This window comes from Hyphomicrobium sp. 802, assembly GCF_000526135.1.
Classification (GTDB): Bacteria; Pseudomonadota; Alphaproteobacteria; order Rhizobiales; family Hyphomicrobiaceae; genus Hyphomicrobium_B.
Window position 1 is genome coordinate 3,928,684 of sequence record NZ_JAFM01000001.1, and the last position, 230,686, is coordinate 4,159,369.

200 protein-coding genes, 2 tRNA genes and 1 pseudogene (2 of these 203 running past the window's edge) are annotated in these 230,686 nt (G+C 59.5%); 92 read left to right on the plus strand and 111 right to left on the minus strand.

Translation table 11 applies throughout. From position 1 onward, the window contains the following. Nucleotides 1-147 carry the 3' portion of a hypothetical protein gene (locus HYP802_RS0119960; RefSeq protein ID WP_024276404.1) on the plus strand. Its footprint begins 75 nt before the window's first position, so the window shows 147 of its 222 coding nt (coding positions 76-222); the start codon falls outside the window, past its left edge; its stop codon occupies nucleotides 145-147. Nucleotides 148-182: 35 nt separating this feature from the next. Continuing rightward, the gene (locus HYP802_RS0119965) at nucleotides 183-593 is read left to right on the plus strand and encodes an SRPBCC domain-containing protein (protein WP_013949501.1); all 411 of its coding nucleotides are present in this window, start codon (nucleotides 183-185) and stop codon (nucleotides 591-593) included. A 38-nt stretch (nucleotides 594-631) separates the two neighbouring features. Here HYP802_RS0119965 and HYP802_RS0119970 read toward each other — a convergent pair whose 3' ends face one another. Further along, complete coding sequence (locus HYP802_RS0119970) at nucleotides 632-1,021, minus strand: GFA family protein (protein ID WP_013949502.1); 390 nt, start codon at nucleotides 1,019-1,021, stop codon at nucleotides 632-634. A gap of 152 nt (nucleotides 1,022-1,173) precedes the next feature. Here HYP802_RS0119970 and fumC point away from each other — a divergent pair, with 152 nt between their 5' ends. The 3 genes from fumC to HYP802_RS0119985 all read left to right on the plus strand — a co-directional run bounded on the left by fumC (nucleotide 1,174) and on the right by HYP802_RS0119985 (nucleotide 3,223). After that, nucleotides 1,174-2,565, plus strand: a complete 1,392-nt coding sequence (gene fumC / locus HYP802_RS0119975) for a class II fumarate hydratase (RefSeq protein WP_024276405.1) — start codon at nucleotides 1,174-1,176, stop codon at nucleotides 2,563-2,565. A 200-nt stretch (nucleotides 2,566-2,765) separates the two neighbouring features. Continuing rightward, a complete protein-coding gene (locus tag HYP802_RS0119980; protein WP_013949504.1) occupies nucleotides 2,766-2,993 on the plus strand; it encodes a DUF4169 family protein in 228 nt (75 codons plus the stop codon). After that, nucleotides 2,993-3,223 (plus strand): ribbon-helix-helix domain-containing protein, encoded by a 231-nt coding sequence (locus HYP802_RS0119985; RefSeq protein ID WP_013949505.1) that lies wholly within the window; start codon nucleotides 2,993-2,995, stop codon nucleotides 3,221-3,223. The genes HYP802_RS0119980 and HYP802_RS0119985 overlap by 1 nt, the downstream gene beginning before the upstream one ends. 9 nt (nucleotides 3,224-3,232) lie before the next feature. Here the strand turns inward: HYP802_RS0119985 and HYP802_RS0119990 are convergent, their stop codons facing one another. Both HYP802_RS0119990 and HYP802_RS0119995 read right to left on the minus strand, forming a co-directional pair. Then, the gene (locus HYP802_RS0119990) at nucleotides 3,233-3,484 is read right to left on the minus strand and encodes a hypothetical protein (RefSeq protein WP_024276406.1); all 252 of its coding nucleotides are present in this window, start codon (nucleotides 3,482-3,484) and stop codon (nucleotides 3,233-3,235) included. Nucleotides 3,485-3,591: 107 nt separating this feature from the next. Beyond that, complete coding sequence (locus HYP802_RS0119995) at nucleotides 3,592-4,047, minus strand: hypothetical protein (RefSeq protein ID WP_013949507.1); 456 nt, start codon at nucleotides 4,045-4,047, stop codon at nucleotides 3,592-3,594. 420 nt (nucleotides 4,048-4,467) lie between these two features. Here HYP802_RS0119995 and HYP802_RS0120005 point away from each other — a divergent pair, with 420 nt between their 5' ends. The 3 genes from HYP802_RS0120005 (at nucleotide 4,468) to infA (ending at nucleotide 5,806) form a co-directional block, all read left to right on the plus strand. Then, a complete protein-coding gene (locus tag HYP802_RS0120005) occupies nucleotides 4,468-4,920 on the plus strand; it encodes a D-Ala-D-Ala carboxypeptidase family metallohydrolase (RefSeq protein ID WP_013949509.1) in 453 nt (150 codons plus the stop codon). A gap of 295 nt (nucleotides 4,921-5,215) precedes the next feature. After that, entirely contained in the window at nucleotides 5,216-5,422 is a 207-nt protein-coding gene (locus HYP802_RS0120010) for a cold-shock protein (RefSeq protein ID WP_013214405.1), read from the plus strand. Nucleotides 5,423-5,512: 90 nt separating this feature from the next. Beyond that, complete coding sequence (infA, locus tag HYP802_RS0120015) at nucleotides 5,513-5,806, plus strand: translation initiation factor IF-1 (protein ID WP_013949510.1); 294 nt, start codon at nucleotides 5,513-5,515, stop codon at nucleotides 5,804-5,806. Between the two features lie 69 nt (nucleotides 5,807-5,875). Here the strand turns inward: infA and HYP802_RS0120020 are convergent, their stop codons facing one another. Beyond that, nucleotides 5,876-7,165 carry an MFS transporter gene (locus HYP802_RS0120020; RefSeq protein ID WP_035575852.1) on the minus strand — a complete coding sequence of 430 codons (1,290 nt, stop codon included), beginning with the start codon at nucleotides 7,163-7,165 and terminating at the stop codon, nucleotides 5,876-5,878. 269 nt (nucleotides 7,166-7,434) lie between these two features. On the opposite strand from HYP802_RS0120020, the gene phaZ reads away from it, so the two are divergent. Together phaZ and HYP802_RS0120030 are read left to right on the plus strand one after the other, a co-directional pair. Beyond that, complete coding sequence (gene phaZ / locus HYP802_RS0120025; RefSeq protein WP_024276408.1) at nucleotides 7,435-8,817, plus strand: polyhydroxyalkanoate depolymerase; 1,383 nt, start codon at nucleotides 7,435-7,437, stop codon at nucleotides 8,815-8,817. A 53-nt stretch (nucleotides 8,818-8,870) separates the two neighbouring features. Next, nucleotides 8,871-9,356 carry an MgtC/SapB family protein gene (locus HYP802_RS0120030; protein ID WP_024276409.1) on the plus strand — a complete coding sequence of 162 codons (486 nt, stop codon included), beginning with the start codon at nucleotides 8,871-8,873 and terminating at the stop codon, nucleotides 9,354-9,356. Here the strand turns inward: HYP802_RS0120030 and polA are convergent. Further along, complete coding sequence (gene polA, locus HYP802_RS0120035; protein WP_024276410.1) at nucleotides 9,353-12,334, minus strand: DNA polymerase I; 2,982 nt, start codon at nucleotides 12,332-12,334, stop codon at nucleotides 9,353-9,355. The two genes, HYP802_RS0120030 and polA, sit on opposite strands and share 4 nt — an antisense overlap. A gap of 240 nt (nucleotides 12,335-12,574) precedes the next feature. On the opposite strand from polA, the gene HYP802_RS0120040 reads away from it, so the two are divergent. Together HYP802_RS0120040 and HYP802_RS0120045 are read left to right on the plus strand one after the other, a co-directional pair. Further along, on the plus strand, nucleotides 12,575-12,892 hold the full coding sequence (locus tag HYP802_RS0120040; protein WP_013949515.1) for a hypothetical protein: 318 nt from the start codon (nucleotides 12,575-12,577) through the stop codon (nucleotides 12,890-12,892). A 196-nt stretch (nucleotides 12,893-13,088) separates the two neighbouring features. Beyond that, nucleotides 13,089-13,165, plus strand: a tRNA-Arg gene (locus tag HYP802_RS0120045). 144 nt (nucleotides 13,166-13,309) lie between these two features. On the opposite strand, the gene HYP802_RS0120055 is transcribed toward HYP802_RS0120045, so the two are convergent. From HYP802_RS0120055 to HYP802_RS0120070, 4 genes are all read right to left on the minus strand, one after another. After that, complete coding sequence (locus tag HYP802_RS0120055; RefSeq protein WP_013949516.1) at nucleotides 13,310-13,990, minus strand: type 1 glutamine amidotransferase; 681 nt, start codon at nucleotides 13,988-13,990, stop codon at nucleotides 13,310-13,312. A gap of 46 nt (nucleotides 13,991-14,036) precedes the next feature. Further along, nucleotides 14,037-14,975, minus strand: coding sequence for a carbon-nitrogen hydrolase family protein (locus HYP802_RS0120060; protein WP_024276411.1), 939 nt, complete (start codon nucleotides 14,973-14,975; stop codon nucleotides 14,037-14,039). A 44-nt stretch (nucleotides 14,976-15,019) separates the two neighbouring features. Continuing rightward, a complete protein-coding gene (locus HYP802_RS0120065; protein WP_013949518.1) occupies nucleotides 15,020-16,471 on the minus strand; it encodes a glutamine synthetase family protein in 1,452 nt (483 codons plus the stop codon). Nucleotides 16,472-16,561: 90 nt separating this feature from the next. Continuing rightward, complete coding sequence (locus HYP802_RS0120070) at nucleotides 16,562-18,163, minus strand: APC family permease (protein ID WP_013949519.1); 1,602 nt, start codon at nucleotides 18,161-18,163, stop codon at nucleotides 16,562-16,564. Between the two features lie 307 nt (nucleotides 18,164-18,470). Between HYP802_RS0120070 and HYP802_RS0120075 the strand changes: the two genes are divergently transcribed. Beyond that, nucleotides 18,471-19,340, plus strand: a complete 870-nt coding sequence (locus HYP802_RS0120075; protein ID WP_013949520.1) for a MurR/RpiR family transcriptional regulator — start codon at nucleotides 18,471-18,473, stop codon at nucleotides 19,338-19,340. Nucleotides 19,341-19,982: 642 nt separating this feature from the next. Here HYP802_RS0120075 and HYP802_RS0120085 read toward each other — a convergent pair. The 3 genes from HYP802_RS0120085 to HYP802_RS0120095 all read right to left on the minus strand — a co-directional run bounded on the left by HYP802_RS0120085 (nucleotide 19,983) and on the right by HYP802_RS0120095 (nucleotide 21,510). Continuing rightward, nucleotides 19,983-20,210, minus strand: a complete 228-nt coding sequence (locus HYP802_RS0120085) for a tautomerase family protein (protein WP_013949522.1) — start codon at nucleotides 20,208-20,210, stop codon at nucleotides 19,983-19,985. Nucleotides 20,211-20,340: 130 nt separating this feature from the next. After that, on the minus strand, nucleotides 20,341-21,084 hold the full coding sequence (locus tag HYP802_RS0120090) for an SDR family oxidoreductase (RefSeq protein WP_013949523.1): 744 nt from the start codon (nucleotides 21,082-21,084) through the stop codon (nucleotides 20,341-20,343). 30 nt (nucleotides 21,085-21,114) lie between these two features. Beyond that, the gene (locus HYP802_RS0120095; protein ID WP_013949524.1) at nucleotides 21,115-21,510 is read right to left on the minus strand and encodes a cupin domain-containing protein; all 396 of its coding nucleotides are present in this window, start codon (nucleotides 21,508-21,510) and stop codon (nucleotides 21,115-21,117) included. Between the two features lie 103 nt (nucleotides 21,511-21,613). Here HYP802_RS0120095 and HYP802_RS0120100 point away from each other — a divergent pair, with 103 nt between their 5' ends. Continuing rightward, nucleotides 21,614-22,507 carry a LysR family transcriptional regulator gene (locus HYP802_RS0120100; protein ID WP_013949525.1) on the plus strand — a complete coding sequence of 298 codons (894 nt, stop codon included), beginning with the start codon at nucleotides 21,614-21,616 and terminating at the stop codon, nucleotides 22,505-22,507. A gap of 354 nt (nucleotides 22,508-22,861) precedes the next feature. On the opposite strand, the gene HYP802_RS23890 is transcribed toward HYP802_RS0120100, so the two are convergent. The 8 genes from HYP802_RS23890 to HYP802_RS0120145 form a co-directional block, all read right to left on the minus strand. After that, on the minus strand, nucleotides 22,862-23,920 hold the full coding sequence (locus HYP802_RS23890) for an ABC transporter ATP-binding protein (protein ID WP_013949526.1): 1,059 nt from the start codon (nucleotides 23,918-23,920) through the stop codon (nucleotides 22,862-22,864). Then, on the minus strand, nucleotides 23,917-24,078 hold the full coding sequence (locus HYP802_RS23745) for a hypothetical protein (RefSeq protein ID WP_155831279.1): 162 nt from the start codon (nucleotides 24,076-24,078) through the stop codon (nucleotides 23,917-23,919). The genes HYP802_RS23890 and HYP802_RS23745 overlap by 4 nt, the downstream gene beginning before the upstream one ends. Before the next feature lie 265 nt (nucleotides 24,079-24,343). Beyond that, on the minus strand, nucleotides 24,344-25,726 hold the full coding sequence (locus HYP802_RS0120120) for an extracellular solute-binding protein (protein WP_024276413.1): 1,383 nt from the start codon (nucleotides 25,724-25,726) through the stop codon (nucleotides 24,344-24,346). A 104-nt stretch (nucleotides 25,727-25,830) separates the two neighbouring features. Continuing rightward, nucleotides 25,831-26,781, minus strand: a complete 951-nt coding sequence (locus HYP802_RS0120125) for a phosphotransferase (protein ID WP_013949529.1) — start codon at nucleotides 26,779-26,781, stop codon at nucleotides 25,831-25,833. A gap of 172 nt (nucleotides 26,782-26,953) precedes the next feature. After that, nucleotides 26,954-27,790: a DeoR/GlpR family DNA-binding transcription regulator gene (locus HYP802_RS0120130; protein ID WP_013949530.1), complete on the minus strand. Its 837-nt coding sequence runs from the start codon at nucleotides 27,788-27,790 to the stop codon at nucleotides 26,954-26,956. A 1-nt stretch (nucleotide 27,791) separates the two neighbouring features. Next, on the minus strand, nucleotides 27,792-28,625 hold the full coding sequence (locus HYP802_RS0120135; protein WP_013949531.1) for a carbohydrate ABC transporter permease: 834 nt from the start codon (nucleotides 28,623-28,625) through the stop codon (nucleotides 27,792-27,794). Continuing rightward, nucleotides 28,625-29,527 (minus strand): sugar ABC transporter permease, encoded by a 903-nt coding sequence (locus tag HYP802_RS0120140; RefSeq protein ID WP_013949532.1) that lies wholly within the window; start codon nucleotides 29,525-29,527, stop codon nucleotides 28,625-28,627. The genes HYP802_RS0120135 and HYP802_RS0120140 overlap by 1 nt, the downstream gene beginning before the upstream one ends. 5 nt (nucleotides 29,528-29,532) lie before the next feature. Further along, nucleotides 29,533-31,926 carry an FAD-dependent oxidoreductase gene (locus HYP802_RS0120145; protein WP_024276415.1) on the minus strand — a complete coding sequence of 798 codons (2,394 nt, stop codon included), beginning with the start codon at nucleotides 31,924-31,926 and terminating at the stop codon, nucleotides 29,533-29,535. A 229-nt stretch (nucleotides 31,927-32,155) separates the two neighbouring features. On the opposite strand from HYP802_RS0120145, the gene HYP802_RS0120150 reads away from it, so the two are divergent. Next, on the plus strand, nucleotides 32,156-32,887 hold the full coding sequence (locus tag HYP802_RS0120150; protein WP_013949534.1) for an HAD family hydrolase: 732 nt from the start codon (nucleotides 32,156-32,158) through the stop codon (nucleotides 32,885-32,887). A gap of 354 nt (nucleotides 32,888-33,241) precedes the next feature. Further along, complete coding sequence (locus HYP802_RS0120155) at nucleotides 33,242-34,234, plus strand: Dyp-type peroxidase (protein WP_013949535.1); 993 nt, start codon at nucleotides 33,242-33,244, stop codon at nucleotides 34,232-34,234. 187 nt (nucleotides 34,235-34,421) lie between these two features. Here HYP802_RS0120155 and HYP802_RS0120160 read toward each other — a convergent pair whose 3' ends face one another. From HYP802_RS0120160 to HYP802_RS0120235, 16 genes are all read right to left on the minus strand, one after another. Next, nucleotides 34,422-35,288, minus strand: coding sequence for an urease accessory protein UreD (locus HYP802_RS0120160; RefSeq protein WP_013949536.1), 867 nt, complete (start codon nucleotides 35,286-35,288; stop codon nucleotides 34,422-34,424). Next, on the minus strand, nucleotides 35,285-35,932 hold the full coding sequence (gene ureG / locus HYP802_RS0120165) for an urease accessory protein UreG (protein ID WP_013949537.1): 648 nt from the start codon (nucleotides 35,930-35,932) through the stop codon (nucleotides 35,285-35,287). The genes HYP802_RS0120160 and ureG overlap by 4 nt, the downstream gene beginning before the upstream one ends. Nucleotides 35,933-35,936: 4 nt before the next feature. Continuing rightward, nucleotides 35,937-37,649 (minus strand): urease subunit alpha, encoded by a 1,713-nt coding sequence (gene ureC / locus HYP802_RS0120170; protein ID WP_024276416.1) that lies wholly within the window; start codon nucleotides 37,647-37,649, stop codon nucleotides 35,937-35,939. A gap of 16 nt (nucleotides 37,650-37,665) precedes the next feature. Next, a complete protein-coding gene (locus HYP802_RS0120175; protein ID WP_013949539.1) occupies nucleotides 37,666-38,364 on the minus strand; it encodes an urease subunit gamma in 699 nt (232 codons plus the stop codon). 21 nt (nucleotides 38,365-38,385) lie between these two features. Next, the gene (locus tag HYP802_RS0120180; RefSeq protein ID WP_013949540.1) at nucleotides 38,386-39,063 is read right to left on the minus strand and encodes an urease accessory UreF family protein; all 678 of its coding nucleotides are present in this window, start codon (nucleotides 39,061-39,063) and stop codon (nucleotides 38,386-38,388) included. Continuing rightward, complete coding sequence (ureE, locus tag HYP802_RS0120185; protein ID WP_013949541.1) at nucleotides 39,060-39,512, minus strand: urease accessory protein UreE; 453 nt, start codon at nucleotides 39,510-39,512, stop codon at nucleotides 39,060-39,062. The genes HYP802_RS0120180 and ureE overlap by 4 nt, the downstream gene beginning before the upstream one ends. A 293-nt stretch (nucleotides 39,513-39,805) precedes the next feature. Continuing rightward, nucleotides 39,806-40,117, minus strand: coding sequence for a hypothetical protein (locus tag HYP802_RS0120190; RefSeq protein WP_024276418.1), 312 nt, complete (start codon nucleotides 40,115-40,117; stop codon nucleotides 39,806-39,808). Between the two features lie 5 nt (nucleotides 40,118-40,122). Continuing rightward, nucleotides 40,123-40,821, minus strand: a complete 699-nt coding sequence (locus HYP802_RS0120195) for a tetratricopeptide repeat protein (protein WP_013949544.1) — start codon at nucleotides 40,819-40,821, stop codon at nucleotides 40,123-40,125. Next, nucleotides 40,802-41,920 carry a dioxygenase Rieske 2Fe-2S domain gene (locus tag HYP802_RS22630; protein ID WP_013949545.1) on the minus strand — a complete coding sequence of 373 codons (1,119 nt, stop codon included), beginning with the start codon at nucleotides 41,918-41,920 and terminating at the stop codon, nucleotides 40,802-40,804. The genes HYP802_RS0120195 and HYP802_RS22630 overlap by 20 nt, the downstream gene beginning before the upstream one ends. Nucleotides 41,921-41,999: 79 nt before the next feature. Then, nucleotides 42,000-44,399 (minus strand): N,N-dimethylformamidase beta subunit family domain-containing protein, encoded by a 2,400-nt coding sequence (locus HYP802_RS0120205; protein ID WP_013949546.1) that lies wholly within the window; start codon nucleotides 44,397-44,399, stop codon nucleotides 42,000-42,002. A gap of 128 nt (nucleotides 44,400-44,527) precedes the next feature. Further along, nucleotides 44,528-44,968, minus strand: a complete 441-nt coding sequence (locus HYP802_RS0120210; protein ID WP_013949547.1) for a N N-dimethylformamidase small subunit — start codon at nucleotides 44,966-44,968, stop codon at nucleotides 44,528-44,530. A gap of 96 nt (nucleotides 44,969-45,064) precedes the next feature. After that, entirely contained in the window at nucleotides 45,065-45,769 is a 705-nt protein-coding gene (urtE, locus tag HYP802_RS0120215) for an urea ABC transporter ATP-binding subunit UrtE (protein ID WP_013949548.1), read from the minus strand. Further along, a complete protein-coding gene (urtD, locus tag HYP802_RS0120220) occupies nucleotides 45,766-46,512 on the minus strand; it encodes an urea ABC transporter ATP-binding protein UrtD (protein ID WP_013949549.1) in 747 nt (248 codons plus the stop codon). Before urtD ends, urtE begins: the two co-directional genes overlap by 4 nt. Then, nucleotides 46,509-47,618 (minus strand): urea ABC transporter permease subunit UrtC, encoded by a 1,110-nt coding sequence (gene urtC, locus HYP802_RS0120225; RefSeq protein ID WP_013949550.1) that lies wholly within the window; start codon nucleotides 47,616-47,618, stop codon nucleotides 46,509-46,511. The genes urtD and urtC overlap by 4 nt, the downstream gene beginning before the upstream one ends. A gap of 43 nt (nucleotides 47,619-47,661) precedes the next feature. Beyond that, a complete protein-coding gene (gene urtB / locus HYP802_RS0120230; RefSeq protein ID WP_013949551.1) occupies nucleotides 47,662-48,537 on the minus strand; it encodes an urea ABC transporter permease subunit UrtB in 876 nt (291 codons plus the stop codon). A 124-nt stretch (nucleotides 48,538-48,661) separates the two neighbouring features. Further along, complete coding sequence (locus HYP802_RS0120235; RefSeq protein WP_013949552.1) at nucleotides 48,662-49,969, minus strand: transporter substrate-binding domain-containing protein; 1,308 nt, start codon at nucleotides 49,967-49,969, stop codon at nucleotides 48,662-48,664. A gap of 495 nt (nucleotides 49,970-50,464) precedes the next feature. On the opposite strand from HYP802_RS0120235, the gene HYP802_RS0120240 reads away from it, so the two are divergent. From HYP802_RS0120240 to HYP802_RS0120250, 3 genes are read left to right on the plus strand one after another with little or no spacing between them, the layout of a single operon-like run. Beyond that, nucleotides 50,465-51,124 carry a response regulator transcription factor gene (locus HYP802_RS0120240; RefSeq protein ID WP_013949553.1) on the plus strand — a complete coding sequence of 220 codons (660 nt, stop codon included), beginning with the start codon at nucleotides 50,465-50,467 and terminating at the stop codon, nucleotides 51,122-51,124. Nucleotides 51,125-51,167: 43 nt separating this feature from the next. After that, nucleotides 51,168-52,661 (plus strand): ATP-binding protein, encoded by a 1,494-nt coding sequence (locus tag HYP802_RS22635; RefSeq protein ID WP_245261517.1) that lies wholly within the window; start codon nucleotides 51,168-51,170, stop codon nucleotides 52,659-52,661. Between the two features lie 29 nt (nucleotides 52,662-52,690). Further along, nucleotides 52,691-53,989 carry an ABC transporter substrate-binding protein gene (locus HYP802_RS0120250; protein WP_013949555.1) on the plus strand — a complete coding sequence of 433 codons (1,299 nt, stop codon included), beginning with the start codon at nucleotides 52,691-52,693 and terminating at the stop codon, nucleotides 53,987-53,989. Nucleotides 53,990-54,094: 105 nt separating this feature from the next. Here the strand turns inward: HYP802_RS0120250 and HYP802_RS0120255 are convergent, their stop codons facing one another. Beyond that, on the minus strand, nucleotides 54,095-55,213 hold the full coding sequence (locus tag HYP802_RS0120255) for a porin (RefSeq protein WP_013949556.1): 1,119 nt from the start codon (nucleotides 55,211-55,213) through the stop codon (nucleotides 54,095-54,097). Nucleotides 55,214-55,816: 603 nt separating this feature from the next. Between HYP802_RS0120255 and HYP802_RS0120260 the strand changes: the two genes are divergently transcribed. From HYP802_RS0120260 to HYP802_RS0120280, 5 genes are all read left to right on the plus strand, one after another. Next, nucleotides 55,817-56,134: a hypothetical protein gene (locus HYP802_RS0120260; RefSeq protein WP_155831280.1), complete on the plus strand. Its 318-nt coding sequence runs from the start codon at nucleotides 55,817-55,819 to the stop codon at nucleotides 56,132-56,134. A 121-nt stretch (nucleotides 56,135-56,255) separates the two neighbouring features. Continuing rightward, nucleotides 56,256-57,542, plus strand: a complete 1,287-nt coding sequence (locus tag HYP802_RS0120265; protein ID WP_013949558.1) for an NAD(P)/FAD-dependent oxidoreductase — start codon at nucleotides 56,256-56,258, stop codon at nucleotides 57,540-57,542. A 133-nt stretch (nucleotides 57,543-57,675) separates the two neighbouring features. Further along, nucleotides 57,676-58,092: a RidA family protein gene (locus tag HYP802_RS0120270; RefSeq protein WP_024276423.1), complete on the plus strand. Its 417-nt coding sequence runs from the start codon at nucleotides 57,676-57,678 to the stop codon at nucleotides 58,090-58,092. Between the two features lie 4 nt (nucleotides 58,093-58,096). Continuing rightward, complete coding sequence (locus tag HYP802_RS0120275) at nucleotides 58,097-58,771, plus strand: DUF1028 domain-containing protein (protein ID WP_013949560.1); 675 nt, start codon at nucleotides 58,097-58,099, stop codon at nucleotides 58,769-58,771. Nucleotides 58,772-58,803: 32 nt separating this feature from the next. Continuing rightward, nucleotides 58,804-60,309: an aldehyde dehydrogenase gene (locus tag HYP802_RS0120280; RefSeq protein ID WP_013949561.1), complete on the plus strand. Its 1,506-nt coding sequence runs from the start codon at nucleotides 58,804-58,806 to the stop codon at nucleotides 60,307-60,309. A gap of 26 nt (nucleotides 60,310-60,335) precedes the next feature. On the opposite strand, the gene argE is transcribed toward HYP802_RS0120280, so the two are convergent. Further along, the gene (gene argE, locus HYP802_RS0120285; RefSeq protein ID WP_013949562.1) at nucleotides 60,336-61,487 is read right to left on the minus strand and encodes an acetylornithine deacetylase; all 1,152 of its coding nucleotides are present in this window, start codon (nucleotides 61,485-61,487) and stop codon (nucleotides 60,336-60,338) included. Between the two features lie 237 nt (nucleotides 61,488-61,724). Between argE and HYP802_RS0120290 the strand changes: the two genes are divergently transcribed. After that, entirely contained in the window at nucleotides 61,725-63,854 is a 2,130-nt protein-coding gene (locus HYP802_RS0120290) for an FAD-dependent oxidoreductase (RefSeq protein WP_013949563.1), read from the plus strand. A 69-nt stretch (nucleotides 63,855-63,923) separates the two neighbouring features. Beyond that, entirely contained in the window at nucleotides 63,924-65,990 is a 2,067-nt protein-coding gene (locus HYP802_RS0120295) for an NAD(P)-binding protein (protein WP_013949564.1), read from the plus strand. A 70-nt stretch (nucleotides 65,991-66,060) separates the two neighbouring features. On the opposite strand, the gene HYP802_RS0120300 is transcribed toward HYP802_RS0120295, so the two are convergent. From HYP802_RS0120300 to HYP802_RS0120360, 14 genes and pseudogenes are all read right to left on the minus strand, one after another. After that, nucleotides 66,061-66,921, minus strand: coding sequence for an ABC transporter ATP-binding protein (locus HYP802_RS0120300; protein ID WP_085941696.1), 861 nt, complete (start codon nucleotides 66,919-66,921; stop codon nucleotides 66,061-66,063). 17 nt (nucleotides 66,922-66,938) lie between these two features. Beyond that, nucleotides 66,939-67,742: an ABC transporter permease gene (locus HYP802_RS0120305; RefSeq protein WP_013949566.1), complete on the minus strand. Its 804-nt coding sequence runs from the start codon at nucleotides 67,740-67,742 to the stop codon at nucleotides 66,939-66,941. A gap of 44 nt (nucleotides 67,743-67,786) precedes the next feature. Beyond that, nucleotides 67,787-68,779, minus strand: a complete 993-nt coding sequence (locus HYP802_RS0120310) for an ABC transporter substrate-binding protein (protein ID WP_024276424.1) — start codon at nucleotides 68,777-68,779, stop codon at nucleotides 67,787-67,789. A gap of 282 nt (nucleotides 68,780-69,061) precedes the next feature. Then, nucleotides 69,062-70,009 carry a LysR family transcriptional regulator gene (locus HYP802_RS0120315; RefSeq protein ID WP_013949568.1) on the minus strand — a complete coding sequence of 316 codons (948 nt, stop codon included), beginning with the start codon at nucleotides 70,007-70,009 and terminating at the stop codon, nucleotides 69,062-69,064. A 212-nt stretch (nucleotides 70,010-70,221) separates the two neighbouring features. After that, nucleotides 70,222-70,345, minus strand: a pseudogene (locus tag HYP802_RS24060) (transcriptional regulator); the annotation flags it as partial. An 89-nt stretch (nucleotides 70,346-70,434) separates the two neighbouring features. After that, nucleotides 70,435-71,367 (minus strand): uroporphyrinogen-III C-methyltransferase, encoded by a 933-nt coding sequence (gene cobA, locus HYP802_RS0120320; protein ID WP_013949569.1) that lies wholly within the window; start codon nucleotides 71,365-71,367, stop codon nucleotides 70,435-70,437. A gap of 39 nt (nucleotides 71,368-71,406) precedes the next feature. Beyond that, nucleotides 71,407-72,717, minus strand: coding sequence for a porin (locus tag HYP802_RS0120325; protein WP_024276426.1), 1,311 nt, complete (start codon nucleotides 72,715-72,717; stop codon nucleotides 71,407-71,409). 4 nt (nucleotides 72,718-72,721) lie between these two features. Then, nucleotides 72,722-75,379, minus strand: coding sequence for a nitrate reductase (locus HYP802_RS0120330; RefSeq protein WP_024276427.1), 2,658 nt, complete (start codon nucleotides 75,377-75,379; stop codon nucleotides 72,722-72,724). An 11-nt stretch (nucleotides 75,380-75,390) separates the two neighbouring features. Further along, complete coding sequence (gene nirD, locus HYP802_RS0120335; RefSeq protein ID WP_013949572.1) at nucleotides 75,391-75,732, minus strand: nitrite reductase small subunit NirD; 342 nt, start codon at nucleotides 75,730-75,732, stop codon at nucleotides 75,391-75,393. Further along, complete coding sequence (gene nirB, locus HYP802_RS0120340) at nucleotides 75,732-78,185, minus strand: nitrite reductase large subunit NirB (protein ID WP_024276428.1); 2,454 nt, start codon at nucleotides 78,183-78,185, stop codon at nucleotides 75,732-75,734. Before nirB ends, nirD begins: the two co-directional genes overlap by 1 nt. 17 nt (nucleotides 78,186-78,202) lie before the next feature. Next, the gene (locus HYP802_RS0120345) at nucleotides 78,203-79,525 is read right to left on the minus strand and encodes a nitrate/nitrite transporter (protein WP_024276429.1); all 1,323 of its coding nucleotides are present in this window, start codon (nucleotides 79,523-79,525) and stop codon (nucleotides 78,203-78,205) included. 303 nt (nucleotides 79,526-79,828) lie between these two features. Then, nucleotides 79,829-81,052, minus strand: a complete 1,224-nt coding sequence (locus HYP802_RS0120350) for a CmpA/NrtA family ABC transporter substrate-binding protein (RefSeq protein ID WP_024276430.1) — start codon at nucleotides 81,050-81,052, stop codon at nucleotides 79,829-79,831. Between the two features lie 2 nt (nucleotides 81,053-81,054). Further along, a complete protein-coding gene (locus HYP802_RS0120355) occupies nucleotides 81,055-81,666 on the minus strand; it encodes an ANTAR domain-containing response regulator (RefSeq protein ID WP_024276431.1) in 612 nt (203 codons plus the stop codon). A 147-nt stretch (nucleotides 81,667-81,813) separates the two neighbouring features. Next, nucleotides 81,814-82,821, minus strand: a complete 1,008-nt coding sequence (locus tag HYP802_RS0120360) for an AraC family transcriptional regulator (protein WP_035575855.1) — start codon at nucleotides 82,819-82,821, stop codon at nucleotides 81,814-81,816. A gap of 158 nt (nucleotides 82,822-82,979) precedes the next feature. Here HYP802_RS0120360 and HYP802_RS0120365 point away from each other — a divergent pair, with 158 nt between their 5' ends. Continuing rightward, nucleotides 82,980-84,359, plus strand: a complete 1,380-nt coding sequence (locus tag HYP802_RS0120365; RefSeq protein ID WP_157135470.1) for a DUF1254 domain-containing protein — start codon at nucleotides 82,980-82,982, stop codon at nucleotides 84,357-84,359. 134 nt (nucleotides 84,360-84,493) lie between these two features. Here the strand turns inward: HYP802_RS0120365 and HYP802_RS0120370 are convergent, their stop codons facing one another. From HYP802_RS0120370 to HYP802_RS0120380, 3 genes are all read right to left on the minus strand, one after another. Next, the gene (locus tag HYP802_RS0120370; protein WP_024276434.1) at nucleotides 84,494-85,804 is read right to left on the minus strand and encodes a porin; all 1,311 of its coding nucleotides are present in this window, start codon (nucleotides 85,802-85,804) and stop codon (nucleotides 84,494-84,496) included. A 317-nt stretch (nucleotides 85,805-86,121) separates the two neighbouring features. Then, nucleotides 86,122-87,720, minus strand: coding sequence for a sigma-54-dependent Fis family transcriptional regulator (locus HYP802_RS0120375; protein WP_024276435.1), 1,599 nt, complete (start codon nucleotides 87,718-87,720; stop codon nucleotides 86,122-86,124). Between the two features lie 101 nt (nucleotides 87,721-87,821). Beyond that, entirely contained in the window at nucleotides 87,822-89,165 is a 1,344-nt protein-coding gene (locus HYP802_RS0120380; RefSeq protein ID WP_024276436.1) for a CmpA/NrtA family ABC transporter substrate-binding protein, read from the minus strand. A 421-nt stretch (nucleotides 89,166-89,586) separates the two neighbouring features. Here HYP802_RS0120380 and HYP802_RS0120390 point away from each other — a divergent pair, with 421 nt between their 5' ends. From HYP802_RS0120390 to cynS, 6 genes are all read left to right on the plus strand, one after another. Continuing rightward, nucleotides 89,587-90,138 carry an OsmC family protein gene (locus HYP802_RS0120390; protein WP_013949582.1) on the plus strand — a complete coding sequence of 184 codons (552 nt, stop codon included), beginning with the start codon at nucleotides 89,587-89,589 and terminating at the stop codon, nucleotides 90,136-90,138. Nucleotides 90,139-90,198: 60 nt separating this feature from the next. Further along, nucleotides 90,199-91,374, plus strand: a complete 1,176-nt coding sequence (locus HYP802_RS0120395; RefSeq protein ID WP_013949583.1) for an acyl-CoA dehydrogenase family protein — start codon at nucleotides 90,199-90,201, stop codon at nucleotides 91,372-91,374. After that, the gene (locus HYP802_RS0120400; RefSeq protein WP_013949584.1) at nucleotides 91,371-92,717 is read left to right on the plus strand and encodes an FAD-dependent oxidoreductase; all 1,347 of its coding nucleotides are present in this window, start codon (nucleotides 91,371-91,373) and stop codon (nucleotides 92,715-92,717) included. The genes HYP802_RS0120395 and HYP802_RS0120400 overlap by 4 nt, the downstream gene beginning before the upstream one ends. Nucleotides 92,718-92,787: 70 nt before the next feature. Beyond that, nucleotides 92,788-93,696 (plus strand): nitrate ABC transporter permease, encoded by a 909-nt coding sequence (gene ntrB / locus HYP802_RS0120405; protein ID WP_013949585.1) that lies wholly within the window; start codon nucleotides 92,788-92,790, stop codon nucleotides 93,694-93,696. A gap of 55 nt (nucleotides 93,697-93,751) precedes the next feature. Next, a complete protein-coding gene (locus HYP802_RS0120410; protein ID WP_013949586.1) occupies nucleotides 93,752-94,672 on the plus strand; it encodes an ABC transporter ATP-binding protein in 921 nt (306 codons plus the stop codon). A 40-nt stretch (nucleotides 94,673-94,712) separates the two neighbouring features. Continuing rightward, entirely contained in the window at nucleotides 94,713-95,162 is a 450-nt protein-coding gene (cynS, locus tag HYP802_RS0120415) for a cyanase (RefSeq protein ID WP_013949587.1), read from the plus strand. A gap of 85 nt (nucleotides 95,163-95,247) precedes the next feature. On the opposite strand, the gene HYP802_RS0120420 is transcribed toward cynS, so the two are convergent. The 7 genes from HYP802_RS0120420 to HYP802_RS0120450 form a co-directional block, all read right to left on the minus strand. Further along, complete coding sequence (locus tag HYP802_RS0120420; protein ID WP_244420923.1) at nucleotides 95,248-96,318, minus strand: cytochrome c peroxidase; 1,071 nt, start codon at nucleotides 96,316-96,318, stop codon at nucleotides 95,248-95,250. Between the two features lie 121 nt (nucleotides 96,319-96,439). Further along, on the minus strand, nucleotides 96,440-96,973 hold the full coding sequence (locus tag HYP802_RS0120425; protein ID WP_013949589.1) for a hypothetical protein: 534 nt from the start codon (nucleotides 96,971-96,973) through the stop codon (nucleotides 96,440-96,442). A 61-nt stretch (nucleotides 96,974-97,034) separates the two neighbouring features. Next, entirely contained in the window at nucleotides 97,035-99,248 is a 2,214-nt protein-coding gene (locus HYP802_RS0120430) for a TonB-dependent receptor (RefSeq protein WP_244420924.1), read from the minus strand. 389 nt (nucleotides 99,249-99,637) lie between these two features. Continuing rightward, a complete protein-coding gene (locus tag HYP802_RS0120435) occupies nucleotides 99,638-102,985 on the minus strand; it encodes an error-prone DNA polymerase (RefSeq protein ID WP_013949592.1) in 3,348 nt (1,115 codons plus the stop codon). Continuing rightward, on the minus strand, nucleotides 102,982-104,523 hold the full coding sequence (locus HYP802_RS0120440; protein WP_244420925.1) for a DNA polymerase Y family protein: 1,542 nt from the start codon (nucleotides 104,521-104,523) through the stop codon (nucleotides 102,982-102,984). Before HYP802_RS0120440 ends, HYP802_RS0120435 begins: the two co-directional genes overlap by 4 nt. After that, a complete protein-coding gene (locus HYP802_RS0120445; protein WP_013949594.1) occupies nucleotides 104,447-105,094 on the minus strand; it encodes a hypothetical protein in 648 nt (215 codons plus the stop codon). Before HYP802_RS0120445 ends, HYP802_RS0120440 begins: the two co-directional genes overlap by 77 nt. A gap of 118 nt (nucleotides 105,095-105,212) precedes the next feature. After that, entirely contained in the window at nucleotides 105,213-107,711 is a 2,499-nt protein-coding gene (locus HYP802_RS0120450; RefSeq protein ID WP_013949595.1) for an EAL domain-containing protein, read from the minus strand. Nucleotides 107,712-108,189: 478 nt separating this feature from the next. Between HYP802_RS0120450 and HYP802_RS0120455 the strand changes: the two genes are divergently transcribed. Then, nucleotides 108,190-108,600, plus strand: a complete 411-nt coding sequence (locus HYP802_RS0120455; protein ID WP_024276439.1) for a hypothetical protein — start codon at nucleotides 108,190-108,192, stop codon at nucleotides 108,598-108,600. Nucleotides 108,601-108,686: 86 nt separating this feature from the next. Here HYP802_RS0120455 and HYP802_RS23390 read toward each other — a convergent pair whose 3' ends face one another. Continuing rightward, nucleotides 108,687-108,860, minus strand: a complete 174-nt coding sequence (locus HYP802_RS23390) for a hypothetical protein (protein WP_013949598.1) — start codon at nucleotides 108,858-108,860, stop codon at nucleotides 108,687-108,689. Between the two features lie 223 nt (nucleotides 108,861-109,083). Here HYP802_RS23390 and HYP802_RS0120470 point away from each other — a divergent pair, with 223 nt between their 5' ends. The 6 genes from HYP802_RS0120470 to HYP802_RS0120495 all read left to right on the plus strand — a co-directional run bounded on the left by HYP802_RS0120470 (nucleotide 109,084) and on the right by HYP802_RS0120495 (nucleotide 115,018). Beyond that, nucleotides 109,084-110,367 carry an FAD-dependent oxidoreductase gene (locus HYP802_RS0120470; protein WP_024276440.1) on the plus strand — a complete coding sequence of 428 codons (1,284 nt, stop codon included), beginning with the start codon at nucleotides 109,084-109,086 and terminating at the stop codon, nucleotides 110,365-110,367. A 66-nt stretch (nucleotides 110,368-110,433) separates the two neighbouring features. After that, the gene (locus HYP802_RS0120475) at nucleotides 110,434-111,330 is read left to right on the plus strand and encodes an ABC transporter permease (RefSeq protein ID WP_024276441.1); all 897 of its coding nucleotides are present in this window, start codon (nucleotides 110,434-110,436) and stop codon (nucleotides 111,328-111,330) included. Beyond that, nucleotides 111,327-112,151 carry an ABC transporter permease gene (locus HYP802_RS0120480; RefSeq protein WP_024276442.1) on the plus strand — a complete coding sequence of 275 codons (825 nt, stop codon included), beginning with the start codon at nucleotides 111,327-111,329 and terminating at the stop codon, nucleotides 112,149-112,151. The genes HYP802_RS0120475 and HYP802_RS0120480 overlap by 4 nt, the downstream gene beginning before the upstream one ends. A gap of 41 nt (nucleotides 112,152-112,192) precedes the next feature. Beyond that, the gene (locus tag HYP802_RS0120485; RefSeq protein WP_024276443.1) at nucleotides 112,193-113,257 is read left to right on the plus strand and encodes an ABC transporter substrate-binding protein; all 1,065 of its coding nucleotides are present in this window, start codon (nucleotides 112,193-112,195) and stop codon (nucleotides 113,255-113,257) included. A gap of 56 nt (nucleotides 113,258-113,313) precedes the next feature. Further along, a complete protein-coding gene (locus HYP802_RS0120490) occupies nucleotides 113,314-113,940 on the plus strand; it encodes a cupin domain-containing protein (RefSeq protein ID WP_024276444.1) in 627 nt (208 codons plus the stop codon). Then, nucleotides 113,930-115,018, plus strand: a complete 1,089-nt coding sequence (locus tag HYP802_RS0120495; RefSeq protein ID WP_024276445.1) for an ABC transporter ATP-binding protein — start codon at nucleotides 113,930-113,932, stop codon at nucleotides 115,016-115,018. The genes HYP802_RS0120490 and HYP802_RS0120495 overlap by 11 nt, the downstream gene beginning before the upstream one ends. 22 nt (nucleotides 115,019-115,040) lie before the next feature. Here HYP802_RS0120495 and HYP802_RS0120500 read toward each other — a convergent pair whose 3' ends face one another. Continuing rightward, nucleotides 115,041-115,814 (minus strand): DeoR/GlpR family DNA-binding transcription regulator, encoded by a 774-nt coding sequence (locus HYP802_RS0120500; protein ID WP_013949605.1) that lies wholly within the window; start codon nucleotides 115,812-115,814, stop codon nucleotides 115,041-115,043. A 133-nt stretch (nucleotides 115,815-115,947) separates the two neighbouring features. Between HYP802_RS0120500 and HYP802_RS0120505 the strand changes: the two genes are divergently transcribed. The 4 genes from HYP802_RS0120505 to HYP802_RS0120520 all read left to right on the plus strand — a co-directional run bounded on the left by HYP802_RS0120505 (nucleotide 115,948) and on the right by HYP802_RS0120520 (nucleotide 121,690). Continuing rightward, the gene (locus HYP802_RS0120505) at nucleotides 115,948-117,531 is read left to right on the plus strand and encodes an amino acid permease (protein ID WP_013949606.1); all 1,584 of its coding nucleotides are present in this window, start codon (nucleotides 115,948-115,950) and stop codon (nucleotides 117,529-117,531) included. A 90-nt stretch (nucleotides 117,532-117,621) separates the two neighbouring features. Continuing rightward, a complete protein-coding gene (locus HYP802_RS0120510; RefSeq protein ID WP_013949607.1) occupies nucleotides 117,622-119,001 on the plus strand; it encodes an NAD(P)/FAD-dependent oxidoreductase in 1,380 nt (459 codons plus the stop codon). Next, on the plus strand, nucleotides 119,001-120,275 hold the full coding sequence (locus HYP802_RS0120515; protein WP_013949608.1) for an NAD(P)/FAD-dependent oxidoreductase: 1,275 nt from the start codon (nucleotides 119,001-119,003) through the stop codon (nucleotides 120,273-120,275). Before HYP802_RS0120510 ends, HYP802_RS0120515 begins: the two co-directional genes overlap by 1 nt. After that, on the plus strand, nucleotides 120,266-121,690 hold the full coding sequence (locus HYP802_RS0120520) for an FGGY family carbohydrate kinase (RefSeq protein ID WP_024276447.1): 1,425 nt from the start codon (nucleotides 120,266-120,268) through the stop codon (nucleotides 121,688-121,690). The genes HYP802_RS0120515 and HYP802_RS0120520 overlap by 10 nt, the downstream gene beginning before the upstream one ends. 75 nt (nucleotides 121,691-121,765) lie before the next feature. Here HYP802_RS0120520 and HYP802_RS0120525 read toward each other — a convergent pair whose 3' ends face one another. From HYP802_RS0120525 to HYP802_RS0120535, 3 genes are all read right to left on the minus strand, one after another. Beyond that, nucleotides 121,766-123,253, minus strand: coding sequence for an amino acid permease (locus HYP802_RS0120525; protein ID WP_013949610.1), 1,488 nt, complete (start codon nucleotides 123,251-123,253; stop codon nucleotides 121,766-121,768). A gap of 306 nt (nucleotides 123,254-123,559) precedes the next feature. Then, complete coding sequence (locus HYP802_RS0120530; protein ID WP_013949612.1) at nucleotides 123,560-124,174, minus strand: response regulator; 615 nt, start codon at nucleotides 124,172-124,174, stop codon at nucleotides 123,560-123,562. Then, entirely contained in the window at nucleotides 124,171-125,805 is a 1,635-nt protein-coding gene (locus HYP802_RS0120535; protein WP_013949613.1) for an MASE1 domain-containing protein, read from the minus strand. The genes HYP802_RS0120530 and HYP802_RS0120535 overlap by 4 nt, the downstream gene beginning before the upstream one ends. A gap of 616 nt (nucleotides 125,806-126,421) precedes the next feature. On the opposite strand from HYP802_RS0120535, the gene HYP802_RS0120545 reads away from it, so the two are divergent. From HYP802_RS0120545 to HYP802_RS0120565, 5 genes are all read left to right on the plus strand, one after another. After that, nucleotides 126,422-126,658 carry a hypothetical protein gene (locus tag HYP802_RS0120545; protein ID WP_024276448.1) on the plus strand — a complete coding sequence of 79 codons (237 nt, stop codon included), beginning with the start codon at nucleotides 126,422-126,424 and terminating at the stop codon, nucleotides 126,656-126,658. 116 nt (nucleotides 126,659-126,774) lie between these two features. Continuing rightward, nucleotides 126,775-128,142, plus strand: a complete 1,368-nt coding sequence (locus HYP802_RS0120550; protein WP_013949616.1) for an FAD-binding oxidoreductase — start codon at nucleotides 126,775-126,777, stop codon at nucleotides 128,140-128,142. 65 nt (nucleotides 128,143-128,207) lie between these two features. Then, on the plus strand, nucleotides 128,208-129,218 hold the full coding sequence (locus HYP802_RS0120555; RefSeq protein ID WP_013949617.1) for an LLM class flavin-dependent oxidoreductase: 1,011 nt from the start codon (nucleotides 128,208-128,210) through the stop codon (nucleotides 129,216-129,218). 6 nt (nucleotides 129,219-129,224) lie between these two features. Then, nucleotides 129,225-129,893: a sulfite oxidase-like oxidoreductase gene (locus tag HYP802_RS0120560; RefSeq protein ID WP_013949618.1), complete on the plus strand. Its 669-nt coding sequence runs from the start codon at nucleotides 129,225-129,227 to the stop codon at nucleotides 129,891-129,893. Between the two features lie 185 nt (nucleotides 129,894-130,078). Further along, nucleotides 130,079-131,989, plus strand: coding sequence for a hypothetical protein (locus HYP802_RS0120565; protein ID WP_244420926.1), 1,911 nt, complete (start codon nucleotides 130,079-130,081; stop codon nucleotides 131,987-131,989). Nucleotides 131,990-132,020: 31 nt separating this feature from the next. Here the strand turns inward: HYP802_RS0120565 and HYP802_RS0120570 are convergent, their stop codons facing one another. The 6 genes from HYP802_RS0120570 to HYP802_RS0120625 all read right to left on the minus strand — a co-directional run bounded on the left by HYP802_RS0120570 (nucleotide 132,021) and on the right by HYP802_RS0120625 (nucleotide 139,091). After that, on the minus strand, nucleotides 132,021-133,394 hold the full coding sequence (locus HYP802_RS0120570) for an FAD-dependent oxidoreductase (protein ID WP_013949620.1): 1,374 nt from the start codon (nucleotides 133,392-133,394) through the stop codon (nucleotides 132,021-132,023). 280 nt (nucleotides 133,395-133,674) lie between these two features. Then, nucleotides 133,675-133,881 carry a hypothetical protein gene (locus HYP802_RS23750; protein WP_013949622.1) on the minus strand — a complete coding sequence of 69 codons (207 nt, stop codon included), beginning with the start codon at nucleotides 133,879-133,881 and terminating at the stop codon, nucleotides 133,675-133,677. 2,532 nt (nucleotides 133,882-136,413) lie between these two features. Next, nucleotides 136,414-137,334: a PfkB family carbohydrate kinase gene (locus HYP802_RS0120610; RefSeq protein ID WP_013949624.1), complete on the minus strand. Its 921-nt coding sequence runs from the start codon at nucleotides 137,332-137,334 to the stop codon at nucleotides 136,414-136,416. Nucleotides 137,335-137,364: 30 nt separating this feature from the next. Beyond that, nucleotides 137,365-137,721 (minus strand): chaperone modulator CbpM, encoded by a 357-nt coding sequence (locus tag HYP802_RS0120615; RefSeq protein ID WP_013949625.1) that lies wholly within the window; start codon nucleotides 137,719-137,721, stop codon nucleotides 137,365-137,367. Nucleotides 137,722-137,724: 3 nt separating this feature from the next. Next, a complete protein-coding gene (locus HYP802_RS0120620) occupies nucleotides 137,725-138,672 on the minus strand; it encodes a DnaJ C-terminal domain-containing protein (RefSeq protein ID WP_013949626.1) in 948 nt (315 codons plus the stop codon). 11 nt (nucleotides 138,673-138,683) lie between these two features. Continuing rightward, complete coding sequence (locus HYP802_RS0120625) at nucleotides 138,684-139,091, minus strand: NUDIX hydrolase (RefSeq protein ID WP_024276449.1); 408 nt, start codon at nucleotides 139,089-139,091, stop codon at nucleotides 138,684-138,686. Between the two features lie 30 nt (nucleotides 139,092-139,121). Here HYP802_RS0120625 and HYP802_RS0120630 point away from each other — a divergent pair, with 30 nt between their 5' ends. The 3 genes from HYP802_RS0120630 (at nucleotide 139,122) to HYP802_RS22640 (ending at nucleotide 140,221) form a co-directional block, all read left to right on the plus strand. Further along, the gene (locus HYP802_RS0120630) at nucleotides 139,122-139,592 is read left to right on the plus strand and encodes an NUDIX domain-containing protein (protein WP_024276450.1); all 471 of its coding nucleotides are present in this window, start codon (nucleotides 139,122-139,124) and stop codon (nucleotides 139,590-139,592) included. A 216-nt stretch (nucleotides 139,593-139,808) separates the two neighbouring features. Beyond that, nucleotides 139,809-140,024 carry a hypothetical protein gene (locus tag HYP802_RS0120635; protein ID WP_013949628.1) on the plus strand — a complete coding sequence of 72 codons (216 nt, stop codon included), beginning with the start codon at nucleotides 139,809-139,811 and terminating at the stop codon, nucleotides 140,022-140,024. Between the two features lie 32 nt (nucleotides 140,025-140,056). Next, complete coding sequence (locus HYP802_RS22640; RefSeq protein ID WP_155831282.1) at nucleotides 140,057-140,221, plus strand: hypothetical protein; 165 nt, start codon at nucleotides 140,057-140,059, stop codon at nucleotides 140,219-140,221. Nucleotides 140,222-140,383: 162 nt separating this feature from the next. Here HYP802_RS22640 and HYP802_RS0120645 read toward each other — a convergent pair whose 3' ends face one another. Both HYP802_RS0120645 and HYP802_RS0120650 read right to left on the minus strand, forming a co-directional pair. Continuing rightward, a complete protein-coding gene (locus HYP802_RS0120645) occupies nucleotides 140,384-141,169 on the minus strand; it encodes an outer membrane beta-barrel protein (protein ID WP_013949630.1) in 786 nt (261 codons plus the stop codon). Nucleotides 141,170-141,291: 122 nt separating this feature from the next. Next, nucleotides 141,292-141,540, minus strand: coding sequence for a hypothetical protein (locus tag HYP802_RS0120650; RefSeq protein WP_013949631.1), 249 nt, complete (start codon nucleotides 141,538-141,540; stop codon nucleotides 141,292-141,294). 350 nt (nucleotides 141,541-141,890) lie between these two features. Here HYP802_RS0120650 and mgtA point away from each other — a divergent pair, with 350 nt between their 5' ends. Together mgtA and HYP802_RS0120660 are read left to right on the plus strand one after the other, a co-directional pair. After that, a complete protein-coding gene (gene mgtA / locus HYP802_RS0120655; RefSeq protein ID WP_024276452.1) occupies nucleotides 141,891-144,485 on the plus strand; it encodes a magnesium-translocating P-type ATPase in 2,595 nt (864 codons plus the stop codon). Nucleotides 144,486-144,696: 211 nt separating this feature from the next. Next, entirely contained in the window at nucleotides 144,697-145,416 is a 720-nt protein-coding gene (locus tag HYP802_RS0120660) for a response regulator (RefSeq protein ID WP_013949633.1), read from the plus strand. 9 nt (nucleotides 145,417-145,425) lie between these two features. On the opposite strand, the gene HYP802_RS0120665 is transcribed toward HYP802_RS0120660, so the two are convergent. After that, nucleotides 145,426-147,318 (minus strand): PAS domain S-box protein, encoded by a 1,893-nt coding sequence (locus tag HYP802_RS0120665; protein WP_013949634.1) that lies wholly within the window; start codon nucleotides 147,316-147,318, stop codon nucleotides 145,426-145,428. 183 nt (nucleotides 147,319-147,501) lie between these two features. Here HYP802_RS0120665 and HYP802_RS0120670 point away from each other — a divergent pair, with 183 nt between their 5' ends. Next, on the plus strand, nucleotides 147,502-148,068 hold the full coding sequence (locus HYP802_RS0120670; RefSeq protein WP_013949635.1) for a hypothetical protein: 567 nt from the start codon (nucleotides 147,502-147,504) through the stop codon (nucleotides 148,066-148,068). A 65-nt stretch (nucleotides 148,069-148,133) separates the two neighbouring features. Next, nucleotides 148,134-148,523, plus strand: a complete 390-nt coding sequence (locus HYP802_RS22645) for a host attachment protein (RefSeq protein WP_013949636.1) — start codon at nucleotides 148,134-148,136, stop codon at nucleotides 148,521-148,523. Here HYP802_RS22645 and HYP802_RS0120680 read toward each other — a convergent pair. Beyond that, nucleotides 148,520-151,255 carry a bifunctional acetate--CoA ligase family protein/GNAT family N-acetyltransferase gene (locus tag HYP802_RS0120680; RefSeq protein WP_024276453.1) on the minus strand — a complete coding sequence of 912 codons (2,736 nt, stop codon included), beginning with the start codon at nucleotides 151,253-151,255 and terminating at the stop codon, nucleotides 148,520-148,522. The two genes, HYP802_RS22645 and HYP802_RS0120680, sit on opposite strands and share 4 nt — an antisense overlap. Before the next feature lie 125 nt (nucleotides 151,256-151,380). Between HYP802_RS0120680 and HYP802_RS0120685 the strand changes: the two genes are divergently transcribed. From HYP802_RS0120685 to HYP802_RS0120700, 4 genes are all read left to right on the plus strand, one after another. Beyond that, on the plus strand, nucleotides 151,381-153,273 hold the full coding sequence (locus HYP802_RS0120685; protein ID WP_013949638.1) for an alpha/beta fold hydrolase: 1,893 nt from the start codon (nucleotides 151,381-151,383) through the stop codon (nucleotides 153,271-153,273). Nucleotides 153,274-153,369: 96 nt separating this feature from the next. Then, entirely contained in the window at nucleotides 153,370-153,783 is a 414-nt protein-coding gene (locus tag HYP802_RS0120690) for a hypothetical protein (protein ID WP_013949639.1), read from the plus strand. 11 nt (nucleotides 153,784-153,794) lie between these two features. Then, nucleotides 153,795-154,523: a CBS domain-containing protein gene (locus HYP802_RS0120695; protein WP_013949640.1), complete on the plus strand. Its 729-nt coding sequence runs from the start codon at nucleotides 153,795-153,797 to the stop codon at nucleotides 154,521-154,523. Between the two features lie 96 nt (nucleotides 154,524-154,619). Further along, nucleotides 154,620-155,603, plus strand: a complete 984-nt coding sequence (locus HYP802_RS0120700) for a zinc-dependent alcohol dehydrogenase family protein (protein WP_024276455.1) — start codon at nucleotides 154,620-154,622, stop codon at nucleotides 155,601-155,603. 3 nt (nucleotides 155,604-155,606) lie between these two features. On the opposite strand, the gene HYP802_RS0120705 is transcribed toward HYP802_RS0120700, so the two are convergent. From HYP802_RS0120705 to HYP802_RS0120725, 4 genes are all read right to left on the minus strand, one after another. Next, nucleotides 155,607-156,095, minus strand: coding sequence for a MaoC/PaaZ C-terminal domain-containing protein (locus HYP802_RS0120705; RefSeq protein WP_013949642.1), 489 nt, complete (start codon nucleotides 156,093-156,095; stop codon nucleotides 155,607-155,609). 15 nt (nucleotides 156,096-156,110) lie between these two features. Further along, complete coding sequence (fabI, locus tag HYP802_RS0120710; RefSeq protein WP_013949643.1) at nucleotides 156,111-156,872, minus strand: enoyl-ACP reductase FabI; 762 nt, start codon at nucleotides 156,870-156,872, stop codon at nucleotides 156,111-156,113. A 13-nt stretch (nucleotides 156,873-156,885) separates the two neighbouring features. Next, entirely contained in the window at nucleotides 156,886-157,125 is a 240-nt protein-coding gene (locus HYP802_RS0120715; protein ID WP_013949644.1) for a lipoyl domain-containing protein, read from the minus strand. Between the two features lie 163 nt (nucleotides 157,126-157,288). Beyond that, nucleotides 157,289-157,876, minus strand: coding sequence for an HdeD family acid-resistance protein (locus HYP802_RS0120725; protein WP_013949645.1), 588 nt, complete (start codon nucleotides 157,874-157,876; stop codon nucleotides 157,289-157,291). Between the two features lie 624 nt (nucleotides 157,877-158,500). Here HYP802_RS0120725 and HYP802_RS0120730 point away from each other — a divergent pair. Then, complete coding sequence (locus HYP802_RS0120730) at nucleotides 158,501-160,306, plus strand: OmpA family protein (protein WP_013949646.1); 1,806 nt, start codon at nucleotides 158,501-158,503, stop codon at nucleotides 160,304-160,306. 76 nt (nucleotides 160,307-160,382) lie between these two features. Here HYP802_RS0120730 and HYP802_RS0120735 read toward each other — a convergent pair whose 3' ends face one another. Continuing rightward, nucleotides 160,383-161,102 carry a thermonuclease family protein gene (locus HYP802_RS0120735; RefSeq protein WP_013949647.1) on the minus strand — a complete coding sequence of 240 codons (720 nt, stop codon included), beginning with the start codon at nucleotides 161,100-161,102 and terminating at the stop codon, nucleotides 160,383-160,385. A gap of 302 nt (nucleotides 161,103-161,404) precedes the next feature. Here HYP802_RS0120735 and HYP802_RS0120740 point away from each other — a divergent pair, with 302 nt between their 5' ends. The 3 genes from HYP802_RS0120740 to HYP802_RS22650 all read left to right on the plus strand — a co-directional run bounded on the left by HYP802_RS0120740 (nucleotide 161,405) and on the right by HYP802_RS22650 (nucleotide 165,621). Beyond that, nucleotides 161,405-163,741 (plus strand): AsmA family protein, encoded by a 2,337-nt coding sequence (locus tag HYP802_RS0120740; RefSeq protein ID WP_013949648.1) that lies wholly within the window; start codon nucleotides 161,405-161,407, stop codon nucleotides 163,739-163,741. Nucleotides 163,742-164,034: 293 nt separating this feature from the next. Beyond that, nucleotides 164,035-164,544: an S-adenosylmethionine decarboxylase gene (locus tag HYP802_RS0120745; RefSeq protein WP_244421066.1), complete on the plus strand. Its 510-nt coding sequence runs from the start codon at nucleotides 164,035-164,037 to the stop codon at nucleotides 164,542-164,544. Nucleotides 164,545-164,871: 327 nt separating this feature from the next. Next, on the plus strand, nucleotides 164,872-165,621 hold the full coding sequence (locus tag HYP802_RS22650) for a class I SAM-dependent methyltransferase (RefSeq protein WP_013949650.1): 750 nt from the start codon (nucleotides 164,872-164,874) through the stop codon (nucleotides 165,619-165,621). A gap of 21 nt (nucleotides 165,622-165,642) precedes the next feature. Here the strand turns inward: HYP802_RS22650 and HYP802_RS0120755 are convergent, their stop codons facing one another. Beyond that, nucleotides 165,643-167,094 (minus strand): DHA2 family efflux MFS transporter permease subunit, encoded by a 1,452-nt coding sequence (locus HYP802_RS0120755; RefSeq protein ID WP_013949651.1) that lies wholly within the window; start codon nucleotides 167,092-167,094, stop codon nucleotides 165,643-165,645. A gap of 286 nt (nucleotides 167,095-167,380) precedes the next feature. Between HYP802_RS0120755 and HYP802_RS0120760 the strand changes: the two genes are divergently transcribed. Then, entirely contained in the window at nucleotides 167,381-169,324 is a 1,944-nt protein-coding gene (locus HYP802_RS0120760; RefSeq protein WP_013949652.1) for an acyl CoA:acetate/3-ketoacid CoA transferase, read from the plus strand. A gap of 288 nt (nucleotides 169,325-169,612) precedes the next feature. Further along, nucleotides 169,613-170,629, plus strand: coding sequence for a trypsin-like peptidase domain-containing protein (locus tag HYP802_RS0120765; protein WP_013949654.1), 1,017 nt, complete (start codon nucleotides 169,613-169,615; stop codon nucleotides 170,627-170,629). Nucleotides 170,630-170,683: 54 nt separating this feature from the next. On the opposite strand, the gene HYP802_RS0120770 is transcribed toward HYP802_RS0120765, so the two are convergent. Next, nucleotides 170,684-172,234 (minus strand): P-loop NTPase, encoded by a 1,551-nt coding sequence (locus HYP802_RS0120770; protein WP_024276456.1) that lies wholly within the window; start codon nucleotides 172,232-172,234, stop codon nucleotides 170,684-170,686. A gap of 153 nt (nucleotides 172,235-172,387) precedes the next feature. On the opposite strand from HYP802_RS0120770, the gene mobA reads away from it, so the two are divergent. The 5 genes from mobA (at nucleotide 172,388) to HYP802_RS0120800 (ending at nucleotide 177,269) form a co-directional block, all read left to right on the plus strand. Then, nucleotides 172,388-173,020, plus strand: coding sequence for a molybdenum cofactor guanylyltransferase MobA (gene mobA / locus HYP802_RS0120775; RefSeq protein WP_024276457.1), 633 nt, complete (start codon nucleotides 172,388-172,390; stop codon nucleotides 173,018-173,020). Continuing rightward, the gene (mobB, locus tag HYP802_RS0120780) at nucleotides 173,017-173,577 is read left to right on the plus strand and encodes a molybdopterin-guanine dinucleotide biosynthesis protein B (RefSeq protein ID WP_013949657.1); all 561 of its coding nucleotides are present in this window, start codon (nucleotides 173,017-173,019) and stop codon (nucleotides 173,575-173,577) included. The genes mobA and mobB overlap by 4 nt, the downstream gene beginning before the upstream one ends. Nucleotides 173,578-173,820: 243 nt before the next feature. After that, nucleotides 173,821-174,846, plus strand: a complete 1,026-nt coding sequence (moaA, locus tag HYP802_RS0120790; protein WP_024276458.1) for a GTP 3',8-cyclase MoaA — start codon at nucleotides 173,821-173,823, stop codon at nucleotides 174,844-174,846. A gap of 114 nt (nucleotides 174,847-174,960) precedes the next feature. Then, nucleotides 174,961-175,710: an ABC transporter ATP-binding protein gene (locus HYP802_RS0120795; RefSeq protein WP_013949659.1), complete on the plus strand. Its 750-nt coding sequence runs from the start codon at nucleotides 174,961-174,963 to the stop codon at nucleotides 175,708-175,710. After that, entirely contained in the window at nucleotides 175,707-177,269 is a 1,563-nt protein-coding gene (locus HYP802_RS0120800; protein ID WP_024276459.1) for a hypothetical protein, read from the plus strand. Before HYP802_RS0120795 ends, HYP802_RS0120800 begins: the two co-directional genes overlap by 4 nt. Here HYP802_RS0120800 and HYP802_RS0120805 read toward each other — a convergent pair. Continuing rightward, nucleotides 177,238-177,600, minus strand: a complete 363-nt coding sequence (locus HYP802_RS0120805; RefSeq protein WP_013949661.1) for a response regulator — start codon at nucleotides 177,598-177,600, stop codon at nucleotides 177,238-177,240. The genes HYP802_RS0120800 and HYP802_RS0120805 overlap by 32 nt on opposite strands. A 38-nt stretch (nucleotides 177,601-177,638) precedes the next feature. Continuing rightward, the gene (hpt, locus tag HYP802_RS0120810; RefSeq protein ID WP_029671142.1) at nucleotides 177,639-178,181 is read right to left on the minus strand and encodes a hypoxanthine phosphoribosyltransferase; all 543 of its coding nucleotides are present in this window, start codon (nucleotides 178,179-178,181) and stop codon (nucleotides 177,639-177,641) included. A 166-nt stretch (nucleotides 178,182-178,347) separates the two neighbouring features. Here hpt and ftsE point away from each other — a divergent pair, with 166 nt between their 5' ends. From ftsE to HYP802_RS0120850, 8 genes are all read left to right on the plus strand, one after another. Next, nucleotides 178,348-179,004, plus strand: a complete 657-nt coding sequence (gene ftsE / locus HYP802_RS0120815; protein WP_013949663.1) for a cell division ATP-binding protein FtsE — start codon at nucleotides 178,348-178,350, stop codon at nucleotides 179,002-179,004. Continuing rightward, complete coding sequence (locus HYP802_RS0120820) at nucleotides 178,988-180,094, plus strand: ABC transporter permease (protein WP_013949664.1); 1,107 nt, start codon at nucleotides 178,988-178,990, stop codon at nucleotides 180,092-180,094. The genes ftsE and HYP802_RS0120820 overlap by 17 nt, the downstream gene beginning before the upstream one ends. 164 nt (nucleotides 180,095-180,258) lie before the next feature. Further along, on the plus strand, nucleotides 180,259-180,903 hold the full coding sequence (locus HYP802_RS0120825) for a YdcF family protein (RefSeq protein ID WP_013949665.1): 645 nt from the start codon (nucleotides 180,259-180,261) through the stop codon (nucleotides 180,901-180,903). Then, nucleotides 180,896-181,696, plus strand: coding sequence for a lysophospholipid acyltransferase family protein (locus HYP802_RS0120830; protein ID WP_013949666.1), 801 nt, complete (start codon nucleotides 180,896-180,898; stop codon nucleotides 181,694-181,696). Before HYP802_RS0120825 ends, HYP802_RS0120830 begins: the two co-directional genes overlap by 8 nt. Nucleotides 181,697-181,844: 148 nt before the next feature. After that, nucleotides 181,845-182,147, plus strand: coding sequence for a hypothetical protein (locus HYP802_RS0120835; RefSeq protein ID WP_013949667.1), 303 nt, complete (start codon nucleotides 181,845-181,847; stop codon nucleotides 182,145-182,147). Between the two features lie 200 nt (nucleotides 182,148-182,347). Next, nucleotides 182,348-182,566, plus strand: coding sequence for a hypothetical protein (locus tag HYP802_RS0120840; protein WP_013949669.1), 219 nt, complete (start codon nucleotides 182,348-182,350; stop codon nucleotides 182,564-182,566). Nucleotides 182,567-182,727: 161 nt separating this feature from the next. Next, nucleotides 182,728-185,100, plus strand: a complete 2,373-nt coding sequence (locus HYP802_RS0120845) for an adenosylcobalamin-dependent ribonucleoside-diphosphate reductase (protein ID WP_024276460.1) — start codon at nucleotides 182,728-182,730, stop codon at nucleotides 185,098-185,100. A gap of 283 nt (nucleotides 185,101-185,383) precedes the next feature. After that, on the plus strand, nucleotides 185,384-185,806 hold the full coding sequence (locus tag HYP802_RS0120850) for a hypothetical protein (protein ID WP_013949671.1): 423 nt from the start codon (nucleotides 185,384-185,386) through the stop codon (nucleotides 185,804-185,806). 24 nt (nucleotides 185,807-185,830) lie between these two features. On the opposite strand, the gene HYP802_RS0120855 is transcribed toward HYP802_RS0120850, so the two are convergent. After that, complete coding sequence (locus HYP802_RS0120855; protein ID WP_035576379.1) at nucleotides 185,831-186,757, minus strand: prephenate/arogenate dehydrogenase family protein; 927 nt, start codon at nucleotides 186,755-186,757, stop codon at nucleotides 185,831-185,833. Nucleotides 186,758-186,786: 29 nt separating this feature from the next. Beyond that, nucleotides 186,787-187,890, minus strand: a complete 1,104-nt coding sequence (gene hisC / locus HYP802_RS0120860; RefSeq protein ID WP_013949673.1) for a histidinol-phosphate transaminase — start codon at nucleotides 187,888-187,890, stop codon at nucleotides 186,787-186,789. 149 nt (nucleotides 187,891-188,039) lie between these two features. Between hisC and HYP802_RS0120865 the strand changes: the two genes are divergently transcribed. Further along, on the plus strand, nucleotides 188,040-189,245 hold the full coding sequence (locus HYP802_RS0120865) for a homoserine O-acetyltransferase (protein WP_013949674.1): 1,206 nt from the start codon (nucleotides 188,040-188,042) through the stop codon (nucleotides 189,243-189,245). Next, nucleotides 189,242-189,916, plus strand: a complete 675-nt coding sequence (gene metW, locus HYP802_RS0120870; RefSeq protein ID WP_013949675.1) for a methionine biosynthesis protein MetW — start codon at nucleotides 189,242-189,244, stop codon at nucleotides 189,914-189,916. The genes HYP802_RS0120865 and metW overlap by 4 nt, the downstream gene beginning before the upstream one ends. On the opposite strand, the gene HYP802_RS0120875 is transcribed toward metW, so the two are convergent. After that, on the minus strand, nucleotides 189,909-190,655 hold the full coding sequence (locus HYP802_RS0120875) for a class I SAM-dependent methyltransferase (RefSeq protein WP_013949676.1): 747 nt from the start codon (nucleotides 190,653-190,655) through the stop codon (nucleotides 189,909-189,911). The genes metW and HYP802_RS0120875 overlap by 8 nt on opposite strands. Before the next feature lie 155 nt (nucleotides 190,656-190,810). On the opposite strand from HYP802_RS0120875, the gene gloB reads away from it, so the two are divergent. The 3 genes from gloB to HYP802_RS0120890 all read left to right on the plus strand — a co-directional run bounded on the left by gloB (nucleotide 190,811) and on the right by HYP802_RS0120890 (nucleotide 194,356). Continuing rightward, nucleotides 190,811-191,581: a hydroxyacylglutathione hydrolase gene (gloB, locus tag HYP802_RS0120880; RefSeq protein WP_013949677.1), complete on the plus strand. Its 771-nt coding sequence runs from the start codon at nucleotides 190,811-190,813 to the stop codon at nucleotides 191,579-191,581. Nucleotides 191,582-191,608: 27 nt separating this feature from the next. Continuing rightward, entirely contained in the window at nucleotides 191,609-192,058 is a 450-nt protein-coding gene (locus HYP802_RS0120885; RefSeq protein WP_013949678.1) for a cupin domain-containing protein, read from the plus strand. Nucleotides 192,059-192,265: 207 nt separating this feature from the next. After that, nucleotides 192,266-194,356, plus strand: a complete 2,091-nt coding sequence (locus tag HYP802_RS0120890; RefSeq protein ID WP_013949679.1) for an NYN domain-containing protein — start codon at nucleotides 192,266-192,268, stop codon at nucleotides 194,354-194,356. 337 nt (nucleotides 194,357-194,693) lie between these two features. On the opposite strand, the gene phbB is transcribed toward HYP802_RS0120890, so the two are convergent. Continuing rightward, a complete protein-coding gene (gene phbB / locus HYP802_RS0120895) occupies nucleotides 194,694-195,422 on the minus strand; it encodes an acetoacetyl-CoA reductase (protein WP_013949680.1) in 729 nt (242 codons plus the stop codon). 90 nt (nucleotides 195,423-195,512) lie between these two features. Next, nucleotides 195,513-196,703 (minus strand): acetyl-CoA C-acetyltransferase, encoded by a 1,191-nt coding sequence (locus HYP802_RS0120900; RefSeq protein ID WP_013949681.1) that lies wholly within the window; start codon nucleotides 196,701-196,703, stop codon nucleotides 195,513-195,515. 278 nt (nucleotides 196,704-196,981) lie between these two features. On the opposite strand from HYP802_RS0120900, the gene phaR reads away from it, so the two are divergent. Continuing rightward, nucleotides 196,982-197,623 (plus strand): polyhydroxyalkanoate synthesis repressor PhaR, encoded by a 642-nt coding sequence (phaR, locus tag HYP802_RS0120905; RefSeq protein WP_024276462.1) that lies wholly within the window; start codon nucleotides 196,982-196,984, stop codon nucleotides 197,621-197,623. A 28-nt stretch (nucleotides 197,624-197,651) separates the two neighbouring features. Here the strand turns inward: phaR and HYP802_RS0120910 are convergent, their stop codons facing one another. The 4 genes from HYP802_RS0120910 to mtgA all read right to left on the minus strand — a co-directional run bounded on the left by HYP802_RS0120910 (nucleotide 197,652) and on the right by mtgA (nucleotide 201,748). After that, nucleotides 197,652-199,424, minus strand: a complete 1,773-nt coding sequence (locus tag HYP802_RS0120910; protein ID WP_013949683.1) for a bifunctional diguanylate cyclase/phosphodiesterase — start codon at nucleotides 199,422-199,424, stop codon at nucleotides 197,652-197,654. A gap of 190 nt (nucleotides 199,425-199,614) precedes the next feature. Further along, nucleotides 199,615-200,028, minus strand: coding sequence for a hypothetical protein (locus tag HYP802_RS0120915; protein ID WP_013949684.1), 414 nt, complete (start codon nucleotides 200,026-200,028; stop codon nucleotides 199,615-199,617). Between the two features lie 194 nt (nucleotides 200,029-200,222). Continuing rightward, a complete protein-coding gene (gene rpmF, locus HYP802_RS0120920) occupies nucleotides 200,223-200,408 on the minus strand; it encodes a 50S ribosomal protein L32 (protein ID WP_013949685.1) in 186 nt (61 codons plus the stop codon). 185 nt (nucleotides 200,409-200,593) lie between these two features. Beyond that, nucleotides 200,594-201,748 (minus strand): monofunctional biosynthetic peptidoglycan transglycosylase, encoded by a 1,155-nt coding sequence (gene mtgA / locus HYP802_RS23395; protein WP_013949686.1) that lies wholly within the window; start codon nucleotides 201,746-201,748, stop codon nucleotides 200,594-200,596. A gap of 193 nt (nucleotides 201,749-201,941) precedes the next feature. Here mtgA and HYP802_RS0120930 point away from each other — a divergent pair, with 193 nt between their 5' ends. Continuing rightward, on the plus strand, nucleotides 201,942-202,847 hold the full coding sequence (locus HYP802_RS0120930) for a polyprenyl synthetase family protein (protein ID WP_024276464.1): 906 nt from the start codon (nucleotides 201,942-201,944) through the stop codon (nucleotides 202,845-202,847). A 20-nt stretch (nucleotides 202,848-202,867) separates the two neighbouring features. Here the strand turns inward: HYP802_RS0120930 and HYP802_RS0120935 are convergent, their stop codons facing one another. The 6 genes from HYP802_RS0120935 to HYP802_RS0120960 form a co-directional block, all read right to left on the minus strand. Continuing rightward, a complete protein-coding gene (locus HYP802_RS0120935; protein ID WP_013949688.1) occupies nucleotides 202,868-203,533 on the minus strand; it encodes an outer membrane protein in 666 nt (221 codons plus the stop codon). A 199-nt stretch (nucleotides 203,534-203,732) separates the two neighbouring features. After that, on the minus strand, nucleotides 203,733-205,055 hold the full coding sequence (locus tag HYP802_RS0120940) for an NAD(P)-binding domain-containing protein (RefSeq protein WP_024276465.1): 1,323 nt from the start codon (nucleotides 205,053-205,055) through the stop codon (nucleotides 203,733-203,735). A 216-nt stretch (nucleotides 205,056-205,271) separates the two neighbouring features. Then, nucleotides 205,272-206,537 carry a flavodoxin-dependent (E)-4-hydroxy-3-methylbut-2-enyl-diphosphate synthase gene (gene ispG / locus HYP802_RS0120945; RefSeq protein ID WP_024276466.1) on the minus strand — a complete coding sequence of 422 codons (1,266 nt, stop codon included), beginning with the start codon at nucleotides 206,535-206,537 and terminating at the stop codon, nucleotides 205,272-205,274. 46 nt (nucleotides 206,538-206,583) lie between these two features. Further along, nucleotides 206,584-207,387 (minus strand): metal ABC transporter permease, encoded by an 804-nt coding sequence (locus HYP802_RS0120950; protein ID WP_024276467.1) that lies wholly within the window; start codon nucleotides 207,385-207,387, stop codon nucleotides 206,584-206,586. Next, on the minus strand, nucleotides 207,388-208,134 hold the full coding sequence (locus HYP802_RS0120955) for an ATP-binding cassette domain-containing protein (RefSeq protein WP_035575856.1): 747 nt from the start codon (nucleotides 208,132-208,134) through the stop codon (nucleotides 207,388-207,390). It abuts the gene before it with no gap. Between the two features lie 163 nt (nucleotides 208,135-208,297). Beyond that, nucleotides 208,298-208,750, minus strand: coding sequence for a Fur family transcriptional regulator (locus HYP802_RS0120960; protein ID WP_245261518.1), 453 nt, complete (start codon nucleotides 208,748-208,750; stop codon nucleotides 208,298-208,300). Between the two features lie 342 nt (nucleotides 208,751-209,092). Here HYP802_RS0120960 and HYP802_RS0120965 point away from each other — a divergent pair, with 342 nt between their 5' ends. Continuing rightward, nucleotides 209,093-212,437: a hypothetical protein gene (locus HYP802_RS0120965; RefSeq protein WP_024276469.1), complete on the plus strand. Its 3,345-nt coding sequence runs from the start codon at nucleotides 209,093-209,095 to the stop codon at nucleotides 212,435-212,437. 86 nt (nucleotides 212,438-212,523) lie between these two features. Here the strand turns inward: HYP802_RS0120965 and HYP802_RS0120970 are convergent, their stop codons facing one another. After that, a complete protein-coding gene (locus tag HYP802_RS0120970; RefSeq protein ID WP_024276470.1) occupies nucleotides 212,524-213,372 on the minus strand; it encodes a fumarylacetoacetate hydrolase family protein in 849 nt (282 codons plus the stop codon). Between the two features lie 245 nt (nucleotides 213,373-213,617). Here HYP802_RS0120970 and HYP802_RS0120975 point away from each other — a divergent pair, with 245 nt between their 5' ends. From HYP802_RS0120975 to HYP802_RS0120985, 3 genes are all read left to right on the plus strand, one after another. Beyond that, the gene (locus tag HYP802_RS0120975) at nucleotides 213,618-214,193 is read left to right on the plus strand and encodes a PRC-barrel domain-containing protein (RefSeq protein ID WP_197022735.1); all 576 of its coding nucleotides are present in this window, start codon (nucleotides 213,618-213,620) and stop codon (nucleotides 214,191-214,193) included. 57 nt (nucleotides 214,194-214,250) lie between these two features. Beyond that, nucleotides 214,251-215,510, plus strand: coding sequence for an MFS transporter (locus HYP802_RS0120980; protein ID WP_024276472.1), 1,260 nt, complete (start codon nucleotides 214,251-214,253; stop codon nucleotides 215,508-215,510). A gap of 202 nt (nucleotides 215,511-215,712) precedes the next feature. Then, the gene (locus HYP802_RS0120985; RefSeq protein WP_081741010.1) at nucleotides 215,713-216,618 is read left to right on the plus strand and encodes a MipA/OmpV family protein; all 906 of its coding nucleotides are present in this window, start codon (nucleotides 215,713-215,715) and stop codon (nucleotides 216,616-216,618) included. 9 nt (nucleotides 216,619-216,627) lie between these two features. On the opposite strand, the gene HYP802_RS0120990 is transcribed toward HYP802_RS0120985, so the two are convergent. The 3 genes from HYP802_RS0120990 to HYP802_RS0121000 all read right to left on the minus strand — a co-directional run bounded on the left by HYP802_RS0120990 (nucleotide 216,628) and on the right by HYP802_RS0121000 (nucleotide 222,665). Next, nucleotides 216,628-219,774, minus strand: coding sequence for a multidrug efflux RND transporter permease subunit (locus tag HYP802_RS0120990; protein ID WP_013949699.1), 3,147 nt, complete (start codon nucleotides 219,772-219,774; stop codon nucleotides 216,628-216,630). A 1-nt stretch (nucleotide 219,775) separates the two neighbouring features. Next, nucleotides 219,776-220,972, minus strand: coding sequence for an efflux RND transporter periplasmic adaptor subunit (locus HYP802_RS0120995; RefSeq protein ID WP_024276474.1), 1,197 nt, complete (start codon nucleotides 220,970-220,972; stop codon nucleotides 219,776-219,778). 271 nt (nucleotides 220,973-221,243) lie between these two features. Next, nucleotides 221,244-222,665, minus strand: a complete 1,422-nt coding sequence (locus HYP802_RS0121000) for a PLP-dependent aminotransferase family protein (RefSeq protein ID WP_035575858.1) — start codon at nucleotides 222,663-222,665, stop codon at nucleotides 221,244-221,246. A 110-nt stretch (nucleotides 222,666-222,775) separates the two neighbouring features. Between HYP802_RS0121000 and HYP802_RS0121005 the strand changes: the two genes are divergently transcribed. After that, a complete protein-coding gene (locus HYP802_RS0121005) occupies nucleotides 222,776-223,636 on the plus strand; it encodes a DMT family transporter (protein ID WP_024276476.1) in 861 nt (286 codons plus the stop codon). A 15-nt stretch (nucleotides 223,637-223,651) separates the two neighbouring features. On the opposite strand, the gene HYP802_RS23075 is transcribed toward HYP802_RS0121005, so the two are convergent. The 5 genes from HYP802_RS23075 to panE all read right to left on the minus strand — a co-directional run bounded on the left by HYP802_RS23075 (nucleotide 223,652) and on the right by panE (nucleotide 228,436). Further along, complete coding sequence (locus HYP802_RS23075) at nucleotides 223,652-225,487, minus strand: methyltransferase domain-containing protein (RefSeq protein WP_051463133.1); 1,836 nt, start codon at nucleotides 225,485-225,487, stop codon at nucleotides 223,652-223,654. Nucleotides 225,488-225,617: 130 nt separating this feature from the next. Next, nucleotides 225,618-226,478: a DMT family transporter gene (locus HYP802_RS0121015; RefSeq protein ID WP_013949704.1), complete on the minus strand. Its 861-nt coding sequence runs from the start codon at nucleotides 226,476-226,478 to the stop codon at nucleotides 225,618-225,620. 240 nt (nucleotides 226,479-226,718) lie between these two features. After that, a tRNA-Leu gene (locus tag HYP802_RS0121020) sits at nucleotides 226,719-226,805 on the minus strand. A 67-nt stretch (nucleotides 226,806-226,872) separates the two neighbouring features. Next, nucleotides 226,873-227,391: a thioredoxin family protein gene (locus HYP802_RS0121025; RefSeq protein WP_024276478.1), complete on the minus strand. Its 519-nt coding sequence runs from the start codon at nucleotides 227,389-227,391 to the stop codon at nucleotides 226,873-226,875. 115 nt (nucleotides 227,392-227,506) lie between these two features. Then, nucleotides 227,507-228,436 (minus strand): 2-dehydropantoate 2-reductase, encoded by a 930-nt coding sequence (gene panE, locus HYP802_RS0121030; RefSeq protein ID WP_024276479.1) that lies wholly within the window; start codon nucleotides 228,434-228,436, stop codon nucleotides 227,507-227,509. A gap of 175 nt (nucleotides 228,437-228,611) precedes the next feature. Between panE and HYP802_RS0121035 the strand changes: the two genes are divergently transcribed. Then, complete coding sequence (locus HYP802_RS0121035) at nucleotides 228,612-228,899, plus strand: hypothetical protein (RefSeq protein ID WP_155831283.1); 288 nt, start codon at nucleotides 228,612-228,614, stop codon at nucleotides 228,897-228,899. Between the two features lie 287 nt (nucleotides 228,900-229,186). Here HYP802_RS0121035 and aspS read toward each other — a convergent pair whose 3' ends face one another. After that, on the minus strand, nucleotides 229,187-230,686 hold the 3' portion of the coding sequence (gene aspS, locus HYP802_RS0121045; RefSeq protein ID WP_024276481.1) for an aspartate--tRNA ligase. Its footprint extends 303 nt past the window's final position; only the last 1,500 of its 1,803 coding nucleotides appear in the window; the start codon falls outside the window, past its right edge — the gene reads right to left on this strand; it ends in the stop codon at nucleotides 229,187-229,189.

Genomic DNA, 230,686 nt, shown 5'->3' on the forward strand with positions numbered 1-230,686 from the left:
TTCATTGTGCGGATTTGGGGCGAACCGCCCACGTGGATCGTCTATTCGCCATTGCTTCCACTCTTTTTGCTGCTGTTTAGCGGGCTCTACATGTTCGCTCTGCCCTACATGGCGAAATCACGCCGCAGGGCCAATGCCCTCCAATGACACGCATCGCAACGAAGAAAATGAGAGGACGCCCCATGAAGCAGACTGCGAGCGAAACGCTGTCCGTCGTCATCGAGCGCGATATTCCCTATCCGGCGGAGAAGATCTGGCGGGCGCTGACACAGCCGCATCTGATCGAAGAGTGGCTAATGCAGAACGACTTCGTGCCGGTGGTCGATCATCGCTTCAATCTTCGCGCCGACTGGGGCGCCGTCGATTGCAAGGTTCTGGTCGTCGAACCGAATGCTTCGTTGTCGTACACTTGGGCAGCCTATGGTCTTGAGAGCGTCGTGACGTGGACGCTCACGCCGACGGCTACAGGGACGCGTCTGCGCATGGAGCAGTCTGGCTTCCGGCCGGATCAGCAGCAGGCATATCAAGGCGCGAAGTTCGGCTGGCCGAAGTTCTTCGACAATCTCGACAGCGTGCTCGCGAAAACGGAATAGCGCCAATCTGATGATACCTTCTAGCCGCGTCACCGCCGCTAGAACCACATATCGCGGACGCAGCGTCCGTCGCGCGGAAGGTCATCGAAACTCACAAGACCATCGAAGTGATCGATCGGGATCGCGGCGATGGCGTCAGGCTGGGTGAGGCGAAGGTTTACGGCGATCCGGCGGCGGCCGTCTTCCTGGGCGAAACATGCGCGCCAATAGGCCACGCATCCGCACTCGGGACAGAAGTGAAATTCGAGGGTCTTGCCGCGGGTGTAAGCTTTCGTCTGGCCCGAGACACGGATGCGCTCATTTTCGAAGTCGTAGGTCCAAAGTACACCGTAGCGGCGGCAGACCGTACAATTGCAGGCGGTGGCATCCTGCGGGACGCCATCGAACGTCCAGCGCACAGCGCCGCAGTGACAGGATCCTTCCAGCATTCCGCTATTCTCCCTGGCCACTCGACTTACGAGAAAAGCGACGAATGGAGAAGTAAACCCCGTAGTCGCATTCGAAACAACTCGACAAAGCGGCTTCCATGCGCGACGAAGCACGCATTTTCCGGCATCCGAACGAAGAATGGACCGATCTCATGACCAAGACGCGCACTGAAACCGACACCTTCGGACCCATCGACGTTGCCGCGGACCGATATTGGGGTGCGCAGGCCCAGCGCAGTCTCGGCAATTTCAAGATCGGCTGGGAAAAGCAGCCAGCCCCGATCGTACGCGCCCTCGGCATCGTCAAGCGCGCTGCAGCCGAGACGAACATGGCGCTCGGCCGACTCGACCAAAAAATCGGCGACGCCATAGTCAAGGCGGCGCAGGAAGTCATCGACGGCAAGCTCGACCAGCACTTCCCTCTCGTCGTCTGGCAGACGGGCTCGGGCACGCAGTCGAACATGAACGCCAACGAGGTGATCTCGAACCGCGCCATCGAAATGCTCGGCGGCGAGATGGGCTCGAAGAAGCCGGTGCATCCGAACGATCACGTCAATATGAGCCAGTCGTCGAACGACACCTATCCGACGGCGATGCATATCGCGTGCTCGGAGGAAGTCGTTAACCGGCTGATCCCGGCGCTCAAGAAGCTTCAAGGTGCGCTCGACGACAAGGCCAAGGCGTGGGCGAAGATCATCAAGATCGGGCGCACACATACGCAGGACGCGACACCGCTGACGCTCGGCCAGGAATTCTCCGGTTATACCCAGCAGGTAGAGAACGGCATCGAGCGCATCGAGCAAACCTTGCCGAAGCTGATGGAACTCGCGCAGGGCGGCACCGCCGTCGGCACCGGCCTCAATGCACCGAAGGGCTTCGCGGAAATGGTTGCGGAGCGGATTGCGACCATCACCAGCATGCCATTCAAATCGGCGCCGAACAAATTCGAAGCGCTCGCCGCGCACGACGCCATGGTCTTCACGCACGGCGCGATCAACACGGTTGCGGCGTCCCTGTTCAAGATCGCGAACGATATCCGCCTGCTCGGATCGGGTCCGCGCTCAGGCCTCGGCGAGTTGTCGCTGCCTGAAAACGAGCCGGGCTCGTCGATCATGCCGGGCAAGGTTAACCCGACGCAATGCGAAGCGCTGACCCAGGTCTGCATTCAGATTTTCGGCAACAACGCCGCAATCTCGTTCGCCGGCAGCCAAGGTCATTTTGAACTCAACGTCTACAATCCGGTGATGGCCTATAACTTCCTGCAATCCGTCCGCCTGATGAGTGATGCAGCGGTGTCGTTCACCGACAACTGCGTCGTCGGCATCGAACCGCGGGAAGACAACATCAAGGCGGGGCTCGAGCGCTCGTTAATGCTTGTGACGGCGCTCGCACCGAAGATCGGTTACGATAACGCCGCCAAAATCGCGAAAACCGCGCACAAAAAGGGCACGACGCTGCGCGAGGAAGCCGTCGGCGGCGGCTATGTAACAGACGAAGAGTTCGATGCCATCGTGCGTCCGGAAAAAATGATCGGACCGGAGTGACGATTTAAAATCGTTCTATCTGTGTGCGTCCGCTGAGGCACACCGACGACGTCTCTGAACGAATGCTGAAACCGAAACGCGTTGCGACCGAACGGCACTCGCGCAATAAAATGTGCGCGAGTGTTTGACGACTTTGCGCAGGTGCTCCTAAAATAGCGCGAAGCCAGGATGCGATTTGCATCCCATGCGGAGAGCATTTTATGACCGCCGAGATCATCAATCTCAACAAGGTCCGTAAAGCCCGCGAGCGCGCCGACCGCGAACGGGAGGCGCACGAGAACCGGCTTAAGTACGGGCAATCGAAGGCTGAACGCAGTCTCGCCGATGCGCAGCAGCGCAAGACGCAAGGCGAACTCGACGGCGCGCGGCGCGACGATAACAGTCCGGCGGAAGACGCTGACGACTTCGATCCCAGCACCGCCTCGTAATGAGGCCTGAGAAGCGCTCGTTCTCGATCCAGGGCCACCGCACATCGATTTCGCTGGAGAGCGCGTTCTGGGTCGCACTCAAGGAAGCCGCGGCTGAAGACGGCATGACGCTCGCAGGCCTCATCAATTCCATAGATAAAACTCGTGGTGAGGCTGGGCTTTCGAGCGCTGTGCGCGTTTGGTTGCTGGAGCGGCTCAAAGCGCGCGCGCAGCCAGCGGCCGATCGCTAACGCCCTTCATCAGCGTTGCTTTTGCAGGCGCTGGCGCTCACGGAACTCGATGTCTGGTGGCCGTGACGAACCGGTGTCGCACCAGGGATTGCCATAGTAACCGTAACGGCCGTTGATCGGCACGCAATCACGTTCGGCGCGGGGCGCGGGCTTCTGCCAGGTGTGTTTGGCTTTGGAGCGCGGCTTATGCGTCGCCTCTGCCGGTGATGAGACGGCAAAGGCTGCAACGGCAGCGGCTAGTGCAATCGATAATCCTCGCATGCCCGACCTCGCTTAAAATGCGCGGCGCACGTCACAAACGGGAGTTGCGCCGCACCGGAGGTAAGCATTGGCGCGACGGATGAACAGTCGCCGCGCCGCAAAAATGCTTAAGGCAGACGGCCCCAGCTGAAGAGACCGTAGAACCATGCCGTGACCGCGCCGAATCCTGCCGACATGCACAGGATGGGCACGATCTGACTGACGTCACCCTCAAGCAGCGGCGAAGGTTTTCCTGCGAGGTACGGCACGACGATGAATGCGCCGATGAGTGCCGGACCGAAAAGGCCGAGGATGGCGCCGCGGATCGTCATCATGCCGATCGGCTTCCAGCCCAGGAGAAAACCGAAGAGTGCGCCCCAGAGCCCGGCCGTGATGCCGTTGCCAATCATCCAAGGCAGCACAACCGAAGGAATGAGGAGGCTCGGCATCGGCCGAAGGCTCCAAGGTTCGGCGTCCCACCCGGTCCAGTAGTGAACGAAAAACCAGCTGATCGCCTCTTGCACGGTCGCGGCGGCGATCACGCCTGCGATGAAGCCCAAACCCAAGCTCTTCAAGACATTCATGGCCGTGTCCCCCTTCCAGATGTCCCCTTTTTACGTGTGACGCTCCCCACACTGTCTTGCTACTCTGCTTGGTCGGCCAAATCCATTGTCCGATGCTCAAAATGCGGATTTCGAGCCGCCATTGTCCGCATGCGGCAACGGTTCAAGCCTCGGCGACGCGAACGGCCTCATTTTCGCCTATTCGCTACGGCTTTCAGGGCGCGCCGCACAAAAGGTGCCGCTTATCCACAGGATGGGCACCGCAATCTCGGACGAGATTTGAAAACGGGGGCGGCGCGTCCGGGGGGCTGGCGCTTGCGGTTCCCTGCTTATCCCAATCGCTTGGCCATTCGAGCCTGAGCTCGCCAAAGCCGCGTCGCACCGACGCGGAGCGGACCCGATTGGGCTTTTTCCCATCACTCAACCAAACGAGGACTTCCCATGCGTAAGGGAACGATTGCCGTGCTTTCTCTTGTACTTGCCGCCACAACGTCAGGTGTCGCCGACGCCCGACCAGACAAGGACGACGGCGACCATTATCGAGATCGGGCCATGACGAGCCGCAAGATTGCGCGTCTCTCGGGTACATCGACTGCGTGTCTGACATCGGAGGCTCGCAACCTCCTCGCGCGTATCCGCGGACAGTTTGGCAACGTCCAGATCGTCTCGACCTGCCGGCCGGGTGCGCGTATTGCCGGTACGGGACGGCCGTCCCGTCACGCCTCGGGACAAGCGATCGACTTCCGCGTGCCGGGCCGCAAGGCTGAGGTCGTGCGTTGGCTTATCGCCAACCACCGGAACGGGGGCGTCATGACCTACCGGGACATGGACCATATCCACGTCGACGTCGGACCTCGGTTCGTGGCGCTGAATGCCGCCAGCGGGCGCAGCTAAAGGTTGAAGGTGGGAATATGGTTTCCCGCCTGCCTTTCCTCCGGGCGCCGCATATGGTTTGCGAAGACGATCGGAAACGCCCCGCATTTCAAAGCTATTTTGATCTCGGAAGGGGGTGCCCGAAGGCTGCGACGATCTTGCCTTTCTCACAGGACCAAGGCATATAAGTCGCCGTCGAACACGCCTTGGCTTACTCTTACCAGCGCTACCGCCTGCCCTAAGACGTCTCCATCGCGCGATTTGATTAGCCTCCGGTGTTTAACCGGGGAATTTATGTTTGCTTTGGAGGCAATTGATGTCGAACGGGACTGTGAAGTGGTTCAATGGTCAGAAGGGCTATGGCTTCATTCAGCCGGAAGAAGGTGGGAACGATGTGTTCGTCCACATTTCCGCTGTTGAGCGTGCAGGCCTTCAGTCGCTCCGCGAAGGCCAGAAGATCTACTTCGAAACCGAGCGTGGACGTAACGGCAAAATCGCTGCCGTGAACCTGCGTCCGCTCTAAGGTTTTCGAAACCACTCCACTCATGCGGGGAGCAGCTCGGCTGCTCCCCGCTTTTCTTATTCGGAAAAGAAACAACGATCGGGAGATCGAATGGCTAAAGAAGAGATGCTCGAGTTCGAAGGCGTGGTGGACGAAGTTCTGCCGGACGCCCGCTGCCGCGTGAAGCTCGACAATGGGCATGAAGTGATTGCCTACACATCCGGTCGCATGAAGAAGAACCGCATCCGCATTCTCGCTGGTGACCGTGTGACGGTCGAGATGACGCCCTACGACTTGACCAAGGGCCGCATCAATTTCCGTCACAAGGACGGACGCCCGCCGATGGGCGATGCTTCTGGCGCCTCGCGCACGAGTGGCGGACCTCCGCGCCGCGGCGGACGCTAATCAAGACCAACGGCTGCACCGTCATTACGGCGACGCAGCGTCTAACTTCTGACGGCCCCGAAGCGCTGCTCAGGCGCGAGTGACGATCTCGGAGGCCCGTCTTTTGTGATCTGCGCCGAGGCGCTGCGCGATCCACAACCAAGCGGCGGCAGCCGGAACGGCGACGGCGCCCATTGCGCCTCCGGCAAAGCCAAGGCCTCCGCCGAGCAACGCATAGAGCCAGCCCGATGCTGCGTCGCCGCCGCGAAACACAACGGTGTCGATGAAATTCTGCACCTTGTATTTCTCGTCCGGGCTCGCGAGCGTGTAGATCAGCTTGATCGCGGGATTGGCGAGCGCGAACGCCACGATGCGCTCGGCGACCATGACGGCGGCGACGATGCCGAGCGCAGCATCGAACGACAACATCAGCACACCGATCGCGCCCGTCACCGGCAATGCAAGCAATGCCGCCGTCACGCCAAAGCGTTTCAGAATGCGCGCCGTGCCGAACACTTCGATCAGGAACGTCACGATACTGACGACAAGATCGCGGCCGGAGAAAAACAGGACACGGTCTGCGTTGCTCGAGATCGACGTTGCGACGAGGCGTGCCTGCTCAAGATAAAAGAACGTACCGATGACGTTCGCGATGAAAATGAAAAGTGCGATGCGCGCGAACATCGGCGTCGTAAACACCTTGATGGCGCCGTCGAGAATGCCGCCGCCAGCGGGCTCGGTTTCACCGCCCGTTGCTTCCGGCGGTTTGATACGGCGCAACAGCAGGCTGGCGATCATCGCGGCCAACAGCAAGACCGCCGAAACGAGCATCAGATCGACGGGCGCGAAAATGCGCACGAGCCCTTGCGTGATCAGGGGACCGGCCAGCGCACCTGCGGTACCGCCGGCTGAAATGAAGCCGTAAAGCCGTTTCGCTGCGTCGTGCGACCAGAGCTCCGACATCAAGCTCCAGAACAGCGACACGACGAAGAGATTGAAGACACTGCCCCATACAAAAAACGTTCCCAGCGCCGCGTGATTTTCCGGCGCCGCCTTTAGCGCCAGCCAGAAGGCAACCAGATTGGCGACGAAGAATGCGTAGATCGCCGGCAGCACGTAGCGGCGCGGAAAGCGGGCAGCGACAAAGCCAAAGAGCGGCACCAGCGCCAACATCACGAAGAAGACGATGGTAAAAAGCTGGTGGAGAGAATCCTTGCCTAAGGCGACGCCGATTTCATCGCGCACCGGGCGGATGACGTAATAGGCGGACAGCAACGCGAAAAACATCGCAAAGGACGCGAGAAGCGCCGCAACCTCGTCAGGCGCGACATTAACGAAACGGCGCAACCACCGCGGCGACCCAGAAAGTTCTGTCGGCATTGTTCCCCGCGGCACGGACGAGGGAACCCTCTTTGCCTAAACGGAACAATCAATCAAGGCTGCGCGTCTTTACGATGGTGCGCCGCAATCGGAAAGCACCCGAGTGTACCCTTTATGCATGGGGATGCTTAGTCGTTAGGCTCATGAACTATTTCTAGATTGTGACGATGTATAATCGTTCTATACTTATGCAATGCAGCAACAACGCGCTGCACTGCGACGTGGTCGAAGCCCCCAAAGACCATAAAAAACAAAGGGTTGGGAACGATATGAACTATTATGCCTATGAAATGGCCCATGCGTTCATGTCCCCGGTGCGATTCGGCGTTCAGGCTTTGCGGCAGACGCTGGGATGGCCCCTTAATCCAATGGGGTACACGACGGCCGGCAAGAACATGATTGCCGCCTGCGAGGTGTTCGAGAACATCACGCGGCGCTATGGCAAGCCCGAATTCGGCATCGGCAGCGTACAGCTCGCGGGTCTTAAGGTGCCGATCCGCGAAGAGATCGCGCTCTCCAAGCCTTTCTGCAATCTCATCCATTTCGCGCGCGATGAAACCGTCACGGGCAAACGCTACGATCCGAAAGTGCTCATCGTGGCACCAATGTCGGGCCACTACTCGACGCTGCTGCGCGGCACGGTCGAAGCCATGCTGCCCGAGCACGATGTCTACATCACCGATTGGTCGGATGCGCGGAACGTTCCCCTCGCCTCCGGTCAATTCGATTTCGATGATTTCGTCGATTACCTGATCGAGTTCATGAGCTTCATCGGCACCAACACGCATGTGATTGCGGTGTGCCAGCCGGCCGTTCCGGCGCTCGTCGCAGCGGCCGTGATGGCGGCGCGCGGCGAGCAGTGTCAGCCGTCGTCTCTGGTGCTTATGGGCGGGCCGATCGACACCCGGCGCAATCCGACGAAGGTCAACGATCTGGCCGCGCAGAAATCGCTTGCATGGTTCGAGAACAACGTCATTTCGACGGTGCCTTTCCCGCACGCGGGCTTCATGCGGCCTGTCTATCCGGGCTTCATGCAGCTCACCGGCTTCATGACGATGAATCTTGACCGGCACATGAATGCGCACGTCGATCTGTTCAACAACCTCGTCAAAGGTGATTGCGACAGCGTCAAGCAGCATCAGACGTTCTACGAGGAATATCTGTCGGTGATGGACCTCACCGCCGAGTTCTATCTGCAGACGGTCCAGATCGTGTTCCAGGAACACCTCTTGCCCGACAAGAAATTGATGCACCGCGGTGAGCTTGTCGATTGCGCCGCGATCCGCAAGACGGCGATCATGACGGTCGAGGGCGAACGCGACGACATCTGCGGTCTCGGACAAACCGAAGCGGCGCACGATCTCTGCCTCGGCGTGCCGACGGACGAAAAAATTCATTACGTGCAGTCCGGCGTCGGCCATTACGGCGTCTTTAACGGCACCCGCTGGCGCACGGAAATCCAGCCGCGCATTCGCGAGTTCATCCGCACGATCAACTACAAACGGCTGACCGGCGGCAAGAGCACGAAGATGCCGAGGCCGTATCGCGCGCTGAAGGACACGCCGGACGTCGCGCCCGACTGGCGGGTAAAGGCGAACGGCGTTCTAGACGCAGTCAACGGCCAGCATTCAACTTCTTCCGCCGGCGAATAGACTCTGCGCTCGTCATGTTGTGCTAACCTCATCCTTGTCAGGTTAGGATTCTCATGACGACTCCACTCGATTACTACGACATTGTCTGGCGCATGGTGGCTGCCGTCCTATGTGGCGGCGTCATCGGACTTGAGCGCGATCTACGGCGCATGCCGACCGGATTTCGGACGATGGCTATCGTCAGTCTCGGCGCTTGCGTGGCTGCGCTCGCCGGCGAACGCACCGGTGATGCAGCCGCTTTCAGCCGTATCGCGCAGGGCGTCGTGACCGGCATCGGCTTTCTTGGTGCAGGCGTCATTCTTCAGCGCGGCGACAAGATCCGACACGTCAAAGGGTTGACCACCGCGGCCGCGATCTGGCTCACGGCCGCGATTGGCTTGATGTGCGGCCTCGGCGAATTGCAATTGGCGGTCGCCGCGTCAGCGCTCGCGATTGCAGTGCTGGTCCTCGACTTCGTCGGATCGCGCATTTGGCCGAAACCCGACGCCCCGCGCGATCCGCCAGAAGAGGATACGTTCACCTCTCGCGACGGGGATTAGTGCGCCTCATCCCAGTTGTCTGCGGCCTTGGCATCGACGTGGATCGGGACGGAGAGCTTGATCGCAGGCTCGGCCGCGGTCTCCATTACGTGACGCGCGGTTGTGATGAGCGCGTCTGCCTGATCCTGCGGAACTTCGAAGACGAGTTCGTCGTGGACCTGCAGCAGCATCCGCGCCGATGACAGATTTGCGGCCACAAGAGCATCCGGCATGCGGATCATCGCCCGGCGGATAATGTCGGCGGCGGAGCCTTGGATCGGCGCGTTAATCGCCGCACGTTCAAGAAAGCCACGCATCGATGGGTTCTTGGTGTTGATCTCGGGATAATGGATGCGGCGTCCGAAAATCGTTTCGACATGGCCGTGAGCGTGCGCCTGCTTTTTCGTGGCATCCATATAGTCGCGAATGCCGGGGAAGCGTTGGAAGTAGGTCTTGATGTAATCGCCTGCTTCCTCGCGACTGATGCTGAGCTGGTTCGCTAGGCCGAACGCCGAAATACCGTAAATGATGCCGAAGTTGATCGCCTTGGCGCGGCGACGAACTTCGGCCGGCATATCCTTCACGGGCACGCCGAACATTTCTGACGCGGTCATGGCGTGAATGTCGAGGCCGTCGGCGAAAGCCTTCTTCAACTGCGGAATGTCGGCAACGTGGGCGAGCACGCGCAATTCGATCTGCGAATAGTCCGCCGAGACGAGCTTCATGCCTTTTTCAGCAATGAAAGCCGTGCGAATTTCGCGGCCTTCCTTGTTGCGGATCGGAATGTTCTGCAGGTTCGGCTCGGACGATGCCAAGCGTCCGGTCGTCGTGGAGGCGAGCGCGTAGCTGGTATGAATGCGGCCCGTTTCTGGATTGATATAAGTCGGCAGCGCGTCGGTGTACGTCGACTTGAGCTTCATCAACTGCCGCCATTCGAGCATCGTGTTGACGAGGCGACGGGCGTCGCCGTGAAGGTCTTCGTTGGCAGCAAGATCATCGAGCAGGTTGGCGCGCGTCTCCCATTGGCCGGTTTTTGTTTTCTTGCCGCCGGGAAGCTTCAGGCGATCGAACAGCAGCTCTCCGAGTTGTTTCGGCGAGCCGAGATTGAACTTGTGACCAGCGAGGCCGTAGATCTCTTCTTCGAGCTGCACAGTGCGCTGCGCGAATGTACTTGAAAGTCGCGCGAGAATATCGCGATCGACCTTGATGCCTGCGTGCTCCATCGCGACGATCACGGGAACGAGCGGTCGTTCAAGCGTCTCGTATACCGTCGCCATGTGCTCGGCGGCGAGGCGCGGCTTGAGCGCCATCCAGAGACGCAGCGTGATGTCGGCGTCTTCGGCCGCATATTCGGTTGCCTTGTCGATTGGAACGCCCGCGAACGACTTGTCGGCCTTCTTGGCGCCCGGCGCGTGCTCGATGACTTCGGAAAATGACAGGCATGTGTGGCCCAGGTGGCGTTCCGACAGAACGTCCATGCCGTGCTGGCCGCGCCCGCCGTCGAGCGCATAAGAGAGCAGCAACGTATCGTCGAACGGCGCGACCTCGACGCCATAACGCTTCAGGACCAGCACGTCGTATTTGATGTTCTGTCCGATTTTCAAAACCGATGGGTCTTCGAGCAGCGGCTTCATCAGCGCGACCGCCTCGGCAACGGCCAGCTGAGGCGGACGATTGCCGTCGCCAAAGAGATCGCCGCCGCCGGACTGATGTCCCACGGGAACGTAGCAGGCCTCGCCCGGCGTCACCGACAACGAAAAGCCGACGAGGTCGGCTTCTGTCGCGCTCAGCCGCGAGGTTTCGGTATCGAAGGCGACGAGGCCTGCGCTCTGCGCCTTGGCGATCCATGTCTCCAAGTCGGCGCGCGTCGTGACGGTCTGATAACGCGACCGGTCGACCTGCGCGCCGCGGGCAAGCGCGCTACCGGCCGCCACTGCAGCGGCGGGCGTGGCGTCTTCCGATGCAGCTTCTTCTTCTAAATCTTCGATCTTGTCGGAAAGCGTTTGCGGCTTAGCTTTCACGCTCGCACCGACTGATACGGCAAGAGGCGGCGGCGCTTCGGTGCCCAGCGCTTCGGCGATACGCTTGGTCAGCGTGTTGAATTCCATCGTGCGCAGGAAGCTCAGAAGGGCATCCGAATGCGGCTCTCGCACGCCCAGCGCTTCGATGACGGTATCGAGCGGAACGTCGTCCTTCAGCAAGACGAGTTGGCGTGAGATGCGGGCCTGTTCGGCAAACTCGATGAGCTTTTCGCGCCGCTTCGGTTGCTTGATCTCTCCGGCCCGCGCCAACAGCGTATCGAGATCGCCGTAACTGGTGATGAGTTCGGCTGCAGTCTTGATGCCGATACCGGGCACGCCGGGAACGTTGTCGACGGAATCCCCCGCGAGCGCCTGGACGTCGATAACCTTCTCAGGCGGAACGCCAAACTTCTCAATCACCTCGTCTCGGCCGATGCGTTTCGACTTCATGCCATCGAACATCGTGACGCCAGGACGCACGAGTTGCATAAGATCCTTGTCGGACGAGACGATCGTAACGTCGCCACCGGCATCGACGGCGAGCCTGGCGTAAGTCGCGATCAGATCGTCGGCCTCGTAGCCGTCGCGCTCGATGCAAGCGACATTGAAGGCTTTGACGGCATCGCGGATCAACGGGAATTGCGGCAACAGTTCTTCCGGCGGGGGCGGCCGCTGCGCCTTGTACTTGGGATAGATGGCGTTGCGAAACGTCTCGCGCCCGGCATCGAAGATGACCGCGAAGTGCGTCGGCGCTTCGGAGATTTTCGTCTCGCGCAGCAGCTTCCAAAGCATGGCGCAGAAACCGTGGACGGCGCCGACCGGCAAGCCGTCCGACGGTCGCGTCAGCGGCGGCAAAGCATGAAAGGCGCGGAAAATGTAGCCCGATCCATCGATCAGATAGATGTGGCTTCCTTTGGCGACCGGTACGGTCTCGGCCAGTTCTGAAGCTGAAGGAGATTCAATTTTCGTTTGCTGCATTGTTTCTCTGTTGGCCATGGCGGAAGCGACCAGTTGCGGTTGCGCGTCGTTTATCGAATTGCCTAGGAATATGCGCTTCGCCGCGAAATCGCGGCCATTTTCCCACGCTATCGGAACATTCTGTTGCTTGGGTCAGACGTCCGTTGACAGCGGGTCGCCCCCATGGCTGAAGTCCGCCGGTCCTTATCTAAATACCGGCCGGCAAAGTTGCAAATCGTCGCTCTTGGGAGAGTATTTGTCATGCGCACGACCGTCAAACTCGCTGCCCTCGCCGTCACTGCTGGAGCCATGGCCTCCGGCCTTGCGGCCACTGACGCCAGCGCCCTGCCGCGCTGCCGACCGCCGGTCGAAGGTACGGCATCCGCAACGGGCATCCTAGGCGCAGGAACCGAGAAAGCGCAGGTCGAGGCGCGGGAAAATTGGAAGTACACGGTCGCCCGTCTCTATGGCCGCCGCTATGCCGATTTTTACAACGCCCAGAACAAGCAATGGGATTGCAAAAAAGGCGCGATCCTGCTCGCGAAGTGTGTCGTCGTCGCCAAGCCCTGCCGGTATTGAGCGGTATTGAGAACTTACGATAATGGCGGCTTTGGCGCCCTGGCTCCAGGGTTGTAGCTCGCGCCGCCTTTGACGGGCAGCCGGGTGAGGCGTCCCGCCTCACCTCAATTTCCCGAGGATCGCCGGTTCTGCGGCCTGGGCTGCACAGCTTGGCGTTTGCGGCTGACCTTCGAATGGGCTATCAGTCTCGCCCGAAGCACCCGTAGCTCAGCTGGATAGAGCGCTGCCCTCCGAAGGCAGAGGCCAGAGGTTCGAATCCTCTCGGGTGCGCCATAGGCCCTGCGGGCCGCAGTCTACCACCACTCAAATCACGGCTTGGACGGACGTCGGCAGCGACGTCTGCCCTTCGGACCAAAAGCGTTTGCGCGAATTGCCGAAGGCCAATTGGGGCCAGAAGCGGCCATACACGACGGCATTTCACGCGAAGGCTTTTCCAGAAATCTTATCGAAAATATTGTCGAACAGCGCGAACGCCCGCTTTTCGATTTCCGCGGCGTGGTCGTCCGCGTAGCGTAAGGCGATATCGAGAGATCGCTGGTCTTCGGCGGGCATCGCGGCTCGATAGGCGCACCAATCCCGAAGCACCGCATTCGAGACTTCGGGATGGAATTGTACGCCGACGGCGTTTCCGCGTTCGAAGGCCTGCACGGTATTGTTGTCCCGCGCCAAGACTTTCATGTTGCCGGGGAGGGTAATGAAATCGCCATGCCAGCGAAGCCATGGCCCATGCCAAACCGGCGCGCTGGCAATAGCGTTTGCCATCCAGCCGCGATAGGTATGTCCCATAGGCGAGACGGTTCCCCCCAGAGCCGTTGCCAGAAGCTGAGCCCCGAAGCAGATGCCGAATACAGGCACAGCATTATCGACAAGACGCTTCATCAGCGCACGTTCCCGCGCGATCCATTGAACGTGCGTCTCGTATACGCCGCGCCGGGAGCCCAAAAACACGACGACGTCATCGACGACGTTCGAGAGATCGGTCGCGACGATGTCTTTCGGCGATAGTGTCCGTCGGCAGCTCCAGCCTTTGGCGCGGATGAATTTCTCGACGAGGCCAGCGCTGCCGTACGTACTATTTTGAATGACTGTGACTTTCATATTCCGTCCGTAGGGGCGCCTCCGATATTTGGCGTGTGCGTCTCATTCAGGGCCAGAGCTTTGCCGCGTCGAAGCGATCGCCGCGAATGCGGAGGTCGAAGATGTCCGGGCGATAGTAGTGGCCAGTGACATCGAACATCTGACGATTTTCGTAGACCGTCTTCACGTCGATCGTATGCGAGATCAGTCCCTCGACACCGGGCGAAGGCGGAATGATGACACTCCCATCCGGCGCAACCAAGGATGATCCTCCGTTGAAGATGGCATCGAAGCCTTCTGCGATGAGTTCCTGCTTGAATGGAAAATCGTCGGGAATGTCGTTCATGGATAAAAGCCCGTGAACGCTCAACGACCAGACGCGGCCTTCGCGCGCTGTCGCCGAAACAATGCCTTCGGCGACAGCGGCATTTCCCGGCCACAGACTGATGTGAAGCTCTTCGCCGCCGCAGTAGAGGGCGAAGCGCGCCATCGGCATCCAGTTTTCCCAGCAACACAGCCCGCCAACCTGAACCCCCGAGATTTGATGTGTGCGAAGTCCATGCGCATCTCCGGCGGCCCAGCATAGGCGCTCATCGTGCGTCGGCATGAGCTTACGATGGACGCCCAGCACACCTTTGCTGGCGTCGATCTTTAGCAGCGCGCAGTAAAGCGTACCGCGGCCGACGTTGCTGCCGCGTTCATTGAAACCGAGGTAGACGGACACGCGATAGTCGCGCGCCGCTTCCACGATCTCTTTCACTTCCGCGGAATCCGCTTCCATCGACGCGTCGAGAAAGCAGGCATAAGCCTCACTCTGCTTCGGATCGCCGAACGCCGCGGCATCCGTCCGGCAAAGCCAGAACGGATATCCGCTCACGAACGCCTCGGGGAACGCCAGAAGATCGATCTCCTCAGCGGCCGCCTGTTTGATCGTGTCGATGACCTTCGCGACCGTCGCACGTTTATTGAGCCAAACGGGCCGGATCTGAGCAGCGGCGATCTTCAAGGGTGTCTCCTGGAGGGTTGTTCTTAGAGAGGACGCCCGGCGCCTCAATACATCTCGAAGTATTCCTTCTGCTCCCAATCCGTGACGGCGGCGAGGAAGCGGCTGACCTCATACTCTTTAAGCATGATGAGGTAGTTCCAAAATTTCTCTCCGAGAGCGTCCTTAATGACCGCACTGTTGCGGAATCCCTCGATCGCGTCCATCAGGCTGCGCGGCAGAAGCGGCGCGTCGGCGAGATAGGCAGCGGCTGCGGGTTTGCCCGGATCCTTTTGCGTTTCGACGCCGTTGAGACCGGCGATCAATTGCGATGCGATGTAAAGATACGGGTTTGCCGTCGGCTCGCCGATGCGGTTTTCGACGCGGGACGCCGGATCGTTCGGGCGGCCGATGACGCGGATCATGGCGCCGCGGTTTTCGAGCGCCCAGCCGGCCTTGAACGGCGCGAATCCATCCGGCCTTTGCCGTTTGTAACCGTTGATTGTCGGCGTCGTCATCATCGACGTGCCAGCCGCATTCTGCAGCAGACCACCGACGTAATTCATTCCGAACGCGGAGAGCGGATTGTCACCGCCTTCGGCCATGAAGAGGTTCGTCTTGTCGGCGATGCGTCGGATCGATTGGTGCATGTGCCAGCCGCTCGGAAACACATTCGGTACCTGCGGATTGGCCATGAACGTCGCGTGATAGCCATGCCGGCGGCATATTTGTTTTACCGCCGAACGGAAGAGAAGCGCGCTGTCTGCGGCTTTCATCGCGGTCATCGGAGCGAACGTGATTTCGCACTGGCCCGGCCCCCATTCGTCCTCAACGGTTGCAAGCGGCAGGCCCAGGTCTTCCAGGTTGGACTGCAAAAGGCGCAGGACAGGGTCGATTTCATCGCCGCGGTTTTCCGTCAGATACTGATAGCCGTGCGAGATCATCGAGACCTTCGGAGGCTCGGGGGGATAGCCGCTCTCCTCGGGCCTCAGGCTCGGATCCTCGAGCTTGAAGACATAAAATTCGAACTCCAGGCCCACGAGCATTTCGAGACCTTTTTCTTCAAGGCGCTCGAGCTGGCCGCGCAGAACCTGGCGGGTCGACAACGGGCACGGCGTGCCGTTGGCAAGATAAGCGTCGCTTAGGATCCAGCCGGTATCGGGCGCCCAAGGCAGAACATGGAATGTCGAGGGATCGGGAACCAGGACCCCATCAGGAAGGCCGATCATCTCGGGCACATTGAGCTTATTGGAATCGCCGAACGGTGAGACGATCGGATGGTTGGTTGTGTCGAAAATTGCGGTGACGAGCTGGAAATCCTTGCCGCTCTTGAGACTGGAACGGAACTCCGCGGCGGTCACTGTCTTGCCGCGCACGATGCCGTGTTGATCGCCCCAGCCGATGCGGATGTATTTGATGTTTTCGCGCTCGATCCTTGCGATCAGATCGGCGGCCATGAGCTTCTGCTCTTCGCTCCACAGGCCGTGATCTTCAATGAAATGGGGTTGCTTGGCCGACATCGTGTTGCCCTTTGCTCGAGACTTGAGATCGTGATTAGACGTGGCCGGCGCAGAGCGCCGGCGCCACCAGTTGTGGAAGCCCATGGTTGTTTACTTGGCCGCTGCTGCATGTTCGGCCGATGCGAGCATTCCCTCAGGCACGCCCTGATAGATGAGCCTGCCGATCTTCTCGAATTTGGCCGGGTTCGTCGTCTTGATGAGGAATGCCCCGGCAAGGCCGACCGCGAAGATCGCGATGTCGAGTGGAATAATCCAGTCCGCAAACGCAAACCCGCCACCAAGGAACTCCATGTTCGTCGCGCAAAGATAGAGCGCGAACGCCTGCGACAGGAACGCCAGCAGTGGGGCAACGAACGTCGACCAGCGTCCGGCTTCGGATGCGTGATTGTTCTTGAAGTAGACGATGACCGCAAGCGACACGACAGCCTGGGCCGAGAGGACAAGGATCGTACCCATCAGCGCCATCAGACTGAACAGCCCGGCGTAGGCATCGGTCTGCGGGTTGTCCGAGCCAATGAAGATCGCGAACGCTGCAATCACCAGGATGGCGATCGCGGACTGAACGATCGAGGCGACATAGGGCGTCTTGTGGACGACATGCGTGCGCGCCAGTGCCTTCGGGAAGACGCCTTCGCGGCCCAAGGCATAAAGATAGCGCGCCGCCGTGTTGTGAAATGCCATGCCGCAGGCGAATGAGCTTGTCAGTACGAGATAACTCATCAACGACGTCACCCACGGTCCGAGCAGCTTCGTTGCCGGATCGAAGAAGAAGGTCGCGGAGTTGTTCTGCGCGGCTTCGATCAGCGAGTGAAAGTCGGGATAGGACGAGACGACCGCCCAGCTTGTGACAGTATAGAAGACGCCGAGGCAGATGACGGACACGTAGAGCGAGATGGGCACGATCTTTTTCGGATTGACCGATTCCTCGGCATAGTTCGGGGCCATTTCAAAACCGACCCACGACCAGAAGGCGAAGAACAGTCCGATACCGGCGGCGCCGCCAAGCAGCTTGCCGTCGGGCGCGAAGCCCTGGAATGCGGCAAGGGGGTTGAGTGCCGATGCGGAGACGGCGACACCGTGGCCCGCATGGGCGAAGATACCCAGATCAAAGAACAGCAGAATGAGAACTTCCGCCACCAAAGCGACGCCGAGCAGCGCCGCCGATAGTTGAACCTCGAAATAGGTGAGCACGGAGATCAGTACGACCATGCCGACGGCAAGCGGTGCCCACGGCACGTTGATACCGAATAGCTCGTTTAGCTTGAGGTTCAAGAAGTAGGAAAGACCGCCCGCAAGCGCCGGTTCGAAGATCGCATAGGCGGCAACAGCACAAAAGCCGAAGGCCATGCCGAGTTCGCGGCCTAGCCCGTGGCTTATGAAGGAATAGAAGCCGCCGACAGCGGATACTTTTGATGCCATCGCCGCATAGCCGACGGAGAAAAGCAAAAGGATCAAGGTGGCGACGAGAAACGCCGCGGGCGCGCCGTAACCGTTGCCGTTGCCGACGACGATTGGAATGTTCAGGAGGCTCGCGGTCATTGGCGCCGCGCCCGTCAGCGTTAGAAACAGAACGCCGACGAGCCCTACCGCCTTTGGTTTCAGGAGTTGGAGGTCTTTTTGCTTTGTTACGTCGAACGATGAGCCGCCGGCCGCTTCCGCGGTGGCTTTGCCACTTTCTACAGACGGATACATGTGCATTCCCCTGCTTAGTTTTGGGGTTCCCTCGCGGACCCCTTCCAGCAAGCGCTTTGCAAGCGATGTACCAAATTAAACAGAATTTGCAATATATATGACTTTCTGTTCCATAAATAACAGAAGCCTGTACCAAATTTTTCAAATCGGGTATCGCTGGTTTAGCGTTTTAGTCGGAGCTTTGGTGGCCCTCCAGTGCCGGGGGCTGCATGAAATTTCAGCTATCGGGAAAAACATTGCTGTACTATTTGGCACAAAATAAGAAACCGAGTAGCTCGGGAAGGATTGCCCGTCGGGAGCCACGCCCATGACCGGTTTACCGCACACCACCGTCGCCGAGATGATCCGCCGACGGCTCGATCAGTTGACGCCGACCGAGCGCAAGGCTGCCCTCATCCTGCTCGGCAACTATCCGGTGCCGGGGCTGCAGACCGTGGCGCAGTTCGCCAAGCAGGCGGATGTCAGCAATCCGACCATCCTGCGCTTGATCGCCAAGCTCGGCTTCGGCGCTTACGCCGATTTTCAGCAGCAGCTGCGCGATGAACTCGAAGCACGTTTGCGGTCGCCATTGACCAAAGACGTTCTTGCAGCGGATGCCAAAGGCGCCGTTGAGGTTCCAGCGTTCGCGAAGTATTGGGAGTCGGTCTCAAGCGCCATGGCGGCCTCGATGCATCTCATCCGCCCGTCGGAATTCGACGGTGCCATTAGGCTGCTCGCCGACGACACGCGGCCGGTGACGATCCTAGGCGGCCGTCTCACATCCAGTCTCGCATTGCAGGCCTTTCTTCACCTGCGTGAATTGCGATCCAATGTAACGCTCATCGACAGTCAGACTGCGACATGGGCTGAACATCTTCTAGGTGTTACGTCGTCGGATGCATATCTTCTGTTCGACATTCGCCGCTACCAGGACGACGTCGTTCGCATGGGGCAAGAGGCTGCGGCGCGCGGAGCAAAGATCATCCTTTTCACGGATGAATGGCTATCGCCCGTGTCGGCCGTTGCGGAACACGTGTTTGCCCTGCGGATTGCCGTCAATTCCAATTGGGATTCATTCGCGCCGATTTCCGTTCTGATCGAAGCGATGATTGCGCGCCTCAGTGCGCTGCGGTGGCCGGAAGTGAAGGCGCGTATGGAAGAACTGGAGGCCATTCGGAGAAAGCTCGATGCGCGATAGCGAGCGCCCCCATCTCGCTCAGCGACTACCAGCGCGCCCTTTCATGGCTCGCTACTAAGGCTCATCAGCGATCATGGAACACACATTTCCTAACGTCGGCTGCACATTCAACAGCTGATGTGCGACGAGGTGATAAGCGGTTTGCCCTTTTCACATTCGCCCAGCATCCTCCCATTGGGCATTGCGGCTACGGCTTTGGGAAAGGCTCAGTAGCTGGGCATCCTCGGCCAGTTCGGCTTCTAGCTTTTCAAGAGCGTCTAGTAGCAGGTTCGAACTTTCTCCAGTGAGGCGCGCCATTGCAAAAGGATCAATTAATCCGGCTGAAGCGATACCGCATCGGACGACGATGAGAACTCTTCGCCGGGATGCGAAGACTGCGAACCACGAAGTCACAGCTAATATGCCAGCGTCCGCATTCCGCACGTAAGCCGACACGATTTCGACGTCGTAGGAACGACCGCTTCTGACCCCGAGCGGACGTCAGTCGGTGGCGTAAACCTCTTAGCGGAAAACGCAAGATATTGATCAGTGCCGTTGAATGGTTGGCTAGAGCCGGCATTGTGGCAGATACGCAGTCCCGCCTTGCAACCGCGTATGACCCCGCAGGAGGCACCAGCCTGTACTACAGGCCGTTTGGCTGAGTCACATCTTGTATCCGGGCTTCTTGTATAGCCGGTCGGGCTTATTGACGATATCTGGGATATAAACCTCTTCACGCCACCGATCAGCATCTACCTCTTCGAACGATACCGACACCGAAGCGTCGCCGTATTCGAGGGCCTTCGTAACTTGCTCTGCGATGGCCACTGCAAGCTCCTTCTTCTTTTCCTCGGTCTTCCCAGGCCAAAGCTTGACGATTACATGAGGCATTAGAGTCTCCCTTCGTGGCGGTCACAGTCGAATAGTTCGGCAATTTTCTGGTGATGTGATTTGAGTTGGTCAGGGGCTCCAAAGCGTGTCTTTGGAGCCCTCGCAGTGACAGATCACATAGCGTTGCCTGTCACCAAGGCTGCTTAGCAGGCCCTACCGTGAATTCGCTAACGGTCGTATCAGCCGGCATATCAAGTGCGAAGGCGACAACCTCGGCAATGCGTTCCGGCGAGATACCGAAAGCCGCGTAGAGGCCCCGCATTGCTTCGGCAGCCTTCGGATCGCTGATCGTATCTAGCAATTCCGTGTTGATTGCTGCCGGATAGATGGTGGCAGTTCGAATGTTTGTCTGTTCCATGGCCGATTCCATCCGCAGCACTTCCATGAACTCACGGACAAACCACTTTGTGCCACCATAAACAGCTGCGTTCGGATAGGCCTTCAATCCCGCGACGGAAGAGTTCGCAATTATGTGTCCGGACTTCTGTTCAATGAATGTTGGCATTACGGCCGCGACGCCGTTCAGCACGCCGTTGATGTTGACTTCAACCATCTTGCGCCATTCATCGGTCTTTAGCGCCGACACGGGGCTGCTGGGCATGAGACCTGCATTCAAGAAAATCGCGTCTACATTCCCGAAGGACTTCTTGGCAAGTGCAACAATGGCCTCATTGTCACTGGTTTTCGTTACGTCGAGTGCCTGATAGGCGGCCTCGCCGCCGCTCGCCCTGATCTGCTCTGCGATTTGCTTAAGTTTGTCGTCTCGACGCGCGCCGAGAACGACCTTGGCGCCTTTGGTCGCGAGCAACTTCGCAGTGGCTTCGCCGATGCCAGAAGAGGCACCCGTGACGATGACGACTTTGTCTTTGATCATATTCGAATTCCTTTGGTGTTTATGGCGCGATCAAGCGCCGTATTGAGCGTCCGATACCTGCTCCATCCACTCGACTGTGGTTCCGTTCAGGACTTCCTGGATCGCGGTATGGGTCATTGCTTGATCTGGTGCGGCCCCGTGCCAGTGCTTCTCACCGGGAGCGAACCAGACGACGTCACCGGGTCGAATTTCCTCGATCGGCCCGCCCCAGCGTTGAACCCGGCCGAGACCCGAAATGACGATCAATGTTTGGCCGAGCGGATGCGTGTGCCAGGCGGTGCGCGCTCCGGGCTCGAATGTCACGTTCGCACCCTGAACACGTTCTTTGTCGATGGCGTTGAAGAGCATCTCGACCTTGACCGACCCCGTGAACCAATCGGTCGGTCCTTTCATGGCCGGGTGGCTGCCTGCGCGAACGATGTCCATGACGTTCCCTTCCTGCTGTGATGCTTGTGCTGGCAATCTAAGGAGGAACGAGTTATCCAATTAGTCACAATAATTCGCATGAACTATTGAGCGAGATTCAGGAATGGGTCGGGATGAGCTGGGGGAGCTGCGAGCGTTCATCGCCGTAGCCACCGAGCGCAGCTTCACAAAGGCGGCAGCCAAATCTGGGGTATCCCCTTCCGCGCTTAGTCACACGATCCGCGGATTGGAAGAACGCCTTGGCCTTCGCCTTCTGGCAAGGACGACGCGCAGCGTTTCGACGACAGAGGCTGGGGAGCGGCTCTTTCAGTCGATCTCCCCGCATCTCGAACAGATCCGGGCAGAAGTCGACGCGCTCAGCGACCTGCACGACAAGCCATCCGGCACTGTTCGCATCAGTTCGGGCGACCATGCCGTTCAGTCAATCTTGCGGCCAAAGCTGGCAAAGTTCCTGATTGATTTTCCGGATGTGAATGTCGAGGTTTCAATCAACAACGGCTTCATCGACATTGTCGGAGAGCACTTCGACGCTGGTGTCCGACTCGGCGAATCCATAAGCAAGGATATGATCGCAGTACGGATCGGGCCGGACTGGCGCTTCGCCGTTGTTGGTTCGCCAGATTATTTTTCTCGACGTTCGCCCCCCGAACATCCGCGGGAGTTGACCAACCACCGATGCATTAATCTGCGCATGGCCGCGGCCGGTGGCCTCTACGCTTGGGAATTCGAAAAAGATGGTCGAGAGCTTGAAGTCAGAGTTGGAGGTCAGCTGACATGTGACAGCATCATTCCCGTGCTACACTCGGCCGTAGACGGGCTCGGGCTCGCCTACGTTCCCGAAGAACTAGCACGTCCATACATTGCGACTGGACAATTGCGTGCGACGCTCACTGATTGGTGTCCGCCCATCGAGGGCTATCATCTCTACTACCCCAACCGCCGCCTAGCATCGCCGGCCTTTGCAAGGTTCGTCGAGGCGTTGAGGCATCGCGCCTAGCATGCGAGGCGTATCAGGTCAGAAACAGGACAGACCTGCAAGAATGGCAAGATCACTCCTTCTGGCTCTGAACTCATACGTAACGAGGGAATGGCTGCTACTGGCCCGAAGCGGACCTTAATTACCGGTCGAGCCTACGTCCGTTGATGACTGAGCCCCGGCGCGTGATGACAAACCGTTAGAAAATAGAAAGCAGTTGACCTTGCAGACCCCACGCCTCGAAACCGTTCGCTGCACCGAATGAATCTCTTGTTGAGCCTCTACGAACATCCACTTCCGAGTAGCTCACTTGCGCTGGCGGCTTTAGGGCAGGCGGTAAAAACGAGAGCCGCGGGGTATTTGCGTAACAATCCGCTATCCACGTAATCTGTTGCCATCTTCGCGGAATGCGAGAATTTTTTCTGGAATCGGGTCGAGGGAAACCCAGTCGTCAAAACCGATCTCTTCCTTCCTCGAGCTTCTAACGGAGAGACCGCTCTCGCCGGTATCGATTTCGACGATCGTCTCAGGTCCGAGATGTTCTACTGCCGCGACACGGCCGACACCGACGCCTCCTTCGGATGACCGTTCCATACGCAAATGCTCGGGCCGAATTCCTATAAATTTCGCCTCCGGCGACGTCGCAGGATGCCCGTCCGGCAGCGAAATTGCGCGATCGCCAATCTCGAAGCCACTTGGACTTCGAGCGATAACGTTGATCGACGGCGTTCCGATAAAGCCCGCCACAAAAAGATTGGACGGATCGTCGTAGATTTCGAGCGGTTTGCCAATCTGCTGGACGACGCCGTCGCTCATAACAACGATGCGATCTCCCATCGTCATCGCCTCGATTTGATCGTGCGTCACGTAGATCATCGTCGCGCCAAGGCGATGATGAAGACGGACCAACTCGCTGCGCATCGCGTTGCGCAGTTTGGCATCAAGGTTCGACAGCGGCTCATCGAACAGAAACACTTCCGGCTCGCGCACGATGGCGCGGCCCAGCGCTACGCGCTGGCGCTGGCCGCCGGAAAGCGTCTTTGGCTTATCATTGAGCATAGTGGACAAACCTAATACGTCAGCCGCGGCGTTCACCCGTTCGGCGATCTCCGATCGCGGCACCTTCGCAAGCTTGAGCGCGAATTCCATATTCTCGCGCACCGTTTTATGCGGATAAAGCGCGTAGGACTGAAACACCATCGCAATGTTGCGCAGGCGGGGCGCAAGATCCGTCACATCGCGATCGCCGATCTTTATGGTTCCGCCAGTTGCTTCCTCAAGACCTGCCAGCATTCGTAAAGTGGTTGTCTTACCGCAACCGGACGGTCCGACAAGGACGAGAAATTCGCCGTCCGCAATATCGATCGATACGTCTTTGACGATAACGCGATCACCGAAACGCTTCGAGAGGTTCTCAAGCTGCACGCCACTCACGCGAATGCTCCGAGATGAATAAATTCAAGGGTGATGAAGACAACAACACCCCAAAATGCGGCCTCGCCCGGCTCCAGACGTTTCGTTCGATAATTCCATGCGGAAATGCCAAGCTGTAAAGGCAGAGCGCAGGCAAGCGTCACCAGATGGCCCATCATCGCAAGCCTCCGACACCGCGAAGTGTAGCTTGAATGGCCCATGCGCAAATCGGCAAACATAGAACATCGACGGCCGATATGATCAGTGGCGGCGCCTTGAGCGCAACCATCGCCCAACTGCCCAGCACCAAAAGCAGGGAATAGAGGAACGCGAAGCACCCCTCCGCATAGCGCCCTGCAACAAAGTCTCTGAAGCTTTTGCGAAGAAACCGTTCCGTTCGCACCGGTGAGGGCACGACATCCCCACCGGTACGTGCGCCCCCCATCATTTCTTCATGACCTCTTTGGCTTTCTCGGCAATTGCATTGAGTGCAACGTCGGGTTTTTCCTGATCCGCTCCGGCGGCACTGAGATGCTCCATGATAACCTGCTGCATCTCGATCCACTCCGGAAGCGCCGGACGCGGGTAGAGATAGTTTTTGGCGATCATCTCGCGGAAGAGCTGCACTGGGCCGCTGTCATCCCACTTGCTCTGAGCAAGAACGTCTTTGCGGAAAGTTGCGCAGCCAAACGCTTCGCAACGCTCTTGCACGTCTTTACTCGCCAGCCACTGCGCGAGCAGGAACGCCGCTTCCTTGTTTTGCGACTGCTTGGGGATCACGAAAGCATGCCCCTCAGAAACAGTCTTATGATTGCCGGGATGCAGAAAATATCCGACCTTACCCGCGACCTTGGGGCATTCCTTCGGCATCTCGAAAAAAGCGGTCGAGTCCGCCCAAGACGGAACGGAGAAAAGATTGCCCGCGCAAAAGTCGGCGTATTCCTCGTCCCAGGTGTATTCGCGATAGGATGGCGGCGAATAGGCCCGCCACGACAGCATGGTGTCGAGCGCCTTCTTTGCGACTGGCGAAGAAAACCCTTCTTTGCCATCGGCCGAAATCATCTCGCCGCCCATAGACAGGAGCATGCGCTCGTAGTCGAAGATGACGGTTAGATGGCGCTTGAACGCAGCCGCAGTTCCATAAACCGGATGGTCGAGCGTCTGTCCCGCGAGCTTTTCGCCGGCTTTGCGCCCGAAGAACGAGGCAGCATCAGTCCATTTCTGCCAATCGTCGACATTGACGATCTTGTCGCCGTTGAAGGGCGTGTCATAGCCGAACTTCGCCTTGAAGGCGGCCTGCTCTCCAGGATCCGCAGCGATATCCTTGCGGTAGATGCCGAACGGCGGCAAGAAACTGTAGGGCATAGCGATGAGCTCGCCCTTGTATTTCATCTGCGTGACGAGCGCCGGAACGATATCTTCGATCTTGAAAGACGGATCTCTGAGCTTGGCATCATCGAGAAACGGCTGGACGGGTGTCGCAAACTTTTGCCCGCCCCACACACCTGTCGAGAACGGATTGATCTGCACGAGGTCGTAAATCTGCGTGCCCGTCAACGCATCCGTCAAAATCTGCTGCTGGATTTGTCCGATGTCTCCAGCTTCGACGTGGACGTTTATGCCCGTCGCCTTCTGAAACTCGGGAATAAGTTTTTGATAGGCGATGCATGGCGCGTAGGCCTCGCAGGCCATGTTCACGGTAGCACCCGAATAGGGCTTGGCCGCCTCCGTAAGATCCCACGCTTCCGCCGAAGTGGATGCGAGGTTCGTGAAGAACGATAGCGCGAGTGGTATGACGGCACATATGGATCTGCGGAACGAAAGCATGACGGCACCTGGATCTTGTTGACTGATGACGTGCGCCGGGCTTCCCTGCCCGATCCTCGTTATTGTGCCTCCCAAACAGATGTCGGCCGCTTGCTGCGATTCTCTCACGGGCCTCCGAATTCCTGACGATGCTCCGCCAGGACCCTGAGGAAACGACGGTGATTGACGGCCCCATAGCCGACGTAATCGGCGGCTTCACCGGGAAAGAGATTTCCCATTGCAGCCGCGACTTTCTCTCCTGGAACAACGGAAACGAGTTCTTGCAACGGTGCCCAGAGATATTCGCGCAGCGTTGCGATAACGGCGAAAATCGAAAGCTGACGAACCGCGATCCGATCGGCTGGAACACCGTAGGCTTGCAGCGCATGAGGCCAAAGCTCACGCGGAATTTCGCTGTTGACCAGAAAGCCCGCTACATCATTGAAGGGATGGCCCACGCCGCCGTGATCCCAATCGACGAGCTTGAGACCGCCGCGACCGTCGCGAATGAAGTTTTGCGGTAGTGGATCGTTCTGCGTAAAAGCCGGCGCAAACGGAAGGACTTCATCTTCCAAGGCGTCGGCAAGTTTCTCGTATTCTGAAAGGTCCGGCGTAACCCGGCTTTCGAGCGCACGAAGCTGCCGGCAGTAGCCCCTGACGGTTTCAAAATAGGAAACGTAACGCGTTGGACCAATGAGCCTCGACGTGCCGCGATGGAGCGTTCGCAGCAACGAGAGGACTTGCTCGACCTGCACCCAGTTCTTGAGATCATCGAGCGACAGCGAACCACCTGGAACATACTCCATCACGGCAAGCGAAGGCTCGATGTGGCGCAGCTTGGGATTGACGCCAATGTCCGCCGCCGCACAGATCGCAGTACGGATGAACCGATCGTACATGTCATGCGGCACAATATCGAAGCCTACGCGAGCAACCGAGCGCGTCGAGCTATCGTCGATAAGCCAGGAAAGATTAGTGAGACCGCCAAGCAATGGCGTCGCGCGTGGCTCGCGCCACAGCGGAAGTTCGAGGATGTAGGCCTTGATCTGGTCCTGGGACCAGCCGGGATCGATCATGCCGATTACCCTGCCTCATTTCTGTGCCTGCTAAAGAATACGCCAACATTCAAATTAGTCCAACAATTTTTGTGGCAAATTCCACAAAAGAAGTTGGATTTTTTGCTGGCATTGGGCGCAGTTCACCCATCGCGGAATAGACCACACTCCACCCGGCAGAGATATTTCAGATTCAGTTGGAAACGGCTGCAGCAAGACCGGCTTCGTCGTCGCCCGCGACGAGCGCGATCCGCAATTCAACACCAGCCCGACGAATTGCGTTGTGTAAGTCGCCCTCGGGCTGACGATCGGTGACGATGACATCGATGTCATCGAGCGGGCAAACAAGATCGAGGCGGCGCATACCGAACTTGGTGTGATCGGTCAGCAGAACAACACGTTCCGATCGCTCCATCATCGCGCGAAGATTCCAGGTAATCCCGGGGATCGATTCAAAAGCACCTTCTTCCGTCAGGCCGCTCGCACCTATGAAAACGGTGTTCGCGCGGAATCGTGAAACGAAATTCGTCGTTTCCTGCCCGACGACGGTTGCTTCGCCGGGGTAATATTCCCCCGGCATAAGCAGAACGCGCGTTGCTGGATTGCTGCTGAGCGTTGTCGCGACATTCACGCTTGGCGTCAGCACAGTGACATCGATGGCGCTTGTCGCAAGGCGCTGCGCAAATCCGAACGCCGTAACGCCTGAACTGATCATCAACACTTCACCAGGCGAAACCAGGTTCATCGCCTCGCGCGCAATCGCAGCGCGCTCGGCTTTATTCATTTCCAGGCGCTGCTTTAATGTCGGATCGGTTCCAAGCGGCACGACGGAAGCTCCGCCGTGCGTCCGGTTGATGAGACCCTGGCTGCTGAGCTTATCGAGATCGCGACGGATCGTTTCGCTGCTGACGCCAAACTCGTCCGCAAGCTCATTTAGGCGAATCGTCGAATTCGCCCTGAGCGTCAGAAGGATGCGCTGAAGCCGGTCGGCGCCGCGCAATTTCCGGGACTTTTCCGAGTCTTGAACCATGCTAGCCTTTCACCGCACCGAACGTCAGCCCTCGAACGAGGTGCTTCTGAACGAAGAACGTGAAGATAATAACAGGAATCGACTGCAACGTTGATGCCGCTGCCACTTCTCCCCACAGCGTACTCGTCTGTGAAACCAGCGTCGGGATCATGACCGTAATGGTTCGCTCTCCGCCGGATGTCAGGATCAGGGAAAAGAGCAGCTCATTCCATGAAAACAGCAGGACGAAAATCGTCACGGTGATAAGCCCCGGCCACGCCATCGGCAAACTGACGCGAAAGAAGACGCCGAATGGACCACAACCATCGATTTCCGCCGCTTCTTCGACTTCGCGCGGAACTTCATCGAAGAATGCGCGCATCATCCACACGACCAGCACAAGATTGAAGCTCGCGTGGGCAATGATGATTGCGATGCCCGCACGCAGAAGGCCGAGCTGGAAAAACAACAGATAGAGCGGCAACGCATAAGCGACGGGCGGACCAAGGCGCGTCGAGAGGATCCAGAAGAACAGATGGCTCTTAGCCGGAATTCGGAAACGCGAAAATGCGTATGCCGAAAGCGTCCCGATGAATACGGCAAGTACCGTGCTCGTCACGCCGATGATCAAAGAGTTGAGAAGGTAGCCGTCGAAGTGCTTGCGAAACAGCACAGTTTCATAATTGCCAAGCGTCGGTGAAAATAGGAATGCGGGAGGCGAAACGAATATCGCCGCCCTCGGCTTAAAGCTCGACAGGAACATCCATGCATAGGGCACGAGCGCCGCGACGAGCAGAATCGTCAATGGAATACCCCACGTCACCAAGCCATGGAGATTTCCACGCCGCTTGCGCATCAGCGAGCCTCGCTTTTCGAAACGGCAGAATAAAAAAGCGCCGCCGCGACAATCGAGAGAAAGGCAAGCACCTGACAAACGGCGGCGCCGTATCCGAGCTGCCACGTGCCGAATATCGTCTTCTGTGCAAACAATGTCAGGGATTCCGTCGCGTTCGCACCCGGGCCACCCCCCGTCAATACGTAAATGGTATCGAACACTTTTGACGCGTCGATCGTGCGAAACAGCACTGCGATGATGATGAGCGGTCTCAGCATCGGAAGCTGAACGTGAAAGAAGATCTGCGTGCGCGTCGCACCGTCGAGCTCGGCCGCCTCTTGAGGTTCATGCGGTAACGCATTCAAGCCAGAGAGCAGGATCAGCATCATGAACGGAGTCCATTCCCAGATATCGATCAACATAATCGCGGCGAACGCCGATATTTCTCCGGAAAAGACAGAAGCGTCCGTGAAGAATCCAAACTTGTTCAGCACATATGTTAGGAGGCCGAAACTCGGCATCAGCATAAAGCGCCAAGTCATGGCAACTACGACCGGCGCAATCATCGTGGGAATCATCAGCAATGTCAGGACGAGCCGCCGCCCTTTGAATTCACGTGCGAGGAACAACGCAATCGCCATTCCAAGAGCCAGCTCGACAGGAACCACGATGACGACGAAGACGAGCGTCCGGACGACGGCGCTCCAGAATTGCGGGTCCTCGCCGAGCAGACGGCGATAATTGGAAAGCCCGACGAAAATGTCGTGGCTCCCGAAACTGGTCAATCGCCAGTCCGTCAGACTGTCCGAGATCGCCATCACACTCGGCACAAGCGAGGTAATGGTGAGAAACAAAACGACGGGCACCATGCAAAAGAGAATGAAGACCGATCGGTCGTTCCACATCCGTCTTTTGACGGTCATTGAGATCACTCCCCGATGTGAACCGGTTCCGATTGAAGGCCGTAGCCGGGCATGATCTTGACGGGAATGCGTGTCGCCCCTTTGCGGAGTTCAAACGTGCCATCAACATAGGAACCTGTCTCGCCGATTTCGCGAACGAACCCTATCGCCATGGCCCTGCCGAGGCGGGTCGACCAGCCGCCTACGGTCGTCCAACCGACGCACTTGTCATCGCGGAAGATTGCCTCCGCACCGCTCAGCATCGCGTCCGGATTTTCGCTCACGAAATGTAACAGACATTTGCCGGGGCGATTTTCCGGCGCCGACAGCAGAGCATCACGACCGAAGAACATCGGCTTTCCGAAATCGACCAAATGCTTAAGACTGACTTCCATTGGCGTGGAGTCGGCGCCGAAATCTCGCCCCCAGTCGACTATTCCGGCTTCGAACCTAATGCGTGCCAAAGCGCGGGCGCCTGCGAGCGTTGCACCACCGCGCGGTTTGGCGATCGCGTTCCAGACCGTAACCGCGTATTCGGAGGATACGAGAAGCAACCATTCCAGCGCCTGGCCGTCCGGCGCTTGAACTAACGTCACGGGCGCGCCGGCCACGATGGTAGAGATAACGTTGGACGAGCCGGGTGGGGGCACCTGGAATTCGCGATCCGATAACACGCGAATGACCTCGCGGGCTTCCGGTCCGGCCAGACCGAACGCGGAAATGCCAGCACTGACATCAACGCAAACGGCATCCTCCAGATCCAGCAAATGGCGCCGGATATGGGCTTCCACCAAAACGCCGCGATTTGCTGGCGCGATGATGAGATGATCATTCGGCGCCAATGGAATGGTGAGAACATCCGCCTGAATACGTCCCTGCACGCTTAGAAAAAAGGTGCGAGCGGCGCAGCGATTTTTGTCTATGTCCGACGTCGCCAGGTCTTGCAAAACCTCGGTAGCATTCGGCCCAAGAATACGAAACTTCGCGAGCGAACCGAGATCGAAAAGTGCGACGCTGCTCTGTGCTGCTGCCTGCTCATTTGCGATGGCATCCTCCATCGCCTCGCCCTTCGGCGCATACCACGCAGGGACTTCCCACCCCTGAATCGGTTCGAAGACCGCGCCAGCTGCTTCGCATGCCGAGTGCACCGCGCTCAGGCGCAACGGCCGTCCGGCCTTGAAGATCTCTGTCGGGTCTCCCTTGGCATAGTGGTTGGCGAAGCCCTCCATCGCGCGGACCGCCACTTGCCGATCAGAGCGCATGTATGCGCCAAAGCGACGGATATCGGCAGCCCAAAGATCATAAGGCTGTTCGCCTTCGAGTATCCAAGAGGCAAGCGCTTTTCCAGCGCCGCCGCCCGACGCTATGCCGAAGCCGTTGAAGCCCGCACCGACAAAGACGTTGCGAACTTCCGGCGCCTCACCAAGAATGAACGTACCGTCGTGGGTAAAACTATCGAGGCCGTGAATCCAAGTCTTGATCCCAACATTTTCCAGTGACGGGATGCGATGGAGCGCGCCTTCCATCAGGTACTCGAAATTCTCGATGTTTTCCTCAAAGAGCTTGAACTCCTCGTTCGGAAGCACCGGGCTCTCAAGATAAGGAACGGGCGTGCGCTCATAGCCACCGAACGAGAGACCTCCCACTTCTTCCTTGAAAAATGTACCGAGATCCGGGTCACGCAAGCTCGGCGCGTGCCGTGGCAATCCGGGCATCGGTTCGGTAATGGCGTATTGCACATAGGTTGGCTGAAGCGGAACGCTCACACCGATCGTCGCCGCGAGTTCACGCGTCCAAATTCCGGTACACAGAACCAATGTTTCGCATGTGATGGTCCCTTGATCCGTTGTAACGCCACGCACTTCGTTATTGACGACATCGATCTTCAGGACACGTGTCCGCTCGAAGATCTTCACGCCATTCTGACGGGCACCCTTCGCCATCGACATCGTGACGTCGCTAGGATTGGCCATGCCGTCACCGGGCATCCAAAGCGCGCAACGCACATCGTCGACCTGCATGATCGGCAGTTTTTCCTGCGCCTCTCTCGCGGTGATGAGATCCGCTTCGATCCCATAACTGCGTACAAGTGTGAGCATTCGCTCAAGTTCCACTTGCCGGCCATCGGACGATGCCAACCGCAACGAGCCCGTCTGCACCCAACCCGTCGCCTGGCCGGTTTCCGCTTCAAGCGTTTCGTAGAGGTCGATGGAATCTTTGACGAGGCGCGTCAAGCTGCTGTTGCCGCGCAGATTTCCGATGGCTCCGGCCGCATGCCACGTCGTGCCTGACGTGAGCTGCGCTTTCTCGATCAGCACGACGTCGGTGCAGCCCATCTTGGCGAGATGGTAAGCCGTCGAACAGCCAATGATCCCTCCACCAACAATCACGATACGCGCATGGGAGGGGAGGTTCGTCATGTGCATGCACCAGTTCGTCAAGGATGCACCGACGATGCCGCACACGCCACAACATTGCAACTGTTTTGTTGTAATTCCACAATTTATGTGGAATTTAATGACGAAATGGTTCGAGACGGAAAGCGAGATAGCGTAGATTGCGATCCCCGAGAGGATTGACGTCGACTTTTGCTTAAAGGATCCCTCGCGCTCCATATCGAAGACAGCGTCGTAAACGGTTGGGAAACTGATGCAGCAAATCAAAGGGCTTCTGTTCGATAAAGACGGCACCATCCTGGACTTCTACAAGACCTGGATTCCGATCAATCGGCGTATGGCTCTCGATGCTGCAGGCGGCGATCCGGACGTCGCGGCCGATCTACTGCGGGCATCAGGGCACGATCCTGATACCGATATCGTTGAGCCGGGAGCGCTCCTGATCGGCGCCGACGCAGCCGCAATCGCCGAGCACTTTGCCGGGTTCTTAAAAAACAGGACATCGTCCGACCTTTTCGAAGTCGTATCGCGCAATTTCAGGGAGGGCGGAGCCAAGCATGCGATGCTGATCGACGGAGCCACCGACGAGATTAAACGCCTTCGCAGGGCAGGTTACCGCCTGGGGCTGGCGACTAACGACACGTTTGATGGAATGCAAGCCTCTCTCGGCCGCTTCAGCGGGATACTCGACCTATTTGAGTTTTGTGTCGGCAGCGACAGCGGCCACGGCGCAAAGCCGGATCCGGGAATGGGCCTTGCATTCGCACAACACACCGGTCTCGACCCGGAAGACTGCGCAATCATCGGGGACTCTATTCACGATTTGGAAATGGGACGCCGCGCCGGATTTGGTCTGCGCATCGCCGTTCTTTCCGGCCCTTATAGGCAGGTCGATCTCGAACCTTATGCCGATGTTGTTATCGGCAGCGTCCTCGAGCTCGGTGCGCTTTTTAACTTACCAGCAAAGGTCGAAACCCAGATCTGAATGTCCGTGACGCGTTACGACTAGAGGAAAACATGCTTTAGTAGAGCGTTCCGTCACTACCCTCCAAAAAACTATTCTGATCTTCGCGGAGAACGCCGCAGCAGAAATTCTCTTCTCCATCATTTTCGGCGCGCCATTTCTAAAAAGCTCAATTAATTCAACTCTTGAATCGGCACCTAACCTGGCGAAGATGAGAAGTCTTCGTGGTATGCCGCGGCCGGCTGCGAAATTCGCATTCGTTGAGCGACCCGGTATCGCCACGAGCCAACGTGATAGAGGCGAATATCGTGCACGAACATCGGCCGGAATGCCGATGCGGCACGGGTATTTTATGCGCGGAATGGGAGCATTCGGATGACAGGAAAGAATTGGGACAGAGTGCCGATTGATGCGCAGAGCATCGATGCTCCTCTGTCGCGAGCGGCCGTCTTTCTTGTCGTCACTGTTGCGAACGAGGTGGACGCTCTTGCAAAAGTCTGTTCAGCGCTTGATGGACTAGACGATCTCGTCAAGACGGTAGGATTCCGAGATCTTTCTGCACGCCTCTCGTGCATCGTTGGAATCGGTCGCGCTCTCTGGGACCGCCTGCGCTTCGAGAAGCGGCCGCGAGAGCTCAAGGTATTTGCGCCGATAAAAGGCCCGGTCCATACCGCGCCATCGACACCGGGCGATCTTCTCTTCCATATCCGCGCCGAGCGTCCTGATTTCTGCTTCGAGTTCGAGCGCCTTTTGCTCGACCGTCTCGGCGAGAGCATCACGGTGGTCGACGAAGTCGCCGGCTTCCGCTATTTCGATGCGCGAGATCTTCTCGGTTTTGTCGACGGCACGGCGAATCCGACAGGCCTCGATTTACCCACGTCGGCGCTTGTGGGTGATGAAGACGGGGACTTTGCCGGAGGTAGCTATGTCGTCATTCAGAAATATCTGCATGATCTCGGAGCGTGGACGAAGGTGCCGACGCCTCTCCAGGAGGAAATCATCGGTCGTAGGAAGATCGACAACCTTGAAATCAATGACGACGATGCGCCCCGCAAATCGCACAAATCACTCGCGACCGTTGTCGATGACAGCGGCCATGAGTACGACATTCTGAGGGACAACATGCCCTTTGGCCGCCCGGGACAAAACGAGTTCGGCACCTATTTCATTGGCTATTCGCGATACCTTTGGGTCATCGAGAAGATGCTTCAACGCATGTATGTCGGCGATAGACCCGGCGCTTACGACCGGCTATTGGATTTCTCGACCCCGCTGACCGGCGCGACCTTCTTTGCTCCAGCTCGCCCGGCGTTGGAAGCCCTTGTCCAAGCGGCCCAGGAAAGGCTTGCGACTCCGTCTGACAGTTAATGGCGGGTCCTAGGCCCCTCGAACATGATCGGTTAAAGATGAGAACTTTCTAAAAGGGGTGCAGCCGCCACGGGCGGCCTATCACGTCAGTCAGATAAATCTCACTGACGTGGCGTCGATAATTGATCGGCGACGGATGGTTCGTCTCTTGTTCTCTCTGCCGCTCACTTCTCGATTTTGTTGGCGATCACTTTCGCCGCTGCGCAGGATCGCTCCCGAAAACGGAGCGTATGCTGATCGAAAATAGCTGATCGGCAATTTTACGAGCCGCAACGGCATCCCGAGCAAGACACCGGATTCCCCATCCCACATTGTTGGGAAGCTCGCTTACGCCAACGACCGCATTTTCCGTGCCGACAAACCAGCGCCGAAGCGCGTCCTGCGAAGGCAATTTCTCCGGACGTCCCAACAGCATGAAGCTCGAAACGAAGCTCCAACCGCGCATAGGAGAATGCGTCGTCGCCAGGTTCGCGCCTGTAATTTTTTGCGCATCGCGCGCGAGTAATTTCCCCTTCTCATCCCAGATGCTCACGTTTGAGACGTAAGTATCGAATGGATGCGAATTACCTTTCGGATCGTGCTGTGAGAACGCATCCGCCAACAAAACAACCGCCTGCGGTGCCATAGCGACATTCACTATGGTCGTGCAGGACGCTCCCGGAAAAAGGATAAACGGGTCGGGGGTGAGAGCCAGAAAGCCGTTTTCTTCCACGACAACGTCAACCCTTTGTTTGGCGGGCTGTCCTTGGCAGTCATGGATGATCGTTGCCGCCTGTGTCGTGATATGCGCTGCGGCGTCGCGCCTGACCAGAATACGACTTTCAAGCTCCTCGGCGCGATAAAGACCGCCGGAAGACGACTGCTGATAGACGGTCATCAGCTGCGGAATGAGAGGATCGAGAGCAAACGGCCGCGCGAGATGAAACGGATACGATACGAATTGGCGGCATATCGATGTGCGACTACCGTGGCGGATAAACTCAAGATCGAACCTTCCGGATAGCGGCAGACCATCTGTCGCCCCGCGGCGCAGCGTTGGCCATCCGATATTCATCGCAAAAGTACTTCTGAGAAAATGCGGTCTACGATCGGTTCAATTCCATCTTCTTTCCTACAATTGGTGAGAATGGGCGCGCGGCCGCTGCGAGCCGCAGTCGCTTCGTGTGCCATGCGGGCGAGATCGACACCGACATATGGCGCGAGATCGATCTTGTTGATGATCAGCAAATCGGACTTCAGCACGCCCGGCCCATTTTTGCGTGGGATGTCGTCACCTCCGGCGACGTCGATGACAAAGATCCACCAATCGACAAGATCGAGGGAGAATGTCGATGCGAGATTGTCGCCGCCGCTTTCGATCAGAATGAGCTCGACATCGGGAAACTTGGCTTCTAGTTCGTCAGCCGCGGCGATGTTAAGTGTCGGATCTTCGCGGATCACCGTATGTGGACATGCTCCTGCTTCCACCGCTGCGACGCGCGCCGGGTCGATAAGGCCCGAACGACGAATCCGGTTGGCGTCTTCGGCCGTGACGAGATCGTTGGTCACGATGGCGAGAGAAATGCCACGTTTGGCGAACGCCGGAATAAGCCGCTCAATGAGAGCAGTCTTTCCAGATCCAACCGGACCGCCGATGCCAACCCGCGCGGCGCCCGCGCGAGACGTCTGAACAGTGGTGAATGAGTGACTAGCATCCATGACATCATCTCAACATATAGCGCTGCGCGAGAGGCAATTCATGCGCCGGCCCACACGTAGCCAACTTCCCATCGACAAAAACCTCAAACGTCTGCGGATCAACACGGATATCGGGGCACGCATCGTTGCGCACCATATCCTTCTTTGAGAGGTCTCGCGTTCCACGGGAGGCGAGCAATGGCTTCTGCAAATCGAGCGCCTCGGCGATGCCGCCATTGATTGCCAATGGGTTGACGAAGCACGCCGACAAAGCCTTGCTTGCGCGCCCGAACGCGCCCCATTGCGGCCTCAGCATGCGCGGCTCGCAGGTCATCAGAGAGGCAGCGCTGTCGCCCATAGCGCCCCACGCGATGAATCCGCCTTTGATGATGAGTTCAGGCTTAATACCGAAAAATGCCGGATGCCAGACGACGATGTCAGCCATCTTGCCATCTTCCAGCGAGCCGATGTGCTCCGCGATTCCAAACGTGCGGGCCGCGTTGATCGTATATTTGGCGATGTAACGCTTGATGCGCTCGTTGTCTCCGAAACGTGTCTGTTCTTCTGGCAAGCGGCCGCGCTGCCGCTTCATCTTGTCGGCGAGTTGCCACGTCCGGCAAATGACCTCGTTGATACGTCCCATCCCCTGACTGTCCGAGCCGAGCATGGAAATGGCGCCGATGTCATGCAGTATATCTTCGGCTGCGATGGTCTGCGCACGGATCCGGCTCTCGGCGAAGGCCACATCCTCGGGAATTGCCGGATTGAGGTGATGACAAACCATCGTCATGTCGAGATGTTCGTCAAACGTATTTACCGTGTAAGGGTTCGTCGGATTGGTCGACGAAGGCAGACACCATGGAACACCCGCAACGCGAATAATGTCCGGCGCATGGCCGCCTCCGGCACCTTCGGTGTGGTACATATGAATTGTACGTCCGCCGATCGCTGCCAACGTGTTTTCAAGATAGCCGGACTCGTTGAGCGTGTCGGTGTGGATCTGAACCGGAAAATCCAGTTCATCGGCAACGCGCAAGCACATATCGATGGCGGCTGGCATGCTGCCCCAATCTTCGTGCAGCTTCAGGCCGAGGCACCCTGTCTCAAGCTGTTCGACCAGAGACGCCGGTTTGTGCGAATTGCCACGGCCTAGAAAGCCGAAGTTGATCGGCCAGTGCTCGGCCGCCTGCAGCATCTTGCCGACGTTAAACGGGCCGCCGGAGTCAATACCGACAGTGATTGGTCCCAACGAGCCGCCGAGCATCGTCGTAATACCGGACGCGATTGCGTGTTCGCATAGCTGTGCACTGTCGAAGTGGACGTGAACATCGATGGCGCCGGCAGTGGCGATCATTCCCTCGCAATCGCGGACTGTCGTTGCGGCCGACACGACAAGCCGCGAATCGACACCGTCCATGATGTCGGGATTTCCGGCCTTCCCGATTCCGACGATCCTGCCTTCCTTGATGCCGAGATCGCCTTTCACGATACCGAGCACGGCATCGATCACGGTGACGTTGCATAAGAGGAAGTCGAGAGCGCCTTCGCGACTCGTCACGCCGGCCGCGAGACCAATTCCGTCTCGCAGGGTTTTGCCGCCGCCATGCAGACATTCGTCGCCATAGACGGCGTGGTCTTTTTCGATGACCGCGACCAACGAGGTATCACCGAGCCTCACTCCATCACCAAGAGTGGGACCGTACATGGCGGCATAGTCGCGGCGCGATAAAGTTGCCAACGGATTCCCCTTATTCTCAGCTGCCGCGGAACTTCAGATCGCGCGCACGCGCAATGGCCGCGGCTTTCGCGGCGGGATCGTTGGCGAGACCATCAGAAAGTCCATTCAGTCCGGAAAGCTTCTGGTTGCCGCCAAACTCAACAAGCGAAACGATCTTGTCCTGCCCCGGCTCGAAGCGCACCGCAGTTCCTGCAGCGATATCGAGGTGCATTCCGAATGCCGCGGCCCGATCGAACTCAAGAGCGCTGTTGGCCTCAAAAAAATGATAGTGAGAGCCGATCTGAATGGGCCGATCGCCTGTATTCACCGCCTGCAGCGTGATCTTGCGACGTCCCGCATTGAGTTCGACATCGCCTTCTTCAGCGATAATAGCCCCAGGCTCGTGACCGTCCTGCGTGGCAGTGTCGGCGGTGGGACGGAGCGGCTCATGAATGGTGACGAGCTTGGTGCCGTCACGAAACGTTGCCTCAACCTGCAGCATCGGCAACATTGCCGGGACGCCGGGCATGACTTGGCTTTGCGTCAGTACCTGCGAACCGAGCGACATCATTTCCGCAACGCTCCGCCCCTCGCGCGCGCCTTCAAGAATTTCGTCAGATATGAGTGCCACGGCTTCCGGATAGTTGAGCAACAGCCCCTTTGTAAGACGCTTTCGCGCAAGCTCTGCCGCCGTAAAGATGGTGAGACGTTCAAGTTCGGTCGGCGTCAAGTACATCTGCTTGCAAGTTCCTCGAATTCAGTTGGAGAACAGTCTCTGACCGCTGGTGCCATGCATCGCGACCGCAATTTCCGAAAGTGGAATGAAGGATTGCAGCGGCTGCCCGGTCGCAACCGGATCGTCAGCCAACGCAGCAACCCGGTCCAGCGAACGTTCCAGCACAACCTGAGCTTCAATTGCTCCAACAAGCCCAAGTCGGATTGCGGCAGTCGTCAGTGACGTTGCGGCCTGATAACCGCTCATCAGGATGGCTGTCGATTCATCTATGCCCAAAGAGCGCCATATCAGACCTTGGACGACAGTGAGATGCCCGAAGGCCAGAGACGACCTGATCATCTCCCGGTAACGCGAAGCCTCCGGCCTGCCGATACGTGCGTGCGACGTCAGCAGACCGATGCCATTGCGGCGCGATCCTGCGCGCAACAAATCATTGCATGTCGACGCTTCGACTTCTGCGTCGACTTCGGCAAGTGTGCTCAAATCACCTCCGCACCGATAGGCTCGCACGAGCGCGACGCGATCGGCTCCTGCCCAGCGGTTGTTGATCTGAACAGTGACTGAGGTCTCCGGATCGAATGGCCCCAGCAAATCCTGCAGCTGCGACGCGGCTTCCAACCCTTGCGAAAAAGCAAACCCGCCGGAAGGAAATTGACTGTCGACGTGCTGAAACGCGCGAAGCAGCAAGCCTGTCGTCATTCGGCGACCTCAGAGACCGAAGCTCCTCCAGCCTTGATTATATGCTCGACGCGCGCGAGATAAGATGCGATCGGCCCATCTAACGCCACCATGATATCGCTGGCCTCGAAGCGAACGCGCCAGTGCAGATTTCCGGCGTGATAGCCCAGCTCTATGGCATCACGAAGCGAGCGCGGCGACAGCCGCATCCAACGTTGCTCTCCGGCGCGCACGACAATAGCTCTCATCTCGTCGACGTGAAGAACCGCGCCATCGAATAATTTCTCGTCACGCGGTAGCGCAATTGCTATTTCCTCGCCACCTTCCGTCCGCGCGCGCAACCGATGCCGGTCGAGATCGAGCGTCGAAAGCTCGACGATGTCGATTGATCCTCGATGTGAGAGATCGTGCAATTTCTCCCGCAAATACGGATCGGAACGATCACCAACGACACGATCTATGCGAAGCATCTGCGCAGCTCCTTCATTGCTGGTCGCGATCTAGCCCCCCTCAACTGAGCGGCTGCAGCCTTCGTGGACTTTTCATTTCTGTTTCTGAAGAAGCGATTGGCGAATGCATTCTTCGACCGGGCCAATCGCCCTTTCGATATCTGATGACGATATTCCTTGGCGTCGCGCATCTTTTAGACACCTATCTGCCAGCGCCGGAACGTCATCCGGTCCGCCGATACGGTTGACTACGTTCCATCGCAGCCAATCGGTCAGAAACTTTGTTATTCTCACCGACATGGGCTTTCAAAAACCTAGATTGCTTTCGCGCGCGCTCCGGCATCGGCCAGCTTCTTAAAAAGGAATATGTGCGCCCCCTGTGTTTCACCTTCACAGATGCGAACATTAAGCTGCTCCGTCAGATAGCGAAAAACGATCTTCGCCGCGGCGACCGAAAGCGCGGGCTTCCAGAGCCAGATGTCTCTCTCACGGTCGACACCCTCACGCTCGAACATCGCGAGCTGAGCGTCGGCGGCACATCCCACCTGCCACTCGTTCGGACGACCTCCAAATTCCTTAATGTAGCTGAGAAACTCGAATTTGATTTGTTGCGGACTAAAGACCATGGCGCTCATCCTAATCGAGGTTGCAAGCGGGCATGTCGCGAGATCTCGCTCGTGCGCGACCGCCACGCTTCGACCAATGCAAGACCTTGGCGTTTTTCCTCTGTCGACATTTGGCCGACGAGCGCTTCAAGCGAGTTCAACGCCGTTCCGACGCCATGTTGCGCTGCCAGCGAGAGCCACACATAGGCTTCGACGCGATCTTTCGTTACCCCAACGCCGTTCGCATAAAAAAATCCGAGGCGCGCCTGAGAGGGATAATGGCCTGCCTCGGCCGCCGCCCGATACCATTTGGCTGCGAGCGCATGATCGGCAGGTATGCCGTCACCTTTCGAATACAGCGTAGCCAAGTTGTATTGTGCGAAAATATCGCCTTTTTCGGCGGCCTTGGTCAGCCAGCGCACACCCGCCGCCTCGTCGCGCGCCGTTCCCTGTCCCATCGCAAGCATTGCGCCGAGATTTGTCTGAGCAAGAACGTTACCCGCCTCGGCGCTTTCGCGATAATATTCGACAGCTGTTGGAAGAGATGCGGTAACGCCTTCACCGTTTACGTACATCGCAGCGATCCACGCCTTCGCGTCAGAATTTCCTTGCTCGGCGAGATCCATGAACAGCGCGAACGCTTCCTGATAATCTTCCTTCTCATAGGCAGCTACGGCACTTGCGAGCGGTGAGCCATCGTCGATCTCAAACTTCATCGAGAGCATGTCGGTCAACCTCGTGCGTATTGAAATATTTGTTGCGGATTTCCTGCATGGATGCACGCGTGGCTCGCCAAGCAAGCATCCTCTGCATCCAAAGCCCCTGCAGGTCTTGCTGCACCGGGAGGGCCGCGCCGATCGTTTCAGGACGATAATTCGTCCCCCAACGGACGATATCCTTATGATCTTTACACGCCCCTACTGCGCGCCGTTCGATCTCCGCAGTCCAGAAGGTCGAATTGCTCTCTTCGACAGCGCCATAAATGAAATATCGGCAAATCGTTTGTCCAAGCGCCGACTGCTGCAAAACGACGGCGCATGTCTCATTCCCCGCGCGCATCAGCACGAGATTCGGAAAGAGCCAAGCCACGAGAGCAGCTTTCCCACCGGCGGTGGTTCGTACAAGCAGCCATTCGCCGTCCAAGTTCTCCGTCATCACCTCTCCCGCCGCGAGGTGCTGCCCCAGAATCTTCCAGTTCGCCGGAAATTCAAGTGTGCCAGAGGACACGCATTGCGTGTCACCGCGAAAGAAGCCGCCGGCTTCCGCAATTTCCGCAAATACCAAATTTGCGGCTGCAGGATTGACGTCGAGATTGACGAAGACAAGCGGCCCGAGACGCGCAGTGTGGGCCGTCAACAAGCGCTCCGGCTGCGAGCCGAGATACTGTTCCATTTCCGGCGCGCCTTCACCGAGATCGCCCGCCGCGATGGCCCCGCGATCGCGACTATAGCCGCAGGATGTGAACGAGCATTTTGTTTTCTTGCCTGTTTGGCACTGGAGCGGAATAGCGCGGCATCCGCCATGCTGCGCCTTGTTGAAGCGCGCTTTCAACTCCTGTCCTACACGTTGGACATGAATTCCGTGTATCCCAACGGTAAAAGGCAAGAGATCGCCTTCGCGGGGAATCTCATCTTCCGTCCCGATGCAAATCCAATCGCGCGTCCAAATCATCTCGTCTTCCAACAGACTGTAGCGAAATGAGCGGAAGACGACGGGCGGCAGTACGCGGGCTTCACCGAAACGCCCGAGCGCATCAGCATAAAATGATTCACTCGAAAGTTCCTGGCCTTCATCGCGGAAGCCGAGGTCGGGACGATAAAGCATCCGAGCTGACCCTCATTTCGTCGCAGAGAGAGAAACCGGTGCCCACGGACGAGCCGTGGGCACCGTCGTCGCCTTGTCTTCAGCTTTGAGAGACAAGGGCCGGGGTCTCGTAATCCGCGCGACCGCGATGCTTGATCGCGTTGGCCGGCGGAGGCGGCAGCGGTCCATCCTGCATGAAGCGGTTCAGAACATTCCCGACGAGCGTCGAGACATTGTTCTTGCCGTTGTTCCAGGGTAGCGAGCCGCAGAATGCGATCGATGAGAACGCAAAACATGCGCCGCCATTTGGCGTCTCATGGAAGGCGATGTCTCCGCGGACACGCGGATGCGTCGTGCCATCGAGACCCTGCTGGTTAAAGCCGAAGTCTTCCATGACGAGCAGGTAGGCCTCGGTATGGCGTCCCGCCGATGTCGCGACTGCAAGCGTGTGCGGAGGCGAGCCGAGCGTGACGTCAACGATATCAAGTTCGAGACCGGCGCAGCCGCCGCCGACGAGACCGAAATTACCGATCGGCTCTTCGTACGAGATGCCTTCGAACGCCCACGCAACGCGCGGATCGAGACTGTCTGGTGTACGGCTGTAGTAGGTCGAAACGTCGAAGCCTTCGTTCGTCATGCCGACGCCAGCGACCGAATAGAGCGAACGGCCGCGGAAGCGCCACATGCCGCCAAGCTCGCCCGTACCCTGGTGATAGTACTCGCCGGGTTCCGCACGCCAGGTACGGATGCCGGATTCGCAGCGCCGCATTTCGGTTATGATACCGCGGCCAACCAAGTTGTAGGCCGGGTGGTATGAGTGCACCCAGTACCACGCGTCGGCGCCCATATACATGAGACGACCGCCACGCTGCGTATAGTTATGCAGCGCATCGAGCTGGGTGCCCGAGTTGTGCTCTGGATGGGAGCCTGTGATGATGACATTATAGTTCTCAAGGCGAGCGAGCCCGTCGTACGTCACGTCTTCGTCGGTGATGACGTCGTATTCATAGCCCATCGTCTCCAGCCAATAGATGAGATGAAGATCGGCGGGATACTGCCACGGCGCCTGCGCGAGGAAGTGATCGTACTTCGGCCGGATCGACAGGATCGGGCGCAGACGGGACGACAGACAGATGCCCGAACCATCGGTGTGCGTATCGTAGATCGACCCGCCGTATTCGCGATGCTCGGCCAGGAACATGTTCTGATGCTGCATGATCGGAACGCGGTAGACGAACAATTCCGCGCCGCCGGCGTTACAGGCGACGTGCTCGTTCGCATACGCCATGTAGCTGATCGTCGGCACCATTACGGCGATCTTCGACTGCTCCTTGCCGATCTTCGGAACGACCCAAAAGGGAATGTAATCCTCGTCGCCTTCGGTCGTCGTGACCTTCAGGGCGTAGAAGCGGCTCTTGATACCGTCCGCCGGAACGTCCCATTCGACATCTGCTTCCCAGCGCGCGTTATCGACGTCGTCATCGTGGAAGTGGATCGCGCCGTATTCTTTCTTTGCATACTTCCAATCGAAGTTCTGGCCGCTCCAGTTGTAGCCTGTTAGAGCGCGCGTCGGACAGTTCACAAGCTGCGCATCGAAGCGATAGGGGCCATTGTCCTTGGCGACGATCGTGTCGATGCCGTCCCAGAAGTCCCAGGCCGCCACGATGGCTTCCGACAGCGCACCGGTCGGGCCGGAGTTACGCCGTTCGGTGAGGCCCGGCTGGGCGCCGCCCTTCATCTGCTCGATCTCGAAGCGGCTGAGCGCCTTGCTGCAAATGCGCGGGCTGTCGATCTTGCCGTTGTATTTGCCGGTAAACCAGACGCCGACCGGCAGAGACGACTTCGCCAACGGATCATTGTCAATTTTCTCGGCGTAGGCAGCCAGCGCAACGGGCGCAGACGTGTGTGCAATGGTTGTGTCAACCGTCGTTTTGACCGGCTCGACCACCGGATCGAGTGCGTAAACGATCTGCGGCTCGTGATAGAGCACGACTTCGCCGGTCTTGGAATCAAAGCTTGCGGCGACGAAGTGCCAGGCATGATCGCGGATCGGCACGCCCGTCGTGATCTTATGCTCGTTGATGCGAAGCTCGACGCAGCCCTCCTCGTTGATGAAGAGGCCGTAACCCTTGCCGTCCATCCATTTCGTGACGAGACCCTGCGCACCGTGTTTCCAGTAGCGCGGATGCGTTTTCGGCGTCGTCGGCCAGATCCAGCATTGCAGCGTGAAGCTCTCGACATGAAACTGCGGAGCGTCCTCGACATAGCCGTAGGAACCGCCGTGAATAATCTGCTTGCGGCCCTTGTATACGCCGGCGGCCGTCGACTCGATGGGCTTCTCCATAAAGCCCGGACCGCGCGGGTTCGTATCGCCATGAATCATCTGGACGACCTCGGCTTTGAATTCCGACGGGCCGTCGCAATTGACATAGAACTTAATCTTATCGCCAGGATGCACGCCGAACTTGTCAGCATATCCCGTCAGCCTCATGGCACACATAATCATTCTCCAGTTTTGACGTTCCCTGCCCAAGGCTCCGCCATTCACGTCTTCGACCGAAGACGCAGCAGGGATAGATTTTATTTGCGCAGAAAGGCCCAATCCTTCCCGCCCTCAACGCTGCAGGATCAGGTCACTGGCCAGTTGTCGTCGCGGTGCTTCCAACCTTCCTCGAAATTTTCCGGATTGCCGGCAGTTTCGGGCAACTCGTCCAGCCGCATGAGGAAGATGTCGTGCTGAATTTCCTGCTCGTCGTCGTAGACCTTGTCGTTGACGAACACGGGCGGCACGCCGCGAATGCCCGAGAGACGCCCGATGCGCCATTCCTTATCGACCTTGGTGCAGATGACGATCAGCTTGCCTTTCGGCGACTCACCGCGCATGCGCAGCAGAACGCGGCGAAGCACAGGATGCTCATGAACGCCGCCAGTGACGACTGTCGTATCGCCGGGCGTTTCGCACTTCAGAACAGAAAATCCTGCGACTCCTTTCATGGACTCGACGCATTCCTTGTGCAGGCGGATCAATTCCTCCCGCTCGGGCGTGCCCTTCTTTGGAATTGAGATCATGCGGTCTCCGTAAGTTGGTGTTTCGCTTGTCTTCGATCGTGGGGCGCCGTTCCGGTCTGTGCGGAACGGTGCCAAATCCCGGCTTCCTTTATTTCGCTAAATCGTCATGTGCCGCTCGACGAGTTCATCCGTCATTTCGGCGATCGGACCGCGCGCGACGACCCGGCCATTGTCGACCATGACGAACGCGTCTCCGAGTTTCCGCGCAACCTTGATGTGCTGTTCTGTCAAGATCAGGCTGATACCCAGCTCTTTGTTGAGCATCTTCAGAATTTCACCGATCTCGTGCACGATATTCGGCTGAATGCCCTCGGTCGGCTCATCGAGAAGCAGGATCTGCGGATCGACAGCCAGCGCTCGGGCGATGGCGAGCTGCTGCTTCTGGCCGCCCGACAGAAGCCCGGCGCGGCGATCGAGATTTTCGCGAAGATACGGAAAGATCTTGAGACACAGCTCCGGCACGTCGGCAACGTTGTCTTTACGTGCGAACGTACCGAGAAGAATGTTCTCTCGCACGGTGAAATCCGCGAGAATGCCACGGCCCTGCGGAACGTAGCCGAGACCATACGTTGCGCGGACGTAGGTTGGCTTGGAGCTGATTTCGTCGCCGTTGATTTTGATCGCACCCGTGGACTTATCGGTCAAGCCCATGATCGTGCGCATCAAGGTGGTTTTGCCGACGCCGTTGCGTCCAAGGACGCACACGCATTGCCCCTTCTCCAGATCGAACGAGAAATCTCTGAGGATCGGCGTCGCACCGTAGTACGATGTAACGTTGTTGAGTTCCAAGAGCCTGGTCATGCCGCCTCCTGCTCGCCGAGATAGACATCACGCACGCGTTGATTGGCTTCGATTTCGCTGATGCTGCCCTGTGCCAGAAGCGATCCCATGTGCATGACGGTTACGACATCGGCGATCTCGCGAACGAAACCCATGTCGTGCTCGACGACGATGAGCGTGGAAGTTTTTCGCAGCTCTTTGAAGATGTGCGCCGTTTTCTCGATCTCGCCTTCCGTCATGCCGGCGATCGGTTCGTCCATCAGCATGAGCCGGGGCTCCTGCATCAGAACCATGCCGATCTCCAGCCATTGCGTCTCGCCATGCGAAAGATTTCCCGCAAGCACATCGAGACGGCGCGCAAGCCCTGCGATCGCTGCGACCTCGTCGAACTTTTTCTTCAGACCAGCCCGACGGAACCTGAAAAGATTCCTGAACGGATTCGTCTCGCGGCTGTACGCGACTTCCAGATTTTGCCGCACCGTCATGTCCCGAAGCACGGCCGGAACCTGGAATTTCCGGCCAATTCCAGCACGCGCGATCACATGCTCATCCTCGCCCGTGATATCGTCGCCCACGAAAATGATCTTGCCCGACGTCGGCTTCACGCGGCCCGTAATGAGGTCGATCGTCGTTGTCTTGCCTGCGCCGTTGGGGCCGACGAGGCAGCAGATGGTCCCTTCGTCGACAGTCATGCTGAAGTCATTGATGACTTTTGTCGTGTCGAAGCTCTTCGACAGGTTCCTGATTTCCAGAAGTCCGCTCATCGATAGGCCCCCTCTTCGACGCCCATGGCTTCACCCGCGGTATTTGACGAAGGGGTGGGCCGCGAGCTGAAAAGCCCGAGACCGGCTTCAACGAGACTCGCGAGGCCGTTGGGAAGAAACCGCACGACGACAATGAAGAAGCCGCCGAGGACGAGAAGCCACGTCGAAAGAAGCGCGTCGCCCAAATAGCTCTGCGCGCCCTGGATTACAAACGCTCCGATCATCGCGCCAATGAGGGAATTGCGGCCACCGATCGCGGCCCAGATCACCATTGACAGGCTGAAGCCGACGTCGAGCTGTTGGGGAGAAACGTATTGGACGAGCATCACCCAGCAGCACCCTGCGATCGACGCGATCAAGCCCGAGATCGTATAGATCACAGTCTCGTATCCCGAGACGCTGTAGCCGAGGAAGCGCACGCGTTCGGCATCGTCGCGAATAGCCTGCGTTACGAGGCCAAACGAACTTTGCGTGAGAAGCTTGGCAACGATGGTGGCACCGCACAGCGCCACGAACACGACCCAGTAGGCTGTGGGGCTGTAGGGGTCGATTTCGTAGCCGCCGATTTGCAGCGGTGAGGGAGGCGATAATCCGTTGGCACCTCCGGTGTAGGCCTGCTGATCAAGAATGATCGTGTAGAATGCCGACAGCATCGCAAGCGTCATGATGGTGAAGAATACGCCCGACACGCGGGCTCGAAACATAATGGTTCCGAAAAGCGCACAGAAGAACGTCGGCACCGCAATCGCCAGAAAGATTCCGGCCACAGTGCTTTGGAACGGCGCCCAAAACCAAGGAAGATGATCGAGGCTGTTGTTGAGCATGAACGGCGGAATCGGATTTGATTCCGTCTGTGTCTGCATCTGCATGGTCATTGCCATGCCATAGGCTCCGAGGCCGAACGCGATACCCTGGCCGAGATTAAGAATGCCGCCAAACCCCCAGCAGAGGCTGATCGAAAGCGCGAGCATGCCGTAGACGCCATAGGTCGCAAGCTGGTTGAGAACGAAACTATCGCTCACAAACAGCGGCACCGCTCCGACGGCCGCGAAGAACACGGCATAGGCGATCCACTGCGCCGTCTTGTTATGATAAAGATTGCCCATGATTTCCGATCCCGTCCTCAGAATGGCCAGCTGATGATCTGCTTCATCGCCTCACGCCGCCCTGGGCAAAAAGACCTTGAGGCCTGAATCTGAGAAACACGACGATCAGCACGAAGATGATGAAGCGAGCGAACGTATCGTTCGTGAGTGCCGCAAAGACGGACTGCATCTCACCGGCCATGCCGCTAGCGGCAACACTGCCCGCGAGCGAACCCCCGCCGACGATCACCATCAGGAACGCCTGCACGACGTAACTGGCGCCCATTGTCGGCAACACGATTGCGAGCACACCGAAGAGCGAACCAGCAACACCTGCGAGCCCCGCGCCGAGTGCAAACGTCATCATGTATATCCTGCCGGAGTTGATGCCGAACGAGGATGCCATCTCCTTGTTTTGCACAACCGCACGGACTTGAATGCCGAAACGCGTCTTATAGAACAGAAACCAGAGCGCCAGCACGAGCAGCGCGGTTATGGCCAGGACAATGACGCGGAACGTCGAGATGGAGGCCGATCCAAGAGCAATATTGGTTGAGAAGATCTCGGGCACGGATATGTATTTTGGGTCGCTGCCGAAGATCAGCCGCACGCCCTGCATCAGCACAAGCGACACGCCATAGGTGGCGAGAAGCGTATCCAGCGGTCGTTTATAGAGATAACGGATCAGCCCACGCTCCAAGGCGAGGCCTACGAGCGCCACGATCACGAATGATGCGGGAATACAAAGCAAATACGGAATTTTTAGATACGACTGCAGCATGTAAGAGCTGTAGGCGCCGAGCATAATGAACTCGCCATGAGCCATGTTGATCACGCCCGCCGTGCCGTAGATGATCGTCAGCCCGAGCGCCGCGATGAGCCAAATGCTCGCAATACTGACACCCAGGATAAGCGCATTCACAAGCGAACCGAGATCCATGGCGAGTATGTTCCTTACCAAGAGGGCGCAGACCTACGCCCCCGCACTCGAATGAGCGCGTCTGCATTTCAACGTTGGTCATGAGGCGGGCCCGCGTCGCGGGAAAGCGCGGGGCCCGCTTTCGTCAGATGACGTTGGTGCGGATTTTCCCGTCAGGCGCTTTCAGACCGTCCTTGGTGCAGGTGCCTAGGTTCGGGTAAATCGAGTAAGGATCGGGCGCCACGTTCTTTTCCGCGGACTTCAACACCTTAAAGGTGCCGTCGGCCTGGCACTGGCCGATCTTCGGCTTCAGCCACGTGTTGAAGTTATTCTCGTCGATCCAAACCAATCCTTCGGGCGATACGGCATCTTCAACCTTGAGGCCGCCCGAGTGATCGCGAATGGCGCGCGGCGTGACGTTTTCGATGCCTACCGCGGCGGCGGTCTTCTCCAAGCCGTATTTGAAGACGTACGCGGAGAGGTATGTTTCCTCCATGTTATAGTGCGTCACGCCGTTCTTGCCGTACTTGCTCTTCAAGAAGCCCTCGACGAACTTGTGGTTGGTCGGGTTATCGAGCGTCTGGAAGTACGGAGCTGAGAGGAAGTGACCAGCGCCAAATTCGGCGCCCATCGCGCGGGTTTCGATTTCGCCGGTGGTAAGCGATGCAATCGGCATCGAATCCACTTTGAAGCCTTCCTGCTTGAACTGCTTATGGAAGGCGATGTCCGACGCACCGACGACCGTAGAAAAAATGAAGCTCGGCTTGGTGTCCCGGATCTTGTTGAGGACGGGACCGAATTCGGAGCTGCCGAGCGGGATGTATTCCTCGCCCAGCAGCTCTCCCCCTGCTTGTTCCAGCCAGATCTTCGCGTTCTTGTTCGATTCCTTCGGCCATACGTAGTTCGAGCCGACGAAGAAGACCTTCTTGCCGAACTTCTCGACCATGAAAGGGATGAGGTCTTTTGAGTGCTGGTTGGCGAGCGGACCGGTGCAGATGGTGTTCTGCGTGCACTCCGCACCTTCGTAGCAAGTCGGATAGTAGAGCAGATGGTTGCGCTGCATCACTGTCGGTAGAATGGCCTTGCGGCTCGCGGACGTGTAGCAGCCGAACAGCGCGATGACCTTTTCGCGAAGGATGAGTTCTTTTGCTTTCTCGGTGTAAACGTTGAAGTCGGATTTGGCATCGACGATGACGGGCTCAACCGGCACACCATTGACGCCACCGTTCTTGTTGATCTCTTCGAATGCGTATTGGAGCACCAGCGTCGAATCCTCCTCCGGCACGGCGAGTGCGCCGGTGAGAGAGAACAGCAGGCCGACTTTGATCGGCTCGCCTTTTTTGAGCGTCGCCCCCCAGGCCTCGCCCGACTTCGGCAACCAAACGTGAGGCATCGCTACGGCTGCAGAAGCAGCGAGCGTCGTCTTAAGAACTTTGCGGCGAGTGAAATCCATTTATCCGGTCCCCTGCATGGCGGAGTGGCGGCGCCCCCCGCGACACCAAACGCTAGACGTTTGAGCTACGATCTAGCCGCTAACATCTAGATAATTCACGAGGAGATCGGGAGCGTCAATTATTTTTCTTGCCCGCCGAGAAAATAATTCTCTATCTAGATATTCTTGATGAAATATCGTGCGTATCCCGCATTTTTGACGTGCAGGCGGCTGAAATATCGGGCAAAAATCGGCGATCTAGAGAATTCAAAAGAGCTCGGATTTTTACTTCGTCCCGCAACCGATTTCGGCCTTAACAGCCATTGACGCGAGCATTGCATGTGTGTTTTTGCCTTCAAAAATTGTCGCTCGCCCTTTCGCTTTCCAGGAATCATAGGTGGAATGCGAGCACAGGTCGGATGATGGTTACTTACGAATTGAAAAGGTGGCGCTAGACGTGTCGTCCCTTCTAGACACACGCAGGGCGACTATATTGGGGAGCTAGCGTTTTCGGGCATGAAAGTCATAATTGCAGACGACCACTGGGTGGTCAGACAATCCCTCAAGCAAGTGATGCGCAGATTGGAGCGCACCCTTGAGACATATGAAGCCGAGACCTTCGGCGAATTGGTCGCCCTGCTCGCCGAGCATCCGGATACGAGCTTGATCCTGCTGGACCTCGTCATGCCCGGTTTCGATGAATTGGGCGGATTGCACGCCCTGCGCTCAAAGTTCCCGGAAGTGCCTATCGTCGTCGTGTCCGTGCACGAAGATATTGAGCACGTCATCCGCTCTCTCGAACAGGGCGTAATCGGATATATTCCGAAGTCGGCGCCCGGCCCTGAGATCGAACGCGCTCTTGAGCGCGTGCTGGCGGGAGAGGTTTCTTTTCCGCGCCGGATTATTGAGCGCTCATCGGCGCCGCCGGAACGTCCGCAAGAAAGTTCTTCCGAACGCGACCACGGCGTCCTCACGGAACGCGAGCGCGATGTTCTTGTGCTGCTTGGCGGCGGTTCGTCGGTCAAGACCATTGCTGAGGAGCTTGGCTTGAGCAGCCAGACCGTGCGCATCCATCTCGGAAACGCAATGAAGAAATTGAACCTTCGCGATCGAACGAGTGCCGTGCATTATGCAGTTACGCACTTCGGTCGCGCCGCAAGTGCAGCCAATGGATGACGGCCCACCTACAAAATCGGCAGCTGAGGCAATCTGGGCCGGATTGGACGCCATCGACAGCGGTATTCTCGTCTGGTCGCCTGATCGCTTGCTCGTTTATATCAACGACGCTTTCTACCGGAACTGCAATCTGCCCGTCACTCTTGGCATGCGGTACGAGGAGTATGTGATCGGCGTCGCCCATTCGCATGAATGGGTGCTCTCTTGCCCGCCTGAACAATGGGCCTCCGAGAAACTCGAAGATTTCGGCTCCATAAGTGATGCGGACTTCCAATTTGCTGCGGGCAATATCATTCATGTCGCACAACGCCCCACGTCGGCAGGCGGCATGGCCGTTACATTTACCGATGTCACTTCGATCAAACATAACGAGCACGAGTTGCGCAAAGCCAAGGAATTGGCAGAAGCAACGGACGAGGCGAAGTCGCGGTTCCTCCGCGCCGCCAACCACGACCTGCGCCAACCGCTCGCGTCACTGAAAATACTCATCTACAATTGTCTTCACGCCGAGGACGAAGAACAGCGACGCGAAATTCTTCACGCCATGGGCGTCGCCGCGTCCATTATGGAAGATCTCCTCGGAGCACTCCTACAGATCGGGCAGCTCGACGCGGGAAGGATCCAGCCGCGCATCACCTCTTTTCAGCTCTCAGAACTTTTCGAGCGCCTGAACATTCAGTTTCGTCATCAGGCCCAGGAGAAGGGCCTTAGTCTCAAGTTCGTGCCATCGTCCAAGACCGTCTCGACGGATCGCGCGCTACTTGAGCGCATCCTCAGTAATTTCGTCGCCAATGCCATTCGTTTTACCGAAGTGGGTGGCATTGTTGTGGGCTGCAGGAGAGAGGTACGCGGCATACGCATCGAGGTTGTCGACACGGGACGCGGTATAAGGCCCGAAGACACCGAACGCGTTTTCGACGAATTCTACCGCGTTGCCGACGGCAAGCGTTCTCAGAAAGACGGCCTCGGCCTTGGCCTTAATATCGTCAAGCGACTGGCTGCATTGCTGGAACATCCAATCCGGCTGCGCTCTCAACCTGGAAAGGGTTCGACTTTCTCGCTTTGGATTCCACTGGGAAATATCTGGCACAGCGATGTTGCCGCCACGACCGACATCAGCGAGGCCGTCGCCGGAGAGTTTGCAGGAACTCCGGTGCTGCTTGTTGAGGACGACGAAATTCTGCGAGAATCCATGGCGCAACTGCTCCGCCGTTGGGGGATTGATGTGCATGCAGCTGCGAACGAAACCGATGCGAAGCGGCTTGTCTCCGAAGGCGCCGTCGCACCCGAACTCATCATTGCGGATTACAATCTCCAGACCCGCACCGGCCTTGATGTCATCAACGTGATACGCGACCTCGTTGGCGATCAAATACCGGCGATCGTCGTTACCGCCGACGCCGATCCAAAAGTAGTCAGCACTATTCGCGATGCCGGTGTTCCTGTGCTTATCAAGCCCGTTAGTCCGCCGCGACTGCGGGTGTTGATGCACAACCTCCTATTCGAGCCCGAGTTACTCAAGCAGATGGGCCATTGAGCTCTTTCGAGTAAAGGACAATCGTCAAAGTGGAAGACCGCTTAACGCCCGTGCCGATCGGCAGCATGATTCCCCTCACGGGGCCATCAGCCGCGGACGGGGCTGAGTTTCGAAACGGAATGATCCTGGCGTGCGAAGAGTTGAATGCCCGCGGAGGATTACTTGGTCGCCCTATCCAGCCGATCTTCGCCGACACCTGCAGGCAGACGGCGAAAGAAGTCGTCTCCGCGGCGCGGTGGCTGATCGAAAAGCATCGCGTCCACGCCATCGTCAATGGCTATAACATTGGCGCACAAAATTCGGAATACGAGCCGATCGCCGACGCCGGCATCATTTATGTTCACGCCAATACGCTTCTTCAGCACCACGACACCGTGATGAGCGACCCCGAACGTTACTTCGGTTGCTTCATGGCGGACCCGGCGGATTATTGGTATGGCCCAGGATTCATAAAGTTCATCTCCTGGCTGCGCGACAGCGGACAATGGACGCCGAATTCCGATCGCCTCGCCATCATTTCTGGATCAACTCCCTACAGCATAGTCATTTCCAATGCGATGGCGAGTTCTGCAGCGAGCTTTGGCTGGCGCGTTTGTTTCGGCCCCAAGATCGTCCAAACGCCAACGAGCCAATGGCGTGATGTCATTGAAGAAGTTCGCGCGACAAATCCGGCGGTATTGGCCAACACACATTTCTACGCCGGCGATCTCGCGCATTTTCAGCGGCAGTTCGTGGAAAAGCCCATGGATTGCCTTGTCTATCTCCAGTACGGGGCAGTCCATCGAACCTTCACGGACATCGCACAGGAAGCGAGTGTCGGCGTCATCGTCTCGTCCGTGATCGGGCTTCTCCGCGACGAGATGGGCAAGCGTTTCGAGGCACGTTACAAAGCGCGCTTCGGAGATGGCTCGACGCCGACAATCGGCTGCCAGTCCTATAGCAACATGCATCATTATGCGGTCGGCGCCGCTATGGCCGGAGGCTCCGGTCCGCCTGGTGACTTCGAGCAGAACAAGAAAGTCGCGTTCGCCTTAAAAGGCATGATCTACCGCACTGTTCACGGCACCATTCGCTACCATCCCGACTGGCAGGCTGTCGTTCCATACCCGGTCATGACGCGTGATCCATCGCTCGGCATGCCGCATATCTTCTATCAGATCCACGACCACCGGGAGCCGCTGTCGATGATCGCTCCCGAACCCTATAATACCGAGCGCTTCATCTATCCGCCATGGATGAACAAACGACCGCTCAAAGTGATGCCTGTCGCGAGCAAATCTGCGGACACGGATTTGGGTTCGGCTTCCGGCGAGCAGCCACGACGTTGATCCGCTAGAAGATCAAATTCGATCCAATAAAAAAGAGACATGCGAGCTTCCATGTGTTGGACGGAAAGCTGCGCATGTCTCTGTTCTTGTAGAACGAGGTTGGCTTTAGAAGTTAACCTGGATCGTACCGATGAACCGGTTGACGTCTTTGTTGCCTGCTGTGTCCTGGTTCGCTTTCGAATAGAGCGCTGACATCATCATGTCGTGCCCCTTGATGATGTAGTTCGTTCCAACGGAGTACTCACTGATGTCGGGCGAAAAATTGTGATCGAATTCCTGATAGCGAAACACCGGCTGGAACTTACCTGGCCCAACTTTCTGATTGATCAGATAGCTCGTGAGAAACATGTAGGAATTGCCGTCCGGAACGCCATTTCCTGTCACAAGCGAAGTATCGATGCCGCTCGTATCGTAGACGTAATAAGCACCTTCGAGCGTGAAGACGTCGCCGCCGAAGACCTTCTTCTGCATCAATACATCGGCACTGAAGCCCTTATAGTCTCCCGACCTGATGCCATCCGTGGCGGCGTTGCTCTGGAACTGCCCGACGAGGCCAACCGATAGCAACTCTTTCTCGCCGTAGTAGTCGCTCGACGTATAGTAGCCGGCTTCTTTGTCCCAAAAGTCATATTGCACACGACCAGATACGAGAGGGCCGTGGGCATCTGGATTGGCACACGAGTTGTCACCCGCCGTGCAGCCCTGGAAACCGCCGATCATGTATTTGAACTTGCCGATATCGCCCCAGACGGAACCACCATTGTCGCGGCCGCCGAAGAGCTGCGGGAATACGCTGATGAACGGATATTCGCCGCCGTCCGCCTGATAGTAGGGTCCATCGAGGTTCACGCGGTCAGTGGGAGGCAACATTCGGCCGGCCCAGACATTGAACGATGGATTGAATTCAGCGCGGAGAATAGCGTCTAGCGTTCGCACGCGAGAGATGTCGGACGTGTCATCCGGCGCATGATCGATTTCCGTGTTGTAGGTGAATCCCCAGACTTTGTTGAACTGCCCATTCACGTTGATGCGGGCACTGGTCAGAGCAAAGTCGTCTGTATTGCTAACGTCTGGGTTGTAGATGTATTGCGCTTTGACGCTAGCTCCGAAGCTTATCCAGGACTGATCGTCCCAAAGCTCGAATCTCTCTCCCGCGTGAGCACCGGAGTTGCTTGCGAGACCTAACCCAATGGCCAACAACGCCATTCTTCGCGTGTTACGCATTAAAATCCCCCTGGATCTAAAAGTGCGAGCTCCCAGCAGACGTGACGGCAAACCCCGGGTGACGCCACGTCCGCAGCCAACTGAGAGTAGATCCTAGAACCAAAAATTCCGAAGTAATTACAATGACTTGGTCGCACAAAAATGAACCGGCCGCTGCTCAAATAACAGCCCAGACATCGAGAGCGACGGATGGAAGAGAAAGTTCTTTTGATCAATACGTTAGGGCTAAGTTGGGGGCTCGATGTGCCGCGGACGCCATAACACGACATGATCAATAATTAGACATTTCTCGTGTTTTTAACTAGACGTATTGACGTAAAATAAAGCCGCATAAGTATCAATCTCGCAACTCATCTAGGTTATTCGTCTAGATATATAATTATGCGATTTGATTAGATGAATGGACGCACTGCCTTTCGACGTTCGAGAATGTCGGCGACGAAAGCTCGCTGTCCTCAACCGACTTTCGCCACGGCTCAGAGCTCATAACAGGGATGGAGGGCGCCATGGTCCCGACGCAGCACGGATGGATTGCCGGTGCCGCGCACTGCTGTCCTAACGCGACCCGCCGAGGACAAGTCGGCCACGTGCCAAAGAGCGGGATTGAAACATTCGGCAGGCAAGCGTCGGCGCGAAGAAAATCGGCAACGGCTCGAAAGAGCGTCCAGCATCAGAGAAGCTGACACGGGTCGATGGGATCGGCATGCCGACGATGCGATTGCGGAAGAGCTTCAGCTTTCGGTTTACGCTTTGGGCGTGCCGCCGCTGTCATCGGTGCCGCGATCAGGCCATGTATGGAACGGCTTCGCGAAGTATGCAAACCCGGATGACCGCACAGGCCGACTGCAATACCTCTCTCTAAGCGTTAAGTTCGACCTGATCCAGGCATCGCCGGTGTTTCGGCGCTTTCTGCGCTCATAGGCAGAGCCTAACCACTGCTACATGAATTAATAATTCTCGTCATTGCGTGGCTCTCATAGAGAGATTTCTGGGCAGGCCATCTCCGCGACCATGGCGGATGGCCCCAGAAAGGGACGCGAGTATGCCGGTAGAAACGATCGACACCCTCATTATTGGAGGTGGACAGGCTGGCATTGCCATGAGCGAACACCTGAACAAGAGCGGTGTGCCTCATATCGTTCTGGAACGGAAACGGATTGCGGAACGGTGGCGTTCGGATCGATGGGATTCGTTGGTGACGAACGGTCCGGCATGGCACGATCGTTTTCCGGGGCTTCAGTTTTCCGATGTCGATCCGAAGATCGGACCCGACGATTTCGTGCCAAAAGAAACCGTGGCCGACTACCTGGTCGCCTATGCCAAGAAGTTCGCGGCGGCAATCCGCTGTGGCGTCGAGGTATTGAATATTGAAAGGAACGTCGGCCGTCTCGGATTCGTGGTCGAGACTTCAGACGGCGTTATTGAGGCCAAGCGGGTTGTTGTCGCGACTGGCGCCTTCCAACGTCCGATCGTACCATCGATTGTCCCGGCGGAAAGTGGCATTGAGCAATTGCACTCCACGGGATACCACAAGCCCGAACAGTTGCCTGAAGGCGCGGTGCTGATCGTCGGGGCCGGATCTTCGGGCGTGCAAATCGCAGATGAGCTCTTACGTGCGGGACGACGTACTTATCTTTCCGTCGGGCCTCACGAGCGCCCTCCGCGTATGTATCGGGGTCGCGACTTTTGCTGGTGGCTAGGCGTGCTCGGAAAGTGGGATGAGCCGGCGCAGGAGCGCGGCAAGGAGCACGTCACGATTGCTGTCAGCGGAGCCTATGGTGGCAAGACGATCGACTTCCGGCGCCTTGCGGCACAAGGACTGACGCTCGTCGGCGGCACGCTGGCTTACAACGATGGTAAAATGCGCTTCGCACCGGATCTCGCGAAGAACTTGGCGCAGAGCGACGCCAGTTATCTTTCACTTTTGGATGAGGCAGACGCGTATGCCGCCAGCAATGGGCTGGATTTGGCTGAAGACCCTCATGCACGCGACGTCTTGCCAGACCCTGATTGCGTGACCAATCCGCTTTTGTCGTTGGATCTCGCAAAAGCGGGCGTTACGTCGATCATCTGGGCAACGGGATTTGTCGCAGATTATAGCTGGATAAAGGTCGACGCCTTCGATGACAAAGGTCGCCCCCGTCACCAGCGCGGCGTATCGAGCGAACCGGGCATTTATTTCCTCGGTTTGCCCTGGCAATCGCGACGTGGGTCGAGCTTCATCTGGGGCGTTTGGCACGATGCCGAGTATTTGGCCGACCATATCGCCACACAACGCAAATACTTCGCCTATCATGAAAAATCTGAACCCAAATTCGCGACGACGTAGTCGGGCTTGGCTCAATGTTCGGAGCCGATGCTCTGCTATGTCGAGCAACCCAGCCCACAGGTGCTAAACCTGCGAATGCATTGACTGGACCTCATGGCGAGAGCGTCTGGTCGCAGCCTCAAGTGAGACGTTCATGGCGCATACCCGTATCCGCAAGTTCAATACCAAAGACACGTATCCGGAACAGAACCTGGATAACGACCTTGCTCAGGCCGTGTTGACACAAGGCGGAAAAATCGTCTGGCTGCGAGGCCAGTGCCCGCAGAATCTCGACGATGCCGTCAACATCGATAGCCATGATCCGGTCGCGCAAACCCACAAGGTCATGCAGAACATCAAGCAGCTGATCGAAGAGGCCGGCGGCAAGATGGAACATCTGGTCAAGGTCGTCGTTTATCTGACCGATGTCCGTCATCGCGAGGCGGTCTACCGCACGATGGGCGAATATATCAAAGGCGTGCATCCGGTTTCGACCGGGCTTGTCGTTCAGGCGCTGGCGCGCCCGGAATGGCTGGTCGAAATCGACGGCACCGCCGTTATTCCGGACTAGGCCAATGACATTTTCGATCGTCGCCCGCTGCCGCAAGACAGGAATGTTCGGCGTTGCCGTAACGTCATCTTCACCTGCTGTCGCCGCGCGTTGCGCCTGGGCTCGGGCTGGCGTCGGCGCCGTTGCGAGCCAAAACGTGACCGATCCGGCCTTGGCGTCACGCGTGCTGGACCTGATGGCTGAAGGCGCGACTGCCACCGAAGCCGTGGCGACCGTTGCGCGCACGGCCAATCACATCGCTTACAGACAACTGCTGGCAGTGGATTCTGCGGGAACGAGTGCCGCCTTTTCGGGGGAGAAGGCGCTCGGCATCTGGTCGCACTACCACCAAGACGACGTTGCCTGCGGTGGAAATCTCTTGGCGGACGCCAACATTCCTCGGGCTATGGCCGAGGCGTTCACAGCGTCGGAAGGCCCTCTTGGTGACCGTCTCATCGGTGCTCTGCGCGCGGGGCTTGCGCACGGCGGCGAAGCTGGCCCGCTACATTCTGCCGGTATGATGTTGGTCCGGGAGATGTCCTGGCCTGTCGCAGATCTTCGTTGCGATTGGACGGAGGATTGTCCCATCGAGCAACTCGCGGCGCTCTGGGAACGCTACAAGCCTCAACTCGAATCCTATGTCACCCGAGCTATCGACCCGGAAGCGGCGCCGAGCTACGGCGTGCTTGGGGATCCGTGACCCGCATATAAATCCAGCGACGAGAGGACAAGATGAACCAACTCAGCCATCGCGATTGGCTCGGCGCGGCATCGGCGATCCGTTTTCGCAACAAAGCGTTCATCGACGGACAATTTGTGCCTGCCCGCTCCGGCAAGACGTTCGCCAGCGTCAATCCTGCCACCGGCGAAATCCTAGCGGAGATCTCGTCATGCGATCATGAGGATATCGATCTCGCCGTTGCCGCTGCTCGCCGGAGTTTCGAATCCGGCGAATGGTCGCGAGCAGATCCCGCGCACCGAAAGGCCGTCTTGCTGCGGCTAGCCGAGCTCTTGCGCGAAAACTTGCAGGAGTTCGCGCTGCTCGAGTCTCTCGACATGGGCAAGCTGGTGCAAGACGCTGCCACCATCGACGTACCCGGATCGGCCGGAATTTTTCAATGGTACGCCGAGGCCATCGACAAGGTCTATGATGAGATTGCCCCTTCTGCAGATGGCAATCTCGTTATGGTCACGCGAGAACCGCTCGGCGTCGTCGGCGCTGTGGTGCCGTGGAATTTTCCACTTGATATGGCGACCTGGAAGTGCGCCCCAGCGCTTGCGGCAGGCAATTCCATCGTCCTGAAGCCTGCCGAGCAATCGCCGCTTTCCGCGCTGCGCCTTGCTGAGCTTGCCATCGAAGCGGGACTACCCGCGGGCGTTCTCAATGTCGTTCCCGGCTTTGGCGAGACTGCAGGACAAGCACTTGGCCGTCACATGGATGTCGACTGTCTCGCATTCACCGGCTCGACCGCCGTTGGCAAACTTTTTCTCGAATATGCCGGCCAGTCGAACATGAAGCAGGTCTGGCTGGAAACGGGCGGCAAAAGTCCGAACCTCGTCTTCGCCGATTGCAGCGACCTCGATGCCGCGGCCGACATGGCAGCCTTCGGCATATTTTTCAATCAGGGCGAGGTCTGCTCAGCCAATTCGCGCCTGCTCGTCGAGCGTAGCATTCGCGGACCATTGCTCGAACGTCTTGTCCAGCGAGCGAAGGCGACGCAGCCGGGCGATCCGCTCGATCCTGCCTCGAAGATGGGAGCGATGGTCGATGCGCGTCATGCAGAACGGGTCGTCTCTTTCATCGACGCAGGCCGAAAGAGCGCCAAGCTCGTTATCGGCGGCGAAGCGACGAAGGTAAATGGCCGTGGTAGCTTCGTATTGCCGACGATCTTCGACGAGGTGAAGCTCGATGATCCTCTTGCGCGCGAAGAAATATTCGGGCCGGTTCTTTCCATCGTTGCATTTGATACCGAGGAAGAAGCGGTGCGCATTGCTAACGACACGCCCTACGGTCTGGCGGCGTCGGTTTGGACCGACAATTTATCGCGTGCTCATCGTATCTCGTCGCGTTTGCGAGCAGGCACGGTCTCGGTCAATACCGTTGATGCTCTGAGCCCCGCGACGCCCTTCGGAGGTTTCAAGCAGTCGGGCTTCGGCCGGGATCTGTCTCTGCACGCGCTCGACAAGTATACCGGCCTGAAAACCACGTGGATCAAATACCGGTTGAATGGACATTGAGCTAGCGCCGCCGTCCTGGCGGCGTTTCAGTGTGATGCGAGACGCGCGATCAAGCGGTCCAGCATGGCGTCACATTTGCGAATTTGCTCGATCGATACGAACTCGTCTGGCTTATGGCCCTGTGCCATGGAGCCCGGTCCGCAGACAACGCTCGGTGTGCCAAGGTCGCGACTGAACAGGCCGCCCTCGGTGCCGAACGCGACCTTGATCGTGCCGTTGGAACCGGTGAGAGAGCGGACGAATGCAACGGCTTCGCTGGACGCTGATGTATCTAGTCCCGGATAGCTGTTGACGACGCTGATCTCTATCGCCGCCTCGGGTGCCTGACGCGCAGCGTTGTCAGCGATAATGGCTGCACGCCTTCGCAGATTATCGAGAATTTCTTCCGCGCTGTCGGCAGCGACGTTTCGGATCTCGAAATCGACCTCGCAACGGTTCGGAACGATGTTGAGCGCCCGGCCCCCGTCGATGCGGCCGACGTGAATGGTGGTATAGGAAATATCATAGTCATCGTCGCGCGCGCCTTCTTGGGCGAGGTGCCGTTGCTCCTCCCTTAGCGCCGCGACGAAATCACATGCCAGGTGAATGGCATTAAGAGCGAGGGGCGCGAGCGCCGAATGGCCTTCGCGGCCGATACAGACCGCGCGGGCGGCGATCTTTCCTTTGTGACCGGCGGCAACCTTCATCGACGTCGGCTCGCCGATGATGCAGAGCGATGGACGCACCGCCGATTGCCGCAAGCTGTCGATCAGGCTTCGCACGCCGAGGCAACCGACTTCCTCATCATAGGAAAGGGCAAGGTGCAGTGGTCGTGCAAGCGGTGCTTTAGCGGCTTTTAGGCCGGCGGCCAACGCGCACGCGACGAAGCCTTTCATATCTGCGGTACCGCGGCCGTAGAGTTTTCCGTCCCGCTCCGTCATCTCGAACGGGGGCACGGTCCAATTCTGGCCATCTGTCGGGACAACGTCCGAGTGCCCCGAAAGCATGACGCCCGACACATCCGCCGGACCTATCGTGGCGAACAGGTTGGCCTTGCACCCGTCTTGGCTCTCGATCAGCTGCGTATCGATTGCGGATTGCCCGAGGAGATCTGCGACGTAATGGATGAGCGCCATGTTGGATGCACTGCTCACCGTCGGAAATGCAATCAGCTTTTCAAGGATTTCAATGCTATCCATGTCCAATCGTCACCGCACCGTCGCTAGCGTTAAAGGGGCCTTGGTTGCTTTATGACGCTCGACGCCGCGTCAACCATTCGAATTTGCCTAAACGGCGCTTCGTGCGGTCCGAGGCATTACCCCTGCTTAGGTCGAGCCTAAGCTTTGCTAAAGGAATCCCTAGTTTCGGTTCATCTCTCGCGGCCACAAAATTCATCTCCGCCGCCGCTTCCAGGAAACTTCGTCAAGGCACACCACATGCGCGACCCTCGCTATGACATTCTGTTCGAGCCCGTAAAGATCGGCCCGGTAACGACTAAGAACCGCTTCTACCAGGTGCCGCATTGTAACGGCATGGGCTATCGCGATCCGACGGCGCTGGCGACGATGCGCGCTATCAAAGCTGAAGGCGGTTGGGGCGTCGTCTGCACTGAGCAGGTTGAGATCCATCCGACCGGCGACATCGCGCCCTTCATCGAATTGCGCAACTGGGATGATCAGGACGTTCCCATGCTCTCGCGTATTGCCGACGCGATCCATAGTGGCGACGCCCTTGCCGGACTTCAGCTCGCGCACAACGGCATGAATTCGCCCAACCAGTATTCGCGCGAAATTCCGTTCGGGCCGGTCGATCTGCCGGTCTTCAGTATTTACAATGACCCCGTGCAGGCGCGCGCGATGGATGCAACCGACATCCGCAATCTGCGTCGCTGGCATCGCGAGGCGGCAGTGCGAGGAAAGCGCGCCGGCTACGACATCATTTATATCTATGCAGGAAAACTGTTCGGCGGCGCGATGTTCTTTCTGTCGCGGCGCTACAATACGCGAACGGACGAATACGGCGGCAGCTTGGAAAACCGCGCGCGCCTGCTGAAGGAACTGATCGAAGACACCAAGGAAGCGGTGGGTGATCGTTGCGCTGTCGCATGCCGCATCTCAGTCGACGAATTGATCGGCGAAGAAGGCCTGCATGCCGCCGAAGCGCGCGATATCATTTCGCATCTCGCCGAAATTCCCGATCTTTGGGATCTTACGCTGTCGAGCTGGGACAATGACAGCCAGACATCGCGCTTTTCGGAAGAAGGATATCAGGAACCCTTCGTAACGGGCATCAAGGCGCTGACCACCAAGCCGGTCGTCGGCGTCGGGCGCTTTACATCGCCCGATACGATGGTGCGGATGGTCAAATCCGGCGTCCTCGATTTGATCGGCGCCGCGCGTCCTTCGATAGCCGATCCGTTCCTGCCCAAAAAGATCAACGAAGGCAGGCACGACGACATCCGCGAATGCATCGGTTGCAACATGTGCGTCTCAGGCGATCACAACATGACGCCGATCCGTTGCACGCAGAATCCGTCCATGGGCGAAGAATGGCGCCGGAATTGGCATCCGGAATATATTCGGCCGTCGCAGTCTGCCAATAAAGTCCTGGTCGTGGGCTCGGGACCGGCTGGACTCGAAGCCTCGATGATGCTCGGCCGGCGCGGATATTCGGTTGCGCTTGCGGAGCGCAATAGGACACTCGGCGGACGCGTCGCGCGTGAGCGTCGCCTGCCCGGACTTTCCGCATGGGGCCGCGTTGCCGATTATCGCATCGCCCAGTTGGAAAAACTCAACACCGTCGAGATCTTCCGCGAGAGCGATCTCACGGCCGACGATATTCTCTCATTCGGATTCGAGAACGTCGTGATCGCGACGGGGTCGCACTGGCGTTCGGACGGCATCGGGCGCCATCTGCTCCGTCCGGTTCCAGTCACCGGCGACGTCGAGATCCTGACGCCAGATGTCCTGATGAACGGCACGCGTCCGCGGGGCAAAAACGTCGTGATCTATGACGACGATCACTACTATATGGGCGGCGTGCTTGCGGAGCTGCTAGTCAAGGAAGGCTGCAGCGTCACTCTCGTTACTCCCGCCGCACTTGTGTCCATCTGGATGCAGCTGACGATGGAGCAGCACCGCGTTCAGGCACGGCTGATGGAACTCGGCGTGAAAATCGTGCCGCAGCATGTCGTGACGGCCATCTCCGAGAAAGGTGCGGAGACGATCTGTCTCTTCACCAATCGACCGACGGTCATCCCGGCGGAAAGCATCGTGATGGTCACGGCACGGCTGCCTGATCACAAGTTGGCAACCGAGCTTGAGGCGCGCCGCAGTGAATGGTCGGCCGCCGGTCTCATGAGCGTCAGCACTGTCGGCGACGCCCTGGCGCCCGGGACGATTGCCGCTGCGGTTTTCGGTGGCCGGCGCTATGCGGAAGAACTGGATGCTCCCGTCAACGAAACAGGCCTTCCGTTCCGCCGCGAAGTCGCCAGCCTCTCGATGGGGCCGCTACCGTGGCAGAACGCATCGGAGCCCGAGGCAGTTCGGGTCGACGATCGGGTTTAAAGTCACCGATATTCTGGTTCATCGCCAACGATAAAAATTGCGAAGACTGCAATAGAACAGGGCACTGCGATGCGCGATCCTCGCTACGATATTTTGTTCGAGCCGATAAAGATCGGTCCTGTGGTCGCGAAGAACCGCTTCTATCAGGTTCCTCACTGCAACGGCGGAGGATATCGAGATCCTTCGGCGGCGGCCGAGATGCGCCGAACCAAATCGGAGGGCGGCTGGGGCGTCATTTTCACCGAACAAACCGAGCTGCATCACACTTCGGAAATCACGCCCTTCATTGAACTGAGGTTGTGGGACGACGCGGATATTCCGGTCCTCGCCAAGATGGCAGACGCGATGCACGCTCACGGCGCATTGGCGGGCATTCAGCTCGCCTATTCCGGCGTGAATGGCCCCAATCTCTATACCAAGGAAGTTCCGCGCGCGCCGTCCGCGTTGCCGATCCGTACGTTTACGAACGATCCCGTCCAGGCGCGCGCCATGGACAAACAGGATATTCGCGACTTGCGGCGCTGGCATCGCAACGCGTTCCTTCGCGCCAAGCGAGCGGGCTTTGATCTTGTCTGTCTTTATGGCGCGCATGGCTTCGGCATCATCCAGCATTTCCTCTCAACCGCTACCAATCAGCGTAACGACGAATATGGCGGATCGCTGGAGAACAGGTCGCGTCTGATGCGAGAGCTCATCGAGGAAGGGCGGGACGCTATCGGGGACACCTGCGGCCTGACACTCAGGCTCTCGCTCGATGAAATGATTGGCGAGCTTGGATTTGCCAATTCTGAAGTGCGCGATCTGATTGCAATGCACGCCGATCTGCCCGATCTCTGGGATCTCGCCCACGGCGCTTGGGAAGATTGCTCCGGTCCTTCCCGCTTCAAGGATGAGGCGGCGCAGGAGAGCCTCGTTATGGGAATCAGGGCGCTGACGACAAAGCCGGTTGTTGGTGTCGGCCGCTTCACGTCACCAGATACCATGGTGCGGATGATTAAGTCCGGAACGCTCGATTTGATCGGGTGCGCCAGGCCCTCAATCGCCGATCCATTCTTGCCCAAGAAGATCGAGGAAGGGCGTATCGAAGATATTCGCGAATGCATCGGGTGCAACATCTGCATCACGGGCGACATGACGATGTCGATCTCACGCTGCACTCAGAATCCGACATTCATGGAGGAGTGGCGCAAGGGTTGGCATCCGGAACGCATGCAGGCGAAGGGTGAAAGCGAGAGCGTTCTGATCGTCGGTTCCGGACCAGCCGGACTCGAAGCGGCGCGTGCGCTCGGCTTGCGGGGCTATCAGGTGGCGTTGGCGGAGGCCGGAAAAGAGCTTGGCGGTCGCGTCGCAAAGGAGTGCAAGCTGCCGGGTTTGTCCGCGTGGGGACGAGTTCGTGATTATCGGCAATATCAGATCAGCCAGATGAGCAACGTCGAGATCTATTTCGACAGCCGCTTGACGGCCGATGATATTCTCTCGTTCGGCTATCAGAATATCGCCGTTGCCACGGGTTCGACGTGGCGATGTGATGGGGTCGGTCGAGCGCACGTTGTACCGATGCCGATCGATCCGGGCATGGCGATCTTCACGCCCGATGATCTGATGGCAGAACGGATGCCGTCAGGGCACGTCGTGCTCTTTGACGACGACCACTACTATATGGGCGGCGTACTTGCCGAACTTCTGGTGTCGCGTGGAGCGCTCGTGACGCTTGTTACGCCGTCAGCCTATGTCTCAGATTGGACACGCAATACCCTGGAGCAGGCGGCGATCCACCGCCGGCTCGCCGGACTCGGTGTCCGCATCGTGCTCAACCAAACTGTGACGCGTATTGCAGCAGACGGCGTCGTCACGGCTTGCTCCTACACGGGCGAAGAAGACAGCATCGAGGCTGACGCCGTCGTTCTTGTCACGTCACGCATTCAGAACGACGGTCTGTGGCAGGAGCTGAAAGCGCGTCAAGCTGAGTGGGAAGACGCTGGTATCCGATCAATAAAAGTCATCGGCGACGCGGAAGCACCCGGGCCGATCGCGTGGGCAACCTATGCCGGGCATCGCTTCGCTCGCGAGCTAGACGAAGCCGACATCGGGGACACTCTCCCGTTCCGGCGCGAAGTCACTGCACTCGCAAGCTGAGCTGAGACGCAAACCGCCACGGCGTTTGTTGTCGCCGCGGCGGATCGGACATTCAATCCATCGACGACGATCAATGGTTCTCGTCGATCTCGTCGTGCAGCAAGCTCAGCAACTGCCGCTTGAGAGCGATGAATTCCGGTTCAAGGATCAGATTGGTCGTGCGAGGCCGCGGGATATTTACCTTCACCTGAGCCTTGATGCGACCCGGCCGGGCCGTCATCACCAGCACGCGGTCGCCAAGAAGAAGCGCTTCTTCGATGTCGTGCGTCACGAACAGCACTGTCTTGTGATGGCGCTCCCAAACGCGCAGAAGCAGCTTCTGCATCGTCGTTCGCGTCTGGCTATCCAGAGCGCCGAACGGTTCGTCCATCAAAAGAACGGCGGGATCGTTCGCCAACGCGCGCGCAATCGCAACGCGTTGCTTCATGCCTCCGGACAGCTGCGACGGGTAATGGTTCGCAAACGCCGTTAGGCCGACCTCTTCAAGGTATTGGTCGACGATCTTGCGGCGCTCGGGCGCCGCCATTCCTCTTCGCTTTGGGCCGTACTCGATATTGGCCCGCACGGTTAGCCAGGGAAAAAGTGTATATCCCTGAAAGACCATGCCGCGCTCACGACCGGGCTCGAACACCTCATGCCCGTTGACGAGAATGCGTCCAGACGTGGCGTCGTGAAGGCCGGCCGCCAGATAAAGCAGGCTCGACTTTCCGCATCCTGACGGGCCCACAATGACGCAGAATTCGTTATCGGGCACGGTGAAGGATACATTGTCGATCGCCAGAACTCCAGCGCTGCCGCCATAGCGCAGTGAGACGTTCTCGACGGCGATTTGATCGCTCGTGGACATCGCCACGGCCTGCTGGTCAACGGCTTGCATCATCTTGTCCGCGACGGAGGCTTCCCTGTCCAAATCGGGTTGATCGATTACCATTCGCTGCGCGTTGCTCGTCATACTGCCCACGGCGCGGCCCTCCGGCGTAAAATTCTGAATGCCGTGTCGGTTATCAGTCCGAGCACGCCGATCGCGGCGATGGCCATGAAAATGATGTCGACCTGGAAGCCGCGCATCGCCTTGAGACTGATGTAGCCGAGACCGCTCGATGCTGCGACGAGTTCAGCGACGACCAGATAGGTCCAAGCCCAACCCATCGTCACGCGCAATGTGTCGAGAATTGACGGCAGAGCCGCCGGAAAGATGACGTGCCAGACAACCTCGCGCCGACGCGTGCCGAGCGTATAGGATGCATTGACGAGGTCCTGAGGGACGTTACGCGCGCAATCGGAAATCATCACAAGCTGCTGGAAGAAAGTGCCGAAGAAAATCACGGTAATGCGCTGCTCGATGCCAATGCCGATCCACAGGATGAACAGTGGAACGAAAGAGGTTACAGGCAAATAGCGGATGAAATTGACCAGCGGCTCCAGGCCGGATTGAACGAGCTTGTAGGTGCCCATCCACAAGCCGAGCGGAACTGCGATCAGCGACGAGATGATGAAGCCCAGGATGACGACCTCGGCACTCGCCATCGTGTTTTCCAGAAGGCTGCCGTCAGCAGCCTTCTCGATCGTTCTGGTGACGACGGCGCTCGGTGTGGGCAAGAAGGTGCTCGCCACCAGACCGCCGTAGGACAGAATGGCCCAGGCGCCGAGAACGAGCAGCCAAACCAACGCTGCGGCTGCGAGACCCGTGCTCTGCGGTATGTTGCCGAAAGGTGTGGTCAAGCGCATCCAAGCGGATTTTCGTTGTGGCATGCGAGTGCTCGTCTCGATCAGGTAGGCCGGTAAGGAAGGTTCGATTATTTCACATCAATGAAGCGCGCATCGACGAGCGTCGAAGCATCCTGCTTCATTTTCAGTTTGCCGGTCGAACCCAAGAAATCGTTGGCGAACCCGATCAGCTTGGAAAGCCCAGAGGAACCATCGGCGGGACCCATGTAGGCAATGTTGCGCTCACGATCGTAGTAGAGCACGCCCTTCGCCGACTGGGCGAAGTCTTCCGGCTTCTCAAGATAGCCACCAACGCCTTTGGCCATGATCGCGTATGCCTCAGTCGGATGCTGCTTGAGATATTCGATGGCCTTGTAGTAGGCGCGAACGAAGCCTTCGACCTCTTTGGGGTTCTTCTCGATCACGTCACAACGCAGCGCGACGACGTCGACGATGGAGCCAGGCGTGGTGGACGAGTCGATCAGGACTTTGCCCTTTTTCTGCTCGCGTACGAACGACAGGTGCGGTTCCCAGGTGACGGCTGCGGGAATGCGGCCAGCGATGAATGCCGCTGCGGCGTCATCTGCCGTCAAGTTTGTAATCTTGACGTCGCTTTCGGTCATACCCTCCTTTTTGAGGAGAATATTGAACCAGAATTCCGAAATTGATCCCTCATTAAGCCCGACTTCTTTTCCTTTGAGATCCTTGAGAGACTTCACGTCATCCTGCGTGAGGACGCCATCTCCGCCGTGGCTCTCGTCGAGGGCCAGGACATACTTGAAGCAGAGGTCTTTGGAGCGGTATTTTATAAGCTCGTCGACCGTTGAGGCCGCGCCATCGAGATCGCCGCGTGCCGTAGCTGCCATATAGAGCGAGGCCTCCTCGATGATCTTGAGGTCGACGTCCACGCCCTCTTCTTTGAAATAGCCGAGGTCGCGCGCCAGAAAGAGCGGGCCGTAGCCGACCCAGGTCGTCATGCCGAGACGGAGCTGTCCGGCATTCGCCGCCAACGGATTGGAAATGCCGATCGACAACGCAATCGCGGCAGTGAAAAGCGTCTTTTGCAGCATTCTTGCAATCATGTCGGGTCTTTCTGGATTGGTCGGCGCCATCGCCCAGGACGGGCGAAGCCGATGTTGCTGGTTCGAAGTTCCGTTCTTGAGCTTCCGCGAAAACCCCGGTTTCGTGAGCGCGATCGGTATTCGTCGCCGGAGCCAAATGACAACTCGGTGATAAAATCACCCTGGTGGCTCGGGACGAATTACTCATTTCATCTGCCCTGCTTCGACAAAGCCGAAGCAACACCCAGATCTCGCTGTTGCGGAGTTTGGAAAGTCCGAAGCGCCGGCCGACGGTTATTTTGGCTATTTGCGCGACCAACGTTCAAAATTTGGAGCCGCCATGCCGGGAATGTAGGCATCGGAGACGTGGGCACGACAATGTGCCTCAAAGGCCGAGATCAGCCTCGATTTTCGCAATTGTGATAGTGTTGCGATGCCGATCGTCATCGGCCGATGGTCACCCACCAGCCGCAACCGAACGACGCGTCGGCCGTCGAGCGCAAAGTCTGACCGTGGCCGCACATTGGCGAGCGTGTAACCGTAGCGATTTGCAACCATGGTGCGGACGACATCGGGGTGCGGTGACCGCATTGCGATGGAGGGCTCCAGCCCCTCTTTCAAGAAGAGGGCAAGGAAGTACTCGCGGCTAAGCGGCAGGTCGAGCAAAACGAGCGGCTCTTTCGCTAAGTCCTGCAGGCTCACCGCGGGCTGGCTTGCCAACGGGTGCGTCTCGGCAACCACGACGTGGACCGGCAAGCTCGCCAAAGGCACGAATTCGATATCGTCGGCGAGTTGCAGATCGTAGGTGACCGCGACATCGATCTCGCCACGGCGCAGACTGTCGAGCAACTGCTCCTGATTGTTCTCGACCAAACGGATTTGCGCCGCCGGGAAAGCCGAAACAAAGGAATGAGCAAGTTCGGGCATGACCATCGGCGTGATGGTAACGAAGCTCCCGACCGTCAGCTGTCCTCGCACCTGATCGATAGCTTCGCTCGCTGCGGTATAGAGAGCGTTCGCCTGTTCGATGATGCGCTTTGCCTCAAGCAGCAAAATGCTGCCCGCCGGTGTCAGAGACAGGCCCTGCGCATGCTGCCGAATGAACAACTGCACGCCGAGTTCCTGTTCCAGACTGGAAATTGCGGTCGATATCGACGGCTGGGAAATGTTTACGCGCTCGGATGCGAGGGTAATGCTCCCGGTCTCGGCGGTGGCGATGAAATATTCGAGCTGTCTGAATGTGAAGCGCATAATTCTGGATATATCATGCACTAACGACAGGGAAAGCTCACCAAAGTCGCAAGGCAAACTCTGGGGGTGGCGTCTACGCCAAACCGGCTCGATACGTTTCGCGCTGCGCTAAGCGAAGGACGCCCTAAGACTTTCGGCCCCACGAACGAACGCATTTATGTTAATAATGAAGCCGCCGACCATCGGCGGCGCATCGGGCTCACGGATGAGGTTTAACCCCGCGCCTCTGGGCTGCAGAAAATTCGATAGAGCGCCTGAACGAGGAGCGCGTTTTTTTTCCGTCGGACGATAGAAGATCTGCTTCGCCTCGCAACGCGTCTCGACAACGCCCGCCTCGGATCGACATTATACATTTTTGCATAATGTATAGCGTCGCCCGATCAAGGCTCCCTTTGGAAAATGATTTTGCTAGGCAAAGTTCGCGGTCAAACAGCCGCGCATCCGCTCCGAGACAGGGAAGATGCGGTTAGCGGTTCCGTTCCCGCGTATACCGATCCGACACCAAGTACGAGCGGTTCCGAGCGATCGAACGTCTCAACAACACTTTCAAGCTCTTTAAGCTGACCGCGCGCAACCTTCTGATTTTGACGACTGAGCGAAGACGCCACACCAACGGGTGTATCCTCTGACATCCCGAGCGCGATGAGGCGCTTGGAGATTTCTGCGGCGAGAGGCGCGCCCATATAGAAGATCGTCGTCGCCGAAGGATCGGCGATCGCCTGCCAATCGAGATCTTCCGGCAGACCGCCGTTTTTCGAGTGCCCCGTCACGAAGCGTACTGATTTTGCGTGATTGCGATGCGTCAGCGAAATTCCGAATGCGGAAGCCATCGCCGATGCCGCTGTTATGCCGGGTACAATCCGTGCCTCCAGACCTTCTGCTGCAAGATACGATACTTCCTCTCCTGCCCTTCCGAAGATCGCGGGATCTCCGGCTTTCAGGCGAACGACATGACTGCCCGCGCTGGCGTATTCGACCATCAGCCGATTGATGTCGTCTTGGCGGCAGCTCGGCCGTCCGCCTCTTTTGCCAACGCAAATCAACTCGGCGTGTCGCGGCGCCAATTCGAGTATGGCGTCAGACACAAGCGCATCGAATAGAATGACGTCCGCTGCTTCTATGGCTCGCAACGCCTTGATCGTCAGAAGCTCGGGATCACCAGGCCCCGCGCCGACCAGCGTAACGCAACCGCGCGACTTGTCGCCTTTTGTTGCCGAGCCGATCTTCGCTGCTGACCCCTTCAGCATTGAGGCAACCGGCGCGACGGCTGCCTTTAAAGCCAAACCGAACATTCTGAGCAATGACAACCGTCCCGGACTTGCCTCCGGTTGCAAAAACGTCGTCGCATCTGATTGCATGAAGAAGTCCTCAGCTATCGCCGATCCGAATTTCAGGCTTCAAAAATTGATCAGTCCACCGAAGCTGACGAGGTCGAGGCCTTCGAGGTCGGATAGACTGGACACACCCGACACATCCGCATCGTAGTGCTGATATTTGACGTAGACCGTCATCGCTGCTGCGTCGATCTCCTGGGCTATGCCACCGCCGTAACGCTGGAACGAGCTCCCCGTGGCGCCAAGCGCCAGCGCAGCCGGTCCAAGCTGGTCATCGTATTCGGCATAATCGCCATAGACGATCGTCGCACCCAGCGGCGTCCAGTTCCGGCGAATACCCGACTTGATGTACCAGTGATGGCTGTCGGGTGCGGTCGCGCCGTTCACAAGCTTTGCGTCGTTGTTGTCCTCACGGCCGTACGCGCCGTGGAAGAACAGACCCGTCGGCATATGCTCGATGTAGCCGCCGGCCTGGAAGTATTGACTGTCCTTCGAGGTCAAGACTGCCGTGCCGCTGATGCGCTCATCAGAGTTCTCAGAATAGCCGACGCCAAGGTTGACCTTGAAGTCGTTCCACTTGCCGGCATAGCGCGCTGCAAGTTCCCAGTCGTCGTCTTCGCCCCAACTCGCCGAGACAGAGAAGCCGCCGAACACAGGTGAATCATAGCGCACCGCGTTCATCACGATGCCATCGCAATCGCCGCCGATCGGCGCATCCTGCGAATAACAATAAGACAGCTGCCCCCACGTCATGTTGCCTGGTGCATAGCCGCCGCCCTTCTGGCGCAGCTTGAACTGCGGAAAGCCGTCGAAGAACGTGTAGTTGTCGATGACCTGCGTGCCGGATTTGTCCGTGAACATCGCCGCGCTTTTTGAAGCGTTCGCCTGACGGCCGACGCTCAAGCTGCCCAACTGGTCGCTCTTCAAATACCAGAACGACATCTGGACATTGAGGCCTTGGTTGAAGTCCGCCGAGGTCTGGTTCATGGCGTCGCCGGTCGAGGCGTTGCGGCCAAACGGATTATCCGCAAGGTTCTGGATGCGAATCAGGTAGCCGGCGGTCCATCCAGGCAGGATCTGCGCCTTGCCGTTGAAGATCACATGCGTGGCCTGCGTCGGGCCGAGGCCGTGCAGGTAGACGTTGCTTTCAGCACCATCGTCCCACCAGGTCATCTCTTGAGCCACATAGCCTGAGATCGTCAGCGAGACCTTGCGGTTGCCTTTGCGCGCCGTCGTCGCTTCAAGCTCGGCAACGCGTTCTTCCAAATCCGCGCAGCAATCACCGCCAAGGTCGGCTGCCCGAGACGGGGTAGAGAAACTCAGCAACGCACCAAACGCCAGCATCACAGAAAGATATTTGCTTGCTCGCTTCAAAGATTCACTCCGCTGCCTGAAGGTTCTGCGCTTCGATAATGGTTTTGATTTCGGCACGGCATGAGCCGCAATTTGTTCCGGCCTGCAGCGTTTCTCCGATCTCTGCAACGGTGCGGCAGCCGCGCCGCGCGGCGGCTGCGATGTCATTGGCGCCGACGCCGAAACACGAGCAGACCGTTGCGCCCTTGTCGGCACCGCCAGCGCCCGGACGACCGGCGATGATCTTGAATCGGGCAGCGCGCTGATGTGCTGTCGCGAGTTGCGCAACGGCCCAATCGCGGGACACGGCCACCGGCTCCGGTGCGAGAAAAACAGCGCCCAACAGCGTTTCATCGCGATAGCAAGCGAAGCGGTAGCGTGCACTTTGGCAGTCGTGAAAGGCGATCGTATCGGCGTCCGACGACGAACCGAAAAGCGCGTTGGCGAACGCGGCCCAATCTTCGCGTCCCGACGCAAAGCCAAGCTCGATGCGCCAGCCGCCGTCACACTTGGCAAGTGCCCAGTATTCCGCATTGATTTGCTCGGGCTTGCGGGCAAGAACCGCAAAGCCGTATGTTTCGGCGACGAAGCGCTCGATACGGACAGCAACGTTCTTCGCAGCCGGCTGACCCGAGATCGGGTCAACGATAGAAGGCACGAGCGTATCGACCCGTGCCTTCGAAGCGAACTGATCCGTCCAATGCATCGGAACGAATATCGAGCCCCGTTGCTGGCGCGCCGAAATCAACGCGCGCACCAGGACAGCCGCAGAGCCCGTCGAAACGCGAACGAGATCGGCATCTGCAATACCGTGACGCTTTGCGTCATCTGGATGGATCTCGGCGAACGGCTCACCGTAGTGCTGCGACAGGCGTTGACTTTTGCCGGTGCGCGTCAGCGTGTGCCAATGATCTCGGATGCGACCGGTATTGAGGGTCAGCGGAAAAGCTGAACGTTCGCGCCGCACGCTCTCGAGTTTCGTCGCGACAAAGCGTGCTTTACGATCGGGCGTGAAAAAGTTTCCGTCCGCAAAGAAACGGATGCGGGAACTCTCGCCTCTCCGGCGAGGCCACTGACACGGTTCGAGTGCGTCGAAATCATCCCCGGAAATATCGCTGAATGCGCCGATATCGAAATCGCGGGTGCCTTCATTCTCGAATGCAGAAAGCGCCGCATGCTCAGCGAAAATCTCTGACGGCGATTGGAACGCGAAGGCGCCCCCGAATCCCATGCGCTTTGCGACTTCGCACATGATCCACCAGTCGGGTTGTGCTTCGCCGGGTAGCGGCAGGAAACTGCGCTGTCGCGAGATGCGTCTCTCGGAATTGGTGACGGTGCCGCTTTTCTCTCCCCATGCCGCGGCTGGAAGCGTGACATGAGCATGGCGCACCGTGTCTGTCTTCGCGATGACGTCCGAGACAACAACGAACGGGCAGTTGCGCAGGGCGTCTTCAACGTCGCCTGCATCCGGCATCGAGACGACGGGATTCGTCGCCATGATCCAGATCGCCTTGATGCGTCCATCGGCGACGGCGCGGAACATATCGACGGCTTTGAGGCCGGCCCTTGCCGCGATCACCGGAGATTGCCAGAAGCGTTGGACGCGGTCGCAGTCGCCTACCCTGTCGAATTCCATATGAGCGGCGAGCGTGTTTGCCAGACCGCCAACTTCGCGACCGCCCATGGCGTTCGGCTGGCCTGTAACGGAAAACGGCCCGATGCCTGGCTTACCAATGCGGCCCGTCGCGAGGTGGCAATTGATGATGGCGTTGACCTTGTCGGTGCCGCAGGACGACTGATTGACACCCTGGCTGAAGATGGTGACCACTTTTTCCGTGCGCGCGAAGATGTCGAAGAAGTCCTTAAGCCGTGCGTTCGACAGCCCGGTTCGCTCAACGATGGTCAGCGCATCGACAGATTGCGCAGTGTTGAGGGTGCCTTCGAACTCCGATGTGTGTGCGGAAACGAAGGCGTCGTCGATTGCGCCCACATCAGCCAGATGATTGAGCAGGCCGACGAACAGCGCGACGTCGCCGTCGGGCTTGATCGGCAAATGCATCTCGGCGAGATCGGCTGTCATCGTTCGACGCGGATCGATCAGCACGATCTTCATGCTCGGCCGCTTCTCTTTCGCTGCGACGATGCGCTGATAGAGAACCGGATGACACCACGCGAGGTTCGAGCCGACGAGCACGATGAGGTCCGCGCATTCGAGATCCTCGTAGCAGCCCGGCACGGTATCGGTGCCGAATGCGCGCTTGTGCCCGGCGACCGACGAGGCCATGCACAGCCGAGAATTCGTGTCGATATTCGCCGAGCCGATGAAGCCCTTCATCAGTTTGTTGGCGACGTAATAGTCTTCGGTGAGAAGCTGGCCGGAGACATAAAACGCGACCGAGTCCGGACCGTGCTTGGCGATCGTCTTGGAAAAACCAGAAGCGACGAGTTCGAGCGCCGCGTTCCAGCTCACGCGCCGACCGCCCACTTCGGGATATAGCAGGCGGTCATCGAGAGCGACGGTTTCGCCAAGCGCCGAACCCTTCGAGCACAGCCTGCCGAAGTTCGCCGGATGATCCGGATCGCCGCTCACCGCGACCGTGCCGTCGACCGACGCTTCCGCAAGCACACCGCAGCCGACGCCGCAGTACGGACACGTCGTCTTTGTTGGCTGAGGCATGGCCATCGATATTTGCCTCACGCCGCGCGATGCGCTTTGGCTTCGGAAGCCAAGGCAATAAAGAGTTGGTCGCCTTCGACCTTGACCGGTATCGTCCGCACGCTGCCTTCATCGGCGCCGAGCGCTTTGCCGGTTTCGAGCGAGATGACCCAGTTGTGCAGCGGGCATGTTACGGCGGCACCGTGGACGATGCCCTGACTCAGCGGTCCGCCCTTGTGCGGACAATGATCTTCGATAGCAAAGATGCGATCTTCTGCCGTGCGGAAGACCGCGACCTTGCCTTGCGGTGTCTCGACACAGCGTGCGCCGCGCCGCGGAACATCGGTGATGCTGCCGATCAATGCCCAGCTCATGTCCATCACTCCGCCGCGTCTGCCATGCCGATGGTTGCCATCGGTTTGAACTCATGCTTGTGCAGGCCGGAAACGCGTTCCGACCACGGGTCGACCTGTGCAAATTTCTGCGAATAGACGAAGCGGTCGTAATAGCCGCGGCGCTTCTCGGTATCATCGAGAACCTGGCGACGAATCTCGTCGATGGTGACACGCTTTGCCCATTTGTAGATGCGTTCGAGATAGCGCGCCTGCTCACGGTACATCTGCACGAGCGCAACAATGACTTCGAGGGCTTCGTCCTCGGTTTTGACAAGACCCAGAACTTCCGTGCCCTTGATGTCGAGACCGGCCGCACCTGCAAAATGAACCTCGTAGCCGGAGTCGACGCAGATCACGCCGACGTCCTTGCAGGTTGCTTCGGCGCAATTGCGTGGACAGCCCGAAACGGCCATCTTGACCTTCGCGGGCGTCCACGAGCCCCACATGAATTTCTCGATGCGGATGCCGAAGCCGGTCGAATCCTGCGTACCAAAGCGGCACCAGTCCGTGCCGACGCACGTCTTCACAGTGCGCAGACCTTTCGCGTAGGCGTGCCCCGAGACGAAGCCCGCTTTGCCGAGATCGGCCCAGACAGCGGGCAGGTCCTCTTTCTTCACGCCCAGCATGTCAATGCGCTGGCCGCCGGTTACCTTCACGGTCGGGATATTGAACTTGTCCACGACGTCAGCGATGGCGCGCAGCTCATTCGCACTCGTCACGCCGCCCCACATGCGCGGCACGACCGAATAGGTGCCGTTCTTCTGAATGTTCGCGTGCACGCGCTCGTTGATGAAACGCGATTGATAGTCGTCGGCGTATTCGCCGGGCCAGTCGCAGACGAGATAGTAATTCAACGCCGGCCGGCACTTGGCGCAGCCACACGACGTCGTCCACTCTAGCTCCTGCATGACGGCGTAAATGTTCTTCAGACTTTTCGCTTTGATCAATCGGCGGACATCGTCATGGCCGAGGGTTGTGCATCCACACATCGGTTGCACGGCGGTCGGGTTGTAGGCATCCCCGAGCGTCAGAGACATAAGCTGCTCAACGAGGCCCGTGCACGAGCCGCACGAAGCAGAAGCTTTGGTGTGAGCGCGGACGTCATCGAGCGACGTCAGGCCCTTCTCCTGAATGGCACCGACGATCTTGCCTTTGCACACGCCGTTGCAGCCGCAGATTTCTGCGTCATCGGGCAAGGCTGCAACGGCCGCCATAGGGTCGAGGGGCGTTCCTCCCTGATAGGCCTGGCCGAAGATCAAGGTGTCGCGCATGTCGGAGATATCGACCTGCTTTTTCTTCAGGTCGTTGAACCACGCGCCATCGGCGGTTTCGCCATAAAGGACGGTACCAATGATGCGGTTGTCCTTCAGGATGATGCGCTTGTAAACACCAGCCGAAGCATCGCGCAGGACGATCTCGTGCCGGTCTTCACCGTCAGCGAAGTCACCGAGCGAGAAAAGCTCGATACCGGTGACCTTGAGCTTCGTCGGCGTGTCGTTGTGGACGAACGCCGCCATGCTTTTTTCATCTGCGAGGTGGGCCGCTGCCACGCGCGCCATTTCGTAAAGCGGTGCGACGAGGCCGTAGACGTGCCCACCGACTTCAGCGCATTCGCCGACGGCATAAATATCAGGATCGGATGTCTGCATGCCGGCGTTGACGAGAATGCCGCGATTGGTGGCGAGACCGGCTTCTTTTGCGAGCCCGGCATTCGGCTTGATACCGGCCGCCATGACGACGAGCGTCGCCGGAATGATACGACCATCGGCAAGCTCGACACCTTCGACACGTCTGTCGCCGAGAATGGCTTTCGTGTTGGCCTTGCAGATGACCTTGATGCCGCGGTCTTCAATCGCGCGCTGCAAGAGATAACCTGCCGCTGGATCGAGTTGGCGCTCCATCAGCGTCGGCATTAAATGCAGGACAGTGACGTCCATGCCCTGTGCTTCAAGACCTGCCGCAGCTTCCAATCCCAAGAGGCCGCCGCCGATGACGACCGCCTTGGCCCGAGACTGCGCCGCAAGCAGCATGGCGTTGACGTCATCCAGATCGCGGTAACTCAAGACGCCGGGCAGATTATTGCCCGTCACCGGCAGAATGAACGGCACCGATCCTGTCGCGATGACGAGCTTGTCATAAGACTCGACGACGCCGTGATCGGACGTGACGGTTTTGGCGTTGCGATCGATAGCGACGATCTTGTGGCCCTTGTAGAGCGCGATGCCGTTCTTGATGTACCAGCCGTCGCCGTGGATGATGATCTGCTCATAGCTCTTCTCGCCGGAAAGAACGGGCGAGAGCATGATGCGATCGTAATTGACGCGCGGCTCGGCGTTAAAAATCGTGACGGCGTAGCGGCCCGGTGATGTCTCGAACAGATGCTCAAGCATCCGCCCAGGCGCCATGCCATTGCCGATTATGACGAGTTTTTCCGTCATGGCTGTTGTTCCCGCTCTCATGCCTGGCCAGCGATTTGGGCCAGGGCGCTGTCGGTGTTGGTTGCAGATTTCGGGGAGGCGCCTTCGCGCTCCATGCGTCGGATCGAAACGTGCATCCAGACGAACAGGGCGACGACGATGACGAACAGCAGCATGAAGCAGCTCGTCCAAAGCCCCGTCACCTGATTTAGAAAACCAAAGGCGATCGGGAGAACGAAACCGCCCAGCCCGCCGATCATGCCGACAAGGCCGCCAACTGATCCGACGTTGTCGGGATAGTACGTCGCGACATGCTTATAGACGGCGGCCTTGCCGATGCTCATGAAGAACCCGAGCACCATCGCGATCCCGACGAATATCAAGGGACTGATCTCGAAGTGCGCGGAGATCGGCCCGTGTGTGCCGTGCATGACGTAGTCGGTCGGCGGCAACGACAGAGCTAACGTCGCGATGGCGGAGACGCCGAAGCACCAGTACATAACGGCGCGGGCGCCGATGCGATCCGACAGGACGCCGCCGTAAGCGCGGAAGATGCTTGCTGGAATCGAATAGGAGGCGGCGATCATGCCAGCGGTTTCGATGTCGAAACCATAGACGCCGATCAGGTAACGCGGCAGCCAGAGTGCGAGGGCGACGAAAGCGCCGAACGTGAAGAAGTAGTAGAAGGAAAACCGCCAAACGCGGATATCCTTCAGCGGCGCGAGTTCCATTGCGTACGCCTTTGGCGCTTCGCCTGTGCGGCGGCGCTCGGCGGTGACCGGGTCGTCGGTCGTCGTAAACCAGAAGACGATGGCCATCACCGCCAGTACAGCCGCCCAGATCAGCGCGACGGCATGCCAGCCCCAGGCGACAAGTGCGAACGGGGCAAGAAATTTGGTGACGGCCGCGCCGACGTTGCCGGCGCCGAAGATACCGAGTGCGGTGCCTTGCTGTCCGGATTGATAGAAGCGCGAGACGTAGGCGATACCGACCGCAAATGAGCCGCCCGCCAGACCAACGCCAAGCGCCGCGACAAGCATTTGCGTATAGGTGTGCGCGAAAACGAGAAGCGCCGTCGCAATGCTTGCGGCGATCATGTTGAGCGTGAACACGACCCGTCCGCCGTAGCGGTCGGTCCAGATGCCGAGGAAGATGCGGGCGAGCGAGCCCGTCAGAATGGGCGTTCCCGCCAGCAGGCCGAACTCGGTTTCATTCAATCCGAGCTGCGCCTTGATGCGAATGCCGATGATCGCGAAGATCGTCCAGACTGCGAAGCAGGCCGTGAAAGCGATCGTCGAAATCCAAAGGGCGCGCCCTTCGGCCGTGGACAGCGATAATCCCGAACTTTCCTGTGTGCGCATCGATTGCTCCCGGTCGTGGCGCCAAAAACAAAAAAGCTGCCGGCCAAGCGCTCGCACCCTCGGTAAAGAGGGTAGGAAGGCTTGAACGGCAGCTTTGCCTATTGAGCGCCCGTCATTGGACGCGGATGAAACCCTAAGCGCGGAAATCACGCTGCTTAGGCGAGCTGAAATTACAAACCTTCAACTCGAGTCCCTGCCAGGATTGCGGCAGTAGCGAACACTTCGCAAGTCCAAACATTCAGCAATTTCACGACCCGTCGGCGCAAATTTGTGCAGCGCACGTTTGACGCAGGTCGGGGATCGTCACCGCTTCTGGCTTGCGATGTAGGCGTCTAGCTTATCGGGATCGAACAAGCCGCCGTCGAAGAACCCGTCCGGCCCGAGCACCAGGCTCGCGCCGGATGAACCAACCGGAGTGGGCGCCGTCAGCGCTCCTTCGACCTTCGCGTTCGCCACCGGGAGCGCAATGCCAGACGGCTTCAGCGCGGCACGGTAAAGGTCTGGCCGATACGTTTCGCGCGCACTCTTTGCGTGCTCCGCGCTGTGCTGCACTTGCCCCCAACGAACCATCTGCGAATAGAACCAGAGCGCATGACTCTTCCAAGGGAACGTCGCTGCTTTGGCAAACGGTACAAAAAAATCCGAGACAGCGACGGTGCGTTCTCCGCCGACAGGCAACTGGCCTTGCAACGCAGGAAGCATCCATTCGATAGGCTGAGCGACGTATGTCTTCTCGGCCAAAATGCGCGCCAGATCGTTATGATTGCGCGTGTCCGCGCACCATTGGGCGGCATTACGCAGCGCGCGCAACAAGGCGGACAGCGCTTCAGGATTCTCTTGCGCCCAGTGCGCGCCGGCGGCGAGAACTTTCTCGGGGCTCGACCGCCAAATGGCGGCCTTCACGGTCGCTATATGGCCTTGCCCCAGGAGAGCCGCGGCAGAATTCCACGGCTCGCCGACGCAATAGCCGTCAATCGTGCCGCTCGCGAGAGCGTCCACCATCAACGGCGGGGGCACGATGACAATCTCGATATCGCGCGATGGGTCAATGCCGCAGGCGGCCAGCCAATAGCGAAGCTCGTAGTTATGCCCTGAGTGTGGATGGACGACCGCGAACCGCAACGGCGTCTTGTTTTGGGCCGTGCGCGTGCGAACGACTTCCTTTAGAGCCTTGCCGTTCGTCGCAGGATCGAAGTCAGCCTTTGCGCCGTTAGCTGCCATCGCGTCCCACAGGGCATTCGACACGGTAACCGCGTTGCCGCCCAGACCGAGCGCCATCGGAACGATGGTTGGAACCGCCAGCGGTGTCAGGCCAAGATTGCAGGCAATTGGCATCGGCGCCAACATGTGGGCGACCTGGAAATGCCCTACCGCCAGCCGATCGCGAATATTGGCCCACGACATCTCGCGCACGAGCGTCAGGTCGATCTCCTCGGCCTCGGCAAAACCCACTTCCTTTGCGGTTAGGAGAACCGCGCTGTCGAGGAGCGGCATGAACCCGGCAGTGATCTGATAAAGGCTCGCCATCGTCACTCCTCCTCGTCGGGTGGGGCGAGAAGCCCGGCTGCCGTTATCAAACTTTCGGCGATTTCGGAGAGCTTTCTATTTTGGTTCATCGCGGTCTTGCGCAGCAAGGCGTAAGCCTGGGGCTCGGAGAGACCGCGCGTCGTCATGAGAATGCCCTTCGCCCGGTCGATGAGCTTGCGGTTTTCAAGCTCCGAACGCGCCTCTTCAAGTTCCCGGGTCATGCGCGAGAAGGCGTTAAAGCGACTGATCGCCATTTCGAGGATCGGCTTAACGCGCTCCTGCTTCAGTCCGTCAACGACGTACGCCGATACCCCCGCTTCGACCGCCGCCTCGATCGAGGCACTGTCCGAACGGTCGACAAACATCGCGATGGGGCGCTTCACGGCACGAGAAAGCTGGAACATGTTCTCGAGCATATCGCGGTTGGGATTTTCGAGATCGATGACGATGACGTCCGGCTCGATCTCGGAAATACGGCGCGCAATTCCCGCGACGTCGTGAACGACGGTGAGGTGATCATAGCCGGCTTCCCGCAGGCCCGCTTCGATGACCGAGGCGCGCAGACGGTTTTCATCTATGACCAAGATGGAAAGTCGTTTCGGCCCTGCGTGCATGCCCGTGTCCACCAAGAAGACTGTCTCGGGTACACGATTTCCGCGCGCGGTCAACTGCCTGCAAATTCTCAGGGCCGGAACTAGGGTCGCGACAAGGTCGGACGACGGACCGTTAATTGCACAGAAATTCGCGTCGGGCCGGTCTGCTCAAACGGCGCTGTTCCGATACCGTCGCGGCGATACGCCCGTCCACCGGCGGACGGCGCGGACGAAAGAGGGCTGCCCGGAATATCCTAGATCCGCGGCAACGTGGGTGATCGATTTCGAAGAGCCGCTCAAAGCAACGAGCGCGCGCGCCCTTCGCGCTTCATCCAGAAGATCCGAAAAGCTCGTGCCTTCGGCCGCAAGTCGCCGCTGCGATGTTCGCACGCTGAAGCCACTCGCTTCGGCAAACCGCTCAACGGTCGGTTCGCCATCATCGAGCATGAAATCGATGAATGCCCGCGCCGTACACGCGAAACTGTTTGCGCTGTAGAGCGGATCCCAATGATCTTTGGGCCAATCGCCTCCAAACTTCCGGATGGAACTGGGGAACGGCCGATCCAGAACATCATCAGATATAAAAACCGTGAGCGCGTTCGTGTCGCTCGGCGTCGGGTGTGGTCCGAGGCACCCGTTGAGATGCGACAAGCCGAATTCCGGATGCGGCGTGATCTCGATTTTGCTGAGCGGCTCGCCTGCGTAACCCGTCATTTTACAAAGTGAACGGATCAGTGCGGCCAGGTATTGTTGCACAGTGTGCCGCGTGACATCGTCCACATCGAGAGTGAGTTCCTCACGAATGAACGCACCTGCGGCGGCAGGCGTGATCGTTAGAAATTCGTGTGTACAATGACGGGGCATCGCTTCACAGACAAGAGTGAGTGCCTCGCGCGGCGTCCTGCCGCCAAGCATGAGCTGACCCAGCTCTCCGAGATCGAGAATGCTCGTGTCTGTCACGACGCGCGTCGCGATGTCGGGTCCTTCCTGTAGGGACAGCATCCGCATTACTGAAAGAGCTTTGACCAGGGAAATCGGGCGGGAGGTTGCGTCCCAAGGCGGGGCTGATAGCCCTCCGCACGCGAGCACGTCGTCGAGCGACCGTCCGTTTTTTTGAACCCATCGAACGAACGGCGCGATATCGGACGCGCGCACCAGCGGGAAGCTTGAGATCATGCGAGCAGCGATTCAAACAAGCGGACCTTAGCTATTTTACACCGTCTGGCGCATAAAGCGAATTATTCCTCCGCTCGCACCGTACTCTCTCGAAAAATGTGAAATGGAGAGACAGCGTGGCAATAAAAAATCAATTTAAAATTGCGTCGGCGACTCTCATGAGTGCCGCTTTTTTTTCATGCGCCGCTCACGCCTTGACGGTGGATGAGTCCAAAGCGATTGCGATGGATGCGTATATTTATGGATATTCGCTAATTACGACGGAAGTTACGCGCGTTCAAATGACGAACGTCGACAAGCCCGACGGCACGCGGGGGCCGATGGGCAAGTTCGTTAACATTCCGCGTTATCCGCCCGCGGACTATCGCGGCGTATCAGCGCCGAATGCCGATACGCTTTATTCTCTCGCCTGGATAGATTTGGAAAAAGGTCCGACCGTTTTCTCTCATCCGGATATGGGGAAGCGATACTATCTGTTTCCCATGTATAGTCTTTGGATGCCTGTGATCCATTCACCCGGCACCCGCACGACGGGCGGCGCAGCAGAGAAATTCCTGCTGACCGGCCCGGGATGGAAAGGCGAGGTGCCGTCCGGCATGACGGAGATCAAATCTCCCACGCGTTACATGCTGATTCTCGGACGGACGTATGCAGACGGAAGCGAGGCCGACTACAAAGCCGTGAATGCTCTGCAGGCTGAGTACGACCTGCGGCCGCTCTCGGCGGTCGGCGCTGATTACACGTATGTGGCCCCGCCGGTGGATCCCAATCCGGGCTTCTCCATGACCGACAAACCACAGGACGTCATTCTTGGCCTTGGAACCGAAGGCTACTTCAACATGATGGCGCGGCTGATGTGTAAGGATGCGCCACCAGCGGCTGAGGATGCGCCTATCCTCGCAGAGATGGCGAAAATCGGCATCGAGCCGTGCAAGACATTCAGCTTGGCTAATCTCGATCCCAATGTTCAGGCAGCGTTGAAAGCGTTGCCGCAGCAGGCGCTCGATAAAATCGGCGCGAACAAGGCTGCGATGGGAGTGGAGGTCAAGAGATGGATCTTCACCAAGGGGCTTGGTGCATATGGCACCGACTACATGAAGCGCGCGCTCGTTGCGGCTTTTGGATGGCCGGCCAATTTGCAGGCTGACGCCGTCTATCCTTATACGGAGGTCGACAACGCCGGACAGCCGCTCAGCGGCGCGGACAAATATACGCTGACGTTTGCAAAGGGCCAGGAGCCGCCGGTCAACGGTTTCTGGTCGATCACGATGTACCAAATCGATCAAGGGTGGTGGTTCGTACCGAATGCGCTGAATAAATTTACGGTCAGCCCGCGCAACGATTTAAAGGCCAATCCCGACGGCTCCGTTACGCTTTACTTCCAGAATGAATCGCCGGGCGCCGATAAAGAATCCAATTGGCTCCCGGCTCCGAAAGGTGCGTTCCTGCCGATGCTGCGGATGTATTGGCCTAAGGAAACGAGCCCTTCGATTCTGGATGGGAGTTGGAGTCCGCCCGAGGTCGTGAAGGTAAACTGAGCCGCACTCATCGGAATGAAAGATCGCGCATACGGCATTGACCTTGATAGCCTGGAGTTCATCAAGCACCCGCGAGCAGCCCGGGATTTAGCTGCTCGCTGGCATTCCGCCGAAGTTGCGGAAGAAAGCTTCGATCAAAAATTGATCAGTCCACCGAAGCTGACGAGGTCGAGGCCTTCGAGGTCGGATAGACTGGACACGCCCAACACATCCGCATCGTAGTGCTGATATTTGACGTAGACTGTCATCGCCGCAGCGTCGATCTCCTGGGCAATGCCACCGCCGTAACGCTGGAACGAGCTCCCCGTGGCGCCAAGCGCCAGCGCAGATGGTCCAAGCTGGTCATCGTATTCGGCATAATCGCCATAGACGATCGTCGCACCCAGCGGCGTCCAGTTCCGGCGAATACCCGACTTGATGTACCAGTGATGGCTGTCCGGTGCGGTCGCGCCGTTCACGAGCTTTGCGTCGTTGTTGTCCTCACGGCCGTACGCGCCGTGGAAAAACAGACCCGTCGGCATATGCTCGATGTAGCCGCCAGCCTGGAAGTATTGACTGTCCTTCGAGGTCAGCACGGCCGTGCCGCTGATGCGCTCATCAGAGTTCTCAGAATAGCCGACGCCAAGGTTGACCTTGAAGTCGTTCCACTTGCCGGCATAGCGCGCCGCAAGTTCCCAGTCGTCGTCTTCGCCCCAACTCGCCGAGACTGAGAAGCCGCCGAACACAGGTGAATCATAGCGTACCGCGTTCATCACGATGCCGTCGCAATCGCCGCCGATCGGCGCATCCTGCGAATAGCAATAAGACAGCTGCCCCCACGTCATGTTGCCTGGTGCATACCCGCCGCCCTTCTGGCGCAGCTTGAACTGCGGAAAGCCGTCGAAGAACGTGTAGTTGTCGATGACCTGCGTGCCGGATTTGTCCGTGAACATGGCCGCGCTTTTTGAAGCGTTCGCCTGACGGCCGACGCTCAAGCTGCCCAACTGGTCGCTCTTCAAATACCAGAACGACATCTGGACATTGAGGCCTTGGTTGAAGTCCGCCGAGGTCTGGTTCATGGCGTCGCCGGTCGAGGCGTTGCGTCCGAACGGGTTGTCGGCAAGGTTCTGGATGCGAATCAGGTAGCCCGCGGTCCATCCGGGCAGGATCTGGGCCTTGCCGTTGAAGATCACATGCGTGGCCTGCGTCGGGCCGAGGCCGTGCAGGTAGACGTTGCTTTCAGCGCCATCGTCCCACCAGGTCATCTCTTGAGCCACGTAGCCGGAGATCGTCAGCGAGACCTTGCGGTTGCCTTTGCGCGCCGTCGTCGATTCAAGCTCGGCAACGCGTTCTTCCAAATCCGCGCAGCAATCACCGCCAAGGTCGGCTGCCTGAGACGGGGTAGCCGCGGCGACACACGCTCCTGCGATAACGGCAATGCAAAGAAGTTCGGTAGCTCGTTTCAATGATCGACTCCGCGTCCAGATTCCATGCTTCGATTTGTGTCTGGCGGCAGTGTCGATTATCCGCTCGTTGTCGAGAGGCAGTAGCGGGCGATCAACCGACTCTCGGCTATCGAGAGCGGTGATCTCTGTGATGGCGTTCATGCTGTACCCCCCGGTTCATCCGTCGCCTGAGAGAGGGAGGTTGCAATCGATGTGCCAATTTTGGCCGAAGTGGCGGCAGCTTGTAATGCCTGAATTCAGGCGCTTATCAGTGAGCTTTTCGCGATGGCCGGCATTGTCTGCAAGACAAAGTGTCGACAATGTCAAAGTTTGTCGACTTAGAATTTCGTGCCTTCGGCCTTGAACTTGCGAAGCCGATACGAGAACTGCCGCTCCGTCAAACCGAGCCGTTGCGCGGCTCGCGATTTGTTACCCCCGGAGAATTCGAGCGCCCGTTTCAGATCGTCTGGTCCGTGCGACGCAGCCGGAAGATAGGGGCGAACAGGCATCACGGATGACATCGGTTGCCGCGTCTGATGGCGCTCGCTCGGAGGACTGATATCGAAGACGCGATCGGTCAACAAGGCGGAAACCTCGACACGTCCGAGAACTGGTGCACTCGCGAGAAGAACGAGACGTTCGATGAAATTCGACAGTTGACGGACATTTCCCGGCCACGGCTGTTCGACGAGATAATGCATCGCGTCGGCGGTCAACGCGACCTCCCGCTTGTTCGCGACGTTCGCGCGGCTCAAAAAATGACGGACGAGTTCGGGAATATCGGACTGACGCTGCGCGAGCGACGGTAGAAGAATGGGAATGACGTTGAGACGGTAATAAAGGTCCTCGCGAAAGTCGCCGCTCTCCACCGCTCCGGCAAGATCGCGATTGGTGGCCGCCACCACGCGCATGTTGACCTTGATCTCCCGCTTACCGCCCAAGCGGACGACTGTTCCCTCTTGCAGCGTACGCAGCAACTTAGTCTGCATGAGCAGCGGCATCTCGCCGATCTCATCGAGAAAGATCGTGCCGCCGTTGGCTTGCTCGAACCAACCCATGCGGGCTTCGCTCGCGCCGGTAAAGGCGCCGCGCTCGTGCCCGAAAAGCTCCGATTCAAACAGTGTTTCGGGAATGGCTGCGCAATTGACTTTGATAAACGGCTTGTCTTTTCGCGGCCCGGCGACGTGTAGCGCGTGGGCGAAAAGCTCTTTTCCGGTTCCTGACTCGCCAAGCAGCAAAACGCTCGCGGTGGCGTCCGCGACCTGCTCGATCTGCGAGATCGCGCGCAGCAGTGCCGGCGAGCGTCCAACAATGCCGTAATGTGTTGCCTTGTCGCCGGCCGGTGCCGACGCTGCATCGCGCGCCTCGATGGCCCGCATCCGCCGATCAATGCGATCGTTGAGCGTTAGAAATTGACCGAGGATCGCAGAGAGAATTTTAAGAATGCGAACATCGTCCTGCAGCGGACGATCCCTATGGCGTATCCTGTGACAGGCGAGCGCACCGACGGTGCGGTCCTCGACGCGGATCGGGCAGGCAAAGAACGAGACGACGCCTTCCGGCAACTTGCTGCGTTCGACCGCGCGGCCAAGAAAGCTTGGGTCTTTATCAATATCCTGGACGATAATGAGTTGGCCGGTCTGAATGACGTAACCCGTGACGCCTTCGCCGAGTGCATATCGGCCGCGCGCAGCTTCTGCGGACGTCAACCCGTAGTAATAAGCGATGCGATAGATTTCTTCGTCAGGCGACTTCAGCACGATGCGGCCGCGATTCAGCCCAAGCATCTCCGAAAGCAGGTGCAGTACCCCGCGCGCAACCTGATCAAAGTAGAGCCCCTTCCCGATCAGGTTCGCGACTTCCTGAATCAGATAAAGCTCCTGAGCCCGCCAGAAATTGCTGCTCTCGCGTTGTGATTTCTTCTCGCTCGCCGTCATAACGCTTTCAATTGCATCTCCGGACCTGTCATAACGCGAAATCGCCCGCGCCGACGATGCGGCGCGGGCGTCCAGTGCCGAAAGATCGCGGATCGAGCGTTTCACCCGGCGCGACTTATTGCAAAGGACTTCAGATATTCGTCCGGCTTGGCGGGATCGAACAGCTTGCCCATGACACTGAACGTCTTTGTCGTTGCTTGTGGCGGCGTCAAACCTGCTTGTTTCATGGCCTTCGCCGCGTCGGTCACAAGGTAGACCTCGCGCGCGACCGACTGATAGTCAACGTCGCCCTTGATCTGGCCCCAGCGCTTCATCTGTGTCAGCGTCCAGACGGCGAAGCTTTCGTAAGGGAACGGATCGAATGCGATGCGAGCCGGGTCCTTTTTAACGCCGCCGAGACCATCAGCGTAAGTCCCAGTCAACACCTGCTCGACCACAGTCAGCGGCTGATTTAAATAGTTCGTTGGTGCGATGGCCGCGGCGATCTCCTTGCGATTTTCCGCCTTCTGCGCATACGCCGTCGCTTCCATGATGGCGCGCAGCAACGCTGCGGACGTGTTCGGCGTCTCAGCGATCATCTTGCGCGACAGCGAGAAGCTGCAACAGGGGTGACCGTCCCAAATCTCTTTGGAGAGAATGTGGATGAAGCCTACGCCGTCGTATACGGCGCGCTGGACGAGGTTATCCGGTGCCAGGAAGCCGTCGATGTTGTTGGCGCGCAGGTTGGCGACCATTTCCGGTGGCGGCACCAAACGAAGCTGCACGTCGGTATCGGGATCGATGCCGTGCTCCGCCAGATAGTAGCGCAGCAGATAGTTATGATTTGAGAAATCGTAGGGTATTGCGAACTTGAAGCCCTTCCAGTTCTTCGGATCGCGATTGTTCTTGTGCTTGTTGGCCAAACAAATGGCCTGACCATTGATGTTCTCGATTGCGGGCGAAACGAACGGTGCTTTCGTCGATCCGAGCCCGAGTGAGATCGCGAGCGGCATCGGCGCCAGCATATGCGCCGCGTCATATTCGCCGTTGATCGTCTTGTCGCGGACGATCGCCCAACCCGGCGTCTTCATGAGCTGCACGTTGAGCTTCTGTTTGGTGTAATAGCCCATCGGCGCCGCCATGATGATTGGCGTTGCGCAGGTGATCGGAAGAAATCCGATCTTGAGGTCTGTCTTTTCCGGCTTGCCGGTTTCTTCCAGCGCTTCGGCCGCGGCCTTGACCGGAAAGAGATGATTGAGTGCGGCCGCAGCCGTCGTCACGCCGACAGCCTTCAGGAAGTTGCGCCGCTCCAGTGGATTGGGAAACACAGCTCTGAAAAGTGCACGCTCAGTCGTTCGCTCAAGGGCGCTGGCTTGGCCCGATGTCGCTATGTCATGCGCGGCTTGATCGTCGTGCCCCCCGCACGAACATCCGCTTCGACCGCCTGGCACTTTGTCTTTATCCATATCGCACCCCAGTTGTTGCATGGATCGGCGCTTCGCAACAGCTGTGCCAAGGCCTGGAGTTGTGAAATAGGCTCGCAGAATCAATTGACTACGAGAGCGCGACGCTGTGACAGGGTAGCCAGCCCCTGCCTCTTGTCGACCTTCGTCGACATTTTGTCAGTACCTTCATGCCTGGGGCACGGGGACTTCTCTCGCATGCCAATCCGCCAAGCAAAAAGACCGTCGACATTGTCGACAAATTGTTGGCGAGAGAGGCGCATTTGAAATGCGCCCGATATGGCGCCACAGTCAAGCTAACAAATTGAATATGTTTATGAATTTTTAGTTGTTTACGATTGCTTGCGGTCTTGGCACGCGGCTTGCGGATATCCCCTCGAAGGCGACGGAAAGACCGTCATTCCATGAGAACCGAGGAAACAGCATGACCGCCTCTGCCCAGACCAAGACCATCGAAACCTATCTTCGGCCGATCGACCGCGACGGCCTGATGGCATTCGCCGAAAAGGGCCGTAACAACCCTGGCTCCCGCGGCACCAACGTCGTCAAGACGGTGTGCGAAGGCCAATACCGCACGCTCAGCTATGTCGGCGACCACACGCCAGTCGTCGTCGACGAGCCTCTGCATCTCTTCGGTCAGAACACCGCTCCAGCTCCGGGCGAGATCGTGCTCTCAGCGCTTGGCGGCTGCCTTGCCGTCGGCATCACGGCCGTCGCGACCTGGAAGAACGTGCGGCTGTCGAAACTTGAGCTGAAACTTGAAGGCGACATCGGGAACCCTGCCGCATGGGGTGCAGGCGGTGCCGAGCGTGAACCGTCGCAGATGGGCTTCCAAGAGATCCGCGTCACGGTCGACGTCGAGGGCGACGCCAGCCGCGAAGAGCTCGCGGAAATCGTGCGTCACGCGAACTATTTCTCGCCGGTCGCCAACACGATGCGCAACCCGATCCCGTTCAAGATCGCAGTCGCCGACTGATTGCCGATGAAGAGACCGGTGGCCCGGTCTCTTCCCCATTTCCTCAGCGGGAGTTCCACCATGCAGACTGTCCTCGCGTTAAAAAAGAACGCGCCGAGCGGCGATGCAGCTCCACCCGTAAGTGCGCGGCCAGACGACGAGATTCTGTCGCGCACGCGCACGATTGCCGAAGGCCCTTTGCGCGACCAGGCCAACGCCATCGACAAAGGACGCTATCCTCTCGACATGATGCGCGCCTTGGGCGAGGCCGGAGCTTTTTCGGCGCACCTCAAAAGCGGCGGTGAGCGCTTCGGCGTCGCCATCGAGGCGATGCGGACCGTCAGCAAGTCGTGCGGCTCGACCGGCTTTCTGACGTGGTGTCACGACGTATTTGGTCTCTATCTCGATCAGTCGCCGAACCGATCGCTAGCCGACCGAATGCTTTCCGCCCACGCGATGGGCGAGACCTTCGGTGGCACCGGCCTGTCGAACCCCATGAAGGCCTTCGCCGGGATCGAGCCAATGGCGCTGAAGGCCGTGCGTGCTCCTGGTGGATATCGCGTTTCGGGCACGCTGCCGTGGGTCAGCCATATCGGGCGCGGCCAATATTTTGGCGCGATCGCGCAAGTCTTCGATGGTTTTGGTGCCCCATTGCACGAGATCATGTTCGTGCTCCGCTGCGACGAGCCCGTCGAGTTGCGGGAGTGCCCGGCATTTTCGGGTATGGAAGGCACGAGCACGTGGAGTGTGCGACTGACGGACGTCTTCATCGACGAGTCGGATTTGATTGCCGATCCCGCGCGCCCGTTTATCGGACAGATTCAAGGGGCGTTCATTCTTCTGCAGTTCGGGATGGGACTCGGCGTCATTGACGGCGCGATCGAGTCGATGCTGGACGTCGAAGGCGTGCTTGGTCACGTCAATCAGTATCTTGCCGATCGTCCGGCAGACATAGTAGCGGAGTTTCAAGAGCTTTCGACCCGCGCATCGAAGCTTATCGAAACCCCATTCGAACGATCGAAAGACTTTCTTCTGGATGTCATCGACGTCCGCGCGCAAGCAGCGGAGCTGGCGTTGCGGGCGACGCAGTCGGCGCTGATGCATCAGGGCGCGCGCGGCTATCTGATGTCGGCCGCGCCTCAGCGCCGCATCCGGGAAGCGCATTTCGTTGCTATCGTCACCCCAGCGATCAAGCATCTGAGGCGCGAGATGGAACGCCTGTCGAAAGACGTGCAGCCAACGGAAGCGCAACCATGACCACCAAAACACGATCGATCGAACCAACCGACGGCCGCGGGCCGTGGAAGCGTTTCATCTGCCGCGTCTGTGGATTGATTTACGACGAAGCCGAGGGCGACATCGACAGCGGACTTCCGCCGGGCACGCGTTTCGAGGACATTCCAGACGATTGGGAATGCCCGATCTGTAACGTCACCAAGGTTGATTTCGATCCCTACGTGCCGCGTGCGATTACGGATATGCCCGCATCGACTGCGGTGCGGTCGCGCGAAACAGGCGTCGTCATCGTCGGCGCGGGTGCTGCCGGATGGGCAGCGGCGGAAGCCATTCGCGCCCACGACGGCACGCTTCCGATTACCGTCGTTACCGGCTGCAGCGGGGATGTCTATTATAAGCCTGAGCTTTCAATTGCATTGACGCGTGGTGCGACGCCCGAAAGCCTGACGCGAGAAACCGGCAGCGAGGCAGCCGCGCGCCTTGGCGTTCAGTTGCTGCCGCAGACCTATGCAGTCGGTCTGTCGCCAAATCTCGGAATGCTGCGGACCACGCGCGGCACGCTGCGTTTTACCGATCTCATTCTCGCGCAAGGAGCGCGCTCGGCAGCGCCCGATTGCTTGCCGCCGGAGCTCGTTTGGCGCATCAACGATCTTACCGCGTGGAGCGGCCTTTATCGCGCGCTCTCCACCGGTCCTCAACGTGTCGTCATCGTTGGCGCTGGAATGGTTGGATGCGAATTGGCCGAAGATCTTGCGCGTGCAGGCCATCACGTCACGCTCTTGGCGCCGGACAATCTGCCAATGCGGCCCTTTTTACCGGTGCCCGCTGCCTCGCGGCTTGCCGCTGGGCTTAAAAGCGTCGGCGTGACGTTCCTGGGCGAACAGACTGTAAAACGCGTCGCACGAAGTACCCACGGTAAACTGCTCGTTGCGACCATGAAGGGCGACACGATCGCAGCCGACCATGTCGTCGCCGCTACCGGCTTGGCAACGGAGCAGCGGCTATCGCGCAGCGGCGGCATTGCATTCGACCGCGGCGTCATCGTCGATCCGAAAACGATGAGAACGAGCGCTGCGCACGTCTACGCGCTCGGAGACTGCGTGACCATCGGCGGCGCGCCATGCCGCTATATCGAGCCGATCCGCGGCCAGGCGGAGGCAATTGCCAAAGCTATCCTTGGACATGAGCACGAGGGCTACGTTCATAAAACGCCGACCGTTCGCCTGAAGACGCGATCGACGCCGATCGTGCTTGAAGGATGGATCTCGGCCCATGGCGAGTGGCGCATCCTGCGCGATGACGCAAGTGCGCTGATCATGGAACAATGGGTCGGAAGCGAACGCGTCGCCAAGCTCGCCGCATGACGTTGCCGCTCACCGTAGACACGCAATCTCCCGCTAATGCTGCGCGGGAACTCCCACGGAGACTTTGAAGATGGCCACGACAGATATAGCCGACTCCGCCGCTTCCTTCCGGCGCAAAGAGCGCGGAGGCCTGCCGAAGTTTCCTCTTGGCATACGCGCAGCGTGCCTATCGCTTGTCATCCTCGCCCTGCTGGTTGGCGTCTGGCAGCTCGCAACGGCGCCGGCCGCCAGCGTCGCGACAACAGTCGATCCTGAATACGCTGCTCTCGTTTCCGGCGCCGCTGCCGAAGGACAAAAGACCGGCTTTCCGACGCCAGCCGATTTTGTCTCGACGCTCTGGGGACAAATCAAAAATCCGTTCTATGTTCATGGCGCCAACGACCAAGGCATTGGCATTCAGCTCGGCTACTCGCTGGGACGCGTGCTGCTTGGCTATTTTCTTGCGGCAATCGTCGCGATTCCACTGGGGTTCGTGATCGGCATGTCGCCGCTCATCCACCGCGCGCTGGATCCCTTCATTCAGATCCTGAAGCCGATTTCGCCTTTGGCCTGGATGCCGCTCGCGCTCTACACGATCAAGGATTCCAGCATTTCAGCGATCTTCGTGATCTTCATCTGTGCGCTCTGGCCCATGCTGCTCAATACCGCTTTCGGTGTCGCAAGCGTGCGGAAGGAATGGCTGAACGTTGCCGCGACCCTTGAGGTCAGCCCGTTGCGCAAGGCGTTTCAGGTCATCTTGCCCGCGGCCGCGCCCACGATCATGACCGGCATGCGGATTTCGATCGGTATCGCGTGGCTCGTTATTATCGCAGCCGAGATGCTCGTTGGCGGTACCGGCATCGGATACTTCGTCTGGAACGAGTGGAACAATCTCTCGATCTCCAACATCCTGACCGCGATCTTGCTGATTGGTCTGACCGGCATGGCGCTGGACGTCATCCTGGCGCGCGCGGCCCGGCTGGTCGCCTATCGGGAATGACGTCCGCCAGCGGAAGATTGCAATCACTCACCCCAGGCCCGAACACGAGGACGCTATGGAAAAGCCACTGATCTCCATCGAAGCCCTGGCTCGGCGCTATCCCAAGCATGGCGGCGGCGAGACTACCGTCTTTGAGAATATCTGGCTGCCGATTGCGAAGGGCGAGTTCGTCTGTCTCATCGGGCATTCGGGTTGCGGCAAGACGACAATCCTCAACGTTCTAGCGGGCCTCGACAAACCGTCCGATGGCGTGGTGATCGTCGACGGCCGCGAGATATCGGGACCGAGCCTCGATCGTGCTGTCATCTTCCAGGGGCACTCGTTGCTGCCGTGGATGACAGTCCAGCAGAACGTCGCATTCGCGGTGAAGTCCCGTCATCCCGATTGGCCCAAGGCGAAAATTCTTGCGCACTGTCAGACGTATATTGATGTTGTCCATCTCAAAGGTTCTGAACAGAAGAAACCTGCCGAGCTGTCGGGCGGCATGAAACAACGCGTCGGCATTGCCCGCGCGCTCGCCATCGAGCCAAAGATGCTGTTGATGGACGAACCGTTTTCGGCGCTCGATGCGCTGACGCGCGGCTCGTTGCAGGACGAAGTCCGCCGCATCTGCACCGAAACGCAACAGACCGTCTTTATGATTACGCACGACGTCGATGAAGCATTATTGCTCGCCGACAAGATCGTGCTGATGACGAACGGTCCGCACGCCAAGATCGCGGAGATCGTCGAGAATACGCTGCCGAAAGACCGACAACCGGCGACGATGCATCGGCATGCCAATTACTATCCGATGCGGAACCATCTTCTCGATTTCCTCGTCAGCCGCTCGAAGGCATTCGACCAGGAAATCGCGGGCAAGGCCCACAATCCCATGCGGCCTCCCATCGTGCGCCCAACGGCAAAACCAATGCGGGTCGATGCCGAGAAAGATGGAGCCGCGTCCGCCGTCGACCGCGCTGCCGTAACAGCCTGAACCGAAATCCTTAGCCATCCAAACCAAAGGAGTGACGCGCATGAACCGCGCCGAAGTGACCGAACTTGTGCTTTCCGCAAAACGGATGAAGGGCCTGACGTGGGCAGAGATTCAGCAAACCGTGTCGGTCTCGACGTCACCGATCGTCGTCACAGCGGCTCTTCTCGGACAGATGCGTCTGGAGCCTGAGGAAGCCGAGCGTGCCGCGAAGCTGCTGGATCTTCCCGAGGAAGCAAAGATCATTCTGACGGAAATTCCCTACCGCGGATCGCTCCCGCAAGTGCCGCCGACCGATCCGCTGATCTACCGCTTCTACGAATTGGTTCAGGTCTATGGTACGACGTGGAAGGAACTCATTCAGGAGGAGTTCGGCGACGGCATCATGTCGGCAATCGATTTCGATATGACGCTGGAACGTCAGCCCGACCAGAAGGGCGACCGGGTGAAAATCGGCATGTCCGGAAAGTTCCTCGGCTACCGCCGCTATTAAAGCGGCGTGACCGCTTCCGCCCTCGCACGACAGGACGGATCAAACAGGGCCATCGCACGGATTTCCGCGCGATGGCCATTTCGTTTCAGTTGTCGACGAGAGATTCGTAGTTCCGGTCCGTCAACGTCTTCAGGAACGCGATCAAAGCATCGACGTCGGCGTCTGACAGCGGTCGCGCCTTCAGATTGGAGATTGCGAGATTGGCGCCGTCTTCCGGTGCGTTCCACGCTGCTCCGGTTTCCGGATTAATCTTCCCGACGCGGCCGTCTGAAAATCTCAAGTGAAACACGACGGCGGTGCGCAGCTCCTGAAAGGCGCCGTTGTGCATGTAAGGGCCGGTGACGGCAATATTGCGTAACGTCGGGACCTTAAACGCACCGTCATAGGTCGGGTCATTCGCTGCAGGATTTTGCATGAGACCATGGTCGACGCGTTGAGCGGCGCTTCCGTTCAGACGGCGAACCGCAACATTCTCCGGAACTCCCAGATTATAGTACCGGAAGTTCGTGAATGCGTCGTTGCGCGAATCTGCGACGCCCGTGCTCGAATGACAGCGGGAGCATCCCGCCCCGTTCGCGGCGAAGAACAAGTCGCGTCCCTTGGCTTCGTTTTGCGAGAGCACCGCTTCGCCTCGGAGCGACTTGTCATACCTGGAATCGAACGGCGCGAAATCGGACGTCTTCAAATAGGCGGCCAATGCGGTCTGAAGTGCCGCGAATGCCTTTGGCGTATCGTCCAAGGCGCCAGGTCCGAAAACTGCAGGAAAGGCCGCTTGATAATCCGCGCTTTCGCGAAGCCGCGCGACGACGCTTGCCTCATCTGGCATGCCCATCTCTATTGGATTGAGGATTGGGTCGCGCACTTGATCCGTTATGGTTCGCGCTCGGCCGTCCCAAAACATTCCACCTGCCGCCGTGTGCTCTGCCGAGATATGAAACGGTGGCGTCATCATGATGTAGCTGAGTGTCGGCGAATTTCTATCGCCGAGCGAGTGACCGTCTCCTCCGCGAGAAACCGCGCCTTGCACATCTCCTAGCGCACGTGGATCGGTGAACGCCAACTCCGGCGAATGACAGCTTACGCAGTTCTGCTTGCGGCTGAACGAAAGGTTTCGATCTGCAAAAAGCGCCCGGCCAAGTTCGATCGGCGTACGCAAGCTTGCGGCCTCGACAGAACGGGATGCTACCGCGGTCGCGATTGATGTGGCCGCCAAGAAGCCGATGAAGGCCCACCGTCGGCTCTTACATGCCACTGCTATGCTGCGGGACGCATTCACTTCATTTTTTTTCCGCGGCATGGATGGTCAACTTCATGGATTTATCCGGCGCCCCGCTGATCTGAATGATCGCAGGCCCAGCGCCAAGATCGTACTGCACGCTCTTGCGCAAACTTTTACAATTCTTGTCGCCGGAAAATGCGACCGTGGAAACCAACGCATCGTTCTGGACGACATCAATCCAGGCGTGGCTGGGAATCGTGATTTGATAGAGCCCGGGCTTGCCCACATCGGCAATCGAGAACCAGCCGGAAAAGCTGTTTTTCGCTATGGCTTGTTTCTTGATGCCAGGTGTCGCCGGTAGCTTGACTGATGGCGAGGGTTCGAGCGTCAGCTCGATCGCCTTATCAGGGATCGACACGATCTTGCCGCCTGTCTCCACCGCTTCCGCGTCCGGCGCGGCGACCCAACTCAATTCGGTCGCAACGGACCATTTAAAACCGGTGCATGTCTCGGCGGAGGCTACTCCGGAAAACGCCGCCACCAAGGCCGCGATCGGTAAAAGAGATTTCAGTAATGGAAAATTGCGCGACATCTCTATTCCTTATCGAAGGCCGGCGCTATCGAAGCGCCGGCGATATGTTGAGATCGTGATCCTAGAATTGCGTGCGCATGCCGACGTAGAAGTTGCGTCCCTGCTCGGGATAGCCGTCCGTCAGCGTGTAGTTCTCGTCCGTCAAGTTGCGAGCGTTGAAGATAAGGCTCGTCTTGTCGTTGATGTCGTATTCGGTCTGAAAGTTCGCCAGCGCGAATGCCCCAGTTTCGTAATACACGGTGCCGGCGGTGTTGACCGTCCAGCGATCAGTGGCGAATTCAACGTTCGGCGTGATGCTCCAGGCGTTGGTGATCTTGTACGTGGCGTAAGCAATGCCCTTCACCGCCGGCAGGCCGGTCAGCTCGAATGATGGGTTCTCGGGATTATGCACGTCACGGCGGATCCAGGTGATGTTGCCACCGACGAGCAGCGAGTCGTTCATCGCATAATCGATTGAATATTCTATGCCGTAGTAATGGCCGTCGCCGACGTTCTGGCTTTGAGTCACTGCCTGCCCATCATAGATGAACGGCACCGATTGAATGAGGTTGGTGACATCGCTGTAGAACACAGCAGCCGACATCTGGCTGTTGCGCGCGAAATTGTTGGCCCAGCCCACTTCGTAATTGATCGAACGCTCAGGCTGAAGACCCGGATTCGACGTGGCGCCGCCGAAGCGTGAGCTGAAACGCTCGAAAATCGTCGGGAATCGAGTGCGGTCGGAAACGCTTGCGTGCACCGTGCCGGTATCGTTGTAGCGATAGACGATGGCCGACTGCCAATTGAGCGCGTCGGTATCTTTCTTTGGATATTCGAACAGACCGTCGGTCGTCGTGAACTCCTGGGCCTCGTAAAGCCTGCGCCAGTCGTAGCTGATGCCAGACACGATATCGATGCGATTGGTAGCGCGGAGCGTGTTCTCGAAGGCGACGGAATAGGTGTCTTCCAGATCAGTTTGATCAGGTTCCCAGAAGCAGGGCGTGGTTTTACCGCAAGATACGCCCTTGACGTTGTAGCCTTGCGATTCCGTGTGGTTATCGCGCCGATAAAGGAAGGTTGACTTCAGCGTGTCCCACGGCGTGATGTCGAGGCCGTACAGGATGCTGCCGCCGCCCGCCCAGTCGTTATAAATACTATCGAAGGCTTTTGGAGTCTTCTGCGTGGTCTGAGCCGCATCGTCGTAGCTCATCAGGTTATCGCTGAAAGTCGTGTAGTAAACTTTGGTTTCGACGAACGACGCCGGAGAGAGTTTCGTATGTGAAAGCCAATAGATGTTTTGCTGCGTGGTGTCCGGCCAATCCCAATAGCGCTGCGTCGAGACGGGATCCGTTACGTGGTAGGGCGCGCCCTTGGAATTGTTCATTCGCACGTAGTTGATCGAATAATCGTCGGTCGCATTCGGGGTCAAACCGATTTTGGCGTTGGCTTCCCAATTGCTCTTGTTGGAATGATCGCGCTCGCCGCCGTTTTCGACCGACGTCGGCTTGAAATTGTCCGACAGGTACCAGCCATCCAAATCAAGCACAGAACCGCTGACCTGCGCATAGTATCCGCGCTGCCGCGTTCCGAACGACGCGTAGGTTCTATAACCCTCGTATTGTCCGTCACCGCCGAACATCATACCGCCTTCGATCTGGCCTTCGAACGGTTTGGTCGGCTTTTTGGTCACCATATTGATCCAGCCACCCATGCCGCCGGGTCCGTTGAGAACCGACGTGTAACCCTTCGCAATCTGCACTTCGGACAGATTGGCGGTCAGGAAGCTTGAGAAGTCGATGCGGTTATCGGCGGGACGATAGATCGGGATACCATCTATCGAGATCGGAACCTGCCAGCGGTCAAAGCCGCGGACGAAGATCAGCTGTTCGTTGCGCGTGCCGCCTGAATTCGATGCGGCGACGCCGGGAGCCAGCGACAGCGACTGATCCAAGGTCGCTTTCGAGAACGTCCACATAGCGTCGTTCGTGATCGCCGTGCCACCGACCATATCGATTTGGCCGAGGGTAAAGACGCCTGCCGATCCTGGCAGGCCCTGACTGGACGCTGCGGTATCGGTGCCGCCGTCGGCTTTTTTAGATTTGCTGGCTGTACCTTTCGACTTGCCGTCGTCGGTGCCCGCGGATGTGCTGCTGGGCTTTTGCGAAATGCGCTGTTTCGGAGCTGCCACCACGACGGGCGGCAAGGCGACGGACGATGCATCCTGAACGTTTTGTGCGGCTTCTTGGGCTTTCAGGTTTCCAGCAGATGACATCGCAAAGGCAGTGAACGCTAACACACGAACTTTTCGCCGGCACATTCGCTACTTCCCCCACTCAAATTACGCAAACGATATAGCCGAACGACTAGGTCGAAAGTTGCGGGGATGCAATACGCATGGCCAAGGCGATGGCGCCTATCGGATGCAGTGTGGCCGTTTGGTGTCAATGAACAGATTCAAATCAGTGAATCGAAATGTTGCTTCCACGTTGCCCACTTGCCGAAGACTGCGTGTGTTCGTTCGCAGTCGAGGCATGCAACTGGGTCACGGCTTCGACGACCCGCGGTGGCGTCCTGTTGCTCTCCGACACGTACTTGATTTCTACGAGCCACATGGTCCTGCCTGTTTCATGGCGCCTGCGGCTGTGATCTTGGGAGGCCAGGTCCTTCGTTGAAAGGGGCGTTCGATTAATGAAAATCTCGCGAGCCCGGCAGAATACGGACGTCGCGGGGATGGCGTGCGCGGGATGGCTGCGGATGCAGGAATTCGTCGGCGCTCGATATTTCGATCGTCGGTTCGTAGGCATCTGAAAGGCGAGAAAGCTCCGCCGTCCGGTCGATGACGCGCGCCGCCATGAGATGGATGACGTTTTCGGGACTGCGCTGCACCTTGCCTTCGATCAGCAGCAGCCGGGCGCCCATCACCTCCTTGCGGAATTTCTCGAACGTACGCACCCAAAGCACGGCGTTCGTAATTCCCGTCTCGTCCTCCAAAGTTATGAAAATGGCATTGCCCTTGCCCGGTCGCTGACGCACGAGAACAACTCCGGCGACGCGTCCTCGGCTGCCGTCACGTTGAGCTGCAAGCTCGGCGCAGGTGGCAATGCCTTCGCTGCGGAAGATATCGCGCAGACATTCCATCGGATGGCCTTTGAGCGACAAACGGGCGGTCTGGTAGTCCACCGCGATGTTTTCGCCGAGCGACATTGATGGCAATTGCGCATTAGGCTCGTCACCCAGATCCGGCTCGCGTGCGGCAGCGAACAACGGCAGTTCGTCCGCTTCCGGCAAGCGCCGCGCCGCCCATAACGCGTCTCGGCGATGAATGCCGACAGAGCGGAAGCAATCGGCATCGGCAAGCACGCGCAGCACCCGCTGCGGCAGACGGGTGCGCTGCGCCAGGTTATCGAGGTCGGCATATCCGTTGCGGCGCAGATCGATCAGCCGTTTGCACCACGCCTCCGACAAGCCGTCGACTTGCCGGAAACCGAGACGCAGCGCCGTTTTCCCGTCGCTCCCGGCGCATAGCGTATTGTCCCAGTCGCTTTCATTGACATCGACCGGATAGACTTCGACGCCGTGATCGCGCGCGTCGCGCACGATCTGTGCCGGGGCATAAAATCCCATGGGCTGTGCATTCAAAAGCGCGCACGCGAAAGCTGCCGGATAGCGGCATTTGATGAAAGCAGAGATATAGACGAGCCTGGCGAACGCAGCGGCGTGACTTTCGGGAAACCCATATTCGCCGAAGCCTTTGATCTGCTCAAAGCAGCGCTGTGCGAAATCGCGATCGTAGCCGCGCTCGACCATACGCTCGACAAGCATCGACTCGAATTTATGGATCGTGCCGACATTGCGGAACGTCGCCATTGCGCGGCGAAGCTGATTGGCCTCGGCGTCGGAGAACCTTGCCGCGACCATCGCAAGTTGCATCGCCTGTTCCTGAAACAGCGGAACGCCAAGCGTTCGCGACAGCACGTTGCGAAGCTCATCAGGATCGTGCGGCGGCGTGGGCGATGGAAAGGTTATCTCTTCCGTATTTTTGCGTCGGCGCAGATAGGGGTGCACCATGTCGCCTTGGATCGGACCGGGCCGCACGATCGCGACCTGGATGACGAGATCGTAGAATTCTTTCGGCTTCAGGCGCGGCAGCATGTTGATCTGCGCCCGGCTCTCGACCTGAAAGACGCCGATGGAATCCCCCTTCTGCAGCATTTCGTACACCTCCCGCTGCTCGGCAGGAAGATTTGCGAGATCGAAGCTCTCGCCTTCGTGCAAGCGGATCAGGTCGAACGCCTTGCGAATGCAGGTCAGCATGCCCAGCGCGAGAACGTCGACTTTCATCAGGCCGAGAACGTCGATGTCGTCCTTGTCCCACTCAATGAAGGTCCGCTTATCCATCGCGGCATTGCCGATTGGAACGAGGTCATCCAGCCGTCCCCGAGCCAGCACGAAGCCGCCGACATGCTGCGAGAGATGGCGCGGAAAACCGAGGATGCGTGTCGCAAACGCGATCGCCTGGCCGATAACCGGATTGCGCGGGTCTATGCCGGCTTGCCGGAGATGCGCTTCGGACAGTTTCGATCCCCCGCTTCCCCACACGGTTCCGGCGATGCGGCTGGTGATGTCTTCGCTCAAGCCCAGAACTTTGCCCACTTCGCGAATGGCGCTGCGCGGGCGATAGCGGATCACGGTCGCCACGAGACCCGCGCGCTCGCGTCCATAGCGCTCATAGATGTACTGGATGACCTCTTCGCGCCGTTCATGCTCAAAGTCGACGTCGATGTCCGGCGGCTCGCGCCGCTCGCTCGAAATGAAACGGGCGAAAAGCAAGTTATTGCGCTCAGGATCGACCGACGTGATCCCGAGCACGTAGCAAACGGCGGAATTCGCCGCCGAGCCTCGTCCCTGACACAGAATTTTCTGTTCATTGGCGTAGCGGACGATGTCGTAAACGGTGAGAAAGTACGGTGCATACTCACGCTCCGCGATGAGTTTCAGTTCGGCCGCCACCTGATTGCGCACTTTATCCGGGATGCCTGCCGGATAGCGCTCGGCCGCCTTTTGCCACGTCAGATGGTCGAGCCATCCTTGCGGGGTCCAACCGGGCGGAACGGGCTCGTCGGGATACTCATATTTGAGCTGCCCGAGTGAAAAGGTGATGTTTTGAAGCAATTCCTGCGTGGCGGAAATGGCGGAAGGACAGTCGCGAAATAATTGCACCATGTCCGCAGGCCGCTTGAGGTGGCGCTCGGCGTTGGCTTCCAGCCTCCTTCCTGCCGTTTCGATGCGCAAGCCTTCGCGGATGCACGTCAGGATGTCTTGAACCTCCCGTTGCTCCGGGATGTCATACAGCACGTCGTTCGTGGCAATCAGCGGCACATGCGTTAAAGCAGCGACGCTCATCAGATGATGCAGCTCTTCCCGATCGTTTCCGCGCAAATGCATTGCGGCGGCAAGCCATGTTTTTCCGGGCGCTGCTGCCGAAACAGTCCGAACATGCGCTTCAAGGCCATCGCGCACCAACGGCGGCATGACGATCAATTGCAGATCGGCGCAATCCGATAGCAAATCTTCACGTTGCAGGCTGCAATCGCCCTTCTTGGCCTTTAGCTTGCCAAAGCTGAGCAGGCGGCAGAGCCGCGCCCAACCGGCGCGGTTTTCCGGATAAGCGATGATATCCGGGGTGCCGTCGATGAAGACGAGGCGTGCACCGACGAGCAGCTTGAAATTTTTTGCGCGAGCTTTGACGGCTTCTGAAATGCCGGCCCAATCGTCGGCGTTTGCATCGTCGATCCAAGCGTATTCGCCGGGACCGGAGCCTTCGCGGACTTTTTGCGGAGCGGGCAATCCTTCGTTCCGCAAGTCTTCGAGAGCGCCGTAAGCTCTGACGACACCGGCGAGCGTATTGCGGTCCGCAATGCCTATCCCCGTATGGCCAAGAAGGACGGCGCGCGCGACGAAATCCTCAGGGTTCGATGCGCCGCGCAGAAACGAGAAATTCGTGGTGGTAGCAAGTTCGGCATAGGGCGTCATGGAAACACTCCATGCAGGAACCACCGAGGCTGCCCATCGGCCGCCGTTACGGCTGCGCGGAAAATCCAGAAGCGCCGCCCTTCAGAGCTTTCGACACGATAGTAGTCGCGCACGCCATAGTCTGACTGTGGGCGCCACCATTCTTCGGCGATGCGCTCCGGACCGATCGCGTTCGCGATGCGATGCGTAACGCGGCGCCAGCGGACGCTTTCCAGCCTATCGTTTTTATCGGCTTCGACGTCGATCGGATGCGGACGCGCATAGATCAGCGGCGGACGCAAACCGACCTTGCCCTGGATCGTCCCCTGCTCCCATTCGTGTGGCGACGCGGGAAGTGCAGCCGGAACCACAGCCTGCGCCCGTTCCGGAATATGGCTATCGACCGGCTGCAATCGCATTACGCGCTCACGTCCGAACATGATGCTTAGCCGGTCGATGAGCTGAGCGACCTTGTCTTGCTGGTCGTCTTGCGCATTGAACGTGCCCTGGCTCTCAGTCCACGGCTCAGCGCGCGTCGCCTCGAAGCAAATGAGGTCGAAGCCGAAGCCAGGATCGAGCGGGTCGGCGAGGCCATCGAGACGGTCGCGGTAGAGGCGCAAGATCACTTCAGGATCGCGTGTCGGGCGGCTGGTCTCGACGCGGATGCGGCGGATAGCGCCGTCAGCCCGAAAAAAAGTTCCCGTAAAGATGCGGCCGCCGACGCTTCGCGCTGCCAATTGATCGCAGACAGACGCAGCCAGATCGGCAAGCATATTGGCGATCACCTCATGGCTCGCCACCGGCTCGGCACAGCGCTGCTCGGCCCTGTAAGGCGCAGGCTGGCGGCGAGGCGCGATGCGCCTGTCTTCCTCTCCGAGCACGCGGGCGAGTTTGGCCGTGAAAGCCGACGAAAAACGGGCGGTGAACAGCAGCGATGGCCGGTCGGCGATCTCGGCGACAGTCCTCAGCCCGGCGCGCCTCAAGGCGGTTGCGTCTTCTTCCGCGCATTCGAGTGCCGCGACAGGAAGTGTCCGCACAAGCCTAGCGTCCTCGACAAAGCATGGATTGACGGCAGAGAAGCGCGCCAGTGCGCGCGCCATATCAGGCGTCGGAGCGACGGCAAGTTTCGCGACTGAGATGCCGGCCGTGTGCAAAACCTTCTGCAGGCGCGCGGCAAGCATCGTCTCGCCTGCGAAGAGATGGCTGCATCCCGTGATATCGAGTGCCAGACCGTCCGGCAGATCCAAGGTGACCGACGGCGTAAAAGCCAGTGCCAGATCGGCAAGATGCGCAACGAAAGCGGTATCGGCTGAGGGATCGGCCTCAATGGCGCGCAATCGCGGCATCCGCGCCCGCGCGTCGGCGAGCGTTATTCCGGCTCGCAGGCCGACGGCTAGAGCCCGGGAATCGACGGCGGCCAATTGCGAGACGCCCTTGACTTTGGCAACGAAGACCAGCGGCAGAGGTGCGCCGCCGCCGTTGTCACGCTGCCAACGATCCGACGACAGGAACGGCATCCAGAGGCATAGATACCGTCTGCGCGAAACATCGCCGCTCATGATCCCACTCCACGATACAGCTTCTCTCATCGAGACCTGACGAGCTTTTCAGCACGAACACGTCGAAGGCTGCCCGCCGCGGGCCGTTCGGCTTCATCTGAGGTGCACCCTGCACGCGCCAGCGGATTTGCGCGGCATTGGGGGCGACGCGGCCACCGTGCCGAATGAGCACGATCTCGACTCCCGACTTCTCCGCAGCAAGCTTCAATCGTCGGCTGGCCGTAAGGTCGATCGGAGTCACCGTCTCCAGGATGACGGCGTGCAGCGCACTGCAACGCGCGCCTTCGAGAGCGGCGCGCAACCCGTCAACTGGAGAACGCGCTTCCATAACGATGCAGCGCTCGGGCGACAGGCCAAGTGCGGCCAAGCCCGGACCATAGGCGTCTCCGGTTTCCGCGATTGCCGCTGCCTCGCGCACCCACAACAACATGGCATCGCGCGGCGCTGCTGCCTTCGTCTGGGTCGCCAGCATCAGGCCGAAGCCGACAGCCGCAGCAGCATGCCCCGGCCCGGCGACGACTTCGCGAAGAATGACAGGAGCTGAGGGGGCGCAAATCGAGAGCGGCAGCATGGCAAAAGAGAAAGAGCCTCAGACATAATTGTTCTCTTTTTGTTCTACAGCAGGATAGCCGCCCTGTCCAGTCCTGCTTTTGCAGTCGACAAGGCGGCGATCTCGCGAGAGATGCCGTTCAGACAGCCTCTTTCTCCAGCTTCGGTGTCCGGTGCGCCATCAGAGACAGAATCTCATCCGCCGGCCGTGGCTCGCTGAAGAGATAGCCCTGCACCTCGGTGCAGCCCTCATGGCGAAGCTGAAGCAGTTCCGCTTCCGTTTCGACACCCTCCGCCGTCGTCGCCATGCCGAGCGCATGGCCGATGCTTGCAACGGCGCGCACGATGGCGATGGAATCCGGATTGGCCTCAAGATCCTGAATGAACGACCGATCGATCTTGATCTTGTCGAACGGAAACTTCCGCAGATAACCAAGGCTCGAATAGCCCGTGCCGAAATCGTCCATAGAGATGCGGACGCCGAGGGCGCGCAGTTCATTCAGCATCGCAACCGTTGCATCCGTATCGCGCAGCAGAACCGTCTCGGTGATTTCAAGTTCGAGGCGATGCCCAGGCAGGCCTGATTTCGCCAGCGCGCCGACAACCTGAAGAACGAGCGCATTGTTCTTGAACTGCAGCGGCGAAAGATTGACAGCGACCTTGACGTCTGATGGCCATTTCATCGCATCTGCGCAGGCTTGGCCCAGCACCCAGTTGCCGATGACGCCGATCAAACCGATCTCTTCGGCGAGCGGAATGAATTCCACCGGAGAAACCATTCCGCGCGTCGGGTGTTGCCAGCGCACGAGCGCTTCGAAGCCGCTGACTTCGTTCGTGTCGAGAGAAATCAGCGGCTGGTAATAGAGTTCGAGCTCGTTACTATCGATTGCCCTGCGCAGATCAATTTCGAGCGCGCGACGTTCCTGCAGCTTGGCGTCCATACCGGGCTCGAAGAAGTGATAGATGCCGCGGCCCTCTTCTTTGGCGCGATAGAGCGCCATATCGGCGTTCTTCATCAGCTGCTCCACAGTGTCCCCGTCTAACGGGGCCATTGCGATGCCGATGCTGACGCCGACGGCGACCTGATGTCCCAACACTTCGAACGGCGCGCTCAATTCGGCAATAATGCGCTGCGCCAAGACGGTGACGCCAACAGGCTGATCGGCATCGATCTGCACAATCGCAAACTCATCGCCACCGAGACGCGCGATGATGTCATGTTTCCTGACGCAAGCGCGCAGCCGATCCGCTACAGCCTGAAGCAAGGCGTCCCCGACGGGATGCCCAAGCGTATCGTTGACCGTCTTGAAGTTGTCGAGGTCGAGACAAAGAATTGAGACGGTGTGATCGTGCTCGGCACCTTTAAGCGCCATTTCCATAGCCTCGTGGAACCGCACTCTGTTGGGAAGGTCGGTCAGAGCATCATGATGTGCCATATGGGCGATTTTCGCGTCCATCTTGCGCCGCTCGGTGATGTCTTCATGAATTGCGATGGAGCCGCCGTCGCGCATCGGCTGATGGGAAATAGCGATGACCTGGCCATCGGTCAGTTCTTCGATCCGATAGATTGGATCGCGACCGGTGGCCGACTCGATATGATCGACCAAAGCCATTTCCTGGAATTTCGAGAAACGGCCGTTCTTGCGGCGCTCCCGCAATATCGATCGAAGGGGCGTGCCCGCGACGGTCAGCTCGGGCTTCAGGCCGTAAAGCTCGGCATAGCGCCGGTTGCAGATGATGAGATTTTGCTCCGCGTCGAACATGCAGAGCCCCTGAGGCAAATTGTTGATCGCAGCATCGACGCGTGCGTATTGAACAGCCAGCGACTCTTGCGCCTCGGCAAGCTTCGTCAGCATCGATTGGAACGAACGCGCCAGCGTTCCGATCTCGTCGGAGCGGCCGAGCACGTTCTCATCGAGATCCAATGACATCGCCCCGCCTTCGCGAACGCGCAGAGCAGCTTCACTGAGATGACGAAGGGGACGCGCCTGCGAATAGTGGACGAGTGCCAACGCCAATATGACGATCAACGACGTGCCGATCGCCAAAATCGCTACGATGACCTCAGACATCGAGTTCTGCTCGGTTTCCGCCTGAGCAAGAACTTCACGCGATTCAGCGCCGAGGAGATTGGTCAGCCGGTTCATCTGCCCTAGCGCGTCGTCGAGCGCCGCATCGAAACGGAGATCGAGCATTTCATCAGCGCGACGTTGCTTGTCGCTTGAGAGGATCGCATCGCGAAGCGAACGTACGGTGCCTTCGAGATACAGCAGCTTGCTCTGGATGACGTCGCAATCTGCGCCACGCGCGGGGAAATAATCGGCGACGGCGGAGATCCAGCGGCGTGCAGCCGCGATTTGATTGATGGCTTCTCGGCTGGCCATCCGCGCATCGTCCAAGTCCGATGCGGACATGCTTTTATAAACAGCCAAGCCGACATCGTTCAGGGCCGCCTTAGCATCGGACAACGCGAGGCGCGCGGGTCCAACACGCTCAATCATTGCGCGATTAACCCGATCGAGACTTTGCGCCCCTTCAAGCACGAAGAAGTTAGCGAGCGCCGATAGCGCACCAAGGGAGACGATAAGCACCGCGGCTTTGGCGGCGATGCCGAAGCGGAAAACGATAGGCACTTTCATGAGAATCTATGCTGCCAGTTGGACCGGCGCCGGCATTAGAGCAAAAGTGTTTTATCTTCACTAACGTGTTGAAAATAATACCTAATTCACTTTCCAATATGTCAGTTTGATGACAATGAAAAACGCGCAGAAAAATGATGTCTAGGCGGAACATGCCGAGCAATCTCTTCGGCGTCGGCGCGTCGCTCGCTACTCCGACGGCGGCCCTCATGCAGGTCTTCCAACCACCACGAGGTCGACGCCACGTAGACAATGATCGATACAAGCGCAGCTTAAGAATGTTGCGTTAGCGCCAACAAAGAGCGTCACGCCGGGCTCAAACAAACGTGAACCGATATGGCCAAGCGGCTTACTTTTTTTCTGCAGCGGACATCATACGTCAAACAGAGCGATCTTAAATTCCCGCTCGCGCAGCTCGGACGGGGCGCGGGGAGGTTTTCAGGTCGCCGAAGCCAACTTGCCAGAATGGAGATCCCCCATGTCTCGTCTGAAAATCAGCAGTGGAATCGCCGCCGCTTCTCTTATGCTGTTCGCCGTACCGATGTCGGCCTACGCCCTCGTAGAGAATCCTTCTAGCACCATGTCGCAAACGCCGCCTTCGGTGATTGTGTTCAACCAGAAACCCAAAGAAGGCCAAATCAACGTCACTTATGCGTTTATGCCATCGGCTGGGCACTTCGTGATTTACGGCTCGAATGGTTCGGGCAAAGCCAATGACTCGATCGTCGGCAGTGTGAAGCTCGATGCAGGCGCGCACAACGACTTCAGCGTCAGGCTCGATAAGGATTTGCCCACTGGCACATCTTTGTGGGCTTCGCTCACAAACTCCGACAAGCAGCCCTTCTGGAAAAAATCGCTCCCGCTGCAGAACGAATTTTTGATCAAGTAACAAGGCTGCAAAGCCTTTGTGCATGACCGCCAGATCGACACAACGTCGGAGCGAAAGCCCCGGCGTTTCTTTTGCATAGCCTGCTGTCACTCGCGGATCGTTTCGGCTGCTACGAGTTCCGTGCGGAATTTCAGCCAGAGAACGACAGACAGCATGGCGAAAGCGCCCAGCGTCGGAAACATCGCGGCGTAGCCGAATTGTTGCGCCATCCACCCGCCGATCGCGGGACTGAGCGCGGCGCCGACGCCTTGTGTCGCCATCACAGCACCTTGCCCGGCGTTGATGCGGCCGGTGCCGTAAAGGACGGATTATCGATCTTTCCGAGGGCGCGGCGCGCCAACTCGGCTCTGCCGATTTGATGCGGGTGGAAATTTCGGCCCAATAGCCCGCGACCGAATGTTCGCGAGCCCGTCAGGTTCTTTACAAGCTTTCATATCAATGAAAAACTTTCGCCATTCTTCACTTAGGAAGGATGGGGACATCGTGACAGCTTTCACGACCGCTTCGGCATGGGCCGACACGTCTTCAGGGACGCTTCCCGACGATCCGCTGCGGCCGGACGAACATTGCGACCTTGCGATCGTCGGTGGCGGGATTCTCGGACTTTGCTCTGGCCTTCATGCGGCGCGACAAGGGCTTGCTATCCGTATTGTCGATGCGGCGCGGATTGCCGACCGCGCTTCGGGTCTCAACGGTGGGCAGGTCATCGCGGGATTTAAGTACGATCCTGATTGGCTCATCGAGCATTTTGGCGACAAGCGAGGATCAGCACTGGTGTCCTTCGGTGCGTCGACGCCCGATGCCGTCTTTGGGCTCATCGAGCGCGAGAGACTTGACGTCCCACGACAAGCCAAAGGCTGGATCCAAGCTGCGCATTCTGAAACGGCCTTGAAGGCCGCGGAAGATCGTGCGGCGCAGTGGATCGCGCGCGGTGTGCCGGCAAAAATTCTTAGCGCCGATGACGTGACACAGATGACCGGAGCGCAGGGCTATCTCGGTGGCTGGCTAGATCCTCGCGGCGGAGCGATCCAGCCTTTTGCGTACACACGCGAGCTTGCGCGGATCGCCGTGGCGGCTGGCGTTCGCATTGCGGAAAACACGCGGATTTCGCGGTTGCGGCGCGAAAATTCGTCATGGGCGCTTACGACGGCAGATGGAAAAACGCTGCATGCGAAATCCGTTATCGTTGCGACGAACGCCTATGCAGACTGTCTTATTCCGGGCCTCGCGCGCACCCTGTTACCGCTGCACTCATTCCAGATCGCAACCGAGCCGCTCCCCTACGAGGTGCTCGCAAATATTCTGCCCGGCGGCCAGGTCGTTTCGGATTCGCGCCGCATCGTCACCTATTACCGCAGAGGACCGGACAATCGCATGCTTCTCGGCGGGCGCGGCTCAATGGCGGAGCCAACGAGCCCAAAAGCCTGGGCGCACCTCGAACATGCGCTGAAGCGGCTCTATCCCGCTCTCAACGATGTAAAAATCGAAAAGCGCTGGTATGGGCGCGTCGCCGTCACGCTCGATTACCTACCGCATGTTCACGAACCGGAGCGCGGCTTGATGATCGCCGCGGGATGCCAAGGGCGCGGCGTCGGCCTGATGACGGCGCTCGCGCCGTGTCTCGTCGACTATCTCGCGTCACGCGATCCCGAATGCATTCCGCTGCCGATCACGCCGATAAAGCCGATCCCGTTTCACGCGTTTCGCAACATCGGCATCGGTGCAGCCATCGCGTGGTACCGGCTGATCGACATGCTGGAGTGCTGAGTAATACAGCGATTGACTTTTTCGCAAATGTGAAAAACTATCCTGCCAGTTCAGGATTGCGAGTTGATGAACGCTTCCGCCGAAACTGACCACGCAATACCGGCGGCCTCGGCGCGCCATAGACGGCTATTCCAGCTTGGAATGTCGGCGCCGGGTGCGCTGGCGACATCCATCCTCGTTCTCTTTGCGCTCGGCGTGGTGCTGTTTCTGAGCTTCAGAACGAATGATGGTTCCCTGCTCGGCGGCGCTTTCACGCTCCGCAATTTTTCAGACACGTTGTCCGATCCACTTTACGCGACGATCATCCTGAGATCGCTGGCGATTGCCGGTTTCGTCACGCTTGCGACCGTCGTGACAGCCTATCCGGTGGCGTACTATCTGGCGTTTCACGCCGGCAAGCATCGCGGCTTGTTGCTCTTCATCGTCACGCTGCCGTTCTGGACCAGCTACCTGTTGCGCGTTTTCGCGTGGAAGGTCGTGCTGGCGTACAACGGCGTTCTAAACTCGGTCCTGCTGACGACCGGGCTCACGTCGGAACCGATCCTCGCGTTTCTCAACACGCCAGCTGCTGTCGTCGTAACGCTGGCCCATGCCTATGCGGCGTTCGCAATCCTGCCGATTTACGTCGCGCTGGAGAACGTGCCGCGTTCCCTGATCGAAGCCGCAGAGGATCTTGGCGCGCGGCCGTTCACAATCTTCCGCAAGATTATCCTGCCGATTTCGATGCCAGGCGTCATGGGGGCGGCGCTCGTCGTCTTCGTGCCAACCGTTGGCGACTACGTCACGCCGGCTCTCGTCGGCGGTCCTAGCAGCACGATGATTGGTTCGATGATCCAGGCGCAGTTCGGCAAGGCGAACGATTGGCCGTTCGGCGCGGCGCTTGCGGTGATTGTGATGCTGGTGATCCTCGCCGTTGTCGTGGCTGTGCGGCTTGCCGACAAGCACTTCGGGAGCCGGACATGATCGCGGGCGCGGCTTCTTCGAGACGTGCGACGTGGCTGAAGAGTTATATCCTTGCCTACGTGCTTTTTCTCTATCTGCCGATCGCGATCATTCCGATCTTTTCGTTCAACAATTCGATCCAGGCGGCATTCCCGCTGTCGGGTTTCACGCTCGAGTGGTACCGTAACCTCGTCAACAACGAAAATCTTCACCGCGCCTTCGAGACGAGCCTGATCGTCGGATTTTCCGCGGCGTTCCTGGCGACGTCTATCGGCATGACGGTCGCGTATATGGAAATTTCGGCAGGCGATCGCGTTTCGCGTACGATATCGGCGCTGGCGCGGCTGCCCATTCTCATTCCAGGCGTCATCGTCGGCATTGCGCTGCTCATTCTGGTCAATCTCGCCGGACTTGGCCCTTCGCGCACGGCCATCGTGCTGGGGCATACTCTCGTGGCGCTCCCTACCGCCGTCGTCATCATGCGGAGCCGGTTTCTGTCGCTGCCGAAAAGCTACAGCGAAGTCGCGATGGATCTCGGCGCGCACGAATGGACGACCTTCCGGCGCATCATTCTGCCACTCGCCGCCCCCGCCATTGCGTCGTCGTTCATGCTGTCGTTTCTGACGTCGTTCGACGAATTCATCGTCGCGTTCTTTCTTTCCGGAACCGAGCCGACGCTGCCGCTCTACGTCTGGGGGCAATTGCGCTTTCCGAAATCTCTTCCGAGCGTCATGGCGCTCGGCTCCGTCATTCTTTTGGCTTCGGTCGTCATTGCGACGGCCGCCGAGATCATCCGGCGGCGCGGCGCATCCGCGACCGAACTTCCCATCTCTTTCAAATGAAGTGTGCCGAGCTCTTGAACGCAAACAGGGAGTATCAAGTTATGCAGGGATTGACGTTACGAAACACGCTGCGCAAGGCCTTGGGCCTGGCGTCTCTCGTTGCGGCCATTGCAACACCGGCGCTTGCCGCCGACAAGCTCACCTATTTCACATGGTCGGGCTATGAACTGCCCGCCTTCAACAAGAGCTTCCTGAAAGAACATCCGGACGGCGTCGAAACGTCGGTCTTCAGCGATGACGATGAAGCTTTCACGAAAGTGAAAGCCGGCTTTCATCCCGATCTCGCGCATCCCTGCTACGACAAGATCGCGCGCTGGAACAAGGAGGGCCTGCTGCAGCCGATCGATACGAAGCGGATCAAGAACTGGGATACGATTTTCCCGGTCTTCAAAGACCTTCCCGATATTCAAGCCGGCGACGGCAAGGTCTGGATGGTACCTTGGGATTGGGGCAATACCTCTATCCTCTACCGTACCGATCTCGTGAAAGATCCCGCTCCGTCGTGGAACCTGCTTTGGGACAAGCAATACGCCGGACGCCTTGCGACGATCGACGCGGTTCACGATACGCCTGTCGTCGCGGCCATCATGGCCGGCGTCAATCCGTTCGACATGTCGCCAGCCGACCTCGAAAAAGTCGCTGCGAAGCTGCGTGAACAGCGCCCGCTTCTGCGCGCCTACACGACGGACATGACCTCGGTCGAGCAATCGCTCGCCAGCGGCGAGCTTGTCGCGGCGATGACATGGAACGCTTCTGCGACCGCCCTTAAAAAGCAGGGCGCAAAGGTCGAATTCATGAAGCCGAAGGAAGGCATGCTGACGTGGGCATGCGGGTTCGTGATGCTGAAGGACGCCAAGAACGTCGATCTCGCCTATGACTTCATCAACAGCCGCCTTGAGGGCGACTCAGGCAAGGAGCTCATCACGCAGTACGGCTACGGCAGCGCTTCGAAGGCGGCATTCGATCTCGTTCCGAAGGAAGAGCTTGACCGTCTGCAGCTTCCAGCCGATCCGAACGTCGTTCTGAAGAGCACGGTTTTCACTGGACCGATGAAGCAGAATGACGAGCTCGCCAAGATGTTCGAGAAGATCAAGGCTGGCGGCTGATCGCGCGCCAATCGAAGACAAAAGATGCAGCTCTTTTCAGATAGAGGGTCACGACTGTGGCGCGGACGAAGGTAAAAGAAGCACGTGATGAGGCTTCCGATCAGACTCCCTCCGAGGCGGACATTCGCCTCGGCCGCCGCATTCGTGCGCTTCGACTCGAACGAAAGCTCGGCATCACTGACGTTGCCCAGCGCGCCGGAATTTCCGTCGGCGCGCTGAGTCAAATCGAACGCGGCTTGACCTCGCTGAGGATTCGCGTGCTCTGGCCGTTAGCCGCTGCACTCGGCGTCGAGCCGCATAGCCTGCTTGGCGACGACGAGAACAAGAGCAGCGATCTTTACGTCGTCCGTGCGACGAAGAGAAAGGAAGTGCCGGTTCGATCGCAGGGCATGCGCAAGGAGTTGCTGTCTCCGCCGGGTTCGGTGCTGACGGGCCTTCTGGTTCATGTCGAACCGGGCGGGGGGACGGGAGAGTCCTACAGTCATGCGGGCTACGAGTTTGGCCTCGTCAAAAAAGGCCAGGTCGAGTTGACGATCGATAGCGTCGTCTATCTTCTTAAGGCTGGCGACAGTTTCGCGTTCAAGAGCACGCTGAAACATTCGTTCCACAACGGCGGCAAAGAGCGATGCGAGATCGTTTGGATCAACACGACAAAGACGACCGAGATTCGTAATGGCGACTGATTCACTGCTGCGCCTCGATGGTGTTTCCAAAGTTTTCGATAGTGGCACGGTCGGTCTCGATAACGTTACGCTCGACATCGCTCATGGCGAGTTCATTAGCCTTCTCGGCCCCTCAGGGTGCGGAAAGACGACAAGCCTGCGCGTGATGGCGGGCTTTGAAGCGCCGACCGGTGGCCGCGTCCTGCTCGATGGCAAAGACATCACAGCGCTTCGCCCCTACGACCGGCCGCTCAATACCGTTTTCCAGGACTATGCGCTCTTTCCGCATATGAACGTCGCGGAGAATGTTGGGTTCGGGTTGTCGCTGCGGAAGCTTCCGGCCGGTGATGCAAAAAAGAAGATCGCCGAGGCGCTGGATTTGGTCGGGCTTGCCGACAAAATCAACGCACGCGTTTCGATGCTGTCGGGCGGTCAACGCCAACGTGTTGCGCTGGCGCGAGCGCTGGTGTGCTCGCCGCGCGTGCTTCTTCTCGATGAACCGCTGTCGGCGCTCGACGCGAACCTGCGCGAGCAGATGCAAATCGAATTGAAGCGGCTGCAATCACGTCTCGGCACGACGTTCGTGATGGTCACGCACGATCAAGCGGAAGCATTGTCTATCTCGGACCGCATCGTCGTGTTGAACCGCGGGCGCATCGAGCAGATTGCGTCGCCGTCGGAGCTTTACGATGCACCTGCGACGCGCTTCGTGGCGGATTTCATCGGAAGCATGAATGTTCTTGACGCCGAGATCGTGGAGGCGACGACCACGGGCGTGCGCGTCGCTGCGGGTTCGATGATCCTCGAAGTTCCAGCAGAATGCGTTCGCGCTACGCCAGGCCGAGGCGAGCCGGTATTGGTGTGTGTGCGCCCGGAGGAACTCACCGCTCATCCGGATGCAACGGACAACACGGTCGCCGCGCAGATCCTATCGACCGTCTTCTATGGTCCGACGCTCCGGCTGTTCGTCGAAACAAATGCCGGCCAGAAGCTGATGATCGACATGGGGCGCCGCCGATCGACCGAAACGTTCGACGCCGGGGCGACCGTACACGTACGGCCCGTTCGCGGCTCCGGGCGGCTTCTCGACAAGGATTAACGTAATGCACGGGGCTGCCGGGTTACGAGGCCACGATGATCTCGGCTCCGGCACCCTTCAGAGCAGCTGCGATATCGTCGGGTGGCTCCGCTTCGGTCACAACCCGCGCGACGGCATCGAGCGGCGCAACCCTGATCAAGCCGCCGCGCCCGAATTTCGTCGCGTCAGCGAGCACCGTCACAGATTTGGCCTGCGCGATCATTGCCCGGGCAACATCCGCTTCCCGGACATCGTAATCGAGAATCCCGACCGTCTCGATGGAGCCGACCGCCAACACCGCGTGAACCGCGTGAAACTGACTGATCTGTTCGACCGCTAGCGGACCAAGGTTCTCGGTTCCGTCGGCGCGGTATTCACCGCCGATCAGAAACGTCGAACTCGATGGGCCTCGCGCCGCGAGTGCAGCGATGGCTGCCGAGTTGGTGATGATCGTCAGGCCCGTCGCCGTCGAAAGCTCTTCGGCAAACCACAGCGTCGTCGTGCCGGTGTCGACGAACAACGTATCTCCAGGTTGAAAAAGCTGGATCGCGCGGCGGGCCACGGTGCGCTTGGCATCGGCATTTTCTAACAGTCTGCCCTGAAACGATCCTTCGATGTCAGCGTCGGGAAGTCGTGGCTCCGAGATCGTCGCGCCGCCGTGAATCTTCCGTACACGCCCCCTTTCGGCCAGATCGGTCAGATCCCGGCGAATGGTTTCCCGTGAGGTTCCAAGGAGTTCGGCTAAAGCATCGACCGTTACCCGCTCACGCTCGCGAACGACCTGTTCGATTCGTTCCCGTCTAATTGTAGGTCGCATTTCGCCTTGCCCGTTCGGTCATTCTATTTGACTGTTCAGCTATTCTGTCGGACCATACAAACAAATAAAGTGCCCGAATGGGCAAATTTTTGTTTTAACGGCCACCGATCCAATCCACAACCAGGGGTTGAGCATGACTCACGACGAAGACACTAAGGTCCTGCACTCAATGGGCTACGCGCAAGAATTATCGCGGCGCATGGGTGCCTTTTCCAATTTCGCGATTTCGTTCTCGATCATCTGCATCCTCGCGGGCGGCATCACGTCGTTTCCGCTCGCGATGGCGACCGGCGGCGCGTTCCAGGCGACGATCGGTTGGATCGTCGGCGGATTGTTCGCAATGCTCGTGGCTGCATGTCTCGGCCAGATCGCTTCGGCCTATCCGACGGCCGGCGCACTTTATCACTGGTCCTCGATTCTCGGCGGACGCGGCTGGGGCTGGGCCACAGCGTGGATTAACCTGCTTGGCCTCATCTTCGTCGTGGCGTCCGTTGACGTCGGCGTATGGCAGCTCTTCCGCGACCTCGTCGTCGCCGGTGTGTTTCATGTCGACGTGACGTCCTGGACTGCCTTGTCGACCGATCCGCTGCCGACCGGCATGACGCTCGATCAAGTCAACGCCAACAATGCGCACGCCTATTATGTGCAGGTGGCGGCAGTCAGCCTGATCGTCATCGCGCAGGCGCTGGTCAATCACTTCGGCATCAAGCTGACGACGCTGCTGACCGACTTTTCGGGCTACCTGATCCTTGTGGTCGCGGTGGTGCTGACGGCTATGTTCTTCATCTGGGGCGCGGGCAACTACTCGCACGCCTTCACCTTCACGAACAACACTGGCGATGCCGGCGGCGGTTATGTGCCTGCGGCACGGACTGCGATTGTCGCATTCCTCGTCGGCCTGCTCTACCCGCTCTATACGATCACCGGCTTCGATGCCTCGGCGCATACTTCCGAAGAGACCAACGATGCGCGGCGAACCGTGCCTCGCGGCATGATCCACTCAGTGTTCTGGTCGCTGGTGTTCGGCTTCGTGATGGCGGTCTCCTTCGTTGTTGCGAGCCCCGATCTCGCTGCGACGGCGAAAGATGGCGCCGCAGCGTGGTTCAACATGTTCAACAATCTTCCGGCTCCGACGCCGCTTAAGGACGTCATCGCGATCTGCATCGTGTTGGCGAACTTCATCTGCGCCCTTGCCGGTCTCACTTCGACGTCGCGCATGATCTATGCGTTCGCGCGTGACGGCGGCCTTCCCGGCTCAAGCGTGTGGAAGCGCGTCAGTCCGCAATGGCGCACGCCCGTTCCGGCGATCTGGCTGGCTGCGATCTTGTCTATTGCAGCCACGCTCTACTCTCCGGCCTTTGCTGCACTCGCGGCCGGTTGCGCCCTCTTCCTTTATGTGTCGTACGCTATGCCGGTCGCCGCCGGTCTCTTCGCTGAAGGAAAGACGTGGACCGAGTTTGGGCCGTTTCGGCTCGGCGTGTTCTCGAAGCCAATGGCGGTTCTGGTGATAATCGGCACATTTATCCTGATGTACGCCGGTATCCAGCCTCCGTTCGACATCCTGATCAACTATGCGATCGGCTTGATCGTCCTCTTGGTCGTGCTGTGGTTCGGCCTCGAGTCGCGTCGCTTCAAGGGCCCGCCGATCGGTGCGGAAATCGCGAAGCGTCAGGCGGAGATTGCAGCCGCCGAGCGTGCTGTAGGCGAGTCGTCCTAATCACGTCACGACAACGGCCGCGGGCAGTGATGCCCGCGGCTTTTCTATTTTCATTTCGGCGCGGACGCCGAAGCTTAGAGGACGAAGATTATGTCGGTCGCAGACGTCGCCATCGTTGGTGCGGGCGCCGTAGGCTGTGCGATGGCGCGACGGTTTACTCTTGAAGGCGCGCGCGTCATCCTTCTGGAGCGCGGCGCCGACCTGCTTTCCGGCGCCAGCAAGGGAAACAGCGCCATTCTGCATACGGGCTTCGATGCGCCTCCGGGCAGCGTCGAGCTGAGTTGTATGCAAGCCGGCTATGCCGAATATCTCCAAATCCGTGATGATTTTAACCTGCCGCTGCTGGACACCGGCGCGATGGTCGTCGCGTGGTCAGAGGCAGAGCGCGCGGCGCTCGATGGCATTGAGGCGCAAGCGAAAACAAACGGCGTCAATGACGTTCGACGCCTGACGGCGGCAGAAATTCGCGCCCGCGAACCTGAGCTTTCTCCGCGCGCCCTCGAAGCGCTGCTGGTGCCGGGCGAGCATGTGATCGACCCCTGGTCGCCGTTTCTGGCGTATCTGAAACAGTCGGAAGCGCACGGTGCCGAAATCGTATTCGGAGCAGAGGTCGTATCCGGAGCCTTCGATGGAACGACTTGGACGCTCCAGACCACGCGTGGCGCGCACCGGGCTCGGACCGTCATCAATTGCGCGGGTCTTTACGGCGATCGGCTCGATGCCAAGCTGCTCGGGATGGCGTCATTTCAGATCAAGCCGCGGAAAGGCCAATTCGTTGTCTTCGACAAGGCGGCGTCAAAGCTTTTGAAGACGATCATTCTCCCGGTTCCGTCGGAGCGGACCAAAGGCGTCGTGCTGACGCGGACCGTGTTCGGCAATGTGCTCGTCGGACCGACTGCGGAAGAACAGGACGACCGTGATCGCGCGACCGTCGAGGAGGAAGCGCTGCGCGGCCTGCTTGCCAAAGCCGAAGAGATGGTCCCCGCGTTGGCAACCGTCGATGTCACGGCGATATATGCGGGCTTGCGTCCAGCGACCGAGGAGAAAGGCTATCGCATCAATGTGCGCGGTGATCGCAACTGGATCACGGTCGGCGGCATCCGCTCGACGGGGCTTACGGCATCGCTCGGCATCGCGCAGCACGTTTATGGCCTCTATCGCGATATGGGACATCAGCACGCCGCCATTATCGACCCCGTGATGCCGCGCGTGCCCAATCTCGCCGAGCATCGGCCGAGGGATTGGCAGACCGCCGGATACGGCGAGATCGTCTGCCATTGCGAAATGGTGACGTTGCGCGAAATCGAAAAAGCCTTGTCGGGGTCGATCCCAGCAGGCGATTTCGGCGGCCTGCGGCGGCGCACGCGTTGCGGCATGGGACGTTGCCAGGGCTTTTACTGCAATGCGCAGCTCGCGCTTCTGACGGCAGGCTGTTTCGCATCGCCTCTCGCGGTCGGAGACGCAGGGTGATGTCGGCACCATTCGAAGTGCGAAGCGCCGATGTTCTTATCATCGGCGCGGGTCCAGCCGGACTGTCCGCAGCGACACAGCTTCGCAAGCTCGGCGTCGCCAACGTCATGGTGGTAGAGCGCGAACCGATGGGCGGTGGCATTCCGCGTCACTGTGGCCACCCGCCGTTCGGCATGCGCGAATTCGGTTGGGTTATGACAGGACCTGCTTACGCGCGACGGCTCGTCGATCGGGCAGTGAAATCCGGCGTCGAGCTTCAGCTTGGCTGCACGGTCGTCTCGATCGACCATGCCGACGATCTTGTCGTCACATGCGCCAGCAATCGCGGCCTGCTCACAGTCGTTGCGAAACGTGTCGTTATCGCTACGGGCGTTCGCGAACGGCCTCGCTCGGCACGGCTTGTTTCGGGCGAACGGCCAATCGGCGTCATAAACACCGGCGCGCTGCAGGAATATGCCTATCTGCAGAAGCTTATTCCATTTCGACGCCCGTTGATCGTCGGGACGGAGCTCGTCTCTCTTTCTAGTCTGCTGACATGCCGGAACATCGGCGCGAAGCCCGTCGCGATGATCGAGAGCCGTAACCAACCGACCGTGCGCCCTATTTCCATGTGGCTACCGCGATTGCTCGGCGTTCCCGTTCGCTATGGAACGCATCTCGTCGACATCAAGGGGCGGTCACGCGTGGAAGCCGTCACGCTGCTGTGCCCGGACGGAACGCATGAAGACATCGCATGCGACGGTGTGCTGTTTACGGGGTCGTTCAAGCCGGAAGCCTCGCTTGCCCGCTCTGTGGGATTGGATATCGACGCGGGAACAGGTGGTCCTGTCATCGACCAATTCGCGCGCACGAGTGAGCCGCGCATCTTTGCTGCGGGAAATATATTGCATCCCGTTGAAACAGCCGGCTGGTCGTGGCGCGAGGGCCGGCGCGTCGGCGGCTTCGTCGCCGATGATCTCAACGGCCGGCTGCCCGCGGCCAACAGCGCGATCCGCCTGAAACCGGGCCCTGGCATTCGGTATGTTGTGCCGCAACGGATCGTTCCGGGCGGCGAAGGCCTGTCGCATCTTCAGTTGCGTGCAGCGGATAGCGTTTCGGGATCGCTGGTCGCAAGCGCCAACGGCCAGATTATCTGCAAGCAACCGCTGACCTCGTCTCCGGAGCGGCGAATCCTGGCGCCTATCTCGGCATTCGAGAATGCCAATTCCGACATCACTATCGGTGTCGAGGGAATGCAAACCACTGACATTCGGAGCCGTTCGACATGCGAGTAGCCGCGATCGACCAAGGAACAACGTCGACACGTGTGCTGGTCGCCGACACGGATGGGAAACTTGAGATTGCGTCCTCGGTGACGCATCAGCAATTCCATCCGCATCCCGGTTGGGTCGAGCACGATCCGGAAGAGCTGCTGACAAACATCCGGCGCTGTCTCGATGCGGCAGGCAAAGTCGATGCGATCGGAATCGACAATCAAGGCGAAAGCTGCCTTGCCTGGGATGCCGAAACCGGCGCGGCGTTGTCACCCGTTATTGTATGGCAGGACAATCGCACCGCCGATGCCGTCGGGCGCTTGAAAGATAAAGGCGCGGCGTCACTGACACTCTCGCGTGCGGGGTTGCCGCTCGACGCCTATTTTTCTGCATCCAAGCTCTCCTGGATCGTCGCCAATATCCCGGCGGCGAAGGATGCCCTGGCGGCGGGACGTTTGCGGCTCGGCACGACGGATGCTTTCTTTCTTGATCGCCTCGCTGGAACTTTCGCGACCGACGTGACGACGGCATCGCGGACGTCGTTGATGGACCTCGAAACCGGCAAGTGGGACGCCGATCTTTGCGAGCTGTTCGGCGTACCGATCTCGGCGTTGCCGGAGATAAGACCGACGGTCGCCGATTTCGGCCGGATCAACGGCGTGCCCATCACCGCTTCGGTCGTTGATCAGCAGGCTGCACTTTTCGGTCATGGTTGCCGTGAGCCGGGAGATGCAAAGATCACATTCGGGACGGGGGCGTTCGCGCTGGCCGTGACGGGCAAAGAGATCGCTCATGCGCCGGAAAAGGGACTATTGCCGACCGTCGCCTGGTCTATCAATGGGACAATGACCTATGCGGTCGACGGCGGCGTTTACGATGCTGGTTCGGCGGTCGAGTGGGCGCGGCGTATCGGACTGATCGCAGACATCGAGAAGGATCTCGAATGGTTCGACGCCGAGCCGGCCATCGACCGTGACGTCGTGTTCGTTCCTGCGCTTTCAGGACTGGCTTGCCCGCACTGGGACCGGACGGCGGCGTCGTTGTTTGTGGGCATGTCGGCGGCAACGACACAGGCAGACATGCAGCAGGCGCTGCTCGAAGGTATCGCCTTGAGCGCTGCAGATGTCATCGCAGCCATGCACGCGCACGTCCCGATCGGTGGATCTATTGCAATCGACGGCGGCCTTGCGCGCAGCCGGTATTTTGCACAATTCCTGGCCGACATGATCGGGCGCGAGGTTATCGTCGCGGATTTCGATGAGCGCACAGCGTTCGGAACGGCTAAGCTCGCGGCGCTCGGCGCCGGCATATCGCTGCCGGATGCCAAGAGCGCCGCTCAAAGCTTCCATCCCCGAATTGCCGATAGCTCGGCGACGCGCCGGCGTTTTCATGACGCAGTTGCGCGCTGCAAGAGTTGGCGCGATCTCGGCGAATAATTTTCTGCCGGCTCCAACAGAAAATCGCGCCGCTCTATCCCGAGCGGCGCGACGCGTTTCTGCCGTTGATGCCGATTAGTGCGTCTTATATTCGGCCGTACCTTTGGAAAGCGCGAACTCTTCCTCAGGTGAGAGGATGAGTTTGTGGCGGCCTATTACAGCGAAATAGATAATACCGACCGCGAACCAGGCGATGACGCCGTAGATGCCTTGCTGATAGGTGCTGTCGCCAAGCTGGTACCACAGCGTAACGGCGGCGATGATAATCGTCAGAACGGCACCGGGAATACCGAGCGGACTGCGATACGGACGCTCGATGTTTGGCATCTTGATGCGCAGCAGGATGAACGAAATCGCCTGCAGCATGTAGGAGCACATGGCGCCGAACACCGCCATATTGAGCAGCGTTGTGCCGATCTGATCCTTGTTGATGAAGTAGATGATCGTCATCAAGATCAGGCCGACGGCCGAACCCGTAAGCATCGCGACATAGGGCGTCTTAAGCTTGTGCCCCGTGATCGAGAGGGCCGTCGGGAAGTAGCCCGCGCGGCTCAACGAATAGACCTGCCGGCCCATGGCGTAGAGAATGGTGTGAAAGCTCGCGATCAGGCCGGTCAATGCGACGATGCCGAGCAGCACGACGGCGCCACTGCCGTAGATTGCACGGAAGCCATCGAGCAAAGGTTCGCCTGACGTCGAAAGCTTAAATGCACCGACGCCGATGACCGACGGGTTCAGCAGCACGATCATGAAAGCCGAGACGATCAGCGTACACATGCCGAGGATGATGCCCTTCGGCATGTCGCGTTTCGGATCGACCGATTCCTCAGCTGCGAGTGGAAGCTGCTCGATAGCTAGGAACAACCAGACCGCAAACGGCAAGGTTTTCAGAACGCCTTCCCAGCCGTACGGGAACATGGGGCCGTTGCCGTTCGGAAGCTCCGTGCCGTCAGGCGCGATGTTGAGCGCCCAGCGGTTGAAGTCCATGTTCGGAATGGCGCTGATCCAGAACACGACCAGGATCGCGAGCGAAAGCAGCGTGACGATCAGGGTCACGCGGAACGACAGCGCGACGCCGAAGATGTTGAGCGCGAGGAAGACGACAAACGTCGCTATCCATAAAAGTGGCTCTGGTTGAGCACCTATTCCCGCGGTTTCAAGGATTCCGTTCAGATAGGAGCCGATGAAGTAGCAGACGACCGTCGGCGTGACGACGTATTCGACGTTTTCGCAAAGGCCGGTGATGAAGCCGCCCCATGGACCCATCGACGAGCGGGCGAAGGAGTAGGCGGCGCCCGTGTGGGGCAGCGCCGGGCTCATTTCGGCGATGGAAAACACGAGGCCGAGGTACATGACGGCGATGATGCCACCTGCGACCAGCATGCCGCCCCAGCCACCTGTGCCGAAGCCGAAGTTCCAACCGGAGAAGTGTCCCGAGATCACCGCGCCGACGCCGAGCGCCCACAGTGACCAGATGCCCGCATATCTCTGAAGGCCGCGAGCCTTAAAGTATTCGTCACCTACGCGTTCGTAGCTGACGCCTGACGCACTCTGATCGTCCATGATTGTCTCCCCACATGAAGCTGCCGACCAGGCGCGGAAGAGAGCCGAATTTTGGATGAAACTCCCCGCGAGGGAGATCGAGCGCCACGAGGATGCGGAGCTTGCCGGCTTGCGCCGTCAATGCTCAAACGCATGCGCGTCCTCTGCATGCCACCCCCTGCGCCAGATCAGCGTTCGAAACTGAACACCGAAACAATTGCAGCTTTGCACCAGAGTCCTGAGCGCGATAGCAGGGAGAGGATACTAGAGTACAATTACTCTATCGGCCCAGCATAACGAGCTGGCCGTTCGCATAAATCAGCGATTTCAATGATCCCGTACATGGGTTCCGTCGAGCCAAGTTGCAAGTCTTACGAGTTCGGCGAGGTTGCGCGTGCGCATTCTTTCCATCACCCATGCTCGGTAGTTTTCGACGGTGCGGGTGCTCAAGCCGAGCTTCAACGCAATCTCCTTGTTGGAGAGCCCGAGAACAAGATGGTCCATGACTTGCTTCTGTCGCGGTGAAAGCTCGGCAACGCGATTTTGAAATTCGGCGCGCATGTCGGCATCAACCTTTTTGCGCACGCCGACATCGACGGCATGACGGATGCTGGCGACGATCCGTTCGTCCGAGAACGGCTTTTCGATGAAATCGAGCGCCCCGTTCTTGACCGCCGTCACGGCCATCGAAATATCGCCGTGACCGGTGATGAGAATGACGGGCAGACTCGGATAGCGCTGCGCGATCTCGTGATGCAGCTCGATCCCCGTCATGTTGGGCAGGCGTACGTCGGACACGACACAGCCGATGTCGCCCTCATCAGCCTCCGACATGAAGGCCTCGGCGGACTGGTAGGAACAGACGTCAAGCCCCGCGCCTTCAAGGAGCTGACCCAACGAATCCAGAACGGCAAAATCATCGTCGATAATAGCGATCTTCATGTCGTCGTGCTCTTTGCCTCCTTGCCGACTTTCGGCAGCGTGAAAGATACGCGTGCGCCTGCTGTGTTCCCGCCGAGCGTCAACCGTCCGCCGTGCGACTGAATTATCGAACGGCTCAGCGACAATCCAAGCCCCATGCCGTCGGGCTTGGTCGTGGTGAAGGGTGAGATGGGGCGTTCCAATAAAACTGGCTCGAAACCTGGGCCATTGTCGATGACGGAAATGACGATGAAGGCCTGTCCGTCGTCGGTGACTTCTATCTGGATTTTACCATCTGCAATGCGCGAGGCCGTGATTGCCTCGGATGCGTTCTTGACGAGATTCGTGACGACCTGTTCGATCTGCAGGCGATCGACACAGACGTTCGGCAAATCGCGCGGGACGATCGTATCAAACGTGATACCGTGCTCTTCCAGGTCTGCTCGGCACACCGATTCCGCTCGTCGGACGAGATCGGGCACCGAGACAACTTCGAAGCGCGAACTGCCCGCGCCAATGAAATCGCGAAGCCAGCGGATGACAGCAGCCGCGCGATCGACCTGCTCGATAATTTGTTCGGTCGTGCGGACGGCGGCAGCCTGATCGACGACATCGCGTTGCAAGTTCTGACGACCCACGCGCGCGTAATTGCCGATGGCGGCCAAGGGTTGATTGATTTCATGCGCGATTGCTGCCGCCAGCGCACCCAGTGCTCCGACGCGAGACGCGCGGCCAAGGGCTTCGCGATGCAGCCACAGCTCACGCTGGGTGTTGCGCTGCTCGGTGACGAGCGCGCCGACGATCAGTCCCGTCAAAGCCAATGCGAGCATCATCGTCTGCAGCGCTGTGATGCTCACACCGCTGTGTCCGGTAAGCTGGATCGCGGTAATCAGCAGCACTTGCGTCACGACCAGTGCGCCCGTCACCGCCTCCAATCCAAAACGCACGGCAATCCAAATGACCGGGAGAAACAAGAGATAGAAAAGCTGCGACGGATTGGTCGTCGCGGTTCCGAAAATCAGGAAGAGCGCACCGACCATGACTGCAAACGGCAGTAAAAGCTCAGCCGAATGCGGGAGGATCGTGCGGCCCGCAAAGAGAAACAGCAGAAATGGCGTCATCACGGTGATGCCGATCATGTCGCCGACCCACCAGCCGAGAATTCCTCGTCCGATCTGATCGACGCTGATGATCGACATCATCGCGAGGAGCGTCACGCAGACGGTAGCGGCCACTGCCGCCGCAATCGCAGCCGTCCCCAGCAGCCAAATCAGATCCTGCCTCAATTGAAGCGCGCCTGAAAATGGGCCGTCCTCGCGCGTCAGAAACCAAGCGGCGGCCGAATAGGTGCCTCCGATGATGAGGACCACTGAGACTTCGGCGCCGAGCGGCAGAGGAAATTGGCGCAAGAGACCATCAGCCACCAGAGGCGCGAGGAACAGCCAGGGGATGAACGAACGGCCGAATGCCAGTACCAATGCGATACTGACGCCTGTCGTCGGATTCCAGGGCGTTATCCCGAACGCGCTCAGGGGATCGACGAAGCTCAACCAGTCCAGTGCGACGTATGCTGCAAGATATGCGGCGCCCAGCGCGACATACCGCGGCGGCGGCATGCCGATGACCGTATCTCGCGTCAACGCCTGAAGCATTCCGCGCACCCTTTGGGAGCGACCCCATGCCGGCTCCCGTAGAGTTACTCTAGTTCGATCGCCAGCGATTCACTACTCACGCACTTGCCCAGAATTGCATCATCCTGCCGACTACGGTGTCGTTATGGCCCATGGAGCCGTGCACCGACGAGCCACGGATGTGCGGCAAGCCATGCCCGGATCACGTATTTTTCGTGGGTCGCCACAAGGGTTCGTGATCCGGTTTATCTTTTCCTCGCGAGGCCGCGATGCGTTCAAGCGTCAAAAGCGATGGACAAAAATCGCCGCTTCGGCGGCGTCCCGTGAGCCTCTCGGATTATCTCGACGCCGATAACGGCGATAGCGCCGCCGAGTTTCAACGGCTTACGGCCTCCGACCACCAGCCGGACACGATTCACGGAGATGGCCAGCGCGCCGGAGAGACGTCGTCTAATTCAGCGACGTCGAACGGCAACGAGGCCGATTCCGCACGACGCCGAGGAGCACACACAAGGGAGACGTGAAACGCACAGCCGGGCGCCGGTGGTTAGCCGGGGTATCGGCATTAAATCATTTATGGGGAGGACGTAATGTCATCGGCGGGATCGAAACGCATCGGCACCTCGAATATTTTTTATTGCATGATGCCAAACCGACAGGGCCGTCCGTCGGCATTTACGCCAACAGCGATATTCCGGCCTCCGTCGCCGACGATTTCGGCCGGCGCTATACTTTTGCGGGCGTGGCGCCGAGACGGACGAACGGCGATTTTGATCTCGATGCCCTCCGAGCCGGAGAATTCATTCTGAAGCCGGGGCTGGTCTATCGGATGGAGCATTTGCCTCAATCGTGGTTCGAGGCGATTTTCAGATAGCCTAAGCGCCTACGCTTAACGACGGGACCGCAGCCGGGGGGTGGGCGCTTAGGCGCTCGTGCAAAAAGCCAGGAAGCGGGATAAACACGGCGCCTCGCTCTCAAATGAGGACGCTCGTGACACGGTCTATCGATGCTCTTTCGTCGGCTTTTCCTTCAGCCGAGGCGCTAGCGAAGGGAAAAGTTCGCTCATCTCATACGCTGATCTTCCGGCCCTATTGGTGGAATGCGCTGCCGGCGGAAGATAACGGCGGCGAAAAGCCTGTTCCGGAAAAATGCGATGTGGCGGTCGTCGGCTCCGGCTTCACGGGATTGTCGGCGGCGCTGACTTTGGCGCGCGCCGGGCGGGACGTCGTGATTTTCGAGCGCGGACGAACCGGATTTGGCGCCAGCACCCGCAACGGCGGTCAAATCGGCAGCGGCAACCAGAAATTCCGCGTCAAGACGCTCATCGCATTGCGGGGACGGCGAAAGGCAGAGGACATGCTGCGCGAGGGCACGCGCATGCTCGACCATATCGCGTCGCTGATCGAGACCGAGAAAATCGACTGTCATTTTCGCCGCTGCGGCCGCTTTCGCGCGGCCATCCGACCTGAGCACTATGATGCGATGGCTGCCGACATGCAGGATCTCAAGGCGATCGCGAGCGTCGAAAGTTTCATGGTGCCACAATCAGAGCAAGCGTCGGAAATCGGCTCCGACATTTTTTATGGCGGTGCGGTCTTGCCGAACGATGCGTCGCTGCATCCCGGCCTCTACCATGCCGGTTTGGTGGCGCGGACGGCCGAGGCTGGCGGCAGGATTTTGGACCAGACGGCGGTCGCCCATATCGAGCCGGTATCGGGCGGTTTTCGCGTACGAACGCCTCGCGGCGAGACGATTGCCCGAAGCGTCCTTATTGCGAGCAACGGCTATACCGACGGTCTCGTGCCAGAACTTGGGCGACGGATCGTTCCCGTCGGCTCGGGCATTATCGCGACCGGGGAAATTACGGAGCAGCTTTATACGCGCCTGCTGCCCAAGAACCGGGTCTACGGCAACAGCAATCGCGTCTTCTATTACTTTCGCGGAGCGCCGGACGAGCGGCGCATTATCTGGGGTGGACGCGTGGGGCGGTTCGCGTCGAATACCTCGCCGTCAGCGTTCGGGCACCTGGCACGCGACATGCTGCGCGTCTTTCCGGACCTCAAAGACGTGCCGATCACGCATGCCTGGGACGGCAAGATCGGCTACACCTACGACGAGATCCCCCACATCGGCCGGACTCCAATGGGCATCCATTATGCTCTGGGCTACTGCGGTACGGGCGTTTCGCGCGCGACCTATTTCGGCAATAGGATTGCGTTGCAGATGCTCGAAAAACCGGAGGGGCGCACGGCCTTCGACGATTTGGCTTTTCCGCCGTTTCCGGTGCATCCGGTTGCCCGGCGAGCGGTGCCGTTCGTTGAGGCATGGTATCGCGTCCGCGACACCATGAATTTCTAGCAATCCCCCCGGATTGGCATTCTTGCAGGCGCGAACCTACATCATGCGTCAGCCTGGAGGATGTCATGACGGCCATTTCCATTCTCGATCTCGTTCGCGTTACGCAAAATACCGATGCGCGTGGCGCGCTCGATAACGCGCGCGATCTCGCAGCTCACGCCGAAAAGTGGGGCTATCGCCGGTTCTGGGTGGCCGAACACCACAATATGCCCGGCATCGCCAGCGCCGCGACGTCGGTGGTGATCGGTCATATCGCGGCCGGTTCGAAGACCATTCGCGTCGGCGCCGGCGGCATCATGCTTCCGAACCATGCGCCGCTCATCATCGCAGAGCAGTTCGGGACGCTGGCGCGGCTGTTTCCGGGCCGGATCGATCTTGGGCTGGGCCGGGCTCCCGGCACTGACCCGCTCACCGTCCGAGCTTTGAGGCGACAGCCTGCGGCCGCCGATACGTTCCCGCAAGATGTTGTAGAACTGCAGTCCTATTTCGCGCCGGCGCAGCCAGGACAGCGGATTCAGGCCGTACCGGCGGCGGGAACGAATGTACCGCTGTGGATCTTGGGTTCCAGCACGTATGGCGCCTATCTTGCGGCCGAGCTTGGCCTGCCCTACGCGTTCGCCTCGCACTTCGCGCCGGAACAATTGCTGTCCGCGCTTGAAATTTATCGCTCACACTTCAAGCCGTCTCAGCAGCTCGACCGCCCGTATGCGATGGTCGGCGTCAATGTCATTGCAGCGGAGACTGACCGCGAAGCCAAGCGTCTCGCGACGACCCAGCAAATGTCATTCGCCAATCTGGCCCGTGGCGCGCGGCAGCTCAGCCAGCCCCCCATCGACGACATCGAGACCTACTGGTCGCCAGGCGAAAAGGCGCAAGCGACGGCTATGCTCGCACGCTCTGTCGTGGGCTCACCCGAGACCGTTCGCGCCGGCCTCAAGGCGCTCATTGACGAAACGGCAGCCGACGAGCTTATGATCGTCTCCGACATCTACGATCACGCGTTGCGGCTACGTTCGTTCGAGATCATCGCCGATACGCAGAATGCCGACGCGCGGCAATTGTGTCCGGAGACCTGAGCCTCGATGAGCGACGACAACAACGACCTGCCGGAACCCAATAAGCTGACGCGGACGAAACAGAAATGGGCGCGCGAAGGACGCTTCCTGACCGGAAAGACCTCGCGGCCCAATTCGGAGAGGTTACCTCCGGGCCAGCATCTGGTCCGCGACTGGCCGGTGCTCGACCTCGGACAGCAGCCGGAGATCGCGCTCGATCAGTGGCGGTTGGTCATCGACGGCGCCGTTGAACATCCGACGACCCTCGACTGGGCAAAGTTCCAGCGCGAGCCCAGCAGCGTCAAGACGTCGGACATCCATTGCGTCACGACCTGGTCGCGCTACGACAACCGCTGGACCGGTGTTTCGACACATGACCTGCTGGATCTCGTGATGCCGACGCCTGAGGCGCAATTCGTCATTCTGCATAGCTATGACAGGTACACGACAAACATTACGCTCGCGGATTTCGCGTCCGAGGATGCCATCGTCGCGCATAGCTGGGAGGGCAAGCGGCTGACGCGCGAGCATGGCGGACCGGTTCGCCTCGTGGTGCCGCACCTCTATTTCTGGAAAAGCGCGAAGTGGCTGAAACGCATTGAATTTGTTGCGAGCGATGCGCGGGGATTTTGGGAAGTGAACGGCTATCACAATCGAGCCGATCCGTGGAAAGAGCAGCGTTACTCGGACGATTGACCCGGTTAATTCGGCAAACTCCGCATTTTTATCATCAGTCGGCGGCAAAGAATTCCGGCTCTGCCATCGTTTGGGCAAGGCTCTCGCGGTAGTGTTCCAAATCTAGGGAGCACAAAACGGGGGTTAGTCGCTTGTTTCCCCAATTCCGATTGCGCCGAATTGCGCCTGCGATAATCCTCGCGGCAGTGGCGATCTCCGCTACCGCCTCGCCGTCTGTCGCCCGCGCCAAGGATGGCTTTTCTGCCTGTGACGCCGAGGCGGGGCTCGCGGTTCTCGCTTCGCCGATCTCCCCCTGGAAGGGCATGCCGCTGCGGATCATCTTCACGGCCGAAAAGCCGCTTGATGGAGTGCTTTCCCTCACCTCTCCCGACGGCAAGGTTGCGGTCACGTCCAAAGAGCGGCACGGCGGGCCGCCCTATTTCTGGTATGCGGATGTGCAATCGCCGTCGGCCGGCACCTGGACCGCTACGCTGACGCGCGAAGGCGCGAGCGCAGAATGTGCAACCGTAAAACGAGAATTCGCCGTGGCGAAGACGGCCGGCGCTCCGCCACGCGCGACATCAAAGAGCGTATGGCCGATCCGCGGCGCGTGGACCCGCGAGACCGAAAACCTCTATTCCGCCTGGATCGAAAAGCTCTTCGACGATCCGATCGACGCCCAGCCATCGTGGCCTGCGTTGCACGAAGTCTTGCGCGATCCGACGCGCAACATGCTCTTCAACTCCATGGGGCTCGGCGAAGACAGCAAGAAACTCATCATGAAGCCGGACTGCGCGGACCTTCCGTATTTTCTGCGCGCGTACTTCGCCTTCAAGACCGGGTTGCCGTTCGGCTATTCCAAATGTACGCGCGGCGGTGGCGGAAAGGCGCCACGCTGCCCGCAGTGGTTCAACATTCAGAAAGAAGACAGCCCGCAAGACGAGGCGAAGCAAAAGCCGATCCAGAGTGCGAGCAATTCACTTTTCGGCGTGTTTGACTCTGCGTCCGTTTCTGAGTCGGCGCAGCGAAGTTCATCCCGGCCTCAGGCGCTTCTGCCGGGCTTTGGATATTACATCCGTACTGTCGTCGCCAACGCCGTCCATTCTGGTTCCGGGCGAACCGCTGCAGCAGACAACAACACCGATTATTATCCCGTACCTTTGACGGCCGAAACGCTGCGACCGGGGACGATTTATGCTGACCCTTATGGCCACGTTCTGGTGCTCGTTAAACGCGTTGCACAGACGAACGATTCGGCGGGCGTCTTCCTTGCCGTCGACGGTCAGCCGGACGGAACGGTGGCCCGGAAGCGCTTCTGGCGCGGCAATTTCCTGTTCGCCCAAGATCCTTCCCTCGGCAGTCCGGGCTTCAAGCGCTTTCGGCCGATCGTCGCCGACAACAATGGTACGCTGAGGCGATTGACGAACGCCGAAATCACGAAAGATCCCGATTACGGCGATTTCTCCCTCGAGCAATCGAAGCTCGGCGTCGAAGATTTCTATGATCGCATGGACGACGTGATGTCGCCCGAGCCGCTCGATCCGGGGCGCGCCATGAAAGAAACGATCACTGCCCTCGAAGAACAGGTGAAGACGCGCGTTACGTCTGTCGAAAACGGACGGAAATATCAGAACGGCGGTGGCGCCGACGTCGCAATCCCATCTGGGCCGTCAATATTCGAAACCACAGGCGCGTGGGAAGACTTTGCGACACCGTCGCGCGATTTGCGATTGCTGATCGCAATCGACGTCGTTCGCGGTTTTCCGGATCGCGTTGCCCGGCGTGCTGATCGATACGCGATGCCGAAGGGCGAAAGCGTCTCCGACGTAAAATCGGCGCTCGACCAAACTCTCACGACGGAAATCGCGTCGCGGAAGTTCTCTTACACGCGAAGCGATGGCTCGCAATGGACACTGACACTCAAAGACGTGCTGGACCGTTCGAAAGGGCTGGAAATGGCCTACAACGTCAATGACTGCGTCGAGGTTCGCTGGGGTGCCGACCCCAAGAGCGAGGAGGCTTCGACGTGCAAGCGGCATGCGTCGTCCGCACAGCGCGCAAAAATGGAAGACTATCGTCCCTGGTTTCACGAACGGAAGCGACCAGTGCGGCAGTGAGTGCGATGGTAGGCGGTAACAGGCGAGCCGTTTAGCGCGCGGGCACACGGGTAAAAAGCGGACCCAGACCCTCCGCCATTGTCGGATGCGCGATGATGGCGTCACGCAAAGACGTGTACGGCAGACCGGCGAGCATCGCCGTCTGCACAACGGCCATCACTTCTCCCGCCTCCGGACCAACCATCGCAAAGCCGACGATGCGATCGTCATCACCAACTAGAGCTTTCATAAAGCCGCGTGTCTCGGAAATTGTGCGAGACCTCATAATGCCAGCCATCGGCAGCTTTGCGATACGCACATTAATCCCTATGGCTTTTGCCTGCTTTTCGCTGATCCCCACGCGCCCAAGCTGAGGGTCCGTAAACATGCAATAGGGGACGAGGCGATCCTTTTTGCTGCGCGAGCCGCCGGCCAAGTTATCGCGAACGATGCGGAAATCGTCGAACGACACATGCGTGAATTGCTGGCTACCGGCGCATTCGCCGATTGCCCACGTGTCCGGCGCGGTCGTTTCGAGCTGATCGTTGACGACAATGTACCCGCGGCTGTCGAGTTCGACGCCGGCGCTATCGAGACCGATGGCATTCGTATTTGGCGTGCGCCCGGCGGCCACCAGCAGATCGGTACCTTCGAAGCGACCACCAGATGTCGTCACGACGACATTTGTGCCGGAGCGGCCCTCAACGTTCGTAATCGCAACGCCCGTCTTGATGGCGATGCCTTCGGAGCGAAGCGCATCGGCGATCTCAGCGGCGACGTCAGCATCTTCCTGTGCCGCAATCTGCGGGCTAGCTTCGAGAATGGTAACTTGAGAGCCAAAGCGGCGAAAACTCTGCGCGAGCTCCAGACCGACATAGCCGCCGCCGAGTACGATCAGATGCCTCGGCAAATATTCAAGCTCGAGCAGTTCGACGTTCGTCATCGGCTTTGCCGCAACGAGACCCGCAATGTTCGGAATCGAAGCGTGCGTACCAATATTGATGACCAACTTATCGCCGCTGAACGTGGCGTTGCCGCCATCATTCAGCTTTACCTCAACTGTTCTTGGCGCGACGAAGCGTGCTTCTCCCATGATGAGTTCCGCGCCGCTGTCCTTGAAAAAATCGAGATGCATCTTGATGAGACCGTCGACCATTTCTCTCTTGCGAGCGACGACTCTTCTCATATCGGTCGCAACTGCGCCGGTGATCGATCCGAATGCGTCGGCGTGATGAGCAAGATCGGCGACTTTGGCGCTCCAGATCTCGTTCTTGCTCGGGAGGCAATTCGTGTTGGGGCAAGAGCCGCCAATAAGTTTGCGCTCGATGACGGCGACTTTCTTGCCAGATCGCCCCAGATGCCAGGCGAGAAATTTTCCGCCTTCGCCGCTTCCGATGATGAGGACATCATATGAATTCGAAGACATCGGTTCTTCCTCCCGCGTGCACGTTGGGGCGCGTGTTTAGCCAGATTTCATGCAAGCGCAATCGCAGATTTGCATCGAACCGCTTTGCGAGTTCAATTCGCCGCAAAAAAATACGACGTATGCCACGCAGCTTTAGATGTCCGGCCTGCAGACACGTACAAAGCACGATTTGTAGGGAAGATAAGCCGCATACTACTTTGTCCTGACGGACGCTATCGCCACAAACCAAAAACGCGCCGTTTCCGGCGCGCTTTTCCGTGGTGCGTGTATCAACCGCCAATTAATCATTGTACGGCGCGCAGTACATATCGTAATTCGTATCCGCACCGTGCCAGCGACAGAATTCAGCCGGTGTTTCCGTCTGCATCTCGGTTCGAGCACGTTCCATCACTCGACTGTGTGAGGGAGTGCTCAAGCTAGCAGCCAGGGCGCCAGTTGTGCCGGTTGCGAGCAGGATCGCCGACAGGGCCATTACAGACTTTCTCATTTTTCTTCTCCTTATCTCGTCTTCATCTCCGCTCCCTTGAGCGGCTTGTCTTGAAGAGCTGATAAGAGAATGGGCGCCGCCATCTTATCATTCCAACGCGATGTTCGATTGGTTTCGATCGCTTCAATCGATCAATGATATGCGGCGGAACGAAAAAAAAGGCTCGGTATCGACGTTCTGCTGAGTGGGCGTGCCCGCGGGGAAGAACAAATAAAAAAGGGCGCCCCTTGCGGACGCCCTTCTTTCAATTTGCCGATTGTGGTCGGCGTTATTTCGTTATCGCGCACGCCACGCTGGATGCGGCGCCGGTAGACTTGAAGTCACCGCTGCAGTGAGGCGCGGCAAATGCCGAAGCGCTGGCCGACACCAAAATCAGCGCGCTGAGAGCTACGAGTTTCATCACTTTTCTCCATAGCCCACTTGGCGAAATGCGCGAAAGCAGGCCCTCCATCGAGGGATAGCAGCGGTTAGATATGAAGAACGCGGAGCGAAACCATTATCTGAAAGTATGATCTGCCGTTTGCCGGCAGGACGTTTTGGCGCTTCCGTTGTTGAAATGCGCCGGAAACCCGGCGCTTTCTGATCAACCGCGCATCGTCCCTTGACCAGCACGCAGAGCAGAACGTCACTATTTCCATAGCTGTTAGACGATCAGCTCCAGCGAAAAAAAGGGCGCCGCGGAGCGCCCATTCTTCGCGTGTTTAACGCTCGACTTATTACTTCGTGACGTCGCAAGCGGCGCCAGCGGTCTTGAAGTTGCCCGTGCAGGCAGGAGCAGCGAACGCGCCCGAAACGCCAGAAACCAGCAGCATCGTAGCAAGGACAGCGATCTTCATTGTCATTCTCCATTCATCTCTTTGCGCCGGCAGCCCGCTTGTGTGGGCGGCGCTTGCTGAAAGCCTCACGAGTTAGATACGCTCTCTCACCCGAAAAACATTTCATCTCTAAGTATGTTTTCGCGGCTTATCCGTTTACGGCTTTGGCGCCTCAAACCATCAAAAACACCCGCATTTTCGGGTGTTTCGCGCGACACGAAAACGTGTCGTGATTTAAACGCAGAGCTGACGCACGTCATTTCGATATCTGGCTAAAATTCTTCAGCTTGCGTTTTCCGAAAAAAGGGCGCCGCGAGGCGCCCCATTCTTCGAACTTTTTTACGATTGATTTAATTTACTTCGTGACGTCGCAAGCAGCGCCAGCGGTCTTGAAGTTACCGGTGCAGGCCGGGGCAGCGAACGCGCCCGAAACGCCAGAAACCAGCAGCATCGTAGCAAGGACAGCGATCTTCATTGTCATTCTCCATTCATCTCGTTTGCGCCGGCAGCAGCCCTGGCTTTCAGGGCGGCGCTTGTTGAAAGCCGCGTGCCCTACATACGCTCTTCGACCCGCAAAACATTTCATCTCAAAGTATGAGGAGATGGCCTATCCGTTTGTGGGCAAGACGTTCGTCCATCGAAAAATGCCCGTGTTTCCTGGCGTTTCTGGCGTTTTGAAAATGTGTCGTGATTGAAATGCAGTTCTGGGTGACGCCATTTCGATGCCTTGCCCACAAATTCCGCTGCTCGTTTTTCGGCACAAAAAAAGGGCGCCGCGAGGCGCCCCATTCTTCGAACTTTTTTTACGATTGATTTAATTTACTTCGTGACGTCGCAAGCAGCGCCAGCGGTCTTGAAGTTGCCCGTGCAGGCTGGGGCAGCGAAAGCGCCCGAAACGCCAGAAACCAGCAACATCGTAGCAAGGACAGCGATCTTCATTGTAGTTCTCCATTCATCTCTTTGCGCCGGCAGCCCCCCTTTTTTGTGGGCGGCGCTTGTTGAAAGCCGCACAACAGAAATAGGCGCCTGCCGTCGCCGGCCCCATTATCTGTGGGTATGATCAAACCGATGAAATCGGGAGCGAGCCGCGATGCGAACTTCGAACAGCGCCCATTTATGGGCTTCCGCGTTCGGTTAACCGGCTAAACCTAAGTTTAGGCGCACGCAAAAATTTCCCGCCAGAGATGACGGGATGCGCGTAAGGAGGTGCGCCGGATGGAGCTATCGGCGCACGTTCTTCGTGTGGTTCTGCTTCCGGCGAAAGGCTATTCGCTGCGACTTGTAAGCTTGCGATTATTGCGATGGTGGCGGCTGGAATAGAAAAGCAGCAGCCCCGTTCCGACGGCTCCCAAAATGAGGAGCCCTTCAAGGGCGAAGATCATGGTGTAAGCAGAATCGGGCATTGCACATCCTCTTATTTGTTATTGTTCAATGAGACCCCGATATTCGCCGGAATGCCAGTGCCGCCTGCGGCAAATACACGTCTGATCTGCATCTGGGTTCGCGCCGCACAAAAAGGAGCAGCGGGCGCGCCACGCAGGTGGATGCCAATTCGACCAGTCCGTACGCGGCGTTAAGGGAGCGTGCTGTCTCAAGGATTGATCGGCAGCAGACCAGTATTTTTTCGGCGCTGCACCTACGGCGGCGCAGCAGAAAACGCGGATTTTCTCAAACCGGCCCGATTTGAAGGAAGAAATCTCTCGATTGTTCGCGACGTTCAATTTCTCTGCTGTGGTCGCTGCGAAAGAAAGCTTTCCACTTCATCATACGTCGGAAGAGCGGCGCGGGCCCCGAGACCCGTACAGCTCAATGCGGCTACGGCCGAAGCGATCCGCGCGCAGTCGGCGTCCGCTTGGTTGCGCGCAACGCACCAGGCAAACGCTCCGTGGAAGGCATCGCCCGCGCCCGTCGTATCGACTACGTCGACCTCATAGGCAGGTTGCCGGCCATGCTCTCCGCTCTGCGATGCCCAGAGATACCCGCGTTCGCCGCTCGTTACGCCAGCGTGGCGAATGCCCGATCGGATCAGCCGCGCCAAGCGGTCCTCGTCGCTGCCGCCATGGGTGAACTGCTTGAATGCGGGGGCCGAGAAGATCGCGTAATCGGCCAAGCCGATGACCTTGTCGAGCAACGGACCGCCGTTCAAGTCGATATCGAGCACGGTCGGCACGCCGCGGTCACGCGCGGCCTGGAACAGCGCCAGCGTGCCTTCAAGCCACGTCAAATCGCTGAGGACCACATGTGCCGTCTCGACATGCGAGACCGGCAACCAATCGGCGGCGAGCGGAAATTCATGATCGTCCTCGCTAATGACGAGGCGCTCGCCGCGCTTGTCGACGATCACCGCTGCCGTCGCTGACGAAACGCTTTCGAAGGCGCGAACGTGGCTTATGCCGACGCCGGCAGTTCTAAGCTGATGCCGGATAATTCCCCCGGCCGCGTCATCGCCGATGCGCGCCCACAGCGACACGTCTCCACCGAGACGCGCGATCGTGGCGGCAGCATTCGCAGCCATGCCGCCGCCGCTCGCGACATGCTCGGTCGCCCGCAGTTTCGTTGCCGTCTTCGGAAATTCGTCTATTCGGTAGACGTAGTCGAGCGCCGCGTGTCCGACGGCAATGATGTGTTTGCCGGCCATGTGCATCACTCACTGTGTATGGAAGCAGGTCTACCGGCTATCGTCGCTCGAATGGTCGATGAGCGAGGAGTGCGCGCTCGTCAAGACATGGAGACGGGCTTTGAGCCGATCAATCTCATTCAAGAGGTCGAAGACTACGGCGATGCCAGCCGGGTTGACGCCGAGATCACGGTCGAAGCGTTTGGCTTTCGCCAACTGCACGACGCTGACGCTCGAAAATCGCCATTCGGAGACGCTGGCGCCGCGTGCCTCGATGATGCCATGCTCAACGAGTTCGACGACCCAAGCAGCTTCGACTTTGCAGATGCCGGTCAGCTCTTCGAGCGAATAGATAGGTTCGGTGCCGATTTCTTCTGCCGATACTGCGCCGGTGCTTTTCTCTGTCATCGCTTAAACTCCAAGACCTGCACGCGGATCGAACGCCAATTCCTTCGCCATTTCTTCATAGATCTTGCGGGCCTTTTCATCCGTCGCCGGAGGCCAGACGATCTTGAGTACCGCGTACAAATCGCCCGGTTCCTTGGCGGGAATGCCGCGTCCGCGGATGCGAAGCTCGCGGCCGTTGGCCGAACCCGCGGGCACCTTCAGCATAATGGCGCCGGACGGCGTCGGCATCTTGACGCTCGCGCCGAGCGCGGCTTCCCAAGGTGCAACGGGAAGCTCAAGATATAAGTCTTTGCCGACAACACGATAAAGCGCGTCAGGCTTGAAGCGGACTTCAAGGTAAAGATCTCCCGCAGGCGCTTCACCGATGCCCGGCGAACCTTGGCCCTTGAGTCGAATGCTTTGGCCTTCCGTGACGCCTTTCGGAATTTGCACGGTGAGATTCTTATCGCGAACGAGGACGTGGCCACTGTCGTCCATCTCCGGCATGCGCAACGTGATCGTCCGTGTGGCGCCGTCGAGCGCATCACGCAGATCGATGACGATCGAGGCGTGATGATCCTCGCCACGCATATTGAAGCTGGTGCGCGTACGGCCGCCTCGCGACGTCCTTTCACCGCGAGCCTGCGCTCCGAAGATGCTGCTGAAGAAATCGCTGAAGTCTGCGCTTTCCGGAGCACCGGAATATTCGAAACCGGCATCCCAATTGGGGGGCGGTCTGAATTCCTGCCCCGCCTTCCAGTCCTTACCAAGCTGATCGTATGCGGCGCGCTTTTCAGGATCGCCGAGCGCTTCATAGGCTTCGCCGATTTCCTTGAACTTCGCCTCAGCTCCCGCTTCCTTGTTGATGTCGGGATGGAACTTGCGCGCGAGTTGACGATAAGCCTTCTTGATGTCGTCCTGCGTTGCGCCGCGCTCGACGCCGAGAATCTTGTAGTAGTCCTTGAATTCCATTGGCTCTCACATCATCGGATAAGGTTCAGCGCGTCAGTGATAATCTTTCGATGGTCGAAGGCGATTTCAATGCCGTCGAAATTCTTTATCCAGGCCACGGCCTCGGCGTCGTCTCCGGCTTTGGCTTCTTGGTTTTCCGCACGAACGAGAAAGGCGATGGAACAGGTGTGGCCGCGGGGGTCGCGGTCAGGCTTGGAATAGACGCCGACCAATGTGAGCGTCTTGGCGTCGATACTCGTTTCTTCCATCAACTCGCGCTTGGCTGCGTCCTCCACAGTCTCTCCGATTTCGACGAAGCCGCCTGGCAACGCGTATTCACCCTTGAAGGGCGGATTTTTCCGGCGAACCATAAGCACACCGCGGGCGGGATCGACAACGACGCAATCGACGGTGAGCAGAGGAGTTTTCGGAGGCGACATGACAATTCCATTTACGTCGAAAGAGCCGACGTGAAAACGCCGGAGAGCGCAGGGCTGCTTTTATATCGCCGCCAGCAAGACCTCGAAGTCCTTCTTGCACATCCAGGCGGTCCCTACTGGCGGAACAAGGATGACGGCGCCTGGACCGTTCCAAAAGGTGAAATTCACGGCGGGGAAGATCCATACGCGACGGCGCTCCGGGAATTCGAAGAAGAGACCGGATTGCGTCCCCACGGCAAGACACTTTCGCTCGGCTCGCTGCGGCAGAGCGGCGGCAAGCTTGTTCACGTCTGGGCCGTGGAAAATGACTGGGATCCGGCATTCCTCGTTAGCAATCAATTCAGCATCGAATGGCCGCCGCGCTCGGGGCGGACCGCAACGTTTCCGGAGATTGATCGCGCGAATTGGTTCGATCTCGCGACCGCGCGCCGAAAAATTCTCAAGAGCCAAATGGATTTTCTTAACCGATTGGAAGCCGCACTCGATGCCGGAGCGGCCTGACGCCGATCAGGCCCGCGCGCGGAATCGGACGTTGAGACAGCGTTAATGCTCCAATACGAGCCGATGCTAACGGCATATTAAGCAGAACAACAGCCAGCGCTTTGAAACTCCGCAATTTTTAGGAATTCAGGCTCATACCCTTGGATACGCGCCGGCAGCCAAAAAGCGAAAACGCAGGGACGGCGAACACATTTCTCAATCGGGGTTGAGTGCGTCATGAGTAACGAGTTTTCGAACATCAAACCTGCCGAGATCTATGCGGATCTTTCGGCGGACGACATTGCCGAGATGATGGCAGAGGCCGCTGCGGTCGATGCCCTGTTCCAGTCAGGGCACGCTTCGACGACGTATCTGAGCAGCCTTTCAGCTGCCGCCTTCGCGGTCGCCAAATGCGAAGAGGAAGTTCCGGAAGCGCCGGCGACGGCGGCTTAATCGGCCAATATCCGAAAGTTCGCGAAAAGAACATGAGCGGGTCAACGAGTGGCCCGCTCATTCAGTATGTGCCGGACATCGGTTTTAAAGCGATGATGTCGTTCGGCAAAGACCAGGTTGGATCGTCGGACGAGCAGTCGGCGATGCCGTATCGTTTTTGCTCTGCGGCGCAGCGTTTTCGTGCTTCGCCATTCTGACAAGCTCGGAAATACGGACGCATGAAAGCTTCTGGTCCGTGAGAACCAATTTAAGATCGAGCTTGTAGATACGTAATTATCGGATTGGACAGGTCGCAAAACAAAGCCGGAGCCTCACGGTGTGAAGCCCCGGCTGGGATCGTCTCAAAGATCGACGAATTCTTATTTTATCGGCTCGTAAGCAGGCGCAGGAGCAGGAGCAGCTGCAGGCGCACCAAAGAGGTAGGTCAGACCGACGCGCGCAACCCAGAAGCTGTCGTCGTAACCGACACGCGCCGTACAGGTCCCTATGCAGCCGCCGCCATTAGCCGTAAACGTGTCATCCGTAGAGCCGAAATCAATGTATGATGCATCGGCGCGGAAGGCCCAGTTGTCGTTGAGGAGGTATTCGATACCGCCGCCCGCGGTCCAGCCAACCGCGGTATCGCTTTGGGTTCCGGAAAACGTCACGCCATTGAAGGCATTGCTGTTGATGGAATGATCAACTCCGCCATAGGCCAAACCACCCATCGCGAAGATGAGAAAGTTCTCGTTACCGACCAAGCCGACGCGTCCGCGCACCGTGCCGTACCAATTGATTTCCGACCCGAACGTCAGTGACCCGCCGCACGTCGGGCACGTAATGCCCGTCGTCATATCGGCGTTGAAATAGTTGATGTCGGTTTCAGCGCCGAGCAGCCAACCGTTGCACTGCCAGTTATAGCCGGCGACGCCGCCGCCGGTGAAACCTCTATCGTTGTCCTTGAGCTCGATGCCCACGTTGGTCTTCGTGCTTGCACCGCCAAAGCCAATCAGGCCGCCGGCATAGAAGCCCGAGAAAGGGCCGCCACAGGAGTTTGCAGCCGGGGGCGGCGTATAGGCATAGTCCGTCAGATCACCGCCGGCATAGGCGGAGGAGGCGCCGAGAAGACAAAAAATTCCCGCTATAAGTATTTGAAATATATTCATAATTCGTCGCCCTTCCCCCGTCCGGAAACGCGCAAAAATCCCTGCTCTGCGCCGAGTCCCGTTCACATGCCACAAAACGTGATTCGCGAGGCTGCGTCGAGCAGGGTCGAAACTCGCTGGCGTCAATCCCCCGCCCGGGCGAAACTTCCTGAATCATTTTCCGCCATAGCGACAGCCGCATTGCCCGCGATGACGTCGAGATCGGAAACGCCGCGCTCGACTTGAATTTGGACCGCCGCCGCCACGCGAGCGTAGGCGCCGTCATCGAGCAGTTCGTCCACATTCAGAGACAGGCCAGCGATCGCACAGGCCCTCTCGAAGGCCAACCGCATGAGCAAACGCTCATTTCTCTGTAACTCATCGAGTGTCACTGCCTGCTCCTAGCAAAAATGCAGGCGCCTCGGCCGGGGGGATGGGCTTCGAGGCGCCCGCTCAGTGTCAGCCGACGCGGACGCGGCGTGCTGCGCGTGAAACTCTCAAGTTTATTTGCCGCTATCTAGCTTCAGAAGCGGCAGGCACTCGACCCTGGTCGGCTTGGTGCACAATCACAATCGCCGTTAGTTGCATGGGGTGACATTGACCTTGCGCAAAGTTGGAGAACGCGAAGTTTGACGATGTAGATCTCAGTCCGGCGCGAATGGACGGTGCTGCGTAAGACCTGCAAGCTCTGCACCATGCCCGCTTGCGATCTGCGATGCGCCACAGTGAGAATTTCGCCAATATGAGCGTTCCAACTCGCCCTCATCCTTTCTGGACAGAGCCGGTCGAAACGGCAATCCAAGCGTTGGCGAGCAGGCCGACAGGTCTTCATACTGGCGAAGCTGCAGAGCGTTTGGCGAAGGACGGTCCAAATCTCATCGGCATCAGCGGCCACCCAAGCCTCCTTGTGAAAGCACTCCGACGCGTTGGCGAACCGATGACGGCCATTCTGTTGCTGTCTGCGGCGGTCTCCGGAACGGCCGGCGATTGGCAAAGCTTTTTCATCATCGTTCTGATTGTCGCGCTGTCGATTGCATTGGACCTTTATCAAGAGCGCGAAGCCGAGAGGGCCATCGACGCGTTGAAGAAGTCTGTTGCCGTCACGGCGACCGTGCTGCGCGATGGGCGGCCGATTGAGATGCCGGTCAAGGATATCGTTCGCGGCGATGTCGTGAAGCTGCGCGCTGGAGACCTTGTGCCGGCCGACGGCATCGTTATTGCCAGCCGCAACGCTCTGACGAACGAAGCCAGTCTGACGGGAGAACCCTATCCGTGTGAAAAGTGTGCAGCCACATGTGCGAGCGTGCTGATCGCGGAAGCGCATAACGCGCTATTTGCCGGAACCAGTGTTGTCTCGGGTGAGGCGACAATGCTCGTGATGGCGACCGGCCGGGCGACAATGTTCGGCGCCATCGCAGCTTCGGTCGAGGCACGCGAACCGATGACGGCGTTCGAACGCGGCGTGCATCGTCTCGGGACTCTCATTCTCCGACTGACGGCATTTCTGGTGCTCTTCGTGCTCCTGACGCAGCTTGTGCTGCACGGGCTGTCACTCGAAAGCTTCATGTTCGCGGTAGCGCTCGCCGTTGGGCTGACGCCGGAACTGCTGCCGATGATCATGACGGTAACGCTCGCGCGCGGTGCCTTGCGCATGGCGAAGCAAAAGGTCGTGGTCAAGCGGCTCTCAGCCATCCACGATCTCGGCGCCATGAACGTGCTTTGCACGGACAAGACCGGGACGCTGACCGAAGCCAAGATCGCGTTGGTCGAGAGCATCGGAATCGATGGCAGCCACAGCGAGGCTGTTGCGAAGCTCATCAGACTCAACAGCCAATTTGCCAGCGGCGTTCGGAGCAATCTCGACGACGCGGTGATCGCCGCCCTGCCGCCTGCCGACGCGAGCTGGACATTTCTGGATGATGCACCATTCGACTTCGAGCGCCGCCGTTCATCGGTGCTTGTCGCGCACGATGGCAAACCTCAAATCATCGCCAAGGGCGCGCCCGAGATGTTATTGGCGCGCTGCTCGCAAGTTGAGCTTGCGGACGGCACGGTGCATCCGCTCGACGCAGCGCGCCGGTCCGAGCTTGATCGATTATTCGAAGCCAAGGCTCACCAAGGGTTGCGATTGCTCGGTGTCGCCCGGCGCGACGTTGGTCCGGAGTGCACGACGACCCGGCCTGAGAATGAAACGGATCTGACCTTTGTCGGCTGCGCGTCCTTCCTGGATCCCCCCAAAAGCTCAGCGACGGCGGCCGTCGCAAAGCTCCGAGGCGCGGGCGTCGCGGTAAAAATCATTTCAGGAGATGCCGCTCCGGTCGTGCTCAATCTCGTCAAGCAGCTCGATCTGCCGGCGCAGGGCATCATGTCCGGTGAAGACCTCGACGGCATCTCCGAAGTCGCACTGATCGAGAAGGTGTCGAGCAACGATCTTTTCGTACGTGTTTCCCCCGAGCAGAAGGGGCGGATCGTCAGAGCGCTGCGCATGCGGGGTTTTACGGTCGGCTTTCTCGGCGACGGCATCAATGATGCGACCGCTATACATGCCGCAGACGTCGGACTATCGGTTGAAGGTGGAACCGACGTCGCGCGCGATGCTGCCGATATCATCCTGCTTCAACCCGATCTCGGCGTTCTGGCCGATGGCGTCGCCGAGGGGCGCCGGACCTATGCCAACATCATGAAATATGTTCGCATGGGGACGAGTTCGAACTTCGGCAACATGCTGTCGATGGCGCTCGCGTCGTTGATCCTGCCGTTTCTGCCGCTGATGCCGCTGCAGGTTCTCATCAACAACCTGCTCTACGACCTCTCCGAGATCGGCATCCCATTCGACAGCGCCGACGACACGACGCTGTCGCGGCCGCAGACCTGGGATGTCGGCTCTGTGCTCGGCTTCACGCTGATCATGGGGCCACTGTCGTCGCTGTTCGACCTGGGAACGTTTCTGATGCTGTCGCAGGTATTCAAAGTCGACGCCGATGTCTTCCGGACGGCGTGGTTCGTCGAATCGATCGCGACGCAGATCCTGGTCATTTTCATCATCCGGACGGCCAAGCCATTCTGGACAAGCCGGCCAAACGGCGTTCTTGCGGCGAGTTCGATCGGGGCGCTCGCCGTGGCGATGGCCGTCGCGCTCTCGCCGCTCGGACATTTTGCAGGGTTCGTTCCACTTCCTGGCACGATCCTTGCGGCCATCGCCGGAATTACCGTTGCCTATTTGGCAGCCGCCGAAACCCTGAAGCCCTATGCGCTCAGGTGGGCGCCTAAAAATTTCTGGGCAATGTCAATAAGCAAAAAGGCGGACGTCGGTCGCTCGTATCTGCATTTCAAATAGTTTCCCCCTGCCATGAGCGGAGACCAATATCGACCGGCGGCCACCGACCGATGCGTGCGCCCCGGGGGGCTCTCCAAGCGGCGAAGCGACGCTTCCTGCCCGAGGAATTTTTGCGTATATCCAACATCTACTCGTCGCAGTCATAGCGATGGGGCGCCTGAACCCTGATCGGGCGCTGCTTGGAAGATCGACAGAAATCCGGGGATCGGGCGTGACGACTGAAATTCTCGTTATCGATGATGACCCGGAGATCAGGCGGCTGTTGCGGACGTGCTTTGAGCGCGAAGGTTATCTGGTCTCTGAGGCCGGAGATGCCACCGATGCTCGAGCGGCCCTGGCAAAGGGCGGCGTCAGCCTCGTTACACTTGATCTAACGCTCGGCCGCGACGACGGCCTTAGTCTTGCACGCGAAATCCGCGCCAACGGCGACATTCCGATCGTCATGGTCTCTGGAAAAGGCGATGCCGTCGATCGCATCGTTGGGCTTGAACTCGGAGCCGACGATTACATATCGAAGCCGTTCAACTTACGAGAGGTCCTTGCCAGGGTACGCGCGGTACTGAGGCGCCATGATGCGAGCCCGTCCGGCGCTCCAGCGCCGCAGGCGAAGCATGAAGTCTATCACTTCGGCTGCTGGGCCTTGGATATAACCAGCCGCGAATTGAAGGATTCAACCGGCGGCGTGCGCGAGCTGACGACAGGCGAGTTCAATCTACTCGAAATATTCATCCGGCGGCCGCATCGGGTCTTGTCGCGGGACGAGATCATGGACTTGCTCAAAGGGCACGACTATTCGCCGCTCGATCGCTCCATCGACGCGCTGGTCAGCCGTCTGCGCAAAAAAATCGACGATGACGGATCGAAGTCCGCGCAGATCAAATCCGTGCGTGGCATCGGGTACATGCTGGCGATAGACGTCCGGCGCGGCTGAGGATCACGCTCAGGTCGACGGCGCAGCGGCTTTCTTGTCGAGGACCGCGCGAAGGATGTTTGCCAAATCCTTCTGGGCATATGGCTTGCGCAAAATCGCCCATGTCTCATCGCCCGACGTCGTGGTCCCTGCGATCTCTTCGGCAAATCCTGTCGTCAGGATAACCGGCAGGCCTGGACGATTTTCTGCGATCCATTTGCCGAGGTCGATCCCTGTCATGCCGCCCGGCATCATGATGTCGGTGAAGACCAGATCGACCGCCAGGCCGCCCTTCAACGCTTCCTTCGCCTCCGCGCCAGTGACGCATTCGACGACGCGATAGCCGAGGCGTTCGAACCGCTTCACCGTCAGGGCGCGGACGTCGCGATTGTCTTCGACGACGAGCACCGTCTCGCCCGTGGCTTGGTGCGTCTCCGAAGCAGGCGACGACTGTTGGGCATTTTTGGCATCGACGCTGCGCGGCAAATAGAGATTGATGGTCGTGCCGGTGCCGGGCTCGCTGTAGATCGTGATGTTGCCTTGTGACTGCTTCACAAAGCCGTAGATGGTGCTGAGACCGAGGCCGGTGCCACGACCCGGCGGCTTGGTGGTGAAGAACGGCTCGAACACACGGTGCAAGGTTTCTTTCGTCATGCCGATGCCGTTGTCAGAGACGGAAATGCGAACGTATTCGCCAGCGGTCAGCGGGCCTTCAAATCCCGTTTCGCCCTCTTCCAGCGTGGCATTGTCGGTGCGGATCGAGAGCTTACCGCCGTCGGGCATCGCATCGCGGGCGTTGATCGCGAGATTGATGACGGCTGCTTCCACCTCGCCGGCATCGACGCGCGCCAGCCAAAGGTCGGGCGCCAGATGTGTTCGCAATTCGATCGTGTCGCCGAGCGTTCGCCGCAGCAATTCGGTCATGCCGCGAACCTGTTCGTTGAGATTGATCACCTCGGCGGCAAGCTGACGGCGGCGCGCAAACGTCAAGAGACGATTGGTCAATCGCGCACCGGAGTCAGCGGCGCGCGCCGCGCGTGTCAGCAGCTCGTGATCCTGCGGATTGGTGATCGTCTCTTCCAGCAGCTCCAAATTGCCGGAGATTATGGTCAGCAGATTGTTGAAGTCGTGAGCGATGCCGCCACTGAGCTGACCGATGGCTTCCAGCCGCTGCGATTTCAGCGCGGCTTCTTTCTGTTTGATGTCCGAAGTCATGTCGCGAAAGAGACCGACGACCGCGACGCGCGAACCATCGGCGCCGACGATATCGGCCACGTGACCTTGGCCTGGAAACCTCGTCCCGTCGCGCCGCCGGAGCGACGTCAGGATGGTCCGGCTGCCGGTGCTGTCGGCCTGATCATCCTCGAGTTTGTGAAGATCATGCGGATCGGCAAAAAGGTTCGACAGATCGGATATCATGGCTTCATCGGACGTGTACCCGAACATGCGTGTCGCCGCCGGATTGACGAGGATGATCTCTCCATCCGGGGACGAAATGACGAGCGCTTCCGGAACGTGATCGAAGACAGCCTGAAACAGCAGAGACTGACGGTCGATCTCGGCCTGCAATCGCGCACGCGCACTCAGGTCGTTGATGATACCGGAGAAGAATTTCTGGCCACCGACCTCGAACATGCCCACCGAAAGATGGATCGGAAAAATGGTGCCGTCCTTGTGCAGACCCTGCACCTCGCGGCCGACGCCGATGATTCTTTTTTCGCCGGTCGTCAAATGGCGCTGAAGATAACTGTCGTGTTGGGACTGATACGGCTCCGGCATCAGCATATTGATCGGCTTGTTGAGCATCTCGCCGGCGGAATAGCCAAACATTTGTTCGGCGGCAGGATTGACGCTTTGGATGCGGCCGGAACTGTCGATTGCCAGGATCGCAGCGACCGCCGACTCCAGGATCGCCTTCAGCATGGCAGACCTTGATATGACTGGTTCTTCCTGATCCACTCTAATGCCTCGATGCCTTGCAATCCAGATGTTGCGATCCGCGGATCGGAGATGACGTATCCCCGTGCGCCCCAGCCATCGACTGATCTCGGTCAAAGCAGTTTCGTGACAATTCCACGAAATTCGAGACATCCGATAGGAGACGTTATGGCTACCAACGACCGCCCCCAAATAGCAGGGACGACAGACAGTGAGCACCCGGCGGCGCGCTTTAAAGCAGATTGCGCTCTGCAGCTCGACATCTGCAAGTCCCTGCTGGCTGTGGCCGATAGCCTACCTGGATCGCTAAATACAACAACAATCGACATCCTGTCGAAATTGTTGCAGTCGACATGGGCAGCGCATCTGAAACTGCAGAGCGAAGTTATTGTGCCGCTCATCGCCAAGCGCCATGAAGCTATTTCCGATGTACACAAATGTTTTACGCCACTGACCCGACAGCACATTGAGATCTCGGGCATTAATGACGAACTGGCGGAATGCTTCGATATGGTCGCTAAGGGCGAGCCGGTCGAGAGCAGCATGCTGGGATTTTTAATCCGCAACGCAGCAGAGCGGCGGCATGAGCATGTCGATTGGGAAAAAACCCTGCTCGGTCCTCTTCTGCCCAAGACCTTAACTCCCGCGGAGCGCCAAGTTTACTGGGACTGGGCGGCCGCCAATCCGTGGCCCTACGAAGGTTTCAAAGTCCTTACTATCAGCAACCTCAATTGATCGAAGTCAATTCGGACTGCCGCCCCGACGCCTGATCATTGGGGGCATGGCGAAGGGCAGCAATAGTGAAACGTACCTGGATCTTAATTGCGGACAGCAGCGGCGCGCGGATTCTCGAAGCGCTCGGGAACAGTCGTGGATTTTTCGAGCACGCCGTCGGGGACGGACGCTATCCATACCGGTCGGACTCCGCGCCTCAGGAAGAGCGACCGAGAGTAACCAAGGCGCTCGATGGGCTGTTTGCTAGCCAGCTCAGCACCATGTTGGCAAACCGACTCAAAAGCCGCTCGTTCGACAGGCTGGTTCTCGTCGCTCCGACGGTGATGCTGGGAAAGCTTCGCAAAATGATCAGCCCCGCCGTTCGCGAGACCGTCATCGCCGAGATCGAAATGGATTTGACCGACGTCCCGACCAGCGAGATCGCACAACACCTAGCCGACGTCACCCTGTTCTAGGACAACGTCTTTTCAGGCGTCATTTGAGCCGCTCCAACGGCTGGCGCTTTGACCGCCGATGCCGCCGGATGCCAAACGACCTCGCGGATCGACGAGTCGCCTTCATAGGGCCGCGTTTCGAAACCGAGGTCCCTCGCCATGTCGAGCATATGGGTATTGGCCACGTTGACGAGGCCGTAGATCTGCTCGACGCCTTCGTACTGGGCGTAGCTCAACAAGGCTGACATCAATTGCCAGCCGAGGCCGTGGCCGTGGAGATCAGACCGGACCAGAATGCCGAATTCGCCACGCGTCTGATCCGGTTCGAGGACAAGGCGTGAACCGCCGATCATTTCATTCGTTTTCGCGTCGATTGCGACGAATGCCATTTCGCGGGCGTAGTCGATTTGCGTCAACGTCGCGAGGAACGGGTGCGGGAATGTCTTGCGGCCGGTAAAAAACCGCAGCCGAACGTCTTCCTCGGAGATCTGCGAAAAGAACTTAGCAAACGCCGGCTCATCTTCGGGGCGCACGGGCCGAATGAGAACTTTGCCCACCGGATTGATTGAAATCTCCCGCTCAAGGTGAGCGGGATAAGGCCTTATGGCGAGCGGCAGACGCGGGTTCGCGTCTTCGTTTGCAAGCTTCATGCGCGCGTCGATCGCGATCACGCCATCTTTGTCGACGAGCAGCGGATTAATATCGAGTTCGCGAATCTCCGGGTGGTCGACGATGAGATCGCTAATGCGAACGAGCGTGTCGGCGATGGCGTCCATGTCGGCAGGAGCGTGATCGCGATAGCCCTTCAACAGCCGGGAAATCCGCGTTTCGCAGATCATCTGGCGCGCGAGATGCATATCGAGCGGCGGCAACGCCATTGCGCTATCGCGCAGCACTTCGACCGCGACACCGCCTGCACCGAAGAGAAGCATCGGACCGAAAGTCTGGTCGACGCTCATACCGACAATCGTCTCAAGCGCATCCGGCCGCTTGACCATCGGCTCAACCGTGAAGCCGTCGATCCGGGCTTTCGGCAATTTGGCCTTGATCTTCGCCAGCATATCGACCGCGGCTTGTTCGGCGGCTGCGTCGCTTTCAAGGTTCAGGTGTACGCCACCGACGTCCGATTTGTGCGAGATGTCGGGCGAGGCGATCTTGATGACGCACGCGTCGTTGTTTTTCAGAATGCCGGCCGCGACAGAGCGAACGGCCGCCGGATCGGGCGCCAGAACTGCCTTGTCCGTCGGAATGCCATATGCTGCCAGGATTGTCTTGGTTTCGAGCGCCGACGCGACGGTTCTGCCGCTTTCGAGAATCTTCCGGATTTCCCGACCAGCGGATCGCGAGTCGTACTTGTGGTCGCCAGCCGCAATTTGCGGCGTACGCATCAGCTCGGCTTGGGAGCGCGCGTGATCGACGAGTTGCATGAACCCGGTGATGGCAGCCGACGTCGAGTCGAAGGTCGGGATGTCATGGGCTTCAAAAAGCGCGCGGGCGGCGCGAACCGCGCCGTCGCCAAGCCAACACGTCATGACCGGCTTATCGGCGACCAGCTTAGGATTGGCCGCGACCGTATCGACCACGGCTTGGCCGGCATCGGTCGCCGAGATCGTCGCTGATGGGCAATGGAGAACCAGGATCGCATCGGAATCCTGTTCGCGCAGAAGTGCTTCAAGCGCATCGGCGTAGCGCTTCGTTCCGGCGTCGCCGATGATATCGACGGGGTTGCCGTGCGACCAGGTCGGCGGCAGAATGCGATTGAGCGCCTCGATCGTATCGGGGCTAAGCGTCGCCAGCGTGCCTTTCCAGTCCTGCAGCTCGTCAGTGGCCAAGACGCCCGCTCCGCCGCCGTTCGTCAGAATGGCCAGCCGCTCGCCACCGAGCCGCGACACGCGCGACAGGGTCTCAGCAGCCGCAAAGAGATCGTCGAGCGTCAGGACGCGCAAGATGCCTGAACGGCGGAAAGCGGCATTGTAAGCAGCGTCGGAGCCGGCCAAGGCGCCCGTGTGCGAGAGCGCAGCGTGGGCGCCGCCGGCGTGACGGCCAGTCTTGACGACAACGACGGGCTTCATGCGCGCGGCGCGGCGCGCGGCTGAAATAAACTTCGGCGCGTGTGTCACGGCTTCGACGTAGAGAAGAATGGCGCGGGTGTTGGCGTCGGTTGCGAGATAGTCCAGCATATCGCCAAGGTCGATGTCGGCCATCTCACCGAGCGAGACGACGTGCGAAAAGCCGATGCCGCGGCCGGCAGCCCAGTCGATAACGGCCGTGACCAAGGCACCCGATTGCGAAACGAACGCCAAGTCTCCGGCGAGTGGCGCACGATGGGCGAAGCTGGCGTTCAGGCCGATGGGCGGGATCATCAATCCGATACAGTTCGGACCGAGGATGCGCAGGCAATTCGGCTGTGCAGCCGCAATCATCGCCTTTTTCTGCTCGCCCATCCCGGCCGCAAGTGCGATTGCAGCTCGCGTTCCCTTGGCGCTGAGCTCCTCGATGAGGCCGGTGATGGTACCGGGCGGTGTCGCCAGGACAGCGAGATCGGGCGCCTCCGGCAGGTCCGCAACAGTTGAGTAGCAACGGCGGCCGTCGATATCGCGATATTTGGGGTTTACGAGGCTGATCGGACCTTTGAAGCCACCCTCAAGCAGGTTCTTCAAAACGGTCGCGCCGACTGACCCTGGACGCTTGCTGGCACCAATTAATGCAACCGAGTGCGGCGCGCACAGGTAGTTCAAATTGCGAACAGTCATCAGCCCCAATCCTTAATCAAGATCATGCCCAGATCCAATAAGCGACCGCGCGACCTGCTGTTCTGATCTGAATCAATAATATCTCGCAATTGCTCACTTGCGCTGCGTCAATGAGATTTAATGCAATGAGCGTAACAAAGCCGCGGGACAAATCGAGCAAAGAGGGCATTTTCGTGCATATGCTAACCAACGTGCAAAATGCTCTTCCGCCGCCGCATTCGAACGTAACCGCACTTCTAACCGACCAGTCGGGAACGCGATCCGAAACGGCAAAATTTACGCCCGCGTCGCTGCCCACCCCCGAGCAGCCGGAACTTGATCGCTATGTCCATTACCTGATCGCACGAATGACCGGCGGGCTTTCTCCCGCCGCTTGCGCCAACGCTTTCTTCGACTGGGGCTCGCACATGGCGGCCTCTCCGGGGCTGCAGCTTGAATTGATGGGTGAAGGTGTCCGCCAATGGATGCGGCTGCTGGCATTCACGCAGCAAGCTATGGGCAGCAACGCGGCCTTGCCGCCGAGTGTCGAACCGCAACCGCACGATCATCGCTTCATCTCCGACGGTTGGAAGCAGTATCCTTTCAATGTTTTCGCGGAAGCCTTTCTGCTTGGTGAAGAATGGTGGCATTCGGCAACCACACGCGTTCGCGGCGCTGAAAAACAGAGCCTCAATCGCGTCGATTTCATTACACGCCAGATGCTCGACGTTTTTGCTCCGGCAAACTTCGTCGCGACGAACCCGGATGTGCTTTCCCGTACGCAGTCAGAAGCCGGGCTCAATCTGCTTCGCGGCTACTCGAACTATCTCGATGATGTGAAGCGCCTGCGCTCGCGCGAGGCTCCGCCGGGAGCGGAGAAATTCAAGGTCGGCGAAACGGTTGCCGTGACTCCCGGAAAAGTCGTCTATCGCAATCACCTCATTGAGCTGATCCAATATGAGCCGACGACTGAGACAGTGCATTCAGAGCCGATTCTGATCGTGCCGGCCTGGATCATGAAATATTACATTCTCGATCTCAGGCCCGAGAACTCGCTGGTCAAATATCTCACCGCGCAAGGCTTCTCGGTCTTCATTATTTCATGGCGCAATCCGGATGCGGGTGATCGCAATCTGGGCTTCGATGATTATCGGCGCCTTGGCGTGATGGCTGCAATCGATGCGATCACACGTATCGTCGGCGATCGCAAAATCCACGCGACGGGTTATTGCCTCGGCGGCACGCTGCTTTCCGTTGCAGCTTCCGCCATGGCCAACGAGAATGACGATCGCCTTGCGACGCTGACGCTGCTAGCCGCGCAAGCCGATTTTCGCGAGGCCGGCGAATTGACGCTCTTTATCGACGAGAGCCAGATCACGCTGCTCGAAGATATGATGGCTGAGCAGGGCTTTCTCGATAGCGCGCAAATGGCTGGCGCTTTTCAGTTGCTGCGATCGAACGATCTGATCTGGTCGCACGTCGTCAACGATTATCTGCTCGGCGAGCGACAGCCCGTTTTCGATCTGCTCGCGTGGAATTCTGACGCGACGCGAATGCCGTACCGGATGCATTCGGAATATCTGCGATCGCTGTTCCTCAACAACGATTTTGCCGAGGGACGTTTCAAGGTCGACGGTCGCTCCGTTGCGCTAACCGATCTCCGCGTGCCGATTTTCGCGATCGGCACCGAGACCGACCACGTCGCACCGTGGCGGTCCGTTTATAAATTCAACATCCTGAGCGATACGAGCGTGACGTTCCTGCTGACAAGCGGGGGGCATAATGCCGGCATCGTCTCGCCGCCCGGCACACCGCACCGCAGCTACCGGATGGCAACCAAGCTCGCAAACGACAAGTTCGTCGATCCCGACACATGGTTTGCAACGACGCCGAAGACAGAGGGATCGTGGTGGACCGCCTGGGCCGAATGGCTCGCCCGCATGTCGACCGGAATAGTCGATCCGCCGTCGATGGGCGCACCGGAGAATGGGTTGAAGCCCCTTTGCCCGGCCCCTGGCACATACGTACTGCAAAGGTGATGTCCAGGCATTTCCTGTCTTGACCTTCGTCAAGGCGCTGGAATGGCCGAGGACGAAAATTTATCATTTCACGGCGCAAGCATAGGAGTGAAGAGCATGCTTGATCGACCTGCCAGAAACGACATGAGCACACAGGTTCCGGCGCCCGGCATTGCGCCGATGCTCAATGCCTTCAATCCGATGACGGCCTATATGGCCTTCTGGGGAGGGCCCGCACTTCAGCTCGGCGGCCAAGTGGCGCAAAGCTGGCTGCATTTTCTTGGTTCTCGCTGGATGAAGGACATGAGATTTCCGCAGCAAATCGCAGGCTGCAAGACAGCAGACGATGTGGTGACCGCCGTTGCCGAGTTCTGGCAGCAGGCGTCGAAAGATTATTCGTCTGAGATCAATCAGCTTGCCAATTTGACGTGGACTGCCACGCGGACGGCGTTCGACGGCGCAGGTACATTTACCTCGAAAGATTGCAGTTGTTCCGGTAAATGTGCGTCTCACCCGGCCGGTACTGCGTAGGAGAAAGCGTCATGAAAGCCAGCGACGTAATGACGACGAAGGTCATCTCCATTCGCCCCGATGCAACGCTCAGCGAGATGATCAAGAAAATGCTCGATCACAGGATCAGCGGCCTGCCCGTCGTTTCCGAGGATGGCAAACTCGTCGGCGTCGTCACCGAAGGCGATTGTCTTCGCCGGGCCGAGACCGGCACGGAAGTGAAGCGCTCGTTCTGGCGCGATATGCTGACGGGCTCGGAGACGCTTGCCAATGAATACATTCGCACGCACGGCCGCAAGGTCTCAGAGGTGATGACGCGCGATCCGATCAGCGTTTCGCCTGATACGGAACTCAGCGAAGTCATCCATGTCATGGAGAAGAACCGGATCAAACGTGTGCCGGTCGTGAAAGACGGCGCGGTTGTCGGCATTCTGAGTCGGGCGAACTTGCTGCAGACGTTGTCGGGCCTCGTCAGAAATACCGACGTCGACGACACTGACGCGGACATCCGCAAAGGCGTTATCGCGGCGCTCGGAACATTGCCGTGGGCCGCAAACGAATTTCTGAACGTCACCGTCAAGGATGGAGTCGTCGATCTCTGGGGCTGCTATACGGCCTATCGGCAGGACGAAGCGGCCGTTGTCGCCACCGAGAACGTGCCCGGCGTCAAGCAGGTGCGCAATCACTTGTCCTGGGTCGATCCGATGTCCGGTACGGTGGTCTACTCGCCGGACGAAAAGGTGCCGCTGGCCGACGCATAAATCGGGTTGACCGCGAGCCGCGCGATTGATGCCCATGCGATAGTCGCGGCAGCGTTGCGACCATCTCCTAATTCGGATCCGAAAGATAATCCGCCGATGAAAGCCATGGTCTTCCGAGCCGTCGGAGAGCCTCTGACCCTCGAAGAAAGACCTGATCCGCAGCCGGGAAAAGGCGAAATCCGCGTTCGCGTCGAAGCGTGCGCGGTCTGCCGGACGGACCTGCACGTCATCGATGGCGATCTTCCCGATCCCAAGCATCCCGTTATTCCAGGGCACGAGATCGTCGGCATCGTCGATGCACTTGGCGCAGACGTTCACGACCACAAAATCGGCGAGCGCGTCGGCGTGCCGTGGCTCGGCCATACGTGCGGGCACTGTCCCTATTGCCTCGCGGAGCGCGAGAACCTGTGCGACTTTCCGCTTTTCACCGGGTACACGCGTGACGGCGGATTCGCCACGCATGTGATCGCCGATGCGGACTTCGCCTTTGCGATGCCGGGTTTCAGCGATCCCGTGGCGGCAGCGCCGCTGATGTGCGCTGGCCTTATCGGCTGGCGGTCTTTGCGCATGGCGGGCGACGGCAAGCGTATCGGACTCTATGGATTTGGCGCGGCGGCGCACATCATCGCGCAGGTCATCATCTGGCAGGGACGCGAGGTTTACGCATTCACGAGAGCGGGCGACAACCAAGCGCAGGACTTCGCGCGCTCGCTCGGTGCGGTATGGGCCGGCAGCTCAGACGATGTGCCGCCCAACGAACTGGACGCCGCAATTATTTTTGCGCCTGTGGGCAGCCTCGTTCCAGCGGCACTCAAGGCGGTCCGCAAAGGCGGCCGCGTCGTCTGCGGCGGCATTCACATGAGCGACATTCCGCAGTTTCCCTACGATATTCTATGGGAAGAGCGGGAGATCCGGTCGGTGGCCAATCTCACGCGCCAGGATGCGCACGAGTTTCTCGACATCGCGCCGAAGGCCGGGGTCCATACGACGACGACCGTCTATCCGCTCGCTCACGCCAATGAAGCGCTTGCCGACTTGCGGGCCGGACGTTTCTCCGGCGCCGCCGTTCTTGTTCCCTGATGCTTATTGCGCCGGGCCGTCGCGAACCTCGACCTGAGGAAGCGCGACGCGTGGGCGCGAGATCTTTTCAGTCGGCGCCATGACGGTCGCGACGCCGGTGATAACCTCCTCGCCCTTCTGATTGACCGCCTTGCAATCAAGATTGACGCGGTGGTTCTTCGGCATTTTCTCGGAGACCGTCAGTGTGACCGTCAGGGTATCGCCGACGCGCACCGGATGACGAAACTGCAACGTCTGATCGAGATAGATCGTTCCCGGACCTGGCAGCTTAGTGCCGAGCACTGTCGAAATCAGCGCAGCGCCCAACATGCCGTGCACGACGACGCCGTGAAAAATATCGGTCTTGGCGAATTCGGGATCGACGTGTGCAGGATTAAAGTCCCCGGATACCGCAGCGAACAACTCGATATCGCGGTGGGTCAACGTCCGCACAAGGCTGGCGCTATCACCGACCTTGAGTTCGTCGAAGGTGCGGTTGGTCAACGTCTCCATGAAGTCTCCTTGGTGCTATCCGAGAATGTGATAGCCGCCATCGATGTATTCGAGATTGCCGGTGAGCGCTTTGGCGTTATCGTCCGCCAGGAACGCGGCGACGTTGCCGACATCGTCGATCGAGACGAGTTGATGGTCGGGCATGCGCTCGCGCGTACGGTCCAGAAGCTCATCGAAGCGATCAATGCCGGATGCGGCGCGGGTCTTCAGCGGTCCCGGCGACAGGGCATGAACTCGAATGTTCTTCTTGCCAAGCTCGGCCGCCATATAACGCACCGAGGATTCGAGCGCGGCCTTCACCGGCCCCATCAGATTGTATTCTTCGACGACCTTTTCTGAGCCGTAGAAGGTGACGGTCAACAGGCAGCCGCCATCCTTCATCAGAGGCTCGGCGAGATGCGCCATGCGAATGAAAGAGTGGCACGAGACGTCCATCGCGAGTGAGAACCCGGCCTGCGAGCAGTCGACGACGCGGCTGTGGAGATCATCCTTCGGCGCAAAGGCGATGGAGTGCAGCAGGAAGTCGAGCTTGCCCCACTCTTTTTCGATGCGCTCGAACACCGCTTCGAGCTGGCCGGGCTCGCGCACGTCACAGGGGACGATAATCGGGCTCTTGAGCTCTTCGGCGAGCGGGCGAACGTAAGGCTCGGCTTTGGCATTGAGATACGTGATTGCGAGATCGGCACCGGCGTTACGAAAAGCTTTCGCGCACCCGTAGGCGATGCTGTGTTCATTGGCGATGCCGACGACAAGGCCCTTTTTTCCAGCAAGCGACATGCGGCGTCTCACCTCACTCGGAAAGAGTTGCGATCAACGCACCTGGATCGACGACACTATTTTCGCCGGCTACGATGGTGATACGACCATCGGAGGGTGCAGTGATCTCGTGCAGCGCATCCTCGATGCGGACGACCGCAATGCCGTGTCCGGCGGCGACGCTAGCGCCGTCGGGAACAAGCCAGCGCACGAGCGTGCCTTCCGGGAAGATGCTTGAGGCCCACAGGGCTTCGTCAATTTTGATGTCAGACATGTCAGCTCCGATTGCCTATCGGCGATGATGTTGTTTTTCGCCGGGCACCTGCATTCTTGCTGCACTTGCGTACAATTATAATGATCTCGGTCAAAAAAATTCGCTGCATCGCGAAAGACGATGCAGCGAAAAAGCACAATATATTTTTCTGAATTTGTCCGCGTTACGCGACCGGCTCGATCTTGCGAGCCTGTAGCGCCATCGCGATCAGGGCGAAACCGCCGAAGATCATGTTGATGCCGACGAGCAGACCGATCGCCCATGCCGCCGACGACGGCAGGCCGAAGAAGATCATGGCGCCGAGCACGAGATCGACGATGCCGCTCAACAACATCATGACCCAGGCACCGGGAAGCTCGTTGCGATGTTCGAGCGCGAACATAACCGACGCGATGCCTTCAAGGATGAAGAAGGCGACGAGCACAATCGTCAGCGAAACGGCCCCTGTGGCGGGCGAAAAGAGCAGGACGAGACCGGCACCGATGCCAATGATGGCCGAGAGCAACGACCACCAGAAGCCTGGCATCGGCCGCATGGAAAATGTCGTAAAGAGGCCGGCGATGCCGCTGAAGAGAAGGAGCCAGCCGATAAAGAATGTGACGGTGAGGGTCGCGATCGGCGGCACGATGATCGCTGCCGTACCGAGAACGACGAGAACAATCCCTTCGATAAGGAACATTTTCCAATTCTCGTGAAGCGACGTTACGAGCGCCTGCCTCATGCGGCGGACGTCTGATGGATCGAATGACATTTTCAAGCTCCTGTCTGGGCGGGTAACGCAGCAAGCACGGCGCTAATCTTACGATAGTTCGCGGCTCGGTGCCGTACCAAGCGTGCAAAGTCGTGAATGTCTTACGACCGAGCACATTAAAATCCGCACTTGGCGTTGATCCGCCGCAACGCACTGCACCGCACAGATGCGCAGAGAACGGCGTTAATGCTCGTTAAACGGTGCGAAAGAAAAGTTGTAGAGGCCGGACGCAGCTTTGCTGCTTCAAAGCACGCCCGCGAGCAGCGCGTCGCGTTTGTTCTCATGCGTTCTCAAGCCCCCTCCAATCCGGACCGAGCGAGCCGTGGTCGGCGTGGCCATCGCCCGCTTTTGTCGAAGCCGTGAGCGAGTTACGCGCCGTGCATTAATCCGCTCTCTGATTTTAGCGACGGCTGAAGCCACCAACCGCTGCCGATTTTTATTCGCCATGATTTGGCCGCAACCTATTCACGTTCGCTTCATACGGCTGCCCTTATCCGCCTGGGCTTCGAGAATAGATTGCCGACGGCACAATTGCCGTGAAAGCGCGACGCCGACGTACTAACGACTAAACGGAAATCGATTCGCAGCGTTCGACCAGGACGCGACAAAATTCGAGGAAATGCCATGAATCCCAGCCGACACGCTGCTCTCGCCGCTGCGTCGCTCCTAACGGCACTGACGGTCACGCCCGCAGTCGTCATGGCGGACGATCAGCGGCCGCCTAACAAAGAAGATAAAATCAAGAGGCACGAAAAGGAAGGCAACGGCGGCCAAAATCAATGGCAGCAGGGCAAGCCGCAGGGGCAACCTGGAAAGCCTCAGGGGCAACCGAAGAATTTCGGCCAGCAAGGCGGGCGTCCGGAGAAGCACGGCAACCCGGCGTTCGGCCAGCAGCAGAAACAGCCAAATGTGCAGCAGAAGAACTTCGGAAATGGCGGCGCTGGAGGAAATCCAAATGCGTTCGTCAAGCCGAAGCCGCCACAGCCATCGGTCGTGAATAAGGCGGTGGTACCGCAGCAGCAGCCACAACAGCGCCCCAAGCATCAGAACGCGGGCCAGCAGAACTTCAACAACCAGTTCGGCGGCCCAAACAAGGCACCGAACAATGCGCCGCCGCTGAAGCCGCAGAACGAGCAAGGCTGGAAGCGCGTCACGCCGGGCACGCAGCCCGCCCCCGTCGTCAATCCAGGCCAGCCGAACAAGCCGCAGAACCAGCAGGGCTGGAAGCGCGTCACTCCGGGCACGCAGCCCGCGCCTGTCGTCAATCCGGGACAGCCAAACAGGGCGGTCACGCCGAATTTCGCCGCCCCGAACAAACCTCCGCAGACGGCTGCGGAAGCCAAGCGGCGCTTCGAGGCCATGCGTGGCCAACGCAAAGAGGTTAAATTCGACGGAGGCAAGGGCGTCGTTATCGAAGAGCCCGGCAAGCGTCGCATCTATCGCGAGAACAATCGCGTCTTCATTCAACACGACGATACCGAGCGGCTGCGGCGTGTCGCGCCGAACGCCCGCTTCGAACGCGGAAAAGGCGGTACGAACGTCGCCGTGATCGACCGCCCAGGCGGTTATAAGATCTATTCGGAGACGGATGCCAACGGCCAGCTCATTCGCCGGTATCGCCGTGGGCCCGACGGGCGCGACTTCATCATCATCGACAATCGCCGCCGCCGTCATGACAACTTCGGCAGAAATCTCGCGGCCGGAATCGGCATCGGTGTCGGCGTCGTTGCTGGTGCCGCCATCCTGAATTCGATGCTCGACGTGCCGCCGCCGCGTGTCACCATTCCGCGCGACGAGTACATCGTCGATTACGAACGTGCGAGCGACGAAGACGTTTACGAGGCACTGAGCGCACCGCCGGTCGAAGATTTCCGCGGGGGATATACCCTCGATGAAATCCGGGCGACGGCTGCGCTTCGCGACCGCATGCGCCGCGTGGACCTCGACGACATCACGTTCGATTTCGGCTCGTGGGAGGTCAATCCGAGCGAGTACGGTAAGCTCGACCGGATCGCGCGCGCCATGCTCCGGATCATCCATCGGCACCCCGATGAGGTGTTCATGATCGAAGGCTATACGGATGCTGTCGGCTCACCGGAGGACAACCTTTCGCTCTCCGACCGGCGCGCGGAATCCGTTGCGGAAGTGCTGACGCAGCAGTTCCAGATCCCCTTTGAGAACCTGACGACGCAAGGCTATGGCGAAGAGTACCTGAAGGTTCCGACCCAGGCGCCGGAACGGCTCAACCGCCGCGTCGCCGTTCGCCGGATCACGCCGCTCCTGGCTCGCGGTAATGCCGGCGCGCCTCCTCCGCCGCCGCAGGGCGCTGGCCAATATGACGACGGCCCTGGCGGTCCTGGTGATGGCGGACCGGACGATGGCGGTCCCGATGACCAGGGTTACGATGGCCCGCCGCCAGGACGTAACTAAAGGTTCTCGACGATAATTGCTCCCGCCGCCTCGATAGTAATCGAAGCGGCGGGATTTTCTTTTGGGCGCGCCGTTGCTAATTCGCCGAGGCTGGCCGCCATCCCGCTTCGATGGCTTCCTGCTCGGAGCAGAACCAACGCTTGCCTTTTCCGGGTTCCATCTTGACCCGGTCGTACCAAGGATCCCACGGCATATGAAAGATCCGGCCGCGGGATGAGACGTTGCCCTTGATCGCGCAGCCTTTGGGCGCGCTCGTTTCGGCGACCTTCCATTCGTTGTGGCGGAAATCCCAAGGTGCTTCCGCGGCACCTTGCCAAACGCCGACCCTGGCGCTCCGCGCCTCCGTTTCGACGGCGACGTATCTTTTCGAGTAGCGGACGAACGCCCAGGCAAGTCCGACGCGGACCATGGCCTCATCGATATCGACGCCGTCCGCAAAGCAGGTCGCGAGCACGCGCCGATAACGATCGGTGCCTTTGCGTTCGCACATCAATTCCCGATGTTCGGCGAGCTTGCGCAGCATCGCGGCGGCGGCAACGCCGCAGTTCCACGTCTCACCCGATGCTGTTTGGCACGTCTGCGCAATTTCAGGCGCGTCGATGCCTTCAAGACGGATGCGGGTCGCGCCAACATCGAGCGTGTCACCATCGACGACGTGGCCGATACCCGAGATGATCGCAGGCTGGCCGTCGTCGCCGGGCAATGCATGCACGACGAGCGGGAAAAGTGCGATAACGAGCGTCGCAACGCCAACGCTCGTACGCGAAGGGGGCCGGATAGGCGGGTTGATGAACATATAGCGAACATCGCGCTCGCCGGTGTCGCAACATGGGCGTCGTGGTGGTGATTTCTTGCTGTTTCATGAGTCGATACAACCGCGCGAGAATGCTCGTGCGACGGGAGCGTTTCCGCCTCGGCCGTTGGACTTTGCAGCTTGTCGATGGAATGAAGGTCGCGACTTCGACATCGCGGTGGGGAATCGCGCACAATGACGGCAGACCCTGCGCCGCAGCCAGCGGCCCGCCAGTGACATAATTCGCCGCGATATTTCGCGTGCTTTGCGCGCGGCGCCCGACGCCGACGACAACGAGGACCTGAATGACTTCCCAATACCCGCAGCCGCCCGCTCCGCCACCGCTGCCGCCGTTTGCGGCTCAGCGGCCGGCTTTCGAGCGCGCGCCCCTTGGTTCGGGGCCGCGCCGCGGACCACCGCCGCCGGGGAGCCCGCGCAAGCCGCCGCCACGCCGGCGCAGCGGCTTGCTCGTGGGCGTCGTCTATTTCCTTCTCGTCGTCCTGTTCGTCGGCGGAGCTGGCGTCGGCTATCTCGTGCTCAATCCGCCGAGCGACTTCATCCGACAGAAAATCACCGAGCAGGTAAAAGCCCGAACAGGACGCGACCTCGTGATCGCCGGACCGGCGACATTTGCGTTCTTCCCCGAGCTCGGCGTGTCGTTGCATGACGTGTCGTTGTCGGCGCCTGCGGGAATGGACGGCACGCTGCTTCATGCCGAAGCGCTTCAGGTGAGCGTTGAGCCAATATCGCTTCTGCAGCAGCGGCCGAAAATCAATGCCGTAACGCTTCGCCAGCCGGTGTTCGACTTCCACGTCGACAAAAATGGACGGAACAACTGGAAATTCGCGACCAATCGCGCGGCAACGCAGGTCGCCGAGTTGCAGAGGGCCGGCACACTGCGCGACGCAAGTGCTTTCGATGTCGCCGCCGCTGAGGTCGATGGCAATTCGGTTGCCATTCCGTCCGTCTCGAATGTGCAGCTCGATAACGTCCGCATCGAGGATGGAACGATCCGCTTCAGCGACGACCGGACCGGCCGCAAATCCCAGGTGTCAGGCATCAACGTGAAGCTCGGCTTGCCGTCGCTGGAAAGTCCGCTTGTTGCAAACGGCAATCTCGTCTGGCGCGACCAGCGTCTCGATTTCGACGGCAAAATCGAAAACGTGCGCGGCTTGCTGATGAACGCGCCCGCACATCTCACATTCTCGACCAAGAACGGGCTGATCAATGCCTCCTATAGCGGCGACCTGACCGTTCAGGATGGCGCGATTCTCGACGGCCAAGTTTCGGCCAAGGCGGATTCCGCTCGCCAGCTTGCCGAATGGTTCGGCTCCCGACTGCCCCCCGTCACCGGCTTCGGGCCGCTGTCAATCGAAGGCAAGCTGCAGACGGCCGACAACGTCACTGAGTTTTCGAACGCGACATTCGCGCTGGATGGCGAAACGGCGAAAGGCACGATCAAGGTAACGACGGGCGGTGTGAGGCCGTTCGTTGAGGCGAACCTTGCGATTTCCGCGCTCGATCTCAACAAGTATCTAACGAACGCCGTCGTCGGCACGCTGGTAACTGAAAGTGCGAATGCTCCGGCCGATCCGGCACCGGCGGCCGCGCCTGCCGCTGGCCCCGACGAGATTCAGAAGCTTTTGCAGAAGCAAGGCACCAAGGTTTACGGCGTCGAACAACGCGCGGGCTGGTCAAGCGAGCGACTGAACCTAACGCTCCTTGGACTCGCCGATGGCAAGGCGCAGCTCGCTATCGGCAGGCTGCATTTCAAGAACGTGTCGATCGGCCAATCGTCCGTCGATGTCACCGTCAACAATCGGGCGATGCAGGCGTCGTTCAACGACGTTGCGCTCTACGAAGGCCATGGTCGCGGCGTGCTGACGCTCGATGGCTCAGCCGACACTGCTAACATTGGCGCCAATTTCAATTTCGACAGCGTCTCGGCTCTGCCGTTCCTGAAGGATGCTGCCAACTTCGGCTGGGTGTCCGGGAACGCCAACGTCAAGCTGCAGCTCGCGGCAAACGGCGCCAGTCAGCTGCAATTGATCGAGAGCCTGAACGGCAACGCCGGGTTCCAGTTCTCGAACGGCGCCATCGTCGGCTTCAATCTGCCCGGCGCCCTGCGCGGGCTGTCGCAGGGCAACTTCGGGGCTCTCAGAACGTCACCGACGGAGAAAACGGATTTCAGTGCGCTGGCCGCGACGTTTACGGTTACGAATGGCGTCGCGCAGAACCAGGATCTGCAGCTTGTCAGTCCGCTTTTGCGGGCGACCGGCAGCGGCGTCATCCACATGCCGCAACGGACCGTCGACTATACCGTGAAGCCGAAGCTCATCGCCTCACTCGAAGGCCAAGGCGGCAATGCACAGGCATCCGGCATTGAGGTTCCGGTAAGGATTACCGGGTCCTGGGATCATCCGAGCTATCATCCCGATCTAAACGGGGTGCTCGCTGACCCGAACAAGACAATGGATGCCATCAAGAACATCGGCAAAAAACTCAAAGGGAAGAATTCAGACGAAATCGTCGATTCTCTTTTCGGCAAGAAGGGTGACGAGGATCCGCAGACCGAAAAGACGAAGAAAAAAGCCAAGAAGCTGCTGAACCAATTATTTGGCAAGGCAGACGATCAAAATTAGCAAAAATTTCACGGCTGAGTTTCGCTTCGATGACGGCAAAAGCGACCGAGCGAGGCGTCACAAAACCGGTTGTTAAGCCGCTGGCGCACCACGGCTAAAAAAAATTGGCGCAGGGCACAAAAAGCTCTTGCGTAGGGGGGGCGTTGGCCTCATATGCACGCTCTCTCGTCTGTCCACCTGCCAACATGGTCGAGGTTTCCCAGAACCAATGAGGTAAGGAGCGGGCGGGTCAAACCTATCTGCTGGTTGGGGAGGGTCACATGGCCTTTAATGACACCCTCTTCCAATTGGGGATGGACTTGACTCGTTCAAGCACCGCCCAAGAGGAAGATCACGCGCGCGCTGAGTTCAACGCGGAAGTCGAGGACTCGATTGTGAGTCCGATTGCTGAGCAAAGCGTACCTAGTGCAGGGACTACGATCTTTATCGATCTCCATGGCGCCATGCGCCTCGGCGACGTCAAGTCCGCCGAGCGTGCGATGAAGCGTGCCGTCGAGAACTTGGGCCTCAAGCTCAAGAGCCTCCACCTTGACCGCGCCGCTGGCGGCGACGTGTCGGGTGTCGCGGTCTTGAGTTCCGGGCACCTGTCCTTGCAGGCTTGCTCGCGGACCGGCTTTGCCGCTGTCGACGCGCGCGGATGCGATGGGCTGACGCCGTCAAAGGCGCTGCTCGCACTCGCGGGCGCTTTCGGAGCGCGCGAGGCTGTCATCCAGCGCAAGCGCACGGCTTCGGTCGTTGAAATGCCGACCGTACGTGCCGTACGGCCCGCGCAGCGCCAGAAGGCCCAGGCGAAGGCGGCTTAAGAAGAGAGTTTTGTCTTGGCACCGAGCGACTGCTTTTTGTTGCGCTTGGCAGCTCCCTACGGGAGCCGGCCGCCAAGCGCGAAGCGGACTGTCGGTGCAGCTGACTTCTCTGAACTGACTCCCTACCAGCAATAGGTTGCCGCGATCGGGTATGTCTCGATCGCGGCTTTTGGCGTACCCGGATGCTCCGCTACAATCCCAATTAAGATTAAGTATGCTCAAAATCCTGTCGTGTGCTTCGATAGCGAGATAGAAAACTCTTCGAAGCTGTCTGCAACTATATGTGAATTTGCCTTTTAGACCCGTTTGCGCAGAGGATTTGTTCAAATGGAAATTTTATATTCGCCAAAGTTTTATGCCAATCAGCAGGCAGGTTCATTATCTTCCGCTGAGGTCGTCATTCCGATCGTGCTTAGTTTGTTCAAGGTGAACTCGGCGGTCGATATCGGATGTGGAGTCGGAGGGTGGCTAAAGACGTTGTCACAGCACGGCGTGAGCGACTACCAGGGGCTCGATGGCGATTATGTGAGCGCCGAGATGCTACAAATTCCGGCCGAGCATTTTACGCCCACCGATTTGTCACGCTCCTTTTCGCTTTCGCGCAAATATGATTTGGCGATTTCTCTGGAAGTTGCTGAGCACCTACCTGAGAGCAGTGCTGACGAATTCGTTGAATCAATCGTAAATGCTGCGCCGGTCGTTTTGTTCTCGGCTGCAATACCGCTGCAAGGCGGACTCAATCATATCAATGAGCAATGGCAGAGCTATTGGGCGTCGAAGTTTGCTACGCACGGATACGTTGCGATTGATTGCATTCGCCCCGCTATCTTCCGAGATCCGCGTGTTGCAAGCTGGTATAGGCAAAATATACTAATTTTCTGCGAGCCGGCTAAAGTCCCATCTTCTCTATCGCCCGTGACATCGCCTTATCAGTTAGATCGCGTCGATCACGGCCTTCTCGCGTATTTTCAAGGCGGTTCGTCTCAACCAGGAAGCGGCAGGGAAGCCTTACAGAGCATAAAGCAAGCTGTACCGGTGCTCATAAATGCGGCCCTTAAGAAAGTGCGATTGGCTTAGCGTACAACGGTTTGTTTCGGTCTAAGTCATATGCCCTTCGCGCTGGCGCGCGACTTCCTTGGCGGGCTCGGCGGCTTTCAGGGCCTCCGTCGGCAATAGAGATGCTCCTGCTCCGCGGGAGAGGCGTGAGAAGAACAGAATCGATGACATCGACACCAAGCCAATCAGCAAAAAGACAGGCGGAAAATGTGCGGCGTCGATGGCGCTTCCACCACGCAAATACTGCATGGCCTGAAGTCCCATCGCGGCGATGGTGACACCCACTGAACCCGACAATTCCTGCAACGCAGCGGCGAAACTCGTGGCGCGGCTCAGGCGCTCGGGCGGCACGTCGGCGTACGCCAGCGTGTTGACGCTCGTAAACTGCAGCGAGCGCGACAGGCCACCGGCGAGAAACAGCCCGACGATCAACAGCGCGGGCGTGCTCGATACGAACAGCGACGGCAGGGCGGCAAACAGGCTTGAGACCACTGCGTTCGCGATCAGCACGCGCTTGAAGCCGTAACGACGGATGATAGCCGCGGCCTGGGTCTTCATGAACATAGCGCCGATGCCGGTCGCGAAGGTCATCAAGCCAGACTGGAACGCGGTCATACCAAAACCGGTCTGAAAGAGCAGCGGCAGCAGGAACGGTCCAGCGCCAAGCCCCGTCCGAAACAGGAAGCCACCGACCACGCCCGCGCGATACGTTGGGATCGCAAGCAAACGAAGGTCGATGATCGGCTGGGGGACGCGGAATGCGTGCCAGACGTAGAGCCCCAGCAGAACGGCACCTGAGAGCGTAATCAAAACCACCAGATCGCGATCGAGAAGGCCAAGCCCCATCAGGGTGACGCCCGTCAGGAACAGCGACAAACCGGGTCCGATCAGGAAGAAGCCGCGCATATCGAAGGTGCTGGGGGTGCTTTCGCGCGTGTCTGGGATCAGACGCGTGACCAACACGATACCGACCAGTGCGACCGGAATGTTGATCCAGAAGATCCAGCGCCAGCTAAAGTAGGTCGTAAGGAAGCCGCCAAGCGGCGGACCGAGCACGGGGCCGACGAGCGCCGGAACCGTGAGCCACGCAATCGCATTGATCATATCGGTCTTTGGAATTGTGCGGAGCACAATAAGCCTGCCGACCGGCGCCATCATCGCGCCGCCGATGCCTTGCACAACGCGCGCGACAACGAGCGAACCGAGATCCGACGACAATCCACAGGCAATCGAGCCGACGGAGAACACCACCATAGCCGCGCGGAAGACGTTTTTCGCACCGAAGCGGTCTGCCATCCAGCCCGACGCCGGAATGAAAACCGCCAACGCCAGCAAATACGTGGTCACCGCGAGTTTAAGGTGAATGGGGTTGGAATGGAGATCCTTGGCGATCGCCGGCAGCGACGTGGCAAGCACGGTCGCGTCCAGGTTCTCCATGAAGAGACCTGTCGCAACGACCAGAGGTATGAAATTGCGGCGAAAAAGTTCGGTCATGATGGGTTGTCTAGCAAGCGTACAAACGATTAACGCTGTCGCAATCCGGCGCGCGACTTATGCAGATCTCGATTGCAAATTGGGTGCGGCATATACCACCGCTGACCCTCGGATAGGCTGCCATTACCCCGTTGAGTGGTGCGGACCTAACAGAGCTAAGCTATGCGCGATCATCGGCCAGGCGCATAATCTGGTGTTCGGCATAAAACAAACAACAGCGCGGGTTTTGCGAGGGCCGGACGAAGCCCTCTTTGATCCAAGGCTGTGACTTGGGGAAACGCATCGCATGGTTACCAACAAGGTCATGTCGGCTGACGAAGCCATCGCCCGGATCGGCGATAACGCCGTCGTCACGACAACGGGGTTTGTCCAGAGCTGCATTCCGGAAGCGTTGCACGCGGCGCTGGAGAAGCGGTTCGTCGAGACCGGCGCGCCGCGCGACCTGACGTTGATCATGTGCGCCGGCGCTGGCGACAGCAAAGGCCTCGGGACCGGCCGCCTCCACCACGATGGTCTCTTGAAACGCGTGATCGCCGCCAACTTCGGACGCATGCCGAAAGTTGCGCAGGCGGCGCAAGACGACAAAATCCAGGGCTATAACCTGCCGCAGGGCGTGATCTCGAAGCTTTATCGCAGTTGCGCCTCGGGGAGCCCCGGCCTCTTTACGCGCGTCGGCCTGCACACCTACGTCGATCCGCGTCTCGGCGGCGGCAAGGTCAACACCAAGACGAAGGAAGATCTCGTCAAGCTCGTCGAAGTCGATGGCAAGGAATGGCTGTTCTACAAAGCCACGCCGATCAACGTGGCGCTGATACGCGCAACGAGCGCCGATCCGCTCGGAAACTTGAGCATGGAGCGTGAGGCGCTGACGCTCGACGTACTGGCGCAGGCGATGGCCGCACATAACAACGGCGGCATCGTCATCGCGCAGGTCGAACGTATCGTCGCGGAAGGTTCGATCAAGCCAAAGGACGTGAAGGTTCCAGGCATTCTCGTCGATTGCGTCGTCATCGCCGACCCGCCGGAGATGCACCGCATGAACTACGGCGTGATCTACGATCCAGGCCTTGCGGGCGAAGTGCGTGTGACCGTCGACAGCCTGCCGACGATGGAGCTGGATGAGCGCAAGATCATCGCGCGACGTGCATCCTTTGAACTGCCGCCGAACGGCGTCATCAATCTCGGTGTCGGCGCGCCGGACGGCGTTGCGAACGTCGCCAACGAAGAAAAGGTGACGCCCTACCTCGTCATGACGACGGAAGCGGGTGCCGTCGGCGGCGTCCTGGCGGGCGGATCTAGCTTCGGCTCATCGGCGAATGCACATTCGATCCTCGACCAGAACCAGATGTTCGACTTCTATCATGGCGGCGGCTTGGACCTCACCTGCCTCGGCATGGCGGAATGCGACAGCATCGGCAACGTCAACACCAGCAAATTCGGCGGCAAGCTCAACGGCTGCGGCGGCTTCATCGACATTTCGCAGAACGCGCGCGCTGTGGTGTTTGCTGGCACGTTCACAGCCGGCGGTCTTAAAGTTGCAATCGAAGACGGCAAAGTTCGCATCCTGCAGGAAGGCCGCGCGAAGAAATTCGTAAAGCAGGTCGAGCAGGTGACGTTCTCGGGCAAATACGCGGCGCAGAAAGGTCAGCCCGTCATCTATGTCACCGAGCGGTGCGTGTTCCAACTCACCGAGCATGGCCTTGAATTGATCGAAGTGGCGCCCGGCATCGATATCGAGCGCGACATTCTCCCCAACATGGCGTTCAAGCCGCACATCCACAAACCGGTGACGATGAACCCGCGGATCTTCCTCGATCAGCCGATGGATCTGCTGGCAGACCTTTTGAACCAGCATCTGAAAGATCGCATCAGCTATGATGCGGGCCGCAACATCCTGAATATCGATCTGCGGGCGTGGAGCGTGCGCAAGAAGGCCGACGTCGCCGATCTCAAGAAGGCGATCGTCGAGGCTTGCCAAGCGACCGGCAAGCGCGTCGATGCGATGATCAATCAGGATGGTTGCCGTATCGCCGAAGACCTGTACGACGACTATGCCGATATGGTGGCCTACGTCACCAAGAACCACTACGCGCGTTCCGCGCGCTATGCGACGAGCGCGGTCACGCGGCAAAAGCTGCAAGACGCGTTGCGGCGACGCGGGCTCAATACGCACGTATTCGAGAATGCCGATGCGGCCTTTGAGTCGCTGGAGCGCCAAGCCGCGGAATAATTTTTGGGAGGCGCAGGCGACTCTCCTCCGTCGAGCCGGCCGTAGCTATGTTGGCGCAGGCGACTCTCCTCCGTCGAGCCGGCCGCCTGCGCGTGCTTGCTTCAACTTCCGTCATGGCCGCGAAGGCGGCCATTCGACGATTCTCCATACCGTTCATGGTGATGGGCCGCATGGCTCCCGGCCTACGCCGGGATGACGGCTGCTCGTGGTGCCGCCGTTCCGCGTGGGTCTTGATGTGATTAATGACAGTCGCCATTTATCCGCGACTTCATCCTCATCAGGTGCATCATGGAACACACCATTTTCCGAGTCTTCGATGACTCTGGCGTCGAGCGCCAACCCGCGCAGGCCGAAAGCGTGGCCCGCGATGACACAGCGCTCATGGATGCCTACAGCAACGCGGTCGTCGACGTCGTCGATGCGGTGTCGCCTGCCGTCGTCCACGTGCAAGTGAAAAGCACGCGCGGCGGACGTAGCGGACAGGGCTCCGGCAGCGGCGTCATCGTTTCGCCCGACGGGCTCATCCTCACGAACAATCACGTCATCGACGGCGCACAATCGATCACGCTCGCGCAGGGCGATGGTCAGCATTTCGGTGCGCGCCTCGTCGGGCGCGATCCCGATACGGATATCGCCGTTCTGCGGGCCGAGACGACGGAACGATTGAAGTTCGCAAAGCTCGCGGATTCCAAGAAGCTGCGTCCGGGTCAGATCGCGATTGCAATCGGCAATCCGCTCGGTTTTCAATCGACGGTGACGGCTGGCATCATCAGTGCAGTCGGACGATCGCTGCGTGCCGAGAATGGCCGCTTGATCGACGACGTCATCCAGACGGATGCGGCGCTGAACCCTGGCAACTCCGGTGGCCCGCTCGTCAATTCGTCGGGCCATGTGATCGGCATCAACACCGCGACGATCATGGGCGCGCAGGGGCTTTGCTTCGCCGTTGCGTCGAACACGGCCGAATATGTGCTGACGCAGATCCTCAGTCACGGTCGCGTGCGGCGGGGCGTGATGGGCATCGTCGCAGAACATGTCGTGCTGCCACAGCGCATTCGTCACGCGCTGCATCTGACGCAAGCGGGCGCCATCGGCATTCGCAGCGTTCAGGCGAATGGACCCGCAGACGCCGCGGGGCTGAAGGCGGGCGATATCATGATTGCGCTCGACGGCGTCGCGATTGCGGGTGTCGATGACGTGTCGCGCGTGCTTGACGCGAAGCACATCAATCAGAAAGTGATCGCGACGGTGCTTCGCTCCGGCGAGAAGCTGGAGTACGCGATCGTTCCGGAGGAGCGGGATTAGTTTTTAGTTGGCGCAGGCGACTCTCCTTCGTCGAGCCGGCCGCCTGCGCATTACTTATTCCCGCGTCAGGCCTTTGGCGGAGAGTTCTTCGAGGTATTGGCCCCAGCGCTGGTCCTTCTCGCGGCCGATCAGGTGGAGATAGCCCCACGTATAAAGGCCCGTGTTGTGGCCATCATCGAAGGCGAGGCGCGTCGCGTAGTTCCCGACGGCGTTCATGCCGGTGAGCTTGACGTTCTTTTTGCGCGGCACGGTGATGCGCTGCGACGGCGAATGGCCCTGCACTTCCGCCGACGGGCTGACGACGCGAAGGAATTCGGCGGGCAATTCGAACGTGCGGCCGTCCGGGAAGGCGGCTTTCAACACCTTACCACCATCGATAATTTCGAGCACGGGCGGCGGCGTCAGCGTACCTTTGGCGCGCTCGACCTCGCTCCATGTGCGTGCGGCGATGTCACGGAAAATCGCTGCGTATTGGCTTTCCGGCGCGGCGACCGTGACGGGCTTGCCGCTGTCGGACGTCTCGCGGATTTCCATATGCAGGGGCACTTCACCGAGGAACGGGACACCGAGCTTCTTTGCCTCGTCGTGTGCGCCGCCGTGGCCGAAGACGTCGGACCGCTCGCCGCACTTCGGGCAGAGGAAGTAGCTCATATTCTCGACGATGCCGAGGATCGGCACTTCGACGCGCTTGAACATGGCGATGCCCTTGCGGGCGTCGATCAACGCCAGGTCCTGCGGCGTGGAAACGACAACGGCGCCAGACAGCGGCACGCTTTGTGAGATCGTCAATTGCACGTCGCCGGTGCCAGGCGGCATGTCGATGATGAGCACATCAAGATCGCCGGTCGTGCCGGCCCAATCGGTTTCGCGCAGCATCTGGCTCAACGCCGACACGACCATAGGTCCGCGCCAGACGACAGGGGTGCCTTCGTCAACGAGGAAGCCCATCGACATGACTTTCAGGCCCCAGCCTTCGAGCGGCGTGATGGTCTTGCCGTTTGCGACCTTGGGCTTGCCAGTGATGCCAAGCAGGCGCGGTTGCGATGGACCGTAGATATCGGCGTCGACGATGCCTACTTTCAAACCAATCGCCTGCAGCCCGAGCGCGAGATTGACGGCGACCGTCGATTTGCCAACGCCACCCTTGCCGGAGGCGACCGCGATGACGTGCTTCACGCCCGGAATGGCTTGTGCCTTGGCAGCGGGCTGAGCCGCGGCTGCGGCTTGGCGTGGGCCGGCGCCATCGCCTGTTGCACCTTTCGCACGCGCCGCCTGCACGCGGGGATGCTCGGGCCGCGGACCGGAAACGGCCTTCACAGGACCGCCAGCGACGCGCGTATCCTTCGATTGGCCAGCGGGGGCATCAGCGGTCAGGACGGCGGTGACGCCCGAGACGCCGCCGATCTCCGAGACGACCTTCTCGGCAGCAAGGCGTAGCTGTTCCAGCTCTTCCGCGCGGCTCGCCGGAATCGTGATCGAAAAATACGGATGATCGTCCTTGATGAAGATCTCGGACACGAGGCCGAGGTCCACGATGTTGCTTTCAAGGTCTGGGCCTTTGACCCGACGCAGGGCATTGAGCACCTGTGTCTTATCGACTGGCATGAGCGTCTCCCGGAGGCGCCAAAGCCGGCGCATTTTATCTGGGCGATATAAGTCGCGCCGCGGCCGGTGGGAAGCGCCTCGCGCGTCTGATTGCAAGCAAAGCCCGGAATTCGGCGGGTTGCGGTGCCTGCGAAGCCAGCCTAATCGTGTCGCATGGTGGCGAGTGATCACATTCTTGGCGTCATCCTGGCTGGCGGACAGTCGCGGCGCTTCGGCGGCGGCGACAAGACGCTTGCCGAGATTGACGGGAAATCCATTCTTGCGCGCGTGATTTCGCGGTTTCGGCCGCAGGTCGGGCGGCTGGTCTTGAGCATCAATGGCGATGCGCAGCGATTCGCCGACTTCGGGGTCGAAACGATCACGGATAGCGAAAGCCCGGAGCTTGGGCCGTTGAGCGGCATCCTTGCGGCCATGGATTGGGCCAAGGCGCATGCGCCAGGCTTTACCCTAATCGCGACCGTGTCATCGGACGTCCCGTTCCTGCCCGACGACCTCGTCACCCGCCTCGACGCGGCCCGTGGTGAGGACCAGAGCGTTGCAATTGCTGAATCGGCGGGGCGGCGTCATCCGACTATCGGGCTATGGCCCCTGAAAAGACGGTCTGACGTAGCCAATGCCCTTGCCCGGCGGGCGTTGAGCGTCAACCGGCTGGCGGCCGATCTCGATGCTGTTGCAGTGACCTTTCCGATGCGCGACAGTGATGGCGATGAGATCGATCCGTTCTTCAACGTCAATACTCGTGATGATCTCGATGCTGCCCGTGTGCTCGCGCAAAAAAAAGGATGACCGTTTTGGGCAAAGCCTTTCTCTCGCACGCCACTCTGCCGCTGTTCGGGATTGCCGGCTGGTCAAATTCCGGCAAGACAACGCTGATCGAAAAGCTCGCCACGCATTTTTCCGGCGAAGGGCTGCGGGTGGCAACGATCAAGCACACACACCACAAATTCGATATCGACGCACCGGGGAGCGACACCGAACGGCATCGTTCAGCAGGTGCTGCTGAAACCGCGATCGTCTCGGGCTCGCGCGTGGCTTTCATCGAGGAAATCGACCGGGCGGGCGAGCCGACGCTCGAAGAAATTGCCGCGCGGCTGCGTCCGGCGGACATTATCCTGGTCGAGGGCTACAAGTCGGCGCACATCCCTAAAATCGAGGTTCGCAGGGCGGCGGTCGCGGCCGAAAAGCTGTTATCGACGACCGATCCATTGGTCGTTGCCATTGCGGCGGATCACGAGGTCGATGCGCACGGCAAGCCGGTGTTCGATCTTAACGATATCGATAATATCGCGGCCCTGATCGTCAGGACCGTGGGGCCGTTCAACCCCGTCCGCCAGCTCGCCTAGTGGCCGCTGAAGTGGGAAAAGACGTTGAGGAGCTGGTCTCCCAGCACCGTCAAGGCAATGAGCCAAAATACCGAGGCCACAACCGCCCCCAATACGAAATAACCCGCCGGACTTTTCATCGATTTTTCCTCCCCTCAGCCGATTTTTTTCTACAATACAGGAAAATGTGACGCGAGAGCTTCGCTTGTCCTTGACGGGCTCAGGCACGATATACGAATTCAAGGCCTATACGGGAGAATGTTCATGCAGGGCGCAACCGCCCAGAACTCCGAAACGCCGCTCGTCGACCCCTTTGGCCGGTCGATCGAGTATTTGCGCGTCTCGGTGACAGACCGCTGCGATTTCCGCTGCGTCTATTGCATGACCGAGCATATGACATTCCTTCCAAAGAAGGATCTGCTGTCGCTCGAAGAGCTCGACCGGGTTTGCGCGGCCTTCGTCCGGCGCGGCGTACGTAAGCTTCGGATTACCGGCGGCGAACCGCTTGTGCGGCGCAACATCTTGTGGCTGTTCCGGTCGCTCGGCCGCCATCTCGAAAGCGGTGCGCTCGATGAGCTGACGCTGACGACGAATGGCAGCCAACTCGAAAAGCATGCCACCGATCTTTATTCCGCTGGCGTCCGCCGGATCAACGTTTCACTCGACACGCTCGACCCTGAGAAGTTCAGGACGGTCACGCGTTGGGGCGATCTTTCGACGGTGCTGCGCGGTGTCGATGCGGCGGAGGCCGCAGGTATTCAGGTGAAGTTCAACGCCGTGGCGCTGAAGGGCATCAATGAGAATGAGATCGAAGACCTCATTCGCTTTGCGCATGGCCGCGGCGCCGACCTGACGCTGATCGAGACGATGCCGCTCGGCGACATCGGCGAAGACCGCACGCATCAGTATCTGCCGCTGTCGATCGTCCGCGCACGGCTCATGGACCGGCTGACGCTCGAAGACAACCCGTATCGCACTGGCGGCCCGGCGCGTTACGTGACGGTGAAGGAAACCGGCGGCCGTCTGGGCTTCATTACGCCGCTGACGCACAATTTCTGCGAAAGCTGCAATCGCGTGCGCCTGACGTGCACAGGCCAACTTTACATGTGCCTCGGTCAGGAAGACGACGCCGATCTCCGAGCACCGCTACGGGCTTCTTCTGACGATACCCTGCTTGACGCGGCGATTGTCGAAGCGATCTCGCGCAAACCGCGCGGTCATGATTTCATCATCGACCGGCGCACGAAGCAGCCCGCCGTCAGCCGGCATATGAGCGTCACGGGCGGCTAGGTCCGGCTGCGTCGCCGCGCCCCGGTCTGCCTTCACTCTTACTCAATCACATTGCTTTAGCGTCCAAAGCGGTAGGTCCGGTTTTACCGATCGTTAAAGTTGTGCGTGTCGACGATGAGCGAAGCTGCTGCACTCGAAATCCGCGGTTTGACCAAGTCATTCACGCATAAGGCGGTCGACGACCTTTCCCTTTCCATCAGGCGCGGCGAATTCTACGCCCTGCTCGGCCCCAATGGCGCCGGCAAGACGACGACGCTGCGCATGGTGGCGGGACTGCTGCGGCCGGATGGCGGGTCGATCGAGATCCTCGGCCTCGACGCACTCAACGATCCGGTCGCGGCGAAAGCCGTCACCGCCTGGGTGCCGGACGAGCCGCTGGTCTACGACAAGCTCGACCCGATCGAATATCTCGAATTCATCGCCGGGCTCTGGGGCATGGACGAAGCCAAGGCAGCCGACCGCGCCGAGCATCTCATCGACCTCTTGGATCTTGAAACGCAGGCACGCACGCGCTGCCAGGGGCTTTCGAAAGGCATGCGCCAGAAGGTGGCGCTTGCAGGCGCACTCATTCACGAGCCGAGCCTGATCATTCTTGACGAACCGTTGACTGGGCTCGATGCGGGCTCGGCGCGCAGGGTCAAGACCGTGCTCAAAGAGCATGTTGCCAACGGCGCGACCGTCGTGATGACGACGCACATCCTCGAAGTCGCCGAGCGCATGGCCGAACGGATCGGCGTGATCGCGCGCGGCCGTCTCGTCGCGGAAGGAACACTCGATGAGTTGCGGGCGCGCGCCGGGCGCCAAGACAGCAACCTAGAAGATATTTTCCTGACGCTCGTCGCCGACGAGAGCGCAGCCGCATGACCGTCGCAAGCGTCTCATGGTTCGCACGCCACGAATTCAGGTTGGCGTGGCGGGACATCGCGCAGATGCTCGCAGGAGGCCGGACCCGGCGCGAACGCACGCTGCTTGCCGGCGTCGCCGTTATCATCGCGGCCTTGCATGGACTTGCTTATATCGTTCTGTCGCGTGTGCTCGCGGATGCCGATCTCGCCAGCAAGGGCACGCTCATTACGCTGACGGCGTCGATCCTATTGACGTTTTCGATGACGCTGTCGCAGGCGGTCGAGCAGGTGACGCGAGCATTTTATGCGCGCTCCGATCTCGATCTTATTTTGTCGTCGCCCGCATCGTCGCGAAACCTGTTTGCTGTGCGCATCTGTTCCATCGCGATCACCGGTGCGATCATGACGGCAGCGATGATTGCGCCTGCGATCAACGTTGCCGCCTGGATCGACGGTCCGCGGTGGCTTTCGGCTTATGCCGTGATCGCCGGATTGAGCGCTTTCGCGACAGGCCTCGCCGTGCTCGTCACGCTCGGCCTTTTTCGAGTTGCAGGAGCGCAAAAGACGCGCTTCATCGCGCAGATCATTGCAGCGGTCGTCGGCGCGACGCTTTTGATCGGCTTGCAGGCGGCGGCTGTTTTCGCCTACGGCCGGTTATCGCGCTTCTCTGTGTTGAACTCCGAGGCCGTGAGCCGCGCCGCTCCCGCGCTCGACAATCTCATCTGGATGCCCGCCAGGGCCGCGCTCGGAGACGTCAACGCTGCGATTGCTACCATCGCGGCGGGGGTCGCATTCCTGGCGCTCGTCATCATTGTTTTCTCGCCGCAATTCAGCGCGAACGCGATTGCAGCTTCAGGCGACAGCACGCAACAGAGCGAACGCCGATCGAACGGCAAATCATTCCCCGCAGCTTCGAGCGTCAGCGCGCTTCGGCGCAAGGAACTCATTCTGCTGGCGCGCGATCCGTGGCTGCTATCACAGACGCTGATGCAGGTCCTCTATCTCATCCCTCCCGCGCTTCTTCTTTGGCGCGACATGGGCACAGACACGCATGGTGCGGTCATTCTGGCGCCGGTCCTGGTCATGGCGTTCGGTCAGCTCTCAGGTGGCCTCGCGTGGCTGACCATCTCGGGCGAAGACGCGCCTGACCTCATCGCGACAGCGCCAGTTATTTCGACCACGGCGATCCGCGCCAAAATCGAAGCGGTCCTCCTCGTCATCGGCTGCGTCGCGGTGCCGTTCGTTGTCGGCATGGCGTATCTGTCGCTATCTGGCGCCGTTGCAACGGCCGCAGCCATCACGGCAGCCAGCGTTTCGGCCATCGTCATCCAGCTCTGGTTCAAGAGCGCGGCGCGGCGCGCCCAGTTCCGCCGCCGTCAGACGGCAACCAAGATCGCGACGTTTTCGGAAGCGTTTTCGTCGGTGTTCTGGGCGGCGGCCGCGGGCCTTGCTGCGGCTTCGTCGTGGTTCGCCCTGGCGTTTGTTATGCTCGCGCTGGCGACACTTTGGCTGACGCGACTGATCAAGCCGCAGGGCGACAGACTTCTCAGCTCAGGACCGTCCGGACAATCTGCTTGATCTGATCGAGCGTGAACGGCTTCGTGATCGACAGCAGCTTGCGTGCGCGCAGGCGTGCGGCGCGTTCCAGCTGATCGGAGAAGCCAGACATCAGGACGATGGCAAGGCTCGGTTTCAGCGCCAATGCCTGTTCGGCCAGCGATATGCCATCGAGCTGAGGCATATCGACGTCGGAGATCAGGATATCGATGCCCGACGCCGAGGTTCCGAGAATATCGAGCGCCTCCAGACCGTCTTGCGTGACTTGCACCTTATGACCTTCGGACGTCAGCGCGCGGCGAACGAGATCCCGCACAGCCGCATCGTCGTCAGCAAGCAGGATCGTTGCCATGCCGCCCCTTCCCTCTCCCGAACCAGGTGCGCGTAGCCCTAGTCGACAATGCGGCCGACGAAAGGCAGCTCACGATAGCGATGCGCGACGTCCATGCCGTACCCGACCACGAACACGTCGGGACATTCAAAAGCGCAATAGTCCGGCTCGATCGATACGGCGCGAGGGGCCTTCTTGTCGAGCAAAACGCAGGTTTGAATGAGATTGGCGCCTCGGGCGGCGATCAAATCCTTCGCGAAAGCGAGTGTGCGGCCGGAATCGAGCACATCATCGATCAGGATGACGTGGCGGTTCTCAACGTCGAGGTCGAGGTCGCGCAGGATGGAGACCTGGCCGGAGGAAACCCGGCTTTTGCGATAACTGGACAGCGTCAAGAAATCGACCTCAGGCGCCAGCCCGGCAGCGTGGAGCGCCCGGATCAGATCGGCGGCGAAAACGAAACTGCCCTTGAGGATAGGAACGACCAACAGATTTTCCGGCTGTTTGGCCGCGATCTCGGCGGCGAGCACGCGCAGGCGGACCTGAATATCCTCGGCTGAAAAGATCGTTTCGATGGTCGGAGAGATGTCTAAATCGCGCATGTCGTTATCCTGCAACTCGCGGCGGCCGGGGTCCACTGACCGGAAAGGTTCCTGTGTACACGACCGCGCCACAATCGTAATCGATTGATAATTGTGTCTTCGAGGTGTCTATAGACGCGGGGACCCGTAAAGAGCCCAAAATATCCACTATCAAGGCGAGTACCTCTTGATTCGCTTGACGAATGTCGGACTGAAATACGAGGGCGGGCCAGAGGTGCTGTCAGATGTGACGTTTCATCTGCGGCCCGGATCCTTCCACTTTCTGCATGGTGAATCGGGAGCGGGAAAGACCTCTCTCCTGCGCCTGATGTTTATGTCGTTGCATCCAACGCGCGGCGAGCTGCGCATGTTCAGCGAGGACGTCACCCGGGTGAAGTCGCAGATGCGCGCCGAGATGCGGCGGCGTATCGGCATCGTTTTCCAGGATTTCCGCCTCTTAGACCATTTGACGGTGTGGGAGAACGTCGCGTTGCCGCTGCAGGTGATCGGTAAGAAACCCTCCGACTACCGGGAAGATGTGACGGACCTTTTGCAGTGGGTGGGCCTCGGCGACAGGATGTATGCAAACCCGTCCGTGCTGTCAGGCGGCGAGAAACAGCGGGCCGCTATCGCGCGGGCCGTCATCGGCAAGCCCGAGGTGCTGCTGGCGGACGAGCCGACGGGCAACGTCGACCCGCAAATGGCGCGACGTCTGCTGCGGCTGTTCGTCGAGCTCAACCGGCTTGGAACCTCCGTCGTCATTGCGACGCACGATCATCAGCTCATGCGGCAGTTCAAGGCGCCGCGTATCGAGGTGCATAAGGGTCATGTCCGGATCATCTAGCCGCTTCACCGGACGGGCCGACCCAGCGATGCCGCTGCCGGGCTACGATCCTTATGACGAACCGGTGACGGGGCTGCCCGCACATACGGGCGGCTATCCGGCTTTCCATGCCGATCGCACAGTCACTCCGGAAGACACGCCGCACGATCTCAAGCCGCCGTCCCGCGATCGCGACCGTGGACGCAAAATGAAGGTCACGGCGCCTGTCGTCCCGCCCGGCTCGGTCACGGGACGCTCGCTGACGCTCGTCATTGCGATCATGTGTTTTCTCGCCTGTCTCACCGCGGGTGCCGTCTGGATGATCAAGGAATCGTCCGACGCTTGGCTCAGCGACATCGCGAGCGAGGTAACCGTGCAAGTTGTGCCGCAAGAGACCGGCAATATCGACCGAACGGTTTCCGACGTCGTTACCTTCCTGCGCAAGCAGCGCGGGATCGCCAATGTCAATCCCTTGAGCCTCGATCAGTCAGCGGCGCTGCTGCAGCCTTGGCTCGGCTCTTCGGATGCGCTCAAGGCGTTGCCGGTGCCGCGGCTGATCGCCGTTGAGATCGACCGCACCGATCCGCCCGATCTACGCCAGGTCAGCGACGACCTTGGTAAGACTTTCAAGGGCGCATCGCTCGACGACCATCGCCGTTGGCAGCAACAGATCCGGGCCGTGACGCGGTCGTTTGCGCTCGGCGGCCTGGCAATTCTGGCGCTTGTCGGCGCAGCGACGACGGCGATCATCGTTTCGGCAACGCGCAGCGCCATGGCGTCCAACCGAGAAATCGTCGAAGTGCTGCACTTCGTCGGCGCCACCGACAAGTTCATTGCCCGCGAATTCGAGAAGCACTTCCTGCGTCTCGGCATCAAGGCCGGCATCGTTGGGGCGGCCTTCGCCATGCTTGTCTTCATGAGCATGCCGGCCATCACGGAGCTGCTCGGCGGGGGAGCCGTCAGCGCCGTCGAGATGCAGAGGCTGATGGGGACCGGCGCGCTCGACGCGCTCGGTTACGTCATTTTGGGGTTTGTCGTCGTCACCATTGCGGGGCTATGCATGGTGACGTCGCGCGTCGGCGTCTATCGCATCCTGAACGGCAAGCACTAGCCGCCGTCCGATAAGACATCTGCAGGGGGAACTACCGTGATTTGCTTGGCACAGCGTCAGGCTCAGCCGGAGGAGACGGCTGCCTATCCGGTCCGAAATCGGCTAGAGTCCGACGCCTTGGCAAGCAGCAGTCCGGCGCGCGAGATCGAACCAACATTCCAACCATGACAAGGATTTCTAAGGCCTTCGTTTTGATGCTGGCGCTCGGCACGGCTGCGCTCGTGTTCGGGTTCGTGCTGTTTGCGGTTTCCGTGACACGCGACGACGCAACGGGCTGGGACAAGGCCGACGGCATCGTGGTGCTGACGGGCGGGGACAATCGCATCGAGGCCGGCGCCAAGCTCATGAGCGAGGGCCGCGCCAAGCGGATGCTGATTTCCGGCGTCAACCGCAAGGTCAGTCGCGAAGAGATGCAGAGGCTGCTCGGCATCGATAAGCAGATCTTCAATTGTTGCGTCGATCTCGGCTATGAAGCGCTCGACACGGTCGGCAACGCTGACGAAACCCGAACCTGGGCCAACTCGAACGGCTATACGAGATTGATCATCGTGACGTCACGCTACCACATGCCCCGTAGTCTCGCCGAGCTGGCGCTCGCCATGCCGGGCGTGACGCTGCTTCCCTATGCGGTAACGCCGCGGCGGTTCCCGGAAACCGCCTGGTGGCTGCATCCGACCACCACGCGCGTGCTCATTTCGGAATATTTGAAATTTCTCCCCGCCGTCGCCCGCCTTACGGCGCAGAGGATCATGAACTGGAGCGACGGGCGGTCTGTTGCGATTATGCCGGATAAGCGCGCCGATGGCTAATTCAGTAGCAGCCGGGCCTGGCGCTTTGGTTATCATCAGATCGCTGATCTATTTCGTCGTGTTCTACATCGTGACGGCGCTCTATCTCGTGCTTGGCTCGTGGCTGCTCATCGGGCCACGGCCATGGGCGATGAAAGGTCTCGAAGTTCACGGCCGCACCTGCGTCTGGCTGCTGCGCCTCATCTGCGGCACCAAACTCGAAGTTCGTGGACACGAAAATCTGCCGAAGACGGGCTGCCTCGTCATTTCAAAGCACCAATCGGCATGGGACACATTCGGGCTCATCTCGCTCTTTCGTGATCCGGCGATCGTGCTGAAAGACGAGTTGAAATGGATTCCATTCTACGGCTGGTTTTGCATCAAGTTCGAGCACATCCTGGTCAAGCGCGAGAAAGCCTCGGCGGCGCTCAAAGCCCTGATCCGGGACGCCCGGCAGAGGATCAGCATCGGCCGCGAGGTCGTGATTTTCCCGGAGGGGACGCGGACCATTCCGGGTGCGGCGCCCGACTATAAGCCCGGCTACGTAGCTCTTTATGAAGCGCTCGGCGTCGTCACCGTGCCCCTGGCGCTCAATTCCGGGCTGTTCTGGCCGCGCCGCAGTCTTTGGCGCTATCCGGGCACCATTGTCGTGGAATTCCTGCCGCCACTGCCGCCGGGATTACCACGCGCAGAGTTTCGCAAAAAGATCGAGACGGCCATCGAAACCGCGAGCATGCGACTTATTGAGGAAGCGGCACGCAGTCCCTCGCCGCCGCCCCTGGCGAAGACGCAGAATCCGGCTCAAGCCGCATAGGTTTTCCACATTTTATCCAACCGCCTGATGTGCCGATGCCGCAACGCGGTGAAAATCGTCGGTGTGGTTGCGATTTGTTATGCACGGCGTTCTCATCGCTGTGGCACGATCTTACGTCTGATCGTTTCAGCAATCATGGAGCCATCCAATGCGTACTTCCGCCCGGTTGATGTGGGCCATTCTTGCCGTCGGAGGCGTCGCTATGGCCGCCGCTCCGGCCGAAGCCAAGCAGTGTTTCAAGAAAGCCGCCCAGGGCGTTGCGCTCACGGAAGGGCTTGCACATTTCCAGGTCGATGCCGCGCTTCTGCAAGCGACCGACTGGAACATTTACTTCACCTGGGTTTCGGGCAACGGCACGCCGGGATATTCGTTCGGTCCCCGCCACTATAAGTGCAACTCGGAGGCGATCGGCTATTCGTGCTACGGCGAAGCGACGCTCTGCAAACTTTGAGGCGATCAGCCTTCCCGAGATAAACGTTCGCCGCAAAGCCCGCCAGATCGGCGGGCTTTTTCAATTGCCGTTGACCGCAAATTCCAGGCCCATCGAAGGCGGTGCTTACCATACGACCAATTGTTTTTCCGCTAACCATTACAATTGGAAGCAAATGCTTTCTAATGGTCTGGCGGGGAGTTTTATTTTGAGGAGTGCGTATGTTGAAAATCAAAGCAGCTCTCGCGACGTTTGCTGTCGCGATGCTCTGGGCTAACAGCGCGTTCGCCTTCTGCATTGGTCCGTGGTGCTTTGGCGGCGGTGGCGAGGGAGGCGGTGGTCCGGCTCCTGCGCCCGAGATCGATGGGCCGGCTAGCCTCACGGCTGTCGCCTTGCTCATCAGCGTCGGCGCCATCGTCTACCGCAAGATGAAGGACTAAGGTCGGCTCGCCTCTTTGGGCGCGCAACGATTCCAAAGATGGGACCGCGGCTGTCGTCGGCCGCGGTTATTTTATTTGAGCGATTGACTTGGCGAACCCGGGAACATATAGTGAACACGCATTGAAGATTGGTTGGCAACGCCTATATCCCGGTGTCCCCGATGTCTGCGATTTTATCAGCTCTGCCCGCGATTTCCGACGCCATTTGGCGGCGCAAGTATCGCTTTGCCGGGTCGCCGACAGCGGCTGGCGATGAGACGATCGAAGACACCTTCCGGCGCGTAGCCAAGGCTGCAGCATCGGCGGAAGCCGACAGCGCCACGCAAGCGAAGTGGGGCGCTGCCTTTTACGATGCGATGGCCGATTTCGGCTTTCAGCCGGCCGGTCGCATCCTGGCCGGGGCCGGTACGGACCGCAACGTTACGCTCTTCAATTGCTTCGTTCTCGGCGCAATCCCTGACGATCTTTCCGGCATTTTCGAAAGCGTTAAAGAAGCCGCGCTGACGATGCAGGCCGGTGGCGGCATCGGGCATGATTTCTCGACGCTTCGCCCCAGCGGCGCGACCGTCAAAAGCATCGGCGCAGATGCGTCGGGACCGGTCAGCTTTATGGACGTCTGGGACGCCATGTGCCGCACGATCATGTCGGCGGGCCAGCGCCGCGGCGCGATGATGGCGACACTGCGCTGCGATCATCCCGATATCGAAGCTTTCGTCGCAGCGAAATCCGATCCGCTGCGGCTCAGGAATTTCAATCTTTCGGTTCTCGTGACCGATGCCTTCATGGAGGCCGTGAAACGCGGCTCGCCTTGGGAACTCGTTTTCGAAGGCAAGGTCTACAAGACGATCGACGCCAAGGGCCTTTGGGACAAGATCATGCGGGCGACGTATGATTACGCAGAGCCCGGCGTCATTTTCATCGACCGGATAAACGCGGCCAACAATCTTGCCTATTGCGAGACAATCTCGGCGACGAACCCGTGCGGTGAGCAGCCGCTGCCACCTTATGGGGCCTGCCTTCTCGGTTCGATCAATCTTGCCCGTTTCGTGGAGAAACCATTCTCGCCGGACGCGCGCGTCGATCGCCAAAAGCTCGAAGCGCGCGTTGCAACCGCCGTTCGCTTTCTCGACAACGTTATCGACATCTCGCGCTATCCGCTCGAAGCCCAGGCGCAAGAGGCGCGCGCGAAACGGCGCATCGGCCTCGGCATCACGGGGCTTGCAGATGCGCTGATCTTCCTCGGCCTTTCGTATGGCAGCTTGGCTGCTCGCGAGAAGGCGGCCGAATGGATGGCGATTATCCAGAATGCCGCCTATCGCGCCAGTGCAGCGCTGGCCGCTGAGAAAGGCGCGTTTCCGCTGTACGACGCCAGCGCTTTTCTCGCGCGGCCCAATGTCGAGCGTCTCGGCAAGGATGTGCGCGCGGCGATTGCGACCAACGGCATCCGCAACGGCTGCCTGACTTCGATCGCGCCGACCGGCACGATCTCGCTGCTCGCGGGCAATGTTTCGAGCGGCATCGAACCGGTGTTCGATTTCGTCTACCAGCGGCGCATCCTCGGCGATGGGGCGACGGCGAGCGAAGAAACCGTCGAGGATTACGCTTACCGGAAGTTCCGCGCCCAGTTCGGCGAGAATGCGCCACTGACGCATGCGTTCGTGACGGCTGAAACATTGTCGCCCGCCGAACACGTGGCGATGCAGGCAGCGATGCAGCCCTACGTCGACAGCGCCATCTCGAAGACGATCAACACGCCTGAAGCCATATCCTTCGAAGACTTCCGGGATATCTATGCGGAAGCGTTTGCGCTTGGCCTCAAGGGTTGCACGACCTATCGGCCGAATGCAGTCACGGGCGCGGTGCTGTCCAAAGCGGAAGGGGCAAACGATGCGAAACCCGCGCCGACCTCCAGCGTCGGTGCTTCGGAAGACCCGGCGAAATTCGGCGACGTCGTCTATATGACGAAGCCACTCGAACGCGACGCAGCGCTCGAAGGCATAACGTACAAGATCAAATGGCCGGCGAGCGCGCATGCGCTCTACGTCACGATCAACGATATCGTTCGCGACGGACGACGACGGCCGTTCGAGATCTTCATCAATACGAAGAACCTCGAACACTACGCCTGGACGGTGGCGCTGACGCGCATGGTCAGCGCCGTATTCCGCCGCGGCGGCGATGTTTCGTTCGTTGCTGAAGAGTTAAAGGCGGTGTTCGATCCCGAAGGCGGGCGCTGGATGGGTGGCCGCTACGTGCCTAGCCTGCTGGCCGCCATCGGTAACGTCATCGAACAGCATATGCTGCACATCGGTTTCCTCACGCGCGAAGATGCCGAAGGCAGCGACGCCAAACCTATGCACCTACCCGTTGCGGCCATCGAACGATTGGGCGGCGGCCCGCAGACAGCGGCGCGTGACGGCACGGCATCACAGGTGGCGGTGGCACGGATTTGCCCGAAGTGCGGCGAGCGCGCCCTCCATCATATCGAGGGCTGCTGGACGTGCACGAATTGCGATTATTCGCGCTGCGGCTAAAGCCGTCAGAATTAACGATGTCGGAACGACTTTTTCGCGCGCACCGGAATGGCGCGCTGCGTATTCGCTAACGCCTATTCAGAATTGCGCGCGAAACGTCTCTCTGCTCAGGCAGAGTGTTTGCAATTCTTCCTGTTCTCAACACCTCATTGACCATCGAGGCGCGATCAGGGCGAGCACGTCAAATTTTCGAACCAAAGTTCACCATTTTTCACGGGGATGCGGGGTATCACGGTCTCAAGAGCAATATTCGGCGACAGTCGCCGATCAGGGGTCATGCGTAATGAGTGCCGAAATTATTCAGCTTGCCGATTTCCGGGCGCGTCGTCAGAGCGGTGACGAAGCGCAGCAGGTGAGCATCAGCGGGACGTATCCGGAGCAGCCGCCGCGGTTCCACTTCTGGACCGGCGCGTCAGGCAAGCGCTACGTCCACACGGTCTACAGCTTGTTCGATTGCCCGACGCTCGAAGACGCCAACTACATCCTCGTGCGCCGCAATGATCGTTCGACGCGCGCCGTTCTCGCCATCGGCCGGTTGTCGAACAACTGCCCATCGGAGAACCTGGCCGAGATCCGTCAGCATGCGGCAGCGCTCGGCGCCGATGAGGTCCACGTGCATCTGCTCGCGTCGTCCAATCAGGAAGCGGCGGCCGTCGAAGCCGATCTCATCACCGCGCAATTCATGAACACGCCGCACTCGGCGTAAGCCACGATTACGCTTGGGTCGGCCTCAAGCCGATCCCTTGCCGGTGCGCGCTGCATTTCTACCGAAATCGGGCTGCGCCGTATCCTGGCCAGCCTGAATGATACCGCGGCGAATGGCACGGGCGTTGGCGAATGTCTTCTCCAGCGTCGGCCCATCGCCGAAACGGATTGCACGCTGAAGCGCAACGAGGTCTTCCGAAAAGCGGCCGAGCATCTCGAGCACAGCCTCTTTGTTGTTCAAAAAGACGTCGCGCCACATCACCGGATCCGATGCGGCAATGCGCGTGAAGTCACGGAAACCGGCCGCCGAGAACTTGATGACCTCGCTGTCCGTCACGCGCTCCAGATGTGCTGCCGTATTGACGATGTTGTAGGCGATGAGGTGCGGCACGTGACTGGTGATCGCCAGCACCATATCGTGGTGCTCGGGCGTCATCAGCTCGACATTAGAGCCAAGCTTGCGCCAGAACGTTTCAAGCTTTGCGAGCGCGGCCGGGTCGGCATCCGGGCCGGGGGTCAGGATACACCAGCGACCGTCGAACAGTTCGGCAAAGCCCGCGTCTGGACCCGACTGCTCGGTTCCTGCAATCGGATGGCCGGCGATGAAATGCACGCCATCGGGCATGCTCGGCGCGATGTCACGCATAGCCGCGCCTTTGACCGAGCCAACGTCTGAGACGATCGCGCCCTTCTCCAGGTGCGGACCGATCGCCTCGGCGACAGTCTTGAAGGCGCCGACCGGCGTACACAGAATGACGAGATCGGCACCTCTGACGGCCTCAACGGGATCGGCGTAAGCCTTCGTAACAAGGCCCAGCACCTCTGCCCGCTCGCGTTCTTCAGGCGTTAGCGCGCTGCAGACGATCTCTCCTACGAGCCCGGCACGGCGCGCAGAGTGGCTGATGGAGGAGCCGATCAACCCGATACCGATGAGCGCCAGGCGCTTGAACATCGGCTTTGTCTCACTGTCTCCGGAGGCCATCAGGCAGCGCCCTTCATGTAGTGCGCGAGCGCATCGACAGCGCGTTTGTTGTCGCTCTCTGAGCCGATCGTCATGCGGAGCGCATTCGGGAAACCGTAGGCGCCCACCTTGCGGACGATGACGCCTTGCGATTTCAAGAATTCGTCGGCGCCTGCCGCGGTCTTGTCGCTGCCTTCGGGGAAATGCATCAGCACGAAGTTGGCGACGCTCGGCGTGACGGTGAGGCCGAGCTTTCTCAACTCGCCTTCGACCCATGGTAGCCAGACGTCGTTGTGGTGCTTGGCGCGCTCCATGTGTGCGACGTCTTCGATCGCGACGGCGCCTGCTGCAATGGCGGGCGACGACAGATTGAAGGGGCCGCGGATGCGATTAAGCACGTCGGCGATTTCCGGCGGACAATAAGCCCAGCCAATGCGTAGCGCCGCGAGACCATAAATTTTCGAGAACGTGCGCGTCATCACCGTGTTCGGGGTGGTCGCGACAAGTTCGATACCAGCCTCGTAGTCGTTGCGGCTGACGTATTCGCTGTAGGCCGCGTCAAGCACGAGTACGATGTCGCCGCGCAGCCCAGCGCGCAGTCGGCGCACCTCTTCGATCGGAATGTAGGTTCCGGTCGGATTGTTCGGATTGGCGAGGAAGACCATGCGCGTCTTGGGCGTGACGGCGGCGAGAATGGCGTCGACGTCGGTTTTCAGGTCGCGCTCGGGCACGACGACGGGCGTCGCGCCGTTGGTCAGAATGGCGATGCGATAGACGAGAAATCCGTGGGCGGTGTAAATCGCCTCGTCGCCGGGGCCCAGGTAGCCGCGCGCCAAAAGACCCAGCAGCTCATCAGACCCTGATCCGCAGACGATGCGTGCCATATCGAGGCCGTAGCGGCGTGCGATGGCTTCGCGCAGGCGGGTTGCCTGACCGTCGGGATAACGCTCCAGTTCGCCGGCAGCGGCCTTGAACGCCTCGATCGCGGCGGGGCTCGGTCCGAGCGGCGTCTCGTTGGACGACAGTTTGGCAGGGGTCAGGCCGCCCGGTACCTTGCTTTCGCCCGGCACGTAGGCTGCGATATCGAGTATGCCCGAACGTGCAATTGGAGCAGTCGCCACCATATAAGATCTCAAATTGTTGACCGAAACTGGGGATTTCGGGCGCATTGATAGGGGCTTCACCACTTGAAATCAAAGTTTAAAGTTGACTTTATCGGCCGCTCAGCCAGACCGCTTTCGACGCCCTTAACACTGGGACTTCTTTCGCAGCCATGACCGCAGCTCCACCAGATCTCATCGCTCCGGCTGCGCGGCGCTATTCGGAGGTGCATTCGCCTTCGAGCCCGGTCGCGCGCTTTGACGCGAGCGCGCCGTTGCGGCTGGCGTGTCAGCAAGATTTAGCCCCGTTTTCAATTGCATATGAGACTTACGGCGAACTCAACGCCGCAAAATCGAATGCCATTCTGCTCTGCCACGCGCTGACGGCCGACCAGTACGTCGCAAGCAAGCATCCGATCACGGGCAAGCCCGGCTGGTGGGAATCGCTTGTCGGGCCTGGCAAGCCGATCGACACAAACCGGTTCTTCGTCATCTGCTCAAACATTCTCGGCGGCTGCATGGGCTCGACCGGCCCGGCCTCGATCAATCCCAAAACCGGCGAGCCCTATGGCTTGAACTTTCCGGTCATCACCATCGGCGACATGGTGGAGGCTCAGGCGCGGCTCATCGACTCTCTGGGCATCGATCAGCTCTTTGCCGTTATCGGCGGCTCGATGGGCGGCATGCAGGTGCTGGAATGGGCGTCGCGGTACAAGGATCGCGTGTTCGCAGCTGCGCCTATCGCAACGGCCGCCTGGCACTCGTCGCAGAACATCGCGTTCCATGAGGTCGGGCGGCAGGCCGTGATGGCGGACCCGGAATGGAAGGGCGGCAACTATTACGCCTCGGGCACGGTGCCGAAGAACGGCCTCGCGGTCGCGCGCATGGCGGCGCATATTACGTATCTTTCGGAAGAGGCCTTGCACCGCAAGTTCGGCCGCTCTCTGCAAGACCGCTCGGAGAAAACGTTTTCGTTCAGCGCCGATTTCCAGGTCGAGAGCTATTTGCGGCATCAGGGCTCGACGTTCGTCGATCGCTTCGACGCCAACAGCTATCTCTACATCACGCGCGCGATGGACTATTTCGATATGCGCGAAAGCGCGGGTGGCACCTTGGCGAATGCGTTTCGCGGCACCAAAACGCGCTTTTGCGTCGTCTCGTTCACATCCGACTGGCTTTACCCGACGAAGGAAAGCCGCGAGATCGTGCAAGCCTTAAACGCCGTTGCCGCCAACGTGTCGTTCGTCGAAATCGAGAGCGATAAGGGACATGACGCGTTCCTGCTCGAAGAGCCGACGTTCTTCGCGACGATCCGCGGTTTTCTCAATGCCGCCGCGGTAAAGCGCGGCCTTAGCGCGCCGAAAGAGGTGTCGCGATGAATGCCCCGGATCTCGGCAAAATCGTCGGCGCCTCGAAAACACCGCGCCTCGACCACGTTCTCATTACCGAGATGGTCGAAGCGGGCTCGCGCGTGCTCGATGTGGGCTGCGGAGACGGCGAACTTTTGCAGCTTCTGACCGAGCGCAAAGGCGTCGACGGTCGTGGCGTGGAATTGCAGCGCGACAAGGTCAATGCCTGCGTTGCGCGCGGACTTTCCGTCATCCAGGGCGACGCCGACCGCGATCTCGACAACTATCCGGATCAGGCGTTCGACTACGCCATTCTTTCGCTGACGATCCAGGCGACGCGGCAACCGAAGACGGTGCTCGAAAATCTGCTGCGCATCGGTCGGCGGGCCATCGTGTCGTTCCCGAATTTCGGGCACTGGCAGGTGCGCACGAAGCTGCTGTTCACCGGCCGCATGCCCGTCAACGACAATCTGCCGGACGCCTGGTATCTGACGCCAAATGCGCATCTGTGTACGATCCGCGATTTTGCCGATCTCTGTGCGTTAGTGAACGCTGATGTCGAGCAGGCCGTTGCCTTCAACGCTTATGGTGCGCGGCTTCCGATCCGTTGGTCGCTGTCAATGCAGAACCTGTTCGGGGAAAAGGCCGTGTTCCTGTTGCGTGGTTCCAAGCCCGAAGCCGCCGCGACGACCCTCACCTGAAAGGGCGAATACCGGCGGTCGTTCGCGTATCGGCCGGCTTCAGGATCGCAGGTTGGGTGACGACGCGTTTGCCGCTGCCGACGGGCGCCATCACTTCTTTCGTCGCTTCAACCAGTATGACGCCGGCAACGCCGATGGACATACTCGGGCCGAAGCGCTCCAGCGCAGGCGCCATGCGTAGCATCAGGCGTTGGTTGACCGGCGGGAAGTAGAGCGATTCCCCCCAATCGACAGGCGTAAAGAGCGCATCCGTCAATTGCGTTTCGAGCTGGCCACGGCTGAACGGCAGTCCGTAACCGAAGGGCGTACGGTCCATCCGCGACCAAAGTCCGCGGCGGTTGGGGACGACGAACAGCGCGCGGCCGTCCGGCTTCAGCACCCGCCAGATTTCCCGCAGCAGCGGGCCGGGCCGTTCTGATTGCTCCAGGCAATGGACCGCCAGCAACCGATCAATCGAATTATCAGGGAGCGGCCACTGGTTGTCGCCGACGAGCACCGAATGACAATGGCCCGAGCGCGGCCATACGATGGCGCCCTGGCGCGCGGGCATCAGGCAGGCAAGGCTCTGGGCTTCGGTGCGAAACGTGCCGAGAAACGGCGATGCAAAGCCGGCGCCCGCGATCGCGAGGCCGTTAACCCGTTTCCATCTTTCCCGGATGGCCAAGGTCAGCTGGCGCCGGGCGACCCGCCCGAGCGGGGTCCGGTAGAAATCTCTCAAGGTTTTGGCGTCGAGAGGCATCTTGGCGCTTAAGTAATTCGATCAAATCTGAGCATCGGACCCTCTCTAGACGATCCGACCATCGAGAGACAGTCCGGACACGCAACAAACGGATTTTCACTGCGTCGTTTCGCTGCGTTTGACAGGGCGTGCCGAGCCAACCAAAGTCCCCCGCCATGGGAGCCCTTGATATCGTTCTTCTGCCGTGTCTCACGGACAATTACTGCGTCATTCTGCATGAGCCGGAAACCGGTGAAACAGCAGCAATCGACGCGCCGAGCGCGGCTGCCGTCAAAGCCGCATTGGCTGAGCGCGGCTGGCGGCTCAATCACCTCTACATCACGCATCATCATACCGACCACACAGGCGGCATCGAAGAGCTGAAAGCTTTCTACGGCATGCCCGTCACGGGGCCGGAGGCCGAGTCCGACCGAATTCCGGGCTTGACGCAAGGCGTCGCTGCGAAAAGCGAATTGTCTTTCGCCGGTCATCCGATCCAAGTGCTCGAAACGCCTGGGCATACGCTCGGCCACATCACCTACTATTTCCCCAACGACGGAATTGTCTTTACCGGCGACACGCTGTTCTCGCTCGGTTGCGGCAAGATCTTCGAGGGCGACCCGAGGATGATGTGGGAATCGCTGTCGAAAATTGCAGCCCTTCCCGGCGATACCAACATCTACTGTGGGCACGAGTACACGCTGAACAATGCCCGCTTTGCGCTGACGATCGAACCGGAAAACGAGGCACTAAAAGTCAGAGCGGCGGAAGTCGAAGCCTTGCGCGCAAGTGGCAAGCCGACGCTGCCCACGACAATCGGGCTCGAAATGGCAACGAACCCATTCCTCAGGCCGCAATCGCGCCCAATTCAGGCGCGGCTCGGAATGCTCGGTGCTCCCGACTGGGAGGTTTTCTCGCGCATCCGGCAGTTGAAAAATAAGGCCTAGGGCCCGCGCATCCGGGAGAAGACCGCTATGAACCCCGACCTTTCCGGCGATGACGTCATTGCCCTGCTCGAGCTTTCTCCGCATCCCGAGGGCGGGCATTTCCGCGAAACCTTTCGCGACAAGGCCGAGCCGGGAAAGCGCGCGGCATCAACGGCGATCTACTTTCTACTCAAAGCCGGAGAACGTTCGCATTGGCATGCGGTGGACGCAGCCGAAGGCTGGCATTTCTATGCCGGTGCGCCATTGTTGCTCGAAATCTCGCCAACGGGCGGCCCGATCGAAAAGATCCATCTTGGCAGCAATCTCGCGGACGGCGAGCGGCCACAGGCGATTGTTCCCGCAGGGCATTGGCAGCAAGCGCGCAGCCTTGGAAAATGGACGCTCGTCGGCTGCACGGTCGCGCCCGCTTTCACGTTCGAGGGCTTCACGTTGACGGCTCCGGATTTCTCACCCGTGTCGCGTCCATCTGTCGATTAAGCGGCGCAACGGCAACAGCCAAACGCGTTTCAACGATCTCCACACGCCATCCCCAGAGCAATCAGCCTAGAGCGTGGCGCGCTCGACCTCCATCCACGGGTTAATTGTCTCTTTGGTGCAGGAGCGGGCTGCCGCTTCTTGTGGGGGGCCTTCGACTCGTCAAATAGTGACTGCGAATCAAGTTCCGATTCACGGGGGTTGCAGTCCATGAAACGCGAGTCCTTAGGGCCCGTCCTTACAACGGTGTTCGTCGATTACGACAACATCTATCTGTCGCTGAAGCGAAAGAACGAAGATGCTGCAAAGCGCTTCGCCAAAGACAGCGGCGTGTGGCTGCAAGGCATTGTATCTGGTGAGCTGATCACCGCGACGAACGGATTTGCGTTGTCGGGCGAACGCCGGATCGTGATGAACCGCTGCTACGGCAATCCAGTGCCGCGCCGAAATACGCACGACAATTCGACGGACATGAATTCGTTTCCGTTTATCCGTCACCATTTCCTGCGCTCGGGCTTCGAGGTGATCGACTGCCCGCCGCTGACCGCGCAGCTCAAGAACTCCGCCGATATCCGCATCGTGATGGACGTGCGCGATATTCTCAATCACGACACGTATTTCGACGAGTTCATCATCCTGTCGGGTGACGCGGATTTCACGCCGTTGCTGCATCGCCTGCGTGCGCATGCACGGCGGACGGTGGTCTTCGCGAACGATCATACGGCGCAGCCCTACACAGCGATCAGCGACGGCGAAATTCGCGAGTCGGATCTCATCGCGCTGCTGACGAGCAACCGGGCCATCTCGGGCGAGACTGCACGGGAAATTCCGGCGCCTGCACCGGCCATCGACGTCGAGGCTGCGCGCAAAGCGATCCTGGCTGAGGTCGTCGATTTCGTTCGCAGTGCGCCGCAGGCCGTACCGCTGGAAACGCTTGCGGATCGCGCCGTGCGCATCATCGGTCGCGACAAGACGGTCGGAACGAACTGGGGCAACTATGGATCGTTCCGCGATCTGCTGCTCGCCGACCTGCCGGACGACATCCATTTGAGCGATACGCCGCCCTATACGGTGTTCGACGCCAACCGGCACATCTCGGCAACCGGGCTTATTGCTCCGCAGTTGGCCGCACCGGCAGTCGAGCCGCAGCCGACGCCGCGCCGCGAGTATGCACCAGAGCCGGTTCGCGCCGAGCCGTCGCAGGTTCAGGCGCAACCACCGCGGCGCGAATACACGCCGGAACCCTCCCGGATCGAGGCACAGCCGCAACAGCCTCAGCGCCGCGAATACGCACCAGAGCCCGCTCGCATAGAGGCCCAGCCGCAACCGACAGCACTCGCGCCGGCAGCGCGAATTGCAGCGCCTCAGCCGGCTCCTACACCGGCTCCGGCCTTGCAGCCCACCCCTTATCAGGCGCCCGCGCCGCAGCAGCGCTACATCGACCGGACCTCGGCGCCTCCGGCGCCGCCGATGGCCGCGCCGCGACCCGCTCCTCAGCAGGCGGCTGCCCCGTTGATGCCGCAGCGGCCGGTGTCGCAAGCTCCGGCACCGACGTACCAGCCCGAGCCGAGGCGGGAGTTGCCGCGTGCTCAGGCTCAGCAGCCTGCACCGCCGCCGACCGTGACGGCTGCGCCGCGCAATGCCGATCAGGCGACGCAAATCCAGCAGTCCATCGCGCGCATTCACGAAGCGTGTCAGGCTCCGGCGCTGGCGCCTGCCGAATATCGAGTGCTCTTCGACGTCATGTCGCAAGAGATTTCGACGAACGGGCTGCAGGGTGCGCAGACGCTCGTCAACATCACGCAGCGGGCCCGCGAGTTCGGCCTCGACATCAAGCGGGACGATCTGCGCTTCATCTACGACGTGGTGAGCGAGAGCGATCCGTGGTTCGAGCAGGGAACGTCAGCGGGCTTGTTTGCAAGCCGCTTTCGGAACTTCGTTGTCGCGCGCTGCCGCAGCCAGGGCCTCAGTCTGTCGGCCGATGAGCTCGATCTGATCGAAGCGTGGTTTTCGGCCCCGCAGCAACAGCAGCACGCCCAACCGCAGCAGACCGCACGTCAGCAGCAACAGGCTTATGGCGGCGGGCGGCCGGCGACTCCGGCTCCGCAACAGCCGATCTCCGGGCAGCTTCCGGGGGCGCCAGGGGCCGGCGGCGAGCGCTGGTGGAACGTCGAAGGAAGCCGCCAGAACATGCCCGAGCAGCGTGGCGTCGATCCGCGCGGGGCGAACGCTTACGCTCAGCAGCAGGGCGAAAGTGAAGATGAATTTCCGCGTATCGTTCGCTCGCGATTCCGCGGCTAACGGCCCGATTTAACTCCGATACGAAAAAAGGCTCTGGCAGGACATCCTGCCAGGGCCTTTTTCTTTTGCGCTCGCTGCAATCAAGTACGCCGGTCGCGCCGACAGGGGTCAGTGCTCGGCAATGATCAGCGCACGCTGGAAACTTGGCTGGCTCCCGGCCTGCGCAGGGATGACGGGAAATGGAGCAGCTTTCCCTCAATCCATTCCCGGATTTGTCCAACTGACGGGGACGACAGCCATTTGCAAACCGTCGCTCTTAAAAAACATGGCCGGGCGCGAAACGGCCCGGCCATGACGAAGTGGTACGCTCTGAGTATCTTTTGGCCGGCTACGAGAATTAGCTCGCGAGGTACTGGCCACCGTTGGCTGTCAGCGTCGAGCCGGTGATGAAGCCGGCATCGTCGGACGCCAGGAACACGACGCAGCGTGCGATCTCGTTCGGCTCGCCCAAACGGCCGACGGGAATTTGCGGAAGAATGCTTTTCTCCAGGACTTCCTGCGGCACAGCCTTGACCATTTCGGTCGCGATATAACCGGGGCAGATAACATTGACCGTAATGCCCGCGCGAGCGCCTTCCTGAGCGAGCGCCTTGGTGAAGCCGATGTCGCCGGCCTTCGACGCCGAATAGTTCACTTGGCCCATCTGGCCTTTCTGGCCGTTGATGGACGAGATGTTGATGACGCGGCCGAACTTGCGCGCGCGCATGCCTTCCCAGACCTGACGCGTGACGTTAAAAAGACCGTTCAGGTTGGTGCCGATGACGTCGTCCCACTGCTGCTTCGTCATTTTGTGGAACATGACGTCACGCGTGATGCCAGCGTTGTTCACGAGCACGTCGATGGGGCCGACATCTTTCGCGATCTGCGCGACGGCCTTCTCCGTTGCTTCGTAGTTGCCGACATCGAACTTGTAGACGGGAATGCCCGTTTCGATCTGAAAGGCTTGTGCAGCCTGATCGTTACCAGCGTAGCTCGCTGCCACCCGATAACCGGCGCTCTTCAGAGCGATCGAAATCGCGTGGCCAATGCCGCGCGTGCCTCCCGTGACGAGGGCAACCCGTGCCATAGCAGTCTCTCCCTAGATTTTCTGATTGTGAGTGTCGATGGAAACGCAGCCGCTTGAATACAAGCGGCTGCGCGATGGATTTGATCCGGCTCAGTCGCGGGCGACGCACATGGCGACGCCCATGCCGCCGCCGATGCACAGCGTGGCGAGACCCTTCTTGGCATCGCGGCGCTGCATCTCATAGACGAGCGTGTTCAGGATGCGCGCGCCCGAGGCGCCGATCGGATGACCGATGGCAATCGCACCGCCGTTGACGTTGACCTTGTCGGTATCCCAGCCAAGGCCCTTGTTCACGGCGATCGCCTGCGCGGCGAACGCTTCGTTGGCTTCGATCAGGTCGAGATCGTTGACCGACCAACCGGCCTTCTCGAGTGCCTTCTTCGACGCCGAGATCGGGCCGGTGCCCATGATCGACGGATCGACACCGGTCGTCGCCCACGAGACGATGCGAGCGAGCGGCTTGATCCCGCGCTTCTTGGCTTCCTCGGCGCTCATCAGCACGACGACGGCCGCACCGTCGTTGATGCCGGACGCGTTGGCGGCGGTGACGGTGCCCTCTTTCGGATCGAAGGCCGGACGCAGCTTGGCGACGCTATCGTAGGTGACGCCGTCCTTGATGTATTCGTCCTGCTCGACGACCGTGTCGCCCTTGCGGCCCTTAATGGTGACGGGGATGATCTCGTCCTTGAACTTGCCAGCCTTGCGCGCGGCTTCAGCTTTGTTCTGCGAGGCAACGGCGAATTTGTCCTGCTCTTCACGCGTGATCTGCCACTGGCGCGCGACGTTCTCGGCCGTCGTGCCCATGTGATAGTTGTTGAAGGCGTCCCAGAGGCCGTCCTTTACCATCGTGTCGATCAATTTCATGTCGCCCATCTTGGTGCCGTCGCGCATGTGCGCGGCGTGGGTCGACTGGCTCATGCTTTCCTGACCGCCCGCGACGACGATCGACGCTGCGCCGGTCTGGATCTGCTGCATGCCGAGAGCGACGGCGCGCAGGCCCGAGCCGCAAATCTGATTGATGCCCCAAGCCGGGGAATCAACCGGGATGCCGGCGCCGACCGACGCCTGACGCGCCGGGCCCTGGCCCTGAGCGGCGGTCAAAACCTGACCGAGGATCACTTCGGAAACGTCGCCTGCCGGCACGTTCGCACGCTGGAGCGCGGCTTTGATCGCAATCTCTCCAAGCTTCGAGGCCGGCAGCGAGGCCAGCGCTCCGTTGAAGGAACCGACGGGTGTACGCGCGGCACCCGCAATAACGATCGTCGAAGCGTCTTGGCTCATTTGCGGCCCCTCCCTGGGCAGAGTAATCTTTTTCGTGAAGATTTATCGAAAGCCTTGCTGCTGCGCCAGTTTTTACGGCGTCAATCTGAAGACGAAAACAGTTTGCAGTGAGCGGCCATATTCAGCAATTGCGACCTCTTGCCTAGACTGCCCAATTGCGCTGGCTCAGGCCCGCCCAAAGGAGTGACAGAAACGTCTGGCGAAGGGCCCCCAGGGTGTGGTACGCTGCCGCAGTGCAGCAACCCGCTGATAAGCCGTCGATAGAGAACGCGAACGCGATGTTGACCAACCCAGATCCTCAAACGCAGGCGCCTAAAAAAGAAGCGGTCGTTATTAAGAAGTACGCCAACAGGCGGCTCTATAACACCGAGACGAGCACCTACGTGACGCTCGAAGATCTCGCGAAGATGGTTCGCGGCGATCGGGACTTCGTCGTTTACGATGCCAAGAACGGCGATGATCTTACTCACGCAGTTCTGACGCAGATCATCGTTGAACAGGAAAGCCGTGAAGGCGGACAGGCCTTGCTGCCGATTCCGTTCCTCCGCCAGCTCATTCGTTTTTACGATGATAGCATCGCGCGGATGGTGCCGAGCTACCTGCAGTTCAGCCTCGAGCATCTGGCGAAAGAGCAATCGCGGTTCCGCGAGCAGTTCGCATCGGCGTTTTCCAATCCGGCCGCGGCCTTCGAGTTCTATCAGCAGCAGGCTCGCCAAAACATGGCGATGTTCGAGCAGGCCATGTCGATGTGGGCGTCGTTCGGGTCGCCCGGCAGCGGCAAGCCTGGCGAAGGTCAGCCGTCTTCCGCGCCAGCCGCGACGACAGAATCTACGGGAGACCGCAACGAGCTCGACGAACTCAAGTCGCAGCTTTCAGCCATGCAGCAGAAGATCGAGAAGCTCTCGCAGTCGCGTCCCTAAGCGACTGCGAAAATGCGCGGCGAGACCGTCAGGCGGCTTCGACGTAGTCGGTGCTGTCGAACGGCATGCCGTAATAATAACCTTGCATGTAGGTTATTCCGGCGCTCTTCAGAAAACGGGCAGAGCGCTCGTCTCCCACCCACTCGGCAACCGTCTCCATACCGAACGTATTGGCGAGTTCGATCATCGTCTTGACGAAGATCTGATCGCTCGTGTCGTCGGCAAGATTTTTGACGAAGGCGCCGTCGATCTTGACCATGTCGACGTTGAGCCGCTTCAAATTCTTAAATGACGTGTAACCGGCGCCGAAATCGTCGATGGCGACACGGCAGCCCAACTCGTTCAACGTATCGACGAAATTCACCGATTGATCGAGTTCTTCGAGCGCAACGGTTTCCGTGATCTCGACGATCATCCGCGGCAACACGTCGGGGCGATCCCGGGTCAGACGGCGCAGCGCCGTCACCCATTCGAGATCGGAACAGGTCAAGCCGGAGACATTCACGGACAGCGTCAGTTCGCGGTGCCGCTTCAGCAGATCGACCGTCAGCTCCAATGTCCGGCGGTCGATCAGACGCGAGAGCCCGAGATGCTCGGCGATCGGCACGAATTCGCCGGCCGAGACGAGGCTGCCATCGGGACGCTCCATGCGGAGCAACGCTTCGTAGATCTCGGCCTTGCCGGTTTTCGTCGAAATCATCGGCTGCAGGACGAGACGCATGCGGTTGTCGTCGAGCGCGGCAATGACGCCCTCGGCGATCGATTTGTTGCGCATGCGGTTGCCTTCGGCCGACGGCGACGGCTCGTGCGCGATAAAGCAATCGAAGCGTTTCGATTTGGCGACATCGAGGGCGCGCAGCGCGAAGTTCACCGTGTCCTGCACCGATTTCGCTTGGTCGGGAATGATGACGCCGCCCAGAGAGATCGTCGCCGACAATTGGACGACTGAGGTTTTGATCGTGGTCTCGCGCACGGCTTTAATGAAGCGGTCGGCGGCAATGCGAAGCGCGCCTTGTCCGCAGCCGAGCATAATGATCCCGAACTTGTTGGACGAATACCGGCCGATGACGTCTCCGCCGCGCAGCTTTTCGCGAATGCGGCGGCCAACCGCAGCGATGACCTGGTCGCCGATTTCGATACCGAACGTCTCGTTGATAACGGCCAAATTGTTGACCGAGATCATCAGGAAGGCGCACGGCTGATAGTGCCGCTCGGCGCGGGCGAGCACGGCACCCAAGGCTTCGGTCAGGCGCGTGCGGTTGAGCAGACCAGTCAATTCGTCGAGATCGTTGCGAACGAGCAGGCGCTGCTGTTCCAGGTATTCCTCGGAGATGATGCGAATGACGCCACGCGCACGCGCCGCATGGCCGTCGGCGCCGGGCCACCAGCGGCCCTGATCTTCGACGCGGATCTCATGTTCGCTGCGCTGGCCGTTTGGACGCAGCCGGTATTGCAGACGATAGGGCACGCCGCGTACGCGGTCGGCGCCGACGCTGCGTGACAAAGCTTCCAGGCGAGAATTCAGATGCTCGGGTGCAATCAGAGCGTGATAGGCGGCACCCGTCGCGATCTTGCTCATGTCTCTGACGCCGAGGATGTCAGCCGCATTGCTTTCCCACTCGACGCGGCCGGTAGTCAGATCCCAGACGTAGGCCGTCTCCTCGATCGACGACAGGATGCCGACGAGATCGAGCCCTTCGGTCTCAGTCAACGGATCGGGACTATCTGGCGAGGCTGACTGCGGCCGAGCCTCTGGAGCCGGGCCGGTACCATTTTCGTCAGCATTCGGCGCGGAAACCACGGCGTGCTCTCGGTTTACTCACAGCAGGCCTTCCAACTTTCGTCGGAGATGGAAGGTGCCGAAACAATCGGGAAATTATTCCGGTTTCGTTAATGAGCCGTGAACACTTGGCCGCCATTGGCGCGCGGCAGACCGAAGGCGGGTGCATGGGCCGCCTTCCGTACCGCCGTCATCGTCGGATTGCTAAAACTTAGTGGTCGGCGCCGATGTTGAGATCGCGGCGGGCGACGCGGATGCCGATCGTGTAACCGCCGATCACGTCGATCAAGCAAGCCACAAGGATCAGGAAGAACACCGACGTTGCGGCCTGCGCGACGAGCAGGAATTCCGCACCGACGGCCATGAAGACGATCATCGACAAAGCATGATCAATTAGCGTCGAGGTGGTCGTGAAGGTGGACTTCACGATCTCGATGAAGAGCAGGATGAGCGTCACGAGCAGGATGAGGTCACCCCAACCGAATTTCCAATCGCCGCCGCTCAGGAGATGGATCCGGAAAATGTAGTGATTGGGATCCGTCAGAACTTCGGGTCCCATCGTCATTACGACCGCGTTGTAAAGGAGGAAGGCGAGAACCAAGAGCGGAAGGGCTCTGATCGACATGAAGCTCTCCTGAGATTTCAATCACCCCGTGGCCAGCTCGCTCAGACCGGACTTTGCAAGCCAGACTCTCGGGCGCGGCCGGGGTTTATAGGCACGCTCCGCCTCGTTTGCCAAGCAACGGTGACCGGCGCAAGGCAACGCACGCCGGAACCTCGGCTCCGGCGCTACACAACCCTTTTCGTCGCTGAAACGACTTACTCTTCGTTGGCCGGCGGCAGAATCTGGCGGCCGCGGTACTTACCCGACTTGAGGTCGATGTGGTGCGGACGGCGGCGTTCGCCGCTGTCCTTGTCTTCCACGTACGCCCGGGCGGTCAGGGCGTCGTGCGAACGGCGCTGCCCCCGCTTCATCGGGGACGTTTTTTTGCGTGGAACTGCCATCAGTGTTGCTCCAAAAGTGACATCCCACCCCACAAATGCGGGCGGGCCGCCGAACATGCGGCGGAAATGCCGAACGTCTTAATTGCTGGATGAACCGGCGGCGCCTTGTTTTGGGCGCGCTCAGTACCTCGGGCGGGGCTTATACGCAAGTTAGAGGAGAAAAGCCAGTCCCCTGCGAAGCCATCTTAATAGGGCCTTCTGGGCAGGACGCAAGCGAACTGACCCGATGGGGCGAGCCGCATCCGGACTTGGATTGCATTGGCAAGGCGCTGAAGCCCCGGCCCCGGCCGGCCGGCGTTTCGCTCCAATGGGTTAGGCAGCGACACGGCCAAGCGCGCCGCGTCCCGGACCGACAGGCTTCGGGCTGGCTTATCGAAATGATGTTCGGCCGCCGCGCCGATGCCGAAAATGCCCGGCCCCCACTGGGCGATATTGAGGTAAATTTCCATGATCCGGCGCTTCGACCAGATCACCTCCGTTAGATAGGTCAGCGGCAGCTCGATGGCCTTGCGGACGTAACTCTTGGACGGCCACAGAAACAGGTTTTTCACGACCTGCATCGAGATCGTGCTGCCGCCCCGCGCGCGGCCATCCGTGTTTTCTATCGCTTCCTCGATCGCTTCGAGATCGACTCCGGGATGCTGGCAGAAGCGAGCATCTTCACTGAGTATGACGGCACGAACGATGTTCGGCGAAATCTGACCGAACGGCACCCATTCCTGGACCACGGGCTGGCCGGTGAGCCAATGCTGCAGCATCAGCATCGAGGCCGGAGGATTGACGAAACGATAAGCCACGATCAGCGCCAGAACGAGCGCCAGCCAGCCGATGGCGATCCAGGCCAGCAGCTTCAATCCGCGCTTCAAGAGTGCCCAAACGCTTCCAGAGGGCTGCGGAGGGCGATCTACAGCGGTGGCGGGTTCTATTCCCGCGTCGTCTGCCCTTAGCGGTTCGGGGCGCATAGCCGTGTCGATGCGAAGGCCGTCCGAAGCTGCCTGAGGGGGCGTCTGGAAATGCGGCTCGAACATCCGCTGCGGGATCATATGGCCGAGATCGGTGCTCGCGGCGGCTGTGGGGGACGGCAGCACGAGTTCGGCAATATCGAGGGGCTTGTGGGGCTTGATTTCGCGGAGCGCCTCCGCGGCCGCCGTTTCGATTGCTGAGAGCGATCGTGACGAGGCTTCAGCGTCAATCTCGGAAAAGATAGCGTCTGCCGAGAGCGTGCCAGCCGCAGCATGCGCATGGCTGCCCGCAGGCATCGCGAGAGCAGGCGCGGGCGATGTGCTCGGCTCAGGCCGAAAGGCGCGCGCAGGCAGCGGCCGCGGCGGCTGCAGCGACATTTCGGCCTCCGCCGGCCGGGAGGGAGCCCTTTGCGGCACATTCATAGGCGGCGCGGCAGATAACCCCGATGTCTCGTCCGGCCGATCCATGCTTTGCTTCAATCGATCACGTTGTGCTAACCGCGTGCCACATATCGCCGAACCATGGCCATGTTTGAGCAGTGGTCGGATTCTCGGGGGAGAGCATAAGGCAGTGTCACAGTTTCTTGTCCAGCTTGGCAACTCTGCAACAGTCGTCGAAGCCTATTTAACCGCTGCTCTCGCCCGACAGGAAAGCGAGGGCACCCCTGCGCGCCTCGCCGAAGCCATCCGCCATGCCGTCCTGGGCGGCGGCAAACGCTTCCGGCCCTTCCTCGTTTTCCACAGCGCTGCGCTATTCGGCGCGACCGAGGAAGCGGCACTTCCGGCGGCAGGGGCCATCGAGTGCATCCATTGCTATTCGCTGGTGCATGACGACCTGCCATCGATGGACAATGACGAGCTTCGGCGCGGCCGCCCGACGGTGTGGAAGGCCTATGACGACTGGACAGCCATTCTCGTCGGCGATGCGCTGCAGGCATTTGCTTTTGAGCTGGTTGGGCGGCCGGAGAGCAACAGCAATCCGAGTATCAGAGCCGATCTCGTGCACATTCTTGCCGTCGCCTCAGGCGCGATCGGCATGGTCGGCGGCCAGCAGCTCGATCTCGAAGCGGGAAAGCTCAGCAATCAGCCCACGCCGACGATCGAAAGCATCATGCGATTGCAGGCGATGAAGACCGGCGCGCTGATTACGGCGGCGTGCGAGATGGGGGCCGTCGTTGGTGGTGCGAAGCCGGAGGAACGCGCGGCGCTGAAGACGTATGGCGAGCACCTGGGTGCTGCGTTCCAGATCAGCGACGATCTGCTCGATGCGGAAGGATCAAGCGCCGATACGGGCAAAGCTACCGGCAAGGATGCCGCCGCCGGAAAAGCAACGCTCATCGGCATGCTCGGAGTCCAAGAGGCGCGTAGCCACCTCGACCGTTCGATCGCGGCAGCTATCGCAGCCCTCAACGTGTTCGGAGAAAAGGCAGAGCCTCTCGCCGACGCTGCGCGGCTTATGGGCCGCCGCGACAGCTAGCGAGAGGCGAGATCGGCGCATTACCAGAACTTGTAGTTCAAGCCGACGCGAACGGTCTGGAAGTCGTTGTTGATGCGATCGCCGCTCGAGAGCGTATCGTCGCCGAAGCCCATGTAGAGATACTCGGCCTTCATGCTCCAGTTCGGAGCAAACGCCCACTCGACACCGCCGCCGGCTGCATAGCCAGCCTTGGTGTCGTTGTCGCGGAAGTTTCCGATGCCTGCGAGATTGACGTTGGTATCGAAGTCCGCAACGGCGAGACCGGCCGTGCCATAAACCAGGAACGGTCCGCTCGCGTATCCGAGACGTCCGCGCACGGTCGAAAACCAGTTCACGCTGCTATGCGCCGTGTCACCGAACTGATCGAACGCGCTGCCGCTGATATCCGCGCCCTGGAAATCGCCTTCAAAGCCGAAGACGAAATTGCCACGCTGCCAGTTATAGCCGATCTGACCACCGCCAAAGCCGCCTTCGGGCTTCGTGAAAGTCGAGTTCGACCAGCCGTAGCCGCCGTTGATACCGATGTAAGCGCCCTGCCAGATCGAAGGCTCACTGTACTGAACAACTGGAGCCGCCGGCGGATTGTAAGGCTGGTAAGGACCGAGATCGGCTGCCCAAGCGCTTCCGCTTGCAGTCAACGCGAGCACAGCTCCGCCCAAGAGGGACTTAGCGATTTGCGATTTCATTTTTAGAACCCCGTCACAGTAGGCCCAGCGGCCCAATCGTACGCACTAACGCCAACAACCCATTTGGGGTTCCAGTTGGACAATTTCGATGCGCAAACCGATACGCTGGTATGCATCAACTAGCGGCCACGAATGGCCTAGGTATTTCTGAAATGCCCTATTAACGGGTGGATACTAATAACGCGTTGATTAAACGCAATCAGACTCGCGCCGCTAATCCACTTTTATCTGCATTGATCTTTTCTTTACGAGCCATCCGCTTATCCCGCAGTTTAAGAAGCGGTAATATCCAGTGTGCGAGCCTAATTTCGCGCCGGGATTTCTCGGGATCGACGAGATGGGACGTCGGCAGTTTCTGCGTGAATGAACTCTCCATGAGTGTACCCAGCGGAAGCTGAAGCTCGTCCTGTAAGGCGATCATACGTGCGTAAAGTTCAGAGAGCGGCGTGATCAATCGACCGAAACCGTTGCGCGCCTGCGCCCAGCCAACAAGATAAAGACCGCGCAATCCTGGCGGAAATGCGCCGCCGTAAACTTGCACGATGTTATTCTTCACATCGACGAGGCCTTCGGGCAGAAACGGGAATGTGGTGTTGAAGCCCGTTGCCGCAACGATCATGTCGTAGGTGCCGGTCGTGCCATCGACGAATGTGACCGTGTCGCCATCGACGTGATCGATAGCCGGACGCGGCTTCACGCGACCCAGGCGAATGGCATTCAACAGATCCGTTCCGAACGCAGGATGACGCTCAAAAATTTTATGTTTGGGACGCGGCAAACCGTAACGACGATAGTCGCCGATACTGATGGCGATGATTGATTTCAAGATCGCGCGCTGCAGGAAGATCGGCAGGCCCCAGATCGGAAGGTCCGTCAGCGGACGACCGAGAAACGTTTTCGGCAAATACCAATAGCCTGACTGCAAGCTGATATCGCACGATTTGCCGAAGCGCCCGGCATCGACAGCCATATCGACACCAGAGTTGCCGCCGCCGATGACAAGCACGCGCTTGTCGTCGAACTGGTGCGGAGCGACATAATCCTTGGAGTGCAGCAGCTCGCCCGTGTAGGTGCCCTGGAACGTCGGGTAGCGCTTATCCCAATGGTGGCCGTTGCAGACGATGACGCCCTTGTACGTCCGCTCCTCGCCGTCGGCGAACTTCACGGTCCAATGACCGGCGTCATCCGGCGCGGCGTGAACGACCTGTTTGTTGAATTCGGCGTTGGCGTAAAGTCCGCGATCCTTCGCAAAATCGGTCAGATAGCTGAGCATCTGGTCGGCCGACGGAAAATCCGGAAAATCATCCGGCATCGGGTAGTCGGTATATTCCGTCGCCTTTTTGGACGAAACGATGTGTGCGTTGCGATAAACGCCGTGCAGCCAGTTGCCACCCACGCCTGGCGCGGCGTCGATCAGATCGAAGGGAATGCCGCGGTGCTTCAAGGCGGCGGCCATCGCTAAACCCACAGGGCCTGCGCCAATGATGATGTGACGCTCGAGCGTGCTTATACCTTCGCTCATTCTCTGAAATATCCTTGATGGCGGATGCTCATGCATCCATCAGCAACGCGTCCGCAAGGCGGAGGGTCCCTGGGAAGCGGTCGTAATCGTCCGCTTCGATACATCATTGACCGACCGCAATGCGAGCGCAGCAACGTCGCAAACGCCGCACTTAGGCGGCGATTTTCCAAGAATTACTTAAGAAATAGCCGCTTTCTTGCTTAATCGGAAGGGCAGCTATTCGGCAGCCTCACCGCCGGCAACGGCGCCCACGCCGAAGCGGCGGGAAATATAGTCCTCGACGATGGCCTTGAAGTCTCCGGCAATATTAGGACCGCGGAGCGTCATGGCCTTTTTGCCGTCGATGAAGACCGGCGCGGCGGGACTTTCTCCCGTGCCCGGCAGCGAGATGCCCACGTCGGCGTGCTTGCTCTCGCCGGGGCCGTTCACGATGCAGCCCATCACGGCGAAGTTGAGCGTTTCGACGCCGGGGTACTGCGTCTTCCAGTCGGGCATACGATCGCGGATCATATCCTGGATGTCGCGCGCCAGTTCTTGGAATACGGTCGACGTCGTGCGACCGCAGCCGGGGCATGCAGCGACAACCGGCACGAACGAGCGCAGACCCATCGTTTGCAGCAGCTCCTGCGCGGCGCGGACTTCCTGCGTGCGGTCGCCGCCGGGCTCAGGCGTCAGCGAGAAGCGGATGGTGTCACCGATGCCCTGCTGCAAGAGAATGCCCAGAGCAGCGGAAGACGCAACGATGCCCTTCGAGCCCATGCCGGCTTCCGTCAGACCCAAGTGCAGCGCGTAGCGGCAGCGGTCGGCGAGCATGGCGTAGACGGCCAAGAGATCCTGGATCGAGGAAACCTTGCCGGAAACGATGATCTTGTTGGCGTTAAGGCCCATTTCCTCGGCACGCTGCGCCGACATCAGCGCCGACTGTACCATCGCTTCGTGCATGACGCTGCGTGCGGGTTTCGGCTCGGCGGACTTGGCGTTCTCGTCCATCAGATGCGTCAGCAGCTCAGCGTCGAGCGAGCCCCAGTTGACGCCGATGCGGACCGGCTTGTTGTACGTCATCGCCATGTCGATGATGGCGCCGAACTGCTTGTCTTTCTTGTCCTTGAAGCCGACGTTGCCGGGATTGATGCGGTATTTGTCGAGGGCTTCGGCGCAGTCCGGATTTTCGCCCAGGAGCTTGTGGCCGATGTAGTGGAAATCGCCCACGAGCGGAACGTTGACGCCGCGCTTGCGCAATTGATCGCGAATATGCGGGACGGCTTTCGCGGCTTCGTCGCGATCGACCGTGATGCGGACAAGCTCCGAACCGGCGCGCGCCAAGTCTGCGACCTGCTTCACCGTGGAGGCGACGTCCGCCGTATCGGTGTTGGTCATCGATTGCACGACGACCGGCGCTCCGCCGCCGACCTGCACGCCGCCGACCGTCACCGCTGTGGTCTTGTGGCGCGGTTTCATCGTGATGCTGTCGCTATGCAACATCGAATTGCCTTTCCCGTCCCTGGTCCCGCTCCTGGGGCCCCGAGTTCTAGCGCCCTCTGGCGCTTCCCGCCAGAAGCGATATGGCCGCGATTGTGCACAGCGCTATGACGATTGAAGGGCCGCCGGGAACGTCGCTCGATAATGACAGCCAAAGCCCCAGGATTACGCCCAAAATCGCGATTGCGGCGGCCAGGACGGCCATCCGCTCCGGGGTTGTGGATAGTGGCCGGGCGGCCACGGCCGGAACGACAAGAAACGCCATGACGAGCAGAACGCCGACGATTTTCATCGCGACGGCAATGACGACCGCCAGCAAGAGGTCGAAGGCAGCGCGGGACACGCGCGGGTTGATGCCCTCGGCGGTCGCGAGGTCCTCGTGCAGCGACAGGCGGACGAGCGGCTTCCAGAGATAGAGCGTTGCGGCCATCACGGCTGCGCCGCCGACGTAAATCCAGACGAGATCGCCGGACGTGACCGCGAAAACGTCGCCGAAGAGGTAGCTCATCAGGTCTATGCCCGGGCCTTTGACGAGCGAGATTGCGGCGATACCGAGCGCGAGCGTTGCGTGGTGCGTCAGGCCGAGCGCGGAATCGAGCGGCACCGTTTTCTGCCGTCCGAGCAGCGTCAGAACGCCCGCAGCAGCAATGGCAGCGATGACAACGGCGAGCGTCAGGTTGATGTCGGCGGCGAGCCCCAGCGCCACGCCGAGCAAGCTCGCCTGCGATAGCGTTTCACCGACATAGGACATGCGCCGCCAGACGACAATGCAGCCGAGCGGCGCCGCGATGACAGCCAAGCCGACTGCCGCGAAGAAGGCGCGCCAAATGAAAGGATCAAGTCCAGCGATCACTCAGGTGCCTCGCCCCGGCATTGGCGTTTGCGTCGCCGGTTCGATGAGCGGCTCGGTTTCGCCGGTCAAGCCATGCTGATGATCGTGGTGGTGGCGATAGACGCCGAGCGCTGTTGCGGCGTGCGGCCCGAAGATGCGGACGTATGACGCGTGTTGGGACACATCCTCGGGTTTGCCGGAACAGCAGACGTGGCCGTTGAGGCAAATCACGCGATCGCTCTTCGCCATGACGACATGGAGATCGTGCGAGACGAGCAGGACACCGAGATTGTGGCGATCGCGCAGGCAGCCGATCATGTCATAGAGGTCAGCTTCACCGGTAAAATCGACGCCGCTCGCCGGTTCATCGAGGATGAGAAGATCGGGACGGCGCAACAGCGCGCGGGCGATCAGAACGCGTTGGGTTTCGCCGCCGGACAGCTTCGAAAGCTGCTGATCAAGCGTGCGAGCAGCGCCCGTTTCTTCCAAGGCGCGCTTGATCTCGTCGGTCGTGACGTTCGCGCCGAGCGCCAGGAACGAGGCGACCGTCATCGGGATTGTGGAATCAACATCGAAGCGTTGCGGGACGTAGCCAATGCGGGTTGAAGCCGGCTTCTCGATGCGTCCGCGGGTCGGCCGTTCGATGCCGAGCAGGAGCCGGACGAGTGTCGTTTTGCCCGCGCCGTTCGGGCCGATGAGCGTGACGATCTCACCGCGGTGAACATCGAGGTCGATATTCCAGAGCACCTCGCGGCTGCCGCGGGTCATCGCCAGCCCGCGTGCCGAGATCAACGCTGTCGTATCGAAGGGCCGAGCCTTTTCTTGTAAAGGCGCGTGCTCGTGATGGTGGCCGCAACTACACGCTGCGGCCTCCTCCGTGAGGGCATTCCCTCGTGCGTCGTCCAAAGCTGACAAAACGGCAGTCTCCGTGTCAGGCCGTGCGGCGGGCGGCGGCGCATTCGCGGCACGTGCCCGAGACTTCGACGAAGCGGACGCGGGTCTCAAATTCGGTGTTGGCCGCAGCCGTGTCGATGGCGCGGAAGATCTCGTCGCCGTCGACCTCTTGCACGGCGCCGCACTTTTCGCAGCTCAGAAAGATCGGCGGGCGGCCGGTGCGCGGCTTGTCCATGCGCCGGCAGGCGAAATAGGCGTTCTTGCTTTCGAGGCGATGGACGACGCCCGCTTCAAGCAGCGCATCGAGGGCGCGGTACACCGAGATCGGGGCGAGGCGCGTGCCCTTCTTGGCCAGCCGGTCGAGGACCTCGTAGGCACCGACGCTGGCCTGGGTCGAGGCGATCTCCTCGAAAACCTTACGGCGAAGGTCGGTGAACCGGATATTCTTTTCAGCGAAAATCGCGGTCGCCTGCTCAAGAGATGTCTTCAAGCGGTCCCTTGCCCTCTGCTCGTCGGCTGCGTTCGCTATCATGGTCATCCTCTAGAGCCCGGCCGAAGGCCAAACCGTGGAACTGATGCCTCTCCGGACGATATAACATGTCGGGATGGCGGACCATCCGGTTCAAGGGCCGCATGCCTTATTTTATCCCCGTGCGGCGCGACCAAGGTAAGATGCGCCGGTGGCTGGCGGAATGGGTGAGATTCTCAAAAGAAGTTCATCCGATGAGCACATTTCGTCTTAATGTCGCCGCCAATCAGCCCGCTGGGGCGCGCAATTTTAACCAACGCGGCCGGCGATTCGACGGGCGCACTGGCTGGGAACGACTTCAGGATGGACGTCAAGTTTTTGATCGACAGACTGGCGGAAAATGCCCGGCCGATCGGTATTGCCGTTGTCATTGCCTGCATCCTCACCCTCCTGCTGCGCAGCCGGATTGCGCGACGGCTGAGGGCCGCCATCGAAGAAACGATTTTTTCCAATTGGCGCCTAGCCTTACTCGGTACGACCGGCCTCGTGCTTTCTGCCGCGGCGGGCTGGCGCACATGGGAAGGCATGTACAATTTCACCGGCGAACCCCTGCTCTCCGGCATGGTGACGTTCGGCATCCAGGGCATCATGCTGATCGTCGCGTGGCTGATCGGCGAGAGTTTCGCTACGGGGATGAACCGGCAATCGCGACCGGGACAATCAGCACTCGCAAGCTCGGGGGCGCAGCCGTGGATCGGCACCTTCATCGGGCTTTTGCTGTTCCTCACCTGTTTCGTGTTGTTTCTGCAGTGGTCGGGAAGCGGCGACGGCCGGCAGGCGACTGGCCTGTCCGATATCGACTGGTCGACGGCGGGAAACAAATTCCTGATGTTCGGGGCCGGGCTTCTGCTCGTGGCGCTGTTCGCGCTCTATGCGGCGAGCGACATCGTCCGCCCTTACATCCAGGTCGTGCGCATCATCCTGCGCAATTCGATGCTGTGGCTGATGTTCCTCGCCTGCATGGCGACGAGCGTGTTCTTCTCGTTCGATAGTTTCTTCACGTCGATCTTCCCGCAGTCGGAGCGCGTGCGCGCAGCCGAACTGCGCGCGCAGAACCAGGTGTCGGGCATCATCACGGATATCGAACAGGCGATCGCGGCCCGGCACGCGGCACTCGCCGACGAACTCTTCAAGACGGACGCTTGGAAAGCTTACGATGCGCAGCTTGAGAAGATCACACAGGCCGCAACGCAATCGCAGGCCGTGATCGAAAAGTTCGTCAACGATCAGATCGAAGAGCGTCGCCGTGCCGTGCAAGAGCAGCAGGAGCGGATGGCGTCGGCGCAGGCAGGGCAAGCGGGCCTCGCCAATCGCAAGGTTTCGCTGACGGACGAAAAAGCGAGCCTTGCGGCGCAGCGCCCCGAACTGGCGGCCGATTATCAGACCAAGAAAGCCGACTACGACCAGAAGCTGAAAGACGTCGATGCCAAGCGCGTCGAGGCGCTGGCCGAAGACAAGGGCGTGGAGGGCAGCGGCAAGGCCGGACGCGGACCGCTTTATCGCCAGCGCATGGCGGAACTCGCCACACTGCAAGGCGCGGCGCAAATCGCGCAGGAGCGCATGGCGAATGCCCAGAAACGTCTGAGCACGGTCGAAACGCGGCTATCGTCTATCGACACCGAGCTTGCAACGCTCGACGGCGATCTCGCCAAGTACAAGGGCGAAGCCCAGACGGCGGAGCAGCGGATCAAGCTCGCCCAGGACAGCGTGCAAACGGACGCCGGACCGAAAATCGATCCGACGCGCATCCTGCCCCTGTTCGAGCGCATCCGGTCAGAGTTCCGCGCCGATCCGACGGTCGCGCATCTCAACAGTGTGCAGCAGATGTGCGGCGATATCTATACGGCGATGCAGGCGACGCCGGAAACGAAGTCGCTTGTCTCCGGCATCGACTGCGATCCGAAGACGACGGCCGATGCGGCGGGCACGCTGTTCGCGCTGCAAGCGGGCACGAAGGTTTTCGAGAACACCTGCGCGGGCGGCGACAAGCTCAATGCCAACACGTCGACCGACGCGCTGTTCGCGTTCGCGCGGCGCTGCCTGTCCGATAGCGCGCTGCCGAGCCACGACACAGATGCGCTGCGGACCGAGATCAACCGCATCGAGCTTTCGCGCGATGACAAGGCGCACCGCTTTGTCGTGACGCTCAATGCGTTCCAGGACGGCAACCACCTCGCCTATCTGGCGCTCGCGATTGCGATCGGACTCGACGGCTTGATCTTCATGTCCGGCCTATTCGGCGCCAATGCCGTGCGCTCGCCGCTGTCGGATATTCCGAGCTATCGCTCGCGGTCGGGTGCTCAGCTCGAAGCGACGATCAACGCCGCGCTCGGTGCGCATCCGCATGAGACGGCGTGGCTGACGCTGACGTCGCTCAGGCCGATCACCAATCAGGACGGATTTTCGGCGCTCGCCGATTTGAGCGCGATGGAGCGGTCGCAGGCCGATCGGGTGCGCATGGTGCTTACGGCGGGCGCCGATATCGGCGCGGTCGAGACGATCAGTCATAACCCTGAGCGTTACCGCGTGCGCAGCGAGTTGCGTGAATATCTCTCGTCGATCTGCGACAAGCAATTCAAGACCGACGCTTCCGCGAAAGACAAAGCGCGGCTCGAACAGCTTGTATCGGCAGCGCTGGCACCGCATCCGCGCGAGCACTCCGAAATCGTGCTGAATACGCTTGAGCCGATCCGTGAGACGGAAGGCTTCACGTCAATGGTGACGCTGTCGGAGATCACCAATGATTACGATTCGCGCGTCGTCCGCCGCGTGATGAATGCGGGGTCGGCGGTGAAGGCCGTTGCGCCCGACGTCAAGATCGACGACCGCTATTACATTCGTCCGGCGCTTTACGAGACGTTGCTGACAATCCGTGCGACGGCGCCGGAAAGCGCTGCGTATGGGCGTGATCGGGCGCGGTTTGAAGGCGTGCAGGAGCGTCCGGCCATTGATGCCGGCGTGCTGCGCGAAGCCAAGCCCGAATTGCCGCCGGAGAAAAAGGGTAGCGTCCCGGAGATCGAACGGCGTCGCGATCCGCCGGCGTTGCCGGGCTTGCTGCCGCTGCCGCGCGAAGAAAAGCAGGAGCTTGCGGCGCATTTCCGCGAAGTGTTGCTCGAAGCCATTCACCTGCGGTCCGATATTGTCGACAACCGGTTCAGTCAACCGCAGTCGCGCGATGCTATCCGGGAAGCCTGGAAAGCGCTCAATGCGCACAGCAAGAAAAACGAAAATCTCGGCTTGCTCCTGCGCGATTTCCAGAACGAGCAAGATCGCTTGTTGAGCGAAGCCTATTCGCGACTTCGCAGTGAAACCGGCGGTGACGAGCGCAAGCTGTCGATCCTTGAAGGGATCGATGGGGCTGTGCGCGACGACCTTTCGCTCTACATGCTGTTTCCCGAGATGAGTCTCGTCACATATCTGATCGACGAACTCGAGACCGCGGCACAGCCGGACGACGGCCTCGCGCACGGCGAGCAGGATCTCAAGGATCAGCTGAAGTTCGTGCGCGAAGCGCTCGGGCGATTGGATCTCGACAATCCGCGGTCGTGGGACGAAATCCGCCAACGGCTCGCGATGCGAACAGGTTCGGATTTCCGCAATTTCTATCGTCCATCCGATAGCGACAGCGAGCCCGGCGACGACGCGTGAGCGCGCACTGAGCGACTTACACGGTTCGCGCCGAAGCTTGACTGGATCCCGGCCTTCGCCGGGATGACGTTGTGAAAGGCGACCGTTCAGAGCTTGAACTCGACGACTTTCTGGCGCTGCGTGCCGAGACCGTCGATTTTCAATTCCATGACGTCGCCGGCCTTCAAGAACTCTTTCGGATTGCGAGCAGTGCCGACGCCGGGCGGCGTGCCGGTCGTCACGATATCGCCGGGCTCAAGCACCATGAACTCGGTGATGTAAGCCAGCAGCGTCGGGATGCGGAAAATCATCGTCGAGGTCGAGCCGGTCTGCTTGCGCTCGCCGTTGACGTCGAGCGTCATCGTCAGGTTGTCGAGATCGGTGATCTCGTCGGGCGTCACCAGCCACGGACCGACAGGCCCGAACGTCTCGGCGGATTTGCCCTTCACCCATTGGCCGCCGCGCTTCGACTGGAAGCGGCGCTCCGACACGTCGTTACAGATGCAGTAGCCGGCAATGTATTTTGCCCAATCCTGCACATCGACGTAACGGGCACGCGTGCCGATGACGAACGCTATCTCGACCTCCCAATCGAGATGGCGCGAATTGCGCGGGATCATCACATCGTCGTCCGGGCCGCAGATCGACGTCGTCGCCTTGTTGAAAAGGATCGGCTCCGTTGGAATCTCTTGCCCCGTCTCTTTGGCGTGGTCGGCAAAGTTGAGGCCGATGGCAATGAAGTTGTGCGTGTCGGCAACCGGCGCGCCGAGGCGTGCGTCTTTTGGTGCGAGCGGGAGGGACGCGAGATTGAGCTTGCGAATTTCATCGAGCGATGCGGGCGAGAGATATTCGCCGGAAAAATCCGGGATGACTTCCGAGAGATTGCGAATTTCGCCATTGGTGTCGAGAATGCCGGGTCTTTCGGCACCTGGGGCGCCAAAGCGAACGAGTTTCATTTGCGAATATCTCCAGAAAGCATCGCCTTGCGGCGCCGGGGCAGCTTCTAAGCAGAAAAAGCCCGGCCTGCCAATCATGTCGCCTGGGGTCCAGCGGCCATGTCTCCGCGGCATTGCGCTTTGTGAAGTTTAGCGACGGCGGAACTTGCGCCATGCTCGGCAGTTTCCTCTTGGCCGCCGGGTGTCGGCAAATCGAGCGCGAGGCTGCAATGCCTCGCGTTTCAGTATGGAATGGGGACCTTCCGATGCGTGTTATGGTTACGGCGCGTGTTTCCTTGATGCTTGCGACAATGTTCGCATTTGCCGCGGGGGGCGTAGCACGCGCCGACACTGCATCTCCTGAAGCGCAGCCGCCGTCTACCGCCGTGCCGGACAAGCACGCGACAGCCCCCGCTGATGCGGACAAGAAGCCCGACGAGCAGACGCCCGGCGACATGCCCGCCGTCGTCGTCGATGACAACAAAGTCGAAAGCCTGCTCGGCAAGGACGTGACGAGTGCGAAGGGCGAAAAGCTCGGGCAAATTACCGATATTCTCGTCAGCCACAGCGGCGATGTTCGGGCGGCGGTGATCGATTTCGGCGGCTTTCTGGGTGTCGGATCGCGGAAGATCGCCGTTGCGTGGAGAACGCTGCAGTTCTCGCCCAAGGCCATCACACTCGGCATGACGCGGGACGAATTGCGCGTGACGCCCGAATACCATCAGGGCGAGCCGGTGGTGATCGTCGGCGCTTCTGCTCCCCCTGCACAGCCGGCGCCCTCGGCGCAGCCCGGGCCGCCACAACCTTCAGGACCGCCAGCCACTTCTGCTCCGGCCAAATGATGAGGTCCGTCAGCGCGGGGGCTCACATTCATCTGCTTTGCGCGCCGGACTGACGCTATGCGCGGCATCGCTCGGTTTTGGCGGCGCGCTGGTATCAGGCCGACAGGCAGGAGCCAACTCGGCGTCGACGGCTTTGCGTTTTTCCTCGCCGATGTCCAGGTCGGGTTCGGGCCGTTTCTCACCGTCTATCTGACGTCGGAAAAATGGACGAGCGCCGACATTGGCCTTGTGTTGACGGTCGGCAGCATCATCGCGCTCATCGGACAGGTGCCCGGCGGCGCACTTGTCGATGCGATGGGACGGGAACGGACACTTGCCGCCACCTCGACATTGATGATCGGCGCGTCGGCGTTTTCGATTGCGATCTGGCCGCAGTTTACCGCGGTCTTCTTCGCGCAAGTCTTTCATTCGCTCGCGAGCGTCGTGACAGGGCCTGCGCTCGCGGCGATCAGCCTGGGGCTCGTCGGGCATAACCTGATCGGCGAGCGCTTGGGCCGTAATGCGCGGTTTGCGTCGCTCGGCAGCATGATCGCGGCAGCGAGCATGGGCGCGTGCGGTTATTATCTTTCGAGCCAGGCTGTGTTCTTCGTCGCGGCGGCGATGACTGTTCCGGCGGTGCTTTCGCTTTATCTGATCTCGCCGGGCGACTTTCATCGCGAGGAAGTGACGCCGAAGCCGAAAGCGCATTACGACATTATCGACGCGGCGCGGACGTTGGCGTCGAACCGGCCGCTGCTGATCCTGGCCGGCACGGTATCGCTGTTTCACCTTTCCAATGCGTCGATCATGCCGCTCGTCGCCAACCTCATCACGCAGCGTGCGAGCGACGCCGCCACGATCCTCGTCGCGCTGTGCATCATCGTTCCGCAATTCGTGGTGGCGATGATCTCCCCGTGGATCGGGCGCTATGGCGACCGGCATGGGCGGCGGCCACTGCTGATGCTGGGCTTCGCGGCGTTGCCCGTACGCGCCGCGCTGCTGGCATCGAGCTCGGACCCGGTCGTCATGGTGGCGATCCAATGCCTCGACGGCATTTCAGCGGCGGCGCTCGGCGTGCTGGTTTCGGGCGCCGTCGCGGACGTTACGCGAACGTCGGGGAACTTCAATCTGGCGCTCGGCTTTGTCGGCATCGCGATGGGCGTCGGCGCATCGATCAGCACGACGCTGGCGGGTATTATCGCCTACGATTTCGGAGCGTCGACGGCCTTCCTGACGCTGGCGTGCATTGGGCTAGCGGCTTTCCTGGCGGTTGTGCTGCTGCTGCCTGAAACGCGGACTGCAGAAAGTAAGGAACACGAAAGCAATATCGCGCGTTGAGCCGCAACCAGGGGATCATCCTCATTGAACGGACGGAATTTCGCGATGGCTCAAGTCGTTAGCCGCCGTTTCCAGCTTCTTGATCTGCGTCATCGCCGCCGTCTCGCGGTCGTCAGAACATCTTTTTTACGAATTTATGGTTCTTTAATTTTCCCAATAGGGCGCGTACACCATATCCCGATGGGCGCTGTTGGAGTGTTTTATGGCCCATAATCGGGGCAAGTCCGTTGCTTTGGATGGCGTAGCGGCATCACGCGTTCAGCGTTGGGTGTCCGTTGCCTGCAGTGGCATCCTGGCGGCGGTGGCCACCTGCGTGGCTCCCCATGCGGCATTCGCCGACGGCCCCTTCGACAACTCCATCACCAATCCGACCATCGCAACGGCATCGTCCGACTGGGTTGTTACGCTCGGCGCCTGGGGAAATATTTCGCCGGAGTTTTCCGGTTCAAGCCATTACGATCTGGGCGGCTCGCCCATCGTCGACTTTCATCGGGTCGGCGATAAGGAATGGCTGAGCCTGCCGAACGACGGCATCGATTACGAGCTGTTCTCGACCGATAATTTCCGCGCCGGTCCCGTCGGCCAGATCCGCTGGGATTTCGGCAACACGCGCGATCGCGGGCTGAAAGAGATCGGCAATACCGGCGTCGACCTTTCGCTTGAGATCGGCGCTTTCGTCGAATATTGGCCGGCGGAATGGCTACGCACGCGTCTTGAAGCGCGCAACGCCGTCTATGGCGCAGAAGGCTGGATTTTCGACCTCAGCTCGGATTTCGTCTGGCATCCGACGACGCAATGGACGGTCGCCGCCGGTCCGCGCCTGTCGGTCGCCGACAGCGACTACATGAATGCCTACTACGGTTTGAATGCGGCGCAGGCGGAAAGCGTCCACCTTTCGAAATACGAAGCGTCTGCGGGCGTGCGCTCGGCTGGGGCCGGCCTTTACGGCGAATACAAATGGACCGAACAGTTCTCGACGATGGCGTCGTTCGAATACGAGCGGCTGGTTGGCAGCGCGGCGGATTCGCCGCTGGTCAGCGAAGCCGGATCGCCGGATCAGTTCACCGTTTCATTCGGCGCAAAGTATAAGTTCGTCTGGAGCCACTAGCGGCTTCGGCTATGGCGCGGGCGCGGCGCTCGCAGGACCCGCCTTGTCACTCGGCGCCTTAGTGTCCTCCGCCGGTTTCGTCAGCCAATTCGACAACCGATCCATGTACAGAAAAATAACAGGCGTCGTGAAGAGCGTCAGGATCTGGCTGATCGCAAGACCACCGACCATCGCATAGCCAAGCGGCTGGCGGATTTCAGCGCCGGTTCCGGCACCGATCATCAGCGGGACGCCGCCGAGCAGCGCCGCAAGTGTCGTCATCATGATCGGCCGGAACCGCAGCAGCGCCGCCTTGCGGATGGCTTCGACCGGCGACAGGTGCTCGTTGCGCTCGGCGTGAATGGCGAAGTCGACGAGCATGATGCCGTTCTTCTTGACGATGCCGATCAACAGAATAACGCCGATCATGGCGACCAGGCTGAAGTCGAAGCCGAATAGCATCAAGGTGATGAGCGCACCCGCACCCGCCGATGGCAATGTGGACAGGATGGTGATCGGGTGAATGTAGCTTTCGTAGAGGATGCCGAGGATCAGGTAGACGACGAAAAGCGCCGCCGCGATCAACAGCGGGATCGTCGTCAGTGATGCCTGGAAGGCTTGAGCGTTGCCCTGGAATGTCGTCTGCATCGAAGCCGGCAGGCGCAGCTCGCGCTCAGCGGCCCTGATCTGGTTGGTCGCCGTGCCGAGCGAAGCGCCGGGCGCGAGATTGAAGCTGATCGTTACGGCCGGAAACTGCCCCTGATGCGAGATCGACAGCGGTTCGGTCTTGCGCGTCGTCCACGAAGCGATCGTTCCGAGCGGGATGAGGCCGCCGGTCGTCGGCGAGTGGATGTAAAGCTTGTCGAGGCTGTGCGGATCGGCCTGCACCTCGGGTGATGCTTCCATGATGACGTGATAGCTGTTCTGCTGCGTGAAGTACTGCGCGACTTGCCGTTGGCCGAATGCATCATAAAGCGTCGCATCGACCTCGTCGGGCGTCAGGCCATAACGCGAGGCCTGATCGCGATTGACTTCGACCTTCAGCGTCGTGCCTGCCATCTGCTGATCGGTCGCGACGTCGCGGAGCGTCGGCAGCGTCTTCAGTTTTTCGAGGATTCGCGGCGCCCAGGTGTTAAGCTCGTTGGTGTCGGCGTCCTCAAGCGTGTACTGGAATTGCGTGCGCGACGCGCGGCCGCCGACATTCACATCCTGCGCCGCCTGCATGAAGAGGCGAACGCCTTCAAGCTTTGCGAGTTTCGGCTGCAAACGGCGGATGACCTGGAATGCCGACGCATCGCGCTCGGACTTGGGTTTCAAGGTGATATAGACGCGACCGCTGTTGAGCGCGGGCGTCGTGCCGCCGGCTCCGATTGCCATTGCCACTGTCGCGACGGCCGGATCGCTGGAAACAACTTTGCCGACTTCCTCCTGATACTTCATCATGGCGTCGAATGAGGTGTCTTCGGCCGCTTCGGAGATGCCGATAATGAGGCCGGTATCCTGCTGCGGGAAGAAGCCTTTCGGGATGGTGACGAAGAGATAAGCGGTCAATCCCAATGTCGCGAAGAATGTCATCAGCGTCAGGAACTGATGGCGAAGAACGAAATCGAGGCCGCGGCCGTAGCCATTGAGCAGCGCGTCGAAGCCGCGTTCGCTCAGTTTGTAAAGGCGGCCGCGCTGCACGTCCTTTTCGCTTTTCAGGAAGCGCGAGGCCATCATCGGCGTCAGCGTCAGCGCGACGAAGCCCGAGACGGCAATCGTCATTGTGACGGTGACCGCAAATTCGCGGAACAGGCGGCCGATGATGCCGCCCATCATCAGCAACGGGATGAAGACGGCGACGAGCGAAATGCTGATCGAGACGACGGTGAAGCCGATTTCGCGCGCCCCCTTCATCGCCGCATCGAACGGCTTTTCGCCGTCTTCGACGTAGCGCACGATGTTTTCAAGAACGACGATGGCGTCATCGACGACGAAGCCGACGGCGATCGTCAGGGCCATGAGCGACAAGTTATCAAGGCTATAGCCCAAGACATACATCAGCGCGCAGGCACCGAACAGCGCCAGCGGTACCGTCACGCTGGGAATGATCGTCGCCCAGAGACTGCGCAGGAAAACAAAAATAACGGCGACAACGAGCGCCACCGAGAGCAGCAGTGTGAATTCGACGTCCTCGATGGACGCGCGAATCGTCTGCGTGCGATCGCTCAGAATATGCACCTTGAGCGCCTTGGGCATCGCCGCCTGAAGCCGCGGCAGCTCGGCCTTGATGCGATCGACTGTCTCGATGACGTTGGCGCCCGGCTCCTTGAAGATAATCAGGAAGACGCCGCGCTTGTTGTTGGCCCACGCCGCTTCCTGATCGTTTTCCGGCCCAACGATTGCCTTGCCGACGTCCTTGATGCGGATCGGGGCGCCGTTGCGGTAGGCGATGATGACGTCGTCCCAGGACTTCGCGTCAGTCAGCTGATCGTTGGTGTAGATCGTATAGCCGCGATTGGCGGATTGGACTGAGCCCTTAGGGCTGTTCACCGTGGTGATCGAGAGCGGCGGTCGCACATCTTCGAGCGTCAGCCCGCGGGCATAGAGCTTCGCGGGGTCGAGCTGAACGCGGATCGAAGGCTTTTGCTCGCCACCGATCACGACCTGACCGACGCCGTTGATCTGGCTGATCTGCTGCGCAAGTTTCGTATCGGCGTTGTCGTCAACCTCGGTCAGCGGCATGGCGTCGGAGGTGGCGGAAAGCAGCAGGATCGGACTGTCGGCGGGATTGACCTTGCGATAAATCGGCGGCTGCGGAAGGTCTTGCGGCAGCTGACCGCCAGCGGCGTTGATCGCAGATTGGATGTCGTTGGCCGCGCCGTCGATATCGCGATCGAGATCGAACTGCACGACGATGGTCGTGACACCGAGGCCGCTGGTCGAAGTCGTTTGCGTCACGCCAGGAATCTGCGCGAATTGCCGCTCAAGGGGCTGCGCCACGTTCGACGCCATCGTCTCGGGGCTCGCACCCGGAAGATTGGCCGAAACCTGAATGGTCGGAAAATCGATTTGCGGCAACGGCGCAACCGGCAGATTCATAAATGCGATCACGCCGACGAACAGAATGCCGACCATGATCAGCGACGTCGCGATCGGGTAGCGAATGAACGGACCTGAAATGCCGCCGCTCTCCATGTTACTCGGCCTCGCCGGACGGGCGCTTCGGGCGCGCGGTCATATCTGACGCGGTGGTGTGGGCAGCCTTTTCCTTGCGGTCGTTCTGCTCCGTCAAATCAACGAGCGTTCCGGGCGCAAGGCGATAGTAGCCGGATGTAACCACGCGCTCTCCGGGTTCGACGCCACTTTTGATCACGGCTTCACCATCCTGGATCTCACCGACGATGAGCTTGCGCATCTCGATCCGATTGTCGGGACGCACGACGTAGGCGAACAAATTTTCAGGGCCGCGCTGGACAGCTGCATCGGGAATGACGACGACGTTCTTTTCCGTTCGGATGAGCAATCGCGTCGACACCGAGAGGCCGGGCCAAAGCACATGATCGGCGTTGGCGAATTTTCCCTTCAGCTTGATCGTGCCCGTCGTCATGTCGACCTGATTGTCTACGAGTGACAACTCGCCCTTGCCCAGTTCGCGCTGACCATCCGGAGTATAGGCTGCGACCTGCAGCGCACCGTGCTTCAATTGATCGAGGATGCTCAAAAGCTTTTGCTCAGGCTCCGTAAAGATCACCGCAATCGGCTCGATCTGCATGATGGTTGCAACGCCGCCGGTATCGGTCGCGTGGATGATATTGCCTTGATCGACGAGGCGAAACCCCATGCGGCCCGAGATCGGCGCGCGGATCGTCGTATACGTGAGCTGCACTTTGGCGTCGTCGATGGCGCCGGCGTCGGCAGCGATCAATGCTTCCTGCTGCTTCACGGCCGAGCGCTGCGTGTCGATCTGCTGTTGCGTTGTCGCCAACGGTCCCGCATTCACGAAACGATCGAGATCGCGTTTTAGATTGACGAGGTCAGCTTCGTCCTGAGCCTTTTTTGCGACGGCTTGATCGAGTGTCGCTTGAAACGGCCGCGGATCGATTTGGATCAGAAGATCTCCGGCCTTGACGAACTGGCCTTCCTGGAACGCAACCTTGTCGATCTCGCCATCGACACGCGAACGCACGGTCACGGTATTCCATGCTTGCACGTTGCCTAAGCTATCATAGTAAACGGGAAAGTCTTTTCGTTCCGCGGTCGCGACGGTGGCGGGAACGGCTTCTTCCGGCTTCTTCTTTTCGGCGCCGGCAGGATGCTCGCGCATCCACGCCGCATAACCCGCGCCCGCAACGAGCGCGATGATTATCGGCAGGACAAAACTTTTGGCACGCATCCGACACGTCCGTTTCCTAATGCGTTTCCATGCAAAGTATCCGAGGCCAGTCGTCGCCCCCGATTAACGACGGTTCAGAAAGGCAGTTCCGTCGCTGCCTGTCCGACAAATCGCGTTACAAAGTGGCAAGGGACAGCCCGAGGCCCACGCTATCGCTTAAACAAGCGGAACTCTTTCCCACAGTGAATGACGCGTATGATTTGCGTGCGTATTTGAAAATTCTTTAGCAACGGCGTCGCGAGGGTAATCGGTCACGCGACATTCGAAAATATCATTCTGCCGCCCCGTGATTTCCGGCGTCGATGGCGCGGCGCATAACGTCCCATACCCGCGGATCGGTCGATTGTGCGACGTTGACGCGCAGAAATTCCGACGCGGTGTCCGATACGCTGAAAACGTTTCCTGGAGCGAGCACAACGTCTTCCTTAAGCGCCGCTCGCGCGACAGCCGCGGAATCCCGTGCATTCGGCAGCTTGCACCAGAGGTGAAAGCCGCCGCGGGGCATCACCCACGGCTCGATGTTCAGATCATGTAGTTTATCTGCCGTCCGGCGGCGCAACCTTGCCAGCTTCGATCGAAGCTCATCCATGTGCTTGCGATAGCCGCCGCCGGTGAGCACGTCGGCCAGAACTTCGGTCGCGACGGGGCTCGGGCCGCCGAAACTGGTCGCGACCTGGAGGTCAACGAGATCTTCGATCCAGTCGGGCCGCGTGGCGATGTAACCGCAGCGTAGGGACGCAGAAAGTGTTTTCGAGAAACTGCCGATACGAATGACGCGTCTCAAACCGTCCAATGCGGCGAGGCGCGGAGACGGGTCGGGTTCGAGATCGGCGAAGATGTCATCCTCGACGATCGTCAGGTCGTGCGCCTCTGCTGCGCTCAACAGGCGATGGGCGGTTTGCAACGACATCGTTGCACCGGTCGGATTATGCAGTGCGGAATTGGTGATGTAGAGGCGCGGCCGTTCGGAAGCGAGGATGGCTTCAAAACGTGCAACGTCTGGACCCGACGGCGTGTAGGGCACGCCGACGATCTTCACCTGATGCACGCGCAAAAGCGCCCGAAAATTGAAGTAGCAGGGATCGTCAATCAAAGCCGTATCGCCCGGACGCAGCAGGAAGCGGCAAATCAGATCAATCGCCTGCGTGCCCGATGCGGTCAGCAGCAGCTGATCCGGCGTCAACTCAAGCGCGTCCTCTGCAAAGCGCGCGAGCAGATGGCGGCGCAAATTTATCGCTCCACGCGTGCTGCCGTATTCGGTCAGCAGATGATCGTCGGCGCGCGCAAACTTGCGAAAGGCCCGACGCAAGTCCTCGCCCGGCATCCAATCTGACGGTAGCCAACCGCAGCCCGGCTTCAAGACGCGTGCATCCGCTTCGAGAGATTGACGCGAAACCCAAAACGGATCGACGGCGCGATCGAGCTTGGGGCCGGTTTCCTTGAAGGCGAGCGGCGGCAGCGCCGTTCCCGACACGTAGAAGCCGGAACCTCTCCGCGCCCGGATCAGGCCCTCGGCCGCCAGCCGGTCGTAGGCTTCGACAACGGTCGACGGGGAGACACCCATTGTCGCCGCGAACCGGCGGACGGACGGCAATCGGTCTCCGACCGCCAAAGTACGTTTTGCGACTTTGGCCCGGATCTCGCGCATGACGATGTCGGTGCGGGTTGCGCCGCGATTCTTCGGTTTCTTCATGTGTATGGCTTTTTGTATCAGTACAGTTTCTTGAAATTGTACTGCATTGTGTCTGGGCGCGCCAGTCAGCCCCATCTAAGTCTATCGACCTTCAGCACTATGGAGGCGATATGAAATCCTCGGCCGACGGATGGATCAGCGGCCTGATCGGCGTGATCATTTTCAGCGGATCCCTGCCGGCGACGCGCGTCGCCGTTTCTGGATTTTCTCCCTTATTCTTGACGTCCGCCCGCGCCGTCATCGCTGCCCTGCTGGCGGCGATGCTGCTGATCGCTCTGCGGCAGAAAAAGCCCGACCGCAGCGAGCTTCTGCCGCTCGGCATCGTGGCAGCGGGCGTCGTTATCGGCTTTCCGTTGCTGACGGCGATCGCGCTCCAACACATCACGTCGGCGCATTCGATCGTGTTTATCGGTCTCTTGCCGCTTGCGACTGCGATCTTCGCCGTCGTGCGTGGGGGCGAGCGACCGAAGCCGTTGTTCTGGCTCTTCTCAATCGTGGGAAGCGCGACGGTTGCTGGCTTCGCCTTCGGTCACGAGGGAAATGCGTCGCCCGTCGGTGATATTCTGATGATCTGTGCGATCATCGTTTGCGGCTTGGGCTACGCCGAAGGCGCCAAACTCGCTCGCCAGTACGGCGGATGGCAAGTCATATCATGGGCGCTGGTCTTTGCCGCGCCGGCAATGTTGCTGATTGCAATTGCGACGCTGCCATCGTCGTGGGCCGACATTGGATCGTCCGCGTGGATGGGCCTGGCCTATGTCTCGGTCTTCAGCATGCTTATCGGTTTTGTCTTCTGGTATCGCGGACTGGCAATCGGAGGCACTGCAAGCGTCGGTCAGCTGCAGTTGCTGCAGCCGTTTCTCGGCCTCGCGTTCGCAGGGCTTGTTCTACACGAGCCCGTCGCCTGGACAATGATCGCGGCAACGGGCGTGGTCGTGGTTTGCGTCATGTTCGCCAGGCGCTTTGCATGACGCGACACAATTCCCTTATCCGGCGGCGGGTTTGTCCTGACGTTCGACCCAGAAGTAGTACATGCCGTCGAACGTGTGGGGTTTCAGCCGCTCGAAAGCCGCCCAGTAGGCAAGCGTGCCGGCGGGGGCGGCAGCGGGAAACAGAGTTGCGAATTCCTGCAGCACGTTCGCGTCCAATACGAAACCGCGAAACACGAGGCCTTCATCATCGAGGAACTGTGCTATCTCCTCGATCGTCACGGTCGCTTCGCTTTCATGCAGGACGAGATCGCGGAATGTGTTGAGCGCAAAGAAATCGCGGCTTTGCTTGACGTAGCTCGCCGGAGTTTCATCATCGCGCAACAGTAGCGACCGGCGGTAGATGCGCGCGGCAGAATCCGTACAGCCCGCGCCGGGATAATCCTTATCGTCGCGCAAGTCGCGAAGACCTTGCCGCGCCGTCGCGCTGTAGAGCCCGATGTTCATTAGGCCCGACGGTTTCAAGCACGACAGCAATGCGCGCCAGCCTGCACGCCAGTCAGCCATGTGGTGCAGAACGCCGACGCAATAGATGAGATCGAAGCGACGTTCCAGGCGCGCAACATCGAGAATGTCGGCCTGAACGAACGAGACGTTGGTGACCTTCTCACGCGCGGCCATGACACTGGCGTAGGCGAGGCTCGCCCGCGAGATGTCGATGGCGAGCAGCCGCGCCTTGGGGCCATGCGCCGTCGCCGACATCAAAGCCTGTTGCCCGGTGCCGCAGCCCGCAATCAGGACGTCACATTCCTTGTCCATGAATGCAAAGCGATCCGCAGGCATCAAGCGGCCGAGATAGCGTTGCAGCGCGCCGGGCGCGGAACGCTGAACCGTTTTCCAGCGCGGATAGGGCGAGGCTTCGTACTGGCGCGCAACCTTCAGCGAGGTTGCATCAGAAAGCGCACCGACTGCCGGGATCGACTTGGCGGCAGCGTCTCTGTCGGCGCGTTCGAGAATTTGTGCGCTGAGTGTTTCGCGGAAACTTTTAGGCTTCAAGACGCGCATATCGTCCACGCCGAGCGGCGGCGACACAATCTCCTCCAGCGGTCGATACAGGGCCGCGCACAGGAATGCGTGCGTCGTCGGCATATCGGCCGCCAGCAGCGCGGCGCGCTCGATCTTCACAGCGGAAAGTGCGTCCGTCTCTTGCGAGGTTTCGGCCCAGGCAAAGTCGTTGTTCCAGCCTTGAACCATCAGTGCCAGTGCAAGATTGAAATGATCGCGGTCGTCGAACAACGTGCGGCCGGCATCGAGCAGGATCGCTGCGCGCACGCCTGTGAGCAGGCGTTCGTTGTCGATGCTCTTGACGATACCCTCGCGCAGGCAGAGGCAAAGCATTTCGTGTTCGGCGCGGCCGAGGTGACGTAGCTTACCGAGGATCGCGCGGCCCGCTTCCAGCTCACTCATTTCGCCGCTTGCGATACGACGAATGCCATCACGCCAATCTGCATTCTGTGTCGACAACCATCGCAGGCCCGCCTCGGTGAGCGGCTGAAGCGCGACGTCGCGGGTTTGCAGCGCGGTGCTTAAGCCGGCAGCCGTCAAAACGGCACCGTCGTCGACGCGATAGCGGGTGAACAGCCGCGACAACTGCGAAGCCGCCGCGAACGGGCTCACCGGCTTGCGTTGCAAAACCTGGATGAGCAGAGACGCGGCCTTGCCGATGTGGCCCAAGTTTTCTTCAACCACGGCGAGGTTGTATCGCAGATCGAGATTGCCAGCGTCGAGCGCGATGGCTTGCTCGAAAAATGCGGCGGCGCCTTCGAATTCGCCGACCTGCGCCAAGCGCAGAGCGTGTTCGGCAAGCTGGGCTATCGATTCACGCTTTCGCAAGGCGCTTACGACTCTGTTTGGAAATGCGGGCTGGGCACCAGCGTACATACCCGCGATCGTTGTCAATTCGACAAATGGTGCGGACGGAGGGACTCGAACCCTGACGACGTTACCTTCCCGGCACTCAGCATTATGGTATGGCCGGTGCGCGGACGGCGGGCGCAAGATACCAAACAACCGCCGAGAGCACGATAGCACCCCCCGCCAGCACGGCATTTTCGGGCTGCTCTGCAAAGAAAATCCAGACCAGCACTGGGCCGAGCACGACGTCGAGCATTTGAATGAATCCGGATTCGCCGGCGGTAATGTAGCGACCACCGTTGAGCGCTAGAACGTAAGCAAGCCCGGACGTCAAGCCACCATACAAAGCGCAGGCCAGAAGGGCCCTCGGCGATGGAAGCCCAGGATTCATGAAGGGAATGGCAATCAGGGCGCACGCTCCAGCCGCCAATGCCATGACAACGTTCAAGTCAAGCTTGGGGTAAACTTTCGCGTGAACGATCTGCGACGCAAAGGTTGCCGTCATGACGAAAGCTGCGATGATACCGAGGATATCTTTCGCCGTTGCCGCTGACCCGGCCATAATGGCGATGCCAATAAAGGCCGTGATCCCCGCGCCGAGCAGACGCACGGTCACCCGTTCGCTGATCCAGACATAGCTGATGAGCGCAGCGATGAATGGCAACGTCGCATACACAATCATGACGTTGGCAACGGTCGTCAGGTTCAATGCGAAGATGTATGCGATCGTTGACAGAACAGAGAGCGTGATCGCAACAACTCCAGAAGACCCCACCCCCGTTACGGCTTTTATCAAATTATTCTGATGCTCGTAGGCTGCAAACCCGGCGAGCGTCACGAATGCAAACAGGGACCGCCACCCAATAAGCGTCCACGAATCAAGGTTTGCCATCCTCACGAAGGCACCGGCAGTGCTCCAAAGAATAGCTGACAAGATAACGAGCAACATTCCATAGGTTCGGCTCGCCATTGTGATCCTCTTTCGCTAAGCGGGCTAACCGGATCCACTTTGCTCCGCCGATGGACCAAAACTATCCCAAAGGCGACGCGAACCAGAGCTTGGGTGCTTACGAGTTGCGAAGCGCACACGTCGTTGACGCGGGAGCGCCCCCAAGTGTCAACGGGGAGTTGATGGGCAGTGTCCTAATGCATCAGTCGCAGGACAACATGGTCATCGCATCATGTCTGCTGTTTGCATCGCAGATGGATTTGGTGCGGACGGAGGGACTCGAACCCTCACGACGTTACCGTCTCAGGATTTTAAGTCCTGTGTGTCTACCGGTTCCACCACGTCCGCGTTGCCGGCCCTTATGGCGGGTCAGACGGGCGAGCGCAACACGCTGAGGAAAAGTTCCGGAGAATTATCAGATCGGATCTTGGCCGGATGGCTCCGGGGTGGCGACGGCGGGTGCAATGTTGTAGACGCTGTGCGCTTTCTTCATCAGCGCAAGCAGTTCAGCCGGACTGTCGACGTTGACGGAATGGGGATACTGCGGATCGGTTCCGACGAGCTTGTCGGAAACGTTGCCATCCGAATCGAGAAAGAGCGTGCGCGGGACGTAAGAGCCGTCCGGCTGGAAGGCGCCATTGACCTCCTTTTCCTGGTCGGCATCGACCAGGATCATCACAAAATCGCGCGAAGCTGCAACCACGGCCGGGTCCTTGAAGACCTGGCGGAACCGTTTGCAGACGGAGCACCATGTGGCGTGAAATACCATGATGACAGGCCGGCCCGTGTGCGCCGATTCATAAATGCCGGACCGCGCGTCGCGCCAGTTGATCTCGGCGCCGTTCCATTCGTCAGCGTATGCAGGGGCACGCGCATCCGCCGATGCTGTCAGAGCGAACAGTGCGAACACAGCGGCGGCGAGCGTACGGATCATGCCGGATCTCCAGGCTGCAGATGATTTCCGTATTAGTCTCGCATCGGCGGATTGGAAACAAGGCAGACGCCGCAGCCGGATTAACAAGTCGTAATCCTACGGGCCTCGATAGCGATCAACCGGGCTTAACGGCCGCACGGCGGTTCTCATAAGCCTGCAAATGGAGATAAGCGAGATCGAGAAGCGGCGTCGCAACGCCGTGCGCCCTGCCGCGGCGGATCATGTCGCCGACGATCTGGTCCGCCTCGATTTGCTCACCGCGCTGGATATCGCGCAGCATCGAAGCCGACAGCGTCGAAGCCGGATCGGTCAGGAAAGTCCGCGAAAATTCCATCGTCTCGGGCTGAGGCGGATAACCGTTTGCACCAGCGATGGCGGTGCATTCGTTCAGCACATTCAGCGTAAACTCTGCTCCGTGCGCGGCCCGCACGATGTCGCCAACGCCGGCGCGCATCAGGCACGTCGATGCTGCGAAGGCGGCGAGGAAGTACCACTTCTCCCACATCGCAAAGATGATGTCGTCAGCATGGCGCACTTCGATGCCACGAGCGAGTGTCTCGTAAAGCGCCGTCGCCGCCGCCTTCTGCCCGGCGAAGCGCGCGCCCATCGTCAGCGTCGACAATTGCCCAAACTGGCGGATTATGCCGTCCTCGGTCAGCGTCACACTGATATGGGTAAGACCGCCGAGCACGCGCGCAGCGCCGAACGCAGCGTCGAGCGTATCAAGATGCTTCATGCCGTTGAGCACCGGCAAAATCAGTGTCTTGTCGCCGACAGCCGGGCGGATCGCATCTATCGCGCTGTCGAGGTCGTAGGCTTTCGCGCTGAGGATGACTGCATCATACGGAGCGACGATCTCGTCGCGGGTTATGGCTTTGACGGGGATATCGAGACGGCCGTCCGCGCTTTCGATCTTGAGGCCATCGCGTGCCAGCTGTTCGCGGCGCTTGGGGCGGACGAGAAACGTCACATCGACACCAGCCTTCGCCAAATAGCCGCCGAAATAGCCGCCAGTCGCACCGGCGCCGAGGAACAGCAGTTTCATTGCGTTTCGCCTCTCATTTCAATCATTCGATGCAACCGAACGGGGCGTCGATCACATCTTGTTCACGACATTCGCGATCGGACGCACGGGGAGTTGTGTGGCGGTGAACGGGTTGGGTGTCTATCTCAGATTCATCACAGGCGGCATGTGCGCCGCGCAGTTTAATGGAGCTTACATGACTCGCATAATGTTAATTGGATTGGCGCTGACCGGCATGGCGCTTCCGGCTTATGCCGACGAAGCAGCAACGAACAACGGCGCGTCAGCGGCTGCCTTGAGTGCCGAACTCGCGAACGCGGCAAACGCCGAGCAGGCGCGCGTGCAGTTGGCACATCAGGGATATACCGGAATTTCTCCGCTTTATCGCGGCGAGCAAGGCCAGTGGGTCGGCAATGCCGTGAAGGATGGCAGAACAGTCATCGTGTCGGTGCTGCTGCCGCAGGCGCGGGGCCTTACAAACTAATCTCGGCGATTACCCCGACCGGATTTCAAGCCCAGTAGTCCGGATAAAACTTAAGCGCCTTTCACTTGAAAGGCGCTTTTTTTGTTGGCGATTGGCGACTCCCCGGTGGGAAGCAGGCAGCCAATCGCACGCATTTATCGTCATGCCGACGAAGGTCGGCATCCAGGCGGCCTTTAGCATGACGGATGGCGCGAGTTGGCTGGATCCCGGCCTGCGCCGGGATGACGTCAGAGAAGGTGAGACGTTGATTGTCATCCTCGGTGCAAAGCCGAGGATGACAAAGAGCTCTAGGCTTTCTTCTCCGGCGTGACGACACGGATGGAGAGTTCGCGCAGTTGCTTGGGCGAGGCTTCGCTCGGCGCGCCCATCAGAAGATCTGCCGCCTGCTGGTTCATCGGGAAGAGCGCAACTTCGCGAACGGTCTTGCCGCCTGTCAGCAGCATGACGATGCGTTCGATGCCAGCCGCCATACCGCCGTGCGGCGGCGCGCCATATTGGAATGCGCGGTAGAGACCACCGAAGCGCGCTTCGACATCGGCCTTCGAAAGCCCGGTGATCTCGAACGCTTTCACCATCGTCTCGGGGACATGGTTACGAACCGAGCCCGAGGCAATCTCGTAGCCGTTGCAGACGATGTCGTACTGGTTCGCCTTGAGCGCGAGAAGCGCATCGCGGCCGGATTTCTCGGCGGCTTCCAGCGCCTCACGGCCGCCCTTTGGCATCGAGAACGGGTTGTGAGAGAAGTCGATCTTCTTGTCTTCCTCGTTCCATTCGTAGAACGGGAAGTCGACGATCCAGGCGAGCGCGAAGCGGTTCTCGTCGATCAGCTTCAATTCATGACCGGCGCGATCGCGGGCCGCGCCTGCGAACTTGTAGAAGTTCGCGGGGTTGCCGCCGACGAAGAAGACGGCGTCGCCGTCCTTCAGGCCGAGCTGGTTCTTGATCGCAATCGTGCGTTCGGGGCCGATGTTCTTCGCAATCGGACCGGCGCCCGCTTCGTCGCCGTCGCGCCAGAAGATATAGCCGAGGCCCGGCTGCCCTTCGCCTTGCGCCCAGGAGTTCATGCGGTCGCAGAATGCGCGGCTGCCGCCGGTCGGCGCGGGGATTGCCCAAATGCGCGTCTTGGCATCCTTCTCGATCATGCCCGCGAAGACCTTGAAGCCCGAGCCGCGGAAGTGCTCGGTGACATCGGCCATCTCGATCGGGTTGCGCAGATCGGGCTTGTCGGAGCCGTACTTGGCGATGGCCGTATCGTAAGGAATGCGCGGCCAGCCTTTCGTGACCGGCTTGCCGTTGCCGAATTCCTCGAACAGGCCGGTGATGACTGGCTCCATCGTCTGGAACACGTCTTCCTGCTCGACGAAGCTCATCTCGACGTCAAGCTGGTAGAACTCGCCGGGCAGACGGTCGGCGCGCGGGTCTTCGTCGCGAAAGCAAGGTGCGATCTGGAAATAGCGGTCGAAGCCAGAGACCATCAAAAGTTGCTTGTACTGCTGTGGGGCCTGCGGCAGGGCGTAGAATTTGCCCGAATGAATGCGGCTCGGCACGAGGAAGTCGCGCGCGCCTTCGGGGCTCGATGCGGTCAGGATCGGCGTCGGGAATTCGTTGAAGCCTACGTCATGCATGCGGCGGCGAATCGAGCGCGTGATGTCGAGCCGCTTCATGATGATGCCGTGCAGCGTCTCGCGGCGCAGATCGAGGAAGCGATATTGCAGGCGCAGGTCTTCCGGGTAATCGGGCTCGCCGAAGACCGGAACGGGAAGCTCTTTCGCGGCGGAAAGCACTTC

Bases quoted from the DNA above. Each gene is read 5' to 3' on its own strand.
- HYP802_RS0119965 (WP_013949501.1), top strand. From the start codon at position 183: ATGAAGCAGACTGCGAGCGAAACGCTGTCCGTCGTCATCGAGCGCGAT.
- HYP802_RS0119970 (WP_013949502.1), bottom strand. From the start codon at position 1,021: ATGCTGGAAGGATCCTGTCACTGCGGCGCTGTGCGCTGGACGTTCGAT.
- fumC (WP_024276405.1), top strand. From the start codon at position 1,174: ATGACCAAGACGCGCACTGAAACCGACACCTTCGGACCCATCGACGTT.
- HYP802_RS0119980 (WP_013949504.1), top strand. From the start codon at position 2,766: ATGACCGCCGAGATCATCAATCTCAACAAGGTCCGTAAAGCCCGCGAG.
- HYP802_RS0119985 (WP_013949505.1), top strand. From the start codon at position 2,993: ATGAGGCCTGAGAAGCGCTCGTTCTCGATCCAGGGCCACCGCACATCG.
- HYP802_RS0119990 (WP_024276406.1), bottom strand. From the start codon at position 3,484: ATGCGAGGATTATCGATTGCACTAGCCGCTGCCGTTGCAGCCTTTGCC.
- HYP802_RS0119995 (WP_013949507.1), bottom strand. From the start codon at position 4,047: ATGAATGTCTTGAAGAGCTTGGGTTTGGGCTTCATCGCAGGCGTGATC.
- HYP802_RS0120005 (WP_013949509.1), top strand. From the start codon at position 4,468: ATGCGTAAGGGAACGATTGCCGTGCTTTCTCTTGTACTTGCCGCCACA.
- HYP802_RS0120010 (WP_013214405.1), top strand. From the start codon at position 5,216: ATGTCGAACGGGACTGTGAAGTGGTTCAATGGTCAGAAGGGCTATGGC.
- infA (WP_013949510.1), top strand. From the start codon at position 5,513: ATGGCTAAAGAAGAGATGCTCGAGTTCGAAGGCGTGGTGGACGAAGTT.
- HYP802_RS0120020 (WP_035575852.1), bottom strand. From the start codon at position 7,165: ATGCCGACAGAACTTTCTGGGTCGCCGCGGTGGTTGCGCCGTTTCGTT.
- phaZ (WP_024276408.1), top strand. From the start codon at position 7,435: ATGAACTATTATGCCTATGAAATGGCCCATGCGTTCATGTCCCCGGTG.
- HYP802_RS0120030 (WP_024276409.1), top strand. From the start codon at position 8,871: ATGACGACTCCACTCGATTACTACGACATTGTCTGGCGCATGGTGGCT.
- polA (WP_024276410.1), bottom strand. From the start codon at position 12,334: ATGCAGCAAACGAAAATTGAATCTCCTTCAGCTTCAGAACTGGCCGAG.
- HYP802_RS0120040 (WP_013949515.1), top strand. From the start codon at position 12,575: ATGCGCACGACCGTCAAACTCGCTGCCCTCGCCGTCACTGCTGGAGCC.
- HYP802_RS0120055 (WP_013949516.1), bottom strand. From the start codon at position 13,990: ATGAAAGTCACAGTCATTCAAAATAGTACGTACGGCAGCGCTGGCCTC.
- HYP802_RS0120065 (WP_013949518.1), bottom strand. From the start codon at position 16,471: ATGTCGGCCAAGCAACCCCATTTCATTGAAGATCACGGCCTGTGGAGC.
- HYP802_RS0120070 (WP_013949519.1), bottom strand. From the start codon at position 18,163: ATGTATCCGTCTGTAGAAAGTGGCAAAGCCACCGCGGAAGCGGCCGGC.
- HYP802_RS0120075 (WP_013949520.1), top strand. From the start codon at position 18,471: ATGACCGGTTTACCGCACACCACCGTCGCCGAGATGATCCGCCGACGG.
- HYP802_RS0120085 (WP_013949522.1), bottom strand. From the start codon at position 20,210: ATGCCTCATGTAATCGTCAAGCTTTGGCCTGGGAAGACCGAGGAAAAG.
- HYP802_RS0120090 (WP_013949523.1), bottom strand. From the start codon at position 21,084: ATGATCAAAGACAAAGTCGTCATCGTCACGGGTGCCTCTTCTGGCATC.
- HYP802_RS0120095 (WP_013949524.1), bottom strand. From the start codon at position 21,510: ATGGACATCGTTCGCGCAGGCAGCCACCCGGCCATGAAAGGACCGACC.
- HYP802_RS0120100 (WP_013949525.1), top strand. From the start codon at position 21,614: ATGGGTCGGGATGAGCTGGGGGAGCTGCGAGCGTTCATCGCCGTAGCC.
- HYP802_RS23745 (WP_155831279.1), bottom strand. From the start codon at position 24,078: ATGATGGGCCATCTGGTGACGCTTGCCTGCGCTCTGCCTTTACAGCTT.
- HYP802_RS0120120 (WP_024276413.1), bottom strand. From the start codon at position 25,726: ATGCTTTCGTTCCGCAGATCCATATGTGCCGTCATACCACTCGCGCTA.
- HYP802_RS0120125 (WP_013949529.1), bottom strand. From the start codon at position 26,781: ATGATCGATCCCGGCTGGTCCCAGGACCAGATCAAGGCCTACATCCTC.
- HYP802_RS0120130 (WP_013949530.1), bottom strand. From the start codon at position 27,790: ATGGTTCAAGACTCGGAAAAGTCCCGGAAATTGCGCGGCGCCGACCGG.
- HYP802_RS0120135 (WP_013949531.1), bottom strand. From the start codon at position 28,625: ATGCGCAAGCGGCGTGGAAATCTCCATGGCTTGGTGACGTGGGGTATT.
- HYP802_RS0120140 (WP_013949532.1), bottom strand. From the start codon at position 29,527: ATGACCGTCAAAAGACGGATGTGGAACGACCGATCGGTCTTCATTCTC.
- HYP802_RS0120145 (WP_024276415.1), bottom strand. From the start codon at position 31,926: ATGACGAACCTCCCCTCCCATGCGCGTATCGTGATTGTTGGTGGAGGG.
- HYP802_RS0120150 (WP_013949534.1), top strand. From the start codon at position 32,156: ATGCAGCAAATCAAAGGGCTTCTGTTCGATAAAGACGGCACCATCCTG.
- HYP802_RS0120155 (WP_013949535.1), top strand. From the start codon at position 33,242: ATGACAGGAAAGAATTGGGACAGAGTGCCGATTGATGCGCAGAGCATC.
- HYP802_RS0120160 (WP_013949536.1), bottom strand. From the start codon at position 35,288: ATGAATATCGGATGGCCAACGCTGCGCCGCGGGGCGACAGATGGTCTG.
- ureG (WP_013949537.1), bottom strand. From the start codon at position 35,932: ATGGATGCTAGTCACTCATTCACCACTGTTCAGACGTCTCGCGCGGGC.
- HYP802_RS0120175 (WP_013949539.1), bottom strand. From the start codon at position 38,364: ATGTACTTGACGCCGACCGAACTTGAACGTCTCACCATCTTTACGGCG.
- HYP802_RS0120180 (WP_013949540.1), bottom strand. From the start codon at position 39,063: ATGACGACAGGCTTGCTGCTTCGCGCGTTTCAGCACGTCGACAGTCAA.
- ureE (WP_013949541.1), bottom strand. From the start codon at position 39,512: ATGCTTCGCATAGATCGTGTCGTTGGTGATCGTTCCGATCCGTATTTG.
- HYP802_RS0120190 (WP_024276418.1), bottom strand. From the start codon at position 40,117: ATGGTCTTTAGTCCGCAACAAATCAAATTCGAGTTTCTCAGCTACATT.
- HYP802_RS0120195 (WP_013949544.1), bottom strand. From the start codon at position 40,821: ATGCTCTCGATGAAGTTTGAGATCGACGATGGCTCACCGCTCGCAAGT.
- HYP802_RS22630 (WP_013949545.1), bottom strand. From the start codon at position 41,920: ATGCTTTATCGTCCCGACCTCGGCTTCCGCGATGAAGGCCAGGAACTT.
- HYP802_RS0120205 (WP_013949546.1), bottom strand. From the start codon at position 44,399: ATGTGTGCCATGAGGCTGACGGGATATGCTGACAAGTTCGGCGTGCAT.
- HYP802_RS0120210 (WP_013949547.1), bottom strand. From the start codon at position 44,968: ATGATCTCAATTCCAAAGAAGGGCACGCCCGAGCGGGAGGAATTGATC.
- urtE (WP_013949548.1), bottom strand. From the start codon at position 45,769: ATGACCAGGCTCTTGGAACTCAACAACGTTACATCGTACTACGGTGCG.
- urtD (WP_013949549.1), bottom strand. From the start codon at position 46,512: ATGAGCGGACTTCTGGAAATCAGGAACCTGTCGAAGAGCTTCGACACG.
- urtC (WP_013949550.1), bottom strand. From the start codon at position 47,618: ATGGGCAATCTTTATCATAACAAGACGGCGCAGTGGATCGCCTATGCC.
- urtB (WP_013949551.1), bottom strand. From the start codon at position 48,537: ATGGATCTCGGTTCGCTTGTGAATGCGCTTATCCTGGGTGTCAGTATT.
- HYP802_RS0120235 (WP_013949552.1), bottom strand. From the start codon at position 49,969: ATGGATTTCACTCGCCGCAAAGTTCTTAAGACGACGCTCGCTGCTTCT.
- HYP802_RS0120240 (WP_013949553.1), top strand. From the start codon at position 50,465: ATGAAAGTCATAATTGCAGACGACCACTGGGTGGTCAGACAATCCCTC.
- HYP802_RS0120255 (WP_013949556.1), bottom strand. From the start codon at position 55,213: ATGCGTAACACGCGAAGAATGGCGTTGTTGGCCATTGGGTTAGGTCTC.
- HYP802_RS0120265 (WP_013949558.1), top strand. From the start codon at position 56,256: ATGCCGGTAGAAACGATCGACACCCTCATTATTGGAGGTGGACAGGCT.
- HYP802_RS0120270 (WP_024276423.1), top strand. From the start codon at position 57,676: ATGGCGCATACCCGTATCCGCAAGTTCAATACCAAAGACACGTATCCG.
- HYP802_RS0120275 (WP_013949560.1), top strand. From the start codon at position 58,097: ATGACATTTTCGATCGTCGCCCGCTGCCGCAAGACAGGAATGTTCGGC.
- HYP802_RS0120280 (WP_013949561.1), top strand. From the start codon at position 58,804: ATGAACCAACTCAGCCATCGCGATTGGCTCGGCGCGGCATCGGCGATC.
- argE (WP_013949562.1), bottom strand. From the start codon at position 61,487: ATGGATAGCATTGAAATCCTTGAAAAGCTGATTGCATTTCCGACGGTG.
- HYP802_RS0120290 (WP_013949563.1), top strand. From the start codon at position 61,725: ATGCGCGACCCTCGCTATGACATTCTGTTCGAGCCCGTAAAGATCGGC.
- HYP802_RS0120295 (WP_013949564.1), top strand. From the start codon at position 63,924: ATGCGCGATCCTCGCTACGATATTTTGTTCGAGCCGATAAAGATCGGT.
- HYP802_RS0120300 (WP_085941696.1), bottom strand. From the start codon at position 66,921: ATGGTAATCGATCAACCCGATTTGGACAGGGAAGCCTCCGTCGCGGAC.
- HYP802_RS0120305 (WP_013949566.1), bottom strand. From the start codon at position 67,742: ATGCCACAACGAAAATCCGCTTGGATGCGCTTGACCACACCTTTCGGC.
- HYP802_RS0120310 (WP_024276424.1), bottom strand. From the start codon at position 68,779: ATGATTGCAAGAATGCTGCAAAAGACGCTTTTCACTGCCGCGATTGCG.
- HYP802_RS0120315 (WP_013949568.1), bottom strand. From the start codon at position 70,009: ATGCGCTTCACATTCAGACAGCTCGAATATTTCATCGCCACCGCCGAG.
- cobA (WP_013949569.1), bottom strand. From the start codon at position 71,367: ATGCAATCAGATGCGACGACGTTTTTGCAACCGGAGGCAAGTCCGGGA.
- HYP802_RS0120330 (WP_024276427.1), bottom strand. From the start codon at position 75,379: ATGGCCATGCCTCAGCCAACAAAGACGACGTGTCCGTACTGCGGCGTC.
- nirD (WP_013949572.1), bottom strand. From the start codon at position 75,732: ATGGACATGAGCTGGGCATTGATCGGCAGCATCACCGATGTTCCGCGG.
- nirB (WP_024276428.1), bottom strand. From the start codon at position 78,185: ATGACGGAAAAACTCGTCATAATCGGCAATGGCATGGCGCCTGGGCGG.
- HYP802_RS0120345 (WP_024276429.1), bottom strand. From the start codon at position 79,525: ATGCGCACACAGGAAAGTTCGGGATTATCGCTGTCCACGGCCGAAGGG.
- HYP802_RS0120350 (WP_024276430.1), bottom strand. From the start codon at position 81,052: ATGGCGAGCCTTTATCAGATCACTGCCGGGTTCATGCCGCTCCTCGAC.
- HYP802_RS0120355 (WP_024276431.1), bottom strand. From the start codon at position 81,666: ATGCACGCAGGGCCGAAACGACTTTCCATCTTGGTCATAGATGAAAAC.
- HYP802_RS0120360 (WP_035575855.1), bottom strand. From the start codon at position 82,821: ATGATCTCAAGCTTCCCGCTGGTGCGCGCGTCCGATATCGCGCCGTTC.
- HYP802_RS0120365 (WP_157135470.1), top strand. From the start codon at position 82,980: ATGAGTGCCGCTTTTTTTTCATGCGCCGCTCACGCCTTGACGGTGGAT.
- HYP802_RS0120375 (WP_024276435.1), bottom strand. From the start codon at position 87,720: ATGACGGCGAGCGAGAAGAAATCACAACGCGAGAGCAGCAATTTCTGG.
- HYP802_RS0120380 (WP_024276436.1), bottom strand. From the start codon at position 89,165: ATGGATAAAGACAAAGTGCCAGGCGGTCGAAGCGGATGTTCGTGCGGG.
- HYP802_RS0120390 (WP_013949582.1), top strand. From the start codon at position 89,587: ATGACCGCCTCTGCCCAGACCAAGACCATCGAAACCTATCTTCGGCCG.
- HYP802_RS0120395 (WP_013949583.1), top strand. From the start codon at position 90,199: ATGCAGACTGTCCTCGCGTTAAAAAAGAACGCGCCGAGCGGCGATGCA.
- HYP802_RS0120400 (WP_013949584.1), top strand. From the start codon at position 91,371: ATGACCACCAAAACACGATCGATCGAACCAACCGACGGCCGCGGGCCG.
- ntrB (WP_013949585.1), top strand. From the start codon at position 92,788: ATGGCCACGACAGATATAGCCGACTCCGCCGCTTCCTTCCGGCGCAAA.
- HYP802_RS0120410 (WP_013949586.1), top strand. From the start codon at position 93,752: ATGGAAAAGCCACTGATCTCCATCGAAGCCCTGGCTCGGCGCTATCCC.
- cynS (WP_013949587.1), top strand. From the start codon at position 94,713: ATGAACCGCGCCGAAGTGACCGAACTTGTGCTTTCCGCAAAACGGATG.
- HYP802_RS0120425 (WP_013949589.1), bottom strand. From the start codon at position 96,973: ATGTCGCGCAATTTTCCATTACTGAAATCTCTTTTACCGATCGCGGCC.
- HYP802_RS0120435 (WP_013949592.1), bottom strand. From the start codon at position 102,985: ATGACGCCCTATGCCGAACTTGCTACCACCACGAATTTCTCGTTTCTG.
- HYP802_RS0120440 (WP_244420925.1), bottom strand. From the start codon at position 104,523: ATGAGCGGCGATGTTTCGCGCAGACGGTATCTATGCCTCTGGATGCCG.
- HYP802_RS0120445 (WP_013949594.1), bottom strand. From the start codon at position 105,094: ATGCTGCCGCTCTCGATTTGCGCCCCCTCAGCTCCTGTCATTCTTCGC.
- HYP802_RS0120450 (WP_013949595.1), bottom strand. From the start codon at position 107,711: ATGAAAGTGCCTATCGTTTTCCGCTTCGGCATCGCCGCCAAAGCCGCG.
- HYP802_RS0120455 (WP_024276439.1), top strand. From the start codon at position 108,190: ATGTCTCGTCTGAAAATCAGCAGTGGAATCGCCGCCGCTTCTCTTATG.
- HYP802_RS23390 (WP_013949598.1), bottom strand. From the start codon at position 108,860: ATGGCGACACAAGGCGTCGGCGCCGCGCTCAGTCCCGCGATCGGCGGG.
- HYP802_RS0120475 (WP_024276441.1), top strand. From the start codon at position 110,434: ATGAACGCTTCCGCCGAAACTGACCACGCAATACCGGCGGCCTCGGCG.
- HYP802_RS0120480 (WP_024276442.1), top strand. From the start codon at position 111,327: ATGATCGCGGGCGCGGCTTCTTCGAGACGTGCGACGTGGCTGAAGAGT.
- HYP802_RS0120485 (WP_024276443.1), top strand. From the start codon at position 112,193: ATGCAGGGATTGACGTTACGAAACACGCTGCGCAAGGCCTTGGGCCTG.
- HYP802_RS0120495 (WP_024276445.1), top strand. From the start codon at position 113,930: ATGGCGACTGATTCACTGCTGCGCCTCGATGGTGTTTCCAAAGTTTTC.
- HYP802_RS0120500 (WP_013949605.1), bottom strand. From the start codon at position 115,814: ATGCGACCTACAATTAGACGGGAACGAATCGAACAGGTCGTTCGCGAG.
- HYP802_RS0120505 (WP_013949606.1), top strand. From the start codon at position 115,948: ATGACTCACGACGAAGACACTAAGGTCCTGCACTCAATGGGCTACGCG.
- HYP802_RS0120510 (WP_013949607.1), top strand. From the start codon at position 117,622: ATGTCGGTCGCAGACGTCGCCATCGTTGGTGCGGGCGCCGTAGGCTGT.
- HYP802_RS0120515 (WP_013949608.1), top strand. From the start codon at position 119,001: ATGTCGGCACCATTCGAAGTGCGAAGCGCCGATGTTCTTATCATCGGC.
- HYP802_RS0120520 (WP_024276447.1), top strand. From the start codon at position 120,266: ATGCGAGTAGCCGCGATCGACCAAGGAACAACGTCGACACGTGTGCTG.
- HYP802_RS0120525 (WP_013949610.1), bottom strand. From the start codon at position 123,253: ATGGACGATCAGAGTGCGTCAGGCGTCAGCTACGAACGCGTAGGTGAC.
- HYP802_RS0120530 (WP_013949612.1), bottom strand. From the start codon at position 124,174: ATGAAGATCGCTATTATCGACGATGATTTTGCCGTTCTGGATTCGTTG.
- HYP802_RS0120535 (WP_013949613.1), bottom strand. From the start codon at position 125,805: ATGCTTCAGGCGTTGACGCGAGATACGGTCATCGGCATGCCGCCGCCG.
- HYP802_RS0120555 (WP_013949617.1), top strand. From the start codon at position 128,208: ATGACGGCCATTTCCATTCTCGATCTCGTTCGCGTTACGCAAAATACC.
- HYP802_RS0120560 (WP_013949618.1), top strand. From the start codon at position 129,225: ATGAGCGACGACAACAACGACCTGCCGGAACCCAATAAGCTGACGCGG.
- HYP802_RS0120570 (WP_013949620.1), bottom strand. From the start codon at position 133,394: ATGTCTTCGAATTCATATGATGTCCTCATCATCGGAAGCGGCGAAGGC.
- HYP802_RS23750 (WP_013949622.1), bottom strand. From the start codon at position 133,881: ATGAGAAAGTCTGTAATGGCCCTGTCGGCGATCCTGCTCGCAACCGGC.
- HYP802_RS0120610 (WP_013949624.1), bottom strand. From the start codon at position 137,334: ATGGCCGGCAAACACATCATTGCCGTCGGACACGCGGCGCTCGACTAC.
- HYP802_RS0120615 (WP_013949625.1), bottom strand. From the start codon at position 137,721: ATGACAGAGAAAAGCACCGGCGCAGTATCGGCAGAAGAAATCGGCACC.
- HYP802_RS0120620 (WP_013949626.1), bottom strand. From the start codon at position 138,672: ATGGAATTCAAGGACTACTACAAGATTCTCGGCGTCGAGCGCGGCGCA.
- HYP802_RS0120625 (WP_024276449.1), bottom strand. From the start codon at position 139,091: ATGTCGCCTCCGAAAACTCCTCTGCTCACCGTCGATTGCGTCGTTGTC.
- HYP802_RS0120635 (WP_013949628.1), top strand. From the start codon at position 139,809: ATGAGTAACGAGTTTTCGAACATCAAACCTGCCGAGATCTATGCGGAT.
- HYP802_RS22640 (WP_155831282.1), top strand. From the start codon at position 140,057: ATGAGCGGGTCAACGAGTGGCCCGCTCATTCAGTATGTGCCGGACATC.
- HYP802_RS0120645 (WP_013949630.1), bottom strand. From the start codon at position 141,169: ATGAATATATTTCAAATACTTATAGCGGGAATTTTTTGTCTTCTCGGC.
- mgtA (WP_024276452.1), top strand. From the start codon at position 141,891: ATGAGCGTTCCAACTCGCCCTCATCCTTTCTGGACAGAGCCGGTCGAA.
- HYP802_RS0120665 (WP_013949634.1), bottom strand. From the start codon at position 147,318: ATGCTGAAGGCGATCCTGGAGTCGGCGGTCGCTGCGATCCTGGCAATC.
- HYP802_RS0120670 (WP_013949635.1), top strand. From the start codon at position 147,502: ATGGCTACCAACGACCGCCCCCAAATAGCAGGGACGACAGACAGTGAG.
- HYP802_RS0120680 (WP_024276453.1), bottom strand. From the start codon at position 151,255: ATGACTGTTCGCAATTTGAACTACCTGTGCGCGCCGCACTCGGTTGCA.
- HYP802_RS0120685 (WP_013949638.1), top strand. From the start codon at position 151,381: ATGAGCGTAACAAAGCCGCGGGACAAATCGAGCAAAGAGGGCATTTTC.
- HYP802_RS0120690 (WP_013949639.1), top strand. From the start codon at position 153,370: ATGCTTGATCGACCTGCCAGAAACGACATGAGCACACAGGTTCCGGCG.
- HYP802_RS0120695 (WP_013949640.1), top strand. From the start codon at position 153,795: ATGAAAGCCAGCGACGTAATGACGACGAAGGTCATCTCCATTCGCCCC.
- HYP802_RS0120700 (WP_024276455.1), top strand. From the start codon at position 154,620: ATGAAAGCCATGGTCTTCCGAGCCGTCGGAGAGCCTCTGACCCTCGAA.
- HYP802_RS0120705 (WP_013949642.1), bottom strand. From the start codon at position 156,095: ATGGAGACGTTGACCAACCGCACCTTCGACGAACTCAAGGTCGGTGAT.
- fabI (WP_013949643.1), bottom strand. From the start codon at position 156,872: ATGTCGCTTGCTGGAAAAAAGGGCCTTGTCGTCGGCATCGCCAATGAA.
- HYP802_RS0120715 (WP_013949644.1), bottom strand. From the start codon at position 157,125: ATGTCTGACATCAAAATTGACGAAGCCCTGTGGGCCTCAAGCATCTTC.
- HYP802_RS0120725 (WP_013949645.1), bottom strand. From the start codon at position 157,876: ATGTCATTCGATCCATCAGACGTCCGCCGCATGAGGCAGGCGCTCGTA.
- HYP802_RS0120730 (WP_013949646.1), top strand. From the start codon at position 158,501: ATGAATCCCAGCCGACACGCTGCTCTCGCCGCTGCGTCGCTCCTAACG.
- HYP802_RS0120735 (WP_013949647.1), bottom strand. From the start codon at position 161,102: ATGTTCATCAACCCGCCTATCCGGCCCCCTTCGCGTACGAGCGTTGGC.
- HYP802_RS0120740 (WP_013949648.1), top strand. From the start codon at position 161,405: ATGACTTCCCAATACCCGCAGCCGCCCGCTCCGCCACCGCTGCCGCCG.
- HYP802_RS0120745 (WP_244421066.1), top strand. From the start codon at position 164,035: ATGGACTTGACTCGTTCAAGCACCGCCCAAGAGGAAGATCACGCGCGC.
- HYP802_RS22650 (WP_013949650.1), top strand. From the start codon at position 164,872: ATGGAAATTTTATATTCGCCAAAGTTTTATGCCAATCAGCAGGCAGGT.
- HYP802_RS0120755 (WP_013949651.1), bottom strand. From the start codon at position 167,094: ATGACCGAACTTTTTCGCCGCAATTTCATACCTCTGGTCGTTGCGACA.
- HYP802_RS0120760 (WP_013949652.1), top strand. From the start codon at position 167,381: ATGGTTACCAACAAGGTCATGTCGGCTGACGAAGCCATCGCCCGGATC.
- HYP802_RS0120765 (WP_013949654.1), top strand. From the start codon at position 169,613: ATGGAACACACCATTTTCCGAGTCTTCGATGACTCTGGCGTCGAGCGC.
- HYP802_RS0120770 (WP_024276456.1), bottom strand. From the start codon at position 172,234: ATGCCAGTCGATAAGACACAGGTGCTCAATGCCCTGCGTCGGGTCAAA.
- mobA (WP_024276457.1), top strand. From the start codon at position 172,388: ATGGTGGCGAGTGATCACATTCTTGGCGTCATCCTGGCTGGCGGACAG.
- mobB (WP_013949657.1), top strand. From the start codon at position 173,017: ATGACCGTTTTGGGCAAAGCCTTTCTCTCGCACGCCACTCTGCCGCTG.
- moaA (WP_024276458.1), top strand. From the start codon at position 173,821: ATGCAGGGCGCAACCGCCCAGAACTCCGAAACGCCGCTCGTCGACCCC.
- HYP802_RS0120795 (WP_013949659.1), top strand. From the start codon at position 174,961: ATGAGCGAAGCTGCTGCACTCGAAATCCGCGGTTTGACCAAGTCATTC.
- HYP802_RS0120800 (WP_024276459.1), top strand. From the start codon at position 175,707: ATGACCGTCGCAAGCGTCTCATGGTTCGCACGCCACGAATTCAGGTTG.
- HYP802_RS0120805 (WP_013949661.1), bottom strand. From the start codon at position 177,600: ATGGCAACGATCCTGCTTGCTGACGACGATGCGGCTGTGCGGGATCTC.
- hpt (WP_029671142.1), bottom strand. From the start codon at position 178,181: ATGCGCGATTTAGACATCTCTCCGACCATCGAAACGATCTTTTCAGCC.
- HYP802_RS0120820 (WP_013949664.1), top strand. From the start codon at position 178,988: ATGTCCGGATCATCTAGCCGCTTCACCGGACGGGCCGACCCAGCGATG.
- HYP802_RS0120825 (WP_013949665.1), top strand. From the start codon at position 180,259: ATGACAAGGATTTCTAAGGCCTTCGTTTTGATGCTGGCGCTCGGCACG.
- HYP802_RS0120830 (WP_013949666.1), top strand. From the start codon at position 180,896: ATGGCTAATTCAGTAGCAGCCGGGCCTGGCGCTTTGGTTATCATCAGA.
- HYP802_RS0120835 (WP_013949667.1), top strand. From the start codon at position 181,845: ATGCGTACTTCCGCCCGGTTGATGTGGGCCATTCTTGCCGTCGGAGGC.
- HYP802_RS0120840 (WP_013949669.1), top strand. From the start codon at position 182,348: ATGTTGAAAATCAAAGCAGCTCTCGCGACGTTTGCTGTCGCGATGCTC.
- HYP802_RS0120845 (WP_024276460.1), top strand. From the start codon at position 182,728: ATGTCTGCGATTTTATCAGCTCTGCCCGCGATTTCCGACGCCATTTGG.
- HYP802_RS0120850 (WP_013949671.1), top strand. From the start codon at position 185,384: ATGAGTGCCGAAATTATTCAGCTTGCCGATTTCCGGGCGCGTCGTCAG.
- HYP802_RS0120855 (WP_035576379.1), bottom strand. From the start codon at position 186,757: ATGTTCAAGCGCCTGGCGCTCATCGGTATCGGGTTGATCGGCTCCTCC.
- hisC (WP_013949673.1), bottom strand. From the start codon at position 187,890: ATGGTGGCGACTGCTCCAATTGCACGTTCGGGCATACTCGATATCGCA.
- HYP802_RS0120865 (WP_013949674.1), top strand. From the start codon at position 188,040: ATGACCGCAGCTCCACCAGATCTCATCGCTCCGGCTGCGCGGCGCTAT.
- metW (WP_013949675.1), top strand. From the start codon at position 189,242: ATGAATGCCCCGGATCTCGGCAAAATCGTCGGCGCCTCGAAAACACCG.
- HYP802_RS0120875 (WP_013949676.1), bottom strand. From the start codon at position 190,655: ATGCCTCTCGACGCCAAAACCTTGAGAGATTTCTACCGGACCCCGCTC.
- gloB (WP_013949677.1), top strand. From the start codon at position 190,811: ATGGGAGCCCTTGATATCGTTCTTCTGCCGTGTCTCACGGACAATTAC.
- HYP802_RS0120885 (WP_013949678.1), top strand. From the start codon at position 191,609: ATGAACCCCGACCTTTCCGGCGATGACGTCATTGCCCTGCTCGAGCTT.
- HYP802_RS0120890 (WP_013949679.1), top strand. From the start codon at position 192,266: ATGAAACGCGAGTCCTTAGGGCCCGTCCTTACAACGGTGTTCGTCGAT.
- phbB (WP_013949680.1), bottom strand. From the start codon at position 195,422: ATGGCACGGGTTGCCCTCGTCACGGGAGGCACGCGCGGCATTGGCCAC.
- HYP802_RS0120900 (WP_013949681.1), bottom strand. From the start codon at position 196,703: ATGAGCCAAGACGCTTCGACGATCGTTATTGCGGGTGCCGCGCGTACA.
- phaR (WP_024276462.1), top strand. From the start codon at position 196,982: ATGTTGACCAACCCAGATCCTCAAACGCAGGCGCCTAAAAAAGAAGCG.
- HYP802_RS0120915 (WP_013949684.1), bottom strand. From the start codon at position 200,028: ATGTCGATCAGAGCCCTTCCGCTCTTGGTTCTCGCCTTCCTCCTTTAC.
- rpmF (WP_013949685.1), bottom strand. From the start codon at position 200,408: ATGGCAGTTCCACGCAAAAAAACGTCCCCGATGAAGCGGGGGCAGCGC.
- mtgA (WP_013949686.1), bottom strand. From the start codon at position 201,748: ATGTCGCTGCAGCCGCCGCGGCCGCTGCCTGCGCGCGCCTTTCGGCCT.
- HYP802_RS0120935 (WP_013949688.1), bottom strand. From the start codon at position 203,533: ATGAAATCGCAAATCGCTAAGTCCCTCTTGGGCGGAGCTGTGCTCGCG.
- HYP802_RS0120940 (WP_024276465.1), bottom strand. From the start codon at position 205,055: ATGAGCGAAGGTATAAGCACGCTCGAGCGTCACATCATCATTGGCGCA.
- ispG (WP_024276466.1), bottom strand. From the start codon at position 206,537: ATGTTGCATAGCGACAGCATCACGATGAAACCGCGCCACAAGACCACA.
- HYP802_RS0120955 (WP_035575856.1), bottom strand. From the start codon at position 208,134: ATGACCCGCGGCAGCCGCGAGGTGCTCTGGAATATCGACCTCGATGTT.
- HYP802_RS0120965 (WP_024276469.1), top strand. From the start codon at position 209,093: ATGGACGTCAAGTTTTTGATCGACAGACTGGCGGAAAATGCCCGGCCG.
- HYP802_RS0120970 (WP_024276470.1), bottom strand. From the start codon at position 213,372: ATGAAACTCGTTCGCTTTGGCGCCCCAGGTGCCGAAAGACCCGGCATT.
- HYP802_RS0120975 (WP_197022735.1), top strand. From the start codon at position 213,618: ATGCGTGTTATGGTTACGGCGCGTGTTTCCTTGATGCTTGCGACAATG.
- HYP802_RS0120980 (WP_024276472.1), top strand. From the start codon at position 214,251: ATGCGCGGCATCGCTCGGTTTTGGCGGCGCGCTGGTATCAGGCCGACA.
- HYP802_RS0120985 (WP_081741010.1), top strand. From the start codon at position 215,713: ATGGCCCATAATCGGGGCAAGTCCGTTGCTTTGGATGGCGTAGCGGCA.
- HYP802_RS0120990 (WP_013949699.1), bottom strand. From the start codon at position 219,774: ATGGAGAGCGGCGGCATTTCAGGTCCGTTCATTCGCTACCCGATCGCG.
- HYP802_RS0120995 (WP_024276474.1), bottom strand. From the start codon at position 220,972: ATGCGTGCCAAAAGTTTTGTCCTGCCGATAATCATCGCGCTCGTTGCG.
- HYP802_RS0121000 (WP_035575858.1), bottom strand. From the start codon at position 222,665: ATGAAGAAACCGAAGAATCGCGGCGCAACCCGCACCGACATCGTCATG.
- HYP802_RS0121005 (WP_024276476.1), top strand. From the start codon at position 222,776: ATGAAATCCTCGGCCGACGGATGGATCAGCGGCCTGATCGGCGTGATC.
- HYP802_RS0121015 (WP_013949704.1), bottom strand. From the start codon at position 226,478: ATGGCGAGCCGAACCTATGGAATGTTGCTCGTTATCTTGTCAGCTATT.
- HYP802_RS0121025 (WP_024276478.1), bottom strand. From the start codon at position 227,391: ATGATCCGTACGCTCGCCGCCGCTGTGTTCGCACTGTTCGCTCTGACA.
- panE (WP_024276479.1), bottom strand. From the start codon at position 228,436: ATGAAACTGCTGTTCCTCGGCGCCGGTGCGACTGGCGGCTATTTCGGC.
- HYP802_RS0121035 (WP_155831283.1), top strand. From the start codon at position 228,612: ATGACTCGCATAATGTTAATTGGATTGGCGCTGACCGGCATGGCGCTT.